187 protein-coding genes, 1 tRNA gene and 12 pseudogenes are annotated in these 218,792 nt (G+C 69.3%); 106 read left to right on the forward strand and 94 right to left on the reverse strand.

Features of this window, described 5'->3' with window-relative positions:
- Nucleotides 1-242 precede the first annotated feature (242 nt).
- The 6 genes from ACTWP8_RS12615 to ACTWP8_RS12640 form a co-directional block, all read right to left on the reverse strand.
- Nucleotides 243-1,895 carry a solute symporter family protein gene (locus ACTWP8_RS12615; protein ID WP_443322233.1) on the reverse strand — a complete coding sequence of 551 codons (1,653 nt, stop codon included), beginning with the start codon at nucleotides 1,893-1,895 and terminating at the stop codon, nucleotides 243-245.
- Nucleotides 1,895-2,275, reverse strand: coding sequence for a DUF485 domain-containing protein (locus tag ACTWP8_RS12620; protein WP_443322234.1), 381 nt, complete (start codon nucleotides 2,273-2,275; stop codon nucleotides 1,895-1,897). Before ACTWP8_RS12620 ends, ACTWP8_RS12615 begins: the two co-directional genes overlap by 1 nt.
- Nucleotides 2,276-2,576: 301 nt before the next feature.
- Nucleotides 2,577-4,376: a sodium/solute symporter gene (locus ACTWP8_RS12625; RefSeq protein WP_443322235.1), complete on the reverse strand. Its 1,800-nt coding sequence runs from the start codon at nucleotides 4,374-4,376 to the stop codon at nucleotides 2,577-2,579.
- On the reverse strand, nucleotides 4,373-4,735 hold the full coding sequence (locus ACTWP8_RS12630; protein ID WP_443316415.1) for a hypothetical protein: 363 nt from the start codon (nucleotides 4,733-4,735) through the stop codon (nucleotides 4,373-4,375). The genes ACTWP8_RS12625 and ACTWP8_RS12630 overlap by 4 nt, the downstream gene beginning before the upstream one ends.
- A 97-nt stretch (nucleotides 4,736-4,832) precedes the next feature.
- Nucleotides 4,833-5,669 carry a LytR/AlgR family response regulator transcription factor gene (locus ACTWP8_RS12635; RefSeq protein ID WP_443322236.1) on the reverse strand — a complete coding sequence of 279 codons (837 nt, stop codon included), beginning with the start codon at nucleotides 5,667-5,669 and terminating at the stop codon, nucleotides 4,833-4,835.
- 92 nt (nucleotides 5,670-5,761) lie between these two features.
- The gene (locus ACTWP8_RS12640) at nucleotides 5,762-7,006 is read right to left on the reverse strand and encodes a histidine kinase (protein ID WP_443322237.1); all 1,245 of its coding nucleotides are present in this window, start codon (nucleotides 7,004-7,006) and stop codon (nucleotides 5,762-5,764) included.
- A 135-nt stretch (nucleotides 7,007-7,141) separates the two neighbouring features.
- Here ACTWP8_RS12640 and ACTWP8_RS12645 point away from each other — a divergent pair, with 135 nt between their 5' ends.
- Nucleotides 7,142-7,504, forward strand: a complete 363-nt coding sequence (locus tag ACTWP8_RS12645; protein WP_443322238.1) for an SH3 domain-containing protein — start codon at nucleotides 7,142-7,144, stop codon at nucleotides 7,502-7,504.
- A 157-nt stretch (nucleotides 7,505-7,661) separates the two neighbouring features.
- On the opposite strand, the gene ACTWP8_RS12650 is transcribed toward ACTWP8_RS12645, so the two are convergent.
- Nucleotides 7,662-8,444 carry a hypothetical protein gene (locus ACTWP8_RS12650; RefSeq protein ID WP_443322239.1) on the reverse strand — a complete coding sequence of 261 codons (783 nt, stop codon included), beginning with the start codon at nucleotides 8,442-8,444 and terminating at the stop codon, nucleotides 7,662-7,664.
- Between the two features lie 446 nt (nucleotides 8,445-8,890).
- On the opposite strand from ACTWP8_RS12650, the gene ACTWP8_RS12655 reads away from it, so the two are divergent.
- The 5 genes from ACTWP8_RS12655 to ACTWP8_RS12675 all read left to right on the forward strand — a co-directional run bounded on the left by ACTWP8_RS12655 (nucleotide 8,891) and on the right by ACTWP8_RS12675 (nucleotide 15,394).
- Nucleotides 8,891-12,376, forward strand: coding sequence for a nitrate- and nitrite sensing domain-containing protein (locus ACTWP8_RS12655; protein ID WP_443322240.1), 3,486 nt, complete (start codon nucleotides 8,891-8,893; stop codon nucleotides 12,374-12,376).
- Nucleotides 12,377-12,411: 35 nt separating this feature from the next.
- On the forward strand, nucleotides 12,412-12,939 hold the full coding sequence (locus ACTWP8_RS12660; RefSeq protein WP_443322241.1) for a roadblock/LC7 domain-containing protein: 528 nt from the start codon (nucleotides 12,412-12,414) through the stop codon (nucleotides 12,937-12,939).
- A complete protein-coding gene (locus ACTWP8_RS12665; protein WP_443316429.1) occupies nucleotides 12,936-13,352 on the forward strand; it encodes a DUF742 domain-containing protein in 417 nt (138 codons plus the stop codon). The genes ACTWP8_RS12660 and ACTWP8_RS12665 overlap by 4 nt, the downstream gene beginning before the upstream one ends.
- A 46-nt stretch (nucleotides 13,353-13,398) precedes the next feature.
- Nucleotides 13,399-14,031: a GTP-binding protein gene (locus ACTWP8_RS12670; protein WP_443322393.1), complete on the forward strand. Its 633-nt coding sequence runs from the start codon at nucleotides 13,399-13,401 to the stop codon at nucleotides 14,029-14,031.
- 112 nt (nucleotides 14,032-14,143) lie between these two features.
- A complete protein-coding gene (locus tag ACTWP8_RS12675; RefSeq protein WP_443322242.1) occupies nucleotides 14,144-15,394 on the forward strand; it encodes a styrene monooxygenase/indole monooxygenase family protein in 1,251 nt (416 codons plus the stop codon).
- A gap of 79 nt (nucleotides 15,395-15,473) precedes the next feature.
- Here the strand turns inward: ACTWP8_RS12675 and ACTWP8_RS12680 are convergent, their stop codons facing one another.
- Complete coding sequence (locus ACTWP8_RS12680) at nucleotides 15,474-16,619, reverse strand: NlpC/P60 family protein (protein WP_443322243.1); 1,146 nt, start codon at nucleotides 16,617-16,619, stop codon at nucleotides 15,474-15,476.
- A 208-nt stretch (nucleotides 16,620-16,827) separates the two neighbouring features.
- Nucleotides 16,828-17,847: pseudogene (locus tag ACTWP8_RS12685) on the reverse strand (chitinase); the annotation flags it as partial.
- Nucleotides 17,848-18,323: 476 nt separating this feature from the next.
- Here ACTWP8_RS12685 and ACTWP8_RS12690 point away from each other — a divergent pair.
- Nucleotides 18,324-20,174 carry a hydroxysqualene dehydroxylase gene (locus tag ACTWP8_RS12690; RefSeq protein WP_443322244.1) on the forward strand — a complete coding sequence of 617 codons (1,851 nt, stop codon included), beginning with the start codon at nucleotides 18,324-18,326 and terminating at the stop codon, nucleotides 20,172-20,174.
- A gap of 97 nt (nucleotides 20,175-20,271) precedes the next feature.
- On the opposite strand, the gene ACTWP8_RS12695 is transcribed toward ACTWP8_RS12690, so the two are convergent.
- From ACTWP8_RS12695 to ACTWP8_RS12715, 5 genes and pseudogenes are all read right to left on the reverse strand, one after another.
- On the reverse strand, nucleotides 20,272-21,357 hold the full coding sequence (locus ACTWP8_RS12695) for a PP2C family protein-serine/threonine phosphatase (protein WP_443322245.1): 1,086 nt from the start codon (nucleotides 21,355-21,357) through the stop codon (nucleotides 20,272-20,274).
- 257 nt (nucleotides 21,358-21,614) lie between these two features.
- Nucleotides 21,615-21,881, reverse strand: coding sequence for a hypothetical protein (locus tag ACTWP8_RS12700; RefSeq protein WP_443316434.1), 267 nt, complete (start codon nucleotides 21,879-21,881; stop codon nucleotides 21,615-21,617).
- A gap of 10 nt (nucleotides 21,882-21,891) precedes the next feature.
- On the reverse strand, nucleotides 21,892-22,611 hold the full coding sequence (locus ACTWP8_RS12705; protein WP_443322246.1) for a TetR/AcrR family transcriptional regulator: 720 nt from the start codon (nucleotides 22,609-22,611) through the stop codon (nucleotides 21,892-21,894).
- Nucleotides 22,608-22,988, reverse strand: a pseudogene (locus ACTWP8_RS12710) (IPT/TIG domain-containing protein); the annotation flags it as partial. The pseudogene ACTWP8_RS12710 and the gene ACTWP8_RS12705, both read right to left, overlap by 4 nt.
- A gap of 179 nt (nucleotides 22,989-23,167) precedes the next feature.
- On the reverse strand, nucleotides 23,168-24,100 hold the full coding sequence (locus ACTWP8_RS12715; RefSeq protein WP_443322247.1) for an AurF N-oxygenase family protein: 933 nt from the start codon (nucleotides 24,098-24,100) through the stop codon (nucleotides 23,168-23,170).
- Nucleotides 24,101-24,300: 200 nt separating this feature from the next.
- On the opposite strand from ACTWP8_RS12715, the gene ACTWP8_RS12720 reads away from it, so the two are divergent.
- The 5 genes from ACTWP8_RS12720 to ACTWP8_RS12740 all read left to right on the forward strand — a co-directional run bounded on the left by ACTWP8_RS12720 (nucleotide 24,301) and on the right by ACTWP8_RS12740 (nucleotide 30,447).
- On the forward strand, nucleotides 24,301-25,473 hold the full coding sequence (locus ACTWP8_RS12720) for a ferritin-like domain-containing protein (protein WP_443322248.1): 1,173 nt from the start codon (nucleotides 24,301-24,303) through the stop codon (nucleotides 25,471-25,473).
- Between the two features lie 109 nt (nucleotides 25,474-25,582).
- Complete coding sequence (locus ACTWP8_RS12725; RefSeq protein ID WP_443322249.1) at nucleotides 25,583-26,515, forward strand: ADP-ribosylglycohydrolase family protein; 933 nt, start codon at nucleotides 25,583-25,585, stop codon at nucleotides 26,513-26,515.
- A gap of 208 nt (nucleotides 26,516-26,723) precedes the next feature.
- On the forward strand, nucleotides 26,724-27,761 hold the full coding sequence (locus ACTWP8_RS12730) for an alpha/beta fold hydrolase (RefSeq protein ID WP_443322250.1): 1,038 nt from the start codon (nucleotides 26,724-26,726) through the stop codon (nucleotides 27,759-27,761).
- A gap of 68 nt (nucleotides 27,762-27,829) precedes the next feature.
- Nucleotides 27,830-29,992 (forward strand): nitrate- and nitrite sensing domain-containing protein, encoded by a 2,163-nt coding sequence (locus tag ACTWP8_RS12735; RefSeq protein WP_443322251.1) that lies wholly within the window; start codon nucleotides 27,830-27,832, stop codon nucleotides 29,990-29,992.
- Nucleotides 29,989-30,447, forward strand: a complete 459-nt coding sequence (locus ACTWP8_RS12740; RefSeq protein ID WP_443316443.1) for a roadblock/LC7 domain-containing protein — start codon at nucleotides 29,989-29,991, stop codon at nucleotides 30,445-30,447. Before ACTWP8_RS12735 ends, ACTWP8_RS12740 begins: the two co-directional genes overlap by 4 nt.
- A 140-nt stretch (nucleotides 30,448-30,587) precedes the next feature.
- Here ACTWP8_RS12740 and ACTWP8_RS12745 read toward each other — a convergent pair whose 3' ends face one another.
- From ACTWP8_RS12745 to ACTWP8_RS12765, 5 genes are all read right to left on the reverse strand, one after another.
- Nucleotides 30,588-32,054: a penicillin-binding transpeptidase domain-containing protein gene (locus ACTWP8_RS12745; RefSeq protein ID WP_443322252.1), complete on the reverse strand. Its 1,467-nt coding sequence runs from the start codon at nucleotides 32,052-32,054 to the stop codon at nucleotides 30,588-30,590.
- Nucleotides 32,055-32,124: 70 nt separating this feature from the next.
- On the reverse strand, nucleotides 32,125-33,474 hold the full coding sequence (locus ACTWP8_RS12750) for an FtsW/RodA/SpoVE family cell cycle protein (protein ID WP_443322253.1): 1,350 nt from the start codon (nucleotides 33,472-33,474) through the stop codon (nucleotides 32,125-32,127).
- A 125-nt stretch (nucleotides 33,475-33,599) separates the two neighbouring features.
- On the reverse strand, nucleotides 33,600-34,169 hold the full coding sequence (locus tag ACTWP8_RS12755; protein ID WP_443322254.1) for an SH3 domain-containing protein: 570 nt from the start codon (nucleotides 34,167-34,169) through the stop codon (nucleotides 33,600-33,602).
- 302 nt (nucleotides 34,170-34,471) lie between these two features.
- Nucleotides 34,472-35,746 (reverse strand): ABC transporter substrate-binding protein, encoded by a 1,275-nt coding sequence (locus ACTWP8_RS12760; RefSeq protein WP_443322394.1) that lies wholly within the window; start codon nucleotides 35,744-35,746, stop codon nucleotides 34,472-34,474.
- A 378-nt stretch (nucleotides 35,747-36,124) separates the two neighbouring features.
- Nucleotides 36,125-36,988 (reverse strand): helix-turn-helix transcriptional regulator, encoded by an 864-nt coding sequence (locus tag ACTWP8_RS12765; protein WP_443322255.1) that lies wholly within the window; start codon nucleotides 36,986-36,988, stop codon nucleotides 36,125-36,127.
- Nucleotides 36,989-37,195: 207 nt separating this feature from the next.
- Between ACTWP8_RS12765 and ACTWP8_RS12770 the strand changes: the two genes are divergently transcribed.
- From ACTWP8_RS12770 to ACTWP8_RS12790, 5 genes are all read left to right on the forward strand, one after another.
- A complete protein-coding gene (locus ACTWP8_RS12770; RefSeq protein WP_443322256.1) occupies nucleotides 37,196-37,978 on the forward strand; it encodes an SDR family oxidoreductase in 783 nt (260 codons plus the stop codon).
- Nucleotides 37,979-38,079: 101 nt separating this feature from the next.
- Nucleotides 38,080-38,547, forward strand: coding sequence for a hypothetical protein (locus tag ACTWP8_RS12775; protein ID WP_443322257.1), 468 nt, complete (start codon nucleotides 38,080-38,082; stop codon nucleotides 38,545-38,547).
- Between the two features lie 29 nt (nucleotides 38,548-38,576).
- Nucleotides 38,577-38,792, forward strand: a complete 216-nt coding sequence (locus ACTWP8_RS12780) for a 4-oxalocrotonate tautomerase family protein (protein WP_443322258.1) — start codon at nucleotides 38,577-38,579, stop codon at nucleotides 38,790-38,792.
- A 348-nt stretch (nucleotides 38,793-39,140) separates the two neighbouring features.
- Nucleotides 39,141-39,971: a hypothetical protein gene (locus ACTWP8_RS12785; RefSeq protein ID WP_443322259.1), complete on the forward strand. Its 831-nt coding sequence runs from the start codon at nucleotides 39,141-39,143 to the stop codon at nucleotides 39,969-39,971.
- A gap of 294 nt (nucleotides 39,972-40,265) precedes the next feature.
- Nucleotides 40,266-40,694 (forward strand): nuclear transport factor 2 family protein, encoded by a 429-nt coding sequence (locus tag ACTWP8_RS12790; RefSeq protein ID WP_443322260.1) that lies wholly within the window; start codon nucleotides 40,266-40,268, stop codon nucleotides 40,692-40,694.
- 92 nt (nucleotides 40,695-40,786) lie between these two features.
- Here ACTWP8_RS12790 and ACTWP8_RS12795 read toward each other — a convergent pair whose 3' ends face one another.
- Entirely contained in the window at nucleotides 40,787-41,788 is a 1,002-nt protein-coding gene (locus tag ACTWP8_RS12795; RefSeq protein WP_443322261.1) for a trimeric intracellular cation channel family protein, read from the reverse strand.
- A gap of 496 nt (nucleotides 41,789-42,284) precedes the next feature.
- Here ACTWP8_RS12795 and ACTWP8_RS12800 point away from each other — a divergent pair, with 496 nt between their 5' ends.
- The gene (locus ACTWP8_RS12800) at nucleotides 42,285-42,932 is read left to right on the forward strand and encodes a class I SAM-dependent methyltransferase (protein WP_443322262.1); all 648 of its coding nucleotides are present in this window, start codon (nucleotides 42,285-42,287) and stop codon (nucleotides 42,930-42,932) included.
- A gap of 56 nt (nucleotides 42,933-42,988) precedes the next feature.
- On the opposite strand, the gene ACTWP8_RS12805 is transcribed toward ACTWP8_RS12800, so the two are convergent.
- The 5 genes and pseudogenes from ACTWP8_RS12805 to ACTWP8_RS12825 all read right to left on the reverse strand — a co-directional run bounded on the left by ACTWP8_RS12805 (nucleotide 42,989) and on the right by ACTWP8_RS12825 (nucleotide 46,214).
- Nucleotides 42,989-43,315: a hypothetical protein gene (locus ACTWP8_RS12805; protein WP_443322403.1), complete on the reverse strand. Its 327-nt coding sequence runs from the start codon at nucleotides 43,313-43,315 to the stop codon at nucleotides 42,989-42,991.
- Nucleotides 43,316-43,324: 9 nt separating this feature from the next.
- Nucleotides 43,325-43,429: pseudogene (locus ACTWP8_RS12810) on the reverse strand (hypothetical protein); the annotation flags it as partial.
- 723 nt (nucleotides 43,430-44,152) lie between these two features.
- A complete protein-coding gene (efeU, locus tag ACTWP8_RS12815; RefSeq protein WP_443322263.1) occupies nucleotides 44,153-44,974 on the reverse strand; it encodes an iron uptake transporter permease EfeU in 822 nt (273 codons plus the stop codon).
- Between the two features lie 31 nt (nucleotides 44,975-45,005).
- Nucleotides 45,006-45,614, reverse strand: a complete 609-nt coding sequence (locus ACTWP8_RS12820; RefSeq protein ID WP_443322264.1) for a hypothetical protein — start codon at nucleotides 45,612-45,614, stop codon at nucleotides 45,006-45,008.
- Nucleotides 45,615-45,617: 3 nt separating this feature from the next.
- Entirely contained in the window at nucleotides 45,618-46,214 is a 597-nt protein-coding gene (locus ACTWP8_RS12825) for an iron transporter (RefSeq protein ID WP_443322265.1), read from the reverse strand.
- A gap of 272 nt (nucleotides 46,215-46,486) precedes the next feature.
- Between ACTWP8_RS12825 and ACTWP8_RS12830 the strand changes: the two genes are divergently transcribed.
- Nucleotides 46,487-46,885, forward strand: coding sequence for a cupredoxin domain-containing protein (locus ACTWP8_RS12830; protein WP_443322266.1), 399 nt, complete (start codon nucleotides 46,487-46,489; stop codon nucleotides 46,883-46,885).
- A gap of 239 nt (nucleotides 46,886-47,124) precedes the next feature.
- Here ACTWP8_RS12830 and ACTWP8_RS12835 read toward each other — a convergent pair whose 3' ends face one another.
- The 6 genes from ACTWP8_RS12835 to ACTWP8_RS12860 all read right to left on the reverse strand — a co-directional run bounded on the left by ACTWP8_RS12835 (nucleotide 47,125) and on the right by ACTWP8_RS12860 (nucleotide 52,236).
- Nucleotides 47,125-47,478 (reverse strand): hypothetical protein, encoded by a 354-nt coding sequence (locus ACTWP8_RS12835; protein ID WP_443322267.1) that lies wholly within the window; start codon nucleotides 47,476-47,478, stop codon nucleotides 47,125-47,127.
- A 277-nt stretch (nucleotides 47,479-47,755) separates the two neighbouring features.
- Nucleotides 47,756-48,808, reverse strand: coding sequence for a GlxA family transcriptional regulator (locus ACTWP8_RS12840; protein ID WP_443322268.1), 1,053 nt, complete (start codon nucleotides 48,806-48,808; stop codon nucleotides 47,756-47,758).
- A gap of 574 nt (nucleotides 48,809-49,382) precedes the next feature.
- Entirely contained in the window at nucleotides 49,383-50,009 is a 627-nt protein-coding gene (locus ACTWP8_RS12845; RefSeq protein ID WP_443322269.1) for a DUF305 domain-containing protein, read from the reverse strand.
- Between the two features lie 110 nt (nucleotides 50,010-50,119).
- Complete coding sequence (locus tag ACTWP8_RS12850) at nucleotides 50,120-50,533, reverse strand: DUF6153 family protein (protein ID WP_443322270.1); 414 nt, start codon at nucleotides 50,531-50,533, stop codon at nucleotides 50,120-50,122.
- Between the two features lie 164 nt (nucleotides 50,534-50,697).
- Entirely contained in the window at nucleotides 50,698-51,240 is a 543-nt protein-coding gene (locus tag ACTWP8_RS12855; RefSeq protein ID WP_443322271.1) for a hypothetical protein, read from the reverse strand.
- 684 nt (nucleotides 51,241-51,924) lie between these two features.
- Nucleotides 51,925-52,236, reverse strand: a complete 312-nt coding sequence (locus tag ACTWP8_RS12860) for a hypothetical protein (protein ID WP_443322395.1) — start codon at nucleotides 52,234-52,236, stop codon at nucleotides 51,925-51,927.
- Nucleotides 52,237-52,826: 590 nt separating this feature from the next.
- Here ACTWP8_RS12860 and ACTWP8_RS12865 point away from each other — a divergent pair.
- Nucleotides 52,827-53,081, forward strand: a complete 255-nt coding sequence (locus tag ACTWP8_RS12865; protein WP_443322272.1) for a hypothetical protein — start codon at nucleotides 52,827-52,829, stop codon at nucleotides 53,079-53,081.
- Between the two features lie 64 nt (nucleotides 53,082-53,145).
- On the opposite strand, the gene ACTWP8_RS12870 is transcribed toward ACTWP8_RS12865, so the two are convergent.
- The 5 genes from ACTWP8_RS12870 to ACTWP8_RS12890 all read right to left on the reverse strand — a co-directional run bounded on the left by ACTWP8_RS12870 (nucleotide 53,146) and on the right by ACTWP8_RS12890 (nucleotide 57,359).
- The gene (locus ACTWP8_RS12870) at nucleotides 53,146-53,364 is read right to left on the reverse strand and encodes a hypothetical protein (RefSeq protein ID WP_443322273.1); all 219 of its coding nucleotides are present in this window, start codon (nucleotides 53,362-53,364) and stop codon (nucleotides 53,146-53,148) included.
- Nucleotides 53,361-53,633, reverse strand: a complete 273-nt coding sequence (locus tag ACTWP8_RS12875; protein ID WP_443322274.1) for a hypothetical protein — start codon at nucleotides 53,631-53,633, stop codon at nucleotides 53,361-53,363. Before ACTWP8_RS12875 ends, ACTWP8_RS12870 begins: the two co-directional genes overlap by 4 nt.
- 33 nt (nucleotides 53,634-53,666) lie before the next feature.
- Nucleotides 53,667-55,091: a protein kinase domain-containing protein gene (locus tag ACTWP8_RS12880; protein ID WP_443322275.1), complete on the reverse strand. Its 1,425-nt coding sequence runs from the start codon at nucleotides 55,089-55,091 to the stop codon at nucleotides 53,667-53,669.
- A gap of 788 nt (nucleotides 55,092-55,879) precedes the next feature.
- A complete protein-coding gene (locus ACTWP8_RS12885; protein WP_443322276.1) occupies nucleotides 55,880-56,776 on the reverse strand; it encodes a cytochrome c biogenesis CcdA family protein in 897 nt (298 codons plus the stop codon).
- A gap of 7 nt (nucleotides 56,777-56,783) precedes the next feature.
- Complete coding sequence (locus ACTWP8_RS12890; RefSeq protein WP_443322277.1) at nucleotides 56,784-57,359, reverse strand: redoxin domain-containing protein; 576 nt, start codon at nucleotides 57,357-57,359, stop codon at nucleotides 56,784-56,786.
- 103 nt (nucleotides 57,360-57,462) lie between these two features.
- Between ACTWP8_RS12890 and ACTWP8_RS12895 the strand changes: the two are divergent.
- A pseudogene (locus tag ACTWP8_RS12895) lies at nucleotides 57,463-57,576 on the forward strand (TetR family transcriptional regulator); the annotation flags it as partial.
- 150 nt (nucleotides 57,577-57,726) lie between these two features.
- On the opposite strand, the gene ACTWP8_RS12900 reads toward ACTWP8_RS12895, so the two are convergent.
- From ACTWP8_RS12900 to ACTWP8_RS12915, 4 genes and pseudogenes are all read right to left on the reverse strand, one after another.
- Nucleotides 57,727-58,455 carry a spermidine synthase gene (locus ACTWP8_RS12900; protein WP_443322278.1) on the reverse strand — a complete coding sequence of 243 codons (729 nt, stop codon included), beginning with the start codon at nucleotides 58,453-58,455 and terminating at the stop codon, nucleotides 57,727-57,729.
- A gap of 125 nt (nucleotides 58,456-58,580) precedes the next feature.
- Nucleotides 58,581-60,266 (reverse strand): ribonuclease J, encoded by a 1,686-nt coding sequence (locus ACTWP8_RS12905; protein ID WP_443322279.1) that lies wholly within the window; start codon nucleotides 60,264-60,266, stop codon nucleotides 58,581-58,583.
- A 261-nt stretch (nucleotides 60,267-60,527) separates the two neighbouring features.
- Nucleotides 60,528-60,663, reverse strand: a pseudogene (locus tag ACTWP8_RS12910) (6-phosphofructokinase); the annotation flags it as partial.
- 449 nt (nucleotides 60,664-61,112) lie between these two features.
- The gene (locus ACTWP8_RS12915; RefSeq protein ID WP_443322280.1) at nucleotides 61,113-61,514 is read right to left on the reverse strand and encodes a MerR family transcriptional regulator; all 402 of its coding nucleotides are present in this window, start codon (nucleotides 61,512-61,514) and stop codon (nucleotides 61,113-61,115) included.
- 575 nt (nucleotides 61,515-62,089) lie between these two features.
- On the opposite strand from ACTWP8_RS12915, the gene ACTWP8_RS12920 reads away from it, so the two are divergent.
- The gene (locus ACTWP8_RS12920) at nucleotides 62,090-62,383 is read left to right on the forward strand and encodes a glutaredoxin domain-containing protein (protein ID WP_443322281.1); all 294 of its coding nucleotides are present in this window, start codon (nucleotides 62,090-62,092) and stop codon (nucleotides 62,381-62,383) included.
- On the opposite strand, the gene ACTWP8_RS12925 is transcribed toward ACTWP8_RS12920, so the two are convergent.
- Nucleotides 62,370-62,501, reverse strand: a complete 132-nt coding sequence (locus tag ACTWP8_RS12925; RefSeq protein ID WP_443322282.1) for a hypothetical protein — start codon at nucleotides 62,499-62,501, stop codon at nucleotides 62,370-62,372. The genes ACTWP8_RS12920 and ACTWP8_RS12925 overlap by 14 nt on opposite strands.
- A gap of 22 nt (nucleotides 62,502-62,523) precedes the next feature.
- The gene (locus tag ACTWP8_RS12930) at nucleotides 62,524-63,888 is read right to left on the reverse strand and encodes a dihydrolipoyl dehydrogenase family protein (protein WP_443322283.1); all 1,365 of its coding nucleotides are present in this window, start codon (nucleotides 63,886-63,888) and stop codon (nucleotides 62,524-62,526) included.
- Between the two features lie 310 nt (nucleotides 63,889-64,198).
- On the opposite strand from ACTWP8_RS12930, the gene ACTWP8_RS12935 reads away from it, so the two are divergent.
- The 4 genes from ACTWP8_RS12935 to ACTWP8_RS12950 all read left to right on the forward strand — a co-directional run bounded on the left by ACTWP8_RS12935 (nucleotide 64,199) and on the right by ACTWP8_RS12950 (nucleotide 68,100).
- Complete coding sequence (locus ACTWP8_RS12935; RefSeq protein WP_443322284.1) at nucleotides 64,199-65,152, forward strand: hypothetical protein; 954 nt, start codon at nucleotides 64,199-64,201, stop codon at nucleotides 65,150-65,152.
- Nucleotides 65,153-65,207: 55 nt separating this feature from the next.
- Nucleotides 65,208-66,779, forward strand: a complete 1,572-nt coding sequence (locus ACTWP8_RS12940) for a radical SAM protein (RefSeq protein WP_443322285.1) — start codon at nucleotides 65,208-65,210, stop codon at nucleotides 66,777-66,779.
- Nucleotides 66,776-67,582, forward strand: coding sequence for a class I SAM-dependent methyltransferase (locus tag ACTWP8_RS12945; RefSeq protein ID WP_443322286.1), 807 nt, complete (start codon nucleotides 66,776-66,778; stop codon nucleotides 67,580-67,582). Before ACTWP8_RS12940 ends, ACTWP8_RS12945 begins: the two co-directional genes overlap by 4 nt.
- Before the next feature lie 116 nt (nucleotides 67,583-67,698).
- A complete protein-coding gene (locus tag ACTWP8_RS12950) occupies nucleotides 67,699-68,100 on the forward strand; it encodes a hypothetical protein (RefSeq protein ID WP_443322287.1) in 402 nt (133 codons plus the stop codon).
- Between the two features lie 518 nt (nucleotides 68,101-68,618).
- On the opposite strand, the gene ACTWP8_RS12955 is transcribed toward ACTWP8_RS12950, so the two are convergent.
- Nucleotides 68,619-70,298 carry a DUF6119 family protein gene (locus ACTWP8_RS12955; protein ID WP_443322288.1) on the reverse strand — a complete coding sequence of 560 codons (1,680 nt, stop codon included), beginning with the start codon at nucleotides 70,296-70,298 and terminating at the stop codon, nucleotides 68,619-68,621.
- A gap of 284 nt (nucleotides 70,299-70,582) precedes the next feature.
- Here ACTWP8_RS12955 and ACTWP8_RS12960 point away from each other — a divergent pair, with 284 nt between their 5' ends.
- From ACTWP8_RS12960 to ACTWP8_RS12975, 4 genes are all read left to right on the forward strand, one after another.
- A complete protein-coding gene (locus tag ACTWP8_RS12960) occupies nucleotides 70,583-71,452 on the forward strand; it encodes a hypothetical protein (RefSeq protein WP_443322289.1) in 870 nt (289 codons plus the stop codon).
- A 165-nt stretch (nucleotides 71,453-71,617) separates the two neighbouring features.
- Nucleotides 71,618-72,709, forward strand: a complete 1,092-nt coding sequence (locus tag ACTWP8_RS12965; RefSeq protein ID WP_443322290.1) for a hypothetical protein — start codon at nucleotides 71,618-71,620, stop codon at nucleotides 72,707-72,709.
- A complete protein-coding gene (locus ACTWP8_RS12970) occupies nucleotides 72,706-74,214 on the forward strand; it encodes a hypothetical protein (RefSeq protein ID WP_443322291.1) in 1,509 nt (502 codons plus the stop codon). Before ACTWP8_RS12965 ends, ACTWP8_RS12970 begins: the two co-directional genes overlap by 4 nt.
- Nucleotides 74,211-75,572, forward strand: a complete 1,362-nt coding sequence (locus ACTWP8_RS12975) for an AAA family ATPase (RefSeq protein WP_443322292.1) — start codon at nucleotides 74,211-74,213, stop codon at nucleotides 75,570-75,572. The genes ACTWP8_RS12970 and ACTWP8_RS12975 overlap by 4 nt, the downstream gene beginning before the upstream one ends.
- A 55-nt stretch (nucleotides 75,573-75,627) precedes the next feature.
- Here ACTWP8_RS12975 and ACTWP8_RS12980 read toward each other — a convergent pair whose 3' ends face one another.
- The 3 genes from ACTWP8_RS12980 to ACTWP8_RS12990 all read right to left on the reverse strand — a co-directional run bounded on the left by ACTWP8_RS12980 (nucleotide 75,628) and on the right by ACTWP8_RS12990 (nucleotide 80,910).
- Nucleotides 75,628-78,162: a DEAD/DEAH box helicase gene (locus ACTWP8_RS12980; RefSeq protein WP_443322293.1), complete on the reverse strand. Its 2,535-nt coding sequence runs from the start codon at nucleotides 78,160-78,162 to the stop codon at nucleotides 75,628-75,630.
- The gene (locus ACTWP8_RS12985; protein WP_443322294.1) at nucleotides 78,159-79,976 is read right to left on the reverse strand and encodes a site-specific DNA-methyltransferase; all 1,818 of its coding nucleotides are present in this window, start codon (nucleotides 79,974-79,976) and stop codon (nucleotides 78,159-78,161) included. Before ACTWP8_RS12985 ends, ACTWP8_RS12980 begins: the two co-directional genes overlap by 4 nt.
- Nucleotides 79,977-80,247: 271 nt before the next feature.
- Nucleotides 80,248-80,910 (reverse strand): transposase, encoded by a 663-nt coding sequence (locus ACTWP8_RS12990; RefSeq protein ID WP_443322396.1) that lies wholly within the window; start codon nucleotides 80,908-80,910, stop codon nucleotides 80,248-80,250.
- Here ACTWP8_RS12990 and ACTWP8_RS12995 point away from each other — a divergent pair.
- The 7 genes from ACTWP8_RS12995 (at nucleotide 80,851) to ACTWP8_RS13025 (ending at nucleotide 84,774) form a co-directional block, all read left to right on the forward strand.
- Complete coding sequence (locus ACTWP8_RS12995; RefSeq protein ID WP_443322404.1) at nucleotides 80,851-81,039, forward strand: hypothetical protein; 189 nt, start codon at nucleotides 80,851-80,853, stop codon at nucleotides 81,037-81,039. The genes ACTWP8_RS12990 and ACTWP8_RS12995 overlap by 60 nt on opposite strands.
- Before the next feature lie 218 nt (nucleotides 81,040-81,257).
- Entirely contained in the window at nucleotides 81,258-81,620 is a 363-nt protein-coding gene (locus tag ACTWP8_RS13000) for a DoxX family protein (protein ID WP_443322295.1), read from the forward strand.
- A 324-nt stretch (nucleotides 81,621-81,944) separates the two neighbouring features.
- Nucleotides 81,945-82,448, forward strand: a complete 504-nt coding sequence (locus ACTWP8_RS13005; RefSeq protein ID WP_443322296.1) for a transposase family protein — start codon at nucleotides 81,945-81,947, stop codon at nucleotides 82,446-82,448.
- Nucleotides 82,372-82,686 (forward strand): ISL3 family transposase, encoded by a 315-nt coding sequence (locus tag ACTWP8_RS13010; protein ID WP_443322297.1) that lies wholly within the window; start codon nucleotides 82,372-82,374, stop codon nucleotides 82,684-82,686. The genes ACTWP8_RS13005 and ACTWP8_RS13010 overlap by 77 nt, the downstream gene beginning before the upstream one ends.
- 627 nt (nucleotides 82,687-83,313) lie before the next feature.
- On the forward strand, nucleotides 83,314-83,493 hold the full coding sequence (locus tag ACTWP8_RS13015; protein ID WP_443322298.1) for a transposase: 180 nt from the start codon (nucleotides 83,314-83,316) through the stop codon (nucleotides 83,491-83,493).
- Nucleotides 83,490-84,032 carry a hypothetical protein gene (locus ACTWP8_RS13020; protein WP_443322299.1) on the forward strand — a complete coding sequence of 181 codons (543 nt, stop codon included), beginning with the start codon at nucleotides 83,490-83,492 and terminating at the stop codon, nucleotides 84,030-84,032. The genes ACTWP8_RS13015 and ACTWP8_RS13020 overlap by 4 nt, the downstream gene beginning before the upstream one ends.
- Nucleotides 84,033-84,435: 403 nt before the next feature.
- The gene (locus ACTWP8_RS13025; RefSeq protein WP_443322300.1) at nucleotides 84,436-84,774 is read left to right on the forward strand and encodes a hypothetical protein; all 339 of its coding nucleotides are present in this window, start codon (nucleotides 84,436-84,438) and stop codon (nucleotides 84,772-84,774) included.
- A 72-nt stretch (nucleotides 84,775-84,846) separates the two neighbouring features.
- Here ACTWP8_RS13025 and ACTWP8_RS13030 read toward each other — a convergent pair whose 3' ends face one another.
- The 5 genes from ACTWP8_RS13030 to ACTWP8_RS13050 form a co-directional block, all read right to left on the reverse strand.
- On the reverse strand, nucleotides 84,847-85,770 hold the full coding sequence (locus ACTWP8_RS13030) for a phosphorothioated DNA-binding restriction endonuclease (protein WP_443322301.1): 924 nt from the start codon (nucleotides 85,768-85,770) through the stop codon (nucleotides 84,847-84,849).
- A 64-nt stretch (nucleotides 85,771-85,834) separates the two neighbouring features.
- A complete protein-coding gene (locus tag ACTWP8_RS13035; protein ID WP_443322302.1) occupies nucleotides 85,835-87,100 on the reverse strand; it encodes a hypothetical protein in 1,266 nt (421 codons plus the stop codon).
- A complete protein-coding gene (locus ACTWP8_RS13040; protein ID WP_443322303.1) occupies nucleotides 87,097-87,387 on the reverse strand; it encodes a hypothetical protein in 291 nt (96 codons plus the stop codon). Before ACTWP8_RS13040 ends, ACTWP8_RS13035 begins: the two co-directional genes overlap by 4 nt.
- Nucleotides 87,380-90,061, reverse strand: a complete 2,682-nt coding sequence (locus ACTWP8_RS13045) for an SUMF1/EgtB/PvdO family nonheme iron enzyme (RefSeq protein WP_443322397.1) — start codon at nucleotides 90,059-90,061, stop codon at nucleotides 87,380-87,382. The genes ACTWP8_RS13040 and ACTWP8_RS13045 overlap by 8 nt, the downstream gene beginning before the upstream one ends.
- 5 nt (nucleotides 90,062-90,066) lie before the next feature.
- Nucleotides 90,067-90,897 carry a class I SAM-dependent methyltransferase gene (locus ACTWP8_RS13050; RefSeq protein ID WP_443322304.1) on the reverse strand — a complete coding sequence of 277 codons (831 nt, stop codon included), beginning with the start codon at nucleotides 90,895-90,897 and terminating at the stop codon, nucleotides 90,067-90,069.
- Nucleotides 90,898-91,322: 425 nt separating this feature from the next.
- Here ACTWP8_RS13050 and ACTWP8_RS13055 point away from each other — a divergent pair, with 425 nt between their 5' ends.
- The 5 genes from ACTWP8_RS13055 to ACTWP8_RS13075 all read left to right on the forward strand — a co-directional run bounded on the left by ACTWP8_RS13055 (nucleotide 91,323) and on the right by ACTWP8_RS13075 (nucleotide 99,102).
- Nucleotides 91,323-95,903: a DUF6531 domain-containing protein gene (locus tag ACTWP8_RS13055; protein WP_443322305.1), complete on the forward strand. Its 4,581-nt coding sequence runs from the start codon at nucleotides 91,323-91,325 to the stop codon at nucleotides 95,901-95,903.
- Entirely contained in the window at nucleotides 95,900-96,481 is a 582-nt protein-coding gene (locus ACTWP8_RS13060) for a hypothetical protein (RefSeq protein WP_443322306.1), read from the forward strand. The genes ACTWP8_RS13055 and ACTWP8_RS13060 overlap by 4 nt, the downstream gene beginning before the upstream one ends.
- 97 nt (nucleotides 96,482-96,578) lie before the next feature.
- Nucleotides 96,579-96,851 (forward strand): SUKH-3 domain-containing protein, encoded by a 273-nt coding sequence (locus tag ACTWP8_RS13065; protein WP_443322398.1) that lies wholly within the window; start codon nucleotides 96,579-96,581, stop codon nucleotides 96,849-96,851.
- A 575-nt stretch (nucleotides 96,852-97,426) separates the two neighbouring features.
- A complete protein-coding gene (locus tag ACTWP8_RS13070; RefSeq protein ID WP_443322307.1) occupies nucleotides 97,427-98,086 on the forward strand; it encodes a hypothetical protein in 660 nt (219 codons plus the stop codon).
- On the forward strand, nucleotides 98,074-99,102 hold the full coding sequence (locus ACTWP8_RS13075) for a hypothetical protein (protein WP_443322308.1): 1,029 nt from the start codon (nucleotides 98,074-98,076) through the stop codon (nucleotides 99,100-99,102). The genes ACTWP8_RS13070 and ACTWP8_RS13075 overlap by 13 nt, the downstream gene beginning before the upstream one ends.
- A gap of 52 nt (nucleotides 99,103-99,154) precedes the next feature.
- On the opposite strand, the gene ACTWP8_RS13080 is transcribed toward ACTWP8_RS13075, so the two are convergent.
- The 7 genes from ACTWP8_RS13080 to ACTWP8_RS13110 all read right to left on the reverse strand — a co-directional run bounded on the left by ACTWP8_RS13080 (nucleotide 99,155) and on the right by ACTWP8_RS13110 (nucleotide 106,927).
- Nucleotides 99,155-100,180 carry an NAD-dependent epimerase/dehydratase family protein gene (locus ACTWP8_RS13080; RefSeq protein WP_443322309.1) on the reverse strand — a complete coding sequence of 342 codons (1,026 nt, stop codon included), beginning with the start codon at nucleotides 100,178-100,180 and terminating at the stop codon, nucleotides 99,155-99,157.
- On the reverse strand, nucleotides 100,171-100,971 hold the full coding sequence (locus ACTWP8_RS13085; protein WP_443322310.1) for a phosphotransferase: 801 nt from the start codon (nucleotides 100,969-100,971) through the stop codon (nucleotides 100,171-100,173). The genes ACTWP8_RS13080 and ACTWP8_RS13085 overlap by 10 nt, the downstream gene beginning before the upstream one ends.
- A gap of 85 nt (nucleotides 100,972-101,056) precedes the next feature.
- Nucleotides 101,057-101,572: a topology modulation protein gene (locus ACTWP8_RS13090; RefSeq protein WP_443322311.1), complete on the reverse strand. Its 516-nt coding sequence runs from the start codon at nucleotides 101,570-101,572 to the stop codon at nucleotides 101,057-101,059.
- A 30-nt stretch (nucleotides 101,573-101,602) separates the two neighbouring features.
- Entirely contained in the window at nucleotides 101,603-102,637 is a 1,035-nt protein-coding gene (locus tag ACTWP8_RS13095; protein ID WP_443322312.1) for a glycosyltransferase family protein, read from the reverse strand.
- Entirely contained in the window at nucleotides 102,634-104,343 is a 1,710-nt protein-coding gene (locus tag ACTWP8_RS13100) for a carbamoyltransferase family protein (RefSeq protein WP_443322313.1), read from the reverse strand. Before ACTWP8_RS13100 ends, ACTWP8_RS13095 begins: the two co-directional genes overlap by 4 nt.
- Nucleotides 104,340-105,305: a thymidylate synthase gene (locus ACTWP8_RS13105; RefSeq protein WP_443322314.1), complete on the reverse strand. Its 966-nt coding sequence runs from the start codon at nucleotides 105,303-105,305 to the stop codon at nucleotides 104,340-104,342. The genes ACTWP8_RS13100 and ACTWP8_RS13105 overlap by 4 nt, the downstream gene beginning before the upstream one ends.
- Complete coding sequence (locus tag ACTWP8_RS13110) at nucleotides 105,302-106,927, reverse strand: hypothetical protein (RefSeq protein WP_443322315.1); 1,626 nt, start codon at nucleotides 106,925-106,927, stop codon at nucleotides 105,302-105,304. The genes ACTWP8_RS13105 and ACTWP8_RS13110 overlap by 4 nt, the downstream gene beginning before the upstream one ends.
- A 313-nt stretch (nucleotides 106,928-107,240) precedes the next feature.
- Here ACTWP8_RS13110 and ACTWP8_RS13115 point away from each other — a divergent pair, with 313 nt between their 5' ends.
- Nucleotides 107,241-107,798, forward strand: coding sequence for an ATP-binding protein (locus tag ACTWP8_RS13115; protein WP_443322316.1), 558 nt, complete (start codon nucleotides 107,241-107,243; stop codon nucleotides 107,796-107,798).
- Here ACTWP8_RS13115 and ACTWP8_RS13120 read toward each other — a convergent pair.
- Both ACTWP8_RS13120 and ACTWP8_RS13125 read right to left on the reverse strand, forming a co-directional pair.
- Entirely contained in the window at nucleotides 107,776-108,504 is a 729-nt protein-coding gene (locus tag ACTWP8_RS13120) for a 2'-5' RNA ligase family protein (RefSeq protein WP_443322399.1), read from the reverse strand. The two genes, ACTWP8_RS13115 and ACTWP8_RS13120, sit on opposite strands and share 23 nt — an antisense overlap.
- Before the next feature lie 25 nt (nucleotides 108,505-108,529).
- Nucleotides 108,530-109,870: a hypothetical protein gene (locus tag ACTWP8_RS13125; protein ID WP_443322317.1), complete on the reverse strand. Its 1,341-nt coding sequence runs from the start codon at nucleotides 109,868-109,870 to the stop codon at nucleotides 108,530-108,532.
- 211 nt (nucleotides 109,871-110,081) lie between these two features.
- Here ACTWP8_RS13125 and ACTWP8_RS13130 point away from each other — a divergent pair, with 211 nt between their 5' ends.
- From ACTWP8_RS13130 to ACTWP8_RS13145, 4 genes are all read left to right on the forward strand, one after another.
- A complete protein-coding gene (locus tag ACTWP8_RS13130) occupies nucleotides 110,082-110,963 on the forward strand; it encodes a helix-turn-helix domain-containing protein (protein WP_443322318.1) in 882 nt (293 codons plus the stop codon).
- Nucleotides 110,960-111,211, forward strand: a complete 252-nt coding sequence (locus ACTWP8_RS13135; protein WP_443322319.1) for a DUF397 domain-containing protein — start codon at nucleotides 110,960-110,962, stop codon at nucleotides 111,209-111,211. Before ACTWP8_RS13130 ends, ACTWP8_RS13135 begins: the two co-directional genes overlap by 4 nt.
- An 844-nt stretch (nucleotides 111,212-112,055) precedes the next feature.
- Nucleotides 112,056-117,170, forward strand: coding sequence for a DUF6531 domain-containing protein (locus ACTWP8_RS13140; protein WP_443322320.1), 5,115 nt, complete (start codon nucleotides 112,056-112,058; stop codon nucleotides 117,168-117,170).
- A gap of 12 nt (nucleotides 117,171-117,182) precedes the next feature.
- Complete coding sequence (locus tag ACTWP8_RS13145) at nucleotides 117,183-117,503, forward strand: hypothetical protein (RefSeq protein ID WP_443322321.1); 321 nt, start codon at nucleotides 117,183-117,185, stop codon at nucleotides 117,501-117,503.
- 92 nt (nucleotides 117,504-117,595) lie between these two features.
- On the opposite strand, the pseudogene ACTWP8_RS13150 reads toward ACTWP8_RS13145, so the two are convergent.
- Nucleotides 117,596-118,337: pseudogene (locus tag ACTWP8_RS13150) on the reverse strand (transposase family protein); the annotation flags it as partial.
- A 370-nt stretch (nucleotides 118,338-118,707) separates the two neighbouring features.
- Between ACTWP8_RS13150 and ACTWP8_RS13155 the strand changes: the two are divergent.
- A complete protein-coding gene (locus ACTWP8_RS13155) occupies nucleotides 118,708-120,315 on the forward strand; it encodes a tetratricopeptide repeat protein (protein WP_443322322.1) in 1,608 nt (535 codons plus the stop codon).
- A 16-nt stretch (nucleotides 120,316-120,331) separates the two neighbouring features.
- Here ACTWP8_RS13155 and ACTWP8_RS13160 read toward each other — a convergent pair.
- Nucleotides 120,332-121,521: pseudogene (locus tag ACTWP8_RS13160) on the reverse strand (IS110 family transposase).
- Between the two features lie 335 nt (nucleotides 121,522-121,856).
- Between ACTWP8_RS13160 and ACTWP8_RS13165 the strand changes: the two are divergent.
- Nucleotides 121,857-122,622: pseudogene (locus ACTWP8_RS13165) on the forward strand (IS5 family transposase).
- A 28-nt stretch (nucleotides 122,623-122,650) separates the two neighbouring features.
- On the opposite strand, the pseudogene ACTWP8_RS13170 reads toward ACTWP8_RS13165, so the two are convergent.
- A pseudogene (locus tag ACTWP8_RS13170) lies at nucleotides 122,651-122,808 on the reverse strand (sterol desaturase family protein); the annotation flags it as partial.
- 152 nt (nucleotides 122,809-122,960) lie between these two features.
- On the opposite strand from ACTWP8_RS13170, the gene ACTWP8_RS13175 reads away from it, so the two are divergent.
- Nucleotides 122,961-126,056, forward strand: coding sequence for an NACHT N-terminal Helical domain 1-containing protein (locus ACTWP8_RS13175; protein WP_443322323.1), 3,096 nt, complete (start codon nucleotides 122,961-122,963; stop codon nucleotides 126,054-126,056).
- A gap of 964 nt (nucleotides 126,057-127,020) precedes the next feature.
- Nucleotides 127,021-127,506 (forward strand): ATP-binding protein, encoded by a 486-nt coding sequence (locus ACTWP8_RS13180; RefSeq protein ID WP_443322324.1) that lies wholly within the window; start codon nucleotides 127,021-127,023, stop codon nucleotides 127,504-127,506.
- Nucleotides 127,507-127,534: 28 nt separating this feature from the next.
- Here ACTWP8_RS13180 and ACTWP8_RS13185 read toward each other — a convergent pair whose 3' ends face one another.
- From ACTWP8_RS13185 to ACTWP8_RS13195, 3 genes and pseudogenes are all read right to left on the reverse strand, one after another.
- Nucleotides 127,535-127,909 (reverse strand): hypothetical protein, encoded by a 375-nt coding sequence (locus ACTWP8_RS13185; RefSeq protein WP_443322405.1) that lies wholly within the window; start codon nucleotides 127,907-127,909, stop codon nucleotides 127,535-127,537.
- Nucleotides 127,910-127,993: 84 nt separating this feature from the next.
- Nucleotides 127,994-128,074, reverse strand: a pseudogene (locus ACTWP8_RS13190) (zinc-ribbon domain-containing protein); the annotation flags it as partial.
- Between the two features lie 57 nt (nucleotides 128,075-128,131).
- On the reverse strand, nucleotides 128,132-128,665 hold the full coding sequence (locus ACTWP8_RS13195; protein ID WP_443322325.1) for a hypothetical protein: 534 nt from the start codon (nucleotides 128,663-128,665) through the stop codon (nucleotides 128,132-128,134).
- Between the two features lie 728 nt (nucleotides 128,666-129,393).
- Here ACTWP8_RS13195 and ACTWP8_RS13200 point away from each other — a divergent pair.
- The 12 genes from ACTWP8_RS13200 (at nucleotide 129,394) to ACTWP8_RS13255 (ending at nucleotide 139,959) form a co-directional block, all read left to right on the forward strand.
- Nucleotides 129,394-129,948 carry a hypothetical protein gene (locus ACTWP8_RS13200; protein ID WP_443322326.1) on the forward strand — a complete coding sequence of 185 codons (555 nt, stop codon included), beginning with the start codon at nucleotides 129,394-129,396 and terminating at the stop codon, nucleotides 129,946-129,948.
- A 275-nt stretch (nucleotides 129,949-130,223) separates the two neighbouring features.
- The gene (locus ACTWP8_RS13205) at nucleotides 130,224-130,784 is read left to right on the forward strand and encodes a hypothetical protein (protein WP_443322327.1); all 561 of its coding nucleotides are present in this window, start codon (nucleotides 130,224-130,226) and stop codon (nucleotides 130,782-130,784) included.
- Nucleotides 130,785-130,943: 159 nt separating this feature from the next.
- Nucleotides 130,944-131,558 carry an SAF domain-containing protein gene (locus ACTWP8_RS13210; RefSeq protein ID WP_443322328.1) on the forward strand — a complete coding sequence of 205 codons (615 nt, stop codon included), beginning with the start codon at nucleotides 130,944-130,946 and terminating at the stop codon, nucleotides 131,556-131,558.
- Between the two features lie 143 nt (nucleotides 131,559-131,701).
- Nucleotides 131,702-132,412 (forward strand): MinD/ParA family ATP-binding protein, encoded by a 711-nt coding sequence (locus tag ACTWP8_RS13215; RefSeq protein WP_443322329.1) that lies wholly within the window; start codon nucleotides 131,702-131,704, stop codon nucleotides 132,410-132,412.
- Nucleotides 132,409-133,761, forward strand: a complete 1,353-nt coding sequence (locus ACTWP8_RS13220; RefSeq protein ID WP_443322330.1) for a CpaF family protein — start codon at nucleotides 132,409-132,411, stop codon at nucleotides 133,759-133,761. Before ACTWP8_RS13215 ends, ACTWP8_RS13220 begins: the two co-directional genes overlap by 4 nt.
- Entirely contained in the window at nucleotides 133,758-134,672 is a 915-nt protein-coding gene (locus tag ACTWP8_RS13225; RefSeq protein ID WP_443322331.1) for a type II secretion system F family protein, read from the forward strand. The genes ACTWP8_RS13220 and ACTWP8_RS13225 overlap by 4 nt, the downstream gene beginning before the upstream one ends.
- Entirely contained in the window at nucleotides 134,669-135,568 is a 900-nt protein-coding gene (locus ACTWP8_RS13230) for a type II secretion system F family protein (protein WP_443322332.1), read from the forward strand. Before ACTWP8_RS13225 ends, ACTWP8_RS13230 begins: the two co-directional genes overlap by 4 nt.
- A 40-nt stretch (nucleotides 135,569-135,608) precedes the next feature.
- Complete coding sequence (locus ACTWP8_RS13235; protein WP_443322333.1) at nucleotides 135,609-135,803, forward strand: hypothetical protein; 195 nt, start codon at nucleotides 135,609-135,611, stop codon at nucleotides 135,801-135,803.
- A gap of 3 nt (nucleotides 135,804-135,806) precedes the next feature.
- Nucleotides 135,807-136,220 carry a TadE/TadG family type IV pilus assembly protein gene (locus ACTWP8_RS13240; RefSeq protein WP_443322334.1) on the forward strand — a complete coding sequence of 138 codons (414 nt, stop codon included), beginning with the start codon at nucleotides 135,807-135,809 and terminating at the stop codon, nucleotides 136,218-136,220.
- The gene (locus ACTWP8_RS13245) at nucleotides 136,217-136,651 is read left to right on the forward strand and encodes a TadE/TadG family type IV pilus assembly protein (RefSeq protein WP_443322335.1); all 435 of its coding nucleotides are present in this window, start codon (nucleotides 136,217-136,219) and stop codon (nucleotides 136,649-136,651) included. Before ACTWP8_RS13240 ends, ACTWP8_RS13245 begins: the two co-directional genes overlap by 4 nt.
- Nucleotides 136,648-137,097, forward strand: a complete 450-nt coding sequence (locus tag ACTWP8_RS13250; RefSeq protein WP_443322336.1) for a pilus assembly protein TadG-related protein — start codon at nucleotides 136,648-136,650, stop codon at nucleotides 137,095-137,097. Before ACTWP8_RS13245 ends, ACTWP8_RS13250 begins: the two co-directional genes overlap by 4 nt.
- Nucleotides 137,098-137,121: 24 nt before the next feature.
- Nucleotides 137,122-139,959: a BTAD domain-containing putative transcriptional regulator gene (locus ACTWP8_RS13255; protein ID WP_443322337.1), complete on the forward strand. Its 2,838-nt coding sequence runs from the start codon at nucleotides 137,122-137,124 to the stop codon at nucleotides 139,957-139,959.
- Between the two features lie 437 nt (nucleotides 139,960-140,396).
- On the opposite strand, the gene ACTWP8_RS13260 is transcribed toward ACTWP8_RS13255, so the two are convergent.
- Entirely contained in the window at nucleotides 140,397-140,912 is a 516-nt protein-coding gene (locus ACTWP8_RS13260; RefSeq protein ID WP_443322406.1) for a hypothetical protein, read from the reverse strand.
- Between ACTWP8_RS13260 and ACTWP8_RS13265 the strand changes: the two genes are divergently transcribed.
- The 4 genes from ACTWP8_RS13265 to ACTWP8_RS13280 all read left to right on the forward strand — a co-directional run bounded on the left by ACTWP8_RS13265 (nucleotide 140,866) and on the right by ACTWP8_RS13280 (nucleotide 144,827).
- Nucleotides 140,866-141,948 carry an AAA family ATPase gene (locus ACTWP8_RS13265; RefSeq protein ID WP_443322400.1) on the forward strand — a complete coding sequence of 361 codons (1,083 nt, stop codon included), beginning with the start codon at nucleotides 140,866-140,868 and terminating at the stop codon, nucleotides 141,946-141,948. The two genes, ACTWP8_RS13260 and ACTWP8_RS13265, sit on opposite strands and share 47 nt — an antisense overlap.
- 87 nt (nucleotides 141,949-142,035) lie before the next feature.
- Entirely contained in the window at nucleotides 142,036-143,859 is a 1,824-nt protein-coding gene (locus ACTWP8_RS13270; RefSeq protein ID WP_443322338.1) for a VWA domain-containing protein, read from the forward strand.
- Nucleotides 143,860-144,002: 143 nt separating this feature from the next.
- Nucleotides 144,003-144,455 (forward strand): hypothetical protein, encoded by a 453-nt coding sequence (locus tag ACTWP8_RS13275; RefSeq protein ID WP_443322339.1) that lies wholly within the window; start codon nucleotides 144,003-144,005, stop codon nucleotides 144,453-144,455.
- 45 nt (nucleotides 144,456-144,500) lie between these two features.
- Complete coding sequence (locus ACTWP8_RS13280) at nucleotides 144,501-144,827, forward strand: hypothetical protein (protein WP_443322340.1); 327 nt, start codon at nucleotides 144,501-144,503, stop codon at nucleotides 144,825-144,827.
- Between the two features lie 192 nt (nucleotides 144,828-145,019).
- Here the strand turns inward: ACTWP8_RS13280 and ACTWP8_RS13285 are convergent, their stop codons facing one another.
- The 11 genes from ACTWP8_RS13285 to ACTWP8_RS13335 all read right to left on the reverse strand — a co-directional run bounded on the left by ACTWP8_RS13285 (nucleotide 145,020) and on the right by ACTWP8_RS13335 (nucleotide 159,090).
- Nucleotides 145,020-146,036 (reverse strand): DUF5954 family protein, encoded by a 1,017-nt coding sequence (locus tag ACTWP8_RS13285; RefSeq protein WP_443322341.1) that lies wholly within the window; start codon nucleotides 146,034-146,036, stop codon nucleotides 145,020-145,022.
- 163 nt (nucleotides 146,037-146,199) lie between these two features.
- Nucleotides 146,200-147,069 carry a helix-turn-helix domain-containing protein gene (locus tag ACTWP8_RS13290; protein ID WP_443322342.1) on the reverse strand — a complete coding sequence of 290 codons (870 nt, stop codon included), beginning with the start codon at nucleotides 147,067-147,069 and terminating at the stop codon, nucleotides 146,200-146,202.
- Nucleotides 147,070-147,452: 383 nt separating this feature from the next.
- Nucleotides 147,453-148,325, reverse strand: coding sequence for an extensin (locus tag ACTWP8_RS13295; RefSeq protein WP_443322343.1), 873 nt, complete (start codon nucleotides 148,323-148,325; stop codon nucleotides 147,453-147,455).
- Nucleotides 148,322-149,260: an NlpC/P60 family protein gene (locus tag ACTWP8_RS13300; RefSeq protein ID WP_443322344.1), complete on the reverse strand. Its 939-nt coding sequence runs from the start codon at nucleotides 149,258-149,260 to the stop codon at nucleotides 148,322-148,324. The genes ACTWP8_RS13295 and ACTWP8_RS13300 overlap by 4 nt, the downstream gene beginning before the upstream one ends.
- Nucleotides 149,257-150,246 carry a replication-relaxation family protein gene (locus tag ACTWP8_RS13305; protein WP_443322345.1) on the reverse strand — a complete coding sequence of 330 codons (990 nt, stop codon included), beginning with the start codon at nucleotides 150,244-150,246 and terminating at the stop codon, nucleotides 149,257-149,259. Before ACTWP8_RS13305 ends, ACTWP8_RS13300 begins: the two co-directional genes overlap by 4 nt.
- Before the next feature lie 51 nt (nucleotides 150,247-150,297).
- Nucleotides 150,298-152,712, reverse strand: coding sequence for a type IV secretory system conjugative DNA transfer family protein (locus ACTWP8_RS13310; RefSeq protein WP_443322346.1), 2,415 nt, complete (start codon nucleotides 152,710-152,712; stop codon nucleotides 150,298-150,300).
- The gene (locus ACTWP8_RS13315; RefSeq protein WP_443322347.1) at nucleotides 152,700-154,562 is read right to left on the reverse strand and encodes a VirB4 family type IV secretion system protein; all 1,863 of its coding nucleotides are present in this window, start codon (nucleotides 154,560-154,562) and stop codon (nucleotides 152,700-152,702) included. Before ACTWP8_RS13315 ends, ACTWP8_RS13310 begins: the two co-directional genes overlap by 13 nt.
- Entirely contained in the window at nucleotides 154,559-155,512 is a 954-nt protein-coding gene (locus ACTWP8_RS13320; RefSeq protein ID WP_443322348.1) for a PrgI family protein, read from the reverse strand. Before ACTWP8_RS13320 ends, ACTWP8_RS13315 begins: the two co-directional genes overlap by 4 nt.
- Before the next feature lie 6 nt (nucleotides 155,513-155,518).
- A complete protein-coding gene (locus tag ACTWP8_RS13325) occupies nucleotides 155,519-157,234 on the reverse strand; it encodes a hypothetical protein (protein ID WP_443322349.1) in 1,716 nt (571 codons plus the stop codon).
- 293 nt (nucleotides 157,235-157,527) lie between these two features.
- Nucleotides 157,528-157,908, reverse strand: a complete 381-nt coding sequence (locus ACTWP8_RS13330) for a pilin (RefSeq protein WP_443322350.1) — start codon at nucleotides 157,906-157,908, stop codon at nucleotides 157,528-157,530.
- 366 nt (nucleotides 157,909-158,274) lie between these two features.
- A complete protein-coding gene (locus ACTWP8_RS13335) occupies nucleotides 158,275-159,090 on the reverse strand; it encodes a hypothetical protein (RefSeq protein WP_443322351.1) in 816 nt (271 codons plus the stop codon).
- 474 nt (nucleotides 159,091-159,564) lie between these two features.
- On the opposite strand from ACTWP8_RS13335, the gene ACTWP8_RS13340 reads away from it, so the two are divergent.
- The 6 genes and pseudogenes from ACTWP8_RS13340 to ACTWP8_RS13365 form a co-directional block, all read left to right on the forward strand.
- On the forward strand, nucleotides 159,565-160,224 hold the full coding sequence (locus ACTWP8_RS13340) for a hypothetical protein (protein WP_443322352.1): 660 nt from the start codon (nucleotides 159,565-159,567) through the stop codon (nucleotides 160,222-160,224).
- Between the two features lie 17 nt (nucleotides 160,225-160,241).
- Nucleotides 160,242-161,219, forward strand: a complete 978-nt coding sequence (locus ACTWP8_RS13345; RefSeq protein ID WP_443322353.1) for a TRM11 family SAM-dependent methyltransferase — start codon at nucleotides 160,242-160,244, stop codon at nucleotides 161,217-161,219.
- A gap of 28 nt (nucleotides 161,220-161,247) precedes the next feature.
- Nucleotides 161,248-161,718 (forward strand): annotated as a pseudogene (locus tag ACTWP8_RS13350) (DNA cytosine methyltransferase); the annotation flags it as partial.
- A gap of 88 nt (nucleotides 161,719-161,806) precedes the next feature.
- Entirely contained in the window at nucleotides 161,807-162,211 is a 405-nt protein-coding gene (locus ACTWP8_RS13355) for a hypothetical protein (protein WP_443322354.1), read from the forward strand.
- Nucleotides 162,212-162,461: 250 nt separating this feature from the next.
- A complete protein-coding gene (locus ACTWP8_RS13360; RefSeq protein WP_443322355.1) occupies nucleotides 162,462-162,728 on the forward strand; it encodes a hypothetical protein in 267 nt (88 codons plus the stop codon).
- Between the two features lie 599 nt (nucleotides 162,729-163,327).
- Nucleotides 163,328-163,759: pseudogene (locus ACTWP8_RS13365) on the forward strand (recombinase family protein); the annotation flags it as partial.
- A gap of 944 nt (nucleotides 163,760-164,703) precedes the next feature.
- Here the strand turns inward: ACTWP8_RS13365 and ACTWP8_RS13370 are convergent.
- Nucleotides 164,704-164,775, reverse strand: a tRNA-Arg gene (locus ACTWP8_RS13370).
- Between the two features lie 102 nt (nucleotides 164,776-164,877).
- Between ACTWP8_RS13370 and ACTWP8_RS13375 the strand changes: the two genes are divergently transcribed.
- The 25 genes from ACTWP8_RS13375 to ACTWP8_RS13495 all read left to right on the forward strand — a co-directional run bounded on the left by ACTWP8_RS13375 (nucleotide 164,878) and on the right by ACTWP8_RS13495 (nucleotide 191,865).
- Nucleotides 164,878-165,387: a response regulator gene (locus ACTWP8_RS13375; RefSeq protein ID WP_443322356.1), complete on the forward strand. Its 510-nt coding sequence runs from the start codon at nucleotides 164,878-164,880 to the stop codon at nucleotides 165,385-165,387.
- A 132-nt stretch (nucleotides 165,388-165,519) separates the two neighbouring features.
- The gene (nrtL, locus tag ACTWP8_RS13380; protein ID WP_443322357.1) at nucleotides 165,520-166,698 is read left to right on the forward strand and encodes an ArgS-related anticodon-binding protein NrtL; all 1,179 of its coding nucleotides are present in this window, start codon (nucleotides 165,520-165,522) and stop codon (nucleotides 166,696-166,698) included.
- Between the two features lie 129 nt (nucleotides 166,699-166,827).
- The gene (gene lysA, locus ACTWP8_RS13385) at nucleotides 166,828-168,219 is read left to right on the forward strand and encodes a diaminopimelate decarboxylase (protein ID WP_443322358.1); all 1,392 of its coding nucleotides are present in this window, start codon (nucleotides 166,828-166,830) and stop codon (nucleotides 168,217-168,219) included.
- Nucleotides 168,220-168,315: 96 nt separating this feature from the next.
- Nucleotides 168,316-169,608 (forward strand): homoserine dehydrogenase, encoded by a 1,293-nt coding sequence (locus ACTWP8_RS13390; RefSeq protein WP_443316520.1) that lies wholly within the window; start codon nucleotides 168,316-168,318, stop codon nucleotides 169,606-169,608.
- A 16-nt stretch (nucleotides 169,609-169,624) separates the two neighbouring features.
- Nucleotides 169,625-170,710 carry a threonine synthase gene (gene thrC, locus ACTWP8_RS13395; RefSeq protein WP_443322359.1) on the forward strand — a complete coding sequence of 362 codons (1,086 nt, stop codon included), beginning with the start codon at nucleotides 169,625-169,627 and terminating at the stop codon, nucleotides 170,708-170,710.
- A 229-nt stretch (nucleotides 170,711-170,939) separates the two neighbouring features.
- Nucleotides 170,940-171,854: a homoserine kinase gene (gene thrB, locus ACTWP8_RS13400; RefSeq protein ID WP_443322360.1), complete on the forward strand. Its 915-nt coding sequence runs from the start codon at nucleotides 170,940-170,942 to the stop codon at nucleotides 171,852-171,854.
- A gap of 338 nt (nucleotides 171,855-172,192) precedes the next feature.
- Nucleotides 172,193-174,229 (forward strand): transcription termination factor Rho, encoded by a 2,037-nt coding sequence (rho, locus tag ACTWP8_RS13405; RefSeq protein ID WP_443322361.1) that lies wholly within the window; start codon nucleotides 172,193-172,195, stop codon nucleotides 174,227-174,229.
- 412 nt (nucleotides 174,230-174,641) lie between these two features.
- Nucleotides 174,642-175,763 (forward strand): LCP family protein, encoded by a 1,122-nt coding sequence (locus ACTWP8_RS13410; RefSeq protein WP_443322362.1) that lies wholly within the window; start codon nucleotides 174,642-174,644, stop codon nucleotides 175,761-175,763.
- Nucleotides 175,764-176,019: 256 nt separating this feature from the next.
- Nucleotides 176,020-176,244, forward strand: a complete 225-nt coding sequence (rpmE, locus tag ACTWP8_RS13415) for a 50S ribosomal protein L31 (RefSeq protein ID WP_210986361.1) — start codon at nucleotides 176,020-176,022, stop codon at nucleotides 176,242-176,244.
- Between the two features lie 104 nt (nucleotides 176,245-176,348).
- A complete protein-coding gene (gene prfA / locus ACTWP8_RS13420; RefSeq protein ID WP_443322363.1) occupies nucleotides 176,349-177,425 on the forward strand; it encodes a peptide chain release factor 1 in 1,077 nt (358 codons plus the stop codon).
- Between the two features lie 34 nt (nucleotides 177,426-177,459).
- Nucleotides 177,460-178,305, forward strand: coding sequence for a peptide chain release factor N(5)-glutamine methyltransferase (gene prmC / locus ACTWP8_RS13425; protein WP_443322364.1), 846 nt, complete (start codon nucleotides 177,460-177,462; stop codon nucleotides 178,303-178,305).
- Nucleotides 178,306-178,499: 194 nt separating this feature from the next.
- Nucleotides 178,500-179,147, forward strand: a complete 648-nt coding sequence (locus tag ACTWP8_RS13430) for an L-threonylcarbamoyladenylate synthase (protein WP_443316528.1) — start codon at nucleotides 178,500-178,502, stop codon at nucleotides 179,145-179,147.
- Nucleotides 179,144-179,788: an arsenate reductase/protein-tyrosine-phosphatase family protein gene (locus ACTWP8_RS13435; protein WP_443322365.1), complete on the forward strand. Its 645-nt coding sequence runs from the start codon at nucleotides 179,144-179,146 to the stop codon at nucleotides 179,786-179,788. The genes ACTWP8_RS13430 and ACTWP8_RS13435 overlap by 4 nt, the downstream gene beginning before the upstream one ends.
- Nucleotides 179,789-180,214: 426 nt before the next feature.
- A complete protein-coding gene (gene glyA, locus ACTWP8_RS13440) occupies nucleotides 180,215-181,570 on the forward strand; it encodes a serine hydroxymethyltransferase (RefSeq protein WP_443322366.1) in 1,356 nt (451 codons plus the stop codon).
- A 195-nt stretch (nucleotides 181,571-181,765) separates the two neighbouring features.
- On the forward strand, nucleotides 181,766-183,091 hold the full coding sequence (locus ACTWP8_RS13445) for an MraY family glycosyltransferase (RefSeq protein WP_443322401.1): 1,326 nt from the start codon (nucleotides 181,766-181,768) through the stop codon (nucleotides 183,089-183,091).
- Between the two features lie 333 nt (nucleotides 183,092-183,424).
- Nucleotides 183,425-183,862 carry a hypothetical protein gene (locus tag ACTWP8_RS13450; protein ID WP_443322367.1) on the forward strand — a complete coding sequence of 146 codons (438 nt, stop codon included), beginning with the start codon at nucleotides 183,425-183,427 and terminating at the stop codon, nucleotides 183,860-183,862.
- Between the two features lie 252 nt (nucleotides 183,863-184,114).
- Nucleotides 184,115-184,933 (forward strand): F0F1 ATP synthase subunit A, encoded by an 819-nt coding sequence (gene atpB, locus ACTWP8_RS13455; RefSeq protein ID WP_443322368.1) that lies wholly within the window; start codon nucleotides 184,115-184,117, stop codon nucleotides 184,931-184,933.
- 73 nt (nucleotides 184,934-185,006) lie between these two features.
- On the forward strand, nucleotides 185,007-185,255 hold the full coding sequence (atpE, locus tag ACTWP8_RS13460; protein WP_443322369.1) for an ATP synthase F0 subunit C: 249 nt from the start codon (nucleotides 185,007-185,009) through the stop codon (nucleotides 185,253-185,255).
- A 38-nt stretch (nucleotides 185,256-185,293) separates the two neighbouring features.
- Complete coding sequence (locus ACTWP8_RS13465; RefSeq protein ID WP_443322370.1) at nucleotides 185,294-185,851, forward strand: F0F1 ATP synthase subunit B; 558 nt, start codon at nucleotides 185,294-185,296, stop codon at nucleotides 185,849-185,851.
- Entirely contained in the window at nucleotides 185,848-186,663 is an 816-nt protein-coding gene (locus ACTWP8_RS13470) for a F0F1 ATP synthase subunit delta (RefSeq protein WP_443322371.1), read from the forward strand. The genes ACTWP8_RS13465 and ACTWP8_RS13470 overlap by 4 nt, the downstream gene beginning before the upstream one ends.
- A 121-nt stretch (nucleotides 186,664-186,784) precedes the next feature.
- Complete coding sequence (gene atpA / locus ACTWP8_RS13475) at nucleotides 186,785-188,356, forward strand: F0F1 ATP synthase subunit alpha (protein WP_443322372.1); 1,572 nt, start codon at nucleotides 186,785-186,787, stop codon at nucleotides 188,354-188,356.
- A gap of 3 nt (nucleotides 188,357-188,359) precedes the next feature.
- Entirely contained in the window at nucleotides 188,360-189,280 is a 921-nt protein-coding gene (locus ACTWP8_RS13480) for a F0F1 ATP synthase subunit gamma (protein ID WP_443322373.1), read from the forward strand.
- A 5-nt stretch (nucleotides 189,281-189,285) separates the two neighbouring features.
- The gene (atpD, locus tag ACTWP8_RS13485) at nucleotides 189,286-190,740 is read left to right on the forward strand and encodes a F0F1 ATP synthase subunit beta (RefSeq protein WP_443322374.1); all 1,455 of its coding nucleotides are present in this window, start codon (nucleotides 189,286-189,288) and stop codon (nucleotides 190,738-190,740) included.
- 123 nt (nucleotides 190,741-190,863) lie between these two features.
- Complete coding sequence (locus ACTWP8_RS13490; RefSeq protein ID WP_443322375.1) at nucleotides 190,864-191,244, forward strand: F0F1 ATP synthase subunit epsilon; 381 nt, start codon at nucleotides 190,864-190,866, stop codon at nucleotides 191,242-191,244.
- Nucleotides 191,245-191,391: 147 nt separating this feature from the next.
- The gene (locus tag ACTWP8_RS13495) at nucleotides 191,392-191,865 is read left to right on the forward strand and encodes a DUF2550 domain-containing protein (RefSeq protein ID WP_443316580.1); all 474 of its coding nucleotides are present in this window, start codon (nucleotides 191,392-191,394) and stop codon (nucleotides 191,863-191,865) included.
- 80 nt (nucleotides 191,866-191,945) lie between these two features.
- Here ACTWP8_RS13495 and ACTWP8_RS13500 read toward each other — a convergent pair whose 3' ends face one another.
- The 4 genes from ACTWP8_RS13500 to ACTWP8_RS13515 all read right to left on the reverse strand — a co-directional run bounded on the left by ACTWP8_RS13500 (nucleotide 191,946) and on the right by ACTWP8_RS13515 (nucleotide 195,786).
- On the reverse strand, nucleotides 191,946-193,586 hold the full coding sequence (locus ACTWP8_RS13500) for a glycosyl hydrolase family 18 protein (protein ID WP_443322376.1): 1,641 nt from the start codon (nucleotides 193,584-193,586) through the stop codon (nucleotides 191,946-191,948).
- A gap of 162 nt (nucleotides 193,587-193,748) precedes the next feature.
- Entirely contained in the window at nucleotides 193,749-194,396 is a 648-nt protein-coding gene (locus ACTWP8_RS13505; RefSeq protein ID WP_443322377.1) for a response regulator, read from the reverse strand.
- The gene (locus ACTWP8_RS13510; protein WP_443322378.1) at nucleotides 194,393-194,515 is read right to left on the reverse strand and encodes a hypothetical protein; all 123 of its coding nucleotides are present in this window, start codon (nucleotides 194,513-194,515) and stop codon (nucleotides 194,393-194,395) included. Before ACTWP8_RS13510 ends, ACTWP8_RS13505 begins: the two co-directional genes overlap by 4 nt.
- Complete coding sequence (locus ACTWP8_RS13515) at nucleotides 194,512-195,786, reverse strand: sensor histidine kinase (RefSeq protein WP_443322379.1); 1,275 nt, start codon at nucleotides 195,784-195,786, stop codon at nucleotides 194,512-194,514. Before ACTWP8_RS13515 ends, ACTWP8_RS13510 begins: the two co-directional genes overlap by 4 nt.
- 198 nt (nucleotides 195,787-195,984) lie before the next feature.
- Here ACTWP8_RS13515 and ACTWP8_RS13520 point away from each other — a divergent pair, with 198 nt between their 5' ends.
- Nucleotides 195,985-196,575 (forward strand): hypothetical protein, encoded by a 591-nt coding sequence (locus tag ACTWP8_RS13520; protein ID WP_443322380.1) that lies wholly within the window; start codon nucleotides 195,985-195,987, stop codon nucleotides 196,573-196,575.
- 64 nt (nucleotides 196,576-196,639) lie between these two features.
- Here ACTWP8_RS13520 and ACTWP8_RS13525 read toward each other — a convergent pair whose 3' ends face one another.
- The gene (locus ACTWP8_RS13525; protein WP_443322381.1) at nucleotides 196,640-197,212 is read right to left on the reverse strand and encodes a cob(I)yrinic acid a,c-diamide adenosyltransferase; all 573 of its coding nucleotides are present in this window, start codon (nucleotides 197,210-197,212) and stop codon (nucleotides 196,640-196,642) included.
- A gap of 463 nt (nucleotides 197,213-197,675) precedes the next feature.
- Between ACTWP8_RS13525 and ACTWP8_RS13530 the strand changes: the two genes are divergently transcribed.
- The 3 genes from ACTWP8_RS13530 (at nucleotide 197,676) to ACTWP8_RS13540 (ending at nucleotide 201,745) form a co-directional block, all read left to right on the forward strand.
- Nucleotides 197,676-198,524, forward strand: a complete 849-nt coding sequence (locus tag ACTWP8_RS13530; RefSeq protein ID WP_443316545.1) for a 3-hydroxyacyl-CoA dehydrogenase family protein — start codon at nucleotides 197,676-197,678, stop codon at nucleotides 198,522-198,524.
- A gap of 139 nt (nucleotides 198,525-198,663) precedes the next feature.
- Nucleotides 198,664-198,987, forward strand: a complete 324-nt coding sequence (locus tag ACTWP8_RS13535; protein WP_443316546.1) for an STAS domain-containing protein — start codon at nucleotides 198,664-198,666, stop codon at nucleotides 198,985-198,987.
- Between the two features lie 274 nt (nucleotides 198,988-199,261).
- On the forward strand, nucleotides 199,262-201,745 hold the full coding sequence (locus ACTWP8_RS13540) for an ATP-binding protein (protein ID WP_443322382.1): 2,484 nt from the start codon (nucleotides 199,262-199,264) through the stop codon (nucleotides 201,743-201,745).
- Between the two features lie 244 nt (nucleotides 201,746-201,989).
- On the opposite strand, the gene nucS is transcribed toward ACTWP8_RS13540, so the two are convergent.
- On the reverse strand, nucleotides 201,990-202,652 hold the full coding sequence (nucS, locus tag ACTWP8_RS13545) for an endonuclease NucS (protein WP_443322383.1): 663 nt from the start codon (nucleotides 202,650-202,652) through the stop codon (nucleotides 201,990-201,992).
- Between the two features lie 327 nt (nucleotides 202,653-202,979).
- Here nucS and ACTWP8_RS13550 point away from each other — a divergent pair, with 327 nt between their 5' ends.
- The gene (locus ACTWP8_RS13550) at nucleotides 202,980-203,372 is read left to right on the forward strand and encodes an SCO5389 family protein (RefSeq protein ID WP_443316549.1); all 393 of its coding nucleotides are present in this window, start codon (nucleotides 202,980-202,982) and stop codon (nucleotides 203,370-203,372) included.
- Here the strand turns inward: ACTWP8_RS13550 and ACTWP8_RS13555 are convergent.
- Nucleotides 203,359-204,441 (reverse strand): LLM class flavin-dependent oxidoreductase, encoded by a 1,083-nt coding sequence (locus ACTWP8_RS13555; RefSeq protein ID WP_443322384.1) that lies wholly within the window; start codon nucleotides 204,439-204,441, stop codon nucleotides 203,359-203,361. The two genes, ACTWP8_RS13550 and ACTWP8_RS13555, sit on opposite strands and share 14 nt — an antisense overlap.
- Nucleotides 204,442-204,663: 222 nt before the next feature.
- On the opposite strand from ACTWP8_RS13555, the gene ACTWP8_RS13560 reads away from it, so the two are divergent.
- Nucleotides 204,664-205,005 carry an ATP/GTP-binding protein gene (locus tag ACTWP8_RS13560; RefSeq protein WP_443322385.1) on the forward strand — a complete coding sequence of 114 codons (342 nt, stop codon included), beginning with the start codon at nucleotides 204,664-204,666 and terminating at the stop codon, nucleotides 205,003-205,005.
- Between the two features lie 183 nt (nucleotides 205,006-205,188).
- Here the strand turns inward: ACTWP8_RS13560 and ACTWP8_RS13565 are convergent, their stop codons facing one another.
- From ACTWP8_RS13565 to mce, 8 genes are all read right to left on the reverse strand, one after another.
- Nucleotides 205,189-206,115 carry an ABC transporter permease gene (locus ACTWP8_RS13565; RefSeq protein ID WP_443322386.1) on the reverse strand — a complete coding sequence of 309 codons (927 nt, stop codon included), beginning with the start codon at nucleotides 206,113-206,115 and terminating at the stop codon, nucleotides 205,189-205,191.
- A complete protein-coding gene (locus ACTWP8_RS13570; protein ID WP_443322387.1) occupies nucleotides 206,112-207,341 on the reverse strand; it encodes an ABC transporter ATP-binding protein in 1,230 nt (409 codons plus the stop codon). The genes ACTWP8_RS13565 and ACTWP8_RS13570 overlap by 4 nt, the downstream gene beginning before the upstream one ends.
- A gap of 215 nt (nucleotides 207,342-207,556) precedes the next feature.
- The gene (locus ACTWP8_RS13575) at nucleotides 207,557-208,450 is read right to left on the reverse strand and encodes a hypothetical protein (RefSeq protein WP_443322388.1); all 894 of its coding nucleotides are present in this window, start codon (nucleotides 208,448-208,450) and stop codon (nucleotides 207,557-207,559) included.
- 173 nt (nucleotides 208,451-208,623) lie between these two features.
- Nucleotides 208,624-209,394 carry an ABC transporter permease gene (locus tag ACTWP8_RS13580; RefSeq protein WP_443322389.1) on the reverse strand — a complete coding sequence of 257 codons (771 nt, stop codon included), beginning with the start codon at nucleotides 209,392-209,394 and terminating at the stop codon, nucleotides 208,624-208,626.
- Nucleotides 209,395-209,413: 19 nt separating this feature from the next.
- Entirely contained in the window at nucleotides 209,414-210,424 is a 1,011-nt protein-coding gene (locus ACTWP8_RS13585; RefSeq protein WP_443322390.1) for an ABC transporter ATP-binding protein, read from the reverse strand.
- A gap of 185 nt (nucleotides 210,425-210,609) precedes the next feature.
- Entirely contained in the window at nucleotides 210,610-211,545 is a 936-nt protein-coding gene (locus tag ACTWP8_RS13590; RefSeq protein WP_443316557.1) for a cellulose-binding protein, read from the reverse strand.
- 115 nt (nucleotides 211,546-211,660) lie between these two features.
- On the reverse strand, nucleotides 211,661-215,299 hold the full coding sequence (gene scy / locus ACTWP8_RS13595) for a polarized growth protein Scy (protein ID WP_443322402.1): 3,639 nt from the start codon (nucleotides 215,297-215,299) through the stop codon (nucleotides 211,661-211,663).
- A 450-nt stretch (nucleotides 215,300-215,749) separates the two neighbouring features.
- Nucleotides 215,750-216,190, reverse strand: a complete 441-nt coding sequence (mce, locus tag ACTWP8_RS13600) for a methylmalonyl-CoA epimerase (RefSeq protein WP_443316558.1) — start codon at nucleotides 216,188-216,190, stop codon at nucleotides 215,750-215,752.
- A 136-nt stretch (nucleotides 216,191-216,326) separates the two neighbouring features.
- Here mce and ACTWP8_RS13605 point away from each other — a divergent pair, with 136 nt between their 5' ends.
- Nucleotides 216,327-217,538: an acetyl-CoA C-acetyltransferase gene (locus ACTWP8_RS13605; protein WP_443322392.1), complete on the forward strand. Its 1,212-nt coding sequence runs from the start codon at nucleotides 216,327-216,329 to the stop codon at nucleotides 217,536-217,538.
- An 81-nt stretch (nucleotides 217,539-217,619) separates the two neighbouring features.
- Nucleotides 217,620-218,579, forward strand: a complete 960-nt coding sequence (gene meaB / locus ACTWP8_RS13610) for a methylmalonyl Co-A mutase-associated GTPase MeaB (RefSeq protein WP_443316560.1) — start codon at nucleotides 217,620-217,622, stop codon at nucleotides 218,577-218,579.
- The last annotated feature ends 213 nt before the right edge of the window (nucleotides 218,580-218,792 follow it).

Raw genomic sequence — 218,792 nt, forward strand, 5'->3', positions numbered from 1 at the left:
AAGCCCAGCCGGTCGGCTCCGGCCCGTTGGTATGCCTCCGCGGTGACGTTGGCGGCGGCGGCCAGATCGGCGGGCGGTGCGAACCGACGCTCCTCCTTGAGCAGGTTGGCCAGGCTCTCGTTGCTCATGCGCGTACTCCTTGTGCCGGGTGAGCGGCCGGACAATGGTCGGCAGTCCGCTGTCCGGCCGCCTGCTGATACGAGGGCGTGGTGGCGCCGGTGCGTGCCGGTGCGTGCCGGTGCTCAGTGAGCGCCGACGCCCGTGAGGGACCGCACTTCGAGTTCGGCGTACTTGGCGCCGCCCGCGGCCTCGTCCTTGCTGAGCAGCGAGCCGATCCAGCCGCAGAGGAAGCCGACCGGGATGGAGATCAGGCCCGGGTTCTCCAGCGGGAACCACTGGAAGTCCGCCCCCGGGAACATGGACGTCTCCTTGCCGGAGACGACCGGGGAGAACAGCACCAGCAGCACCGCGGTGGACAGTCCGCCGTAGATCGACCACAGCGCGCCCTGCGTGGTGAAGCGCTTCCAGAACAGGCTGTACAGGATCGTGGGGAGATTGGCGGAGGCGGCCACGGCGAAGGCCAGTGCCACCAGTCCGGCCACGTTGAGCTTGCCCGCGAAGACGCCGAGCACGATGGCGGCGGCGCCGATGCCGACCGCGGCGATCCGGGCGGCGCGCACCTCTTCCTTCTCACTGGCCTGACCCCTCCGGATGACGTTGGCGTACAGGTCGTGCGCGAAGGAGGAGGACGAGGCCAGAGTCAGTCCCGCGACCACGGCGAGGATGGTGGCGAAGGCGACCGCGGAGATCATCGCGAGCAGGATGGCACCGCTGCTGGAGCCCGCTCCGCCGCCGATCTCCTGTGCGAGCAGCGGTGCGGCGGTGTTGCCGGCCGGGTTGGAGGCGATGATGGTCTCCTGTTTGATCAGCGCGGCGGCGCCGAAGCCCAGCGCGATGGTCATCAAGTAGAAGCCGCCGATGATGCCGATGGCCCACAGCACCGATTTCCGCGCCACCTTGGCGGTGGGCACGGTGTAGAAGCGGATCAGGATGTGCGGCAGCCCGGCGGTGCCCAGCACCAGCGCGATACCCAGCGAAATGAAGTCGATCCTGCTGGTGGTGGACACCCCGTACTTCAGCCCCGGCTCCAGGAACGCCGCGCCCTTGCCGCTGTTCTCGGCCGCCGCCCCGAGCAGGGTGGAGATGTTCCAGTGGAACTTGCTCATCACCAGGATCGTGATCAGCAGGGTGCCGCAGATCAGGAGCACGGCCTTGATGATCTGCACCCACGTGGTGCCCTTCATCCCGCCGATGGTCACGTACAGGATCATCACCACGCCGACCAGCACCACGATGAGGTTCTTGCCCGCATCCCCGGTGATGCCCAGGAGCAGCGCCACCAGGGCGCCGGCCCCGACCATCTGCGCCAGCAGGTAGAAGATCGACACCACGATGGTGGAGACGCCCGCGGCGGTACGCACCGGCCGCTGCCGCATCCGGTACGCCAGCACGTCGCCCATGGTGAACCGGCCCGAGTTCCGCAGCGGTTCGGCCACCAGCAGCAGGGCCACCAGCCACGCGACCAGGAACCCGATCGAGTACAGGAATCCGTCGTATCCGGCCAGCGCGATCGCTCCGGCGATACCCAGGAAGGACGCGGCCGACATGTAGTCCCCGGAGATCGCCAGACCGTTCTGGAAACCGGTGAACGACCGCCCGCCTGCGTAGTAGTCGGTGGCGTCCTTGGTTTGCCGCCCTGCCCATACGGTCACAGCCAGCGTCGCCGCCACGAACACCGAGAACAGCGAAATGATCAATGTGCGGTGCTCGCCGGTGCTGCTCTCGGCCGCGAGCTGGAGAACAGCCGTGCCGGTGCTGCTGCCGATGCCAGTCATCACCGTGCCTCCCCCGTGCGCTCATCGGCGAGGGCCGCGGCGAGGCGCCTTTCGGCCTCGGCCCTGATCCGCTCGGCCTGCGGGTCGAGCTTGGCGCCGGCGTGCCGCGCGTACCACCAGGCGATGGCGAAGGTGGTGGCGAACTGGAGCACGCCGAGGACGAACGCCATGTTGATGTGGCCGACGACCTGGGTGCTCATGAAGTCGCCCGCGTAGTTGGACAGCAGGACGTACAGCAGGTACCAGGCGCAGAAGCCGAGCGTCATGGGGAAGGCGAAGGAGCGGTGCGCATGGCGCAGCCGGGCGAAGTCCTCCCCTGCCTGAATGTCCGTGTACGTGGCGGAGGGTGGGGGACTCGCGGTCGGTGCGGGGCGGCTCATCGTGGCCTCCTGGCGGCTCGAGGTTTCCGAGGTTGCCCGGTGGTGCGGGGGAGGAAGAGGGGCCGGATTCGCTCGCCGCCGCACCGCCGGGCGCCGTCACCGTACGAGCGCAGGTGGGGCGGGGGCACGGTGCCGTCACGCGGATTGCCGTGAACGGGCCGCTGGATGCGACGGGTGGTCGGGCCGTGCGGCGAACGGTAGGGCAGCCGCGACGAACGGTCAGTGCCCGGCCGTACAGCCGGTGCCTGGTCATCCATCCGCTGCCTGTTCGTACAGCCGGTCACTGCCAGGTTGTTCAGCGTCAGTGCCCGGTGGTCCGGTTGGGCCGGCGCGGCATGTCGAGTGACTCGGGCAGGTGCAGGCGCAGCAGGGCGTGCGCGGTGCCGGCCGGAACGCTGCGCCGCGTCAGCAGGGACACTCCGGTCATCACCGCGAACGCGAGGGGCACGCTCCAGGCCGCCGGCCGGGTGAGCAGCGCCTCGGCCCAACCGGTGTACGGGATGCCGATCATGGTGGCGGCCACGGTAGCCATGGCGGCGCCACCCCCGGCCAGCAGCCCCGCTGCAGCGCCCTGCGGAGTGAGTCCCCGCCACCAGATGCCCAGGAGCAGCAGCGGGCAGAAGGACGATGCGGCCACGGCGAAGGCCAGTCCGACGACGTCCGCGACCGGCCGCTGGACGACGGCGAGGGAGAGCAGGCAGGGGACGGAGGCCGCGGCCACACCGGCGAGCCGGAGCCGCAGCACAACACCGCGGGCCTCGGACTTGGGCTCGGGCGTGATCTCCGAACGGCGCGGTCCGCGCACCGCCGTGCCCCGCCGCATCCGCTCCAGCTCCTGGCCGAGGACGCCCGCCACGGACATGGTCAGCCCGGAGGCCGTCGAGAGGAACGCCGCGAACGCGCCCGCCGTCAGCAGCGTGCCGAGCAGGGCGCCACCGGGACCGCCCAGCAGCCGGTCGGGAAGCAGCAGCACCGTGGCGTCCGGGCGGCCGGTCATGAGCAGTTCCGGGGTGTAGAGGCGGCCCAGCGCTCCGTACACGGGCGGGAGCAGGTAGAAGGCGACGAGCAGCCACAGCACGGCCCAGGTGGTGCGGCGAGCCGCCTGCCCATCGGGGTTGGTGTAGAAGCGCACGATGACGTGCGGGAGCCCCATGGTGCCGAGCAGCGTCGCGAGAAGCAGCGAGTACGTCCCGTACACCGGGTGTTCGGTGCCCGCCAGCGGCCGGGTCCAGTCCCGCCCGGTGCGCGGTGCCTCGTCCACCGGGTACGGCACGTCGGCCCCGGCGGGGAAGGCGACGCGGGTCTCCTCGCCGATCCGGTGCTCGCCCCGGGCGAGCCGGAAGGGCTCCCCGTCCAGCCGCCGCCCGTCGAGGCGGCCGCGCACCGTCACCTCCACCGGTGCATCGACCCGGACCGTCACCTCCTGGTGCACGGTGACGGTGGTCGCCTCGCGGAACCGCGGCGGGGCGTCGGCGTCCGCCCAGGGGGCACCGTCGGCGCGCCAGGCCAGCAGCAGGAAGATCACGGGGACGGCGAGCGCGGTGAGCTTCAGCCAGTACTGGAAGGCCTGCACGAAGGTGACGCTGCGCATGCCGCCGGAGGCGACCGTCAGCATGACGACGGCGGTGACGACCACGGGTCCGACCCACAGCGGCGCGCCGGTGACGGTGCGCAGGGTCAGACCCGCGCCCTGCAGCTGGGGCAGCAGATACAGCCAGCCGATGCAGACGACCAGCACGGCGGCCAGCCGCCGCACCCGTGTCGACTGCAGCCGGGCCTCGGCGAAGTCCGGCACGGTGTACGCGCCCGAGCGGCGCAGCGGCGCGGCGACGAAGGCGAGCAGCACCAGATACCCGGCGGTGTAGCCCACGCCGTACCAGAGCATGTCCGCGCCGTAGGCCAACACCAGCCCCGCGATGCCCAGATAGGAGGCGGCCGACAGATACTCGCCGCCGATCGCGGAGGCATTGCGCAGCGGCGAAACGGCACGCGAGGCGACGTAGAAGTCGGACGTGGCGCTCCCGGGGCGCAGCCCGTAGACGCTGAACAGGGCCGTGGCGACACAGACGAGGGCGACCGCCACGACGGGCTGGACGGTCACGAGCGCTCCACCAGATCGGCGAAGTCGCACTCGATCTTCCTCGCCTGGCGCTGGTGGACGAACGCGAGCCCGAGGATCACCGGGTGCACGGCCACGCCTATGAGCAGCCAGGACGCCGGGATTCCCAGCAGGGACGCGTCGCGCAGCGCGGAGATGGAGGCGAGCAGAAACGGCAGTACGCCGAGCAGCACCGCCAGTGCGCCGACGACGGCCGCGGCGAGCCGGAACTGGGCGCGCATGAGCGAGCGGAGGTAGATGTCGCCGAGCGGGGTTTGCCGGCCGAGATCGTCGGTGACCGGCGCGCGCACCCCGGGCACCCGCTGGGAGCTGCGGGCGGCAAGGGTGCGCGGATGGGCCACGGTGACCCTCCCGGGGCGGGCCTCCGCGGTACTCGGGCCCTCGGCGGAGGCAGGCGGTACCGGTGGTACGGGTGGTCCGGGTGGTACGCCGGTCATGTCACACCGCCGGAGCCGGCGGTGTGCCCGGCTTCCCGGCCCGCCCGACCAGCACATCCCGGACCTCGCGAGTGTGGCGCCTGCTCACCGGCAGTAGCTGGTCGCCGAGGCGTACGTACGTCCGTCCCGCCTCCAGCCGCAGCTCCTGTACGTGGTGGGCGGCGACGAGGTGACTGCGGTGGATGCGGACGAATCCGGCGTCGCGCCAGCGTTCCTCGAGCGTGGCCAGCGGTATCCGCAGCAGGTGGCTGCCCGACGGCGTGTGCAGCCGCGCGTAGTCGCCATGCGCCTCGACGTACCGCACCTCGCTGCGCTGGACGAACCGGGTCACTCCCGCCAGCTCGACGCTGATGACCTCGTCGCCCTGCCGCTCCGCACCGTAAGACCGCGCCGCACCGTCAGACTGCTCCCCACCGTCAGGCCGCGCCGCATCATCAGAACGTCCCGCCCTGCCCGGCTCGTTCGCGGGCTCGGCGATACGCCGCACCGCCTCCGCGAGGCGCTCCGGGGCCACGGGTTTGAGGACATAGTCCGCGGCCCGCAGGGCGAAGGCCTCCACCGCATGGTCGTCGTGCGCGGTCACGAAGACCACCTGCGGCGGGTGGACGAACCGGGACATCACCCGCGCCAGGGCGAGCCCGTCGAGACCGGGCATCCCGATGTCGAGGAACACGGCGTCCACCGGCTCCCCGGCGGCCAGCGCACGGTCCAGACCGAGCAGCGCCTGCTGCCCGTCGTTCGCCGTCCGCACATCCGCCACCCGCGGATCGCGGCGGAGCAGGTACGCCAGCTCCTCCAGGGCCGGCACCTCGTCGTCCACCGCGAGAACGTGCAGCATGGCGCGCAGATTATCCACGCTCGTCCGGGATGGGAACCCGCTTGCGGCGCTGATTCACGGGCGACGGCGGGAGGCGGCGACGGGCAGCGCCGTTACAGTCCCCCCGGGCCGGTCTGGACCGCCTGGGGGTGGAACTTCGGCACCCGGACGTGCACTTTCGTGCCGGCGCCGGGGGCGGTCTCGATGACGAGTCCGTAGGCGTCCCCGTACACCTGGCGCAGCCGTACGTCCACGTTGCGCAACCCGATTCCCGGTGAGCGCGGTCCGTCGGCCGCGTCTCCCGCATGGTTGTCGAGGGTGCGGGCGAGCTGCTCGGGATCGATTCCGGCGCCGTCGTCCTCGACGGTGATGAGCGCCTCGCTGCCACCGTCCTTGGCCGTGATGACCAGGTGCCCCGGCCCCGTCTTGCGCTCCAGGCCGTGCCGTACGGCGTTCTCCACCAGCGGCTGCAGGCACAGGAACGGAACCACCACGGAGAGCACCTCGGGGGCCACGCGCAGCGAGACCTCCAGCCGGTCGCCGAAGCGTGCGCGCTCCAGCAGCAGATAGCGGTCGGTGCACCGCAGCTCCTCGGCGAGCGAGGTGAAGTCGCCGTGCCGGCGGAAGGAGTAGCGGGTGAACTCGGCGAACTCCACGATGAGCTCCCGGGCGCGCTCGGGATCGGTACGCACGAAGGAGGCGACCGTGGAGAGGGAGTTGTAGATGAAGTGCGGCGAGATCTGTGCCCGCAGCGCCCGCAGCTCCGCCTCGGCGGCGACCTCGCGCGACCGGTCCAGCTCGGCGAGCTCGAGCTGCGCCGACACCCAGCGCGCGACCTCGGCGGCGGCCCGGACCAGGCCGGGGGAGACCTGGGCCCCGTACACCGCGAGCGTGCCCTCCACCCGCCCGGCCACGACCAGCGGCACCACCACGCCCTGCCGCAGCGGGCAGTCGGGAGCGGCACGGGCCGTCTCGCGGGCGCCGATGACCTGGGTACGTCCGCTGCGCAGCGTCTGCCGGGCATGGCCGGGCACGGCGGCGGTGTGCTCACACCCGGGCTCCGGTGCGAGCCCGTCCCAGGCCAGCACCTCACCCGACGCGTCCGTCAGCGCGAGCGCGGGCACCCCGAGCAGCGTGCGCAGATGCCGCCCCGACCGCCGGGCACTCTCCTCGTTGAGCCCTGATCGCAGCGGCGGCGCGGCCAGCGAGGCGGTGTGCAGGGTCGCGTAGGCCGCCCGCTCCTGGGGAGTCCCGTACTGCCGGTTGCGCCCCACGCGCACGGCGGCGTACGCGGCTGCGCACACCGCCAGCACCGCGGCGAGGAGCAGGGCTGCTGCCCCGGCGGAAATCCCCGACATGCCCGGACAGTACCTCGAGCGGGACAGCCCTGAGATGTCTCAGGTACCGGAGATGTGAGGGCGCTGGTTGCCTGATGAACACCGCGAGGTGCCCGCAGCAAGGGCGGGCACCCGAGATGACCATGGGGGAACACCATGCGTACTCGTAACCGCATCGCCGGTGGGCTGCTCGCCGTCGCCGCTGCCGGAATGACCGCCGCCGCAGCGCCGACCGCCGTCGCCGCCGCACCCGCCCGCGCCCAGGCCACGGACGTCGTCGCGTACGACACCGCGGGCGTGCTGAAGCAGCCGGACTTCAGCGACCCGACGATGCTCAGCGAGGTCCGTCCCGGCTACAGCTACCCGGGCCTGTGCTACACCGAGGGCGAGACGGTGACCGACAACGGCGTCACCAACAACGTCTGGATCCGTATCGCCCTCAACGCGGGCGGCTCCGGCTACGTGCCCGCGCTCTACTTCAAGGGCGACGCGCACGCGGGCGTGCCCAACCACTGCTGAGCGCTGACGCTGAGCCGATAGCGCCTGGCGAGTGGACACCCGTCCGTACCGTCGTCGTGCGCGCCGACGACCCCTGCGCGGTGCTGCACAATCCCGGTACCTATCCGCCCTGCCGGTGCCCCCGCCACCGGCAGGCGCACAAGTGAGGGGCCACGAGTCAGAGTTCGGCGAAAAGGGCCGCCTTGTCGTCGCGGGGCTTGCCGCGGCGGAAGGCCGTGCGGCCGGGGTCCGCCGCCTCGGCCGCCCTGACCCGCTCGACCAGGGACTGCGTGCCCTCCTTGCGGAGGAGGGCGAGGCAGTCCGCCCAGTCGCCCTCATGGAAGACCTCAACCCACCGCGCGGCGCCGTCCGTCAGCGCAGCCAGGGCGCGTACGGCCGTACGTGGGGTGGTGCCGGTGACCGCGCGCTGCGCGGCGTCCGGGTCGGCGGCCGCGGTGAAGAAACCGCCTTCGACGTTGCGCAGCGGCGCGACGAGGTGGCCTGCGGCGCGGAGTTGATCGATGCGGTCGTCGAGGATCGCGGTGACCCGGCCGTCCGTGCCTTCCATGAGCAGCACGGAGTCGGAGAGGACCAGATGCTCCACGACCGCGTCGTCGCCCGCGTCGTCCCAGCGCGCCGCGACGACGGTTGCCTGGGGCGTGAGGACGTGAGAAAGGTCACAGGTCATCTGATGGGCGTCCGCGGTGCGGCGGATGGACTCGGCGAGGCAGTTTGCCAGGGGCATATCCCGCCGCGAACCGGACAGTTCAAGCATCGTGCCGCCGAGCCGCGCGGTGAACCACGGCACTCCGTGGACGCATCCCGTGTCGCCCTCGGGCGGCGTCACGCCGTCGAGGAGGACGAGCGCGCCGCCACGCCCCGACGCTGGTAGAGCCACCGAAACGTAGTCCTCGTTGGGGCGTTGGGGGTCGCCGGGCTCGGTGGTGAGATCGATGCGCATGCGGTCAGTCTGCCGGACGGCCCGGTGACCTCCCCGTGACCTCCCGGTGTTCTCCGGGTGGTCGCGGGTGGTCTCGCTCGTACGGGCCGTGACCTGCGAACGAGCCTGCCGGCCGGTGTCCCGGCTGTCGGGAATTTCCCCGGATTCGCCGAGTCCGGTCAGCTGTGGGCGCGCATCCTTCCAGGCCCCCGGGAGGTTTTCCAACCGGCCTGCGGGGGAACACGTTGGCGCCCCAGAATCAAGAGTTGTTTGCCAACTCCGGAGTGATGTTCACTCGTTCAGGTGGCCAGGCGAGCGAGGGGCGCCCTGCCCAGACCGGTACTGGAATGGTCTGTTTCGTACCGAAGGGTGGGGGTGGGTGCTCGTCGGCGCTCCGCGACGCGGCTGGCACGAGTGAAGCGTTGTCACCTCGGCCATGGCAGACGAGAAACGGATTGTGAGCACCGGTGCGGAACTTGCGGCCTCGGGGCATCAAGCGTAGGTCGGCGAAGCCTGCGGGCGGCGCCTCGGACGGCTCGGCACCACCGACGCCTCCGCCTCCGCAGCGGACCGCGCTGGTACGCAACCGGCTCGTGGTGGCGGTGGCCGTCGTGGCCGTCGCCGTACTCTCCGCCGCGGCGCCGGGTGTCGCCGCGGCATCGGCCGACCTGGCGGAGTCCCAGCGGCTCGTCTCGCTGTCCGAGGTGAACGGGCAGGCGGTCGTCCTGGCCCACTCGCTGGCCGACGAGCGCGACACGATGACCGAGTTCGTCGCCGCAGGACGTGACCCGGCCTCCGGCGCCAAGAGCGTGTCCGAGAGCCGCCGCACCCGCGTCGACCGGAAGATCTCCGAAATCCGCGGCGACGCACCGGCCGAGCTGCGCCGGGTACTCGCCGGGCTGCCGAAGGTCCGTCAGGAGGCGCTGTCCGGGCGGGGCAACGCCATGGACACCTTCGAGGCGTACACGGAAGCGGTCCAGGCGCTGCACGCCGTCTCCGCCGACCTGGCGCGGCTCATTCCACCGCGCGCCTCCGACGGCCCCGCCGAGTCGCTGCCCGCGCTCGGCCGCGCCGTCGAGCAGGGCTCTGCCACGCGCGGGCTGCTCCTTGGCGCGTTCTCCGGCCGCAGCAGCCGGTCGCAGCTCTCCGCGGTGGCGCAGCGCACGCACGTACAGGAGCAGGCGGCCCTCGCCGACTTCGAGCAGACCGCCCCCGAGGCGGCCACCGACCGCTACGCGAACACCGTCAACGGCACCGAGGCGGGTACCGCGGAGCGCTACCTCACCCGGCTCACCGACCAGCCGCAGCTCTCGGCCCAGGAAGTCGCGCTCAACAAGGACCGTGTCGAGACGGCGCTGTCCGGCCGCCTCGACCGTATGCGGGCCGTCGAGTCGGCCCTCACCACGGCCGAGACCGACCGTCTCGCCGCGCTTCGTGACGACGATGTCACCGCGCTTGAGCTGCGGATCGCGCTGTCGGTGGTCTGCCTGCTGCTCGCCGTCGGCATCTGCATCTCGGCCGCCCGTTCCATGACCCGGCCGCTGGCCGTGCTGCGGCTCGGGGCGCGGCGGGTCGCCGACGATCCGGCCGCGGAGGAGCCGGTCCGCTTCACCGGGCGGAACGACGAGTTCGCGGACGTCGTACGGGCCGTCAACGAGCTCCACCAGACGGCCGTACGGCTCCACGCGCGCGCGGAGCAGCTCGGCGACGACCGGACCCGGCTCATCGGGGAGCGGACCCGGCTCGCCGAGGAGCGCGACGAACTGCAGCGCAAGCAGGAGGAGATCGCCGATCGCCTCGCGGGCGTCCAGGACCGGGTGCACGGCAGCTACATCAGCCTCGCGCTGCGCACCCTCGGGCTCGTCGAGCGGCAGCTCAGTGTCATCGAGGGGCTCGAGGACCGCGAGCAGGAACCGGAGCGCCTCGACACGCTCTTCAAGCTCGACCACCTCGCGACGCGGATGCGGCGTTACAGCGAGAACCTGCTCGTCCTCGCGGGCGCAGAACACGGCGGCTGGCACGGCGGCGGGCACGGGGGCGGTGGCGCGCACGGCGGGGCGCCGGTGCCGCTGCTGGACGTGATGCGCGCCGCGGTCAGCGAGATCGAGCGCTACGAGCGCGTGGAGATCCACTCGCTTCCGGCACACGCGCAGGTCGCGGGCTTCGCGGCGGACGCGATGAGCCACCTGGTCGCGGAACTGCTGGAGAACGCCACGGCGTTCTCGCCGCCGGACGCGAACGTCGAGCTGTCCGGGTGGCTGCTGCAGAGTGGCGAGATCATGCTCTCCGTCCAGGACGAGGGCATCGGCATGACGTCGGAGCGGCTGGAGGAGCTGAACTCCCGCCTGGCGGAGACGGACCCGGACCTCGCGTCGGGGGACGAGGACGACGGCGCGCTGGGGCTCGGGCTGTACGTGGTGGCGCGGTTGGCTGCGCGGCACGGCGTGCGGGTGCAGCTGCGCGCGCAGAAGTCGGGCGGCGTCGCGGCCGTCGCGGTCCTCCCGAAGTCGATCCTGCCGACCCGACCGGCCCCGGCGGGAGCGGGCGGACCCGGCGCAACGACGGCTGCGCCCGGCAAGCCGGCGGTGAACTTCCCGGGCTCGGTGGCGGAGGCCAACTCCAACGCGCTCCCGACTCGCACCCCGGCCCTGCGGGGCCCGCAGCCGCTGACGGACGGCACCCCGGCCGATGGCGCCTCACCTGAGGCCGCCCCCATGGACGCCGCCCCGGAGGCGGACCCGCTGGTGGCCGCGGCGGAACGGGCCATTGCGGCGGAGGAGGCGACGGAGGAGGCGACGGAGGGCGAGCCGCCCGCCGCGGCCGAGCCGACGAACGCTGCGCTTGCGGACGAGACGATCGCAGCGGCCGCGCCGGACGGGCCGGACGCAACGGCGACCTTCCCGCTGCCGTCGCCGCCGGACGAGGCGGTTGCCGAGCCGGTTGCCGAGCCGCAAGCGGTGCTGCCGGAGCGGTCGGTGGCCCGTGCGGAGGCCGATGGCGAGTACGCAGACGCCGTTGAGTCCGCTGCCTCGGACGAGATCGCGGCCGCGCCGCCCGGGACGCCCGGGGACGAACCCGGCTCAGTGCCGGACGTCGAGCAACTCGCCCCGGGCGACGCCCCGTTGGCGCCGAGTGCGGACGTTCTCGGTGCCCCGGCTGGGGAGCCGTTCCCCGCCGCACCGGAGGAGCAGGCCGCTCCGGCTGCCGAGCCGCAAGCGGTGCTGCCGGAGCAGCCGGTTGCCCCCGCCGACGCGGACGGCGCGTCCGCAGGCGCGGATGCGCTCGGGGCCTCGGACGAGACCGCGGCCTCGCCGCTCGGGGCGGCCGGGGAGTCGTTCCCCGCCGTGCCGGAGCAGGGTGGGCCCGCCGCGTTGCGGCCCGAGGCGCCCGTCGCGCCCGCTGCTGGTGGGCCGTATGCCATGGGGCCCGACGAGCACGCTCACGCGGAGGACGAGGCCAACGCCATAGGCGCCACCGCCACAGGCGCCATAGGCGTCGATCAGGCGACGCAGGATCTGCGGCAGCCGCCCGCTGCCGATTACCCCGACGGTCCCACCGTCCACGGGACCGGAGCCACCGCGCTGCCTGAAGCCACGCCAGCCGCCGCCGACGCCGCGCAGCCCGCGCAGGACGACGCCGCTCCCCGGTGGGATCGGGTCACCGACAAGGGGCTGCCCAAGCGGACGCCGAAGAACCTCGCACCCACCGCGCCCGCGAGCGAGCGGACCGCGCCCGTCAACGCCGAGGAGCTGCGCCGCAGGCTCGGCCGATTCCAGCAGGGAGCCCGCGACGGCCGCCGTGACGCCGAAATGGAATTCGCCGGGCGGGAAGACACCGCGCAGCAGCCGCAGGAGAACGCCGCAGAAGAATCCGCACAATCCGCAGAACGTAGCGGAGAACACCAGACGGGGGCGCTGGACGAGACTGGCACAGTCGAGGAGGCACGCGGTTGAACGCGTTTACCAAGCCCGGCCCTGACCCCCACAGCATGACCGCCCCGGCGTACGGACTGAGCACCGAGGCCCGCAACCTGGCCTGGCTGCTGAGCAACCTGGTCGACGAGGTGCCGGGCGTCCGCTCCGTCGCCGTCGTGTCCTCCGACGGGCTCCTGCTGCTCTCCTCGGACGCCGAGGCGGTCCGTACGAGAGCCGGTTCGGGCCACGGTAACCCCCCGGAACAGCCCCAAGTCGCCCCGGTCGGCGGCCCCGGGGACGACGGCCCCAAGGGCTCGTCCGCCGACCTGGCCACCATCGTCTCCGGGCTCGCCGCCCTCACCACCGGTGCCGCCAAGCTCATGTCCGCGGGCGTGGTCAAGCAGACCATGGTGGCCATGGACGGAGGCAGCCTCTTCGTCATGTCCATCAGCGACGGCTCGCTCCTGGGTGTGCACGCCACCCCGGACTGCGACATGAACGTCGTCGCCTACCACATGGCCCTGTTCGTCGGCCGGGCCGGCCACGTCCTCACCCCCGAACTCCGCAGTGAACTCCGCAAGTCCATGGAGAGGCACCAGTGAGCTCCTCGCCCCAGCTGCCGCAGCGCGTCACGGACCGCGACGCGCTGAACAAGAAACCGGCGCGCGTACGCCCGTACTCGCTCACCGGTGGCCGTACCCGCTTCGGGCACGTCCTCCTCGTCGAGACGTTCGTCGCGGCGCTCGACGGCCCGGACGAGCGGCGCGAGCTGACCTCCGGGGCGTGGGCGGAACGTGTGATGCCGGAGATGCGGGCGATCGTCGAACTGTGCCGCCGCATACGCACGGTCGCGGAGATATCCGCGCTGCTGAACATGCCGCTGGGCGTCGTCCGCGTGCTGCTCAGCGACTTGGCCGACCAGGGAAAGATCCGCGTCTACGGTACCGGCCACGGCGCCGGCCGCCCCGAACGCGCGCTGCTCGAAAGGGTGCTGGGTGGACTTCGCAGGCTCTGACACGGTCACCAAGGACGCCGGGACGGGGCCCGGGGCCGGGGGCCGTATTGGTAACAAGGACATCGCCGAGGACGAGGTTGCCGACGAAGCGGAACACGGCGGCCTGCAGACCTGGCAGACGGACCGTACGCGCGCACCGATAGCCACGAAGATCGTCGTCGCGGGCGGCTTCGGCGTCGGCAAGACGACCTTCGTCGGCTCGGTCTCGGAGATCACGCCCCTCACCACCGAGGCGCTGATGACCCAGGCCGCCGAGGACGTCGACGACAACGCGGCGACCCCGGAGAAGACCACGACGACGGTCGCCATGGACTTCGGCCGGATCACGCTCGATTCGGACCTCGTCCTCTATCTCTTCGGCACGCCCGGCCAGCAGCGCTTCTGGTTCATGTGGGACGACCTGGTGCGCGGCGCGATCGGGGCGGTCGTCATGGCCGACACGCGGCGGCTGCCGGACTGCTTCCCCGCCCTCGACTACTTCGAGAGCTGCGGGCTGCCGTACGTCGTGGCGGTCAACCACTTCGAGGGGACACCGGAGTACGCGGCCGAGGACGTGCGCGACGCCCTGTCCGTACCGCCGCGGGTGCCCGTCGTCATCATGGACGCGCGGAAGCGGATCACGGTGGTCGAGTCGCTGCTGGCCCTCGTCGGCCACGCCCTTGACCTGACACCTGAGTGACGTAGCCTCAGGCCCGGCCCCGCCCAGCCGCGCCGTGCCGCCTCCCGTCACCCTTCCCCGGCGCCCCCCGGGGGGCCCGCCCCACGCACCGACCGAGAGAGAAGACCCAGTCATGCGGAAGATACTCGTCGTGGGAGCCGGCCAGTCCGGTCTCCAGATCGCCCTCGGCCTGCAGTCGCACGGCTACGAGGTCACCCTGATGTCGAACCGCACGGCCGACGAGATACGAGCCGGGCGGGTCATGTCCACCCAGTGCATGTTCCACACCGCCCTCCAGCACGAGCGCGATCTGGAGATCAACTTCTGGGAGAGCCAGGCGCCGAACATCGAGGGCCTCGGCGTCTCCGTCGCGGGCCCCGAGTCCCAGAGGGTCATCGACTGGGTCGGGAAGCTGGACGGCTACGCCCAGTCCGTCGACCAGCGGGTGAAGATGGCGGGCTGGATGGAGACCTTCGCGCAGCGCGGCGGGCAGCTCGTCATCCACGGCGCGGCAGTCTCCGACCTGGACTTCTTCGCCCGGAAGTACGACCTGGTGCTGGTCTCGGCGGGCAAGGGCGAGCTGGTGTCGATGTTCGGCCGGGACGCGTCCCGTTCGCCGTACGACGCCCCGCAGCGCGCACTCGCCGTCTCCTATGTGCACGGGCTCGGGCCGCGCCCCGAGCACCCCGACTACGACGCGGTCCGCTGCAACCTCGTGCCCGGGGTCGGCGAGCTCTTCGTCATGCCGACGCTGACCACGTCCGGCCGGGCCGACATCCTCTTCTTCGAGGGCATCCCCGGCGGCCCGCTGGACGCCTTCCAGGGCGTCAAGGACCCGAACGAGCACCTCGCGCTGACCCTGGAACTGATGGAGAAGTTCACGCCCTGGGAGTACGCGCGCGCCACGAAGGTGGAGCTGACGGACGAGAACGGGACGCTGGCCGGGCGTTACGCGCCGACGGTCCGCAACCCGATCGGGCGGCTGCCGGGCGGCGGGCTCGTGCTGGGCGTGGCGGACGTGGTCGTCGCCAACGACCCGATCACGGGCCAGGGCTCGAACTCCGCGTCCAAGTGCGCGGCGTCCTACCTCGCCTCGATCCTCGAGCGCGGGGACGAGCCGTTCGACGAGGCGTGGATGCAGGCCGCGTTCGACCGGTACTGGAAGACGGCCCAGTACGTCACGAAGTGGACGAACGCGATGCTGGGGCCGCCGCCGGAGCATGTGCTGAACCTCATCGGCGCGGCGGGCCAGCTCCAGCCGGTCGCAGACCGCTTCGCCAACGGCTTCAACGACCCTGAGGACTTCGAGCACTTCTTCTACGAGCCCGAGAAGGCGCAAGGCTACCTCGGGGAGGTGGCGGGGGCCGCCCAGTCCGGCGCCTGACACCGACCCTGCCCGGCGCTTCGCACCGGGTCCTACCCGCCCGCCCTTTCCAGGGCGGGCGGGTGGCGGCTTGCGCGGCTCAGGCCGGGGCCGTGAGGGCGAAGCCCGTGTCGCTGCCCGCCGTGGCGCCCCGCGGCAGTTCCGGCCGCGCGTACCGCTCCAGCGGCTTCGCGTCGTCGTCCGGGCGAACCACCCCCAGCAGCGGGTTCGCCGCGACCGGCGAAACCTTCACCACCGCGCCGGGCCGAGGCGCCTGCACCACGTACCCGTTGCCGATGTAGAGCGCGACATGGGTAGCGCCCCGGTAGTACACCACCAGGTCCCCCGGCCGCAGCTCCCGCACCGGCACCCGCCGCAGCCTCTTCCACTGCAGCTGGCTCGTCCGTGGAATCCGCCGCCCGGCATGCGCCCACGCCTGCGAGGTCAGTCCCGAGCAGTCGAAGGCCTTCGGCCCCTCCGCCCCCCACTCGTACGGCTTGCCGAGCTGCGCGAAGGCGTACTCGATCGCCCGCGCGCCGGCCCGCGACGGCCGGCGCGTGTCGCGTACGCCTCGCAGCCCGGCGGAGTTCATGAACGCCCGCTGTGCCGTGGCGACCAGGGACCGCTCCAGCCGCCCGACCTTCTCCAGCTCCTCCGGGGAGAGCGACGAGAGCGCGCGCTCCACCGCGTCGAGCTGCCGCTCCACCTTCTCGCGCTGCCGCAGCCGCTTCTTCGCGAGCGTCTGCTGCTTGTCGAGCGCCGTACGGGCCCGGGTCGCCAGGCCGTCGAGCCGCCGCTCGTTCCCGGCCAGCCGGATGACGGTGGCGTTCCGCTCCTCCGCCGCCCGCTGGATCATGTGGCCCTGGTCGAGCGCCCCGCGCAGACTGCGGCTCATCAGCAGCCACAGATACGCCGACACGGTGCCGGCGGAGTTCTGGTACTGCTCCCGGGCCAGCCGCCCCGCGTCGTCGCGTCCGTCGGCCAGCCGCACCCGCGCCTGCGCCAGCTGCCCGCCGAGCCGCCGGACCCGCTTCTGCTGGCGCCCCAGCTGCTCTTCGGTGGCGTTGTAGGCCTCACTGGCCTCCTCCGCACGCCGGTACAGCGTCTGAAGCTCTGTCAGCAGCTGGCGCACCGACCGGTCGGCGGGGACCGCGACGACGGCGGGGGAGGGTGGCACGGCCACCGCGAGCGCGGTGCCCGCGGCCACCGCCGCCGTCCGGACCGACCGTACGAACCGTCCTGACACCGAGTCACCTCCGTTGATCGGGGTACGCGCGAATGTGCTCGCCCTCGCGCGCGTGACGATCTTCGGAGCTCGTCGTATTGTCGGCAAACCGTGCTGGGCGGAACCGACCAAAGAACTCACTCGTCGGGTGCCGGGCCGCCGGGACCCCGGCGATTCTGCCGGGCTCCGGCGCCCGTACGTGCTACGGCCGACGTACTTTTTTCAGGCCCTACGGCCGCCGCCCGTAGTACGCGTCGAAGTTCTTCGAGAACTCCCGGTTGTTGAAGTTGTCCCAGTTGATCGACCACGTCATCAGGCCGCGCAGCGCGGGCCAGGTGCCGTGTGTTGCGTAGCTGCCGCAGTTCGTCTTCTTGGTCAGGCAGTCCAGCGCCTTGTTGACCTCGGCGGGCGGGGTGTGTCCGTTGCCCGCGTTGCCGGAGGCCGGGAGGCCGATGGCGACCTGGGAGGGTGCGAGGGGCGGGAAGGTGTTGTTCTGGTTGCCCGCGACGGGGAAGCCGCTGAGCAGCATGTCGGTCATGGCGATGTGGAAGTCCGCATGGCCCATGGTGTGGTACTGGTCGTCGAGACCCATGATCGGGCCGGAGTTGTAGTCCTGCACGTGCAGGAGGGTGAGGTCGTCGCGCAGAGCGTGGATGACCGGGAGGTACGCCCCGGCGCGCGCGTCCTGCCCGCCGGACCCCGGCCCGTAGAACTGGTACCCGAGCTGGACGAAGAACGTCTCCGGGGCCATGGTCAGGGTGAACCCGGACCCGTACTTCGCCTTGAGCGACTTCAGCGCGGAGATCAGGTTGACCACGACCGGGGTCTTGGGGTTCTTGAAGTCCGTGTCGCCGGCGTCGAGCGAGAGGGAGTGGCCCTCGAAGTCGATGTCGAGGCCGTCGAGCCCGTACCGGTCGATGATCGCGCTGACGGACTCGACGAACTTGTCGCGGGCGGCGGCCGTGGTCAGCTGCACCTGGCCGTTCTGGCCGCCGATGGAGATCAGCACCTTCTTGCCGGCGGCCTGCTTGGCGGCGATGGCGGCCTTGAACTCGTCCTCGGACTCGACGTTCGGGCACTCGCTCTGCGGGCAGAGGCTGAAGCGTATGTCGCCGGAGGTGGAGGAGGTGGGCTCGCCGAAGGCGAGGTCGATGATGTCCCAGCTGTCGGGGACGTCGGCCATGCGGGTGTAGCCGGAGCCGTTGGCGAAGCCGGCGTGCAGATAGCCGACGAGGGCGTGCTCGGGGAGTTCGGCGGCTTGGGTGCGGGCGCCCGTACGGGCTTCCGTACGGGCTCCGTTGCCGGATCCGGTGCCGGCATCGGTGCCGGATCCGGGTCCGGCCATGGCCATGGGGGTGAGGACGCCGATCGCGGCTGTCGCGGTGAGGGCGGCGGTGAGGAATCTCTTACGGAGACGCATGGTGGGGGCTGCTCCTTGTCGAGGCGGTGCGCCGTTGGGTCGACGGCAGGTCGCATGGAAGCAGGACTAGACCAATGCGTCAATGGCCTGGACCAATCGCCTCGCCGGCGGAGGCCGCTCCGCGCCGGGGTTTCCCACCCACTCGCCCTTTTAGGGCGAGTGGGTGGGATGAGTCCGCGCCGTAGGCGCAAGTTGTCAGGGTGCTGTGCGGCGGGGGGTTGGCGGTCGCAGGTGTTTCCTGTCTCCTTGGCCTGGCGAGTATTTGACGGACAGTCAGGGGCGCCCTGACTGGGGAGGGCGGACCCATGAAACGCAGCAGGACAAGACGCCGGTTCCTGTCCGACGTCGGTGTCACCGGCGGTGCCGTCGCACTCGGCGCGGCCGCAACCCCGGCCGCGGCCGCAACCCCATCCGCGGCCGCCGCCGCGCCCCGGCGCCCCGCCGGCGCCACCCGCGCCAGGCGCGTCGCCGTGCTCGGCGGCGGCGTGTCCGGGCTCAGCGCCGCCCAGGAACTCGCCGAGCGCGGCTACGCCGTCACCGTCTACGAGTACCTCACCGCGCTCGGCGGCAAAGCCCGCAGCATGGACGTCCCCGGCACCGGCGCCGCCGGCGGCGCCGGCAGCGGCGGCCGCAAACCGCTCCCGGGCGAGCACGGCTTCCGCTTCTTCCCCGGCTTCTACCGGAATCTGCCGGACACCCTGCGCCGCATCCCGTTCCCCGGTAACCCGGGCGGCGTCCGCGACAACCTGCGCAACGGCACGGAAACGCTCTTCGCCCGCGAAGCCGGCCGCCCCGACCTGCACTTCCCGCTGCGCCGCGTCACCACCCCGCCCCGCCCCGGCGACCTCACCCCCGAATGGATCCGCGACCAGCTGCTCTCCGTCCTCGACCTGGTCACCGGGCTGCCCGCGCACGAGGCCGCGTACTTCACCAACCGCGTTCTCGTCCACCTCACCAGCTGCGACGCGCGCCGTGACGACCAGTGGGAGAAGGTGCCCTGGTGGGACTTCATCCGGGCCGGTGACTTCAGCGAGGAGTACCAGCGATTCTTCGGCATCGGACAGACCCGCAACCTCGTCGCCACCCGGGCCGAGGAGGCCTCCACCCGCACCGTGGGCCGCGTCATCATCGAGGCTCTGCTGCTGTGGGGGATGCTCGGCCGCGGCCAGGACGGCGACGCGGACATCGACCGGGTCCTCAACGCGCCGACCAGCGAGGCGTGGATCGACCCGTGGGTGGCCCATCTGCGGTCGCTCGGCGTCGAGTTCGTCCTCGGCACCGAGGTGCGCGAGGTGCTGTACGGGGACGGGCGGATCACCGGCGTACGGGTCGGCGCACCGGACGGCACCGACGCCCGAACCGTCACCGCTGACCACTACGTCTCCGCCATGCCCGTCGAGCACGCGCGCCTGACCTGGGGCGCCCCGTTACGGGCCGCCGACCCGCAGTTGGCGCGGTGCGACGCGCTGCGCACCGACTGGATGGTGGGCGTGCAGTTCTATCTGCGCAAGCGGACCCCGCTCGTCCACGGGCACGTCAACTGCCTGGACTCGCCCTGGTCGGTCACCGCGATCGGCCAGGCCCAGTTCTGGGACGTCCGCGACTTCCCGGCCGACTACGGCGACGGACGGGCCGTGGACTGCCTGTCCACGATCATCTCCGAGTGGGACAAGCCCGGGATCCTGTACGGCAAGATGGCCAGGGAGTGCACCCGCGAGGAGGTCGTGGCCGAGCTCTGGGCCCAGCTCAAGGATGCCGTGGGCACCGGCGGGGAGGCCGTACTGAAGGACGAGGACCGGCTCGGCTGGTTCATGGACCCGGCCGTCACCGGCCTCGGCGGCCCGGACCCCCGCAACCGGGAACAACTCCTCATCCACCCCACCGGCACCTTCTACAACCGGCCGACGGCGAAGACCGCCGTGCCGAACTTCTTCCTGGCCGGGGACTACGTGAAGACGGACGTGGACCTGGCCACCATGGAAGGGGCCAACGAGTCGGCACGACTGGCGGTCAACGCGCTCCTCGACGCGGACGCCTCGGACGCCGAGCGCTGCCGGATCTGGCCGCTGTACCAGCCGCCGGAGATGGAGCCCCTGAAGCGGGTCGATGAGATCCGGTACCGGTTGGGGTTGCCGAACACGTTCGACCTGGGCTGACCCGCCGTGGACGCGGCGCCCCTGTAGCGGGTCGATGAGGTTCGGTACCGGTTGGGGTTGCCGAACACGTTCGACCTGGGCTGACCCGCCGTGGACGTCAGCTGCGCCGACGTGTTTCGTTGGCCTCTTCGCCGAGCCGTTCGACCAGGATCATCGCCGCGTCGTCCGCCAGGCGGCCCTGGGTGTGGCGGACCAATCCCTGGTGCAGTTGTTCCAGAAACTTCGGTGGGCTGAAGGTGTGCAGCGCCTTCATCGCCTCCGGCAGTGCGAAGAACTCGTGGTCGGGATTGCGGGCCTCGATCACGCCGTCGGTGTGCAGCAGCAGACGGTCACCGGGTGCGAACGGATAGCTCTCAGTCTTGGGGAGAACACCGGAGGAGAGACCTTCCAGACCGAGAGGTGGCAGTGGGGAGGCGGGCAGCAGTTCCTGTACCTCGCCGTGGCGAAGGACCAGCGGCGGCGGATGGCCGCGGTTGACCACTTGGACGACGTGCCGGTCCGGCACTTGCGCCACCAGCGCGGTGACGAAGTCCTCCACTTGATCTCCCTCCTCAGCCTGATCGACACCTTCCACCACCGCGGACTCCCGTCGCAGCGCGGCCGTGCAGTGGTTCATGACCTCCGCCAGGTCGTCCTCGTAGTGCGCGGCTTCCCGGAACGCGCCCAGCACGGCTGCGGCCGAGCGCACCGCAGGCAACCCCTTGCCCCGGACATCCCCCACGATCATCCGGACGCCGTACCGGGTCTGCACGGCCTCGTACAGATCACCGCCGATTTGCGCACCCGCCTCAGCCGCGAGGTACATGCTGGCCGTTCGGACCGGGCCCAGCCGGGCGGGTACGGGCCGCAGCAGGACGTCCTGGGCCGCCATGGCGATGCGGCGGATCTGGTCGAGCTCGCTCTGCCTGCGCGTCTGCACGGCCCTGCTCAACGTGAAACTGGCCACGGACACCACGAGGACAGCCAGGAAGTTGGTGTAGACCTGCTGGGTACCCCACGCCTGGTTGTAGGTCGCCGTGGTCACGCTGATGGCCAGCGCGAAAGCCGCTGCCGCGAGTGTGCCCGTGGGGCCCATCGTCACCGCGGCCAGCGCCGGCGTCGCTGTGAGGAGGGGGCCCGTGTAGATGAAGTGCATGGGCGAGAGCTCGATGCCCACCACGAGCAGTGCGATCGCGAAGGGCACGAACTGACCGACCCTGAAGAGGGCCCGGCTGTGACCGCCCGCTCGTGGTCGAGAAGATGAGCGGAAGGGCGACCACATACGTACAGCCTGACCTATGGCGGCCCAATGTTCCACCCAGGTTGTTAGATCCTCTAATTGTTTCGTGAAGAGTTCGCCGTGGGTGGGGGATCTCGGGAACCGCATGCTGGACACCCGGTCATGGTGTTGCGATGTCACGGGACGGTGGCCCGGCATCGCCGCAGCGGAGTCGGTCTCGGTCAGCCTCGCCCGGACCAGGGCCACTTGAGGCTGTGGCCCGGCTTGCCCTCCGGAGCGTACTCGTACCTCCAGCCCCTCTGGAGCCCCAGCCGCTTCGAGTACCCGGCCGGAACCCGCCGGTAGACGAAGACCGTCGGCTCGCCGCCGAGCGGGTCCGGCACCGGGACCTCGTACACCTTCGGCGGGTGCCCCGTCGCGCCCACCAGCACCGGCAGCACCCGGCCGTCCAGGGGCCCGCCCACGAAGGGTGTCTGTTCGCTTCTCACGGCACCAGTGTCATAGCAGATGCGCCGCACCGCTCACCACGGGCACGACCCGGCGGGCCAGCACGCCCACCGGCCCCTCCGCCGTCTCCAGCGCCAGCGCGGCGCGCGCCACCTCCGCGGTCTGGGGGTCGCTCGCGGCGGTCGCGGTCAGCAGGGCGACGAAGTTGTCGACCAGCCAGTCGCGCAGCTCGCGGACCGGCGGCTGCCGGTCCTCGTCCAGCCAGATGAGCGAGGCCGCCTCGACCGCGGTGATCCACATCCGCACCATCATGCGCAGCCGCGGCCCCGGCGCCCGCACCTCCATGTGGAGCAGGATGTGTTCCGCGGCCGCCCGCCGCACCTCGTCGACGATCGCGTTCGTCCGGGACGTCTCGGCGACGCTGCCGCCCTGGAGCAGGGCGGTGAAGCCCGCGGCGTGCTCGTCGACGAAGGCGAGATAGCGGTCGAGGGCGCGCGAGAGGCGCCGGGTGAGGGGGCCGGTCTGCGGCTCGGCGAAGCACTGCTCGAGGTCGTCGGCGGCGGTGCGCAGCGCGGCCTCGTACAGCTGCTGCTTGCCGCCGGGGAAGTAGCGGTAGACGAGCGGCCGCGAGACCTCGGCGGAGTGGGCGACGTCGTCCAGCGAGATGTCCTCGGGGGCGGCGTGCGCGAAGAGCTCGAGCGCGGCGGCGATCAGCTGCGCCCGCCGCTGCTCGACGGACATCCTGCGGTACGAGACGTCGCTGTGCGTCATATCCGGCAGCGTAACGGTCCACCTCCGGTGAGGCAGGCCGGGATCCACGCCGACCCGCCCCGGCCGGTCGCGGCGGCTGCGCCGCCCGTGGGGCGCCGTAACCTGCGTTGTCCGCCGGGGGGCGTGCCGGGCGCGGGCGTGCCGGTGGTCGGCACGATGCTGCTGACGATGGGCGCGGCGGGTGCGGTGTAGGTGAAGCCGCCGGCCACCGACGTGGTGCCGCCCGGGGTGGTGACCACGACGGCTTGGTTCCCGGCCGCACCAGGCTGGGTGACGCCGGTCAGCACCGTGCCCGAGGCGTCGACGTCGATGCTCGTGGCCGCCACGCCGCCGATGGTGACCGTTGCGCCGGTGAGGTCGGACCCCGTGATGGTGAACGGGGTCCGCCCTGGGTGGGCCCGGAGGCCGGGGCGATGGTGGCCGCGACCGGCGGTGGCGGCAGAGTGACCGCTGGATTGCTGATGGTTGACGCCATTTCATCGCGGCAATGGGCCACGTTCAGCGGGAAAGGGCAGCCCTGATCGGCGACGCGACCGCGATGCCGGTTGCCGGCGGCCTAGGCCAAGAGCCCTGAGCTGCGCCACAGGCGGCGGCCGACGCCCCTCAATACGCCGATTTCCTCCAGGAAATCGGTGAGCCGCTTGGCGCCGGTCTGCATCACCTCGCGGCGGTGCCCGCTCTCCTTCACCTGCGCCACCGCCTCGCGCTTGTCCAGGCCGACGTTCGTGTAGACCTGCGGGTTGACGAAGGCGACCGAGAAGATCCGGGCCGCCTCGCCCGAGCTGATCCGGGTCAGCTGCCGTTCCCAGCGCGGGCTGGAGACCATCTGGCGGCGCAGCTCCTCGCGCGCGTACCGGACGTGCCGCGCCTCCTCCACCACGTGGATCCGGGTGACCCCGCGCACCAGCGTCTGGACCCGTTCGTCGGGAAAGGTGAGCCGCTGCATCCAGTCCAGGATTTCCTCGCCGAGCAGCGTGCAGGCGAAGGAACCCGGCGTCGTGGAGACCGTCTTGAGGACGCGGGCGAGGTTGTGGTGGATCCGGGCCACCGGGTACGCGGGCGCGCCGCCCTTGTGGATCATGCGCGCGAACATCTTCGAGTGGCGGCACTCGTCGGCTATCTCGGTGAGCGCATAGCGGACGTGCGCGCTGGTCAACGGCTTGTCGTAGATGTGCCGGACGAGCAGCTGCATGAGGATGATCTCGAACCAGATGCCGAGCGACGCGAGCGAGGCGGCCTCGTGCCGGGCCAGGTCCATGCGCTGCTCCTCCGGCATCCTCCGCCACAGCGGGGTGTCGTAGAGCGAGACGAGCTCCGGAGGCCAGAACCACTTGCCCTCCTCGATGGGGGTGTCCCAGTCGAGGGCCGTGTCCGGGTCGAAGGAGTGCTTCGCGGAGGACTCCAGCAGGCGGTCGGCGACCTGCTCGCGGTCCTTGAGCAGTCCGAGCGCGTCGCGGAGCACATGGGTTTCGGACACGGACGACGTCATGGCGCAGCGCTCCTCGATGACGAGTTACCGGCGGTACAGTGGGGCACACTTTATGAGACTGCTTGTCAGCAAGCCCGTCAATCCCTCCCGCAACGAGTTCTCGTTCAACTTGTTGACCGGGCGGTAACAGACGTGTGAGCCTGCCAACCATCCGCTCCTGCACGGGAGTCCGGGGAGTCCGCGAGGCGAAGGAGGCGTCAGTGTCGACGCACGAGCTCTACGCGCAAGATCCTGGAGAAGAGCTGTGGCAGGTGCCGGCCTCCGGTGCCGCGCGCTTCAGCTGGGAGTACGACGATGGCCGAGACCGCCTCCTCGCCCTCTACCAGAAGGGCAAGGACAAGCAGTGGGATGGCCAGAAACGGATCGACTGGGACCTGGAGGTCGACCCGTACGACCCGCTCGGCACGCCCGACGAGTCGCTGGCCCTCTACGGGACCCGCCACTGGGCGAAGATGACCGAGCGCGACAAGGGTGAGCTGCGGCAGCACTTCACCTCCTGGCAGTTCAGCCAGTTCCTGCACGGCGAGCAGGGCGCGATGGTGTGCGCGGCGCGGATCGTGGAGTCCGTCCCCGACCTGGACGCGAAGTTCTACTCCGCGACCCAGACGATGGACGAGGCCCGGCACGCCGAGATATACGGCCGCTTCCTCCACGAAAAGGTCGGGATGCTGTACCCGATCAACGACAACCTGCAGTCGCTGCTCGGCGACACCCTCCGCGACTCCCGCTGGGACATGCCGTACCTGGGCATGCAGGTGCTCATCGAGGGCCTGGCGCTGGCCGCCTTCGGCATGATCCGCGACACCACCGACAAGCCGCTGCCGAAGCAGATCCTCGCCTACGTGATGCAGGACGAGGCCCGGCACGTCGCCTTCGGGCGGATGGCGCTGCGCGACTACTACAAGCAGCTGAGCGACGCCGAGCTGCGCGAGCGCGAAGAGTTCGTGATCGAGGGCTGCTACCTGATGCGCGACCGGCTGCGCGGCACGGAGGTGCTGGAGAACTTCGGCATCCCCGCCGGAGAGGCCGCCGAGTACACCGAGCAGTCCGAGTTCCTGCACCTTTTCCGGAAGCTGCTGTTCAGCCGGATCGTGCCGTGCGTCAAGGACATCGGTCTGTGGGGCGAGCGGCTGCAGCGGGCGTACGTCGACCTGGGCGTCTTCGAACTCGGCGACTCCAACCTGGACCTGCTGATGGCCCAGGACGAGGAGCTGGCCGAGCAACTCGACGCGGAGCGCTTCGCGGAGGAGGAGGCGGCCCGTACGGCGGAGGTGGCCGAGGCGATCGCGGCGGGCGCGGGTGCGGGGGGCCCGGCGGGCGCGGGCGTGACGGGCGCAGGCGTGACGTCGGCCTCCGGCGGAGGCGGTCGGTAAGAGCGCGGCTCGGGCTTCAGCCACAACCACGGCTCCGGCTTCAGCCACAACCACGGCTCCGGCTTCAGCTTCCCCCGGAGCCGGCCGCGGGCCTGGCAGCATCGCGGGCATGACTGCGACCGCGAATCGCGCAGCCGCGCAGGACAGCATCCGGGGGCTGGCCCTCGGGGACGCCTTCGGCGAATGCTGGTTTCCGCTGTCCCTGCTGGACGGGAGCGCGCACGAGGAGATCCGGGAGCGGCGCGTGCCCGCCGCCCCCGTATGGCATTGGACCGATGACACCGCGATGGCCCTCTCCGTCCTCCGGGTGCTCAACGGGCTCGGAGAGATCGACCAGCAGGTCCTGGCCCGCACGTTCGGCAGGGCGTTCATGGCCGACCCCGGCCGTGGCTACGGAAGCGGGATGCACGCCCTGCTCCCGGTGCTCGCCGGGCACCCGGAGGCGTGGGAGGCCGCGCCGCCCGCCCTGTTCGAAGGCGAGGGCAGCCTCGGCAACGGCGCGGCCATGCGGGTCGCGCCGCTGGGCGCCTGGTTCAGCGACGACCTGCGCCGCGCCGCGGAGCAGGCGGCGCGCTCGGCACGCGTCACGCACACGCACCCGGAGGGCATCGCGGGCGCCGTCGCGGTCGCGGTCGCTGCGGGCTTCGCGGCCCGTATGCGCCGGGTGCGGGTCCCGAGCGCGCCGGAGCTGCTGCGGATGATCGCGGCCCGTACGCCGCGCAGCGCGGTGCGCCGAGGCCTGATCCGGGCAAGCGAGTTGGCGTACGACACCCAGCCGCGCGAGGCGGCCGACGTCCTCGGCAGCGGCAGCCGCATCCGCGCCGACGACACCGTCCCCTTCGCGCTGTGGTGCGCGACCCACCATCTCAGCGACCTGACGGAGGCGCTGTGGGCGACGGCCGAGGGCCAGGGAGACGTCGACACGACCTGCGCCATCGCGGGCGGCGTGGTCGCGGCCCGTACGGGGATCGCGGATGTGCCGGCGGAATGGCTTCAGCGCTGCGAGCCGCTGCCGGGCTGGGTGGAGGGCGTTGCGGGCTGAGCGTCGCCCTCGCCGCAGCGAGGGGCCGCCACCCGCCGTCCGGCGCCGCGCATCCATCGGCCGTATATCCATTATGGGCCGGGAAGCCACCTGATTCCGTCCTCCCAGAAGACGATCTTGTCGCTGCAGGAATGTCCTACGGTAAATCGCACCACATTCCCTCCAACCCGAACTCCGAACTGCGAACTGCGAAACGGAGCGATTCGCCATGCCCGCGCGCATTCCCGGGGACACCCGTATCGACCACGACGGCATCGAGCTCGCGGTACGCGACCACGGCGGGGAAGGCCCGCCAATTCTGCTGCTTCACGGGGCCGGCCGCACGTTGTGTGACTGGGCCGCGGTGGCTCCCCGGCTGACCCCGCGTTACCGCGTCATCGCCATGGACCTCCGCGCCCACGGCTGTTCCGGTTCCGGCGCCGGCCCGTGGACCCTTTCCGCCGCTCTCGGCGATGTCGAAGCCGTACTGAAGGCGTTCGGGATCCCGGACGCGGTCGTGGTCGGGCATTCGCTGGGCGGGATGATCGCCGCCCTGTGCGCCGAGGCCGGCTCGTCCACGCCCGCGGCGGTCAATCTCGACGGCCACGGAATGGGCAGGCCCGAGCAGTACGCCGGGCTCGACGCCGCATATGTGGAGCAACGGCTCGCCGAGGCGCGGAAATTCGCCGCCGATGCCGCGGGGCGGCTGTTTCCCGCCGAGGCCCTGGACGGTGTGCTCGGTTACCAGTCCGCCATGGCCCAGCAGCTCGGGATCCCGTTCGAGCTGCTGGAAGCCGGGGTTCGGCGCGGGCTCGCCGAGGGGGAAGGCGGTCGGCTGTATCTGCGCCCCGAGCGCGAGCGGGCGCTGGAGATGCAGGCGGCCATGGACCGGCTCGACCTGTTCGCGCTCTACCCGCGCGTCCGCCGACCGCTGCTGATCTGCCGCGCCCAGCGCCCCAACCCTCCGACTCCCGGCCTGCCCTGGTTCGACGAGCTGATGGCCGCGTATACGGTGGGACTCGACAGGGACTTGGCAGCGATGGCGCGGGCGCAGTCCCAGGTCACCGTCGAGGGAGTCGACGCAACGCACGCCATGCTTCTGGAGAAGCCCGGGGAAGTCGCTGAACGGATTCATACGTTCCTCGGGGGATTGGGCTTCTCCCCGGCCCTCCATCCAGCGCTAGCCGGGGAGGGCTGGGTAGGGAAGACGGGGAAGCGTGTTACGGCCGGATGGCGGCTGCCGCACCCGGACCCCGCCCACCCGTGAGCGGGGCGCAACCCGTCTCTTACGGAAGGGAAATCACCACCTGACGGCACCTCCCTAGCGTTGACCGCGTGACGGGGAACACGGACCAGGGAAACACGGACCGGGACACCGGCCAAGGCCGGAACACCGGCCAAGACCGGGACACCGGCCAAGACCGGGATACCGGCCGCCACTTCGTACGTGCCGGGCGGCGCGGCCGGTTACTGGCCGTGCCCGGCTGGAACACCATCCGGGGCCGGGTCGCCGTCGTCCTGGCCGTGCCGACGTGTCTGCTGCTGGTGCTCACCGGGCTCGCGGTCGCCGACCGCGGCGCCGACTGGGCCGCCGCCCGGGAGACCCAGGCCCGGGTGGACCTCGTACTCCGGGTGCAGGCGCTGGTGCACGAGCTGCAGCGGGAACGCGGGCTCACCAACGGCCTGCTGGGCGGCGCTCGCCAGTACCGGGACGACCTCGGCGCGCAGCGCGAGCGCTCCGACCTGGCCCGCGCCGAACTCGCGGCCACGCTCGCCGACGGCGACGCGGACACGGTGTCCGCGGTCGAGGGAGCCCGTAGACGCCTCCTCGGACTGGCGGCGGTGCGGTCCGGCGTCGACGGCGGGAGCGCGGACCGCGCCAAGACCTTCGCCTTCTACACCGCCTCCATCTCCGCGCTGATCCGGGCCCAGTCGGCCGACGGCGACGACGCGGCCCGCGGGGACCGGGCCCTGGCGGACGGCGTGGACGCGCTGCAGGCCCTCGCCGACGCCACCGAGTCCGTGGCACTGGAGCGCGGGTCGCTCAACGGGGTCTTCGCCGCCAAGCGCTTCCGCGAGGCCGAATACCTGGAGTTCACGGAGGTACGGGCGGCCCGCGTCGCCGCCCTCGACCAGTACGAAGGCTCGGCGACCCCGGCCCAGCGCAAGGCCCTCGACCAGGCCTTCGCGACCGGCGACGCCCGGCGCGCCACCGCCCTGGAGCGGCGCGCCGCCTCGGCCGCCGACGGCTCGCGGCTCGACGTCGAACCGGCGCAGTGGTGGCGTTCCATGACGGTCCTCGTCGACGACCTCTACGCCGTCCAGCAGCGCGTCGGCGCGGACGTACGCGCACGGGCCGGGCAGCTCAGCGACTCCGCGACCGCCCAGCTCGCGGGCTTCCTCGGCCTCGGGGTGCTGATCGTCGCCGTCGCCACCGCCCTCGCCGTCCTCTCCGCCCGGTCGATCACCCGCCCGCTCGGCGCACTCGCCGCGGAAGCCGACGAAGTGGCGGGGGCCCGGCTGTCCGAGGCGGTCGAGCGGGTGCTCAACTGGGACGGCCCGGAGGCCGGGCCGGACACCGCGGGGCAGCCCGTACCCGTACCGGAGGAGCCCGGACGGCCGGGCGAAGCCGCCGCCCGCAGCAGCGCACGCGAGATCGCCCAGCTCGCCGCGGCACTCCGCAACGTCGAGCGCACGGCGGTCGGCCTCGCCGCGGAACAGGCCGTGCTCCGCCGCAACACCTCCGAATCACTCGCCAACCTGGGCCGCAGGAACCAGAGTCTGCTGCGCCGCCAGCTCGGCCTGATCACCACCCTGGAGAGCCAGGAGGTCGACCCCGACGCGCTCGGCGAGCTCTTCGAACTCGACCACCTCGCGACCAGGATGCGGCGCAACGCCGAGTCCCTCCTCGTCCTGGTCGGCGAGCACGCGCCGCCCCGCTCCTGGTCCGGCACGGTCACCGCGCTCGAGGTCGTGCAGTCGGCGGTGTCGGAGGTGGAGCAGTACCGGCGGGTGTCCGCGGCCGACGTCGGGCCCTGCCGGTTCCGCGGCCACGCCGTCGCCGAACTCTCCCACCTGCTGGCCGAACTGATCGAGAACGCCCTGGTGTTCTCGCCCCCGCACCTCCCCGTCGAGGTGTACGGCTGGCGCGACGTCGACGAGTACTGCCTGGCCGTCGTCGACCGCGGCATCGGCATGAGCGCGGCCGAGCTCGACCGCGCCAACGCCCGCCTGGCGGGGAAGGAGAGCTTCCTCGTCGCACCCACCCGCTTCCTCGGCCACTACGTCGTGGGCAGGCTCGCCGCCCGCCTCGGCGCCCAGGTCGAGCTGCGCGAGACCGAGGGCTCCGGCACCACGGCGTACGTGGCGCTGCCGTCCTCGCTGCTCGCGGCGCCCATCCACTCCGACCGACCCCCGGGCCCCGACCAGGTCAGGGCCCTGCTCAACGGCTTCCGTGAGGGCGTCGCCCGCGGAGCCGCAGGAAAGGACAGCGCATGACCCAGCACATGACCATCGCGACAGGCGCTCCCCTGACGGGCGAGGCGCAGAACTTCAACTGGCTCGTCGGCGAGTTCGTCCGTACGGTCGACGGCGTCGTGGACGCCGTGGCCGTCTCCTCCGACGGGCTGCTGCTCGCCGCGTCCGGCGGCCTCGAACGGGACCGCGCCGACCACCTGGCCGCCGTCGTCTCCGGCATCACCAGCCTCGCCCAGGGCGCCGCGCGCGCCCACGGGCGGCACGGTGGCGGAGGCGTGAAGCTGGTGATGATCGAGATGTACGGAGGCTTTCTGCTGGTCACCACGGTGCGCGACGGCAGCTGCCTGGGCGTCCTCGCCGCGGAGGCCAGCGATGTCGGGCTCATCGGCTACGAGATGGGCGTGCTCGCGGACCGCGCGGGCGGGCTGCTCACCCCACAGCTGGTGACCGAGCTCCAACTCGCGGCGGCGCGCTGACACCCGGGGCCGGGACCGACCGAGAACCGGGGACCGGAAACCGGGACGACGAGACCGGGGATCGAGACGCGGGGACCGGGACCGGAGACCGAGCCCGGGCCGAGACCGGGGATCGAGACCCGGGACCGAGGCCCGTGGGCTCACCCCAGCGCGGCCTTCATCACGTCCCGCGCGATCGGGGCCGCGCTGCCGCCGCCGCTGATGTCCGCGCGATTCGCCTCCGCGTCCTCGATGACCACGGCCACCGCGACCGCCGGATCCGCCGCGTCCTTGGCCCGCGCCCAGGAGATGAACCAGGCGTACGGCGTGCCGGAGTTGCCGACGCCGTGCTGCGCCGTGCCGCTTTTGCCGCCGACCTCGGCACCGTCGATCGCGGCCCTGCCGCCCGTGCCGTGCTCGACGGCGGCGACCATCATCTCCTTCAGCTGCATCGCCGTGCTGGGGCTCATCGCCTGCCGGTACGGCTGCGGCTGCGTGACCGCCACCGTCGCGTCACCGGAACGGGAGGAGGCCCGCGTCACCTTCCCGACCAGGTAGGGACGTTGCAGCAGGCCGCCGTTCGGGACCGCCGCGGCGACCATCGCCATCTGCAGCGGGGTCGCGCGCGTGTCGAACTGCCCGATGGAGGACAGCGCGACCTGCGCCGGGTCCATCGAGGTGTCGAAGTTGCTCCTCGCGACGGGCGACGGGATCCGCAGGCCGTCGTCGTTGAAGCCGAAACTCTCCGCGGCCTCGGCCATCCTCCTGAGCCCCACATCCACCCCGAGGTGCGCGAAGACCGTGTTGCAGGACACCTCGAAGGCGTACAGCAGCTCGGCGTCCTCGCAGCCGTCCGCCGCATTCGTCAGCCGCGTGCTGGTGTTCGGCAGCGTGTACGGGTCGGGGGTGTCGGTCGCTGTGTCGATGCTCAGCACGGTGCCCGAGTCGAGGGCGGCAGCCGCCGTCACCACCTTGAACGTGGAGCCGGGCGGATACGTCTCCTGCAGCGCCCGGTTGAGCATCGGCCGGCTCGCGCTCCGGTTCAGCGCGGCCCAGGCCCGGGAGGCCGCCGCGCCCGTGCCGGACAGCATCCCCGGGTCGTACGACGGGCTGCTGGCCAGGGCCAGGATCCTGCCGGTCGCGGGCTCGATGGCGGCGACCGCGCCCCGGCGGCCGTCGAGACCCTTGTACGCGGCGCGCTGCACGGCCGCCTTGATGGTGGTGTGCACGTGGCCGCCGGGCTGCTGCCCGCGTGTGAGGTCGTTCCACAGCGGCAGGGGCGCGAGCCGCGCGTCGGTGCCGGACAGGACGTCGTCCTCGGCGCTCTCGGTGAGCGAGGTGCCGTAGGTCTGGGAGGCGTAGCCGGTGACCGGGGCGTAGAGGGGGCCGTCGGTGTACGTGCGCTCGTAGCGCAGTGGCTCGCCCGAGTCCCGGGAGCCGGTGACGGGCCTGCCCTCGACGAGGATGTCGCCGCGCGGCTGGCCGTAACGGGTCGTCGCCAGGCGGCGGTTGGCCGGGTTCTGCTCGTAGTCGTCCGCGCTGAAGACCTGGATGCGGGAGGCGTTGAGGAGCAGGGCCACGAGCAGCAGCAGACAGAAGACGGCGGTGTGCCGGACGCAGCGGATCACAGCCGCACCCCACAGGGCGGACGGATGACGGCGGTGCGGGGGAGGGCGGCCGGGCGCCGGACGCAGCGGATCACGGCCGCTCCTCGCCTGCGGGCGGCGGCCTGCGGGCCGAGTCGCTGAGCGCGATCAGCAGCGCGACGATGATCCAGTTGGTGACGACCGAGGAGCCGCCCTGCGCGAGGAACGGCATCGGCATGCCGGTCAGCGGGATCAGGCCCGTCACTCCACCCGCGATGACGAAGACTTGCATGGCGACGATCGAGGCGAGGCCGACGGCGAGCAGCCGGCCGAAGTCGTCGCGGATCGCGACGCCCGCCCGGTAGCCGCGGGCCACCAGCAGCGCGTACAGCAGGACGATCGCGCTCAGCCCGCACAGGCCGAGCTCCTCGCCCGCGGTGGCCAGGATGAAGTCGGACTTGGCGGCGAAGCCGATGAGGACGGAGTCGCCGCGGCCGAGACCCGCTCCGAGCATGCCGCCCGAGGCGAAGGCGAACAGCGACTGGGCCAGCTGGCCGGGGCCCTGCCCGGCCTCGATGCCGGCGAAGGGGTGCAGCCAGGTCTCGACCCGCTCGTGGACGTGCGGTTCGAGGCGGCCGACGACGAGCGCGCCGACCGCGGCGAGCAGCAGGCCGACGGCGATCCAGCCGGCCCTGCCGGTGGCGACGTACAGCAGGATCACGAAGAGGCCGAAGAAGAGCAGCGAGGTGCCCAGGTCGCGCTCGAGGACGAGGACGCCGAGGCTGGCGAGCCAGATCGCGGCGATCGGGCCGAGTACGCGGCCGGTGGGGAACTGGAGTTTCCACAGGCGGCGGCCGGTGTACGCGAGGGCGTGCCGGTTCGTGGCGAGATAGGCGGCGAAGAAGACCGCGAGCAGGATCTTGGCGAACTCGCCCGGCTGGAAGGACAGTCCGGCGACGAGGATCCAGACCTTGGCGCCGTTGATGGCGGGGAAGAAGATCGGCATGACCAGCAGACCGAGCGCGGCGGCCACGCACACGTACGCGTAGCGCTGCAGCACGCGGTGGTCGCGCAGCAGGGTCACCACCCAGGTGAAGAGCCCGACACCGACGGCGGACCACACGAGTTGGGTGGGCGCGGCCCGGTCGTCCGGGGTCTCCAGGTCGAGGCGGTAGATGAGGACCAGACCGAGGCCGTTGAGCAGGACGGCGATGGGGAGCAGGAGGGGGTCGGCGCAGGGGGCGCGGAAGCGGACCGCGAGGTGGGCGAGGAGGGCGAGGACGCCGAGTCCGGCGCCGTACCGGGCCGCGCCGCCGGGCACCGCGCCGTGCTGGGCGAGCCCGACCTGGAGGTAGCCGAGGACGGAGATGAGCACGGCGACGGTCAGCAGGGCCAGTTCGACGCCTCGCCGTCGGGGGGACCGTAGCGCCGGTGGGGGCGCGTCCGCCGTCGTTGCGGTCATGCGTGGCAACGTAGCAAGCGGCGCCGCATATTTCGTTTATGTCGTGTCTTGCCCTGGCGTGCGTGCTCCCCGCGCGCGTGTAAGGCGCCCGGGGGAGCACACTCACCGGTGAAGGCGTTTGCTCATCAGCACCAGTGCGGAGCCGGGCCGATGTTCTCGATGTAGCGGGCGGAGGCCCAGGCCCAGTGGCCGCTCGCAAGGAGGTACCAGCGCGGGTTGCCGTCGACGTTCTCGCTGTTGACCTTGCAGTTGATACGAACAGTCGTGCCGAACCCGACACTGCCGACGACCCTCGCGTTACGGTTGGGGGCATCGCGGAGGAGCAGACCGGTCCGGGCGATCACGCGACCCCTGTAGGGAGCGCGACGTCCGTCGTCACGACCGTTGTCTTCGCGTCCGTCTTCGCGACCGTTGTCCTCGCGGTCGTCGTCACGACCATTGTCCTCCCGGCCGTTGTCTTCGCGACCGTTGTCCTCGCGGTCGTCGTCCCGGCCGTTGTCTTCGCGGTCGTCGTCCCGCGCGTTCTCGCGTCCATTGTCTTCGCGGTCGTCCGGGTCGTCGCCGCGGTTGAAGCTGTTGCCGAAACTCGGGTCATCGTCGGAGGGCGCAGCCAGGGCCGGGCCGACCGCGGTCATCGTGGCGAGGACGCCGGTGGCCGCGCAGAGGGCGAGCTTGCTGAACGTGGATTGCAGCATCTGTGTCCTCCTGTGGAGGGGAGTCCCATGGAGAACCCATGGGCGATCTCGTGGCGTCGGGCGTCGGTTCGACGTCGGCCAGGGCCTGCGCCCGGAAGGGGCGGCATCGTGGCCTTCCCGGCGGCGAGTTGCAGGTGGTCTGAACCATTCCCAACCCGCACAAATCACGCTAAATCTATCGCTCAATGTGCGCAACTTGTCACTGTGCGTAATGACGTGCAGGGCCTCGGCCGTGGCTACCTGCAGGCCCCGGCCGGGTCCGGGGCCTGCAGCCCGCCGCCCTCGCCCCCGCCCCCACCGGACTACGACGCCGCGTTCTCGATCGACTCCGCCTCGCGCTGCAGATCGCCCAGTACACTCGCCGGATCGCCGTTCTTCGTCACCGTGCCGCCGATTTCCGACTTGAGCTTGCTGACGACCGCGCCCCACGACTTCTTGCCGACCGGATAGCTCTCGGCCGTCGGCAGCTGGTCGAGGAATTCCCAGACGTCCTTGTTGTTCACGTCGGCGCGCATCGCCTCCGACGCGGCGTTGGTCACCGGCAGCAGGTCGTACTGGTCGGCGAATTCGAGAACGTTCTTCTTGCTGTACGCGAAGTCGAGGAATTTGCCGATCGCCTCGCGGTGGCCGTTCTGCTTGAAGGCCATCATCCAGTCGGCCGTCCCCGTGGTCGCCCTGGACTGCCCGTCCTTGCCGGGCAGCGGCGCCATGCCGAAACGGATGCCGTTCTCCTGGGCCAGCTGCATCAGCGTCGGGTGCCCGTTGAGCATGGCGACGTCGCCGCGCGTGAAGGCGGCGAAGGCGTCCTGCCGGTTCATGGCGCCCGGGTCGGGGTTGGTCAGGCCCTTGCCGACGAACTCGTCGCGGAGCCACTCGAAGGTCCGGATGTTCTCCGGCGAGTCGATGGCGTAGCTGCCGATCTCGTCGTTGAAGCCGCCCTCGCCGCTGAGCATCCAGTTCAGCGTCTCGGCCTGCGGCTCCTCCGGGCCGAGCGGCAGTGCGTACGGCACCCTGACCCCCGCCTGCTTGAGCGCCTCGGCGTCCTTCTGCAGCTCCCTCCAGGTCTTCGGCGGGCCGGGGATGCCCGCCTCCTCCAGGAGCTCCTTGTTGTAGAAGAGGACCCGCGTGCTGGCGACGAACGGCAGGCCGTACTGAATCCGTTGCACCTTTCCGGCGTCGGCGAGGGCGGGAATGAACGCCGCCTGGGTGGGGATCGAGAGCAGCTCGTCGGCGCGGTAGAGCTTGCCCGCCGCGGCGTAGTCCGCGTACGAGCCGATCTGCGCGATATCCGGCGCCTTACCCGCCTTCACCATGTCTGCGACCTTTTCGTCGACCTCTTTCCAGGTGTAGACGTCCACGTCCACCGATATGCCGGGATTCCCGAACTCGAACTTCCCGGCCAGCTGGTCCCAGTACCGCTTCGAGCTGTTGCCCGACCGGTCGCCGTATTCCGCGGCGACCAGCTTGATGGTGACGTTGCCTTCACCGATGGACCCGCTGTTCCCGCAGGCCGAGAGGGTGGAGGCCAGCATCGCCGCGACTCCCGCCCCGATGACCCCCAACTGCCGCCGCTGCACTGCCAAGTACCGCCTTCTTGCTCAGAATTCCACTCGCCACGCCGAATGCGTCCCGGCATCGGCATGAGGGTTGAGTCTCTCCCGTGCCCCGGTGTGAGGTCCACATCACGGCGCGTATCGCTTCGGTATCAACGCGGAGGGGGGCGGCGGTACCGTGAGACAGCGCTGTACGAGGGGGATGGCTGGTATGGGGACTCCCCGACGAACTCGTTCCCTCGGAGGCGTGGGCGGAGGAGGACCCGGGCCGCGCCGCGATCCTGCGCGACAGGGGATTCCATTCACTGATGGTGTGCGGCAGCAGGCTGCGCAGGGCCAGGGCCGCGGCGTGCTCGCGGCCGGCGCGTCTTGCCGCTGGCGTTGAGCCGGCGTTCAGGCCCGTTACCCGGCGGAACGCGTTCCCTCTCGTTGCATGTCCTGCGTGCCGATGACGGAGAGCAGTTCCAGTTGGGCGGCGCCCTCGGTGCCGGGTGGGGCGGTGAACCACAGCAGGCGCTGGCGTCCGTCCTCGCTGAACAGGCTGTGGCAGTCCAGCTCGATGACGCCCAGCGTGGGGTGGACGATGCGCTTGTGGTCGGTGCGGCGCAATGCGACGTCGTGGGTGTCCCACAGGGTGGCGAACTCCTCGCTGCGCTGCCGTAGCACGGCCACCATCTGGGCCACTTCGGGGTCGCGGCCGCGCCGGGCGGCGACCGCATGGAGGTCGGCCACGAAGACCCGGGAGTGGTGCGGGTGGTCCTCCAGCGGGTAGAGCGCGCGGGCGGCGGAGTCGGTGAACCAGCGGTAGACGAAGCTCGCCGCCGGGCCGCGTACCGCCGGGGGCCGACCGACGAGTGCTGCGGCCAGCTCGTTCTGTACGAGGGTCTCGTGCAGGTCGCTGATGACCTGGGCGGGGGTGGTGGTGAGCCGGTCCAGCAGGCCGAGCAGGGCCGGCTGGACGTGTGCGCTCGTGCCGTGCGCCGCTCGGGGGACGGGCCGGTGGGCGAGGTGGAACAGGTGGTCGCGTTCGTCGCCGTTCAGGCGCAGCGCCCGTGCGAGGGCGGCCACGACCTCGGCCGAGGGCTGGGTGCTGCGCCCGCGTTCCAGCTCGGTGTAGTAGTCCGCCGACAGACCGGCGAGCTGTGCGACCTCCTCGCGCCGCAGGCCGGGCACCCGGCGCCGGGGTCCGGTGGGCAGGCCCACGTCGTCCGGCCGGACCCGGTCGCGCCGGGACTTCAGAAACGCGGCGAGTTCGGGAGGGTTCATGCCCCCATCGTCACTCGCTCGGGTGAGCTGAGCCAGGGGACGACAACCCCTGGGTAAACGCAGCCCTGGCTGGGGACGGAAGGCCGGAGGACGGTGGACGGGAAAGCGGGGCACTGCGGCGGCGACGCCCTCGTCCCGCACCACGACCCACACACCGTTCAATCCGATCCGGGGAATCCCCGGTCGGCACCCCTCGCAGGAGTCTCCATGTCCCTCCCGAACCCCGCGGAGAGCCGCGCCAGGTCCGACCACAGCACTGACCACCCTCGCGTCGCCATCGTCACCGGCGGCTCCCGCGGTATCGGCCGCCAGACGGTGGGCCGGCTGGCCGCCGACGGGTTCGCCGTCGTGGTCGGGTTCGCCGGAAACCGGGACCTGGCCGATGCCGCCGTCAAGGACGTCACGGCGGCCGGTGGCCGGGCGGTCGCCGTCCAGGCCGACGTCGCCGACGAGCAGGCCGTGGCCGCGCTGTTCGCCACCGCCGAGTCCGAGTACGGCGGTGTCGACGTCGTCGTCCACGCCGCCGGACGGGCATACATGTCCTCCATCGCCGAGCTGGACCTGGCCGAACTGGACGCGCTGCACCGCACCAACATCCGCGGGACCTTCGTCGTCGCCCAGCAGGCGGCCCGGAAGGTACGCAGTGGCGGGGCGATCGTCACCTTCTCCACGTCCGTGGTGGGCCTGGCCTTCCCCGGTTACGGCGCCTACAGCGCGAGCAAGGGCGCGGTGGAGGCGGTCACGCTGATCCTCGCCCGCGAGATGCGCGGCCGGGACGTCACCGTCAACGCCGTCGCCCCCGGCCCCACCGCCACCGACCTGTTCCTCGAGGGCAAGGACGAGGAGACCGTCGCCCGCCTGGCCGCCCAGCCCCCGCTGGAACGGCTCGGCACCCCCGCCGACATCGCCGAGGTCGTCGCCTTCCTCGCCTCCCCGGCCGGCCACTGGGTCAACGGCCAGGTCATCCGTGCCAACGGCGGCATCATCTGAACGGCCGCGGTGCCCGCTCACGTTCGCAAGCATCCTCACCCTGCACGGCGGCGCTATACGCGCGGCGGAGCCGCGCATCGGACACAGCCGAGGACCACCCCATGCCCTCCCACACACCCAGCACCAGCACGTTCCTGGTGACCGGTGCCTCCAGCGGCTTCGGGGCGCTGACCGTACGCGCCCTGGCCCGCGCCGGTCACACCGTGTACGCGGGGACCATCGTCGTCCCCGGCGCTTTCACCACCGGCACCAACCACTTCGCCCACGCCGGCGCACCCGCCGACACCGACAAAAGCGCCGCCGCCTACGACGAGCGCTACGGTCCCCTGCTGGCCGGCCTCAACGACCGGCTGGCCGCGCTCATCCCGCAGGTCGCCGACGCCGCGCAGGTCGCCGACGCCGTCGTACGCCTGGTGGCCATGCCCGCCGGCACCCGGCCGCTGCGCACCCACATAGACCCCAGCCACGACGGCAGCGAAGTCGTCTCCGCGGTCGCCGACCGCGTCCGCGCCGACCTCTTCCGCCGCGTCGGGCTGGACGACCTGCTCACCGCAGGCAGCTCCCTCTAGCCGTCGATACCCCAGGAGAGAGAACGACCATGCCCTTCGCCAACTTCAAGGTCCCCGCCGGGACCCTCGACGAGAAGCAGAAGGAACAAATCGTCACCCGTGCCACCGAGCTGTACGTCGAGATCTACGGTGAACGCGCCCGCGCCACCACCATGGTGCTGGTCGAGGAAGTCCCCGACGGCGGCTGGGGAATCGGCGGCAACGTCCTGACCCTCGCCATGCTCCAGCAGAGCGCGGACGGCTAGCGACCGCGCCACTTAAGGCCGCTTATGACTGCTTGCGGCGCTTACGGCGCTTACGGCGCTTGCGGCCGCCGGGCGCGGCCCGGCACACGGCGCTCCCCGGTCGGCACCCGCCGACCGGGGAGCGCCGAGCGCTCGGCCTGCGGAGTGTCTTCCGGGTGCCGGGGTTGCGTCAACGCACCTTCATCACGGAGTTGTTGCCGTGTCCTGGAACGGTGACGGGGGAGTCGTGGGTCGAGGACTTCCCTTTCCGGGGGCTCTGACCTGGCGCATGGTGATCACACACCGCCGATCACCACGGGGCACGGGGCATCCGCCGCCGGCCCCCTTCCATGAAACGGGGACACCACCATGGCTTCCACTCTGCGCGCCAAGTCCTTTCTCGTCGCTGCCGCGTTCCTCGCGGGGACCACGCTGCTGACCGCCTGCCAGGGGGACACCACGGGCGCGGACTCCTCGTCGAAGTCGAAGACCGGTGCCTCCGCAGCGCCGGCGGAGGCGGCGGCGAAGGCGAAGGCGAAGGGGGTGAGCGGGACCTTCGCGGGCGGCACGGTGGAGTATCTGGCACCGGGCAAGCACATCGTCAACGCCAACGGCAAGGAGCAGCAGTTCTGGGTGGCCGAGGACACCAAGGTCTACGGCGCGGGCACCATCTGCGGTGAGCACAACTCCGCCGCCGACACCCCCTGCACGGTCGGCGATCTGGAGAAGGCCCTCAAGGACGGGTCGATAGCCGCGGACGTGGTCATGAGGGACGGCATCGCCAGAAAGGTCACCGAGCGCCCGGCTCCGGACGAGGGCGCCCCGGTCGACGAGGGCACTGCGGGCGAGGGCAGCAGTGAGGGCGGCGGCTCCGGCGCTCCGGCTGAGGGAGAGGGCGCGGATTCGACCATCGACGACATCAACAAGGGCAAGGGCGTCAACGGCACCTGGTTCGGCACGGTGTCCTACCTGGCGCCTGGCAAGTACACCGTCTCGGACATGAAGGGGACCGAGCAGGGGTTCTTCGTCGCGGAGGACACCGAGATCTGGGGCGCCGGTGACATCTGCGGCGACGAGGCCGGACAGGCCGGCACCGAGTGCACCGAAGAGGAACTGGAGGCGGCCACCAAGGGCACCGGCGTGTCCGCCGAGGTCGTCATCAAAAACGGCATCGCCACCACCATCCGCGACGACCACTGATACGGCAGACGGGTACGCGTAGTCATGCCGACTGGGTTCAGGAGTGCGGAGGTTACCTCCCACCCACCCAGCGGATCCTCGATCAGGCCCGCCCGGGCCGGCCCCGCACCGATTTTCGCTGATAGGCCGGTCGCCCGATGCCGCCGCGGCACACCCCGGTGTTCATCGGTGCCGCCCGGAGGAGGGCCGCGCCGCGGACTCGGGCATAGGCACCGATTCTCGGCCGCACCGGGGCCTGTCGTCGCTCACGTCTTGGGCGGCCGGCCGCACAAGGAACCAGGAATGGGAGTACAGATGACCGCCAGTGTGACGATGAGCCTGCAGGACGCCCGGGCGTCGAGGAACCGGGAAGTGGTGGACCAGATGTACGCCGATCTGAGCCGTGGGGACGGTGAGGCGGTCCTCAGCACGCTGAGTGACAAGATCGAGTGGGTCGTCGCCGCCGGGTTGCCGTACGGCGGAACCTACCGCGGCCGTGACGCGGTGCTGGCCAACGTGTTCGCCCGGTTCGACACCGAGTGGGAGGACTTCGCCGTCGTCCCGGCAGAGCTCATTGCCGTCGAGGACGTGGTGATCGCACTCGGGCACTACCAAGGGCGACGCCGTGGGACGGGCAAGGCGATGAAGGCACGCTTCGCGCATGCGTGGCGCTTCGAGCACGGCGTACCGGTCGCTTTCGAGACCATCGCGGACACCCGCACCATGGTCGCCGCCATGTCATAACCACCCACCTACCCACCCACCCACCCACCAACAGCCACACACGCCGTTCCTCCATGACGGGCGAGGGCTGCGGCTTCGCCGTCTCGGCGGACTCAGGCCGGCTCACGTCCGGGAGTTTCGTGACCGCCGGCCTGTTGCGTCCGCGGGGACTTGGAGTGGCGCAGTCCCATGGAGAGCCGGGGATCGACGGGGCCGGGGGGCAATGTTCTGGTGAGGTGGGGCTGAACCTGACGCGTCGGATCGGGAAGCGGTGCCGGTTCGCGCGGCTGGACGGTGGGGCTCGACGGGAGGTTGAGGTCCCTCAGACGCGTCGTCCCGGCAAGCGGCGCCGGTCCGCGCTGCTGGGCGATACGGCTCGACGGGACGCCGCTGATTCTCAGGCGCATGGTGTCCGCGAAGGCGGGGCGGGAAGACGAGGTGAGGAGGGCGGCGTCGGCGTCTGGAAGGGGAGGCAGCTGGGAGGATTTGGCCTGCCAGGTGGCCGAGCGGCGCGGGCGCCAGTGGAAGTGGAGTGCCAGCAGGCGGAACGTGAACGCCGTGAGGGCCGCGCCGATCGCCGTGGCGACGTTCAGGGCCCCCGCCGCGTGCAGCGCGGACGCCGCTCCCGCGCCGGTCATCGCGGGTACGGCGTACAGGTCGCTGTCCCAGCGCAGCAGGGCAGGCAGTTCCTTCGCCACCGCGCTGGCGAGGATGCCTCCTCCCATGGCGGTGATGACTCCCAGCGCGGCCGACGGGACGGCTGCCATTCCGTGCTGAAGCCCTTTGATCGTCCCGGTGACGCTGAACAGGCCGAGACCGACCGCGTCCAGCACGTCGAAGAAATAGGGCTGGCGGTGAAAGGGCCTGCTGAGGTAGGCGATCAGTGCTGCGGCAAGTGGCGCGAGTGGATAGCCGGGATCGGTGAAGGCGATCGACGGGACGTCGAGGACGAGGTCCCTCAACAGGCCACCGCCCAGCCCGGCGGCCTCGGCGAGGACGAGGGTCCCGAAGAGGTTGAAGTCCTTGCGCACGCCGAGATAGGCACCCGACAGCGCGAAGCCGAAGATGCCGAGCAGATCGAGGAAGTACTGCGCCGGGGCGGTCAGTTCGTGCATGAGGGTTGGCTCACTTCGGTTGTGGGGACGAGCCCGTTCGGGACGGCCCGGGTTCTCTGCGGGCCTGCCGGTCACAGGCACGGCCTGACGCCGTCGTCCAGGAGTCCTTTCCTGACAACGCCGCCTGTGGGGCGACAGCGGTATGCCGAGCGCCTGCCCTTCACGTTCGGCCACGTCTCCCGCACCCCGCCCCTGAGCGTCGTACGTCGCATCCTCGGATGTCCGGTGACGCGGCAGGGCCGCGTCCACATGACGTGGCCGGTGGGCCGGATGGTTCACGGGGTCCAACGGCTGCCCGCAGCGGGCACCTGCACATCGACCCGGTCTGTGTCCCACGTCCTGGGGGGAGCAGCAACGTAAGGTCAGCGACCGTGGCTACCACCGATCAGCGCGGATGCATGGCTTCTCTGAACTAGCGATAGCCCGGGCGAACGGGCGGGAGGGAAGATCGTGATTCTCTCGGCTCGCCTCGGGGCCAGGAACTACTGTCGCGAGCATGGTCGAACACGATGCCCTCAGTGCCACCCGCGAGGCTTACGACGCTGCTGCCCCCACCTATGCGCAGCTGTTCCGCGACACGCTGCGTGACAGTCCCCTGGACCGCGGGATCTTGGGTGCCTTCGCCGAGGTCGTAAGTGCGAGTGGGGACGGTCAGGTCGCGGACCTGGGGTGCGGGCCTGGCCATATCACCGCTTATCTGGACGAGCTGGGGCTGGCGGCGTTTGGTGTTGATGCCTCTCCTGCGATGATCAAGTTGGCTCGACAGGCCTATCCGGGCCTGCGGTTCGACGTGGGCTCGATGGCCGCATTGAACATCGCTGACGGCGTGCTGGGCGGCGTACTCTCACGTTGGTCCATGATCCACACTCCGCCGCAGGAACTCCCCGTCATCCTGGCGGAGTTCCATCGCGTGCTGGCACCTGGCGGCCACCTTCTGGTCGGTTTTTCGGCAAGCGATGATCCGTCTCACCCGACGCAGGTCTTCGATCACACAGTCGCGCCGGCCTATCGGTGGTGGCCTGATCACCTGGCCACGATGCTGCGCAAGTCCGGGTTGACCGAGGTAGCCCGGATGGTTCGCGAGCCTCAGCCCACCGACCGGCGGCAGTTCCAGGAGATTCAACTGCTCGCCCGTAAAGCCTAGGCAGGGGCTGTCTGACCGAACACATGAGGGCGTCCAACCTGCCGGACGGGGATCCGTCAGGCTCCAGGCGTCGATTCATGATCAGGGCTCACCGCCGTTCGAGCTCCGATTTGGTCGCACGAGGGAACTCCGAGGAACACCTTCGATGACCTGCGCTCCTGGCGGGCATCGAGCTGGGCGATCTTCTCTTCTGCCCCAGAGAGGCTGACCCGTAGCCCTTCGACCTCGCCGAGCCAGCCTTCGCATTCGGCCTCGGCGATACGGGCGATCAGGTTGTCGGATGTCGGCAAGTCGTGTCCGTTGGGCCGGAGTGCTCGGCGACGGGCGATGAACGCTCGGTGGGCTTCGATGGCCTCGGCCGGATAGATGACGTTGTCACCCATTGTTGTGTTGATGTTGGTATGCCCCGCGATGACTTGAGCGATGTGCGGGGGCAATCCGCTTCGGATGGCATCAGTGATGAAGACTCGACGGAAGTCGTGGGGTGCGAAGTTCAATGGCTTGCCCGATGAACTTCGATTCGAACACCGGTGTGCTGCATAAATTCGATCATTGCCCAGGCCCAGAAGGCCCGAATCTCTGCGAGAGCGAGGTCGCCCCGGCGTCCCGATGCCTGATTCACTGCCCAGGTAGATCCGTCAGCTGTTGCCCGGCTGTAGGTTTCCCCGAGGACCGTGAACTGTCCCCCTGATGGAGTACCCCGGAGCGCTTCCAACCGCGCCTTGGCCGAGGCGAGATGTGAGGCTGCGGCGCGAGCGACGGCCGGAAGGGCAGGAAGCCGTTCCCGTGTCCGCTGGTCCATGCGGGCCTTGCGCCGCTTGTTGTGTTTCACCACAGCGACGTCGGTTTTATTGATCGGGCTTGGTACTGCCCCATCGGCCCCAGCGGGTCGGCTCGTCGACGGCCCACTGGGCGATGTCGGGGTAGAACGCTCGGACGGCAAGCTTGAGGCTGGCGATGTTCGCCCGGGCTGTCACAGTTGCCTTCACAGTGCCATCCGGTTGACGACGCCGTTCGATGTGAGTTTGGCAGCGCTGTTTCCAGGCGGCGCTCAAAGGGATCCCCAGATGAACGTGCGCTGCTTGTTCCCGCGATCATCGCGGCGCTCGTCGCGGCAGGACTGGTCGCCCGTGCCAGCGACCCTGACTCGACGGAGGCTACGGTGAACGGCGATCAGGCACATCATGCCCCGCCCGAGCGGCCATAAGAGACGGCGTCCCTTAAGCGGAGACGGGGACCTTGGCTGGCCGGAGCGGTCGCAGGAACAGGAAAAGTACGGGGGCCAGGTAGAGCGCCCAGACGGTGGCCTGGATCACGCTGGGGTTGGGCTGGAAGTTGAAGGTGCCTTTGAGCAGGGTGCCGTACCAGCTGTCGGGTGGGATGGTGGCGCTGATGTCGAAGAGGCGGTTGTCCAGGCCCGGCAGGATGTCGGCTTCCTGCAGGTCGTGGATGCCGTAGGCGAGTACGCCCGCGGCCACGACGACCAGCATGGCGCCGGTCCAGGTGAAGAATTTCGCGAGGTTGATCCGCAGGGCTCCGCGGTAGAACAGCCAGCCCAGCACGACTGCGGTGAGCAGTCCGAGTGCGGCTCCGACGACCGGCCGCGTCCCGTCGTTTGTCGCCTGCACTGCGGACCAGAGGAACAGTGCGGTCTCAATGCCTTCGCGGCCCACGGCGAGGAACGAGGTGGCCACCAGGGCGCCCGTGCCGATCGCCAGTGCCTCGTCCAGTCGGCCGTGGAGTTCGGCCTTCAGGTGCCGGGCGGTGCGTCGCATCCAGAACACCATCCACGTCACGAGGCCCACGGCGATGATGGACAGGCCGCCGCCGAGCGCCTCCTGGGCCTCGAACGTCAGTTGGGCGGAGCTGAATTGCAGGACGGCTCCCACGCCCAGGCTGAGGGCGACCGCGATGCCCACGCCGAGCCAGATGGGCGGCAGCTTGGTCCGGTTCTCAGTCTTGACGAGGTAGGCGACGAGGATGCAGACGACCAGGCTGGCTTCCAGCCCCTCGCGCAGGCCGATCAGGTAGTTGGCGAACACGCCGTTCTCCAATTGAAGTCGATGTGCCGGTTCAGGGTTGGCTGTTGAGGAAGCCGATCACGGTGGCGCCCCACCATCCGCCTTGGGAGATCGTGGCGGCGATTCCCGACTGGATCAGCAGGCGACGCGGCACGCGCTGGGTCTGCCATTGCCGTACGCGTTGTCCGAGCCAGTGGGCGTAGAGGCCGTTGAGCATCACAGCGAGTACGAGTCCGAGCTTGATCGCGGTCAGCGGCGAGGACAGGTTCGGCCGGAGGAACAGGCCGCTGAGCACCAGTCCGGCCAGCCCGAGCCATATCGGCATCTGCAGGGCGCAGGCGGTCTGCAGGACATCGGCCAGACGGCGGCGTCCGAGCAACCAGAGGATGGCGAACCAGTCGACGGCGAGCACGGAACCCAGCCCGACGATCAGCGCCGCGAGGTGCAGGAAGCGGGCTGCGGCCAGCAAGGGTGGGTCGGCGTGGACGTGCCCGGCCACCCAGCAGGCGGCGGCCAGGGCAGCAGCGCTCAGGGCGCCGAGGGTCACGAGCGCCCACGGCGGGGTTGGCGGACGGTCGTGGATCTCGGCGCCGTCTGCGAGCGCGGGCCGCCCGGGTTCCGGGCCCGGGGCGGCCGTTGCTATTCCGGAGCTCGAAGCCACCGCTCAGCTCTCCGGCTTCAGTTCCACGTCGCGGAGGGTGGCGGTGACTGCCTTGCTCAGGGCGGGCTTCTCACCGCTGGCACCGTGACGCAGGAAGGTCGGGGGCTTAAGCGTGGCGCGCAGCGTGTACGTGCCGGCCTTGGGGATGGAGAAGTTGTTGGCGTAGTGGAAGAACTCGGCGTAGTAGAAGTTCAGGTCCTGGGCCTGGACGACCTTGCCGTCCTTGTCGACTACTTCGAGGCGGATCGGCACATCCGGCACAATACGGCCGGTCTTGGCCTCCATCGGGATGATCTCGATGTGGTGCGTCTCGTCCTTGGCGGGCGTCCGGTTGACCTGCTTGCCGTGCTCGGGGTGGAACCAGGGCTCGGCCGCCTCGACGATGTAGCCGATGCGGTATTCCCCGACGCGGGTCTCGCCGCCCCTGGCCGCGATCTCCGCCTCGAGCACGGTGTGCTGGTGTGCTACTCCGGCCGGTGCCGTCTCCTTCGCCTGGTTCTTGGCGGGTGCCTTGTCGGGCTTGCCGGAACCGCCGCAGGCGCTGAGGGCGAGGGCGAGCGGGACGACGATGCAGAGCGCGCTGAGTGACGTTCTGGGCATGGCTGAAAATCCTTCAATCACGGTAAGGTTAGGCGAACCTAAGGCCGTGTCGTGTGCGAGTCAAGTCCTCCCACAATGTGGACATTGGTTCGCATATTGATCGCCGCCAGGTGAACTTTTCGCCATCCAGGGAGAGTTGAGGCGCCATGCACCGTCCGCCAAGGTTCAGGGGGCGACCGAGGGATGATCGATATCTGGACAGCGAAGCTGTCCTCTCGCCGACACTCCGCGGGCGCCTCTGCCCCTCGCCATCCCGCCAAGGAGACTCCGCTGTGACCTCTCGCTTGATCCGGCCTGTCGCCATCGCCCTGCTGACTGCTGGACAGCTCACCCTTGTGACCGCCTGTGCCGAAAAGGGCAGCAGCGACGCGAAGTCGGGTGCTATCGCGGTCAAGGCCACTGACGACGCCTGCAAGCTCTCCCGGACGTCCGCGCCTGCCGGATCCATCGCCTTCGAGGTGGCCAACGAGGGAAGCAAGATCACCGAGTTCTACCTCTACGGACCAGATGACAAGGTGATCAGCGAGGTCGAGGGCATCGGGCCCGGCACCTCCCGCACGATGACCGTAAAGGTCACCGAGGCCGGCAAGTACACCACCGCCTGCAAGCCGGGCATGGTCGGCAGCGGCATCCGCGGTGAATTCACCGTCACGACGAAGCACCATGGGTGACCGACTTCGCCGCACGACGAGCAACAAGACGTCCTGCTGCTGGCGCTTAGAGCTCCTGACGCACTGCGACCGGCCGTGTCCTCGGCCGGATGGCTCGGCCGCTTGATTGTGCGGAAAGGCGGCCGGCCACGGCGCCATTGCATCGTCTACGCTTCGCCGGGTCACGCACCCCTGGGGCTTCGCCATCTACCTCGCCAAGCGACGGCTACCAGGACGGTTCTACCTGACTGGCAGAGCGATCAGTCGTAAGGAGGCCGGAGCGAGGGGGCCTCATCGTGGTCAGTCGTGGGCTGCGTGTGGGAACTCGCAGGCTCTGTTCGCCGAGGCAAGCGGCCCTTCGCCGCCCGTTTGTGCAGTCGGTGATCCTCTTTGTCCGCCCAGTGGCGCACGCGGTCGGGGTCGAGAGCAGTGCCGTGGCCCACGTGCAGTCTGGTCGGCTTGAGCGCGAGCATCTCGCGCAGGCTGGCCAGATTGCGCAGCGGGTCGTCGTGGAAGGGCGGGTTGGCCGGCCTGCCGGTGATGAGGCCCATGAGCAGGGCGATCGCGTCCCGGACCAGCCCGGCCAGGTCGGGCCGGGCTCCGCGGGAGTGCAACTCCTGCTCGGCCAGCCGGGCTCCGTGCAGCTCGAAGGGGGTCTGGGGATCGTCATACGCCTCGGTAGAGCCAGGTCGTGCAGGGCGGAGGCGATGAACAGCGCCTCGGCGTCGAAGGCGCGTCGCTGTCCCTCAAGGAAGGCCGAACCGAAGCGGTAGGTGCGGTGGCAGTGGGCCACCAGCGTCGGGGGGCTCGCGGCGAGCAGCATCTGGTCGGCGGCGCGGGCGAGCGGCGAGTCAGGGAACGGGGACAGCGGCAGGGGACTCTCTCTGCGGGTCATGGTGCCGGGATCGGGTCGGGCAGGGGGAGAGGGCCGGGAGGGAACGCGCCACTGGTGTCGGCAGCGTGCGGGGACCGGAATCGGCGCCGGTATTCGGCCGGGGTGGTAACCAGTCGACGCCGGAAGGCCCGGTGCAGGGTCTCCACGGAGCCGAGGCCGCCGGCGGCTGCGACCTCGGGCAGGGGGCGACCGGTCTCTTCCAGGAGGCGGCGCGCGGCCTCCACCCGGACGGCTTCGATGCAGGAGGCGGGCGTGCTGCCGGTGCGCTGCCGGAACAGCCGGGCGAAGTGACGCACGCTCAGGTGCATCCGCTCGGCGAGTACCTCGACGGACAGGTCGTCGGCGAGATGGTCGGCGATCCACAGGCGTAGCTCATCGATCCGGTCACCCGAGGGTGCGTGGATCGAGAGCGACACGCTGAACTGGCTCTGCCCGCCGGGACGCTTCACATACATGACCATCATGCGGGCGGTGGCGAGCGCCAGGGCCTGGCCATGGTCCTCGGCGACCATGGCCAGGGCCATGTCCATCCCCGAGGTGACACCCGCACAGGTCCACACCTGCCCGGCCCGGATGAAGATCGGGTCCGGGTCGACGGCTATCTGCGGGTAGTCAGCGGCCAGCCGCTCGGCGGTGAGCCAGTGGGTGGTGGCAGACAGCCCGTCCAGGAGCCCCGCCGCGGCCAGCAGGTGCGCACCCGCGCAGACTGAGGCGGTCCGGCGGGCCCGGGGGGCCGCCGTACGCAGCCACTCGACGACGGTGGCGTCGATCACCGGTTCGACGCCCCCATCGACCAGGTTGATCCCACCCGACACGAGCAGGGTGTCCACCTGCCCGCCCACCTCCTCCAGGGCCACGTCAGCCACCAGCCGGACCCCACTGGAGGTCGGCAGCTCGCCAACCCGAGCCGCCGCGATGTCCACCCGGTAGCCGGGACGGTCTGCCCCGGCGATGCGCGAGGCGACGGCGAAGACCTCGGCCGGACCGGTGACATCCAGGAGTTCCACGCCGGGAAAGGCGACGATGAGGACTCTGCGTGATTCGGGCATGTCGCCCATGGTTCCGGCATATGACGGCGGCCACAATGACCATTTTCTGTGAGATCCGGCCACGGGAACTGCCGCATGCCACGGGCGTTGCCCTACATGGACCCCGATCGGTCAACGATGCGCCCACAGCGGGTGGTAACCCCCATCACCGGACACACGCCCTCAACCAATCAACGCGGTGCAGCACTAGTGGCTGTCGCCTCGCCCGTGGGCGGCGCGGTGCAGTGTGGTCCAGCTGCGGCCGCCGTCCTTCGATTCGTAGTCGTGTCTGGGGTGTCGGCGGCCAGCAGACGCGTCGTGCCGACCGCGGTGAGGACCGTGGGCTGAGCTCCGTCGGGCAGGTCGGCGCGCTCGCTCCAGGCGGTGCCCTCTCGGCTGGTCAGCACGCGCCCGTCGGGGGCGAGAGCCACGAGCAGGTCCGTCCTGGGCCGCTCGATCGCGACCAGCGTTGGAAGTCGGCCTCGTCGGAGGCGAAGACGAAGAAGGGGCCCGGAGAGCGTGGCGGCACGGAGCCGCACCTGAGTTCCGGTGCGGGGCGGCACTCTGTGGCGCCGCCCCGCAGGTCGGAGGACTGTCAGCCCTTGCCGAGCAGCTTGTTCATCTGCGTGATCTCGGCGGTCTGCGAGGTGACGATGTCCTTGGCCATGTCCTTGGCGGCCTTGTGGGCACCCTGGGACTGTTCCGTCTTGGCCATCTCCACCGCGCCTTCGTGGTGCTTGACCATCATCTCCAGGAACGCTGTGTCGAACGCCTTCCCGGAGGACTTCTCCAGCTTGGCCATGTCGTCGGCACTCATCATGCCGGGCATGCCGTGACCGCCGTGATCCATGCCCTCGTCCTCGGCGGGCACCTGCTCGCCCCAGGACTCAAGCCACCCGGACATCGTCTTGATCTCCGGGCCCTGCGCCTTCTTGATCTTGTCGGCCAGCTCCTTGACCTGCTGCGAGGAGGCCCGGTCGGCGGCCAGATCGGCCATCTCCACTGCCTGCCGGTGGTGAGGGATCATGCCCGTGGCGAAGGCGACGTCCGAGCTGTTGTGGTCGCCCTGCTGGGTGAGCGCCGACGCCGACGGCGAGCTGGTCCTGTGGCCGTCGTGCCCGCCGGAGCTGTCGCCTCCGCCACAGGCCGCCAGCACCACCGCGGCGGTGGCAACGACAGCAGGGGCGGTGGCCCGGCGGACCAGAGAACGATGTGCGGTCATGGGTGTGCAACTCCCTGTGCATTGATCATGAAAGATGGGCGTACCGACACGGCGGCCACTCTCATTTCCAGCGGATCGACCGGCGGAAGAGGGAGGCGCCGCGGGCGCCTCTAAATGCGCAGGAGTTGCAGTTCGGACAACGACGGCGGAGCACGGCCGGAGGCGGTCACGCTGCTCGGCCACCGGGACGGGGCCACCGCGGAGGATGCCTCGAAGCCCACGGGGGTCAGGTCAGGTACCGGGGGAGCGGTGCTGACACCACTCGCGGCGCAGGTGCCGTCGGCGTGCTCGACGTGACGGCCGTGATCGTCACCGGCGGCGTGCTGGCAGCCTTCCATCAACTGGTGGTGCGGGTGCGGGTCGGCCGCCACTGGGCTCGCCGCAGCGGGCACCGCCCGTTCGGGTACGGCTGCACCAGCCGGGCCCAGCCCGTGCATGGCCACCAGGCCGGCCAGCACCGCCAGCAGGAGCAGCACAAACGCCCGGCCCCCAAGGGGCCGGATCATCTGCGGCGTGCTCGTCATGGGCCACATGGTACGGGGCCGCACCTCGACAGCAGCACCCAACCAACCTGCCGGGGCGCCGGTGCACGGATCGCGCAGTGCACTCACGTGTCCGCACCTCACTGCTGGAGGCGGAGGGCGGCTTTCAAGATGACGTCGCCGAGGATGGTCACCGACGGGTCTGCTCAATGGTGGTGGCCGCCTTCGTGACCGGGCTCCTCGCTGGGCTGGGTGTCCTTCGTGGGCGCGGTGGGCTCGGAGGTCGGATCGGCGGTGCCGCTGCCGTGGCCGCCGTCATGTCCTTCGGCGCTGCCCTTCTCGGTCACGACATCGCCATGGCTGTGTCCCCCTGGCTGCTCCGCCATGGTGGGGGCGACGTGGCGCAGGCCCGCGAAGGTGAGCGCCGCGACGATGAGGACGGCCAGACCCATGAGACCGAAGATGCGCCGCCACGGCGTCTTGTCCTCTTTGAGGAAGTAGGCGACGAAGGACAGGAGGATGCCCAGCGGTATCAGCACGGCGCAGCGGTAGGGGAGGTCTGCGAAATGCTGCATGCCGCCGCTGAGCATGCCGAGGCCGAACGAGAGCATCGTCGAGGTGCCGAGCACCCGCAGCATGCGTGACAGGGCGGGCTTCTCCGGCGGGAGGATGATGTCGTTGAGGACGGTTGCGAGCAGGAAGACCAGCACGCCGGCCCCAGCGATCATCGAGTAGCGGGTCGGGTCCATGGGGTGATGGACGACCGCGCCGCTAATAAGTCCCGCGCCCACGTAGTAGCCGACGTAGCCGAGGTAGCGCCATGGCAGGGAGGCGCCTTGCCGTTCCCTGGAACGGCGGTGGCTGGGGGCCGGCTGCGCCGAGGTCTGGGGCGGGGTTGTGGCGAGAGTGGATGAGGAAGACAAGAGCCGGCCTTTCGCGGGTGGGGTTCCGTGGGGGCCTGGGGACACAGGTCAGGGGCCGAGGGGCGGATTCCCTGGGAGAGAGCGGCGCGGAGCCCTCGGGGCGGCCCGCGAGCGGAGTCGCGGCGAGCTATCAGCCCCGGGATGTCGAAGCTCGTCACCGCCACGCCGGGCAGGGCTTCTTTGCCGAAGCCGGGGCATGACGTGTCCAGCGTCCCAAGGCTTCGCGGCGGTAGAGCAGGCCGCTGCCGTAGCCGCTGCGTGAGGAGGGGGGAGTTCGCGCCTTTTGCGAGCGAGGACACCTACACGGCGAGCTGCGCCAGGAACCTCCGGGAACCGCCAGGGACACCGTTGCAACTGCTCCATTCAGGTGCCGTGCACGTTCGACCCTGGTGGTTCGTGACCGCATCCGTGGCGAAGCCCGCCGGACGGGCACCCGGTCCTCGTGTCCCACCGCCTCGCACTGCTTGGGCGTCGAGCCGCTGGCCGGCCTGGATTCGAGGTGAATCGCAGTCAGGCGCGGCGTACTCGTGCGGCTATGCCGTGGCCCACGAACAGGTAAATCACGGCCGGGAGGCCGTAATTGAGAAGAACGCGCAGCCATTCCGTATCCATGGTGAAGATGTCCTGGGACCACCATGCGAGCCAGTCCGCCATTCCTTCGACGAAACCGACAAAGACGTTGGCCTGGTTGGCTTCGAGCGCGTAAAGCAGGATCCACAGACCCAAGAACGCAGCTGCGATGTCCGCGATCGTATGAATGGCCAGCGCAGACCGTTGCGCGGCGCTGTCCCGGCCGCCGCGGTGTCGCTGGCTTGCGGACATGGGTTCGCCGGTGTTGCTCACGAAAAGCCCCAATCGAATAGGTGAGTAATCCCTGGCCTTCGGGCAAGGAAGCACGGCCGAGGTCGGCCTCCCCTGCAGGAGACACCCCGGCCGCGGTCTCGCGCGGGCCTCTCCGTGCCCGTCTCCATCTCTGCGCCGGACAGATCGCGTGTGTTACGCCGCCACCGCATGTGCGTCCGATATGGGCGTGCATGCGATTCTTTCTGCGCTCACGCGTGCGGGGGGTGTGACACCTGATCTGTCACTGGCGCAGAAGCAGGTGCGCGGACTGGTCATCGGCGCATGCGGATCCGGGGGTTCCCCCCGTGCCTGCGGATCCGGTTTGCGGCGCGGGGGCGTCCGAGTCTCCGGTCCCGCCCGCGCCGCCTCACGAGGACACCACTCCGTCGATTCAGACCCAGGGAACGCCGGGCGTTGTGGCGTGCCTTCCCGACCGACGCTGCAACGTCGGCCTTGCTCGATGACCGGTCGTGGGTAAACGGTGGCATCGCACCGAACTGTGCTTCGAGAATCCCCGCAGGTAGGGTCTTGGGTCGGTGAAGCCGACTCCTCGACGGAATGGTGCTGTCGTGTCCGACATTCAGCCGGGGCGCGCGGAGGCGGGGCGCCATACTGCCGCAGGCGGAGGGCCGCACCGGGACCGCCGTCGCACTCTATGGATATCGGTCGGGCTCGTGGTCGTCGTCATCGGCGCGGTGGCCGGCTTCGAGCCGGCGGATCTGCCGCCTTCCGACGGTGTGACGGTGCACATCGTCCCGGACCCTCCTCAGGATCTCGACGAGTACTGGACTCCGGAGCGCATACGCGACGCGAAGCCGTTGTAGCGGTCCGGGGCGCCGACCGGGGTATCGGTCGGCGCCCAGGAGCTCAGCTCGGTCAGCGCTTGGGTCAGAGGCTGTTCACGGCGTTGATGACCGCGAAGGCGTGGTTGGCGTGCTCGGACGAGAACAGGTCGTCGTTCTCGCGCGGATCGCCCTGGGTATGACGGTTGGCGCCGACGATCTGGTTGTTCTGCGGTAGCCGATCCTGCCGAGCGATAGCGCGACTGTCGGTATTCACGTTGGTGTCGCGCTGCCAGGGGCCGGCTGAAGCCTTGAGCAGTGTCACTCTGGGTGGTGTTCCGGCTGGTGTAGGCGGCGCCAGTCCGGTGGATCGATCCTCTGGCGCTGCATCAGCTCGACCGCCTGACGTACTTCTGCCAGTACGTCTCCGCGTTCACGTACCAGGCTCTCGTAGATCGGTAGATGGTCGGCGCCTGTGGCTGTCACGTGCTGGTCCTTCGCTGGCATGTCATAAACCTGGGGATTGCTTGGCTGTGCGCAGAGTTGGGCGGTGATCCTGCCTCGCTGATCGGCGAGTTCGCCGGGCATGGTCATCGTGTGGCCGCTTGCTTGCGGGCTTCGGTGGTGTCAATGGCGGGTGGGGAGACGGTCGGAGATTTGACTCAGGAGCCTTTCGATACGCGTGTCACCCGCCCATCGGCCCTGCATTCGGGCTTCGGTGAGCCGCTCGCTCAGCTCGCGCACCTTGTCGGCCGCATCTTTCACCTTGCCGTCGCTGAGCTTGCTCATGAGCTGGTCAGTGCGGCGCTGGACGTCGCGCGCCAGCCGGGGATCCATGGTGGACGCCTGAGAGTTGATCCTCCGGGTCAGGGCGGCCGCCAGCGCGGCGATGCTGGTACGAGGGGGTGTGGCAGGTGTCGGGGAGGCCGTTGGAGGGGTGCTGGCTGTTACCACGGAGGGCGTCGCGAACGGGGACGGAGAGCGAGGCGAGGGAGTCGTTGTTGGCTTCCGGGAGGTGGCAGTACCCGGTGCCGGGGACGCGTCTGGGCGCGCTTGGCCGGCGGGCTCGATGGAGGAATCGTCCCAAGCGAGAGCGAAGCTTCCGGCGAAGGCGGCGGTGGCCAGGACGCCGATGGCGGTCTGTAGCTTCCAGCGCCGTCGTGCTGGATGCGGATGGGGACTCATCCGGGTTGCCCGCGGTTGCGGCCGGGCGCTGGTGATGTCGTCACGGGGTGGCGCAGACAGCAGTGCGGCGGTGCGGGTGGCGTCAGAGGGCCGTTCTGCCGGCTCCTTGGCCAACAGGGCGTGTATGACCTTCTCCAAGGAGGGTGGGACGTCCGGGCGTATTCGGCGTAGAGGTTCTGGCTGCCGGTGGACGTGCTGGAACAGGAGCTCCACGGCGTTGTCGGCCCGGAACGGCGGCCGTCCGGTGAGGGCTTCGTACAATACGCAGCCGAGTGCATACAGGTCGCAGGCCGCTGTGCCCCGGCCTCCCATGGCCCGCTCCGGCGCGGTGTAGGAGGCGGTGCCGACGAAGTCTCCGGTGGTGGTCAGCGCGGTGGAGTTCTCGTCGGCCAGGACGGCGATGCCGAAGTCGGCGACCTTGACGGTCCCGTCATGGGCGATGAGCAGGTTGGCGGGTTTGATATCGCGATGGATCACATCGCTGTCATGGGCGGCGGCCAGCGCGTGAGCTGCTTGGGCACCGACCACGGCGACCCGCTCAGGCGACAGCCGCCCGTCCTCGCGCAGTATCTGTGCGAGGCTGCGGCCTTCCACCAGCTCCATGACCAAGAACAGGCGACCATCGGTGGCCGCGCCGACGTCGAAGACCGCGACGATGCCCGGATGGGAGAGCCGCGCTGCCGCACGAGCCTCGCAGGCGAGACGCTCGCCTGTCGTGGTGCCCGTGGGCCGGGACGGCTGGGACACCACTTTGACGGCCACATCACGCCCAAGGGCCTCGTCACACGCCCGCCACACCTGCCCCATGCCTCCGCCGCCCAGCGGCGTCATGAGCCGGTAACGGTCAGCCAGCAGTTCGCCGCGCACCTTTATCCACTCCTTTCGCAGTCCTCGGACAGGTGAACACCAGTGCCGTAGCAGGTCGCGAAACGTGCCAGGACGTCCAGAGAGCAGGGCACCTGGCCAACCCAGAAAAAATCAGTCTTGACGAGCCAAAGGGGAGTGGTCGCAGCAGGCTAGCACTCGAGATTCTCACCGGCACAAGGGCGCCTTGGGTGCGGCTGCTTCATCTTGATGAACGGCAATCAAATGAGGATAAGGGCAGCTCTGGGTAATCTTTCGGAGATCCCTCGATGCCACCCGTTGCAGCACCGGTGCCGGTCATCGTGGCCAGATCGATTCTGGTCAATAACAGGGATTCATCGTTCCTTGACGAAGTTGATTCACATAGAAGGTCGGCGGCTGAGTGAGCATGTGAAAGAGCGAGACCCGATGAAAAGTCAGGAGAGGTCGGAATTCGTACGTCGTGCTGACTGCCGAGCATGGCCCCGCCCGACGTAGACGTTGGGGGGCGGGGGACGGGTTCGCACCACCCGCTTGACCTTGACAAGGGGAACATCCTGCTGAGCCCGCAGGCCGAGAAGCGGCAACGTCGCGGAATGCCCCTGTCCCGGAGTGGCCCGCACCCGCCCGCGGGGCAGGACCTCTGTGCCTGATCCGGCGGAATCCCGGTAGCGGCAACCGGAAGGGCCGTCCGTTCCCCCGGTCTTGGGCGCTGCTGTTCCCACGGTCCTTTAGGGGGTGGCCCGCTGGTGGGGCATGTGTGGGGGTTGGGTGTGCAATAGCGTCCGGGCCGAAACGGTAACGACCACGAATCAGGTGAGGGGCTGTTGGACGGCCAGGGCGTCCTCGGCCGTACGGGAATCACTCCGGCGGCGCCTGGCCCGCCGGTGGAGTGCCAGAGCAGTGAGGAGCAGCAGGGCGAGTGCAGCGGTGATCGCACCGATGCCGATGCGGTCCAGGGTCTCCGCGATCCACCGCTGGATGCTGCCTGCGGCGTCGATCACGGGGTCGGTGATCTCGCCGCCGCGGAGCACCCGGATCTCGTACCAGCCGTAGTAGGCCACATACGCGCCGACCAGGAGCAGCAGGCCGCCGCCGAGGCGGGAGGCGACCGCGCCGAGGCGGCGGAGGCGGCCGACCTTGGCGGTGCGGGTGAGTGCCACGGACAGGGCGGCGGCGCCGACGATCACGCCCATGCCGGCCGCGTAGGCCGCGAACAGCACCACGCCTTCGAGCGTCGATCCGCTGCGGAACGCGGAGACCACGATCGCGAGGAACGGGGCGATGGTGCAGCCCAGCGAGGCGATCGCGTACGCGGCGCCGAACAGCGCCATCGAGGGCGCGGACCGGGTGACGGCGGGGGCGCGGCGGAGCTTGGGCAGCAGCGCGGGCAGCGTGCGGCCGGCCAGCAGCCAGCCGCCGACGAGGGCCAGCAGCAGCCCGAAGACCACCGTGAACCAGGGCAGATGCTGCTGTACCTGTCCCGCGACGGGTGCGACGGCCAGGCCAAAGAGGGCGAAGACGGCCGCGAATCCGCCTGTCATGGCGGCGGTCGCGGCCAGGGCGCGGCCGACGGCCGCGGCCCGGGTGGGGGAGTCGTCGCCCAGGACGAGGAGCGAGAGGTAGGCGGGCAGCAAGGCGAAGCCGCACGGGTTCACTGCGGCGAGCATGCCGGCGGACAGGGCGAGGGCGAGGGGAAGGTCGGACATGGGCCGGTCAGCCGACGAGCTTGCTGACCTTGTCGGCCAGCCCCTTACCGGCGGGCAGGTTTCCGGTGAAGACGGTCTTGCCGTCCTTGTCGAGCACGACGTACGTGCTCTGCTCGGTGATCTCGAACTTCTTCCAGATGTCGCCGGGTTCGTCGGACAGGTTCGGGAAGGCGCCGACCTTCGCGGAGGCGACGAAGTCCTTCATGGCCGCCGGCTTGTCCAGCCCGGCCACCCCAACGACGTTGGCCTTCCCCTCGAATTCCTTGGCGACCTTCGCCGTCTCGGGCCCCTGGTCCTTGCACTTGGGGCACCACGGGGCCCAGAACCACAGCACGGTGGGCTTGCCCGCAAGTGTCGCGCCGTCGAACCGCTTTCCGTCGATGGTCGTGCCGGTGAACCGCAGCGCCTCGGGGACCGCCGCCGCAGTGGCGGAACCGGCTTCCGCCGTGGCGGGGGCGCTGGTTGTCGTGGAGCCGTCCGTTCCTGCGGCATCGCCGGCGGGGGCGCCGCTATCTGAGCCGCAGCCGGTCAGGGTGAGCGTCGCGGCGGCCAGGAGGGCCGGGAGGACCGAGCGGGCATGCATGTGTGCTCCTGGTGTTCGGGATCGGCTCTGAATGTAGATCGCCGGGCCCGGCGGACGGGACGGCCGGATGCTTACGGTTCTGTGACGTCAGCCGGCCTGGGTCCTGGAGCTGTTCTGGATCCAGGCCGGTGATGCGGTGCGGGTGGCCGCGCGCGAGGGGCTGCACGCGGTGACGATGCGGTCGGTCGCGGCCGAGGCGGGTTTCTCACTGCGACTGGCCCTGCGACCGAGGCCGCGCGTCTGCTGGTACTCGGTCACGGCCTGGGCACCAGCGTCCTGGTGGGACAGCGCACCGCAGCCGAGGCCAGGACGGTGCTGCGCTCCCACCCCGACCAGCTCTTCGAGCAGGGAGCGTGAAGCCGTCTTCCTACGGCGCGCCCGCTGCTTTCCTGGCCACATAGATGGTGTTGGCCGCAGTTCCCCCCTGCAGTGGATTGTCGAAGTCGACGACGTGGGCTTGTGACTCCGCGAAGACCTCCGCGAGGACGGAGCTGAACTGTTCGTCCGGCGGGTCGTTCGACCACAGAGCGAAGACACCGTCAGGGTGGAGACGATCGGCAAGAGCGCGCATCCCGGCAGGCCGGTAGAGGGCCGCGTGACGTGGGTGCAGCACATGGCGCGGCGAATGGTCCACGTCCAGCAGGATGGCGTGGAAACGACGGTCCGGCTCTCGGGGATCCAGACCACAGGAATCGCCGACCACCGCGAAGAAGTCGCCCAGGACCAGGCGGCAGCGGGAGTCCGACGCCAGGCGGGCACCCAGCGGCACCAGCCCACGCTCGTGCCAGTCGATGACTTCGCCGAGCGCCTCGATCACGATCAGCGAGCGCACACGCGGGTCCTCCAGGGTCGCCTGAGCGGTGTACCCGAGACCGAGCCCGCCCACGGCGACGTCGAGTTCGTCATCTGGCAGCTGGGCCAGGCCGAGCCGGGTGAGCGCGATCTCGCCTGCCGTGAAGAGGCTGGACATCAAGAACTCGTCACCGAGCTTGACCTCGTACACATCGATGCCCGACGCAGGGTCCCGTCGACGCCGCAGGCTGATGTCGCCCATCGGTGTCGGGCGCCAGTCGATCTCCTCGAAACGCGCGCTCATCCGTTCACCCTTCTGATGCCTTGATGCCACCGGTGCCGGCGAGTTGTGCGCCCGGGCCGCCGCTCTTCCCAAGCTCAGGCGCGAGACGGTCCCTGCCGACGGCGAGGCAGGGACCCCGGGGCCGGTCAGGCGTCGATGATGACCGGGATGATGAGCGGCTTGCGGCGGTAGGTCCTGAACGCCCAGGCCGCTACGGCACGGGTGATGAGCTGTTCGAGCTGGTGCGCGTCTCCGACGCCTTCCTCCGCCGCGGTCGCCAGAGTCTTTTCGATCACGGGGATGACCGGCTCGAACGTGGTGTCGTCATGGACGAATCCGCGAGCCAGGAAGTCGGGAGCCTCGGCCAGGGCGCCCGTGTCGGCATCGACGATCGCCACCACCGTGACCACCCCTTCCGCTGCGAGGGTGAGGCGGTCCTTGAGGGACGCTTCGGTGGCGCCACCGACCTCCATACCGTCCACGTAGACGTAGCCCGCGGGCACCTTGCCGGTGACCGACGCGCGCCCGTCGACGAGGTCGACGACGACGCCGTCCTCGGCGATGACCACCCGGTCGGGGTCGACTCCGGTACGGATGGCAAGGTCGGCATTGGCCCGCAGGTGCTTCCACTCGCCGTGCACGGGCATGACATTCCGCGGCTTGACGATGTTGTAGCAGTACGCGAGTTCGCCGGCGCTGGCGTGCCCCGAGACATGCACCTTGGCGTTGCCCTTGTGGACGACGTTCGCGCCCCACCTGGTCAGCCCGTTGATCACTCGGTAGATGGCGCTCTCGTTGCCCGGAATCAGGGAACTGGCGAGCAGGACGGTGTCCCCCTTGCCGATACGGATCATGTGGTCGCGGTTGGCCATGCGGGAGAGCGCGGCCATCGGCTCGCCCTGGGAACCGGTGCACACCAAGGTGATCTTGTGGTCCGGCAGCTTTTCCAGCTCTTTCATACCGACCACCAGCCCGGACGGAACCTTCAGGTAACCGAGTTCGCGAGCGATGCCCATATTGCGGACCATCGACCTGCCCACGAAGGCGACTTTGCGGCCGTGCTGGTGTGCGGCGTCCAGCACCTGCTGGATGCGGTGCACATGGCTGGCGAAGCTGGAGACGATGACCCGCCGGGGCGCGGTGCGCAGGACCTGCTCGATCGCGGGGTTCAGCTCGCGCTCGGAGGTGATGAAGCCGGGGACTTCGGCATTGGTGGAGTCGACGAGGAACAGATCCACGCCCTCCTCGCCGAGGCGTGCGAAAGCACGCAGGTCGGTGATCCGGTCGTCCAGGGGGAACTGGTCCATCTTGAAGTCACCGGTGTGCAGCACCAGCCCGGCACCGGTACGGATCGCGACCGCGAGACCGTCCGGGATGGAGTGATTGACTGCCACGAACTCGCAGTCGAAGGGACCGAAGCCCCGCCGGTCGCCTTCGCGTACCCGCACCGTACGTGGCTTGATGCCGTGCTCTTTGAGCTTGGCCTCCAAGAACGCCAGCGTCAGCTTCGAACCGACGACGGGAATGTCGGCCCGCTCGCGCAGCAGATACGGCATGCCGCCGATGTGGTCTTCGTGGCCGTGGGTCAGCACAACGGCCACAACATCGTCGAGGCGGTCCCGGATGGAGGTGAAGTCCGGCAGGATCACATCCACCCCGGGCTGCGTCTCTTCGGGGAACAGCACCCCGCAGTCGACGATCAGCAGTTTGCCGGCGTGTTCGAAGACGGTCATGTTGCGGCCGATCTCACCCAGGCCGCCGAGGGCGACGATCCTCAGCCCTCCTTCGGACAGGGGCGGAGCGGCTTTCAGCTCTGGATGCGGATGACTCATACCGTGACGTTACCGGAGAGTCCCGAGGTGATCCTGTGCCTGTCGCCGGTTCACGCCTCTGTGCTCCAAGCGACGTGGTGTACGGCCGGTGGTTCTGCGCCGCCGGGAACGACACGTGAAGGCCCTGCCTCGGACCCCCTGAGCGCCGGTCCATCCGTCGAGCCGGTCAGCGGTCGGGGCGAGCTTCCGCTACGGCAGCGGGCGGGACATGGTGCGGTGGAGCCGGTAGTGGTTCCCGTGAGTGAGTCGGCGCCGGGCCCTTCCGCGTAGCACAGTCACCATCCCGAAGTCCCCGCGCCGCGGGGCCACCACCGCGTGCCAGCCGAAGCGGGTCGCGAGCACCCTGTCGTACGCATTGGGTGCCACCCCGCTGTACATGCCCTGAGATACCGCTTCGCTCAGTCCCCGGCGCTGATTCCCGGGGTCGCCCGCTCCGGCGGCACCATCAGCGCCGGTCCAGGTCCGCGAGAGGCGACGCGGCTCCGCGTGGACCGTACGGGCGTGGGCCGGCAGCTTCGGGAGGGACATGCCGTCCTCGCCCCTCTGTGCGGCGGCTTGGCGCCGGTCCTGGACGGGGCGTGGGCGGCAGCGCCGCGTCGGAAGGGACGGCGCTGCCGGGACGGGCCGTCCGGTCGAGGGCTTCTTCCCGGACCCACCCGCCGCTAACCTACCCTAACGAGAGGGTAGGTTTGTAGTCGGTGCCGGGCGTGGTCCCGGGCTGCTATGAGGCGCGGAGATCCCCTCAATCAGCCTGGACAGATCGACCACAACTACGGCGGCCGCGGCACTGCACTACCCCTTCCTGGCCCGGCAGGTCACCGTCTCCGTCATGGATGACGTCCGGGTTCAGCTCCCGGCGCTCAGCCTGCGGCGCAGGGTGGCGGCGAAGTCCTCGGCGGCCATCAGCTGGGCGCGCAGCGTCTCGCAGCGGGCGTCGGCCACCTTCCGGTAGGAGTCCAGCCGCTCCCGCAGCCGCGCCAGTTCATCGCCCGAGGGCGGGTCGTCCGTCGCGGAGATCCGGTCGGTGATCTCCAGCAGATCCCGCATCTCCTCCAGCGAGAAGTCCAGCGGCTTCATCCGGCGGACGACCATGAGCCGCTCGACGTCGGCCTCGGTGTAGAGGCGGAAGCCGCCCTTGCTGCGGGCGGAAGGGACGACGAGGCCCACGTCCTCGTAATGCCGGATCGTTCGCAGCGACAAGCCCGTCCGCTCGGCCACTTCGCCGATCTGCATCTGCCGGTCGCTCATCGCCGCCTGTTCCTCTTTTCGTTTCCGCCACTTTCGGGTGCGTGAAGCTCAGCGCGCCCACGTGAGATGAACCGCAGGATCTTGGGTGCTTGTTTGCCTGGGATCCACAGGCTACGAATCGGCCTCTTCCCTCACGTCAGGGTAGAGTTATTCGACGTGGCGCCTCCGCTGTACAGGTGACAGCAGGGGCGGCCCGCCATGCAGCGGGCCCCCGACCGGGCCCCGATGGCATCCCGCAGACTTCCGGGCAATGATGCCCGACCGGCCGCCGAATCATCGCGGCGCAGTCTGAAGCATCAGCGCAGGACGGCGAACACCCAGCGGACACCGGTCTGGCGACGACCGCCGGTACGAAGCCCCGGTATCTGGACTAGGGCGCCTGTCGGCGACGCTGGAAAGAGCCACGTCAGCCGCCTGCTGGTTAGACATAGGCGAGCCGCCGGGAGGGAATGCGGGGCCCGACTGCCGGGTTTCCGGGTGGATCGCTGTCCGAGCGGAGGAGTCGAGATGACTGACGTCCCTCGGCGAAACGCTGCCGGAGGGGGCCGGCCGGCCCCGAACGGCAGGGGGTGGTCGTGTACTGGCGGCCCGGCTGCCCGTACTGCGCATTGCTGCGCCGTGGCTTGCGCCGCGCTGGACTGCCGTACTACGCCATAGATATCTATCTGGCGCGACCGGCAGGCCGCAGCATTCGTACGCTCGGTGGCCGACGGAAACGAGACGGTACCTACCGTGACCGTCGGGGGCGCGGCGTTGGTCAACCCCTCGGCGCGGCAGGTCCTGGCCGCGGTCGCCCAGGAGACACCGGATCTGCTGCCCGATCCGCTGAGCAATCGCGGAGTCTGTGGCACTGGTTCAGGCGCGGCTGACTTCTGCCGCGAAGGCGGAGAGGCCCGGTGTGGGCCTCGAGATCCTCGTCCGCAGCGGGGCGAGATCGCTCAGAGTCTCATTGACATCGAAGAGCACCAACTGGACGGGCGCCTCCATGGGCAACCTCCTGGTGTGCCGGTCAGGCTCGGCTCAGGGCGGCGAGGGCGTCCTCCACGGCACGGTGGAAGGTGGGGTAGGCGTAGATCATGTGGCGCAGTCGGTCGACCGGGACTTCAGCCTGGACCGCCACCGCGAGGCCGTAGAGGACCTCGCCTCCTGCGGGTCCGGTGGAGGTGGCGCCGACGATCACGCCTCGGTCGGTGTCCTCGACAAGTTTGATCAGGCCGTCGTTGCCGGCCTTGTGGATCCAGCCGCGCGCCGAGGATGGCACCTGGGCGGTGCCGGTGCGCACTCGCAGTCCTTTTTCCCGGGCGGCGTGCTCGGTCAGGCCGACGGAGCCGACTTCGGGGTCGGTGAAGGTGACCCTGGGCAGGGCGCGGTAGTCCGCATCGGGGCCCGGGTCTCCGAGGATGGCGCGGACGGCGATCTCTGCCTGGTACATCGCAACATGCGTGAAGAGCCCGCGTCCGGTCAGGTCGCCGACGCCCCACAGACCGACGGCGGCCCGCAGTTGCTCGTCGACGTCCAGGGCGCGGGCGTCGGGGTCCAGGCCGACGGTTTCCAGGCCGAGGCCGGTCAGATTGGCGCGCCGCCCGGTGGCCACCAGCAGCTGCTCGGCGGTGACCTCCTCGCCGCCGTCCAGGGTGAGGCTGAAGGAGTCCCCGGCATGGCGTACGCCGACCGCCCGCGCCCCGGTGCGTACGGTGATGCCCTCCGCGCCCAGCACGTCGGCGAGCAGCGCGCCGGTCTCGGGCTCCTCCGAGGGCAGCAGCCGCTCCGTCGCCTCGATGACGGTCACGGCCGTGCCGAAGCGTGCGAATGCCTGGGCGAGCTCCAGGCCGACGGCGCCGCCGCCGAGCACGATCAGCGAGCCGGGCCGCTCCTTGGCCGCGATGGCATCGCGGTTCGTCCAGTACGGCACCTGGTCCAGCCCCGGCACGGGCGGGATCTGCGGGCGGCTGCCGGTGGCCAGCACCACGCCGCGCCGGGCGGTGAATACCTCGCCGTCAACCTCGACCCGGCCGGGCCCGGCCAGCCGTCCGCGCCCTCGGACGAAGTGCCCGCCCTTGCCGGTGAACCGGTCCACGGCCACCTGGTCGTTCCAGTCGTCGGTCGCCTCGTCCCGGATGCGGGCGGCGACCGGCGTGAAGTCGGGGGCGACCTGTGTCCGCCCGGCTATGCCGGGGATGCGCCGGGCTTCGGCGAGCAGATTTCCGGCGCGGATCATCATCTTGCTCGGGATGCACGCCCAGTACGGGCACTCCCCGCCGACCAGTTCCGCCTCCACCCCGACGACGTTCAGCCCGGCCTCGGCCAGCCGCTCGGCGACGTGCTCGCCCCCCACTCCCATCCCGATCACCACGACGTCGGTGTCCTGCGCCATGTGCGGCCTCCTTGGATCGATACGCCCGGGTTGCCAGGTGTGTACCCGGGAACCCGGCGCGGAGTCCCGTACCTTCCCTCCCCGCTCGACCGGCGGCAGCGTCGGGTCACCGCTCTCACCCCGCGTCAGCGCAGTGAACAGGCCCCCGGAGCCCATGGGCCCGGGGAGAGGGACGGAAGGAAGGCGGAGCTCGCTCACCGGGTTCCCTCTGCGGGTCGCCGGGGGCGCTCGGGAGACATGGGAAGAGAGCTGTGGGGAGGCCGGCCATGCTGCACGCGGTCTGGGTGGACGGGCCGGAGGGGGACGCTTCGTGACTGAATATGCCCTTGTGTCGATCGGTGGCGGCCGCGCCGGGCTGACCGCTGCCCGCATCGCCGGGCGGATTGACCAGGTGGACCGGGCGGTCGCCGACGCTCGCAGTGACGGCTTCACCTCGCTGGTGCTCGGCCCGCGCGGCCGGATCGTCGGCGCGACCGTCGTCGCCCCGCGCGCCGGGGAGACCATCGCCCACCCGGCGGCGGCCGTACGGCACGGCTGGACACCGTCGCAATACGCGGCGGCCGTGCACCCGTACCCCACGTACGCCGACGGGTCGTGGAACGCCGCCCTCGCCGAGGTCTACGCGGATCTGGAACGGCCCCGTACCCGGCGAATCATCGGCGCACCGCTCGGCAGCCGTTCGGCGCCTGCTTCGGTGACGATCTTGCGCTCTGCCCGGACTGCCGTACAGGCGAGGTACCTGTTTGGTCAGCGCGCTTACAGTTCTCGGCTCCCGCCGGTGCATAGCGTTCATCTCATGGTGCTGCGGATCGTGCTGGGTGCGGTGTACACGGCGATGGCGGTCGGCCAGCTCGCCTCCTTCGGGCACATGCCCGGGATTCTGGCCGGGTACGGGCTGGTGAACGGCGTCGCCGCGACCGCGCTGGCCGTGGCACTGATCGCGGGCGAGCTGGTGTGCGGGGTCTGGTTCCTGGCTCGCCCGCGCTCGAAGGCTCTTCCCCCGGTGTGGGTGTTCACCCGCCGTCTCGGTCGTGTGGTTGCTCCTGGCCGTACGGGCGTACGCACGCGGGCTCACGGTGGCCAACTGCGGCTGCTTCGGGATCTACCTGACCAGCGGCTGAGCTGGTTCGTGCTCGTCCAGGACGCCTTGACGCTGTTCTATGCGGGTCTGCTGCTGCACGGGGGCAGGGTTCCTGTCACGCCTGCCCGAGCATGGCATCGCGGGCAGGGGCAACGAGCAGGACGAGGCGCACGCCATCCATGACGTCCGGTGAACGGCTGAAGCATTTCCACTGGTCACCACATTGGAGGAGCCCCAGATGACCCAAGCACCCGCGCCGCGGCGCAAGGTGGACCGCGACGAGGTGTTCGTGGAGTTCACCAAGTCCATCTGCCCGGTCTGCAAGACACCCGTCGACGCCCAGGTCAACATCCGCGAGAGCAAGGTCTTCTTGCGCAAACGCTGCAAGGACCACGGCGAATTCGAGGCGCTGGTCTACGGGGATGCCGAGGAGTACCTGTCCTCGGCCCGGTTCAACAAGCCCGGCACGATTCCCCTCACCTTCCAGACCGAGGTGAAGGACGGGTGCCCCACCGACTGCGGGCTGTGCCCGGAGCACAAGCAGCACGCCTGTCTCGGCATCATCGAGGTCAACACCGGCTGCAACCTGGACTGCCCGATCTGCTTCGCCGACTCCGGCCACCAGAGCGACGGCTACTCCATCACCCACGAGCAGTGCGCACGGATGCTGGATGTGTTCGTGGAGTCCGAGGGTGAGGCGGAGGTGGTGATGTTCTCCGGCGGAGAGCCCACCATCCACAAACACATCCTGGACTTCATCGACCTCGCCCAGGCCCGGCCCATCCGCAACGTCAACCTCAACACCAACGGCATCCGCCTCGCCTCCGACAAGCGGTTCGTCGCCGAACTCGGCAAGCGCAACGAGGTTCCGGAGAAGTCGGTCAACATCTACCTGCAGTTCGACGGCTTCGAGGAGCGCACCCACCGGGAGATCCGCGGCCGCGACCTGCGCAGGTTCAAGCAGCAGGCGCTCGACAACTGCGCCGAGGCCGGTTTGACGGTCACCCTGGTCGCCGCCGTCGAGCGCGGACTGAACGAGCACGAGCTCGGCGCGATCATTGAGGTCGGCATCGACCACCCGGCCGTCCGCTCGGTCGCCTTCCAGCCGGTTACGCACTCCGGTCGGCATGTCCCCTTCGACCCGCTGAACCGGCTCACCAACCCCGATGTCATCAAACTGATCAATGAGCAGCTGCCCGGCTGGTTCGCCAAGGGCGACTTCTTCCCGGTCCCGTGCTGCTTCCCGACCTGCCGCTCCGTCACCTATCTGCTGGTCGACGGAGAACCAGGAAACCGCACCGTCGTCCCCATCCCGCGACTGCTGCAGGTCGAGGACTACCTGGACTACGTCTCCAACCGGGTCATGCCCGACGAGGGAATCCGCGAGGCGCTGGAGAAGCTGTGGTCCGCCTCGGCGTTCATGGGCACCGTCACCACCGAGGAGAAACTGCGGGCCACCGCAGAGGCGCTGGACTGCGCGGATTCCTGCGGCATCGATCTGCCCGCCGCTGTCAAGGACTTGAACGACAAGGCGTTCATGATCGTGGTCCAGGACTTCCAGGACCCCTACACCCTCAACGTCAAGCAGCTGATGAAGTGCTGCGTGGAGGAGATCACCCCCGACGGACGCCTCATCCCGTTCTGCGCCTACAACTCCGTCGGCTACCGCGAACAGGTCCGCAGCGCCATGTCCGGCGTCCCGGTCGCCGGCGTCGTCCCCAACGCCCTCCCCCTGGGCCCCGTCCTGACCGACTCCCCCTACGGCTCGAAGATCGCCCGCGACAGCGGCGAGGACGGAGAGGGCCGATGAACCAGCACAGCCCCGCCACCGGTGAGGAGCTGAAGGCGTGCTGCGCCGCCGCGTACTCCTCCGACGTCGTCGCCCTGCTGCTCGGCGACTCCTACCACCCCGGTGGCATGGCGTTGACCCGCCGTCTGGCCGATGCGCTCGGTATCGCGGCCGGCGACCGTGTCCTTGATGTGGCTTCCGGGCGGGGGACCACCGCGCTGCTTCTGGCCGACGCGTACGGCGCCCGGGTGGACGGCGTGGACTACTCCGCCGCCAACACCGCCCTCGCCCAAGGGGCGGCCGAGGCAGCTGGTCTCGCCGACCGGCTCGCCTTCACCACCGGCGACGCCGAGCGCCTGCCCTATCCTGACGCCCTCTTGGACGCCGCGGTGTGCGAATGCGCGCTGTGCACCTTCCCCGACAAGGAGCGGGCCGCGGCCGAGTTCGCCCGCGTTCTGCGCCCCGGCGGCAGGGTCGGGATCACCGACGTCACCGCCGACCTCGACCGGCTCCCACCCGAACTCACTGGTCTTGGCGCCCGGATCGCCTGCATCGCCGACGCCCGCCCCCTGGCCGAGTACTCGGCCATCCTGCACGCGGCCGGGCTTCGCACCGTCACCACCGAACGCCACGACGCCGCCATGACGCGCATGATCGACCAGATCGAGGCCAGACTCGGCCTGCTGCGGATGACCGCTCCCGACCGGCTCACCGCCGCCGGTGTCGACCTCGATGCCGCCGGTCCACTGCTGGCTGCTGCTCGCGGTGCCGTCGCCGACGGCGCCCTCGGCTACGCCCTGCTTGTCGCCGAGAAACCACGGTGAACCCGCGCGGTCCAGCCTGCGGTGTCTACTTCCCCGTACGTAAGCGCCATCACATACCGGCCCCATGCAGCGGTCCTGGCGTCGGCGGCACAGTCCCCGCGCAGAAGGGCAGGTCCATGACCACCGCACACGCTTCCTCCCGCGCCACCACCGCCATCCCCGCGCAAGCCACGTTCGGCGCGGCCGGCGGGCTGGTCGGCGGCGTCGCCTTCGGCATCATGATGCAGGTCTGGGACATGATGCCGATGGTCGCCATGGTGGTGGACTCCACCTCCACCGGCGTCGCCTGGCTGGTCCATCTTGCTATCTCCGCGTTCATCGGCATCACCTTCGCGCTCCTCGCCGGTCACCGGCCCGCGAAGATGCTTCCCGCGACCGCGCTCGGCCTGGTCTACGGCGCCGTCTGGGAATGCCGATTTCGCCGAACTGCCACGGACCAGCGAGGTTCAACTCGATCGTTGTGGCGGCAAAGGGCCATTTGTGCAGTACCTGCATCGTTAGGGCGAAAGGGTGGCTAGCCATCGCTCGGTGGCCTGTCCGGAGACCAATGCGGCCTGGCTCCAACAAGGCCGCCACCCCGAGTGAGCTGTCTTGCTGAGGCGCGGTCCCGCCGGTGGTGTCCGGTCGGCGGTGGCCAGTGCTCATCAACGACGAAGAGCTGGACTCAGTGGGACTGAGTCCAGCTCGTCGTCTGTATGCTCTTGCAGGTCAGCGGCTTGTTCACGCTGGTTGCGGCGAAGTGCCCCCGGCGGGGGACCCAGAACATGGGAACGAGGAAAACCGCAGGTCAGAGGGCGTGAGCTGGTGATCCGGGCTGTCGTTCGGTTGAAGCGGTAGTTCGCGTTGGCCGCAGAGTCCCCGACAGGAGACCCAAACATGGCTGGTCGTGCCCAGGGCGCCGACCTACCCATTTGCGCCACGGTGATGGTGGAGGGGCGGTCCCGACTCATTCGCAACCTCCTTCTCAGCGATCTGGCACCGTGCCACCACGCTCTTGGGTGCCGGCGTCGCGGCGAGACGCCGGCACCCTTCGACTTCATGCGGCCTGGTGGCCGGCTTCCAAAGAGTCCGCCAGGGGGATGCCGACAACCTCCACCCGAACACCGTGCGACTGGAGCGTCCGGGCCGCGTGAGCGAGCGCGACCTGGGCGAAGGGATAGAGGGTGTCGACGGTGAGTTCCGTGTGGCCCTTGAGGAGAATGGCGTAGACCACGCGCTCGGGGAGGAAACTTTCCGGCAGGCGCCGCTCCCCGCCCAGAGCCGCAACCCTGGCGGCGAATCCCGCACGCGCCTCTGGCTGGTTGAGCAGAGCGTCGACCGCCACCACGCCCTGGTTGAACAGATGGCTGAGCGCCGCCGAGCCGCTGGCCTGCTTGACCATCACCAGGGTGTTGTCCGGCGCGAGGAGATCGCAGATCTCGACCCCATTGCGCTGGTGAAGGGGGGTCCGGACCGTCTTGCGGTCCAGGCAGATGAATCCGGATCGGGTCCGCTGGACGCTCTTGTTGTACGCCTCCTCGTCGTCTCCTTCGAACCAGGGCGGCAGGTCCACCGACGAGGAGGGGACGATCAAGCGCCGCGTCGTGGCGGCCAGGCCCGTGAGATACGCCTGGTCGAACTCGTGCCATTCCCCTTCCATGAGGATGAAGCGGCGCCCGTCCGCCTGGAGAAGATCCGCATCGATCCAGCGCGGCAGCCAGTCGGTACGGATGACGTCGCCCGGCCGAGCGCGCCGGTCGCGGTATAGCGTCACTTGGCCCTGGCGCAGGGCGGAGATGCGGCGTCCCGGCCGGTGGAACCGCAGCCTGCCGCGTACATAGTCGAGATCGAAGGTATCGGTGACGCGCTCGTCACCGGAGCCCAAGCGAATGCCAATGGCGCGGGACCGGGCGAAGTCCACGAAGCAGTCGGAGGGTACGGCCGCGACTGCTCGGATTCCGTCGATGGTCCCGAGCGCCTCGTCGACTGCCTCTTCCAGGAGCACGATCGTGCTTCGGTCCTCGATGGGTACGACCGAGTCGACGAACTCCAGTTGAGGATGCGGGAGTTCGTCCCGGCACACCTTCGCGATCGTGCGGACGTCGCTGATCAGCGCCTGCGCGTTCGCCCCGTAGGGGAGACGCAGGCCGCTGCCTCCTTCGACACTACGCACCCGTCGGCCGCCAATGCGTTCGCAGGTCAGCTCGGGCCTCGCCAGCCGACCGCTCATGCGCTGCACAAGCTTGGTGTAGGTGTCCAAGCCCAACGTTCCGACCGGCGCGCCACCTGGCAGCACTGCGATGTCGGTCCGTCCCTGGCCAGGGGTCCGGGCCACGGCGGCACGGACGTCCTCCGGGTCGATACTGCGGATCACGAACCGCAGCCCGAAGCGGCGGTCCTTGAGCAGCCCCGGCACCAGCCGGAAGCCGTCTCCGTAGGCCAAGGCGTAGGCATGCCCGTCGACCGCGAACAGGACAAGCCCCAGGCTGCGCAGTGAGGGCTGCCTCACCGGCCACCCGGTGAGCCGCGAGAAGTCCGCGCACCAACTCGCCTCCTCCTTGCTGAAGCGGCCGTGCAAGGCGATGGCGGGGACACCGAGGTGATTGAGCGGTCGGAACTCGGCGCCGATCTCGTCGAGCTTGGCGGCCGGGATGCTGTCGAACATGGCCTCCATGGTGGGCTCGACGCCGATCAGCCGATAGAGGGTGCGGGTCGCGGTGAGGGTGGACTGGGACATGGGGTGTGCTGCTCCTGCGTGACGTGATGTGGCGCGATGCCGAATGCGGTGCTGCGTGCCGGTGGGGGAAGGCACGACGTGGGGCGGCGGCAGCCTGACGGCACCGCACGCGCTGGGACCGGGCGCGGCAGTACCGCGCCGTGTGGCTGCGAGGAGGGCGTCGCTGACACGGGGTCAGCTGGAGCAGCCGGGTCTCACGGTAACCACACACCCCTGTTTCACGCAAATTATTGGAAGAGATTGGAGCTTGAAGCATTGGGTGGGGGCTGGGTAGGGTATGCCTCATGACCGAGTCACTGGAAGCGCTCGAAGGCCGGATGGCGGAGTACCGAACCGCCATCAGCGTCGCGACCCGCCGTGGCGATAAGGTCACCGCACGACAGCTTCGGGCGGAGCTCCGCGACATCGTGCAGGCATACAGTCGGCGCCTGGATGAGCTGGGCGCGTTGGAAGAACCCGAGGGGCCGGAGACGGACGGCCCGCAGACGGCACCGGTGCCGCCACCGCCCGCCCCCCGCGTCAAGGGGGCGGCGGTTCCGATCCGTGAACAGGCGCACCAGGCCCTGACGATTCTTGACGCCCCTGCAGGACCAAAACTGATCGCCGCGACGCACGAGGCGTTCCTTTCCGAGGCTGTAGTCACCACTAGGTTGGGTTCGCTGCGCCGTGACGAGGAACGCTCGTTCGCCGCCCAACCCTTCGCGCGCCCCTTCTACATCTGCCCGGCCCTCAGTCACGACCGGTTCACTCCCGTCCGCGGGTTGCTTGCCGTCTCCACTTGGCCGCTGGAGCAGCGCATCGTCGGTCCGCTGGGCCCTCGGGCCGACTTCCTGACGCATGCCAGGCGCATAGGAGAACAGATCGCTCGCATGCAGGCCGCCGGCCACGAGCCGACGCTCCCGGCGTGGGCGCTGCTGCGGCGATTCGCTCTGAACATCCCCGGTGCCTACGAGGGTTATGGCACGCCTGACGCTGCCCGTGTGATACAGGCGGCGGACGCCGAGGCCAAGGTCCACGCGGACGCCGACACCGCTGCCCGGCACGCCGCCGCTGCCCGCGCTCGCGAAGTGCTGACCGAGCCGGTGCGCCTGCTGTTCGGGGCGACTCGGATGGGCGGTGTTGATGAGGCTACGGCGCCCGCCGAAAATCAGTAACTGCGGGTAGTGCAGCCAGTAAGGTCGTGCTCGCCACACCCCATCAACCGTTGCGTCGCCCGGGTGCGGTCGTGCCCATTTCATGTCACGTTCTGGAAGAGGTCCATGCCGCCAACCACTCGTCCGCAAACCGGAAGCAGTCTCCTCGACCGGCTGCGAGGCGGTATGGCAAGGCAGGCCTACACCGCGCAGAAGATCACTGCGCTGACCGTCAATCCTGGCTGCGAGCGGCGTGCCGTGATCGATGCCGCGGGGGTCGACAAGGGCAGACTCGCCCAACGACTTGGCCGACCCATGCCGTCCGGCCGGTCCCCATTCGCGATCATTCGCGAGCGGGCGTTCGAGGAACAGCTCAAGGCCAATGGCTATGCCGAGCTGATCACCCTGCTGCGTGCCGAACTCGGTGTCTCCATAGCGGAGGCCGCAGTTGCCGACCTCAACATCGTCGGTGGGCACATGGGATGGCAACCGCGTGCGGCTGAAACCAGGAGCCTGCTCCGGAGCATCGCTCAGAACTGCGACGCCCGGCTCATACTCGACCACCCGGTTCTTCCGCTGGAGGTGGCCGGCACCACCGCCTTCCTGGAACCGGACGCCGTCAGCCACCGCATCGGCGACCAGCTCTACGTCATCGTCATCAAGTCCTTCGCCGCAGTGGACGGACAAGCCGATGCGGCCAAGGTCGCGGAGGCCGCCAAACAAGCAGCCGTGTACGTACTGGCCCTGCGCGAGGTGCTGGCCAGGATCGGGGCGGACCCAGGACTGGTTGCGGAACGATTTCTGCTGGCGATGCCCAAGGACTTCACGAACCGCCCCTACGGACGCCTGGTCGACCTTCGCCAGCAACTCGATGCCGTCGCCCACCAACTGGCCCGCCTCGACCAGGCGGAGGCCCGGGCCGTCGCACTCCCTGCCGGTGCCACGCTCGACCTGTCCCAGGACGCCACGGGCCGACCCGCCGCCACGAACGAACAGCTCACCGACACTGTGGACGCCCTGCCCCACCTCTACGGGCCACGCTGCCTCGACATGTGCGAGCTCTCGCGCTACTGCCGGGACGCAGCGCTCCGCGATGGTGAGCCGGCGCACCTGGGCGGCGTCGTTCGCGACAGCCTCCCAGGACTCGAGAACACCCGCATCGCGTACGCCCTCGCCCTGGGCGAGCGGGAGCCCTCCTCGGCACAGGACGAAGTGGTGTCTCTGCTCAGGAGCGCGACTGCGCTCCGCGCCCGCCGACTCACCGGAGGGACGGCGTGAGCACTCTGCGCGTCCTCGCCACGCTGGAAGCCACAGCCACAGGCCGTGCGGTTCCCGTCACCACCGTGCGGCACACGCACATCGCTGACCGTCCCCTCGTCTTCATACCGCTGAATCTCGCGGGTGAGGCATGCGCCCCGCTGGCCGCACTGGTCGGCACGGACCGGAACGCCCCCGAACTCCTCGCCGTGCCGCAACCGAAGGACCGCACCGAACGCTTCCTCTTCGCCGCGCGGCTGGCCGGACATCTGCTTCCCTATGCGGAGGGCTTCACGGCCGCCACCGAGATGTACGAAAGCGGTCGAGGCGCCAAGAAGGAGCAGCGGGAACGTTGTACCGACGCCCCGCAGCTGGTCGTGCCCAACTCGGCTGGCGTGAGCTTCCTGCGCCTGCTCGGCCGTTCCACCCGATTCCGCCGCACCGAGGGCCCGTATGCCGTGGACCCCTCGGTACCCCGATTGGGCCAGTGGCTGAGCTGGTTCACAGATCAGAGCGAGTTTCCGACCTCCAGCCTGCTGCTTCCGCTCACCCAGCAGCTGAGCGCCCACTGGGCCACCGGACAGAGCCCCACCGAGGACGCGCACCTCGGCGCACTGATGGGGTGGATCGATCCTCCGGACGGCACCGACGGGCCTGCGGCGGCACGCTGGGCCGAGGACCCCGCCAACTCCCCACCCGCCGGACCCGCCACTGACCCGCAGTTCGACACCATCCTGTCCGAGCTCTACACGGCGATCGACCAGGCCCAGGGCGAGCGGCACCGCGCGGCCGCGATCCGGCAGCTGGAGACCCAACTGCTGCCCCAACTGCTGCCGACCTGGCAGCTGATGTGGCGGGGCATCGACCGACTCCGCGACATTCCCGCGGGCCGCAGCGTCGCCTCCCGCTGGCAGACCGACCGTGACCGGTTCACCGCATTCTCCGCCTACCTTGCGGACGGCGGACTGCCCCAGGCCCGGCGCGAACACGCCTCCGGCGCGGCACGGCGGCTCGCCCGCTTAGAGGACGCCGCTGACCGATACCGATCCGAGCGGGCCTTCGATGACCCGCTGGTCATGGCCGAGTATGAACTCTCCGGCGAAGCCGTTGTCGGCACCGTGACAGGCGGCGAACCGGACCGTACGGTGACAGGCCGGAGCGGCAGAGCGCTGCTGCGTCCACTGGTCACGCTCACCGTGCAAAGTCCTGGTCGCTTGAAGATCAGCGACAAGGTACGCAGTCCAGCTCGCCCCGGTCAGACGGCCGAGGTGCTGGCCATCCGAGGCAAGGGCGAGGGCTCCTACGACATCGACTTCGAGCTGAGCGGCGGCATGGGGCGTTCCCAAAAGCCTCCCCCACCCGAAGGCAGTATCCCGAAACTTGGTGAGGAGGTCTGCTACACAACCCTCCCCACGTTCACACTGCCTGCTGCCCTCCCGGAAGACGAGTCCACTCCCTGGACGCATGGCGGTCCCCCACAAGCCTACGAACCCACCGATGACGACGCGAACGAGGCATGGGAATGACCACCACGCCCCCTTCTGCCCCCACCCCCGGCGCCCTGGCTGACTCCGCCGTAGACACGGTCCTGTCAGATCTCGACCGGCTCGGCGGCGACTCAGCGCGGGGTGTCGTCGTGGACTCTCCACCGGGTGCCGGGAAGTCCACCCTTGTGGTGCGCGCGGCACATCACCTTGCACAACGGGGCGAGCCAGTGATGATCGTCGCTCAGACTAATGAGCAAGTGGACGATCTGGCCGAGCGGCTCACCGATCGCTATCCGGACTTGACGGTCGGCAGGCTCTTGCGCACCGGTCGGTCGCTGTCCCAGCGGCTCGTGGGACGTGGCAACGTGCGCGGTGCCGAACGCGTCAACGGCCTGGGCGGGTTGCCCCCGATCATCATCGCCACCGCCGCCAAGTGGGCCCGGGTCCCTGACAAGGACGGCCACTGGACCCACGCGATCATCGACGAGGCCTACCAAATGCGCTCCGACGCGCTCCTCACCTGTGCGGGCCTCTTCGACAAAGCGCTGTTCGTCGGTGACCCGGGGCAGCTTGATCCCTTCAGCAGTGTTGCGACCGACCGCTGGACCGGACTGACCTGGGACCCCCTGCGCAATGCTGTGGACGTCACCCTCGCTCACAATCCCGAGATGCCCTTGCGTAATCTCCCGGTCTCCTGGCGACTGCCTGCCTCGGCCGCCGACCTGGTCGAGCGAGCTTTCTACCCTTTCACACCGTTTATTCCCGGTGCGTGCCCGGACGACCGGAGCATGACATTTTTGCCCACTATCACCCCCGACTCCGTCGACCGGGTGCTGGACCGGGCTGCGGAGTCCGGCTGGGGCTACCTGGAACTTCCCTTCCAGCACACGCTGCGCGCCGACCGCGAACTGGCCGACACCCTCGCGGCCACCGCCCAGCGCCTCCTCACACGAGGCTGCACCACCTACTGCGACCAGGCACCCCCACCCGATGGGCGTGCTCTCACCCCCTCCCGCATCGCCATCGGCGTCGCCCACAACGACCAAGCCGAGGCCGTCCGCAGTCGGCTCCCCCGGGAACTGGGCGCCATCACTGTCGACACCGCCAACCGCCTCCAGGGCCGTGAGTTCGATGTCACGCTCGTCTGGCACCCGCTCTCTGGCCGGGTCGACGCCAGCGCCTTCCACCTGGAGACCGGCCGCCTCTGCGTCCTACTGTCCCGGCACCGCCACGCATGCATAGTCGTCGCCCGCGCGGGCATCCCCGGTCTCCTCGACCGGCATCCCTCCACCCAGCCCGTCCACCTGGACGTCCCGCCCAAGTTCCCGGACGGCTGGCGCGCCCACCAGATCGTCATGGAGTACCTCGAACGACCTGAGCACCGCGCCCGCGCGTGAAGTGGCGAGACCCACGAAGGGCCACACCCGCAACTTCCAGGGGCGCGAAAGCTATCTAGCGATAAGCCTGAGCGCCGCTCTTGAGTGCCGCCCATGTAGAGGCGCTAGCGGTCACCGACTCACTAGCGAGAATATAGCCCCACCTCTCTTGGACTTCTGGACTGGCGTTCACTGTCGAAACCCAGGCTTGGGCTGCATCACGCTTAGCTAGCACTGTGGCGCTATTCATCTCTGAATCAGCTTTACCTTCGACCAGCCAATACACGTCAGCATCGTCGATAACGATGAAGTCGGGCTCGTACTGTCGCTGGATAGCGCCGACTAAGTAAGTAATGCGGATGGGAACAGTCTCATTGATTCGTATCCATGCCCTGACACCGGGACTGGTTTCGAACAGAGTGGCCAATCTGAACTCGGTCGAGTACGCGTCAAAGGCGTTAACCTCGTACACGGAACGAGTCCAGCCGTCGTAGGGATAACCGCGCAGGAAGTCCTTACTGCTACCGACAACATGCCGGTCTGCTGGCGGACGAGCTTCCATACGGTCCGGTGGGTCAGGCCAACGTACGTGAGTTACCTCCCTGACCTCACGTGCCGGGCTAGAGGTCTGCAGAGTGGCAATCCATTCGGCGAGACGTGCAGTCGCGAGCCTCCCGTGTTCGGCCCTCCAGGGGATCTCCGGTGTTACCCCGGCCCCAACAATGAATGACCGGGCAATATTTACGGCTGCATTGGCCTCTGACACGGTAGCAGCTATTCCATTGGTGGATAGGAGCCGCTTGACTAGGTCTGTTTCTATCGTGTCGAACGGGATGGCCGTCTGAGTAGCGATTACGGCTTCTGTCTGGTCTTTAATGACGGACCTTACTCGACCCTGCTCATCACGCTCCGCATCCAGAGCCTTACGCGTCAGCGTTGGGGCGTCATCCTCGGAGAATTGGCGGCCTAGGGCTTCCACGTCAGCATGGTTGATCTGAGTGAGCGAGAAGGGGTCTCGCTCCCAGCGGGTTGTGAGGTGAGGCAGGTAGAGTGGGATTTTGACGCCGCCAGGGGACCGAGGCTTCAGCCTTCGAGTCAGTGTGGCAGAAGACGCTTCCGCTGCAACTACTCGACTAGCTACCGTGGCGAGACTAAATCCTACGTGAGTCTCCTGTGCGAGGTCCTCATTTACATCGAAAAGACCTGGCTGATTTGGATCTGCTGCCGCAGGGCCGGCGAGTCGAATCTCGATTTCGGACACTTCACTACTCAGTACATGAGTTGTGATGTCCCCGAGACCTTCCAAAGGAAGTCCAGGAGCGTTCTTCCCCAGTGTCGGGTTAACGACCACGCTTCCCTGCGCGGCGCGCTCACCCAGCGTCTGCTCAAGCAGCGCCTTGGCCTGCCTCAGCAGACTGGTGAAAGAGCGGTGAGATAGTACCTCGACTGTGTCAAGCATCGGGCTTCCGGTGCGGCTCCCAAACGGTAGGCGCATACCGCGACCTAAAACCTGCTCGGTTAGTAGCTGCGACTCCATTGCACGAACAGCGGCGATGACATAGATATTCTTGACGTCCCACCCTTCCTTGAGCATCGACACCGAAACCACGGCACGGATGGGAGATCCAGGATTCTCAAGGGTTTCCAGCAGTGCCAGAGTCCTATCAGGCTCTTCGCTGGTGACCAACAGGACCTTATCTTGGCCATTTAGGAAGTCGGGAGCCACAAGCATGTCTCGTAAGCTTGTAGCCTCCTCGATTGTTTGCGCAACGACGAAGAGGATGGGCTCGACGTAAGGCTTTCTAGTGCTATTGCAATAGTCTCGCATAGCGCTTGCCTTAGCGTTAAGCAGCGCGACACCGTCCGCCATCTGGGTCCGTAGGTCGCTGATGTTGTCTTGCCGAGAGACGAGCACTGGCACCTTAACGTAACCATCAGCGATAGCTTCCGAAAGGGGGTAGCGGTAAACGACCTTATCGTGCGTCGCATCGTGCGGAGTTGCCGTCAGCCCTATCAATGCGAGCGGACGCATGTCGGATATAGCTTTCTGGAACTTCTTAGCATTTCCAGAGAAGTAAACGTGATGCTCGTCTGCTATGACGACTAGATCGTCAGCCGCTCGCAAATAACTATAAAGGGTCTGACCGAGGGTCTCGTGAGGACGATGAGCTCGGTAGGCGCTGCGGGTGTTAGGGCGCAGTAGTGACTGAACGGTGAATATGAAGACCTTGAACCGTTCCGTCTCCTCCAAGGCGTTTCCGACATCACCGCGCTCTAGGGTGTCCAGTGTGATGACCATCGGGTTTGACTGCAGGCCACGCAGATATTTTGGGTGACCCGGTGTTAGGTTGGCGACGGTCTTATTCTGGATGGTCGTGCCGGGAGTCACAATCACAACATTACGCACTCCCGACTCGTGCAGATAATCCAGCAAAGCGCCAGCGATGTAAGTCTTTCCGACACCTGTAGCCAGGTCGGCTATCATTTCGGCGCCGTCCTCGGCATCTTCTAGCTCGCGAGCAAGTGCGTTTAAAGCAGCCTGGTTCGGAGCTCGCAGATCGAGCGTGTGAGCCACATGCTCAATTAGATCAGCGTCGTAGGGGATACTCATAGCTCAACACCCCCTCGTCGGCTCATCCGTCGCGCCGTGCTCGTCAACAGATCCCTAGGCGCCTTACGTATCCGAGAGCCGCGAGAGATTGTTGCCAGTGCTTCCTCAGCCCCCGGCAGGATCACCTTCGCCACTACCGTTGCGCGCTCTACTTCGTCTAGCTCAGCGACCAGGTGCCGAATTTCCTCCGGCCCAACTGCACCGTCAAAGACTGCGAGTCGCATCCGGCCACGAGCTCCACAGAACGGAGCACCCTCATCGCGCCACTCGAACCCCAATTGGCCGGCGACTGCTTGAGAGAATTTGCCGTTCGTTGCCCATTCTGCAAGCATTACGCCGTATTCGGTCACCTCATACATGGACGGTCCGACATTGACCGATCTGAATCCCCCGCCTCCCGACCAGAGGACCTCGGTCCTCTTCTTCTTGCGGCCGAGTTGTTGCAACTGCTTCAATATTTTCCCGGTGTGGCCTGCTTCGTCGCCTACCACCCCCGCTGACATAGCAGCCTTGAGCGCTTTGGATGCAATGGCGAAGTCGTCGGCGATCGTACCTTCGGGAAGCTTCTCTGCGGCTGCTTCCTCGAACACTCGTCGACTTATTCCTGCTTCGTCCATGCCGTCCACAACTCGACGTAGGCGGGGAATGATGTATTGATCGATGCTTTCAGGGTTGATGTCTGCAATGACCCAGCGCCGCCCCATCTTGTGAGCGACCGCTGCAGTGGTTCCAGAGCCTCCGAACACGTCGAGAACAATGTCCCCGGGCTCTGACGACATCTTCAGGACTCTTTCAACCAATCCTTCCGGCTTTTGTGTGTCGTATCCGATGCGTTCTTTAGAGGAGTTCGCTACTCGCTGAATGTTATCCCAGAGGTCGCCGACTGCGACTCCACTGTCTTCATGCAAGTATCGCTTGAATTTGGGAACAGTATCGTCGCCCTCAGGCCAATGTATGTAACCGGCTGCATCCAAAAGATCTAGTCGTTCACGCGTTGGAAGCGCTTCGGCCTCGCCATCGGTGACTCGTGGCACAGTGGGTGCTGCCCAATGCCGCCCACGCCCGGGTGGTTGGCGGCCGCGCCATTCCTCTCCCGAGTCGCCACTTCGTACCCCAGGTGCACTGAGGTCGCCCAGCATGTAGCGACCTCTATCGTCTGAGAATCGATACTCCGTGGCTAGATGCTTCTCGGTCATCGGCAGCAGAACCGGTTTTAGGAAAACAGCATCCGTCTTGCTGTACACAAGCAGGGTGTCGCACATCGTACCCATGCCGCGGCGGGCAGAGGATTTCCCTTGGGTTCTCTTCCAAATGACTTGGTTCAGGAAAGAGGTTGCGCCAAAGATTTCGTCCATAAGGCAGCGCATCCGGTGTACTTCCACGTTATCAAGATGTACCCAGACGGTGCCCTCGGGCGCAAGCAGATCCTTAATCAGCAATAGCCGATCGCGCATGAACGAGAGCCAGGTGGAATGCTCCATCCAGTCGTCATAGTGAGTGAAGACCTGGCCTGTATTGAACGGGGGATCGATGTAGCATACTTTGATCTTCCCGCGGTACTCGCGGCGGAACTGAGGAACCTCGGCGAGTATACGCAGAACATCGAGGCTATCGCCGTTGATCACGAGATTGTCAGCGTGAGGAGCCGAGTCGTTGACCTGACCGTAAGAGCCGGTGAACTCCGTTATGCGGATCTCTGACGCGGCTGGATGATCGCGTGGGACCCACAGTGGCTTGCCGGCGTCGTCTTTGGGAGCGAGTAAGAGTTGCCCCTTGTTCGGCCACAAAAGTTCGAGTTTCGAAAACCTGTTCATGTCCCCACTCCCCGAGGTCGCGCTGGCGCCGTGGCAACACTGGCGCGGCATCCTCCCCCGACGTCCGCGGCCTCACGCGGCGTCAAGTGCCTTGCATCCGTACCGTATCGGTCTCTTGTCGATCTATGCGAGCAACAGAGGATCTTCCACAGTCTCGATCTTCGAAGACCCCGGTCGGCGCCTCGGGTTAGCAATGAGTCGAAGCAGGATGAGCTTCGAACATCCTGGCCAAGGATGAACGGGTGTGCCTGACTCCGCCATCCGCTATGCCTCACGACCCCCGCCCGATGGGTACCCATGGCGTGCGTGACGGCGTACGGACATGGTGACTCGACGGAGCCGATGGTCGCGCACCGACCGACAGCGCTGTGACTGAGCTTGACTCTGTCGGGGATCTTGAATCTGTCTGTGTCAGCCGCTGACGGCCCGCCAGGACTTCAGCCGAGGGATCTCGTGTTGGTCCAGGAAGTCCTGGAAGGCGGTCGGCGGTCGGGGTGGGGTTTGCTTCGCCGGTTGGCGGCAGACCGCTGAGGCGCTCGATGTTCACGGCGATGGCCGTGAAGACGTGCTGCAGATGGGCCTTCGGCTGCCTCCGGTAGCGGCAGCGGCGCATACCGTGTCCATGGGCGAACTCGTTGACGGTGCCCTTGACTCCGGAGCGGACTGCATACCGGGCCTGCCAATCGGGCGTCTGCTGCTCGGCGCGGACGCGGATTTGCAGGTCGAGGAGTTCTCGTGGGGGAAAGCCCACGTTCCGGACACTTTCGCGGGAGGTGGTGCACCGGGTGCGGACCGGGCAGGGCTGGCACTGGCTCTTGGTGAACCGCGCCACGATCAGCGGGGCCGCGGTGGGCGAGGAGGTCGGGTAGGGGCTGTGCCATCCCTTGCTGACCTGGCCCTGGGGGCAGGTCAGCTGTCGGCGGTCGAAGTCGATATGGAAGTCGTCCCGGCCGAAGCCCTCGTTCCTGTGGTGCTGGCGGGTGGGGTTGCCCGGCAGCGGTCCGGTGACCGTGACCTGGTGTTCCCGGGCGGCCTGTTCCAGGTGGACCAGGGAGGCCCTTGAGGTAGTGCAGGAGGCGCCGGGACCGGTGCGGGCCAAGCAGATCGTCCCGAGGATTCGGGCTGCCCGCGGAGGTCGGGAAGATCGAGGGCACGCGCTCGAAGTTGAAGCGGCTCGTCGAGCGGGGCCGGCTGGACGAGGACGATCCCGGATTGACCCGTTTGCCCGCTCGGTCAGTGCCTTCGAATTACTGACACGATGTCGGGCGAAGTTGCGGCCGGGTGGACCCATGCCGAACTCGAAGAACACCTTCACCAGGCGGGGCGAGAGCTTCTGCGGCAGCTGCTGCAGGACAACTTCATCGGCCGCGAGTACCCCAAGAGCCAGGCGGACAAATGCGCGTGCCCCGGTCCTGGATGCGCCCGCTGGGCGCACTGTTGGCGGCGGGCAGGCTGGGGCTGCTGGCCGGTTTTGCCGTGCCGGTGCTGGGCACGCTCGCTGCCGCAGGCCTCGTGCTGTACTTCCTCGGTGCGTTCTGTGCCCACCTGCGGGTCCATGACCGCCAGTTGGGACCGTGGGCCGTGTTCTCCTGCCTGGCGGTGGCCGCCCTGGCCGTGAACCTGGCCTACCACGGCCCCTCATGACCCGGTGGCCTGATCAGCCCCGTCCCCCAGGAGGAGCTACACCCGACTCGATTGATGGCGGGGTCATAGACGGCGGACTGCGCCAGGCACGCGACGTATTCGACAAACGACCTGAATAAGACCGTGTCCCACGTGGTGAGGCGGACGTGTCGCTTGTAGCGGCAGACGGCGGCTGCGAGGCCGGATGATGAGGATTCTTGAAAATGGCTCTGTCCGCAGTTCCGTGAATCCCCAGGGCAGCGGTGGGAACGGGGGATCGTTTCGGCAGGGTGATTCCTGCCGTGGCGAGCAAGACGGTCGAGGATGTGCTGTTCCCCGGGATCGATGTGCGAGTGGACCGCGTCAGCGACCCTCCGACACCTTGGTCGTGGAGGCGGTGTCCACCGCTCGTCCGGGCGCTGCCCGGACTGCCGGAAGCGCGCCAGACGCGTACACAGCATGTACCAACGCACCCTGGACGAGCGGCCGTTGAGCTCGCGCAGGGTCATCGTCCGGCTCCTGGTACGCCGGTACTTCTGCGACCGCAGGAGCTGTTCCCGTCGGACGTTCGTCGAGCAGGTCAGCAGCCTGACCGAGCGGCACCGCCGCTCCAGCGTCGGGCTGACGGGCTGGCTGCGGTCGATCGGTGGAGCTGGGCGGCCGTCCGGCCGCACGGCTGTGCCACCGCCTGCGGCTGGCCGCGGGCCGGACCCGGCTGCTCAGGTTGCTGAAGGCCCCGCGGGCGCCGGATCGCGCTCCGCGGGTGCTGAGGGTGGACGAGTTCGCCTTCCGCAAGGGCTGCACCTACGGCACCGTGCTGGTCGACGCCGAGGCCGGACGCGTCGTTGACGTGCTGCCCGACCGAACCTCGGAGACCTTCGCGGCCTGGCTCAAGGAGCATCCCGGAGCGGAGATCATCTGCCGGGACCGCGCCTCCGCCTATACCAAAGCGGTCAAGGAGGCCGCCCCGGACGCCCTGGAAGTCGCGGATCGGTGGCGTTTGCTTCAGAACCTGTCGGCGGCAGTGGAGAAGAACCTGCCACCAGCACCGCAACTGCCTGCTCAAACACGCCGAACAGGAGGCTGAGCCGAGGGGGTTGGAACCGGTCCTGACGGACCTGCTGATGCCGGAGTTGCCGCGCACTCAGATCATCGAACGCACCCGGCACCGCTACGAGGACATCCACCGCCTGCTGGAGAAGGGCTGGACGATCAGCGCGATCGCCCGGCGGCTGAACTTGGACCGCAAGACCGTGCGCCGCTTCCGCGACACCGACCTCGACCAACTGCTGGCCTCCGCCCGCGACCGCCGCCCCAACGGCGTCCTGGAGCCGTTCAAGGCATACCTCAACGCCCGCTTCACCGAGACCCAAGGGCAGGTCAGCGGCACCCGCCTGTTCCACGAGATCCACGAGCGCGGCTACCGGGGCAGCCGCCAGGTCGTCCGCAAACACCTCGCCGCTCTCCGCGCGGGCACCGCCGAACCGGTCCGGGCCGACATCCCCAGCCCACGCAAGATCACCTCCTGGATCATGCGACCGCGCGAGAATCTCACCGAGAGCCAGGACCGGCGGCTGCTTCAGGTCCGGCTCGCCTGCCCGGACATCACCCGGGCCTGCGCTCGCCCGCGCCTTCGCCGACCTGGTACGTCACCAGCGCGGCTACCTGCTGCTGGGAGTGGATCCGGCAGGCCGAACAGGATGCACCGAAGCCGATGCAGAGCTTCGCCGGCTTCCTCCGCCAGGACCTCGACGCCGTCACCGCCGGCCTCACCCTCCCGTGGAGTTCCGGTGTCGTCGAAGGACACGTAAACCGGGTTAAAACTCTCAAGCGAGCCATGTACGGCCGATCCTCGTTCGAACTCCTCCGGACCCGCATCCTCACCCAGCCATGACCCTGGAGCTCGAGCAGAAGCTGGTTTTCAAGAACCCCGCCGTGGCACAGCAGCCATCTACCAGGCTGTATGTCATGGGTGGAGTTACAGGAGGCACAGTTCTCGCCCTGATCGGTGTTCTCCTCGGGACTGCGGGGACCCTCGTAGGGCAGTACCTGGCGACGCGTGTCGAGGTGCAACGTGATCGGCGGCAACGCACGGACGCAGAACGCGCTGAACGCAAGGAAGCCATCTTGGGATTCCTCGCTGCCGCGCAACGCGTCGAGTTAATACTAGATCGCCGAGAACTTGGCCTCCCGACTTCTGAAGACCCTGCAGACGAGAAGCTCCACGACCTGTGGCTGGCGAAGAAGGCCGTCGAGTTGACCTGTGCGCATGAGACAGCCCAGGCCGCCCATGACTACACCACGGTGCTACACACCCACATGCGCAACACCGTTCCGTCTGAACAGAATCCCGCCAAGCGCGAATATCGCTACGCCTTCATGGAGGCGGCACGGAACGCATTGGAGAGCGGCCGCCCCAGGATCAGGCGCTGACCCTGGGGCGTCCGGGACTCCCACCATGATCGCGGTTATCACGAAACTGCGGACAGAGCCATTTTCAAGCGCCGACAGACCGCTGCGTGGGCTCAGGGGGAGGGCCGGTCTATTGCGGCAGTTCCTTGAGTATCGGCCAGGAACGGCGGTGGAGCCCGACGCGGGCCGACCGACGGATGAGGGAATGGCGTCAGATGAGGCCGCTGGCCGGGGGTGGTTCTGCACATTCCTCCTGGCGAAAACACTTGCTACCGGTCCATCCGAGGAGATCGCTTTACCTTTGCCCCCGCGGCTGGAGCGTCGCGAGGCAAATCGTCCCCTGCTGCCATATAGGTGATGCACCGTTCCGAAATCATCTTGGTCGTGGTTGTCCTGGTGACGAGTTGCTCATCAGGAGGGTTCGATGCGCCGCACCCCATTCCGTCCGGTGGCGGCCACGCTGTTGGCCACAGCCGCTCTTATCGCCACCGGTTCCGTCGCCGACCCCGCCGCTGCGGCGACCTACCGCTGCAAGAGCGTGCGCGTGACCGGCCAGACGGTCGCCGTCCGGTATGATCCCGATCCACGCGCTCGGATTGTCCGTTACGTTCGCCGTGGTGACGTCCTGCGCTCTTGCTTCACTCATCTGGGCCGTGCTGAGTCCAGCGGCGACTATTACCGGGCATGCGACAAACGGGGCCTCGACTGGTATTGGGTGAAAGGCGGCACTATCCCTACGACGTGCGCCCGAAAGATCAGTTGAGTGTTGCTGCTGGCTAATCAGCTCCACCTTCCCACCGCTGTAGGCGCTGCAAATTACCGGAAGACGAGCTGGTTAGGCCGTCTGGGATCCGGGACGCTTGAAGACCTGCTGCCCGTGCCAGATGACGTACTGGGCGTCAACCGTGTCCCGTCCGGGACGGGGTGAAGCAATGGGCTGTCCATGAAGGGCGTCAATGGCTCGTCCCGCTGGGCTGCGGGCGACGAACATCTCGGATACCTGGATACGGAGTTCGGGGAGAAGACCGAGGACACCGAGATCGAAGAGCCTGTGATGCAGGGAGCACAGGGCCAGTCCGTTGCTGACCTCGTCGGGCCCGTCTTGGCTGTGCCACCGAACATGCGCGGCCTCGATACCCACGGGATTCCGGCCGAGCGCTCCGTCGAATCCGCAGAAAGCGCAGGCGTACGCGTAGGCGCGCAGCACCTCTTCGGCGAACCCTGCACGTCTCTTGCGTCCCTTCCTTGTCGCCGGCTCGTAGATCACGTCATCCAGGCCGACGAGGTCCAGTCCGATGGCATCGCGGATGGGCAATTCCAGCGCAGGGGTGAAGTGCTGCTCCAGCAGGAGCCGTACGGCTCCTGCGAGCGTGCTGGGATCGGCCAGCAGCTTCTCGACCTGGATGTGCAGCCGTCCATGGGCGCCGCGCGATCGCAGCCAGCTGCCGCGCTCCGGAGCGTCCTGATCAATGACGTTGCCGTGTCGGTCCCGCAGGTCCCACACCTCGCGCTCAAGATGCACGAACGGCATCGCGGCCCGCTCCCGCGCCCTCGAACGGCTCGTCATGGCTGGTCCGAAGTCGTTGATGAGGCGGCTGACGGGCTCTTCTGCTTCGTCGTACGTGACCGCGGTATTGCCCGAGACGAGAAACCGCCCCAGCAGCCAGAGCACGAGCAGCGGCTTGTGCGGCGCGCGGCGGCTGCCTATCTGAGCGCGCCGCAGTCCGGACAACGCGCTCATCAGTTCGTCCTGTGTCACGGGCCCACTCTGCCATCCCGGGTCTTGATCGCATTGGGACATCCGCGGCCGGGGAGGGGGCTGCTTACCGCTGTTTGGGGTGTCCGCGGAGGGCGCTGAGGACGAGGCGGCCGTAGCGGGTGGTGAGGAGAGCAGCGGAGGTAGCGAGGGCAGCGCTGGTGTAGGCGAGGAGATGCCAGGGGTTGTCGTCGGCGAGGACCTGTTGTGCGGCCAGCGCGGTGCTGATGGGGAGGCCGAGGATGGTCAGGATGCCGAGGGCGCCGCTGATCTGTTGGCTTTCCTGGCTTTGGACGAGGCGGGCGTAGTCGGTTGCTTCGGTGAGGATCTCGGCGAAGCGGGCGGGGAGGCGGTGCTGGTTTTGGTATGCGAGCAGGAGGTCATTGGCCGGGCCGTGGTGGGTGAGGTGCTGGCGCCAGTAGGTGCTGCGGAATTGGGCGATGTGCTCTTCCAGCGCAACGACACGGCGGGCGAGGTGGGTACCGTCGAAGACGCGGGAGAGGTTCTCGGTGAGCTGGTCGATGTGGCTGTGCTGGATCGTGCCCAGGAGGAAGGCGTCGAGGTAGACGGTGCGGGCGAGTTGTTCGGCGTATCCGAAGAACGGGTCGTCGTGGCCGAGGTCACGGCGGCGGCCGATGAAGGCGGCACCGTCCCGGAGGACTAGGGCGCTCCAGTCTGCTGATAGGCGGAGTGTGCCGCCGGTGAGGGCGGGGATGTCGGTGGTGTCGGGCGGGTAGTCGACCGCGTTCGTGCGGGAGGCCAGAGCCCACAGCCACTGGTCAGCAGGGCACCAGCGGCGACGGTAGATCCGGGGGTAGAGGTGCGGCAGGCGTGTCCGGGCCGGGGTGAGGAAGGCGATAGTGAAGGGCGCGGCGCCGGTGGTGAGGCGGGCCTGGCCCTGCAGGAGCTGTTCGGGGTGGAGTTCGCCGGTGAGGGGTGAGGGCGGTGCTGCCTGGCGGCCGGCGAGGGCCCGCAGGGTGTCATGGAAGTCGTGGAGTGTGGTGCCGTCGGCGGATACGTGGAGGATGGCGAGAGCGCGGTGTGGGTCATTGCCGAGTGGGGTGTGGAGGAGTTCTACTCCCTCGGCGGTGAGGGTGCCTTGGGTTGCGGTGGTGGTGCGGTGCCAGCGGCAGGGGCGTTCGGGCTCGCCGTAAAGGACCCGTGCTGCGGCGGTGGTGAAGTAGGTGCTCCGGGTTGGCCGGTCCGCGCGGCGTGCGCCGTGATGGAAGGGCAAGGGGCCTTCGTCCCACGCAGGGGGAGAGGGCAGTTGGGCGGGCAGGACGACGGCGATGGTCTGGCGGACGCCGGACGCGGGAGTACGCGTGGGCCTCACTCGTAGAAGGCTTCCGGGTCGGGCTGGTCGAGGCGGATGACGAAGGTGGCGCGCCAGGCGTCGGAGTGGGGCAGGTGGAAGCGGACGCGTTCGCCGGTGCGGATGGTGCGAAAGCCTTCGGTGACGATGTCGGTGTAGTCGAAGGAGTAGCTGCTTCCATCGGCTTCGTCCTGGACGACGAAGGTCCCGACGCGGCCTTGGGCGCCGCCGCCGAAGGCCTGGCGGTCGATGATGCGGCCGAAGTGGGGTGGGCTGTCGGGCACGGTGCCGGCTGTCTCCTCACTCATCGCTGCTGCTCCAGTCGGCCCGGGGCAGGTCTTGGACGAGGCGGAAGCCGACGACGTTGCTGCTCCCGCGGCGCCGGTAGAGGGCTTTGGCACTGGTCTGGACGGCCCGCAAGGGGTTGTCGTAGGAGCCGCCGCAGATGACGGCTTCCCCGGGGTCGTTGAGGCTGGTGCAGGTCCATTCCCAGACGTTGCCGACCATGCCGCGGATCCCGTACGGGGACCTGTTGGAAGTGTGGGCCTCGACCGGGGTCACCCAGGCATCGGCCAGCTGGCTGCGGTCGTATTCGGCCTTCCATGCCTGGTAGGTGACGATCGGTCGGCCCACCCAGGCGTCGACGCAGTTGACCGCGTCCAGGTCGGGAGTGTCGCCCCAAGGGAAGAGCCGGCCGTCGGTGCCCCGGGCGGCGGCTTCCCATTCCAGCGAGGTCGGCAGGCGCTTGTTCTCGAAGGCGGCGAAGGCGTAGGCGCTCCACCAGTTGACGCAGACCGCGGGGTAGTTGTCGTAGCGGGGATCGCGGTAGTAGTCGGGGACCCTCAGGCGTTGTGTCCAGGGCGTGTGGGTGATTCCGGCGGGCTGGTTGGGGTGGTCCCAGTCGGAGGTGCCGTCCTCGTTCAGGACCTCGAGGAAGCGGCGGTAACGGGCGACGGTGACCGGGTGGCGGTCGAAGCGCACCGGGCGGCTGATCCGGCGCAGGAGCAGGCGCTCGGGCGGGCCGACGAGATAGACGCCGACCGGAAGGACGCAGTCGTCGCTGGCCGGGGTCCCGGTGGAGTGGTGGGAGAGGAAGGCGCGGACTTGTTCGGTGAGGTGCACGCCGCCCGGCAGGGCTGCGGCCTGCTCCCGGTTGGAGGCCGGAGCGAGGTAGTGGGCTGTGAGGAGTTCTTGGTACGCGGAGTGCAAGAACGCTACCGCGTCGGTGCCGACCGGGCGGAACAGCGCGGCCAAACGGAGCGCGGCAGTGTCTATGCGCCCGTCGCGGAAGATCTCCGGGCCCAGGACATTGTGGAGTTCCAGCAGCGGGAACACGGTGCGGCCTGCGGTGAAGGCCCGCCCGGCGAGGTGGGCGAGCGACTCGGCCACGTGCGCCAGGCCCGTCGTGTGCAGGGTGGTGTCGATGTGCCGGGCGAGCAGCTGGCCGAGGGGCATGGGTTCGTCGACATCGAGAGCGGCGGAGAGTTTCCGCTCCAGCGGTGTCGCCCCGACGACGATGGTGGGCGACTGCGTGCCGGGGCGCGGGTCGTCGATCAAGCGGAGGACGCTGATGTGGGGCATGCGGTCGGGGTCGACGCCGCCTGCGTACATCTGCTCCACCAACTGCTCCGAGAGTGCGCTGTGGTGGTCGAGGAGTCCGCGGACCTGCGGGGAGTCGGCGAGGAAAGCGACGCGCGAGCTCATCACCACCGACGACTCAGCCGAGAGCACGGGGGCGAGGTCGGCGAACAGGCGGAGGAAGCCGGCGGGGCTGGGTTCGTCGACCGCTTCGTCGATGGCGTCCAGAACGCACAGCGCAGAACCAGAGCGCACCAGGTACAGGAAGAGGGCGAAGGCCCGGTCACGGTCCTCGGCGTTGCGCGGAGTGACAGTACGGGCAACGTACTCGGCGAAGGTCTCGTCCTTCGCTTTCAGGCTCAGGTCGAAATAGAAGCGATGCCGGTCGACGGCTGGCGGCGAGTCGGTGACCAGGGTCCGCAGCAGGGTGCTCTTCCCACTCCCCGGCCGCCCGATGACCAGGACGTTTGCCGAACCGTGGGCCATCTGGGCCAGCAGCGCTTCCGCGTCCGCCGCATCCGTGATCCGGCTTTCGCCGGTCCGGGGGTCGGTGGTGAGCAGCGCCGCGGGCAGTGGGGCGCGCTCCGGCGAGGGGACTGGAGCGGCGGTGGCGACGGCTGCGAGATGGGTATCGAGGTCGATCAGGGTGCCGACGAAGTGCTCGTAGCGGACGCAGCGGTAGTCCTGTCCGAGGAGTCCGTGGGTATCGGCCAGGTCGTCGTCGAGGATGACGAAACGAGTGACTTTAGGCAGCCGGGTGCGCAGCAGTTCGCCGCCGGTGGAGTCCAGGACGGAGCCCAGTTCGTCGGCGTTGGTGGACAGCAGCAGCTCCACGTACTCCAAGCGCACGCCGGATTCGCGGCAGAACAGCTGGTAGACGGTGTCCTGGGAGAGGACGAAGCGCTTGGCGACGCGGTAGCCCAGCGTGATGTAGAGGCCGGAGAGGAACTCCGTTCGGCGGGCGGCCTCGGGCGCCAGGTGGGGATCGCCGCCGGTCAGGGCCTGGTGGGCGGTGCTGGTAAACCAGGCCAGGACCGTGACCAGCCGACGTACGGCGAGCAATCCGTCTTCGTCTGTGATCTCGTAGCCGTCGTGGGAGGAGCGGTTACGCAGGCGCTGGATGTCGGTGAACGCATCGATGACGGTGCTGCTGCGAATGTGCGGTCGGCATCCCTTGATCAGATCGTTCAGGGCGCGGCCCGCCGGGTCGCCGGGGACCTGGTGGTGCCGCCATAACTGCTTCAGCAGCTTCTCGGTGAGCTTGCCGATCAGTGTGATGGCATTCTCCGGGTAGCCGTCGCTCAGCGATCGCAGCGGCCGCTCAAGGTCAAGACCCAATCGCTCGGCGATACGTGTGTGGTCATCCAGCTCCAGGCGCAAGCGGCTCAACCGCTCATCGACCATGCCGGTCACGGCCCACTCCCGGGAACTTCAGACGGTACGGAAGGCGATACGGACTCCTCGCGTCGCCCCAGGACGAAGGCGAAGCGATCGGGGAAGCTCAGCTCCGGCTCCGGGTGACGGCGACGGATCTCCTCGATACCCGCTTCGATCTCCGCATCGCTGAACAAGGACAGCAACGACATGTAGCGGGCCCGCACCATGGCCAAGTACCGCTCGGTGTTGAGGGTGAGCTGATGCTCGACATACGTGAGGCTGGTGCGCAGGCCAGCAGAGGTCAGGTGCTGGGCGATGTCGGCCGGGTTGGGCTGCAACGCTTCGTACCGCTTCAGGGCCTCGCTGAACAACGGGTACTCGATCGTGGCCGGCAGCATCACGATCAGCAACCGACCGCCCGGGGCGAGCTGCTCGGCGAGGCCGGCCAGCGTCGCCCCCTTGTCGGCGACATGATGCACGGCCTCCTTCATCCACGCCGCATCCAGCGGCGCATGCGGCAATTGCACGCGCCGCTGCGCCAGGTCCTCAGCAGACGCCTGGATGGGCCAGAGTCCCTCGGAGGGATCGAGTTGCTTGAGCATGGCGGCCGACGGGTCCACGCACTGCAGCGGGAGCTGGGGGTTGACGAGGTTGGCGACTTCACGGGCGAACAGCCCTGTGCCGCACCCAATGTCCGCAATCCGGTCCGAGGGCTCGATCTCCAGAGCTTCAGCGATACGGGCGGCCATCCACCATAGGTAGTCCGGGTTGTAGGCCCAGTTGTCGTCGTACGTGTCGGCAAGCCGCTCGTAGTGCCGATGCACCTCCCCTGGCACCGATGTATCCCCCATCTCGAAACCCACTTGGGACCCGCGTTCCGTTCAGCGTACTCGCCCGGCCACTCAGGGCAACCGGCCCACGAGGCAGGCGGACGATGTTGCCGTGCTCAACACTGAGGCTGTTCAAACGAGAAGATTCGGCCGTTCCTGTCTGACCGATCTCACATTCACGACATGCGAGCCCAAGCCGCAGTCACGACGTGATCAAGGCATCGTGCGCTGAAGCTCTCGCATCGCGGGGCGGTGCGTCCCTTCAGACGTGGCTCCCCCTGACCATGACGCGCGGATTCAGGTGCTCCCCGGCCTGACGAAGTGCCTCCTGTCGTCTCGTCAGGCGTATCAACTAGATTCATACGCCTATAGGTTGCGGTCATGTCGTGCGACGGGGGTTGTTCGGGGTGGGGAATCGGCCGACGGATTGGCATGTCCTTGACCTGGAGTCGGATCCGGTGCCGGGGGATCCGGAGCGGGTCAAGGGGCTGGCGCGGAGGCTGCACGACTTCGCCGACGATGTCGGGGACGCGCTGCGGCAGATCAAGGGCATGGCCGAGGACGATGCGCTGCTGAGGTGGGCGGGAAAGTCTGCGGACGCCTTCACCGCGGAGTTCGAGGACGTTCCCAAGAATCTGCGGAAGCTGAAGAAGTCCTATGACTTGGCCGGGGACGCGTTGGCGGCGTACTGGCCGGAGCTGGAGAAGGCGCAGGACGACTCCCGGCGCGCGCTGGAGAAGGGCCGGGAGGCCCGTCGCGACCTCTCGACCGCCAACACCCGCCTGGAGTCGGCGAACGACTGGGTGGACCGGGCGGGGAAGAAGGCCAAGGAGTACGAGGACGCGGGCAAGAAGAAGGACATCCCGCCGCCGGATGAGAAGGAGGTCCGCGCAGCCACCCGCAACGCCACGCACGCCAAGGACGCCCAGCAGTCCGCGCAAACGGCCGTCGACAACGCGCAGTCGGCGCTGGATGCGGCCAAGAAGATGGCCGCGGATGCGAAGAAGCTGCGGGAGACGGCGGCGGAGAAGGCGAAGAAGAAGCTGGAAGAGGCCTCCGACGCCGGGATTCAGAACCGCAGTTGGTGGGAGGAGGCCGTCGACTGGGTCTCCGATAACTGGGACACCATTGTCGCGGTCTGCAAGGTCGTCGTCGCGATCGTCGGCATCATCGCCATGATCATCGGCGGGCCGATCCTCGGCGCGATCGTCCTGATCGCCGCCCTCGTCGTTCTTGCCGACACCCTCCATAAGTACGCCAACGGTCAAGCCACGCTCTGGGATGTGGCATTCGCGGCGCTGGACTGCATCCCGGGTATGAAGGGCCTGACCACCCTTGGCGGGCTGGCCAAGGGACTCAAGAGCCTTGGCACGGTTGGCCTGAAGGGCATGGCCAAGGGGCTGGGCAAGAGCCTGAACTCCCTGCGCAAGGGCGCAGACGATGCGATCGGCAAGAGTAAGCCGACCAAGGTTCGGTGCAAGGGCGGAGACCCGATCGACATGGTCTCCGGCGAAATGCTTATGGAAGAGACCGACGTCGAGCTCCCCGGCTTGCTCCCGCTCGTCCTGCGCCGTACCCACCTGTCCACCTACCGGTGGGGCCGCTGGTTTGGCGAATCCTGGGCCTCCACGCTCGACGAGCGACTCGAACTCGACAACGACGGGGCACTGTTCGCCACCGAAGACGGCATGATCCTTGTGTACCCCGTCCCAGGACCGGGCGCATCGGTCTTGCCGCTTGAGGGACCGCGGTGGCCCCTCGACTGGGACGGCTCGCCCGGCGCACCCATACGCATCACTGACCCACAGACCGGCCATACCCGTCACTTCGCCCCGCTGGCCAAGACCGCGTCCGCTGACAGTGCGTTCACGATGCCCCTCGCCGCAATATCCGACCGCAACGGCCACCGTATCGACTTTGACCGGGACGAATCCGGCACCCCCACCGCGGTCCGCCACTCCGGCGGCTACCACATCCACATCGATACCGAAGACGACCGCATCACCCGCCTGCGCTTGGCCAACCCCGAGGGCGGGCCCGAAGGCACCACCCTCCTGCGTTACGGCTACAACACCGAGGGCCACCTCACCGAGGTCTACAACTCCTCCGGTCTCCCCTTCAAGCTGACCTACGACGACCGGGCCCGCATCACGTCCTGGACCGACCGCAACGATTCCTGGTACCGCTTCACCTACGACGACCAGGACCGATGCATCCGCGGCGAAGGCGCCGAAGGCTTCCTTTCCTGCACCATCACGTACGACACCGAAAACCGGGAAACGCGCTACACGAACTCCCTAGGCCATACCACCACATGTCGCTACAACGAGCTTCGCCAGCTCGCAGCTATTACTGACCCTCTGGGGAACACCAGGCGTAATGAGTGGAATCGTCGCAATCAACTCCTGTCCCAGAACGACGCGCTTGGCCACACGGTGCGTTATGAATACAACGGGGCAGGTTGCCTTACCGGCATCATTCGCCAGGACGGCTCCTCGGCAAAGGCCGTGTACAACGACGCGCAGTTGCCCGTGGAAATACATGAGCCAGGAGGGAAAATCTGGCGTCATGTCTACGATGAGCGGGGCAATCGCACTCTCACTGTCAGCCCATCGGGAGCCGAGACCCGGTTCACTTATGACAAGCACGGGAACTTGACCTCCGTTTCCGATTCAATTGGCGGAAGTCAGCAGATCAGCTGCAATGCGGCGGGACTCCCTGTAAAAATAATCGACCCCTTGGGCAATGTCACGAGCGTCGCGCGCGATGCCTTCGGCCGCATATCAAATATCAGTGATCCGCTAGGCCATACCGTCAACTTGAACTGGACCACGGAAGGTAGGCTAGTACAGCGCCAGATCGGTGATGACCCCGCTGAGATATGGGAATGGGATGGGGAGGGAAACCTTCTCGCCCACACCGACAGAGTCGGCCAAACCATTCGTTACACATTCACTCACTTCGACAAGCCAACATCGCGAATCACGCATGATGGTTCGCGGTATAGCTTCACATACGACACCGAACTTCGGTTGATCGGCATAACGAATCCGCAGGGATTGACGTGGTCGTACGACCACGATGCATCGGGCCTACGGATTTCGGAGACAGACTTCAATGGCCGTCTAACGCAGTATGGCCGCGATGGTGCAGGGCGACTGACCTCCCGGACCAATGGCGCAGGTCAGCGAATCAATTACGTTCTCGACTGTCTTGGCCGGACCAGGAAGACGGTCGTCGATGGCAAGACCACCGCAGGATTTGTGTACGACGCGGCGGGACAATTGGTCCAGGCAGCCAATCCCGACAGCACGGTCACCATCGAGCGGGATGGGCTGGGGCGCATCCTGGCCGAGACGGTCAACGGCCGCACTATGCGATACACCTACGACGAACTCGGCCGTCGCAGCAGTCGTCTCACCCCTGCCAATGTCATGTCCGAATGGTCCTATGATCCAGACGGACGCCCGACGTCTCTCCAGACCAATACCGGCAGGCTGGAATTCTCATACGATGCGGCGGGGCGCGAAATCCGACGCCGATGGGGAGACCGGGTGGCGCTGTCCCAGGAGTGGGACATGGCGAACCGGCTTGTCGCCCAGACTGTTTCAGCGCTCGACTCCGATCTCGAGAGTGTGCGCCAAGAGACGCTGATCGAGCACCGCAGCTATTCATATCGACCGGACGGGTTCCTCACGCAGATCCGTGAACTCTCCACGGGCGTGCAAGAGCATGTGCTTGACCACCACGGTCGAGTTACAGCTGCTCATGCCCACGGGCAGGTCGAACGGTACGCCTACGACGATACCGGCAATTTGATTCATGCAGATGCACCGGAACGGCGGAGCGTTGGCGATATTGAATATGCTGGCACCTTGATACGTCGTGATTCCCGCACGAGGTTCGACCACGACGCGCAGGGACGGCTCGTTCGCAAGACCCGCCGACTGCTCAATGGCCAGTCACGCACATGGACGTTCACCTGGAGCGCGGAGGATCGCCTCACAGGAGTGGAGACGCCCGACGGTCAGCGATGGCGGTACGCCTATGACCCGCTTGGTCGTCGAATCGCGAAGGAGCTCCTTGATGAAGAAGGGAACATCAAGGACCAGATTACTTTCGTCTGGGACGGCACGCGGCTGGCCGAGCAGACCACCGGCCACAAGCACACCACGTGGGACTATGTTCCTGGCACTCACCGACCCCTGGCTCAGATGGAGCAAGGGACGAAAGCAGGCGGCAACGAGCCATACCCCGAGTCCGACCTGAATGAACTCAGTCAGTCTGAAATCGACGCCCGCTACTACGCCATCGTCTCAGACCTCGTGGGAACACCCACCGAACTGGTTTCGTCCAGCGGTGAAGTTGTGTGGAAGCAGTGTCGTACGGTATGGGGGCTGCCGATTGGGGGATCCCATGCAACCCGGCCCGTGGATTGCCCCCTGCGTTTTCCGGGACAGTACCACGATCCCGAAACCGGTCTGCACTACAACTACTTCCGTTATTACGATCCCGAGTTCGCCCGCTACGTAACCCCGGATCCACTGGGGCTTGAGCCCGCCCCCAATCATTACGGCTATGTCAACAACCCGAGCACTTGGGCCGACCCCGGCGGACTGGCTCCAACCGAATGCACGACCACCATTTACCGTCGTCAAACAGATCATCCGGACAGCCGAAGGCTGGAACTTGATGAAAACGGCAACGTTACTATCAACGGTGACGGGCGGCTGTACCTCAACATGAGCGGGGACGTCACCCCTTCTCTCAACTTCAGAGGCGGCGACGGGTACATAGTAGCCTTCGACGTTCCCACATCCTACGTAGACAGGGTCCGAGACCTCGCCCTACCCCAACGGATGCCTCGCGGCATGGGCCTCAGCCCAAGAGAGTATCGTCATCTGCGTGCCGAGAGGCCGGAGATTTCTGATCCACACGTAAGTCCGGACCTTTACGGCATACCCCCTAATATGCTGGATGAGTTGCAGAACGGCGTCATCATCGAGGGTTCGGGGCGGATCATCGGAGGAAGAAGTTGACAGACACGCGCTTCGAGAACGAGTTGCTCAGGCTCACTGCTGCTCCGCCTGCCATGGGCAGTGCAGTCCATTCATTGGGCGTATTCGAAGTCGAAGTTGAGGGGTCCCTCGATCAGTACGCCTCCAGAGTTCGGGAGGCGCTCGCAGGCGCCGTGGGGATTGCCAAAAATTACAGCTTCGATGTCGATGAGCTCCCGTCGGAGCCTCTTCCCCATTGGCTTGTACAGATCAGCTCGCAGCGTGATAAGCATGCGCCTGAATCCGGTAGCAACAGCTTCAGCGAGCGTGGCGCCCAGCAGTACGAGTCGATGCGCGGGGAGGACAGATGGGATCTGCAGGAGTGGATCTCTTGCTTCGATCCTCAGCTACGGTACTGGTCTTGGTGGGATATCACGCGTAGTACAGATACGAGTGTGAAGATTTGGATCGACACCCGCGGTGAGGCTGTGGTGGGCTGCGAGGAACTGCGTTGGATCATCTTCGTCGCTGGTGCATGTTCGCTCAGCGAAATGGAACTTACAAAGGGAAGCGCGTGGTCGCCAGAGGCCTCATTGGGGTGGGGAACCGCCGACGCTTGAATCAATCCGGAATTGCGACGATACCTGACCTGACGTGTAGGCGACGTCCGGCAGCGCTGGTCCGCGCTCACTGACCGCGGTTGGGGCTGGCCGGCTGATACCCCGGGCCTCCGATGCCCACCGCGGAGTGGAACGCGTCCTGCACGAGAGCGACGAAGGCTTCGAGATCCACCAAGCCACACGACGGTTCATCACCGAGTTCGGCGGCCTGGAGATCAACCAGCAGGGCCCGGGTAAAACGATGGCCTGGTCAGCGAGCTGGGAGAGGAAGGCAGCCGCGTCATCCCATGGGCTACCACGGAGAACGGAGAGTTCGTCTTCTGGCTCGCTCGTCCGGGACAGGACCCCGGCACCTGGACAGTTATGGTGAACGACAGCCGCGGCCCCGAGTGGGAACACCACCACATGAGCTGCACAAGCTTCTTGGTCGCAGTCCTCGAGGTGGACGCGCGCTCGGAATCTTCTGGGAACTCGGCCGCAGAGCACGAATTCCGTCCAAGTGCGACTTCCGGTGACATCATTTCCAGGCTTCGCTTCAAAGCGCTCAGCAGGCTTCGACGTTTCACGGCAGTCGGTTCGCGCGCGGTCGTCCGTCGCGCCCCGACCCAGGGGGTGATGTACTTGTCACGGTCGTGATGCGCCGACGGCTCAGCCGGGTGAGCGAGGGCCATGAACCTCTGTTCGCTCCCCCCTCGGCCGCCGGGCCCCGTCCTGGCCTTCACGTGCCCTTCCGGTGCTCCGGGGCGGATCGCCCAGCGTCCTGATTTGATCGCGATAGAACAGGCGCAAAATGGGGTGAATTGCTGCCAGTTCATCCAGGCCGAGGTGGGTACCACCCGAGCGCATCGACGTGATTTGGCCAGAGCGATACGGACTGCGCAAGGCTCGCTACGGAACTGACACGTGTGTGCAGTAGCGTAACCACGCCATTCAGCCTTAGGGAGCATGGAGTTGAAGTTGCAACAGCGCACGCTGACAGCCACGGCCGCCTTGTTCGCAGCCGCTACCCTCACCCTGACAGGGTGCAGCAGCGGCGAGGAGAAGGGCGACGGGAAGATCGCCGGCGCGGAGGAGAAGAGCAGCGAGCCGTCCCCGTCGCCCTCGTCTCAGTCAGGTTCGGTGAGCCGCCCGAAATTCAAGCTTCCGTCTGACCTGTCCTACAACTTTGACTGGGCCAAGACTGGCAACCAGGACAAAGACGCTGTCCTTGCTGACACCGAGCAGATGATCAAAGCCGTGGACATGGCCATCGCCGAGCAGAACCCCACGCACGAGGCATACCTCTTCTACACCGAGGGGACGGCAGCTGCCGGAAGCCAGGAGTTCATCCAGTCGTTCGTCGACAACAAGAACCGCATCACCGGGACCAAGAGGTTCTACAACGCCCGAGCCGAGGTCAAGAAGGACAAGACCGCCTCTCTAGTTTACTGCGAGGACCAGCGCAAGGCGTACAACAAGAGCCTCAAGACGGGGAAGACCAGCGTGACGAAGCCGTCGAAGGACGACTTCGTCATCTATGCCAGCCGACTTCGCGCAAACGATCAAGGCGTCTGGGTCACGGAAGAGTTGACGTCTCAGAGGGGGAGTTCCGAATGCCAGGCCTGAGCCTGAAGCGCCCCACCGCCTTAGGCTTTGCCGCCTCCGTGGCAACAGTCCTGCTCACAGCAGGTCCGGCGTGGGCCGGTTACGGAAACGGAGGAGCCACGAACGGGGGCAAGGCCAAAACTTCCGGCGACGCCGAGGAAGACGGCACGCTCTCTGCCGCAGTCGTCTACGACCGCTCGAAAAACGGATCCGGGGGTCGCGCCGGCGCGCCTGCCCCGGTCGGGACCTGGTCGCCGCCGGCCTGCTGGTATGCGCCCAGGTACACGCCGGAGCAGTTCAAGAAGTACAAGGAGAAGATTTGGGAGGTGGAGTCCAGCAGTCCTCAGTGGGACTTTGAGGAGCGCAAGCGGTACGTCAACGGCGGACCGTACAAGAACTTCAACCTGGATAAGTCCGGCAAGGGCTACTGGTGGGACTCCTACTCTGCCCCCAACTACCCGCCTGGGTGGGACAAGTGCACCAAGCCGCCCTTCTGGGTCGACAAGGGCGACCCGCCACCGGCCGACACCCCAGAGGCCGTCACGCCCGAGATCCTCGCCCAGCTCGCCTACGCCGAGATACGCGTGCCCGACACGGAGGTTCAGCTCAACCCCGAGGGCGCGACGAAGGTCAACCTGCCTACCTGGGCCTGGCTGGACAACGCGGAGTTCAAGCCCGTCTCGGTCACCGCATCCGTCCCCGTTCTCAACATCCAGGCGACCACAACGGCGGAACCGGTCTCCCTTCGCATTGAACCGGGCACCAAGGATGCGGAAACCTACCCCGCCTCCGGCGAGTGCCCGATCAAGGACGGGCGCATCGGCCAGCCCTACACCAAAGGCCATTCCGACGACGATCCGCCCTGCGGCGTGAAGTACCTCCGTTCCAGCGGCGACAGCACCTACCCGCTCAAAGCAACCATCACCTGGAAGATCCACTGGACCGGCACCGGCACGGACGGCGGCCAGCTTCCCGATGGACAATTCGGCACCACGCAAGACGTCACCGTCGAAGAGGTCCAAGCGATCAACCGATAACCAACCGCCGCACGCGCAACGGGGAGGCTACGGCGTGGGCGACAAGCTACGGCTACGGGCTAACACCGGGCACAGGCATGGCCGGGTCGTGAGTATCTCTGTGCGTGCGGAGGTGGTGGAGCTGCTGTTCCGTGCCTGTGGTCAGGTCGACTTCGGGTTTCCAACTGAGGAGGCCGCCAGCTCGTGAATTGTCGGCAAGCGTGCCCGGAACGTCGCCTGCGCGGGCTTTCGAGCGTATGACGGGTACGGGGCGGCCGGTGAGCTGCTGGGCGATGGCGAGGATGTCGCTGATCGAGCGGTTTGAGCCGACACCGATGTTGATCACGGTGTTGGTCACAGGCGCGGTAGCGGCCCTGATCGTGGCGCGGACTGCATCTGCGACGTAGGTGAAGTCCCGTCGCTGGTCGTCGTCGCCGAAGAGGTGGAGGGGCGTCTGGTACAGGGCGGCGGTCAGGGCGCGGTGGATGAGCATGTCGGTGCGCTGGCGGGGGCCGTACACCGTGAAGTATCGGAGGGCGACGACGCTGGTCGCTGAACTCGGCCGGGCGGTGTGGGCCAGACAGAGCTGCTCGGCGGCGAGCTTGGTGATGGCGTACGGCGACGCCGGCCGGGGACGATCCGTCTCGGCGCTGGGAGAACCGTCAGTCGGGCCGTAGACGCTGGATGACGAGGCGAGGACCACCCGGGGGATCTTGAGGCGGGTCGCGGCGTTCATGACGCGCTGTACAGCCTGGATGTTGGCGGCCACGTAAGCGTCGAAGTTCGGGCCCCAGGAAGGGCGTACTCCGGGAAGTGCGGCGAGGTGGAAGACCACATCGGCGTCCAGCAGCAAGCGTTCCATGGGGCAGTCCAGCAAGTCAGCCGTAATCGGAACGAAGTTGGGGAAGCCCGTGAATTCGGCGAAATTGGCGGCGGCAGCCGGGTCGCTGTCCATAGTGCGGCGGTCGATGCCGATCACCGTGACGCCGGTATGGAGGAGAGCCTTGGTGAGGTGGGAGCCGATGAAGCCGGCGGATCCGGTGACGACGACGCGGCGTAGTCCGGTGAGCGCAGGGGCGGCGGCTTCTATCAGCGGCACGGTTGCCTCCAAAGGCGAGAGCGATTCGGGGAGGTGTGTGAAGACGCGGTGGGACGTAGGCACGTCCAAGGCCAGCGGTAGCCGCCTCTGCCGACGTAGGGAGCAGTGAGGACGCCGTGGAGGTCGGCGTACCGGAGGAGCCGCGGCAGGGTCGTGCCGTCAAGCTCGCGGTCGTGCGATGCTGCGGCTGCGTTGTAGGCGGCAAGAGCCTGAGCGATGTGGTCGGCCGGGGGTGCCCCGTGCGTCATGGCCAGGGTGACGACGAGTTTCGCGAGGTCGTAGCCGAAGGGGGCGAGCGAAAGGTCGTCGGTGTCGAGCGTCACTGGCCGGCGGTCGGGAGTGATCAGGATGTTGCGTGGATTGGTGTCCTTGTAGAATGCGGCGGGACCCGTGGTGCCGTGATGGAGGAGGCCGAGGGCCTCGTCGAGGTCCTGGGCCATGGCGATGTGGCCGTCACGGAAGCGCTGGCGCAGGGCGGTTACTCGGAGCCCGACAAAATCAGGGATGACGTGGCCGTCGCATACGTACACCGCCGTGAGCCGGGCCCCGTGGAGGCCTGCGCACCACGCTGAACCATGCGCGTCCCCAAGGTGGGCAGCGAGCATCACGAGGTCGCGGGGCTTCGCATGTCGGCCGTTGATCCACTCGAATTCCAGCTCGGTGGAGCGGGAGCTGAGGATTCGCGGCAGGGCGAAGGGCTGGGCGTGGGAGGTGAGCCACAAGTGGTTGCGCTGAGCTCTCACGCGGGCCGCAACGCTCGCGTACGGCTTGACGAAGGTCTGCCGCATCATGAGCGGCGGCCAACGTGTGTGTCCACGGCATGCGTTGCTGCGGAAACCATGGCCGATGCACAGTCCGGCAAGCGCCTCCCGGACGTCAGCTCAGCCTGGCTGCCGTTTCCTTCAACCACTTTCGTGCGTGCTGACGGCTGGTGAGCAGGACGACCTCGGCGTGGTCCCTGGCGAAGTCGTCGATCTTCTTCAGAACGCGTGGGCGCATCGTGCGGCGGTAGGACAGGACGTAGCGGATCACGCCCATGTGGATCCGGTTGTAGATCCCGTTGTCCTTGTTCTGGCCGCGGCCATGTCGGAGCTGGCGGGAAATGATGCCCCAGAGGCAGCTGCGCGTCGGCAGATCCATGAAGACCACAGTGTCGCAGGCTTCGAGCCGCACCTGGAGCGTGGAGTTGTAGTTGCCGTCGATCACCCAGCTCGGTGCGCTCACCAGCTCGCGCTGCAGGGCCTCGAACTTCTCCTTCGGCAGTTGATTCCATTCGTCGTCGTAATAGGCGGCATCCAAGTGCGTCACCGGCGCCCCGAGCAAGCGGCCCAGCTCCCGCGCGACGTATGACTTGCCGCTGCCTCCGCAGCCGACGATGGCGACCTTCTTCATGGCGCTCCAGCGTAGTGAGGACGGGCAGCCTCATCGGGCGGCCCCGCGGGTGACGAGGGTGTCCAGGACGGAGTCGAGCGTTCGGATCTGTTCGCTCAGCCGGAAGAGCTTGAGCCGGTCGACACATTCGGCAAGCAGTTGAGCGTGTGCCGGGGTGCCGGCCTGCGCGCGGAGCTCCCGGAGCTTGCCGATGACATCGGAGCCGTCGCGGACGAGCAGCGGCTCCGGGACGAAGTGGTGGGCGTGGCGTATCTCCGTCGGGCACAGCGGCAGACACCCGGCGAGTATGGCTTCGAAGATCCTCTGCGTCATCTGTCCTGCGCGGGCGTAGCTCGGCGGCAGGAGAAGCACGGTGGCCAGGGCCTTGGCATAGATGTCCATCGCCTCGTAAAAGCCGAGGCGACCGAGGAAGTTCACATGTGACCAGCGGTCGGCCTCCGGCCACTTGCCTGCCACGGCATGCGGGACGAGGGCTGCGGCTGGAGCGAAGTAGCGGTCGAACGCCTCGTCCCGGTCGTAGCGGTTGCCGACGTACGCCAGGCTGAGCGGGCGGTCGGCCGAGGCGAGCGTCGAGGGCGCCGCGCGGTCGAGCCGTGTGTCATCTACGGGGAAGAGCAGTGAGATCGCGCCCCGCGTCGGCGCGAGGGCTGCTTCGCACACGGCGACCCACGGGACCTGACGCCAGGAGTCGGTGGCGGGTAATCGCCGGTCCTTGTCCCAGATGATCGTCGGGATGCGGCTCCTGCGCGTGTAGTGCTGCAGCAGCTCATCCTGCCGGTGCAGGTCGCAGGTATGGCGCGGGCTGCCACACGGCGTTGCGTTGCGGCCAGGGATGGGCCAGCGCCACTCCAGGAACAGCACATCGATCTCGGGCAACCCAGCGTCGAAGTTGTAGTGGAGCATGTCGCCGGCTTCGAGCCGGTCGCGGTCGGCCTGGAGGAAGACGAGCTCGTGCCCGCGTCCCGCGAGGGCGTCGACCAGGGGGCGGCGGTGGCTGCGCCCTCCGTCGGGGGTGTCCACGACACCCGGGCCGAGAAAGCCCCAGAAGCTGTAGCCGATCTTCATTTGGTGACCCACCAATCCTCGAGAAGGAGCGCATCGAGCCCGGATTCGGTCAGGCAGGCCAGTGCCATGTCCGGCGTCCCGCAGATCGGCTTGCCCTTGATGTTGAGGGATGTGTTGATCAGTACCGGAACGCCTGTACGCAGCGCGAAGGCCTCGAGCGTCGCGTGAACGAGCGGATTCTGCTCAGGGGTGACGGTCTGGACGCGGGCGGTGCCGTTGGCGTGGACGATGGCGGGGATCTGCTCGCGGGCCTTGGCCGTGACCTGGGACGCCATCGACATGAACGGCGCCGCTTGCCCCAGCGAGAAGTACTCGCCTGCGCGCAGCGCCGGTACGACCGGTGCGAAGGGCCGGAACGGCTCCCGGAATTTCACCGTCGCGTTCAGCCTGTCCACGACGCCCTCGCTCAGCGGCGAAGCCAGGATGGAGCGGTTGCCCAGCGCGCGGGGACCGGCCTCCACCCGTCCCTGGAAGACGCCCACGATGCGGCCGCGCGCGAGCTGGCCGGCGAGGAAGTCGGCTCGGTCTTCGCCCAGCCGCCGCTTCTGGAGGCCCGGCCATCTGTCCCAGTCCACCTCGGCGGACGACCAGGACGGGCCGAGGTAGCACTGCCCCGCGATGCCGGTCAACGGCTCCTGACCAGCGAGCAGGTGAACGGCGACTGCCGCACCGATCGCGGTCCCGGAGTCCCCCGGAGCCGGGGGGACGAAGACCTCGTTAAAGAGGCCCTCCTCGATGATCCGGCCGATTCCGACGCAGTTGGCGGCCACACCGCCGCCCACACAGAGGCGGGCGGAGCCGGTCAGCCGACGGGCCGTACGTGCAAGGTGGACCAGCACGGTCTCCGTGCGTTCCTGCAGCGCGGCGGCGAGGTCCCGGTGGATCTGTTCGACGGGCTCATCCGGTCTGCGCAGTGGGCATGTGGCCGCGACGAACTGCGGAGTGACTCGTGCGGCTCCGGATTGCAGTGTCCTCGGCGGGAAGAGCGTGGGGTCGATGGCGAACCCGTCGGACGTGGTGCGCACCGCCTGGGCGAGGATCGCTCGGAATCGGGTCGGGTCTCCCCGCGCAGCCAGCGCCATGACGGTTCCCTCCTCGTCGCTGCGTCGCCAGCCGAGGTGCTGGGTGACCGCGCCGTACACGTAGCCGAGCGATGCCGGGTCGTGGATCGCGTGGAGGGCGCGGAGCCGTGAGCGTCCGGAGTCGTCATGGCGACCATGGGCGATCGTGGTGGTCTGGGTCTCGCCCAGGCTGTCCACGATCAGCACCGCAGCCTCGTCGAAGCCGGAGGCGGCGAAGGCGTAGGTCTGGTGAGCCCGGTGGTGCACGACGTGCTGGACCCGTGCGCGCGGGAACTTCCGTCCGAGGGCGCGTCCGCGCGTCACCGTCCGCATGGCCACGGTGGCGAAGCCCCGGGCTCGCGGAAGGGCCCGGGCCCTCGTCTGCCCAGAGCGGAGGAGAGCAGCGGCACTCGGGAGAGCCATGAGATACCGCGGTCCGGAGAAGTTGTAGGCCACCCTGTCGACGTCCCCGGGGCCGAGGTCGGTCTTCTGTAGGAGCCAGTGGACTGCGTGCTGTGGGTACTCCTTGGTGTGTTTCACCTGGGACAGGCGTTCCTCCTCGACGAATCCGACGAGCCGGCCGTCGACGAGCAGCGCTGCCGCGGAGTCGTGGGTATACGAGCACAGCCCAAGCACTGCGCTCATCGGCCGGCCCCCGTCGTGATCGCCCTCTTCCGACGATTCCGGAGGTGGGCGTACCAGCTGAGAAGAGCCGGGCCGAGTGGCGCAGGAATCTCTTCAGCGGCTCGCTCTGCACGTTCCAGCTCACCGTCCTTCCATAGCCGGTAGCTGTGCATCACATCGCCCATCGACGCCCACCCGGGGTGCTCCCCGAGGCTGCCACCGTGTCGCACGTGATCGAGGAGCCGGTCGAAGCTGTCCCAAGGAGTAACGAGCGGGAGCATCTCGGCGACCGGCCCGGGATCGCCGAGGGGCAGGCCAGCGGCCGCGGCCATATCCCGCTCGTAGACGTGCAGCGAGTCGACGTGGTGGTGGTACTCACCGAGCCGGGCGCCAACCCAGCCCGCCATCAGCTCGTGGAGCACGGTGGTGAAGAACATGTCGTACGGGAACCCGACCCACACGTCCTGGCTTCGCATGGAGGTGGACATGTGCAGCCGTCCGTCCCGCAGGTGGAAGCGGAACCCGAGCGTGCATGGGACGTCGCGGTGGCCGAGGGCGTCGCGGGCCGGGTCGTAGAGCTGGATTACGGCGCGGCGGGAGTGGGCGTCCTGGCGCAGAATGGCGATGACGCGGGCGAGCTGGTCGAGGCTGCCGCCCCAGCGGCGCATGCGCGGCCCGTACGCGCCACGCAGTACGCCATCGTCGGCGTACTGGCGCAACTGGGCGTTGTAGTCGAAGATCCACGGGTCGTCCGTGCCCATCAGGTGCCAGACCGTCTCGGCCACCGCGAATGCCGGGTTGACGATCCGGCCTGTCGGTAAGTGCAGCAGCCGGGCGCGGGGGCGGGTCAGGACGAGGTGGACGTTCAGGAGCTCGCGCGTCGGCATGCCACGCGGATGCGCCGCGTGTCCCGATCCGGCCGCGGCGCGTACGGCTGCTGAAAAAAGCTGGGCGACGCTGTCGCCCTCGAACGAGACGGTCATCGCTGATCCATTCCGTGTGACTGCGCGATGGCGGTGTTCTCGGCCAGCGCCTTGATGACGATGTCGGCGACGTCGATGGTGCTGCGGCCATCCCACAGGCAGATCGAGGCCTTGGCCGCGGCCGGAACCCGTACCGTCTGTGGTGTCTTGTCGATACGCGCGAGGGCCATGGTGATCTCCTCGCCGGAGGTGCAGCGCTGAGCGGCTCCGTACTCGGCGAGTTCGAGGGTGCGGGCTGCCGGGAGGGCGAGCTCCAGCACCGGAACGTCCAGGAGCATGGCCTCGATCCCGCACGTGGATGAGGCACTGATGAGCGCGTCCGCACCGGCCAGGCATCCGCGGGCTCCCACCTCGGGCGCGGCCACGGCTACGTCGGCGCTCCCGGTCGCGTCAAGCAGGGCGGTGAACGCGGTTGGGCTCTGCGCCGGATGCGGTGCGATCACCAGCCCCCAACGGCCGCCTGTGCGCCGGATCCCTGCCAGCAGGACATCGAGCTGGCCGAGTATGCGCTGCTCCCTGGACGGCTGGCATGCCCAGACCGCGATCCTCTGCGGCACGACACCGACCTCGTCCTTCAACACGCCTTCCAGGTAGGAGCGTTGTGGGCCACGGTTGGCCTTGGTGAGGGTGTCGAAGCGTGGCTGCCCGACGACGTAGCTGCGGGCATCGGGGCGCTGGGTCCACGTCCGCGCGGTGAAGACATCCCGCGCTCCCATGACAGCGATATGCCGGCAGTGCTGCGCACGCCACGGAACCTGTCCCTCCACCCACGCCCCATGCTGGACGTAGACCGTCTCGGCACCAGCGCGTTCGGCCGCACGGACGGCCAGGACGCCAAGCGGGCTGGTGTCGTTGCTGCACAGCAGTACGCCGGGGCGTACTTGCTCGAGTACGTGATCGAGCCAGCGCTCGACATGTGCCGCTGCTGTCCACGACGGCTGGGTACAGCCTGCACTGCGTGCGAGCACCTGCGTGGCGAGCTGCGCCACCCGGTCGAGCAAGACCTCGTGCCGCCCGATCACTACGGTGCGCTCGCTCCGTGACGCCTGCAGTTCCGTGACCGGAGGCCCACCGCTGTGGGCCAGCACTTCTCCTGGAAGGCGCGCCAGGCTGATGTCGGGGATAGGGACGTCGGGAAAGCGCTGGTCCGCCTCCGTGGCCAGGGCCATGACGGCACTAGGGACGCCCCGCGCGGCGAGCTCGACGAGCACCGGGAGCAACGTCTCGACGTGACGGGACGTCCAGGAGACGGCGCACACGGGAGATGCAGGGAGTTCTGGAGGGAGCACAGGGTTCTCGCGAGGTGGATTGCTCTGCTCGTCCGGGGGCCCTGGATTGCTAGACCCCAGCACGTAGGAGATGCCGGCCTCGGTCGCGTCGTAGGTGACGTAGCCGAAGGACGGGCTGCTGGTTGCGGCGACGAGGTCCGGCTGATCGCTCGCCGGTGGCACCTCACGCAGCGAATGCAGCCGCCTGACCATACGCATCATCAGCCGACGGATAGGGACCTGCTGCACCTGCAGCCAGCCGACCCCGCCGCGCGTGACGACCGCGCGGCCGTGTTCGTCCTCCAAGGCGAGCATCAGCGCATCGACATCACGCTCTACGGCGTTCGTGCTCATACCGAGCCCTTCGTGACGGTGCCTGGTGCGCTTGCGATGACGTCCGCTGCCAGGCGCTGTTTGCTGATCAAGAGGAGGCCTCCCGTGATCTGGCGTGAGGGCGGAACCCCGTACCAGCCGACGGGGATCACTGCGGGAATGACCGGCTGGTACGGGGCGCTGGTGGGCCATCTCCGCTGCGGTTTCTACGTGATCGCGTGGCGGAGGGGCCTAGGAACGACGGTGGCTGAAGCCGAATGGCGGCGGTACGCCGTCCCTCCGCCGTTTCTCCGCCATCCCGAGGCGAGGAGAAAGGCGGAGGAGCGGCGTCCGTATGGCGTACCGGCGCACCTCGCACACCCGGGAGGCTGGTGAAGCCCAGCGGGCCAACCACAGGGAGCGAGGCAAGGCAGTGCACCCATCAGCAACGGACAACGTCACGACGCACGAACTCGGAAACGGGCTCGTCCAGCACCGGTGGGTGGACCTGAGCAGGTACAACGAGCCTCAGGTGCTCGCTCGCGAGCAAGTGCGTCAGGCCCTCAGCGGCCGAGCCTCCGGCTCGCGCATCGACGATGCGGTGCTCGTCGTGAACGAACTGGTGACCAACGCGCGGCAGCACGCCGGCGGTGGGCCTTCGTGCATGAACCTGGACGTCTACGAGGACATCGCAGTGATGTGGATCCACGACTGTGGGAAGGATGCTGAGGCAGTCCGACTGCGAACGTCGGCAGCCGACGTGTGCACCGAGCTCGGCGAGAGCGGCCGCGGTCTCTACCTTGTCGAGGTCCTGGCCGCGAAATGGTTCGTCTGGCCGACGGTGGAGGGCAAGGCGGTTGTCGCGGTGATCGAGCTGGATGCCGCGAACGCTACCCCGCCGACCCTCCAATGAGATCCGGAGCCATGAGCGGGACGCTTTCCACTACGTCCCACCGGTATTCGGCACCGCAGCGTCGCAGCTCCACCAGCTGAACCTCGGCGACGTCGAGATCGACCGCGTGCAGAGACCGCAGTGGGGCGATCGCCTCCGTCAGTGGAGCTGCCGGGCGTCGCCGGTTGTTGTAGGCCAGGCTGAGATGGGGCCGGAAGACCGACGTCGGCTTCTTGGAGGCGAAGCCCACCCGTTGTCCCGCCTCTAGCAGCGCGGCATGGAGGCGTACGAGCGGCTCCCACGGGCCGACGGAGAGGCGTACGGCTCCGCGAGACCCGGCGAGCGGCATGGCCCGCAGGGAGAAGGCGCCCGGCAATGCGTCTGCCGCGTTGTTCGCCAGCGTCTCCAACTGCCTGTGCGTGAGAGCATCCGGTCCTCCGACGCGCGTGAGCGTGATGTGCAGACCGTGTGCTGGCACAGGATCGAGGCAGAAGCACTCCAGCGCCTTCTGGCAGCGCTGTGCAAGATCGATGAGTGCTGGCGCATCCGGGAAGGTCAGCAGCCAGTAATACGCCCTGGTGCCGTCGGACCACCCCGGCCGGGACCAGTGGTCGATCATCTCGTCCAGGGCGCTGAAGGCCGCCCAGTCATGCGCCGCGATGGTCACCGGGTCGTTCAGGCTGGCAGGAGGTTCGGCGGGAAACGCGGCGGGGTCCGCGCTGAGCACGGGAACCAAGTGCTCTCCTTCGGCATCACTGTGCCCTGGAGTGCGACATGGCCAGGGCTGCTGGCTGTGAGCTCCACGCCCGGAGCTCGTCGTCATACTCGCGCACGGCCGGGTGATTCCGCCATCGCCGGGCCTGCTCACGGAGATCGTGGGATCGCTGCCACACCGACCTGATCGGCGATTCACCGGAGAAGACGAGCGCCTCCTTGCTCAGAGCCATCGCGTGCTCGATGTCCGGCGATCGCTGCTGGAGCAGGGCCGTGGAGATGTCGAGGCGGACGAGCGATCGGCTCCACGAGGAGTCCGAGTGCTCGACCAGATCGTCGATCTGCTGGGCATCGTTGAGCACCTGATCGACGTTGTGGAGCGAGACCTGAGCTGTGATCGCGTTCGCGAGGGTCCTGGCGTATCCGTACGGTCCAAAGGAGATGCACGAGGTGATACCGGCTGGCACGTCGTGGAGGTCGGACAGCTCGAGAGCCTGTCCGATGGCGCGGTCGGTCCCTTGGCGGTCGCCGATCTTGGCGAGCGCCCGCGCCCTGCCGTTTGCCAGCAGCCGGACGGACTGGGCGCTGCGCGGTGCCCGGTCGACTGCCGCGGCAGCGCACGCAGCCGCCTCGGCGTACCGCCCCGCGTAGTACAGGCCGAAGGAGAGCGTGCCGCTCGCCCAGAGTTCGGTCTCGGTGTCGCCGATCGCCTGGCTGAGGTCGCGCGACTCGGTGCAGTACGCCTCGGCGAGTGTGAAGTTGCCGGTGTTGACAGCCATGTAGCCAAGCAGTCCGGCGGCCCGGGCAGCGAAGCGAAATAGCTCCTGCCGCGCGGCCGGCGGCTGCTGACCATCGAGAAGCGTGTGCGTTAACTGCCGCAGCAAGCGAGCCTGGGCCCTCATCTCCCTCGGCCCATCCTGCTCGTAGCGTGCGACGATGCTCTCCAGCGACGAACCGATGAAGGCGAGCGTCGCCCCGTCGACATTTCCTGCGGTGAGTAGCCGAGCACGGGCGATAATGTCCTGGGGGCGCTCCGAGTCCTGCTGCACCGGCCAGGGTGTGGGGGCCGCCCGACCGGTGCTGGCCGAATGTGTCGGTAGCGGTGTCGCTCGGTGTTCCGGCACAGCGAACAGCTGTGAGACGGGGCTGCCCAGCATGTGTTCCAGCACCCGGCAAGTGTCTGGCCGCGGGGTCGTCTCGAGCTCGCCTCCGAGCCAGCGGTCGAACTGGCGGCGCGACACCGTGAGCGAAGCGAGCCGCGGATCTCGATCGCGCTCGGCGAGCTCGGAGGCCGCACGCTCGTACTGGACCGCGAAGGCCTCGTACTTCGTCAGATGACGCTGCTGAAGTAGCTGCCGGAACAAGGTCGTCCGGGGCATGGGGACATCCTCCAGTACGGCAATATCGGCCGACGCAGAGGCGAGCACGCCGATGGCGGTACGCACATCGGTCGGCTGCGGCGCGCATCAGGAACGACACGCGTCGTGACTCCAGGAAGCATGCCGGTTGCCGCACGTGCTAGGCAACATGTCTGGAGAACATGCCTCATTCGGGTTGTGAGCCGTGGAGCCTGACGGACAGACTTCCAGCATGGCCTTGAAGCGGAGCCTGGTCCCCCAATCTGTCTACCGGCGCCAACTCGCCGCGCGGCTCAAAGTGTTGCGCGAGACCTCTGGACTCACGCTCACCGAGGTCGCAGAGCAACTCGAGGTCAACCAAGGATCGCTGAGCCGCATCGAGAACGGCGAGCGTGGCACAACACCCGTCCTCGTCAGGGCCCTGCTGGACTGCTACGGCATCGACGATGCCGCGGACCGCGACGACGTCCTCGATCTCGTACGGGCCGACAAGGAACAGCAGAAGCCCTGGTGGCGGAAGTACTCGACCGTCCTCACGGCTACCCGGTACGACGGCTATCTAGCCCTGGAGGCCGGCTCGGTCGCCTTGTCCAGCTACCAGCCGATGCTCGTGCCAGGTCTTCTGCAGACCGAGGACTACGCCCGCGCTGTCATCTCGCAGATGCGGATGGACCTGACGCCCGGGCAAGTCGAAGCCTTGGTCAAGGTCCGCGTCGAACGACAGAACAGCCGCCTTGCTGGCGACCAGCCGGTCAAACTCTGGGCCATCCTCGACGAAGCGGTCATCCACCGCACGATCGGGTCAGCGTCGGTCATGCGCGACCAGATGCAGAAGCTCCTGACTGCGAACGAGCAGCCGAACATCACGGTCCAGCTCCTGCCCTTCTCCCTCGGAGCGCACCCAGGGCTGTACGGCCCATTCGTCATCCTCGCCTTCCCCGACCCCACCCCGGACCTGGTGTGGTTGGAGAACCCCAAGAACTCCGTGTACCTCGAAGCTGCTGACGACGTCGAGAACTACCAGGAAGTCTTCGATTACCTGAGAGGCTGCGCGCTCTCCCCGGCGGAGACGCGTACCCGCCTCGCACAGATCATCAAGGAGCTTCACCCGTGAGCACGCCCAACGCCCTCTCACACGATATCGATCTCTCCCATGCGTGCTGGCGAAAAAGTTCCTACAGCGGCGGAGCCAATGACTGCGTCGAGATCGCCGACCTCGGACCGTACGTAGTGGTCCGCGACTCCAAGAACAAGCACATGCCGCCGCTGGTGTTTGATCGGAGCGTGATGGCTGAGTTCCTCGCCGCGGTCGCGGCGTCTTCGGATTGCTGTACAGCGCTGCGATGCCGGCGCCCCCGGTAGCGGCAGCATCCCACTGCGTCTTGCGGTGACGCGTTCTGCCGGTCGGGCGCGGACCTGATGTGACCACGCCCGGGGCACTCCCGGACGTCTGCCCGGGCGGTGTCGATGCTGCAGGTAGCCTGCGCGTGGATACGAGGAGCCCGTCCATTTGAGCCCTCCTCGTTCCATGTGTCCTGTCTATGCAGCCTTCGACCGCACAAGACGGCTTTGCAGCTGATCAAGGGTTATATGTAATCACCATGCGAATTACGGTCATTGGCCATGCAACGTTTCGATAAAGGCTTCCGGCCAGCTCGGGGCATATCTGGGAAATGTGGACACTTCAGGCCTTGATCTTTCGTCGCGAAGGGCACCAAGATCCTTCACAAGTTGTGCACTGAGTGACCGTAAGGTGCATGGTTTGTGAGGGGGGATCGCTGTGCTGACGGCTGCGTCTGCGCGCTTACGTGTTCTGATCATGGTGTTGGTGCTGTCCGTGGTCGCGGGCGGTGGCTGGCTGATCAGGGTCGCGGTTGACGATGGAGGTGGGGGCGCGGGCAGTGCGTACCGCGGGCCGAAGCCTGCCGCGCACCAGCAGCCGGTGTCGCTGAAGGAACGGCGGGAGCGGACCAAGGATCGTGCCAAGGCGACGAAGTCGCATGGCCTTCCGGTGACGAAGAGCAAGCCGGCCTCGGCCCAGCAGATCGAACTGCTGAGGCAGAACCAGCGACAGATGAGGGCAGGCGGCCCGAAGCTCCATGGTCCGTCTGTCAGCTTAGGCAGCGGCGTCAACCGTGCTTCCTATGTGACTCGTGCCGATGCGGCTGCGTCTGCGGCTTCCTATTCGAGCGGTGCATTGTGGCAGGTGACGGCCGACCCGTTCGGTAACACGGCGGCGCAGCAGGGCGGGTTCCTGATGGCGCTGGGCAACCACATCGGTGCCGCTGTTCCAGGTGAACCGCTGCAGCTGTCCGCCGCGATCTACCAGGCGGGGGGTGCCAGCGGTGAAGTGCACCCGGTCAAGGTGCGCTGGAAGTTGGATGCGTACAGCTGCCGCCTGAGTCAGGACGACGTGAAGTGGTTCGACTTCGGTCAGACCGTGTCGGCGCCGACGTTGAACACCGGAGTGGAACTCCCGGTGGTGAACGCGTCGATCACGCTCCCAACCGCGGAGTGCACGAACTCCCTGCCGCAGTACTTCATTTACGTCTGCACGACCGTGACGGACGACTCCACGGACACGGAGTCCTGCGGCTCGTACAACTCCTACTACATCGTTCCGGCCCTGCCCGATGGCGCGGCCTGCAGTGCGGTGTGCGGGGACGCAAGCGGCTCGGTGGGCACGACGGTGATGCGTGCAGACCCGGTGAACACCGCGACGGGCGCGTTCACGGAGGCGTTCACCGATGCCCAGGTCTCCGCGCCGGGAGTGCCGCTCACGGTGGGCCGCGTCTACTCGTCGGACAACACGTTCACCGGCGCGCTGGGCAAGGGCTGGCAACTGCCCTGGGAGACGCGGCTGCAGATCGAGTCCGACGGCGATGCGGTCCTGATCGGCGAGGGCGGCACCCGGCACACCTACACCGAAAAGTCCGGCGGGACGTTCACCGCCCCCGGCCAGGCCCGCTCCACACTGGCTGCTGACGGCAGCGGCTACAAACTGACCACAGCCGATCACACCACCTACAGCTTCAACGCCTCGGGGCTGCTGACCGCGCTCAAGGACCGAACCGGACGCGGCCTCACGCTGACCTACACCGGAACACAGCCCACCAAGATCACGGACGCTGTGGGCCGATCCGCGGTTCTCTCCTACGCCGGTGACCGCCTTGACACGGTGACGTTGGCCGATGGCCGGGTGCTCGACTACGGCTACACCGACAACCGGCTGACCAGCGTGACGGCCCTGGACGGCAAGACGGAGATCTACGGCTACAACCCCTCCGGCCTCCTCGACGCGATCACGAACGCTCGCGGTAAGACCGTCACGTCGAATGTCTACGACTCTCAGGGGCGCGTGACGTCACAGACAGACGCGCTCCAGCACACGACCACGTTCACGTACTCCAAGAACGGCGTGTTCGACCAGGTCGACGTCAAGGCCCCGGACGAGGGCGTGTGGACGGACATCTACTACAAGAACGTCCTGTTCACCCAGCTCGACCCGTTCTCGAACAAGGGTTACTACCGCTACGACGCGCACTTCAACCGCACCAGTGCGGTGGATGCGGAGATCCGCGAAACCGAGTGGACCTTCGACGCGTCGGGCCGGATGACCGGCCGGTCCAACAGGGCCTCGGACGAAAGCTGGACCTACGACAGCAACGGCAACGTGGCCACGTACACAGACGGCGAGTACAACAAGACCGTCCTCGGCTACAACGCCAACAACCAGCTGATCACTGTCAAGGACCCGCTGCTCAAGACGTCAACGTACGACTACAACGCGACCACAGGGCTGCTGGAGAAGGCCACCACGGCGCGAGGCAAGGCCACGGTGTTCGGCTATGACGACTTCGGGAACCTGAAGTCGGTCACCACACCGAAGGGCAACGCGACCACTTACACCTACGACGCTTCGGGCCGGGTCAAGACGGTCACCGACCCGCGGGGCAACGTCGCCGGTGCAGATCCGGCGAAGTACACCACGACCTACACGTACGACGCGGCCGACCGCACCGAAACGGTCACCGACGCCCGAGGCAATACGACGACCTACGACTACGACGAGGTCGGCAACCTCACCACGGTCACGGATGCCGCGAAGCGGACCGCCACATACGCCTACGACGACGCCAACCACCTGTCCCTGATCACGGACCCGGCGCAGAAGCAGACCCTCTTCGGCTATGACGTCGTGGGCCGCGTCAACAAGGAGACCAACCGCCGGGGTGCCACGACCACCTACCGGTACGACAAGGCCGGCAACCAGATCCAGATGGTGACTGCGCGCGGCAACGCCACCGGCGCAGACGCGTCGAAGTACACCTGGAAAATTGGCTACGACAAGGTCGGCAACCGCAAGACGGTCACCGACCCGCTGGGCAAGACCACCGCGTTCACCTGGGACGCGGACAACCGGCCCCTGTCGGTCACCGACCCTCTGAACCACACCCGCGCCGTCACCTACGACGACAACGGCAGCGTCACCAAGACCACCGACGGCCTCGGTCACGGCATGACGCTGGCCTACGACGACAACCATCGCCTCGCCTCGTCCAAGACCTGGGCCGGCTACCTCACCACCTACGAGTACGACGACGACGGCAACCTGACCGCCGAGGTCTCTCCGGAAGCCGAGCGCGCCACCTACGGCTACGACGACGACGGCCGACTGGCCAGCATGGTCGACCCACGCGGCAACGTCACCGGAGCCGACCCCGCAAAGTACACCTGGACCTACGCCTACGACCCGGCGGGCAACGTAACCTCGGTCACCGACCCGCTCGGGCACCAGCGCACGACCGGCTACGACGGCGTCGGCAACATCGCGTCCATCACCGACGCCCGCAACAAGCAGACCCGGTACGAGTACGACGAACTCAATCGCCTCAGGAAGGCCACGAGCCCTGACACCGGCACCACCGGGCTGACCTATGACGTGGCCGGGTTCCTTCAGACCCGCACCGACGCCAACACGCACACCACCACCTACGGCCACAACGCCGAAGGCCAACTGACGTCGATCAAGAACCCGCTGGCCAAGACGGTCTCCTACGACTACGACCTCGACGGCAACCGCACCAAGGTCACCAACGCGCGCGGACAGACCGTCACCACCACGATCGACGCCCGCAACCTGCCGACCAAGGTCGCCTACTCCGACGGCACCGCCACGGAGACCTACCTCTACGACGACGCCAGCCGCCTGAAGCAGGTCACGGACGCCACAGGCACCCGCACCCTGACCTATGACGACGACGACAAGATCCAGTCCATCACGTCACCCGGCGCGTCCAAGCCCTTCAGTTACGCCTGGAACACCGACGACACCCTCAAGTCCCGCACCTACCCCGACGGCCGGGCCACCAGCTACACGTACGACAAGGTCGGCCGGATCAAGAGCCAGACCACCGACAGCAAGGCCACCGGCTACGGCTACGACAAGGCGGGCAACCTCACCTCGGTCACCCTGCCCACCACCACGGCGCGCACCGAGACCCGCACCTACGACGAGGCCGGCCGACTGGGCTCCACGACCACGCCCACCGGCAGCAACACCTTCACCTACGACGAGAACAACCGCCTGACCGCGGACAAGCCCGGAACCGGCTACCCGACCCGCTACAAGTACGACGACGCGGGCCGCATGACCCGGGCCTGCACCGACACCTCTGCCACGTCCTGCCTGACCGGAACCAGCGGCAGCACTTACACCTACGACAAGGTCGGCAACCTCAAGACCTCGGCTGCCGCGGGCGTCACCACCACCTACGCCTACAACAACGCCGATCAGCTCTCCTCCACCACCGCAGGGTCGACCACCACCAGCTACAGCTACGACGCGGACGGCAACCAGAGCAAGGACGGAGCCGACAGCTTCACCTACGACCCCGTCGGCCGGGTCAAGTCCGCCACCATCGGCACCGACAGCTTCTCCTTCCTGTACGACGCGGACGGCAACCGCACAGTCGCCAACAAGAACGGAGCACTGACCCGCACGTCCCGTTGGGACATCAACAACCCGCTTCCGCAGATCGCCACGGACACCAACGGCTCCGGCGCCCTGTTCGCGGACTACCAGTACGACCCCAACGGCACCGCCCGTGCCATGAACCGGACCGCGGGCACCTTCTACTTCGGCCACGACCGGCACGACTCCATCACCAAGGTCTTCGACGCCGCCGGAACCGACAACTACCGCTACAGCTACAGCGAATGGGGCCGCTCCACCGGCAAGGCCACGACCAGCGGCGGCCGGACCAGCATCTTCGGCTACACCGGCCAGTACAAAGACCAGTACCTGCCCGACCGCCTCCTGCTCCGCGCCCGCAGCTACGACCCCGCCCAGCAACGCTTCACCACCCAGGACCCCGTCCTCGCCGCCGTCGACAGCCCCAACCAGTCCGCGTACAACTACGCCGACAACGACCCCGTCAACCTCTCCGACCCCTCCGGCAACTGCCCGATGTGCATCGGAGCAGCTCTCGGCGGCATCGTCGGCGGCAGCGTCTACGCCCTGACCCACCGGGACGACTTCGACTGGGGAGACTTCGCCGCCGCCACCGGCAAGGGCGCCCTCATCGGCGCCGGCGCAGGCCTCCTCGCTCCCGCCGGCGTGGGCCTGGCCGGCTCCCTCGGCCTCAGCGGCGGCCGCGCCCTGGCCGTCGCAGCTGCCACCGACGCCGGTATCGGCATGGGCTACACCTGGGCCATCAACACGGCCCAGTGCCAGCCCACCACCCCCACCGACCTCCTCCTCGGCGGCCTCGGCGGCGCAGCGGCCCCCCTCATCGGACCCGCCTGGCGCGCCCTCAAGGGATTCTTCGGCAAGGCTCCCACGGCAGTTCCGCCTCGGTTCGGCCCAGGAGCAGCTCACGCTGACGATCCGGCGTTGGGTGGAGTGAATCCCTACACTCCCCGAGGTTTCAACGGTACGGCAGATTATGAAGAGTTCTCGCGCATGCTGTACAGCGGCCTAAATGATGTGGGGTACGGCGACTCAACGGCCATCTTTCAAGGTAGCTCTGTAACGGGCCAAAGTTTCCGGACGGGGCAGCCCTTCAGGGCTGAGAGTGATTACGACATTGCGCTGGCCGGTGAGGGGCTGCTTGAGCAGGCAAGAAAAGCTGGCGTTAGCCTTCGTTCGGGTGGAACGCGCACCGGTCCGCTACGAGATGTGGATCTTCGGAAGATGCGTCTGAATGGCCTGGCCGCAGAACTCTCCGAAAAGGCTGGACGGGAAGTGCACTTCATGATCTACGGATCGACCGAGAGCGCGATCGGACGCGCACCCAGTATGATCGCACCCAGGAAGTGACGAAGGGGCGCTATGGGGCATCGCTACTATCTTTACGGCTCTCGTGGCATGAGTTTGACAGAATTGCGCGATGCTCTTGAGCTTTCATTGGAGGCTTCATTTGAGCTGCGCGACAGCAGTTTCAAGGGTGGGCACTACTTTCTGTCGCGTGCGCAGGACTTCGAAAAGATGACAATCGAAACGAATTGGACGGACGAAGAGGGATATCTCGCCGAAGAACAGTTTCCGGATTACTCGACTCTGCTGTACGTGACGGACCCGACCGACCGCGTGTTGACCGTCCTGAGTGATACGAGTTCTCTTCATCGTTTGAGGATGGAAGAAGTCGACTAGTGTCTCGTGATCCACTTCGAGTCACTCATGCTCGTCCTGAAGATGCTTGTCAGCGCCTTGTGCGGCGTCAACTGGAGTGACAGTAAAGCGTTGAGGTGGAGCGTAAGGACTGCTTGAACGAGCCGGTGATGGGTGGTGCTGCACCATAGCTTGCGCAGCAGCCGCCAGGTCTTGAGGGTAGCCATGGCCTGTTCACCGAGTGCGCGGATCTTGGCGTGGGAGACGTTGACGGCCTGCTGACCTGCGGACAGCTTGTTTCACCGGCCGCGGTGGGGAACCCGTACGGTGCCGCCTGCGCCCTGGTAGCCCTTTGTCGGCCCAGCAGCGGATCCCAGCCTCGGCCAGGGCGTCGATAATGCCGTGGCTACGGGCGGCGCGGACGTAGTGCACCGCGCCGGGCAGCGCGGGCGAGGCCCACAACAGACGTCCGAGCGGATCGGCCAGGACCTGGATGTTCATCCCGTGCCTTCGGTGTTTGCCAGAGTAGTACGGCCGGTCGGCGGCGATGCGGTCGATCGGCAGCAGCGTCCCGTCCAGGATCAGATACGCCTTTCGCGCCGCTGCGCGGACAGCGGTGGCGACGTCCGGGGCCAGAGCCGTCAGGGGCTCGACGGCCACGTACCGATAGACCGTGGTGGTGCCGACGCCGAACCCGGCCGCGAGCTGGGCGTAGGTGTGACCGCACCGTAGGTGGGCCAGCACCAGCAGGACCTGTCGTTCCGCTGGAAGGCGACGCCACCAGGTACGGCACTCCAGACGCCGGGCCTTGAGCAGACCGGACAGGAACCGCAGGGCTGCACTGGACAGATTGATCCCCGATGGATAGACAAGCACACGAAGCTCCGGGCGAATAGGTTGCTCTTGGTCGACAACCCATCTACCAGGAGCTTCACCTCTGCCCGCACCCGCCCAGCGCCAACTCACGCCTCGACCAATGCCTCAATGGCTTCGTGCGCCTGCTCCGCGCAATAGAGGCGGCTGCGGCCGGAGTGCGACAAGATGCCAATCGGATGATAGTGGCCTAGAGACCGGGACTCACGACTCGATGAGCGCCCTATCAGCGCCATGGACCGCCGCAGACGTGCCGCTGAGCGCGGGCCGCTGGGGAAGTGCGGAGACACCTCCCCTTCGAGACAGTTCAGTCTTGATCCGCACAAGACTGAATGTCCTTTCTTATAACACATCACCTGCTCGAGGTTAGTTCATGGTAAGACGTCCAAGGAAAGCAAAGCTGGTCCAGATCTCGCTGACCTTCACGGTCTTCCTCGTCTCGTGGGCCTTGCTAGTCATCGTTGGATCCCTCTTTCTCGACATCGATGAAATAAGGAGATGGCTGGCCGACAGGACCTGGATCGCTCTTGCCAATCCCCGTATCCGTGATGCTCTGTTGCAATACGCGTGGCAGTCGCTCTTCGCCCTCATGCTGGCCATACTTTCCTACCGGAGGCTGGAAGCAATTGCCAGCCGTATCACGCGGCGCTTTCTGGGCGAGGACCCGCCGCTTGTGTTGAAACTGGTTCCCACAGCCGTGGGTATCTCCAAGCCGGAATCTCTGCTCTTCCTGCCAGGAGATGCTCTTTCCTGTGCGCTCGTAATTGAGAATGTGAGCCTTGCCGGCATTGAGGTCAACCGTGTGGTCCTCAAGGTATCGGTCTATCGCACGCTAACGACGAAAACCGGGAAGCACGTTCTGATGCCAGTGCCGGCTCTGCGCTTGGACAGCGAGCCAGAGGCAGGGCTGCAGTGGACCCGCACCGATGATGGCAGTTGGCTGATCGGTGATCCGTTCACTCTCCGGCAGGATGAGGAGATGGAGCTGCCCATGATTCACCCGACCTACGACGAGGAGGATAGCGAAGCCGTTACAGCCATAAGGGAGCTAGTCGGGGTATCCACGCTGAGTATGGGGTTCGATGTCACAGTTCACACGAGCCATGGACTCGTCACATCGGAGTTGTCTGCCCCGCTTCGGATCTTCCGCCCTCTTGAGGACGGCGATGACGGAGGAATCGACGCCCTCATCAATGCGCTCACGGATGGAAAAGAGTCTGACATAGACTCCGTGCGCAAAGGATACGAACAGGCGCGACGCTGGGATTTCGAGGTCCGAGGGCAGATCGCTGGCACGATGAACGAAGTGAACGAAGTGCTGGAGATTGAGCACATCGAGACACTCAGGGCAGAGTTGGATTCATACGATCACGCCGTTGCCATGCATCCGGCCGATCCGGTGACCCACCGCGCCCGTGCTGACTTCTTGTACAAGAACGGTATCTACGGGCAGGCGTTGGAATCGCTGGATCGGGCAATTGATCTGGGACTTGATGACGGAAAAATTAGGTTGACCCGAGCCAAGATCTTGGCGGCCTTCCATAGGTCAGAAGATGCACTCACGGAAGTCGACATCGCTCTGCATGCTCAGCCTGAGGACGCGACGGCGCACATGCTGCGGGGAAAACTCCTTCAGCACCTAGGCAGAGTGCAGGATGCCCTGACATCATTTGACCGAGCCTTGGAACTCGACCCCAACCTCGCAGAGGCGCACTGCGATCGAGGATTTGCCTTGATCAATACCAGAGCCGATGAGGCGCTGGCTGCCTTCAACCGAGCGATCCAGCTAGCTCCAGACTCCCCGATGGGCTATTTTGGCCGGGCTGTCTGCCTGGCCGGTGAGGCGAGCGATGACGAGGTCCTCGCTTCCATCGAGCAGGCGCTTCAGCGAGGCTGGACGGATATGTGGCCCATTCGGAAGCTGGCACCGCTCCTTGGTGCAGAAGGAAAAGCGAAACTCCGCATGCTGGACTCACAGTGATTCCTAATGTCGTCTGTCAAGCCGCGAGGGCGCTTGGCGGCGTGAGTTCGTAGCACCGCCCGTCGCGTAGGAGTGCCCAGAGGACGTTGACGCGGCGGCGGGCGAGGGCGAGGACGGCCTGGGTGTGGCGCTTGCCCTCGGCGCGTTTGCGGTCGTAGAACTGACGCGACTCATCGCAGTGCCGGATGCTGAACAACGCCGAGATGTAGAAGACGCGTTGGAGGCGGCGGTTGTATCGCTGCGGGCGCCGCAAGTTGCCGCTGACTTTCCCGGAATCGCGGGGCACCGGGGCGACGCCGCCGAAGCCGGCGAGACGGTCGGCGGTGCCGAAGAGTGTCATGTCGCCGCCGGTGGCAGCCAGGAACTCGGCGCCGAGGATGATGCCAAGGCCGGGCATGCTGGTGATCACGTCGAAGGTGGGGTGGTCGCGAAACCTGGTCTCGATGTCCTTTCAAGATCGGCGACCTGCTGGTTGAGGCCCATCACCGCCCTCGCCAGCGTGCGGACCAGCTGAGCGGCCAACTTCTCGCCAGACAGGCTGGTGTGCTGCCGTTCGGCGGCCTGGACGGCGATTTCGGCGAGCCGGTCGGCGCGCACAACGTGACGGTTGCGCAGCCAGGTCTCCAGCCGCTTGGCGCCGATTCGGCGGATGGCCGCTGGGGTCTGGTAGCCGGTCAGCAAAGTGAGCGGGCCGGCGTTGGTCAGATCCAACGCCCGTTCCAGACCGGGGAATACGCCGGTGAGCTGGGCTCGCAGGCGGTTGACCGTGCGGGTGCGGTCGGCGACGAGGTCCATGCGCCGGCCCGTGAGGATCTTGAGATCGGTGACGGTGTCGTCGTCAGCACCTAAGGGGTGCAGGTCGCGGCGGACGCGGACCTGGTCGGCGATGACGGCGGCGTCCTTGGCGTCTGTTTTTCCCTCGCCTCGGTAGCTCTCGGAGGCGCGGTGGATGGCCCGGCCGGAGATGTAGTGCAGCGGCTGGTCGTGGTTGAGGAGGATCGTGATGGCCAGGGCGGCTCCGCCGTCGGCCAGGTCGATGCCCCAGGTCACCTCATCACCCAGGGCCAGGACGTCGGCGAGGAGTTCGAGCAGTTCGGGTTCGTCGTTGGCGACGCGTCGCGACAGCAGCCGTCGGCCGCTCTCGTCGATCGCGACACAGTGGTGATGGCTTTTGCCTGCGTCGATGCCGGCCCAGATCGCGGCCATGTGGTGCCTCCGTGCGGTCTGCTGCTGGTTCCTCCCACGGACGACCTCGCTGTCGAGTCCCTACGGAGCGATCATTCGCAATTCCTAATCAGCAGCCGAGTCGTCGTTGGGCGCCGGGCGGCCAATCACTGAGAGCCACAAGCGGCGGAGCCTTTTGAACCACACCCGGCGCCCCTGGGTGGGTGAACCATACGAAGGGCCCACCGCCTCCCGCAGAACAACGTAGGGAGCCTTTTCCAACCTGCCCGGCGGTCAGGGAGGTTGACCTGACGGACGAATGAAGCCTCTGGTAGATGGGTTTCGACCAAGAAGAACCGTCTCCACTAAGGCTTCGCGTGCTTGTCTACCCGTCAGGCGTCGACGTGTCCAGCTCCGCCCCTTGCATTCTGTCCGCCCGCCTGCGAGAACGCCGCCGTGCACTCGGCACGCGGTGGCGACGCCTGAGTACCGGCGTGCAGGCTCTGCTCACACTGGCCCACCTTCGCTGCGGACACACCTACGCCCAGCTCGCGGCCGGGTTCGGCGTGGGCATCACGACCGTCTACCGGTACGTCACCGAGGCCGTCGACGTCCTCGCCGCCCTCGCACCCACCCTTGCAAAGGCGGCCTGGAGCGCGTCGCTGAAGGCGTATCTGATCCTGGACGGGACGCTGCTGCCGATCGACCGGATCGCTGCCAACCGGCCGTTCTACTCGGGCAAGCACCGCAAGCACGGCATGCACGTGCAGGTCCTCGCCGATTCCGTGGGCCGTCTGCTTTGGGCATCCCCTGCCCTGCCCGGAGCCGTCCACGACATCAGGGCCGCCCGCGAGTACGGCATCATCGAGGCTCTTGCCGAGGGCCGGCATCACCTGCTGGGCCGACAAGGGCTACCAGGGCGCAGGCGGTACGGTCCGCACCCCGCACCGAGGCCGATGGGACCGTCTCTCCGCAGGCCAGCAGGCCGTCAACCGCTCTCACGCGAGGATCCGGGCACTCGGCGAACAGGCTGTCGCCACTCTGAAAGCCTGGCGACTCCTGCGCAAACTGCGCTGTTCCACGACCCGGATCACCAGCCTCGTCCAGGCGGCGCTCACCCTCCACCTGACCAGCTCAAACTAAGGTTGGAAAAGGCTCAGTAGGAGAACAAGATCTGCCACAGGAAGTCGAAGACCAGGCTCCCGAGCCCATGCCGATGCTGATTGCGGAGTCCTTCGCCTCGTACCCGGCCGCGTCCTCGTCGGGACGGCGCCGCACGCTCGCCATCTCGATCACGGTGAGCGGCACGACATTGGGCAGGTTCGGCATGTGGGCACCGTAGGAGCGCCGTACGGCTGCGAGCAGACGTTGTTACCCACAAGTGTCACCGACGGTAGGCGCTTGCTTTTTGGCAATCTCCGCAAATTCGCGGGCCGGCCCGGCCTACCATGCCATCTGCTGAAACGGGGAGGGCGTCGGCAATGCAAGGTCTCGAATTGGTGCTGGTCCGGCTGGCGTCGACTGTGGCCTCGACGCTCGCGAAGTTGGTACTGACACCGAAGCCCGGGGCGGGGTTGGTGAGCGATCCGGTTCGGCCGCTGCCAAAGCCGGCGACACCGGAGAAGCTGGCGCGGGTGCTATCCGGCCGGATCTCGTCTGCGTACGGGTCGCTGCCGGAGTATGAGCGGCTGGCGGCTGTGGCGGCGGTTCAGGACACTTTCGCGGCGGCGGGCCCGATCGACGCGGAGCGCTTGTTCGCGGCGGACCTGGACCCCGGGCGGCTGGCCGCGGAACTGCGCAGGCCTGTGACGGATCTGACCGTGCGGGCGGGCGAGCTGTACGGGGAGTTGCTGGAGCTGTGCTGTGCGCATGCCGTCGAGCAACTCACCGCGCACCCGTCTTTCCCGGCACGGGCGGCGGTTGAGCAGACGAGGAGGGCCAGCCGTGCCGAGGGACTGCTGCGCGGCCTGCGAGGTCCTCGTCCCGAGGCAGTCGCGCTGGATTTTGAGGAGCGGTACGCGGAGTTCGTCGCCGGGACCCACTCGCGTGTGGAGCTCTTCGGGATCACGCTGGGGGGCAGAACCCGCGCCGAATGGCCGCTGGACACTGCGTACATCAGTCTCGCGGTCACCGATGAGCGGCTCGACGAGGCACCCGGAGAGGAACTCGGTCTGCCGCGTACCGCGCCGACCACCGTCAAGGTGGAACGGGCGCTGGCAGACTGCGATCGCCTGATGCTGCGCGGCCCGGCGGGGTCGGGCAAGTCGACGCTTGTGCAGTGGCTCGCGCTGAACGCGGCACGGCGGAGCTTCGGCGCGGAGTTAGCGGACTGGAACCTCTGTGTGCCCTTCGTGCTGCGGCTGCGGTCCTTCAACTCACTGGGCAGGCTGCCGATGCCGGAGGACTTCCTGGCCGCCTCGGGGGTGCCACTGCGTCCACCCGCCGACTGGGTGACGGAACTCCTAGCCCGAGGGCGGGCGTTGGTGCTGGTCGACGGGGTCGACGAGGTCCCGATGCGGTTGCGGAGCCGTACGGAGAGCTGGTTGAGGTCGGTGATCGCGGCGTTCCCGAAAGCACGCTACGTGGTGACGACACGGCCGTCGGCGGTGCCCGAGGGCTGGCTGGCGGGTCAGGGCTTCACGGCGCACTCGCTCCTGCCGATGGAGCGGGACGACATCCGCTCGTTCATCGGGCACTGGCACGACTCGGCACGTCGGGAATGCGCGGCCGACTCGGAGCGGGAGCTGTTGGACACGTACGAGGTGGGCCTGAAGGAGGCGGTGACGACGCGCCGCGACCTGGGCCGGCTGGCGACGAACCCGCTGATGTGCGCACTGCTCTGCGCTCTGAACCGCGACCGCCGTATGCAACTTCCCTCCGCGTGCAAGGAGATGTATGACGCGGCGCTGGACATGCTGCTGGTCCGCCGCGACACCGAGCGGGAGGTGGTGTCCGCGGAGGGAGTCACCCTCTCCCGCGAGGAACAGACGGCGCTGCTGCAACGCCTGGCGTACTGGCTGATCCGCAACGGCCAGGTGGAAGCGTCCCGCGACGACGCGGTCGAGATGCTGGACGAGTGGCTGGCGGTGATGCCGCGGGTACGCGAGCAGGGTGATGCCGCCCAGGTGTTCTCGCACCTGCTGATCCGCAGCGGCCTCCTGCGCGAGCCGGTCCCGGGGTACGTCGACTTCGTCCACCGCACCTTCCAGGACTACCTGGGGGCGAAGGCGGCGGTCGAAGCACGTGACTTCGGTGTCCTGGTGAAGAACGCGCACGACGACCAGTGGGACGACGTGGTCCGCATGGCGGTAGGACACGCACGGGTCGACGAGCGGGGCCGGCTGCTCCGGCAGCTGCTGCGACGGGCGGACAAGGCGCGGAGGCACCGGCACCGACTGGTGCTGCTGTCCGCGGCCAGTCTGGAGCACGCGCCGGAGCTCGATCCGGCGGTACGGGCGGAAGTCGAGGCCCGAATGCAGGAGTTGGTGCCGCCCAGGTCATTGGACGAGGCGGACGAACTCGCCAAGGTGGGCGAGCTCGTGCTGGAACTCCTGCCGGGTCCGGATGGACTGGACACGACGACCGCGAGCGCCGTCGTGCGGACCGCCGCGCAGGTGGGCGGTGACGCCGGGATGGCGGTGATCGCGCGGTTCCGGGAGGACAGGCGTGTGTCCGTGCAAGCGGAGTTCTGCCACTGTTGGTCCTCGTTCGACGCCAGGCGTTTCGCGGAGACCGTGCTGTCCGCCACGACGCCGGACGTCTACGTACGCGTGTCCACGGCCGAGCAGCTGGCGGAGCTGCCACGGTTGCGACATCTCAGGCGGATCGTCCTCGTCGGCCCCCATGGACTCCCCACGGAGATCCTGGAACACCGGAACCTGGAGTGGCTCTTCCGCAGCAACGACCCGTCACTGCGCGACTTGTCACCGCTCGATGCGCTGCCTCACCTCACCACGTTGGTCCTCGACGGCTGTCCCTCGGTGACCGGTCTCGTTCCCCTGCGCGGCCTCGGGATCACGCATCTTTACGTGCACGACCTGGCCGAGGGCATGTCTCTTGCCGGACTCGACGGGCTGGCGGAACTTCGCCATCTGACGCTCGGCTTCGCCGCCGGGGTGACCGATGTCGCCGACATCCCGGTTGAGAGTGCGCTCACTGGCCTCGTCTTCATGCGCGGCGCCGCGCGTATCAACCTGCACGGGCTCGAACGCTGGCCCGAGTTGGAGACCCTGATGATCGAAGGGGACGCGCAGGGGGCCCAGTTGGCGAGCCGACGCGACGAGACCCGGCTGGTCGATCTGCAGATCAACGGCCAGACCGCACTCAATCCCGCGACGCTGGTACGGCATCGGCGGCTGAAAAGCCTCACGCTCAGTCGCTGCCTGCTGACCACGGGACTCGCACCGCTCAAGGACCTCCCAGAGCTGACCCGCCTGACCATCGGCAACGCCCCCGAGCCCGTGGACCTTACCCCGCTCGCGGATCTGGAGAACCTCATCGTGTACACGCATCTCGGCGTGCCTCCGGCGGGCACCGAACACTTCCCAGCCGAGCGGCTCAACCCCAGAACAGACTGACCACGGACGTCACCAGTCCCCTACCGACCCTCCCCTCCCCCTCGCGAAGACGGGGCTCGTCGCGTCCGCGGGGGTTCGGACAATGAGTCTTTCCAACCTTGGCTGGTGACCTGCTGAGTTGGTGTGGCGCTGGGCGCGGAAGTGGTGAAGCTTCTGGTAGATGGGAGTCGACCAAGAGTAACCTGTCCACCCGGAGCTTCGTGTGGTCTGGACATAGCCGCAGGCGAAATACGCAGGCTAGTGTCTCGTGATTCTTTCGCCGTTACGTGATCTCGTGTTGCTCGAAGGACATCGCGGAGCTGGCCGGGGTGTCGCTGCCGACCGTGGATCGGTGGAAAGTTCCGAGTCCGGAGTTGCCAATCTGAACGGGAAGAAGCGGCCGTGGACGCAATCAGGCTCCCGTGTGCACGCGGGGTCGGGTGATTTCGCTGACGAAAGCCAGCCCGCCAGCCGACACCGGCCTGACGCACAGGACGACACTGCCGAGCGGTGTTTGAATGTCATTCGGGGGCTCGTGGATCCTGTATGAGGAGATCTCTTCCGGGCGTTCCACCGGTGCGTCGGCGTATGCATTTGAGGTGCTGGATCTCATCGAAGAAGAGGCCGACAGGCTCAGGCACTTCCAGCAGGCTGCTCGCGATAATCTTCCGCCGGATCTCCGTTAGAGCGCATTGCTTCGCCGGAATTGAATCGATCCCTGTGACGGAATTCTTGTTAGAGGGCGGTTCCGCTCTTGCCGAGCACCACGGTGTCGTGGTCGCGTCCCGATCGCGACCACGACGGAGGCCGCCATGGTGCCGACAACCGCATTGTTCATCGCAGCTCTCTTCTTGCCCACGGCTCTGACTGGCGGCCCGTTGCTGGTCGCTGACCTTCGCGCCTGCGTGGGACCCGGGCGTGGCTGTCACCGTCGAGTCGTTCGCGGACGCCATGCCGCTCGAGGCGGTGTGTTCCGGTGACGGTCGTGCCCACACGTCTGCTCGGAAGCCTGTACCAGTGGACCAGTTGCACCCCTGCCCCGGCGTCTGAGGGCCGTGCCATCCTTCGTCGTGTCCTGACGGAGTGGGGGCTGCCGGGTGAGGTGATCAGCAACGGTGTCCTGGCAGCGTCCGAGCTCGTTGCCAATGCCAGCGAGCATGCGCCGGGACCGTACGAAATGCGGTTGCGCCGTACCGCGAGGGAGCTCGTCTGTGAAATCCAGGACCGGAGTCCTCGCTTCCCCGAGGTTCCGGAGTTCCCTGCGGAGGCCCCGTTCAGAGCTGATCCAGATGGCCGGGGCGGCGGGCCCCGCGCCCTCGTGGAGTTGTTGTCCGAGCGGGGTCGGGGCCTTCACATCGTCCACAGCCTCACAGGCGGTGCGTGGGGCTTTCGAAGGCTTGGCGAGGGTGCCAAGGTTGCCTGGATTGCACTGCCGCTGCCGCACGACGGTGCCAGCCGCTCGGTCAGATGATGGCCACCGGCCTGTCCAGCCCGCAAGCTCAATACGTATCGTGGACCGACTGCGTAGAATGACGGTGCCTGATTTCGGTCTGCTGGGCCTGGCTGAACACCTGGCGCTGCAGACTACAGTTGTGCTCTTCAACCCATCTGCGCATAAATGCCAAGTCGACAAGTAGCCAAAGGAACAGAATCCCGAAGAACACGAATCCGACCAGAACCAGACTCCCGACGGCACCTAGGATAGCCAGTAGCAGGTATCCCCACCACAGTGGCTTTTTGGCGTAGATTCGGTGCAAACCGATAGAAAAGCCGACGACGCCTGCCACATAGCCGGTCAGCACAGTGAGCTTGCGTGAGTCGTACTCTGCATAGGCGCTGCTCGGCCAGCTCGCGTCCGGGTGAGGTCGCTCCATTTCCTGAGTCGGATGACCGGGTGCAGCGAGTCCTGATTCGGTGTCAACTGAGCTCGGGTTCTCGGCGGGATCGCGTCCGACTCTCCTTCCGCAGTTCGCACAGAAGGCGTCGGCTTGTTCAATGGGCGTGCCGCAATGGCGGCACGTGCTTCCTCCCTGTGTCATTCCTCGCCTGCCTCCGTTCCGTACAAGGAGCTTTGTTCGCCTGTCGCGCCTGGGCGGTCATTGCTCCTCGATGTCGGCCGCGACAATGACGCCGTCGCGGACGCTGTACTGGCCCCCGAAGTAGCGGTGCGATCCGTCGGTCTGCTGAGCATCAAGTTCGATCTCCACCGTGCCGCCGTGCACATCGCGAATCGTGACGGAGTCATGAGTCGTTGTCTGGAACCCTTCGACGAACGACTCGTACGACCCCCCGTGGATGTTCTTCCCTCCGAGCTCCCACGCCCGCGCGTAGTCCCCGTCGTTGATGGCGTCGAAGTAGTTCTCCACCACGGCTACGGCAGCTGCCTGCTCCTCGTCCGGCGGCGTCGGAGGCGGCGGTGGGGGCGTGGGCGGACTTTCGGTGACGGTCTCGGTGGCGGACGTCGTCACCTCGGTGGGCTCGGTCGGCTGCCCCTGGTCCGAGTCGTTCGCCCGCGTGAATCCCAAGAACGCGCCGGCACCGAGGAGCGCCGCGAGGACCACGGCGCCCGCGATCAGGAGCCACGCCTTCCGCCGCTGTCGCCGGGGCGGCGGGCCGGCCGGGGACGGCATCGGCGCACCACACACGCTGCAGAAGGGTGCAGGTCTGACCTCGTGGCCGTTCGGACACGTCACGACCAGGGGAGCGCCGCAGGTCGGGCAGAATTCGGAACCGGACGCCCCGGGAGGGATCGGATGCCCGTTGACGCAGTGGAGTCCTGGCTGATCCGCCATAGGTGGTCCACGAGTTGATCGGAGACTTCCTGTCTCCATGCTGCATCCCGGACCCGATCGTCGCATCTCAGGACAGCCGCTCCACGGGGTGTGGCGACCGGCTGGGGTGTCGGCAATGGCCTGCGGGCGAGCAAACATGACCTTGCAATTGCAAGAGCACATGGGCGTCGTTGATGTTCGTGCTCGCTGCGCACACGGCCTTCCCGGCGCACCCGCGGATGCTGTCCGGCAGCTGGCTGCCGCCTGATTTCGAGGCCCGCTGCGCAGCGGCTGGACGAACCTGTCCACCATTCCGATAAGGGAGCCCTGCTGCGGGCGTGGCTGCCTCCCGGCGCCCGACCGTCTCGGTGGGAGAGTCCTGCCACCTCTTGGTACTACGCCACCTGATCAGGTGATTTGCGAAGAGTCCTCGCAGGTGAGGCCAGTCTGCCTGCGCACCGTGGGGGTGAGTTTCTCGGGCCGGGTTTGCGGTAGGAAGCGTCGGGCAAGAGGGGAGCACCTATAGTGACGATCAGTCACGTTGAGTAGTTCAAGTGGCTGGCGCGAGCCGGGGGAGTGTGAACGCGATGTGGCAACGGATCAGAACTCCGGCGCCAACGGCCGTGCTTGTGGCGGTGGTTTTCGCAGCGAGCGCATGTACCGAAGATCCGGCCACGTCGGAGCACAGGGAATCCCCGCGGGCGGCCGTCTCGTCGACGGCCGCGGACCCGAAGCAGGGAGCAAGGGATGAGGCGATCGCGACGTACCGAGCGATGTGGGACGACCTCGCGGTCGCTTCGCATACGGCCAATCCTGAACACCCGCGCCTCGATGACCATGCGGTGGATGGCGCTCTGCGGTTGTTGAGGCACGGCCTGGACAAGACCCGGCAGCAGAAGCTCGTCGCCAAGGGCGCGCCGAAGGTGAATCCCGAAGTTGAAGAAGCTTCTCCGACGGAGCGTCCGACGTCGGTGAAGCTGATCGACTGTGTCGACTCGACCAAGTGGCTCCAGTACAAGCCGAACGGCGAATTGAGCAACGACGTTCCGGGTGGCCACGGTAAGGCTGAGGCGACGGTGACGTACCGCGAAGGCCGATGGGTCGTCACCGATCTCTACATGCACGAAAGTGGCACATGCTGAGGCGGCACCCAGCGGCGGGTGCCCTCGCCGTCTCGCTCGGCTGCCTTGTCACGATGGGGCCTGTACCAGTTGCCGTCGCGGACGACCAGTGGCAGCCCTTCACCGGCACCTCCTGTACGAAGAAGCGGTGCAAGGTCGGGGCCGCGACAGCAGGAAGAGAGCAGTCCGCGTCCGGCCGGCCGGCCTCAGCCGGCCGAGCCGCGTGGGCGGGTCGCTCGGGCAGCAGCAAGGCCAGCGGGACGTCGACGATCACGGCCGATGACTTGCAGTACGTCATGAGGAGCGGCGCAGGGATCCTGCCAGCTCTGGCCGGTCGGGAGCCGGAGAAGCCGAAGCCTGGTCAGGGGCAGCAGATACCCGTTGAGGCTGTCGCTCAGCAGGCCATCCGGCAGATCGAGTTGCCCGAGCCGGTTATCCATACGAGCCCGGACGAGGACTTCGTCCAGGTGGTGCGAGTGCCGACCTGGATGTGGGTGGACGCGTCCGGCTGGGGCCCGGTGACGGAGACCGCACGGGTGCCAGGCGTGAAGGTGACCGCGACGGCGCGTCCGCGCAAGGCGGTCTGGTCGATGGGTGAGGGCGGCACCGTGACCTGCACCGGGCCGGGGACGCCGTACTCGGCGGAGTACCGGCCAGAGCAGCCCTCGCCGGACTGTGGCTATACCTACACCACCTCGTCGTTGGGTGAGCCCGGTCGTTCCTACAGGGTGTCGGTCGCGGTGACGTGGGACGTCGAGTGGGAAGGCGGCGGCCAGACCGGGCAGGTTCCGGGGCTGGTGGCGACGGCGGAGCGGCAGCTGGTGGTCGACGAGGTGCAAGCGATCGTCGCGCGCTGACGGCGCGGCAGAGCGCAGGAGCCCGTACGAAGCGGGCTGTGATTTCTCTTCGTCCAAGTGGGGTGAAACGTGGGTACCTCCGTGTCTTCTTCAGCCACGAAGAGTGGCGGGTTCAACGTGCCAGGGGCACGGCGGTTGGGCCCTGAGCAGCAGCCGGCGGTGACGGGTGGCCGACGGCGCAGGCTGGGGTGGGTATGGGCCGGGGTGGGTGCGGTGGTGGTCTCGGCGGTCGGTTTCACTCTGGTCGCCCAGGCGGTGGGGGAGCGGGATCAGGTTCTGGTGCTGGCTCGCGATGTGCCGGTCGGCGGCGTGCTGAAGCCGGGCGATGTGCGTGCGGTGGAGGTCGCGGCGGACACGGGCGTCGTGCCCCTTGCGGACCGGGGGACGGTGCTGGGGCGACGGGCGAGGGTCCCGCTGGTCGCCGGGTCGTTGCTGGCACCGGGGCAGGTGGGCTCGAGGGCCGGCTTTCCCCCGAAGGGTTCCTCGCAGGTGGCGCTCGCGGTGGAGCCAGGTGGGGCGCCACCGGATCTGGCTCGAGGGGAACGCGTCGCGCTTCTTCCCGGCCCGGCCGGTGCCGGGGCGGTGACGCACGGGTCGGAGGAGAAAGCGGTCTCGGCGGTGGTGGGGACGGTGACGGGGGTGCGGGCGCCGGAGTCGGCGGGCGGGCCGCGGGTGGTGACGGCGCTGGTCGAGACCGCGGCGGCGCGGCGGGCCGCGCAGCTGGAGCATCCGCGCGTGGTGGTGCTTCCTGCGGAGGGGCGTGAGGCTCCGTGAGGCGGTTGGTCGTTGTCGGGTCGGTCACGGGCGCGCCGGGAGTGACGACAACGGCGCTGGCGCTGGCTGCCGTGTGGCCGCCGGAGGCGGATGGCGGGGTCCGCCCGGTAGTGGTGGAGGCGGACCCTTCGGGTGGTGACCTCATGATCCGTTTCAGTCTGCCGACGGCGCCCTCGCTGCTGGATGTCGCTGCGGCGGTCGGGCAGCCACACCTGAGCTCTTTGCTGGGAGCGGTATGTGAACTGCCTTTCGGGGTGCGGGTGGTGGTGGCGGTGCCGGGCCGTGGGCCGTGCCGGGAGGCCATGCGGCTGCTGGCCGGTGAGGCCGGGCGGCGTGTGCTGCTGGGGGACGACCACGATCGGGGCACGGTGCTGCTGGATGTGGGGCGCCTTGTCGAGGAGGTCGAGCCGCTGCTGGCGGCGTCCGACCAGCTCGTGCTGGTGGCGCGGGGCGGAGCCGAACCGCTGACCCACGTGTCCGCGTACGGCCTGGACGTTGAGGCGTACGGCGGGCGGCTGACGCTCGCTGTGGTCGGGCCGTGCCCGTACCCGGCAGAGGAGATCACGGACACGCTCGGTATCGAGCGTGTGCACTTCCTTCCCTGGGATGCCAAGGGTGTTGCCGCCATCAACAGCCGTAAGCCTCGTGTGCTGCGCACCGCCGGGTTTCGGTCGCCGCCGCTGATGACGGCTGCGGGGACGCTGGCCCATCGGCTGTCCGGGCCGCCAGCCAGCGAGGCCAGCACTGGGGGCACGGACGGCGATCGGGTGTCCGAGACCAAGGGGACCCGGTTGAAGGGCCGGACCTGGACCGGGCTGGCCAAGGTACTGCGAGTCGGGGAGAGCGGATCGTGAGCGAGCAGCTCGTGCAGCCGGGTGCGGTTGCAGGCGGCGGTGAGCGGGAGCTAGCGCAGCTGGTGCGACAGCGGGTGGCAGCGCGACTGGCGGCGTACGCGGGTGAGCGCGAGCATGCCGGGTTGCCGGCCGAGGACGAGACGGCGCGGCGGATCACCGTGGGACGGCTGCTGACCGAGGAGCTGGGTACGCAACGGCGCCTGGCCCTCGCCGGGGGCAGAGCGGTGGTTGATGCCGCCGCCGAGGAGCGGATCGCCCAGGCGGTCAGGGATGCGCTGTTCGGCACAGGCAGCCTGGAGCGGTTGCTGGCCGACCCGGCGCTGGAGAACATCTGCGTCAACGGCTGCGACGTGGTGTGGGTGAAGGACGCGGCGGGCGCATGGCGTCGCGAAGCGCCAGTGGCCGCCTCGGATGCCGAGCTGGTGGAGCTGGTCCGTACGCTCGCGGCCCGGGTGGAGGGGGAGGAGCGGCGCTTCGATCGGGGCATGCCGCGCCTGAACCTGCAACTGGCTGATGGGTCTCGGTTGTTCGCGGTGATGGCTGTGACGGGCCGGGTGTCGTTGACGATCCGCCGCCACCGCTTCCCGGCTGCGTCCATGGGCGAGCTGGTGCGGTTGGGGATGTGCGATGAGCAGCTGGCCGCGTTTTTGAGGGCGCTGGTGCGGGCGCGTAAGAACATCGTCATCGGCGGTGGCACCAATGTGGGCAAGACCACCGTGCTGCGGGCTTTTGCCCACGAGATCCCGCCCAGCGAGCGGCTGGTGACGATCGAGGACACCTTCGAGCTGGGTCTGGATGCCGATCCTGTGGCGCACCCGAATGTGGTGGCCATGCAGGCCCGCGAGCCGAACATCGAGGGCCAGGGTGGTATCGACCAGGCGGAACTGGTGCGCTGGGGGCTGCGCATGTCCCCGGACCGGGTCATTGTCGGGGAGATCCGCGGGGCCGAGGTCATCCCGATGTGCAACGCCATGTCCCAGGGCAACGACGGCTCGCTGTCCACCATCCATGCCTCCACCTCGCGGGGGGTGTTCACCAAACTCGCCTCGTACGCGGCCCAGTCCCCGGAACGGCTCACGCTGGAGGCGACGAACCTGATGGTGGCCTCGGCGGTCCACTTCGTGGTCCACCTGAGCTGGGACGCAGGCGGGCGCAGGGTCATCGATTCGGTGCGTGAGGTCATCGACGCGGACGGGGCCCAGATCGTCTCCAACGAGGTCTACCGGCCCGACCCCGACGGGCGTGCCGTGCCCGCCACCCCGCTGCGCAGCGAAACCCTCGATGATCTGGTGGCGTCGGGGCTGGATGCCCAGGGCGCCACCGCCCAGTGGTGGGGGGCGGCGTCGTGAGCACGCCGTTTGGCCCCGGCGTGTGGACGGGGATTGCGGTGGCGTGCGGGACGGTGTTCGGCCTCGGCCTGGTGGCCATCGGATACGGCGCGGTACGGCGCACCGTGCGTGAGGAGCGGCCTGGCCTATGGCGTGGGCTGATGGCGCGGCTTCCTGCGGAGTGGACCACGCGGCGTGTAGTGGTCGCGCTGACCGCCGGCGTGGTGGCGGGGGCACTGACGAGGTGGCCGGTGGCGGCCGTGTTGACCACGGTCGGCGTGCTTACCCTTCCCGGCCTGCTGGGCCCGGACCGGCTGGCTGCACGGCGTACGGAGCGGATGGAAGCGCTGGCCACGTGGACGGAGATGCTGCGCGACACCCTTTCCGCTGCGGCCGGTCTGGAGCAGGCAGTGCTGGTGACCGCGGGCATTGCCCCCGCCGCGCTGGAGACGGAGTTGCGGGAACTGGCTGCCGCCATCCGTGCGGGGCGCCCGCTGCCGGTGGCGCTGCGGGCGTTCGCCGATCAGGCGGACGACCCGTTGGCCGATGTGGTGGTGGCCGCGCTGGTTACGGCGGCTGAGCAGCAGGCCAGCCAGCTCGGCCCGCTGCTGGGGGAGCTGGCGGAGTCGGTGCGTGAACAGGTGGCCATGCGGCAGCGCATCGACGCCGGACGGGCGAGCGTACGCACCGGGGTGCGGGTCACGGTGATCGTCACCTTGGGCATGGCGGTGGGCCTGGTGGTCTTCAACCGGCCCTATCTCGACCCCTTCAACACGCTGACTGGGCAGGTCGTGCTCGCGACAGTGGGGGTGCTGTTCGCTGCGAGTTTCATCCATCTAACTGTGATCAGCCGCATCGAGGAACCGGTCCGCCTCATTGGCCCGCACCGTGGCCGCGCGGCGGTGGGCACAGAAGCAGGAGGTGCCCGGTGATCGTCCTGCTGCTCGGTGCGCTGTTCGGTGCCGGAGCAACCGCACTCGTCTACGGGCTGCGTCCGCCCCGTCCCGCTCTCGCCGACGTCCTCAACGCCCTCAACGCGCCCGCAGCGCCAGCGGATTCAGGTACGCATGAGGCGGAGAAGGCGGAGTGGGCCACTCGGCTGGGCACGCGGCTGGTGCCGCTGGTCCGGGCGCTCGGCTTCCGCACCGCCGCGCTGCGTGTGGACCTGGCCGTGTGCGGCAAAGACGAGGACCAGCACCTGGCGGGCAAGGCCGTCTGCGCCACGGCCGGACTCCTCGCCCCCTGGGCCGCCGCGCTGCTGCTGCGCCTGGGGGCTGATGTCGCGGCGGGGTGGTGGATGCCGCTAGCCGGCTCCCTCGCCCTGGCCGTGCTGCTGTTCTTCGCCCCCGACCTGGCCGTGCGTCAGCAGGCCGTGCGACGACGCCGCGAGATGGGCCACACCCTCAGCCTCGTGCTGGACCTGACGGTGATCGCACTCGCCGGCGGGGCCGGCATCCAGCAGGCCCTCACCCAGGCCGTGGCCGCGCCCCACGGGTGGGCGGCGGCCAGGCTGCGTCACGCCCTGCACGTCGCCCAGCTCACCCGCACCAGCCCCTGGCCCCACCTCGGAGAACTAGGACGGCACCTGGCCGTGGGCGAATTGACCGAGCTCGCCTCGACCCTGAGCCTCGCGGGCAGCGAGGGCGCCAAGGTCCGCGGCTCGCTTGCGGCGAAGGCACGGGCGATGCGGCGGCGCCGGATCTCCGAAGCCGACGGGGCCGCGCAGGCCGCGACCGAGCGGATGTCACTGCCCGTGGTGGGGCTGTTCGCCGCCTTCCTGCTGCTGATCGGCTACCCGGCCCTCGCCCACGTCATGTCCATGAGCTAAGCGCTTCACCGACCCTACGATCACGGGAAGAGCACTCGTCATGTTCCAACTCGACACGCTAGCCCGCCTGGTGCGTGCGCACCTGGCCGAAGTCCAACGGAACGTCCGCTCGGATGCGGGCTACACCACCGAGACCATCGTGGTGACTGCCCTGCTGGTGATCCTGGGCCTGACCGTGGTGGGCATCATCGTCGCCAAGGTCACGGCCAAGGCCAATGGCATCGACCTCGGCTAGCTTGTGACCGCCTCCCCTCGCAGGCTGCGCAGCGACCGGGGCGTGGTGGTGACCCAGCTGGTGCTGGTTGTCCCAGCGTTGCTGATGATGGGCCTGTTGGTGGTGCAGTTCGCGCTGGTCTGGCACGCACGGCACGTCGCCCAGTACACCGCCCAGCGGGCCCTGGCTGCCGCCCGAGTCGAAGATGGCACCGCGGCGGACGGGCGGATGCAGGCGCGGCGCAGTCTGGCCGCGCTGGGCAGCCGGGTCCTGACCACGTCGTCCGTGACCGCCGAGCGCACCGCGACCCGGACCACTGTACGCGTGAACGGGGTGGTGATACGGGTCCTCCCCGTTCCGGGGCTGGTGCTGCACGCCTCCGGCACGGCCTCCGGGCCCACCGAGAGGATCACCATCCCCGCCGGAGGTCAGCCATGAACCGCCCAGCCGGCCGCGTGCGAGACGATGGCCAAGGCGGTTCGGCGGCGGTCGAGCTGGTGCTGGTCACGCCACTACTTGTGCTCGTCCTGCTGGTCGTGGTGGCACTGGGCCGACTCGCCGATGCCCGCCTGGTCGTGTCCGACGCAGCCCACCAGGCCGCCCGCGCCGCCTCCCTGGCCCGCACCGAGAACGACGCCCGCGCCCAAGCGCAGCGCGCGGCGAGAGCGGCACTGCGCGAGGCAGGAGCATCCTGCACACAGCCCCGCGTCCAACTCACCACCGGCGGCCTCGCGCCGGGCGGCACCGTGGCGGCGAGGACCTCCTGCACCGCCGACCTGGGTGACCTCACCGGCACCGGGATGCCCGGCCACGTGTCCCTGGCCCACAGCGCCTTCTCCGCCGTCGACACTTACAGGAGCGCGCCGTGAAGCAACGACCCCGGCCATATCCTGCTCGCCTGCGCGTCCGGTTGGTGGCTGGTGACGACCGGGGACAGATCACGGCGTTCGTGGTCGGCGTTTTCGCCGCGCTGTGGCTGTTCGCCGGGATCGTCGTGGACGGTGGGCTCGCCCTGGCCGGCAAGGCCCGGGCGCTGGACGTGGCGCAGGAAGCCGCCCGCACCGGGGCCCAGCAGCTGGACGTCGGCCAGTTGCGGCGCGGGGACGATATTCGGCTCGTGCGCGACCAGGCCGCGGCGGCGGCCCGTGTCTATGTCGCCTCCACCGGCGATGACGGGACCGCATCGGTCAAGGGCGATGCCGTCACCGTTCAGGTCACCCACCGCCAGCGCACCCAGATCCTGCAGCTGATCGGCGTGCGCACCCTCCCCATGCACGCGACCGGCGCCGCCCGCGCCGAACGCACCACCCCGTAAGCACCGTTCCCACACTTTCGGCCGATGAGAGCGAAGGCGGCGATGATCCACCACCCTCCTCAGCTGCGCCAGCGTCTGACCGCGGCCGCAACCGCGGCCGCCACTCTGGCCCTCACGCTCGCCCTGCTGGCCGGGATGCCGTATGTGCTGTGGCGGGCCACCGGCATCCCCTGGCCCGAACGCGTCTTCTCCTGGAGCGAGTTCGGCCACCGGCTGACGCAGCCGGTCACCGACCCCTTGATGATCGATCTGCTGGTCGTGGTGGGCTGGCTGTGCTGGGCCGCCTTCGCCTACACCGTGGTTCGCGAGACCATTTGGTACGCCACCCACCTCCCGCAGCTGCTACGCGACCGACGCACGCACCATGAGCATGTGGCCGCGCTGTCCGTGAAGGGCTCGCTGGCCGCGCTGTGCATCGGCACCCTCGTCATCGCCCTGATCGGCCTGTGGCGCCCGCAGACGGTTCACGCCCAGCAGCTCTCCTCTCCTGGCGATGTACGACTGGACGTCGCCGCGACAGCCCCACGCGTCCCGGCCTCGGTCCAGCAGCCCGGCCCTCCTGAAGTAACCGCGGCTGCCCCGGCTCATTCCACGAGGGTCGAGGACGATCCAGAGCGCCCTGACCCGGCGTCCGGCACCAGCGAGGCGGTCCGGCACATCGAGTACACGGTCATCGAGGGCGACACCCTGTGGGACATCGCGCACACGCACCTTGGAGACGCGCTCAATTGGCCGCGGATCTACGCGCTGAACAAGGACCGCATCCAAAGCGACGGAGCCCGGCTCACCGACCCGGACCTGATCAGACCCGGCTGGCAACTGACCATCCCCGTCGCCCGGACAGCCGGACCGCCGCCGAGAACTGCCCCTGGCCCCGAAGCGACGCCTTCAACGCCCTCTGCGCCGCCCACCAAGACCCCTCCCGCACCGTCAACCCCCGAAAACACTCCCGAGCAGCACACGGGCACCGGCCGACAAGCAAGCGGTGATCACACTCCCGCGAGTCCTGACCGGCAGAACGAGACCGCAGCCCGGAAGACAGACCAGGGCCCGGCTGCGATCGGCCTTGGAAAAGCCAGCCTGATCGGCATCACAGCCGCGGCGGGCCTGCTGGCCGCGCGCCGCTACTGGTACTGGCACCAAAACCGTCTCCGTGAGCCCGACCGAGAGCCCGAAGTGCCGGCCCTGAGCCCGCTGGTGGACAAGGCCGCACAGGCCGCCCACGCCGCCACCCGACCCCGTCGCCCGCAAGCCCCGGACACCCTGGTCACCCACCGCACCCCACCCCAGCACCCCCGCAATACAGGCACGGTCACCATCGGGGTCCGGGACAGCGCCGAGGTCGCCCTCGACGAGCTGGCGCGGCCTGGAGGCTGCGCCTGGACCGGCCCCGGGGCCGAGGGTGCCGCTCGTGCCCTGCTCGTCGGCGTCCTCACCGCTGTCGAACGCCAGCGCCCCGGACCTCCGCGCGTGACGGCGATCGTCCCCGAAGGCGTGGCCGAGAGACTGCTGCCTGGGCTGCCCGCCCAGTTCACGGCCCTGACCCAGAGCGCCGATCTCTCAGAGGCCATCCGGGCCGCCGAGCAGCACTTGGTCGCCCACGCCCGCACGCAGGACGATCACGACGCCCACGGTGCGGAAACCGCACTGGCAAACCCCAATCCGGTACCGGAGGCCGAACCGGGCACCCTTGTCCTGCTCACGGTGCCGGATGCCGCCCACACCGGACAGCTTCAGGCACTGGCCGCCCGCAGCCGCCCCGGCACACTGATCGTCCTGCCCCTGGGTGCCCCGCTGCCTGGCGCCGCGTCATGGCACATCGCCGCCGACGGCACCGTCACCCACCCCAACGCCGACAGTCAACACCCCAGCCCGCTCAGACTGTTCCACCTCACGCCCGAGGCCGGACGAGACGTGACCGAGGTCCTGCTCACCGCCCACGGGGAGCGCCCTCGCCTGCGTATCCTCCCCACCCTCGGCGCACAGGCCAACCGCGATCACCCCGACTCCGATACCCCGCGCGGGTCATCAGCGGACGATGTATCCACCCGCCCGTACGCGGTCGAGGCATCGCGCCCGGCACAGACCAAACCCGTACGTCTCCACGTCCTCGGCCCGATCACCCTCTACGCCCGCGGCCACCAGGACCCCATTGGCAGCAATCTCCGCGGTGAAGTCCACGAGTTCCTCGCCCTGCTTGCCGCCCATCCCACCGGGCTCCTGGCATCCGATATCGCCGACAAGCTCCATCTCGAGCCGGGCAGCGACCAGAACGCTCTGAAAAACCTGCGCCGAGCCGTGCGCCGCGCCCTGCGCGCCGCGACAGGCATCACCGCTCAGGAATTCATCCTGCTCCAAGGAGAACTCCACAAGCTCCATCCGGGCCTCGTAGAAACCGACCACGCCGACTTCAGTCGCAGCCTGAAAGAAGCATTTCCTTCCTCCGGAAAGCAAGAAACGCAAAAAGATGCCCTGCCCGCCGTACGCGAGGCCCTGGCTCACTACCGCGGCCCGTTCGCCCAGGGCGGCGACTACCTCTGGGCGGACGCGATCCGCGAACACCTCGCCACCCAGGCCACCGACGCCGCCCTCCGCCTCGCCCACCAGGCCGAGCACGTAGGCGCCTCGCCACGCCAACGGGACACCGTCCTGACCCTGCTGGAACACCTCAGCACCATCCACCCCGACCACGAACGGCTGGCCCAGCACACCATCCGCCTCTACCAAGCCGCAGGGCGCCACGATGCCGCCCAGCACACCTACACCCGCCTCAAGCGACACCTCACCGACCTCGGCCTCGAACCCGAACCGGCCACCCAGGCCCTCATCGCACCCCGAGCCAACTCCCGCCAGACGCGGTAAAGCCGCAGCTCACCCGGTCCGCGAGCCTCATCGCTCAGCGCAGATGACCGATGGCGTTCACCCCGTCGCATCCGGTGTCGTATCCACTATCGCTTCCGTGTGCGCACTTGGATACGACACCCCCGCCCGGCCCGAAGCCGCAGGCGAGGCGCCCTGCGAGCCACCGGCGGGCGAGGGCGACTGTATATCGGTGCAGCAACGCATCCCGATCTACCAACAGCCGGCCCCCCGCCCACTTCATACCCCGTGGGTGCCCGCCCCCGGCTACAGCCCGCCTCTTCTTGCTCCTTGGCTCTGACTTTCGTCAACTCGGCTTCCAGGCAGCCCCGTACAGCCCTGCCCCCTGGACAGCTCAGCTCCCACACCTCTGTGTGGTGCGGCGGCACCCAGGCGGAGCCGAGGGTGCCGGGCGCCGTCTCTTCGCGCGTGTACTCGATTCATCGGGCTGCCGACGTGTGTGGGTCGCCTGGAAATTGGTCGTGCAGGCCGCCGCCCACGACGCCTTGCGTCGCACCTCCGCAAATTCCCCTGAATTCCGGTCGTGAATTCCCGAGAATTCCAGCATCATCAAGCCGGGCTGCGACTTCAGCCGGTGCGCGTATCGAGCTATATTTGAATTGTTCCCAGAAAGAGTCGGGAATGGAAAACCTGCCAATGGGGCCGCCCGAAAACGGATGATGGGTGAGGTGCGCCCAAAAGGCGGCCGCCTCCAAATTCACAATACGGCCGCTACAGTTCAACAACGAAAGGGCTTGAGTAATGACCGGTACCGCCACACCCCCTACGTCCAAGCCTTCCAGCTCCATCCCGCCGCCGTCCGCCCCCACCGCGCCGAATACCCCGGCGGCGCCTGCGGGTTCACCCAGCGGGGGCGGGAAAGCGCGCCCGGGACAGCTGCGCGCGAGGATCGCGCAGGTCTTGGCGGCGAATGCGGCAGCAATGTTCAGCGTCACGGAGCTGGCGAGGATGCTGGGGCATTCGGGCGGCGCGGTCGGCAATGCCTGCGAGACGCTGGTGGGCCGGGGTGAGGCTGAACGGGTCGGCTCCAAACCACGCATGTACCGGGCGACATCTGCCACGGCCGCCGCAGCCCGCCGTACCGCACCGCCTCCGCCCGCGCCGGGCGCCACGCCCCGCGTGCCACGCCAGGCCGCCGCCCCGCAGGCGCCTGCCGCCCCGCCGACAAATGGGCGGCCCGAACCGATCACTCGCCCCAACGGGCAGCAGTACCGCCCCCGGGCGCTGGCGAACCTGCCGGATGTGGAGGCGCTGCGCAAGCTGCGCCAGGCGCAGGTGGCGGTGTTGCTGTACGGGCCGCCGGGAACGGGGAAGACCTCCCTGATCGAGGCGGCCTTCCCAGACCTGATCACGGTCGCCGGGGATGGGGACACCACGGTCGGCGACCTGATCGGCGAGTACACCCAGGACGCAGGCGGCGGTTACGAGTTCATCTACGGCCCCCTGGTAACCGCCATGCAGGAAGGCCGCGCCCTGCTCCTGGACGACGCCACCTTGATCTCCCCGAAGGTGCTCGCGGCCCTGTACCCGGCCATGGACGGACGCAGGCAGATCCAGGTCAAGGCGCACAAGGGCGAAACGATCACTGCCGCCGAGGGCTTCTACGTGATCGCCGGACACAACCCCGGCGTCCACGGGGCCGTCCTCACCGAAGCCCTGGCGTCCCGGTTTAGCGTGCAGATCCAGGTCGGCTCCGACTACGACCTGGCCGCCTCCTTGAAGATCAACCGCTCGGCAGTGCGGATCGCCCGCCACCTGGCCACCCACCAGCAGGCCGGAGAGGTCGGTTGGGCCCCGCAGCTACGGGAACTGATCGCCTTTCAAAAGATCGCCGATGTGCTCGGCACCGAGGCGGCCTTCGCCAACCTGATCGGCATCGCCCCACTGGAAGACCGGGACACCGTCGCCGAGATCGTCACCAAAGCACTCGGCCGCCCGGTCACCGCCCTGGCCCTGGGCCGCCAGATCTAACAGCCCCCGCCCGGGCCTTAGCCCCGCCGCACCCGGCCACCAGCCCACACCCCCGCCACCGCCCCTTCCGAAGGGATCGCATCTGCCATGCCCGCGCACACCCAAGCCCACATCCAGCACACCCCGCCCGCCCTGACCGAGACCGAACAGGCCCTGGCCCGCTGGGAGGACGACGGCGGCCCCGCCGCAGAAGCCCCGCCCCGGCCGCAGACCGGACACTGGCTACGCATTGCCGCCGCCCTGACCGAGCGCCTTCCCGAACTGACGGGGCGCGAGGACGTGATCGTCACCTGCGAGGAACAGACCCGCTCCGGAGCCCCGGCCGCCTTCTACCCGACCCTGGCGGCCCTGGAAATCGACCGGGCGCTCTTCGCCCTGCTGAAACCGGCCACCATCGATCCCGTCCGGCCCGGCGACGAGGAGCGCTACCCGGTCGCCTGGGGCGCCTTCACCCACGAAGCCGCACATGCCGCCCACAGCCGCTGGACCACCCCACCCCCGCTGCGCGGCACCGCCCTGGACGCGGCGGGAGCACTGCTGGAGGAATCCCGCGCCGAGCACGCCCACCTTCACCGCCGCCCCGGGGACCGCCGCTTCCTGCGGGCCGCCGTACACACCCTGGTCTTGGGGGACTTCACCAGCGACACTCCCGCCGACCAGTGGCAGGCCGCCATGGCGGCTGGGTTGATCCTCGCCCGCCGGGACACCGGAATCCTCGACGAGGACGAGACCGACGCCCTGGAGAACACCGTCACCGGCATCCTCGGCAAGGACCTGCTCGAAACCCTCGCGGCAATCTGGACCGCCGCCCACACCACCGCCGATGCCGACGGGCAGGCGATGCTTCAGCACGCCACGGCATGGTGCCAGGCGCTGGGTGCCGACCCCGCAGGGCCGGAACCGGCCCCCGATCCCACGGCCGGGCGCCTGGGTGAGCTGACCGAGGCGATCGGCAAGGTCGTCGCGGCGGTGACGGCCAATGAGGCCGCCCAAGCCGCAGTCCAGGCACGCGTCGAGGCCGCCCGCACCGCCCGGCAACAGGCCAAGGCCGCCCACGCCGCGCACGCGCGGCAGGCCGCGAAGACGGCCGAGAAGGTCTTCGCACCCGGCAGGCGCCCCTACACACCCGGCGAACCCGGCAAAGGTGGGCGTGGCCGCTCCCCGGTGACCGGCACCCGGCCCCCGACGGGCGCGGAGAAGGCGGCGGCCGGGCAGTTGGCGCGAGCGCTGCGGGCCGCCGCCTACCGGGAACGCACCACCACCGTTACCGCCTCGCAGGCTCCGCCCGGACGCCTGAACATGCGCCAGGCCCTTACCCGGGACGCCCAGAAAGCCGCAGGCGCGATCCCGACCGCGACCCCCTGGACGCGCACCGTGCACCGGGTGGGCCCAACTCCGCCGCTGCGGGTGGGCATCGCGGTGGACGTCTCCGGCTCCATGAGTATCGCCGCCGCCCCGATCGCCTCCGCCGCCTGGATCGTCGCCAAAGCGACGTCGCTCACCGATCCCGACTCCCGCAGCGCAACCGTCGCCTACGACCACTCGGTGACCGCGATCACCGCACCCGGCCGCGCCCCTGCCCGAGTCGCCGAGTTCGACGCCAGGGGGGTGGGCCACAGCCTTGCCGAGGCCATCGATGCCCTGGAAGCGGGAGTCGACCTGACCCGGCCGGGGACGGGCCGTCTCCTGGTGGTCGCCTCCGACGGCTACTACGGCCGAACCCAAGCAGCCCAAGCGGCCGCACGCATCACCGCCCTGCGCGCAACAGGCTGCGCGGTGCTTTGGCTCGCCTTCGCCCCCGACCCCCGCCCACTGCCCGGCGCCACGCCGCTCGAACTCACCGAGCCCGCCCAGGCCGCCGCCGCGATCGCCAAGGCCGCCACCGGCGCCCTGGCCACCACACTGCCGTGACTCGGGATCCGCCCCCCGGGCGTTACCCGGGGGGCGGCGCCCTGGCCCCAGCCCAACCCCCACCTGCCTGCGGCAGCCCACGCCGGGGGGTGCCCCGATCAGGTGCCGACATACAACCCGCCTCTGCCGAAGGAGAACCAACGGTGAAGCCGTACTACCGCCCCGCCGTCCACCGCCTGCTCACTGAGGCATATCTCCGCCTCACCGCACACGCCGACGGGGCTACCCCGCCACTGCACGACCTGTTCGCCCAGCTTGTCGTCGAGCTCTGCGACCGCGACCTGCTCGGTGACCACCCGCCCTCGCTGGGCGGCACCGTTGACCAGGCCGCCGCTTGCCTGCTGAACCTGGCGACCCCCGAGCGCCCGGCCCGCTTCTTCGACGAAGACCTGCCCGCCCGGCTGGGCGAACTCGATCGCCTCCCGCTGCCCGAGCGTCTCCGTCTGCTTGAGGCCGCCACCCGCCACACCGGCCCCGCCCCGGAGGCACAGCAACTCCCGGCGCAGCGCCGCACGGCCGGGCCGTGCCCGTGCGCATGCACCAGCGGGGGCTTCTGCGGCGGCTGCGGCCATGCAGGCTGCGGGGGCCGCCGGTGACTCGCACCCACCCGGGCCGGGGGCGAGATGCCGGGACACGGCGGTATGCATGGCTACGGTGTTGAGCCGGAAGACAACGGGCCGTACTCCGACGTCGCCGACCAGAACACCGGCACCGTACGGCTATGCACCCACCGCTGCGAGACCTGCATCTTCCACCCGGGCAACCCGATGCACCTGGAGCCCAGCAGGGTCACGGACATGGTCACCCGATCCAGGCAAGCCGAGGGGCACGTGGTGTGCCGCAAGACCCTGGGCACTCCGAGTCCGGTGATCTGTCGCGGCTTCGCGGACGGCCCCGACCAGGGCCGTAGCCTCGCCCTGCGCCTGTCCCGTGCCCTGGGCACTCTGCAGAAGGTCACCCCGCCGTAACCGTTGCTCCGAATGGGCCGGGACCGGCCTACTGGCCGGGATGCTCAGCCTCTGCTTCCTCCGGTCTCCTGGCTGCATGGCCGCGTCCCGCGACCGGCACCGCCTCGCCGACGCTTATGCCGGCATGCTGCTGAATCGGACGTCTCCCTGTGGCACCGCTTGGGCTCGCATGGGCCGGGTTGGTCGCGGGGCTCAGTCGTAGTGGAGGGTGCCGTCCTCGTCCATAGTGGGGTGGAGCTTCATCGGGCCGTAGTCGTCCTGGTCCGAGGGGCGCGGTGGTTCCGGTCCGTCGGGGCCGCAGCGGACCATCCGCCCGATGCGGCAGATCCGGAACAGGCGGCCGTCCACGCGCACTTCATCGGCGCGACCGGCGGCCTTGAACTCCTCGGCCGCCTTCGCGTACGCGGCCTTCTTGCGTTCGCTGTACTCGTAGAGCAGCGGCCAGGTCTCGGACATCCCGTTGTAGAGCAGGCGACGGGCGTCGTGCGGGGTGGGCATCAGGGCCCCGTGCGGCCGCCATCCGCGCTCGCCGCGCTCGGCCACGCCGAAAACGGCGGGCAGCAGGACGACCTCCGGGTAGGCTTCGGCGGCCCGCTTGGAGTCCGTGCGCACATCGGCAGGGAACTGGGAGCCGGTGTGGGTGAAGCCCTGCAGCCCCAGCTTCATGGCGCCTGCCATCGGGCCGTCTACGCGCCCAGGGGCGAGGATGAAACCCACGTCCCGGGACGGGGTCTCCTGCCGTCCGTCCCATGAACGGTCGGTCGGCTCCGGGTCCGTGGGCCGCGGCGGCTCCAGCTCGTCCTCGCCGCTGCGCGTGAACTCGGTACCGCGCACCACCCGGTAGCGCACGCCGAGGACTTCCAGCTCGTTGACCGGCTCGCGTTCGAGCACTGCCACCGCGGCCAGCAGCTCGCGTCGTACGCCGGGGTCGTCGGTGTCGTCCTTGGCCTTGAACCACAGGTACGAGTTCAGTCCGTCCCGGGTGTGTTGGGGCATGCTGTCCGTCACCGGCTTCAGCAGCCGCCAGTCCGGTCCGGCTGCGGGATCCTGCACGGCGACGCCGAAGAGCGGCGTTCCGCGCGCCGCGATGTGCGGATAGCGCTGGGAGGCGTCCACCGCGTCGGCCTCGGCCACCCATGCGCCGGGGTCGTCGCGACGGACCAAGTCCGCGTGAAGCTTGTCCAGCCGTTGCTTCCAGTCATCGGTCATATGCGGATTGTGGTGCAGCGGGACCGCTGAGTTGACCCGAAGACCTCAAGTGATCACAGCTTCCCAGCTGCCGGGTCGAGCGCGTACAAGTCGTCCAGGACGGCAAACCGAGCTGCTTCCCAACTCCGGTGGGAAGCAGCCCGGTTTGGTATGGCCTTCCCGGCTATCCGTGGCGTTCCGGCGCTGCCAGACGGTAGGTGCGCGGGTGTTCGCTGACTTGTTCAGCGACGCCTTGGCGGGCGAGCGTGACCAGGGCATTGGCGATCGCCCCCGAGGACTTCTCGATCACGCGGCTGATCTTGGTGGCGGTGAGTGCCTCACTGGGATGCGCCTGCAGGTGCGCGATGACCATCTGCCGCAGCGCTCCGGGGGCGAGCCGCTTCTTCTCACCTGGCAGGATGATCTCTACTGGCGGGGCGGTCTGCGGCCCGGCACCCGCTTGCGGGGCGGGCGCGTTCTGGTCCCCCGAGCCGCCGTTGCCGCCCTCGTCGTCTTCGCCGCCGCTGGCGTCACCATCGCCGTCTTCAGCGTCCTGCGACAGTGGGTCCTGCGGTGCCTCGGTCGTCGGGACGGCGGTGGCCTCCGCGCTGCCGTCGTCCGGTGCGGTGGGGGTATCCCGTGCGGTCTCGTCGGAGGGGCCACCCTTGCTATCCGCGCTGTGGCCGACCGGCTCCGGGGCGTCGGCGACGGAGGGTTCCGGCTTGCTGGCAGGCTGCTCAGTAGTGCCGGGGCCTTCACTGGTGCTGGTGGCGTGAGTGGGTGCGGCGTGCCAGTGGTCGGGGGTGCGGCGAGGGCCGTTGTGGCCGCCGGGGGTGCGTACGGCCAGGCCGTGCTGCTCCAGGGTGGTCAGGGCCTTTCCGGCGGTGGAGCGGCCTACGCCTGCGGCGAGGGCGAGTTCGGCGACCGTGGCAGGTTCGGTAACGCCGACCAGTTCGCTGTAGATCGCGGCGGGGGCACCGGTCAGACCGGTCGGCGGCTCGGGTGCGGGGGTGGGGTGCGGCGCACACGTGCGGTCAGGGGCTGCGTCGGACATGAGGGAACCTCGTTTCGGTGAGTGTGTCGGGTGGTTGAGGTCCCCGGCCGGGGTGTGGACCGCGTGTGCGGCCGCTGACGTTCACCGGGCGCGTGCGCATCGCGATGTGTTCCCGGGCGAACAAGGCCGTGGCGCGAGCGGGTTCACGGATCCCGTTGGCCCGCTCGGTTCGTCGGCCACGACCATGGACGCTCTGCTACGCCGGGAAGTCAAGCGACCCAATCGTTCTCGGATCGACCGAGCTCAGAGGGGCGGCACGGTCCCCGGACGCGGGCGGGGTGAGGGGCGGCGTGCCGATCGGTGAGCATGCGTCGAGCGCACCGTGTGGACCGGATCCGATCGGTACCCGCGGTGGGGGCCGATCGGCTGGCGGACCAGGGAGTTCATCTGCCCAGGGGTGGCGGGGGTGCGCGCCGGGTCAGGAGCTGCTCGCGGATCTGGCGGGCGCGCTGCGGCCCGATGCGCAGATCGGTGCGCAGCTTCCAGACGCTCACGGGTTTCCCGGTGGCGGCGCGGGCCGCGTCGTCCAGCGCGACGGCGCGCGGCCACAGGTCGGCGTCTGCGGCCCCGTCGCTGGCCGGTGGCGGTGTGGGTGCCAGGGGCCGGTTGTGGTGCGGGTCGACGCCCGTGTGGGGCCGTTCGTGGTCGTCGCTTGTGGTGGCGGAGGCGGGGCCGTGATCGGCTCGGCCCTCTGCGGGCAGGGGGCCCGGGGGATCGGGAGCGCCGGTGTCCGGGTCGATCTGCGTCTGGGGCGATCGGGTTGCGGCTGTAGTGGGCGGGATGGCGTGTTCGGGAGAGTTGGTGGAGCCGATCCGGTCGATCAGGTCGGTGACGCATCGTCTGTAGGCGGCGATCGTTTCCGCCAGGGCGATCAGGAGCAGCGCCGGAGTCAGGTGCAGCAGCACGGCGGCGGGATCGGCGTGGCGGGGCCAGCCGATCTGCCCGTCGGGCCACAGGCTCTCCCACGAGTTCATGAGGGCAGCGGTGCATCCCGCACCCCAGCGCAGCGCGGTCGACCAGGCAGGCGGGCGGATGCCCCAGGCGGCCAGGCGGGCGTCGACGTACAACACTCCGGCGAGCGCGGTGCCGATCATGGGGTCGAGGAGGACCGCTATGGGCCAGGGGATATCGCGGCTGGTTGCGAAGCGGGTGACGTTGACCGTGGTAAAGGCCAGGGCCATGATCCCCACCGCGCACAGCACCCGGGTCATGTACTGCAGCAGGCTGATGGCCTCGCGGGCCGGGATCTGCCTCACCGGGCACCGCCACCAGGTGCGGATGGCCGTGTCGCGCCTTGGAAGGACGGAGCGTTGGTGTGGGCGGGGCCCTCGCGGACGACAGCCCCAGGGCGTGGTGCGTCGATGGCCCGGCCATCGCCGGCGTAGAGCGAGACGTGGGTGATGCTCCTGGGACTGGTACCGAAGAACAGCAAGTCACCCGGCGCCAGTCGCGTGTGCTTCGGGAGGTGGGGGCCGTGGTCGTACTGGGCCTGGGCGATGCGGGGGATGGTGATGCCAGCGGTGCGGTAGGCGGTTTGGGTCAGGCCGGAGCAGTCGAAGCCCCCCTCAGCCGGGCCGTCGCCGCCCCAGACATACGCGGTGCCGAGCTGGGTGCGGGCGAAGCTGACCGCCTTGGCCGCGGCTTTGGTCGGGGCGAGGTCCGTGGCCGCGTACTGGGTGGCGATCTTCACCACCTGGTCCACGTACCAGGTTGCGTGGTTGTAGGCGTGGATCGCCGACCGCAGGTCATGGCCGTTCCTGGCGCCGTTGGCGCACAGCAGGCGGGCTGCGGCGTAGACGGCGTCGACCGGGTCCCAGGGGGTGGGTGGTTTCTTCCCGCCGGGCGGTACGGGGTCCGCGTACGCCCTGAAGGTCGCGGGGACGAACTGCATGGGGCCTACGGCACCTGCTGAGGACACCATGGTGGGGTGGCGTCCGTGGTCGGTCTCGACCTTGCCGATTGCGGCCAGGATGGTCCAGGGAAGGCCGGGGCATTCGGGGGCGGCGCGCTGGTAGAGGGCGAGCATGTACGCCGGGATGTCCCCCAGCGCATGCCTGCTCGGAGAGGCCGCCACGCCGCCACCGAAGGAGAACCCGCCCAGAAGCGCGGCGATGATGAGGGCGGCCACCAGCGGCAGGGCGATCACGGTGCACCCGATGCCGCTGGCCGCCTTGGCGAACAGTGAGCTCACGGTCCCGCCTCGGCCGCGGGTGGCAGCGGGGGCACGGGGAGGGTGAGGGCGGTGTCGGCGTCGGTCGGCTCCAGCCCGGCGGCCGGAGTTAGGCCGGGCCAGAGGGTGGCGAGGCGGCTGAGGGTGGTGCGGTGGGCGCCGGGCTGGAGTGGGGCCCACCACGGCCCCCACGGGTGAGTGGTGGTGAAGTCTGCGGATGAGGTCGCCACCTGAAGGTGCAACTCGCGTGCGGTGTCGGCGAGGCGGCGGCGCAGGGCTTGGTCGCGGGAGGCGGTGCGTGTGTGGATTAGCAGGGCTGGGCGGGTGCCGGTTGTGGTGGTGGTGAAGGCGGCGTAGGCGGTGAGCTTGGCTTCGACGCGGGCGAGGGGCTGGCTGCCGGTGTCGTATTCGAGGAAGAACGGCAGCAGCGTCTGGCCGTCGCGGTAGTGGGCGTAGGCGTCGGGGCGGATGATGTCGCCCCAGCGGCGGGCGCAGGAGCGTTCGGAGAGCCACAGGGTGAGCCCAACGCCGGGGTCGGTGCGGGCGTGGGCGGCGAGGCGGGTGAGGAGTTCGTTGACGCCGAGGTCGTGGCTGAGGGAGGGGGAGTAGGCGATGCGGCCGGTATGGCTGGGGCGCCAGCCAAGGTCTGCAAGGTCGCATCCGGCGTGGGCGGCCAGGACGGCGGCGCCGGCGGGGCCGAGAGTGTAGTGCTCGGGGGCGGATCCCGTCTGCGTCAAAGGGCGGAAGGAGTCGAGGACGGCGTGCTGGTGGAGGCTGCGCAGGCGACGCTGTGCGGAGCGGAGGGAGAGGTAGGCGAGGTCGGCGATCTGGCGGGTGGTCAGCACGCGGTGCTCGTAGAGCATGCGTGCCAGCCACAGGTCGCGGCCGGTGAGGATGCGGGTGAGCGCGGCCACGTCGGTGTGCCGGGCCGGGCGGGAGCGGGTGGTGGCGGCGCGGGCGGTGTATCGGGAACCAGGGCCGAAGGCAGGGCGAGGCAGTGCGGGCATGGCAGTTCACCACTGGTGTGTGAGGGGGAACGGTGAAGTCGGGTGCCGGGCTCAGGGCCGCGTGGCGGGGCACGGTCCGGTGCGGCCTGCGGCGGCTTGTCGGAGGTCCCGGGCTCGGCCGGGTACGGCCGGTGGCAGGGGGTGGGTGGTGAGGGTGAAGGCGGCGGATTCCGCGCCGCCGACAAGGAGGTGAGCGGCGGCCTGGTAGGGGCCGAGGTGGGCCAGGTCGTGCGCGGTCAGCGTCGGCAGGGTGTGGCGTTCCAGTGAGCTGGCGTCTTCGGGCGAGGCGTTGAAGAAGATCTTGTTGCGGGCGTTGGCGGAGATGCCTTCGCGCAGGTCGCGCGGGAGCTGGGCCAGGTGCTGGTGGGCCAGCAGCATGGACAGGCGGTAGCCGCGGGCCTCGGCGAGCATGTCCTCCAGCGGATACGGCAGGGTGAGGAAGTTGTGCGCCTCGTCGATGCTCAGCGTGGCGTCGATGCGGTGGTGTTCGGGGGTACGGGCGCGGGCTGCGGCGGCCTGCCAGGCTCCCGCGACGATGAACGAGCCGAGCAGCCGGGCGGTCTCCTCGCCGAGAGCGCCCTTGGGAAGACGGGCGAGCAGGATGCCGCCGTCGAGGACCTGTCCGAGGTCGAAGGTGGAGGGGCCGGCGGCGATGGCGCGGCGGGCGAAGTCGCGCAGCAGGAAGGCGCGCAGCTTGTTCATCACCGGGCCGACCACGGCGGCACGGGAGGGCTCGGACATCGATTCGTACCAGGCCCAGAAGCCGCGCAGCACGGGGTCCTTGAGCGCGGGGATGATCCGCAGCCGGTAGGCGGGCTCGCCCAGCAGGCGGGGCACATCAGCGAGGGTGACCTGTTGGTGGGTGCGGTCGCGGTGTTTGAGGAGGGTCAGGCACGCGGCGCGCATCAGGTCGTCGGTCCTGGGTCCCCAGAAGGCGGTGAAGATCCGGCGGAAGATGCCGGTGATGTTGTCCACGACGACGTCGATGTCGGCCCCGTCCAGCACGTTCAGACACGGTGGCGGGTGGGGGTCGTCGGGGTCGATGAGGACGAGGCGGTCGGCGCAGGTGTCCGGGAGCCGCTCGAGGAGGTCGGTGACCAGGTCGCCTTTGGGATCGATGACGATGACGCCGCGATGGTGGCGTACGTCGTCCAGCGCGAGGTTGGCGATCAGGGTGGACTTGCCGGAGCCGGTCGCGCCCATGACATGGAGGTGGTGGCGGGTGTCGGCCACGGCGAGGCCGACGCCGCGGCGGGCGCCGGCGTCGGAGCGGCCGAGGCGCTTGACGCTGTTGCCGGGCGCGGGCTCGGGGATCGGCGGGGGTGGCAGGACGGAACGGGCTCCAGCCCGCTGGACGCCCGGCGCGTCCGCGTCGAGGGGCAGGTGGGCGAGGGCGCCAAGCTCTGGCACCGACAACAGTGCAGGCCGCCCGGGCGGGAACTGCCGGGGGCTCATGCGCAGTTCAGGATTTCTCAAGCGGGTGCGGACGACGTGGTTGCGGTCGGCGTACAGCCCGAAGGCGGAGGCGATCGCGTGGGCCCGGCCGCGCGCCACATCCCCAGCACGCTCTGCCTGCCCGGAGCAGGTGGCGGCGTAGGTGAGGGCACATTCCCACTGGGGTCCGGAGAGCTTGACCGCCGACTGTCTTACGGCGGCGCCGTGTTCGGGGTCCTGCTTACCGGTCGCGGTGGGCTGGGCGCGGTGGAGGAGGAAAGCGGTCAGGGCGGGCAGCCGGGTGGGGGTGTGCCCGGCCTTCAGCCGCCGGGCCTGGCGGCGGGCCCGGCGCAGCGCGCTGCCGGTGGCGGGCCGGGCCAGGACTTGCACACATGCGGACTCGTCCTCGCCCATGCCGGTGGCGGCCTGGAGGAGCGCTCGGAGTGGGTCGGTGGCGTGGTCGGTGCGCAGGGGAAGGACGCCGGGGCGGGCCGGGCGTAGCCGTCCGGCGGTGTGGGTGTGGTCGTGGGGGAGGAGCGGCGTGGGCTGGGTGACGCGGGTGTGGGCGCCGGGCCAGGCGGCCTCCACCGCGCGGCGTACCAGGCCCAGCGGCACGGTGGCGGGGACCCACAGGCGGATGTGCAGTCCGGTGTGGGACCAGGTGTATTCGAAGGCGAGATGCGGCTGGCCGGTGGTGATCCGGCGCCACCACGGGCGCAGGAGACCGGCGAGCTGCGCCCACAGCACTTCGCCGCCCTTGGGAGCGACTGTGGGCGGGGCGAGGATCTCCACGCAGCGCGCGCCGTCGGCGAGGCGTTGTTGACGCGCTTGGTGCAGGCGGTGGCGCAGCACGTAGCCGCTGGCAACGGCGACGGCGGCGCAGGGGGCGAGGACGGGCGCGTGCGCGCCGAGCCAGCTGATGGCACCGTGGCTGACCGTGGCCCAGAAGCCACTGGGGTCGGTGAGGAAGTCCACCAGCGGACCGCCCGGCTGAGTGGCGGCGAGCACCGGGCGCACCGTCATGACTCCCATTCCCCGTCGCCGTTGAGCGCCTCATCGGTGAAGAGGCCATGGGTGTCGGGGGCCTGGTCTGCCTGGTGTTGGGCGGCGAGCTCGCCCGGGTCGGTGGTGATCACCTCGTGTTCGCCGGGCGCCGCGACGCTGATCAGGGCGACCTTGTGGCGGCGGTCACCGGTCAGCAGCAGGGCCTCGCCGCGAGTCGCGGAGAGCAGGAACTCCCGTTCGCCGTGGCTGAGGTGGAAGGTCTCGGTGATCGTGTCGATGGCCTGTGGAGCCTGGCGGAGCAGGATCTGGGTGGCCGCGTTGGAGACGATGACCCGCCCCAGCGGGGAGGCCAGCACATCGTCGGCGTCCTGAGTGACCATCGCGAGCCCGGTCCAGTACTTGCGGGCGGCCTTGGCCATACGGAACAGGAAGCGGGCGCCGGCTCCGTCGCGCATCAGCAGCCATGCCTCGTCCACCACGACCAAGTGCCGGCCACGCTTGGGACGGTGGGTGACCTGCCGCCAGATCGCATCCAGGGCAAGCAGCATCGCCGGGGCCTTGACCTCTTCGGGAAGCTGGCGGAGCGCGAAGACCACCAGATGCCCGGAGGTGGCGGCGGTGCTGTGGCTATTGAACAGCTGGGCATGCGAGCCGGTGGTGTAGGGGGCGAGCCGGTCGGCGAGCTCTGCTGCCGCCTCGCTGCCGTCCTCAGCCAGCACCGTGGCCAGGTCGGCGAGCGTAGGCGGCGTGCGCTGCCAGGTACGGGAGTCCGCGGTGATCCCGGCGCGCGCATACGTGGTGAGGATCGCCCGGTCGAGCACGGCCTTCTCGCCTGCGGTCAGGTCGGTGCCCAGCAGGACTGCGAGGAAGGTGTGCAGGAACAGGACGCGCCGGGTGAGGACATCCTCCCCGTCGTCCGTCGGTGCTGGGAGGTCGAAGGGGTTGAGGCGTACGCCGTCGGCGCCGAGCGCGATGACGGTGCCGCCGACGGTTTCGGCGAGGCGGACGTACTCGTCCTCCGGGTCGATCACCGATGCCGTGACGCCGGTGAATAGCAGCCGGAGCAGCTCGAGTTTGGTGAGGTAGGACTTGCCGGCGCCGGAGCGGGCCAGGGTGATGGAGTTGTAGTTGTCCTGCACGAAGCGGTCCCACAGCACCGGCGCGCCGGAGGCCGCATTCAGCCCATACAGCAGCCCGGAAGCCGTGCGGTCCTGGTCGGTGGTGACCGGTAGGTCGGGGCTGGTGAAGGGGAAGCAGGCGGCGAGTGCGGCGGTGTCGAAGGTGCGGCGGATCTTGAGGGTGTCGATGCCCAGGGGGAGGGTGGCCAGCCAGCCCGGCAGCGACCGGTAGGTGGTCGGCGCCACCGTGATGAGCAGGGACTCGGCGATCGCACGTACGGCGGCGGCCTGCTCGGCCAGGCTCTCCTCGTCCGGGGCGTGCACCGTCAGGTACAGGGCGAGGTGGAAGAGTTTTCCCTCACCGCGGGCGATGCGGTAGGCGAGGTCGGCGGCGTCCGCGGCGGCGGCCTCCACCTCCGGATCGTCCAGATGCCCCTTGTCGAAGCCGGTGCGTCGGCCGGACTCCAGGCGAGCGCGCTGCCTCTTCAGCCCCGCTGCCGCTACCGGGTTGGGGACCGGCTCGATGTGCAGGGCGATGTCGAGGTGCCCGGGGAAGTTCAACAGCGGGGCGAGCCAGCCGGGGGTGACCTCGGCCGGGTAGCCGGTGACCACCAGCGTGGTCGCCAGGTGCGCGCCGACGGCCAGCGTACGGGCGTGTACCTCGATGGCCTCGGGCCCGACCACATCCAACAATTGAGCGCTGTCGATGACCGGCAGTTCGGAAGCGGTGCGGTGGCGGCCGAAGAGGAACCGCGTCATGTGAGATCACCTTCCGATCCATTCTGGGGCGGGTGTGGGGTGTCGGGGTTGCAGGCCGAAGCGATCAGGCCGGCGCTGTGCTCGGCGTCCAGCGGCGTGACGGTAATCTCGGCGGCAGCCAGGGCCCGGGCAGCCTCGTGGACGCGCTGAAGAACGCGCCCCTCACCCGCGCGGTGCCGTGGGCCGTGCGCCGAAGCGTCTTCGCGGGCGACGAGCACGATCTGCCGACCGAGCAGGTTGCCGCCTGCCGCGAGGTCGGCGAGGAAGTCGGCGTGCGCGCGGGCGGCTCGTTCCAGCGCCGGGTGCGGCAGCGCGGCGGCATCCTGCTGCAGGGTGTCGGCGAGCGGGGCGAGGTCGATGCGGTGGCAGCTCACCAGCACCTGAACCGGCCCGGTCAGGGAGTTGAGCAAGCGCGCGAACGCCGCGGTCAGACCCTGCTGTTCGGCCGCTGAGCGCAGCTCGAAGTTGACCGTGGAGCACGTGGCCAGCGAGGCCCTGCCCGCGTCGCGTAGGTCGAGCACCCCACCGGCGGTGATGCCGTCGCACGGCATGCGCATCGCGGCCGGCGGCGGCCGGTCGGCTCTGGTCCAGCGCTCGGGGATCACGGCGGGCAGCCGCGGGACGCCTTCGGGCGCGTGCACGCGCCGACCCCGGGTGCGGGCATAGGCGAAGGCGGCGAGCAGGAAGCGGTCCAGGCCGATGCCCTCCCGTCGGCCGAGCACGAGCGCGGCCACTGCCCCAGCGATCGGGATCACCAAGGCCGCGTACGCAAGCGGAGCCATGAACGGCCGCGTCGCCCAGTACCCGCCGTACAGCACCAGCGCTGCGACAGCGAAGATCGCGCTCTGCCGTGCTGTGAAAGGCCCCAGGAGACGGTCGGGGCGCGAGATGTCTGCGGGAATGCGCGTGGCATACGGGGTGCCTGCCGCCTCGTCGTCGGGATGGCTCATGCGGGGTTACCTCCGGGGCGGTTCGAGGGGCAGCCGCAGCTGCATGGGGCGCGGCGGGCGCACGCGCACCCGGCGGGCGGGAACGGGCAGGGCCGGCTGGCGTGCACGGGGCAGGGCGGCGGGGCGGGCCGGGGGCGGTGTGCTGCGTAGGGCGTGGATCGGCGCGGGTGGGTCTAGGGCTCGCTCGGTGCGGATCGGCAGCCCGAGCTGCGTGGGTCGGGCAGGTCGGCCCGCCGCGCGCTCGGCTGTGATCGGGAGCGCAAGTTGGCGTACCCGCCGGACCGGGGCTCGGTGAACGACGGCGCGAGGACCTCTCGCTCTATCGGCGAGGGGAGCCGCGGCGGGAGCACGGCGCTTGAGAGCTCGGGTTGCTGCGGGCGGCCTGCGCGCGGCGCGGGGACCAACGGCCCAGGCGGGCGTGCGGTTTGTCCTGCTGGCGGACGCGCGGCGTCCTGAGGCAAGGGCAGCACCGGATCCCGGCCCGCCGTCTGCTCCAGGGCGGTCACTAGGATGGACCTGGTCAGCACGGCCTTCGGCCAGCAGAGCCCGGCGCGGGCCAACTGGACCCCGACTGGCTCCGGGCCCAGTTGGCACCGGTCGGCCACCGCCGCGGCCGCCTCCGCCCTGTCCCGGACGGCCGCCCCCGCCACCTGCTGGTCCGCCGCGGCCGAACCCGAACCCGGCACCGCCTCCTCCACCACCGCGGGGGCGGCGGCGCAGCAGGTGCATGCCGGGCAGGTAGTGGTCCATGAGCCGGTACATCGCCAAGTGTCTGAGGATGCGCACCCCGGTGGGGGCGTGCGGGTTGTGCACGGGAGTACCGCGGAGCACGACCTGGAGGGTCCAGCCGGGAATCTTGAACAGCACCCAGAACAGGGCCATCCCCGCGAGCGTGGTGCCCAGCTGGTCGGACTTGGGGATGCCCAGGGCCGTGGCCCCGGGGGCGAAGAAGAGCTTCAGGGCGAGGACGAAGGTCATCGACTGAGCGATCTGGATGACCAGGCATCCGGCCAGAGCGCGCCACCACAGCCGGGCAACGGGGTCGGTCACCGGATGGGCGTGACACGCCAGCATCAGGGGCGCGGTCACGGCCAGCAGCGCCATCACCGCGACGCGCACCAGAAAGCCGACCAGGACCGCGAGCACCAGCGCGATCATCACGATCGCCAACAGCAGTAGGTACAGCTTCAGACCCGGTGCACCGAACAGGGCGAAGGGCAGGACGCGTTCGACCATGCCGTGACCGGCGTCCACCATGCCGTGACCGGCGTCCACCATGCCAGTGGCCATGATCGCGTGGGCGAGGGCGTTGGACAGGCCGATCGCCTTGCCCGTCACGGTCAGGGAGGTGGCCGCCGCGACCATCCCGAGCAGCAGGCGCGGGGCGATCTGCTGGAGGGCGTAGCGGGTCTGGACGGTCTCGTAGCCCATGACCGTGATGCCGCCCGCTGTCACGAAGAGCACGTAGATCCCGGCTGTGATCCCCAGCATCGCGGTCCACAGTTGCTTGATGTCGGTGTGCCGGGTGATGTCGGGGGTGGCCAGCAGGGTGTCGGCGAGGAACTCCCGGACCGGCTTCATGATCTGCTCGATCAGCATGCCGAGGAACGAGGTGATCGCGTTCACGATCATGCCGGGGATGTCGAAAAGGTCCGAGAAGCCGAACCCGCCACCGGTGCCGCAGTCGCTCGGGTCGCCGTCCACTTCGCACGCCGGGGGCATCAAGCCTGGCGTCGGCTCGGGAGGTGAGGGCCGGTCCGGTTCGGGCGTGGGGTGGCCCGGAGTAGCGGTTGGTCCAGGCGCGGGATCCGGAGTCGGCTCTGGCTCTGCATCCGGGGAGGGAGCTGCCGGACCGGGCGTCGGTTGCGGTTCGGGCTGGGGCGGCTCTGGAGCCGCCGGTGCCGAAGGAGCCGCAGCCACCGCGTTCGCGGAGGCGGACTGCGCGGAGAGCGGGACCAGCACCAGGGCAGTCAGGAACAGTAGGGGCAGAGCGCGGCCCAGGGGCTTGGCGCGGCTCACTGCCCGGCCCCGTTGCCCGCGCCGACGATGCCCTGCAGCACCGTCACGATCACCGGGGCCAGGATGGCCAGGCCGTACCCGATGCTCGCGGCCTTCAACGCCCGCTTGGCGGCCTCGACTTCCCCCGGATCGCCACCGGCCATCAGGTAGCGCAGCCCACCGAAGGTCAAAAACAGGGTGGCGAGACCGGCCAGGAGGCCGACGATCCAGTTCCGCAGATTCGTGATCACGGTCGGGATGTCCGCGACCGCCCATGCGCGCGGCGGGCCCACCAGAGTGACGAAGAGGGTGAAGACGGTGGTGCAGCCGATCCGGGCTGTCCAGCGGCCCGCCAGGTCGACTGGCGGCCGAGGCGGCCGACGGAGTCTTGTGGGCATGGCGGACGACCTCCAGCAGGGCACGGCACGGCAGCAGAACAGGAGCGGAACGAAAGGGGATGGCAACGCCGTACGCGGCGCATGGCGTGGTGCATGGGGTGGGGTGAGCACGGATTCCCTTGGTCCCGGGGCCGACCTCCTTACAGGGGGGCGGCGATGGGCAACGGCGCTCGGGTGTCAGCACGAGACGGGCGTGCTCACCCCACCCGACAGCAAGGCCCAGGCAAGACAGCAGTGACAGGACCTTGCAGGCGGCGGCCTGGCCGGGTGCGTGGCGCGCATCCGGCGGCGGGCCCTTACCGGTAATAGAGATTCACGGGACGGAAAGTGACATCCGTCGCTCGAACGTCTCCGGTTCCCGTGGTCTCACTCTCCGCGCAGCTGGCCCTTCAGGTGGGCGGCCAGGTGCTGCTCGGCGGCGGCGCGGTGTCGGTAGAGCTGACGCACACTCACTCCCCGCTCATCGGCCAAGCGTTGCATCGGCTCCCCGTTCAGACGCGTACGGGCGATCAGACGCGCCTCGGCGATGTCCACGACACGTGCTTGGACCGCGCGGGCCAGCACTGTGTACTCGTCCTTGATCTTGCCGTCGTCGCCGGCTTCGGCCGCCTCCTGGCATCCGGCCCGAGACGTGTAGAGCGCAAGCCGACCCAGGTGCACGGCTGGCCCGGTCTCCCGGGCGGCTCGGCGGCGCGCGGCGTACACCAGACGGTGCAGCGCCCGGTCGGCCGCCGCGAACAGCGACCGGCCCACGTCCTCGGCGTTCACGTCCACCGAGTGCAGGGCGGTGGCGACGGCCGCCAGAGCCTCCTGCTCGACTTCGGCACGCTCCAGGTGGGCGGGGCGGGACAGCCGGGCCAGCATCCGGCGCAGCACCGGCACTGTCATCGCAACGGCCACCGTGTCCCACGGCTGGCCGACCTGCTGGGCGCGGCGGACCACCTCACGCCAGGTCCGCTCACGCAGCGTCGGCGCGGTGGCGGGGTGGGCGAGGCGGGTGCGGACCTGGTCGACGGGCAGCACAGGCTGCTCCGGCTCCTCGCAGACCAGACGCGCGGGCAGCGTCAACGGGCTGGCGGTCCGGGCGAGCGCGAGGAAGGACTCCTCCAGCACCTGCAGCGGAGAACGGACTTCGGCGTACGTGCAGCCCGGGCGGCTGGCCGGACGGTGAGAGTCGTGCATGGCACTGCTCCTTGTGGGGCGTGGCGGACAACGTCTGCCGCCACCTCTGTCACCCCGCCGTGCCACCAGCGGACCGCCCGCGCGCCAGCCCCGCGTCATGGCCGAACCGCTGGCTCGGTGTGTGCGATGGCCCGCCACCGGCCCACGCCCGATGACCAGCACCGGCGCCCCAGCCGGGACACCCGGTATCGAACATCAAGAAATTTCTGGCCGAGTCTTCCCCCTCATGGCGCCGCATGCTTGGGTGGCTCGGCAGTGGCTCGCAGGTGGCTCACCACCGGCCCGCTGGCCGGATGACCTGGGCAAAGGAGCGTTAGCCGCTCGGAGTTCCGAGCTATCGGCCCATCAGAACTCCTGCGCCGCAGGCGAATCGAACGCTTACGGCAGCGATGGCATTCTCGCCTACTCGCTTCCCTATTACTTCACGTCAGCACACGACGGATCTGATCCCTGCTCCCCGGGCGCCACCTGCCCATGCCCATCACCCCATCTCGCCGACGACGCACCCCTCGTACCCGCCCCGCCAGCCCGCTGCCGACCACCATCTGGCTCCCCGACCCCGACCAGCCCGACGCAGCCCCCGCCGCAGGCAGCGTGCTGCCCTACTGGGCGATCGACAAGATCCGCACCGAGTTCATCCACCGCCCCGGCCACCTGCCCGCACCCCTGCTCAAGATCTCCATCCGCGACACCGCACCGGGCATGGACGCCCGCACCCCCTGCACCACCCACGCCGATGCCGCCGACGGCACGGCCAGCGGGGCACCGGTACTGCTCGCCGAACTCCATCCCGACACCCTCCCCGCCGAGCCCCTGCCCTCGGCCGTCACCGAGATGCCCGGCGCGATGGAGAACGGCTGGCCCGGCTTCTTCCACCGCGCCCACCGCCTCCTCCCTGCCGACGGGCTGCTCCTGCTGGCCACCCGCCAACACCGGGAGGGCGGAGTGCTCACCGACCCGCTCGGCCATCTCATCGCCGCCGCCCGCACGGCCGGCTTTCGCTACCTGCAGCACATCGTCATCGCCCACGCCCACGCGGTCGAAGACCGGCTCGTGCCCGCCCCACCCATCGACGCCAGCCCCGGCGTGATCCACAGCGACCTGATCGTCCTCTCGGCGATCCACCACGCCTGACGGCCCAAGGAGCTCCCGTGCCCTGTTCCCTCTCGGTGTGGAACACAGCCCCCACCTCCGCCCCCGCACAGCGCAAGGGCCGCTACGTACCCGGCTCGGCCGCCCACCCGGCCAAGATGCTCCCGGCCATCGCCGCCCACGCGATCAGGACCTACACGCGCCCCGGCGACCTGGTCCTGGACCCGATGTGCGGCATCGGCACCACCCTCGTCGAAGCCATCCACCTCGGCCGCAGCGCCATCGGCGTCGAGTACGAACTGCAATGGGCCCGCCTGGCCCGTCTCAACGCTGCTTCCGCCACACGCGAAGGCGGCACCGGTACCGGCGCGGTCGACTGCGGCGACGCCCGCCGCCTCACCCGCCTCATCCCCACAGCCCTCCACGGTGAAGTGGACCTCGTCCTCACCTCGCCACCGTACGGGTCGAGCGTCCACGGACAGGTCCGCTCCACTCGGGAGACCGGTGAACGCGGCGTGGTCAAGAAGGACTTCCACTACAGCCACGACCCCGCCAACCTCGCCCACGTCTCCACCGACCGGCTCCTTCACGCCTTCACCGAGATCCTCGCCCAGTGCCGCATCATGCTGCGCCCCGGCGGCACCGTCGTGGTCACCACCCGCCCCTGGCGCGAACGCGGCGAACTCATTGACCTGCCCTCCGCCGTCCTCGCCGCCGGAAGAGCCGCCGGACTCACGCCGTCCGAGCGCTGCGTCGCCCTCCTTGCCGGCATCCGCGACAGCCGACTCATCACCCGCCCCTCGTTCTTCCAGATGAAGAACGTCCGCGACGCCCGCCGCCAGGGCATTCCCCTCTCAGTGGTGCAGCACGAGGACGTGCTCACCTTCACTAAAACCGTCCTCCCGAGCAGTCCCGCGGACGGCACGGAACCGCCGAGCACACCACGGTGCAGGGCTGGGGCGGGCGGCGAACCGACCACCACGGCAGCCTGCGACTCCCGAACCTGCACCCGAAGGACCGGCCGTGGCCGCCGCTGACTGCTCGATCGGCAGCCTTTGCTCCGGAGTGGGCGGCCTGGACCTCGGTGTCGCGGCCGCGCTCGGTGGCCACATCGCCTGGCACGCCGAGACCGACCCCCGCGCCGCTCAGGTACTCGCCCGCCACTGGCCCGGTGTCCCGAACCTGGGCGACGTGCGAGCCATCGACTGGCACCTGGCCGAGCCCGTGTGCGTGCTCACGGCCGGATTCCCCTGCCAGGACCTCTCCGTCGCCGGCCCACGCACCGGACTTGCCAGCGGCACCCGCTCCGGCCTGTGGCAGAACATCGTCGGTGCCATCGATGCCCTTAACCCCTGCCTGGTGGTGATCGAGAATGTCCGCGGCTTGCTGTCCACCCGAGCCGGAACCCACGCCCTTCGCCACGTGGAACCCTGCACGCGGTGTATGGGAAACCCGCCCGATCAACCCCGTATGCGGGCACTGGGCGTGCTTCTCGCGGACCTGGCCGACCTCGGGTACGACGCGAGCTGGACATGCGTACGCGCCGCTGACGTCGGCGCCCCGCACCGCCGAGAGAGGGTATTCCTCAGCGCCTGGCCCGCAACATCAGGAGGACAGTCCACTGTTGAAGACGCCTACGGCGAACCTGGGCAGCAACGGCGGCTCCCAGCACCCCACCAAACGCAAGGCCGGAGGCCACGGCCCAACCCTCGCCGACGAGATCGAACACCTGCTGCCCACCCTCACAGCCAGCGACGGTGCCAAAGGCTCCCCGAACCAGAAGCACGGCAACGGCGGCTTCACCCTCGCCTCGACCGCGGCAACGCTCGCTGCCCGCACCAAACCGACCGGGGTTACAGCAACGGAGGCGACCGAGTACCTGCTGCCTACGCCGACTGCATCCGACGGGAACGGTGGCGCCGGCACGACGCCGAAACGCAAAGGCGGCATGAACCTGCGAACGGCCGTCACTCACCTGCCCCGTGGTGGGGCGACTACCTGCCCGCCATCCGGAGATGGGAGCGCGTGACCGGACACGCCGCGCCCAGACCCATCCAGCCCGGCACGCGTCGGCTGTCCGCCGAATTCGTCGAGTGGATGATGGGCCTCACCGGTCACGTCACTGGCGCCGCGGGCCTCTCCCGGGCTGCGCAGCTCCACCTCCTTGGCAACAGCGTCGTTCCCCACCAAGCCGCCCGAGCTGTGGACGTCCTGCTCCCCGACGGCATCCCGTTCCAGGGCCCACGGCCATGGTGCGGTACCGAAGCGAGAAGTGAGCCGTGACCGCCCCGCTGCCGCCCCGCGTCAACGTGCAAGATCGCGGCCTTGACGACGCGGCCGAGACGGAGCGTCCATGGACGACGATCGCCCGCCAACCCGCGGAACTGGCCAGCTCACCCAAGGAGCTGCGGGTGGTCGTCGAGTACGTCGTCGTCGAAGGCGAGGACGCTCAGGCTCTGGCCCAGCGCCAAGCGGTCGCGATCCGCGAAGTGCTGGAGTGGCTGTACGCGCACTGCTGCGACGCGGGCCACATTCGCCGAGCGTGAGCTCCCGCCCGACCCGTGGGAGAGGACAGCACATGCCGGAGATCTCGCCCGGCGCCCGGCCCTGGGCACCCTCCTTGCCAGACCGGCCTTGGTCCAGGGGCAGCATTCCCGACGCGGCCGCCGTTCCGGTCAGCGTCCCTGTGGCCTGGCTCGGCCGTACCTCCACGGAGGACGCGCAGGATCCCACGCTGTCCCTCCCACGGCAGCTTCGCAACGCCAGAGCTGCGTTGCCGCCGGGCTGGGTTATCGTCGCCCACTTCTACGACGTCGAGTCCGGTCGCAAGGAGCTGGACGAACGCGGCCGCTCCCTGGCGTACCAGCAGTTCAATATCCCCATCCCGCGCGACGGCAGCATCTCCGATCTCCTTGAAGAGGCCCAGCGCCCAGACCGCCGCTTCGCCGCCGTCATCTGCGAGTCCATCGAGCGTGTGGCCCGCCGTACGTACTTCGGCACCAAGATCGAGTACGAGCTTGAGCAGGCCGGAGTGGCCCTGTGCGCCGCCGATGAACCGATCGTCACCGGGCGCGGTGCCAAGCGTGCCACCCCGACCCTCACCCGCCGTGTCAAGCAGGCAGTCTCCGAGTGGTACGTGCTGCAGATGCTGGAGCTGTCCTGGGACGGCTTCGTTGAGCACACGAGACAGGGCTGGAACACCGGCAAGCCGCCGTACGGCTACCTGGCCGAGAAGGTTCCGCACCCGGTCCCCGCCCGCCGGGCCGAGGGCCGCACCAAGCACCGGCTCGTCCCCGACCCCCCTCGTTCTCCGGCCGTCACTGCCATCTTCCAGCTCCGCGGACTGGACAAGCTCGGCTATGACGCCATCGCCGATCGTCTCAACCTCGACCGGGCCGCCTACCCGCCCCCGGAGCCGACCCGCGCCGACGCCGCCCTCGACCGCTGGAGCGGCTCCGCCGTACGTGAGGTCCTCAAGAATCCCAAATACACCGGCTACCAGGTATGGAACCGCCGCGCGACGAAGAAAGGCGGCCGCAACAACGACCCGAAGGACTGGGTGTGGTCGGCCCAGCCCACCCACGAACCTCTGGTCACCCGCGAACTCTTCGACACGGTCTCCGCCATGTCCAGAAAGCGCCAGGGCTCGCGCACCACTCCCGGCAAGAACAGCCACCCCGCAACACAGCGCTCCTACATCCTGCGGTCGTACGTCAACTGCGCCCTGTGCAACCGTCGGATGTACGGCAAAAGCCGCCACCAGATTCCGTACTACGCCTGCGAGCCAGACCCGAACGAGCACCGTGACAGGCCCTGGTTCACCAGCCACCCCAAGAGTCTCTGGATCCGTGAGGAGACCCTGCTCACGACCATCTCCCGATTCTTCGCCACCCACGTCTTCGGCCCCGACCGCCGTACCCACCTCGGCGAAGCCCTCGAAACCGCACACCACGCCGACGGCTCGGCGGAACGCATCCCCCGGGAACGCGACGCCCTGGAGCAGGCCATCTCGGCGATCGAGCAACGCCAGGGTCGCCTGATCCAGGCTCTCGCCGAGGGCACGGGAGGATATAGACCCGACGAGGAACCCGACCCGGAACACGAGCGAGCATTCCGCGACGGCATCCGCAAAGAACACGCAACCCTGGGCGGGCGGCGAAAGGCCCTGTCCGAGCAATTGGCCGGGCTCGAGATCCCCGAGCCCGCACCCAAGCGCGACAACGCAGCCCTGCTCGACGCGCTCCCGTACCTGGACCTAGACCTCACACGTGTCCCCGAGGAGAAGCAGCGCCAGCTCTACGACGCCTTCAGCCTGGAAGTCCGCTACAACCGCCCCCGCGAAGAACTCGCGCTGCAGGTCACGATCCCAGGCCACATGATTGACGCACTGACGCGCATCACCCGCGGGCTGGACACGGGGAACAAAAAATCGGGTGCCCGTACCGAAGTACTGGCACCCGAGCACGGCACTCGGGGTCGGAAACCGGGGCAAAATACCCGTTCCCGTTCCCATGTTCTGGGTGCCCCCGGCAGGATTCGAACCTGCGCACACGGCTCCGGAGGCCGTTGCTCTATCCCCTGAGCTACGGGGGCGACTCGTCGCGTGTTCGGCGACGGGTAGAACCCTACCAGCTCCGGCGGGGTGCCCATGAACAGGGTTTTCCGGGTGATGGGGCTCCCCCGCAGGTGGCGGAAGTGGGCAAAACCCGGACGCAGCCGGAGTCGTCGACCTACCCTCGGGTTGTGCCTGGCTCGTATGGCCGGGTCCTTGTCGTCGACGACAACAAGGTCATCCGGCAGCTGATCAGGGTCAATCTCGAACTCGAGGGGTTCGAGGTCGTGACCGCGGCCGATGGTGCCGAGTGCCTGGACATCGTGCATCGCGTGCGCCCCGACGTCATCACGCTCGATGTCGTCATGCCCCGGCTCGACGGGATGCGTACCGCGGCCCGGCTGCACGCCGATCCCGGGACCCGGCACATCCCCGTCGCGATCGTCAGTGCCTGCACGCAGCTCGAGCTCGACAGCGCGCACTCGATCGGGGTCGCCGCCTTTCTGGCGAAGCCGTTCGAGCCGGTCGATCTCGTACGGATGGTGCGCCGGCTGGCCGGGCGGACGGCGCCCGGGGCACCCGGCAGCTGCCTGCGCGGGCCGGCCGGAGGCGGAGGCGGCGCCGCCGAGACCGCCGTACGTCCCGCGCGCTGAACCGGGCAGTCACCGGTCGAAGCCGACCGAGCCCGACCGAGCCCGGCCGAGCCCGACCCACCCGGCCGAGCCCGGCCACCCCGCGACAAACCCGTTCGCGGACCCACCCCCCACCTCCCATACGCTTGTCCCGTGACCCCCGCCGAGCTCTCCCGCACCGTGCTCTGCACCGTGCGCCGTGCCGTCGAGGCCGGTGAGCTGCGCGCGCCCGTGCCGGCCCGCGCGGTGGTCCGGCGTCCGCCCAGGCCCGGCTGCGGGGACTACGCCACCAACATCGCCCTCCAGCTGGCCAAGGGCGCGGGCCGCTCGCCGCGGCAGGTCGCCGAGATCCTCCGGCCCCGGATCGAGCAGGCCGCCGGGGTCGCGCGGGTCGATATCGCCGAGCCAGGGTTCCTCAACATCACCCTCGAGGACGGGTCGGACACCGCCCTCGTCCAGGCCGTGCTCGCGAGCGGCGCGTCGTACGGACACCAGCCGCCCAGCCCCGAGTCCGAGTCGTACGGGCACAGCGATCCCCGCGCTCACCACCCCGCCGTCGAGCTGAGCTTCCCCTACGACACCCGGGCCGCCGTCACCGCCGACGCGCTCGCCCGTATCCTCCGCGCCCGGGGCGCCACCGGCGTCACCCTTCGCTGCGAGCGCGAGCCCGACCCCGTATGGGAGGAGCTGGGTGTCACCACCGATACCGATACACACGGGTCGGTGTCCGCGGCCGACGAGCCTGCCGTCAGGCACGTCATCAGGCCCGTGCCCGTCAAGGTCCCCGCCCGCGACCTCCTCACGGCCCTCGGACCCGACGCCACCCGCTGGGCTCTCCTCCGCCCTGCCGCCCACGACCACCCCCGCACCGACCCCGCGCAGCTCCTCGCCCAGCGCGAGTCCAACCCCCTCTTCCGCGTCCAGTACGCCCACGCCCGCGCCCGCGCGCTCCTCCGCAACGCCGCGGACCTGGGCATCACCCCGGACCCGGCCGCCGGCGACACCGGCGATCCCGGCGACCTTGGCAACCCCGGCAACCCCGGCGACAAGCCCAGCCCCACCACCTTCGCCCCCCTCCTTGCCGCCCTCGGCGAGTACCCCGCCGTCCTCGCCTCCGCCGCCCGGCTCCGCGCCCCCGACCGGGTCGCGCGCCACCTCGAGGCGCTGGCCGACGCGTTCTTCCGCTTCCACGACACCTGCCCCGTCCTCCCGCGCGGTGACGAGAAACCTGAAGGCCCCCACCGAGCCCGTGCCGCCCTCGCCCAGGCCGCCGGGACGGTGCTCGCAGGCGGCCTGCACCTGCTCGGCATCACCGCACCCACCCACCTCTGAGCCCCCCTGAACCCCGCATCCCTGAACCCCGCATCCCTGAGCCCCGTAACCCCTGAGCCCCGTAACCCCTGAGCCCCCCGCCCCCTCTGACGCCCCCTCTGACGAGGATCCGAGGAGACTGAAAGACCCATGAGCCGTTCCGCCCACCCCGCCGGGCCCCGCCACGCCGACGTGCTGCCCGAAGGGCACTACACCGCTCCGCCCGCCGACCTCAACGCGCTCGACCCGCGCGTCTGGTCCCGTACGGTCACCCGTGACGCCGACGGCGTCGTCACCGTCGGTGGCATCGACGTCAAGCAGCTCGCCGAGGAGTTCGGCACCCCGGCCTACATCCTCGACGAGGACGACTTCCGCGCCCGCTGCCGCGCCTGGCGCAGCGCGTTCGGAGAGGGCGCCGATGTCTTCTACGCGGGCAAGGCGTTCCTCTCCCGCGCCGTCGTCCGCTGGCTGCACGAGGAGGGGCTGAACCTCGACGTCTGCTCCGGCGGCGAACTCTCCACCGCCCTCGCCGCCGGCATGCCCGCCGAGCGCATCGCGCTGCACGGCAACAACAAGTCGACCGAGGAGATCCACCGGGCGATCGAGGCGGGCGTCGGCCACATCGTCCTCGATTCCTTCCAGGAGATCGTCCGCGTCGCGCACATCGCCGAGCGGCTCGGCAAGCGCCAGCGCGTCCAGATCCGGGTCACGGTCGGAGTCGAGGCGCACACCCACGAGTTCATCGCGACCGCGCACGAGGACCAGAAGTTCGGCATCCCGCTCGCGGGCGGCCAGGCCGCCGAGGCCGTACGCCGGGTGCTCAGCCTGGAGAGCCTCGAACTCGCCGGAATCCACTCCCACATCGGCTCGCAGATCTTCGACACCTCAGGCTTCGAGGTGGCGGCCCACCGCGTCGTCGGACTGCTGAAGCAGGTGCGCGACGAGCACGGCGTCGAGTTGCCCGAGATCGACCTCGGCGGCGGCCTCGGCATCGCGTACACCTCGGACGACGACCCCCGCGAGCCGCACGAGATCTCCAAGTCGCTCGGCGAGATCGTCACCCGCGAGTGCGAGTCCGCCGGGCTCGCCGTGCCGCGGATCTCGGTCGAGCCGGGCCGCGCGATCGTCGGCCCCACCGCCTTCACCCTCTACGAGGTCGGCACGGTCAAGCCGCTGCCCGGCCTGCGGACGTACGTGAGCGTGGACGGCGGCATGTCGGACAACATCCGCACCGCCCTCTACGACGCCGAGTACAGCGTCGCCCTCGTCTCCCGCCGCTCGGACGCCGAGCCGATGCTGTCCCGCGTCGTCGGCAAACACTGCGAGTCGGGCGACATCGTCGTACGGGACGCCTTCCTGCCCGCGGACCTGGCGGCCGGGGACCTGCTCGCCGTGCCGGCCACCGGCGCGTACTGCCGCTCCATGGCGAGCAACTACAACCATGCGCTGCGCCCGCCGGTGGTCGCGGTCCGGGACGGCGAGGCGCGGGTGATCGTGCGGCGCGAGACGGAGGAAGATCTCCTGCGTCTCGACGTCGGATAATTGAGAACGGTGTCTTGAATTCTGGACCGGGGATAGAAAGTCCGGTCCGGTGCGTGAGACTGGTGCAGCACCTGTATGTGGGAGAAATGAGGTCGGATGATGCGTACGCGTCCGCTGAAGGTGGCGCTGCTGGGCTGTGGAGTGGTCGGCTCAGAGGTGGCGCGCCTCATGACGACGCACGCGAACGACCTCGCGGCACGCGTCGGCGCCCCGGTCGAGCTGGCCGGGATCGCCGTACGCCGCCCCGGCCGGGCCCGCGAGGGCGTGCCCGCCGAGCTGATCACCACCGACGCCACCGCGCTGGTCAAACGCGGTGACATCGACGTCGTGGTCGAGGTCATCGGCGGCATCGAGCCCGCCCGCTCCCTCATCCGTACCGCCTTCGAGTACGGCGCGAGCGTCGTGTCCGCCAACAAGGCGCTGCTCGCCGAGGACGGCGCGGCGCTGCACGCGGCGGCCGAGCAGCACGGCGCCGACCTCTACTACGAGGCCGCGGTCGCGGGCGCGATCCCGCTCGTCCGGCCGCTGCGCGAGTCACTCGCGGGCGACAAGGTCGACCGGGTCCTCGGCATCGTCAACGGCACCACGAACTACATCCTCGACAAGATGGACACCACCGGCGCCGGGTACTCCGAGGCGCTGGACGAGGCCACGGCGCTGGGGTACGCGGAGGCCGACCCGACCGCCGACGTCGAGGGCTTCGACGCCGCCGCCAAGGCGGCGATCCTGGCCGGGATCGCCTTCCACACCCGCGTCACCATCGAGGACGTGCACCGCGAGGGCATCACCGAGGTCACCGCGGCCGACATCGCCTCGGCGAAACGGATGGGCTGTACGGTCAAGCTGCTGGCGATCTGCGAGCGGGCCGCCGACGGGCGGTTCGTCACCGCGCGCGTGCACCCGGCCATGATCCCGCTCAGCCACCCGCTCGCCTCCGTCCGCGAGGCGTACAACGCGGTCTTCGTCGAGGCCGACGCCGCCGGCCGGCTGATGTTCTACGGGCCCGGCGCGGGCGGCGCGCCCACCGCGTCCGCCGTCCTCGGCGACCTGGTCGCCGTCTGCCGCAACAAGGTGGGCGAGACGACGGGCCCCGGCGAGTCCGCGTACACGCAGCTGCCGGTCGGCCACATGGGAGAGGTCGTCACGCGCTACCACATCAGCCTCGACGTCGCCGACAAACCGGGCGTCCTGGCCCAGGTCGCCACCGTCTTCGCCGAGCACCACGTGTCCATCGACACCGTCCGCCAGCAGGGCAAGGACGGCGAGGCATCGCTCGTGGTCGTCACCCACCGGGCGCCCGACGCCGCCCTCTCGGCCACGGTCGAGGCGCTGCGCCGGCTGGATACCGTACGCGACGTCGCGAGCATCATGCGGGTCGAAGGGGAGTAAAGGGAGTCAAGGAACCATGTCTGCAATCGTCGACCGGCCAACCCGCACCCACCAGTGGCGGGGCATCATCGAGGAGTACCGCGACCGCCTGCCGGTGAACGCGAAGACCCCGGTCGTCACCCTCCGCGAGGGCGGCACCCCGCTGGTGCCCGCCCAGATCCTCTCCGAGCGCACCGGCTGCGAGGTTCAGCTCAAGGTCGAGGGCGCCAACCCCACCGGGTCCTTCAAGGACCGCGGCATGACCATGGCCATCTCGCACGCGAAGGAGGAGGGCGCGCAGGCCGTCATCTGCGCGTCCACCGGCAACACCTCCGCCTCCGCCGCCGCGTACGCCGTACGGGCCGGGATGGTCTGCGCCGTCCTCGTCCCGCAGGGCAAGATCGCGCTGGGCAAGATGGGCCAGGCGCTGGTGTACGGGGCGCGCATCCTGCAGGTCGACGGGAACTTCGACGACTGCCTCACGCTCGCCCGCGGGCTGTCCGAGAAGTACCCGGTGGCGCTCGTCAACTCGGTTAATCCGTACCGCATCGAGGGCCAGAAGACCGCGTCCTTCGAGGTCGTCGACGCGCTCGGCGACGCCCCGGACATCCATGTGCTGCCGGTCGGCAACGCGGGCAACATCACCGCGTACTGGCGCGGTTACCGTGAGTATGCCGAGAGCGGCGACGCCTCCCGCACGCCGCGGATGTGGGGCTTCCAGGCCTCTGGCTCGGCCCCGATCGTGCGCGGCGAGCCGGTCAAGGACCCGCACACCATCGCCACCGCGATCCGGATCGGCAACCCGGCGTCGTGGAAGTTCGCCGAGCAGGCGCGGGACGAGTCGGGCGGTCTCATCGATGAGGTGACCGATCGTCAAATCCTCGCCGCCTACCGGCTGCTGGCCTCGCAGGAGGGCGTCTTCGTCGAGCCCGCCTCGGCGGCGAGCGTCGCCGGGCTGCTGAAGGCGGCCGAGCAGGGCAAGGTCGACCCGGGCCAGCGGATCGTCTGCACGGTCACGGGCAACGGTCTCAAGGACCCGGACTGGGCGGTGGCGGGTGCGCCGCAGCCCGTCACCGTACCGGTGGACGCGGACGCGGCCGCCGAACGCCTGGGAATGGCATAGGCAGCCGCAGGCGAGCGGCTGGAAGCACGGGAATACGGCGACACGCATCGTGCGCCTCCCGTGCGCCCTATGTCGCGACAGAACCTTCCTTCGATAGGCTGGCAGTCGAACCCCGCCCCGCCGCAGCCTTCCGCCTGCATGCGCGGTCCTGTCGCCGGGCCAGGGGGTGCCCCTTGGGGACGCCCAGGGGCAATTCCTTCAGATCCACACCAAGGAGAGTCACCGAGCGATGGCCGGTCCCGCATTCCGAGCCGCCGCCGTACGGGTGCGCGTCCCCGCCACCAGCGCCAACCTCGGCCCTGGCTACGACGCCTTCGGCCTGGGCCTGGGGCTCTACGACGACGTGGTCGTCCGGGTGGCGGACGCCGGGCTGCACATCGACATCGCGGGCGAGGGAGCCGAAACCCTGCCGCGCGATGAGGACCACCTGCTTGTACGGTCCCTCCGGACGGCGTTCGACCTGCTCGGCGGGCAGCCGCGCGGCCTGGAAGTGGTCTGCGCCAACCGCATTCCGCACGGCCGCGGCCTGGGCTCCTCCTCCGCCGCCATCTGCGCGGGCATCACCGCCGCCCGCGCGGTGACCATAGGCGGGGCCGAGAAGCTCGACGACACCGCGCTCCTCGAGCTGGCCACCGAGATCGAGGGCCACCCGGACAACGTCGCCGCCTGCCTGCTGGGCGGCTTCACCGTGGCCTGGACCGAGGCGGGCGCGGCGCGGGCGATCAGGATGGAGCCCGCAGAATCCATCGTTCCGGTGGTTTTCGTGCCCGCGAAGCCGGTCCTCACCGAGACCGCCCGCGGCCTTCTGCCGCGCACGGTCCCTCATGTGGACGCGGCGGCGAACGCGGGCCGGGCGGCGCTGCTGGTCGAGGCGCTGACCAGGCGCCCCGAGCTGCTGCTCGCCGCCACCGAAGACCGTCTCCACCAGGAGTACCGCGCTCCCGCGATGCCGGAGAGCGCGGCCCTGGTGAGCCGACTGCGCGCGGACGGCGTCCCCGCGGTCATTTCCGGCGCGGGCCCCACGGTGCTCGCGCTGGCCGAGGACAGTGCGGCCGACAAGGTCGCACAGCTGGCGGGCGAGGGGTGGGCGGCGGGCCGCCTGACGCTCGACATGGCGGGCGCGAGTGTCCTGCCGCTCGCGTGACACACGATTGCCGGTCTTGGAGAGGGGGAATGTTTGTTGGATCCGGTAGTGTTAACCTCATGTCTGCACCCGACACCTCATCGGTGCGGTGCTCCGTGTCCCACTGTCGGGACGACCTTCTTCCGGGAGCCTCCCAAACTGCCTGAGCAGCCTGCCTGAGCAGATATCGAGCACGCTCCGGAAATCGGCGCATGAGCGCCGGAACCAATTAATTGTTCTCTCCGCCGTACCGGCGGACCACCGCCCCGGCCCGGTCCGCATTCCAGGACCGCAAGCCGGACAGCACAACCGGTCGCCGAGCCAGACAGGCCGACGCCCGCTCCAGGGAAGGACCCTTCGTGAGCGACACCACCGATCTGATGGGCGTGACTGCCGACAACACGGTCGGCGCTGCCTCCGCGCCCGCCACGGACGCTCCCGCCGCGCCTGCCGCCGGTGCTGCCACTGGTACTGCCTCGCGGCGACGCCGCTCGGGCACCGGTCTCGAGGGCATGGTCCTCGCCGAGCTCCAGCAGGTCGCCTCCGGCCTCGGCATCAAGGGCACCGCGCGGATGCGCAAGAGCCAGCTGATCGAGGTCATCAAGGAGAAGCAGGCGGGAGGCGGGGCCCCCGCCAAGGGAGCCGAGGCTCCGGCCGGGGAGGCCGAGGCCAAGCCGAAGCGCCGTACCACCTCCAGGGCCCGTACGGGTGAGGCCGCGGCGGGCGCGGAAGCCCCCGCCGCGTCGGCCGAGAAGGCCGAGAGCCAGCAACAGATCGAAATCCCCGGCCAGCCGGCGAGCGACGAGCAGCCGGCCGGTGAGCGCCGCCGGCGCCGCGCCACCGCGCAGGCGGGCAGCCCCGAGACCGCCGAGGGCGCGTCCGACACCAAGGTCGAGACGCGGACCGAGACGAAGACCGAGAACCGGTCCGAGGCCAAGGTCGAGGCCGCGGCCGACACTGCCGAAGGCCGTGGCAAGGGCGGCGACCGCCAGGAGCGCGGCCAGGGCGGTCAGGGCCAGGACCGCGGCCAGGGCGGCCAGGGCCAGAAGGGCGACCGCCGCGAGCGCGGCCGCCGCGGCAAGGGCGGCGACGACGGCCAGGGTGGTGGCAACCGCCAGCAGCGTGAGGGCCGCCAGGGCGGTCAGCAGGACGACGAGGAGTTCGAGGGCGGGCGGCGTGGCCGCCGTGGCCGCTACCGCGACCGCAGGGGGCGCCGCGGCCGCGACGAGTTCGCGGGCGAGCCGCAGATCGCCGAGGACGACGTTCTGATCCCCGTCGCGGGCATCCTCGACATCCTCGACAACTACGCCTTCATCCGGACCTCCGGCTACCTGCCGGGCCCGAACGACGTGTACGTGTCGCTGGCCCAGGTCCGTAAGAACGGTCTGCGCAAGGGCGATCACGTCACCGGCGCGGTCCGCCAGCCCCGCGAGGGGGAGCGCCGCGAGAAGTTCAACGCGCTGGTCCGCCTGGACTCGGTGAACGGCATGGCGCCCGAAACCGGGCGCGGGCGGCCGGAGTTCGGCAAGCTGACCCCGCTGTACCCGCAGGACCGGCTGCGCCTGGAGAACGAGCCCAGCGGCCTCACCGCGCGGATCATCGACATGGTCGCGCCGATCGGCAAGGGCCAGCGTGGTCTGATCGTCTCGCCGCCGAAGGCGGGCAAGACCATGGTGCTGCAGTCGATCGCCAACGCGATCACGCACAACAATCCCGAGTGCCACCTGATGGTCGTCCTCGTCGACGAGCGGCCCGAAGAGGTCACCGACATGCAGCGGTCGGTCAAGGGCGAGGTCATCTCCTCGACCTTCGACCGCCCGGCCGAGGACCACACCACGGTCGCCGAGCTCGCCATCGAGCGGGCCAAGCGCCTCGTGGAGCTGGGCCACGACGTGGTCGTGCTGCTGGACTCCATCACCCGCCTGGGCCGCGCGTACAACCTCGCCGCGCCCGCCTCCGGCCGCATCCTGTCCGGTGGTGTCGACTCGACCGCGCTGTACCCGCCGAAGCGCTTCTTCGGCGCCGCGCGGAACATCGAGGACGGCGGCTCGCTCACCATCCTGGCCACCGCGCTGGTCGAGACCGGCTCGCGGATGGACGAGGTGATCTTCGAGGAGTTCAAGGGCACCGGCAACATGGAGCTCAAGCTCGACCGGAAGCTCGCCGACAAGCGGATCTTCCCGGCCGTGGACGTGGACGCCTCCGGCACCCGCAAGGAGGAGATCCTCCTCGGCAGCGACGAGCTGAACATCGTCTGGAAGCTCCGCCGGGTTCTGCACGCGCTCGATCAGCAGCAGGCCATCGAGCTGCTGCTGGACAAGATGAAGCAGACCAAGTCCAACGCCGAGTTCCTGCTGCAGATCCAGAAGACGACGCCGACGCCGAACGGCGACTGACCTACGTTCTGACAGCACGGCCAGCAGCGCCAGCAGGGCCTGCTCCTCACTGCCGCACCGCAGTGACGAGCAGGCCCTGGCGCGTATGCGAGCGCGCTCGAGCCCGGCGACGGCGGACCGACTACACCGCGCGCACGCCCGGCGGCACCCGGTATCCGCCCCCGGGCACCGGCAAGGCCGCGCCGGAGATCTTTGACACACCAGACAAGATCGGCGGCGGCTGGAACCTGTGCCGCATCTTCCGATGAAACCGCAGGTAAAAGGGGCCGTGCGCAGCTGAGGGCGGGCGCGGCGCCCCCGCGACCGCTCCGAGCAGTCACTCAGAGGCGCCGTGCGAACCTGAACCTCGCCGTGTCGGCAGGGCCGGGAAGGGGAACCCGGGAGCGACGCACCAGCGAGGACTGAGGAGCAGATGGCGGACGAGAGCAGCGCAAGGGGTTCACACCCCGGTGGCATACCCGCCGCCACCGGGCGGCGAGGCAGGCCGCCTGGGCGGGGCCGCAGGGCGCTCACGATCGCCGCCTGGTCCACCGCGGGCCTGGTGCTGCTCGGCGGGGCCGGTCTCGGCTACATCTACGTCCAGCTCGACGGCAACCTCAAGGGCATCGACATCAACGCGGCCCTGGGCACCGACCGCCCCGACGACGTCGACGACGGCTCGATGGACATCCTGCTCATGGGATCGGACTCGCGCGAGGGCGCCAACGCCGAGTACGGCGACGACGACGGGACCTCCCGCTCCGACACCGCGATGATCCTGCACGTCCACAAGGGCCACACGGAGGCCAGCGTCGTGAGCATCCCCCGCGACACCATGGTCAGCCGCCCCGCGTGCAAGAAGACCGACGGCAAGGGCATATCCCCGGCCGTGAAACGCACCATGTTCAACGAGTCGTACCAGGTGGGCGGCCCGGCCTGTGCCGTGAAGACCGTCGAGAAGATGTCCGGCATCCGCATGGACCACTACCTCGAGGTCGACTTCTCCGGCTTCAAGAAGCTCGTCAACGAGCTCGGCGGGGTGCCCGTCACCACCAGCCAGGCGATCAAGGACAAGGAGAGCCGGCTCAGCCTCACGCCTGGCACACACACCCTCAATGGCGAGCAGGCCCTCGGCCTCGTACGGACCCGGCACGCGGTCGGGGACGGCAGCGACCTCGGCCGGATCAAGCTCCAGCAGGCCTTCATGAAGGCGCTGATCGACCAGGTCAAGGACATCGACCTGTTCGGAAGCCCGGGCAAGCTGTACGGCCTCGCGGACACCGCGACCCGGACGGTCACCACCGACTCCGAGCTCGCGTCGGTCAACAAGCTCCTGGACTTCAGCAAGGGTCTGAAGGACATCGGCTCGGACGACCTGCGCATGGTGACGCTGCCCGTGGCCTACGACAAGGCCGACCCCAACCGCGTCGTCCCGCTGGACAACCAGGCTCGCGAGGTCTGGGACGCGCTGCGCCACGACCGGGCCGTCCCGGCGTCCGCGACCAAGGGCACGGCGAGTGACAGAGCCGATACGTCGGAAGTCCTCACGGGCTGACTTCCTGCCACGGCGAGTGACAGGGCCGATACGTCGGAGTCCTCACGGGCTGACTTCCTGCCACGGCGAGTGACAGAGCCGATACGTCGGAAGTCCTGAAGGCTGAGCCTCCTCGACAGGCGGCTGGAATAGATTCCGGCCGCCCCCGGTTTTGGGAGACACGGCCGGTCCTGGCAGACTGGTACGTCGGCCCCGGTTCACGTACGGGCAAGCCCGCCCGATACGACCCGGTGCCCTCCCGAACCTAGGAGAACCCTTGAAGCGCGACATCCACCCCGAGTACGTCGAGACCCAGGTGAGCTGCACCTGCGGAGCCTCGTTCACCACCCGTAGCACCGTCACCGAGGGCACCATCCGTGCCGATGTGTGCTCCGAGTGCCACCCGTTCTACACGGGCAAGCAGAAGATCCTCGACACTGGTGGCCGTGTGGCCCGCTTCGAGGCCCGCTTCGGCAAGAACGCCGGGTCCGCCAAGAAGTAGCGACCCTGTAGCGCCGGTTCTCGGCCGCCCCTGTCCGGGCGGCCGGACCGGCGCTTTTGCTCTTGTCCGGCCCACTCCTCCCAGCGTCACGTAAAGGAAAAACGATGTTCGAGGCGGTCGAGGAACTGATCGGCGAGCACGCCGACCTCGAGAAGCGGCTCGCCGACCCCGCGGTCCACGCCGACCAGGCCAACGCGCGGAAGCTCAACAAGCGTTACGCCGAGCTGACCCCGATCATCGGCACGTACCGCGCATGGAAGCAGGCGGGCGACGACATCGAGGCGGCCCGCGAACTCGGCGCGGACGACCCGGAGTTCGCGGCCGAGGTCAAGGAGCTGGAGAAGGAGCGCGAGGAGCTGACCGACAAGCTGCGGCTGCTGCTCGTCCCGCGCGACCCCAGCGACGACAAGGACGTCATCCTCGAGATCAAGGCGGGCGAGGGCGGCGACGAGTCGGCGCTCTTCGCGGGCGACCTGCTGCGCATGTATCTGCGCTACGCCGAGCGCAGCAACTGGAAGACCGAGATCATCGAGGCCAACGAGTCCGACCTCGGCGGCTACAAGGACGTCCAGGTCGCGGTCAAGACGAAGGGCGGCTCAGGCGCGGAGCCCGGCCAGGGTGTCTGGGCGCGGCTGAAGTACGAGGGCGGGGTGCACCGCGTGCAGCGGGTGCCCGCCACCGAGTCGCAGGGCCGTATCCACACCTCCGCCGCGGGCGTGCTCGTGCTCCCCGAGGCGGAGGACGTCGACGTCGAGATCAGCCCCAACGACCTGCGGATCGACGTCTACCGCTCCTCGGGCCCCGGCGGCCAGTCGGTCAACACCACCGACTCCGCGGTCCGTATCACCCACCTCCCCACCGGCATCGTCGTCTCCTGCCAGAACGAGAAGAGCCAGCTGCAGAACAAGGAGCAGGCGCTGCGCATCCTGCGCGCCCGGCTGCTCGCGGCGGCCCAGGAGGAGGCCGAGAAGGAGGCGTCGGACGCCCGGCGCAGCCAGGTCCGTACGGTCGACCGCTCCGAGCGGATCAGGACGTACAACTACCCGGAGAACCGGATCTCCGACCACCGCGTCGGCTTCAAGGCGTACAACTTGGACCAGGTGCTCGACGGCGAGCTGGACCCGGTGATCCAGGCGTGCGTGGACGCCGACTCGGCCGCGAAGCTGGCGGCCGCGCAGTAACAGGCGCGGCGCAGAACCCGCTGGAGGAATTGACGTGAACGTGCTGCTCGCCGAGGTGGCCCAGGCCACCCAGCGGTTGGCCGACGCCGGCGTTCCCTCACCGCGCTTCGACGCGGAGGAGCTCGCCGCGTTCGTCCACGGCGTCAGGCGGGGCGAGCTGCACGCGGTGCCGGACGCGGACTTCGACGCCCGCTACTGGGAGGCCGTCGCCCGCCGCGAGGCCCGCGAGCCCCTCCAGCACATCACCGGGCGCACCTTCTTCCGCTACCTGGAACTCCAGGTCGGGCCCGGTGTCTTCGTGCCGCGCCCGGAGACCGAGTCGGTCGTCGGCTGGGCCATAGACGCCGTACGGGCCATGGACGTCGTCGAGCCGCTGATCGTCGACCTGTGCACGGGCTCGGGCGCCATCGCGCTCGCTCTGGCGCAGGAGGTGCCGCGCTCGCGCGTGCACGCCGTCGAGCTCGACGAAGGCGCCCTGCTGTGGGCGCGGAAGAACGTCGAGGGCTCCAGGGTCCAGCTGCACCAGGGCGACGCCCTGACCGCCCTGCCGGAACTGGACGGCCAGGTCGACCTGGTGATCTCCAACCCGCCGTACATCCCGCTCACCGAGTGGGAGTACGTCGCGCCCGAGGCCCGGGACCACGACCCGCAGCTCGCCCTGTTCTCCGGCGAGGACGGCCTGGACACCATCCGGGGCATCGAGCGCACCGCCCACCGGCTGCTGCGGCCGGGCGGTGTCGTCGTCGTCGAGCACGCCGACACCCAGGGCGGCCAAGTGCCGTGGATCTTCACCGAGGAGCGGGGCTGGGCCGACGCCGCCGACCACCCCGACCTGAACAAGCGGCCGCGGTTCGCGACGGCTCGGCGGGCCACACCGTGACAGCGGCCAGCCCTACGGACAGCAGGACAAGCAGCAGTCCCACGGACAGCAGAACGAAAGGCAGTCCCATGGACAGCAGAACAAAGCAGCAGTCCCACGGACGGCAGAGCAAAACAGCAGTCCCACGGACAGCAGGATGAGCTTCAAGGCCCGGAACTGAGCCTCAAGCCCCGGAACAGGGAGGCCCGTTAGACATGGCACGGCGCTACGACTGCACTGACGCGACCGACCGCACGTCAGGTCTGCGCGAAGCCGCATCCGCCGTCCGCCGCGGCGAGCTCGTCGTGCTGCCCACCGACACCGTCTACGGGATCGGTGCGGACGCGTTCAGCTCCGAGGCCGTCGGCGACCTCCTGGAGGCCAAGGGCCGCGGCCGCAATATGCCCTCGCCCGTCCTCGTCGGCTCCCCGAACACCCTGCACGGCCTGGTCACCGACTTCTCCGAGCAGGCCTGGGAACTCGTCGACGCCTTCTGGCCGGGTGCCCTGACCCTCGTCGCCCGGCACCAGCCGTCGCTGCAGTGGGACCTGGGGGAGACCCGCGGGACCGTCGCCGTACGGATGCCGCTGCACCCGGTGGCCATCGAGCTGCTGACCGACGTGGGTCCGATGGCCGTCTCCAGCGCCAACCTCACGGGACACCCCTCTCCGCAGGACTGTGACGCCGCCCAGGAGATGCTCGGTGACGCCGTCTCCGTCTATCTCGACGGCGGACCTACCCCTGCCGCCGTGCCGTCCTCGATCGTGGACGTCACGGGCAAGGTGCCGGTGCTGCTGCGCGCGGGCGCATTGAGCGCCGAGCAGCTGCGGGAGGTCGTACCCGACCTCGAGGTGGCCAATTGACAGCCCCTGAGGGGCGTGGCATAGCGGGGGGCAGCAGCAACGACACCTTCCGCATCCTCCACGTCAGCACCGGCAACGTCTGCCGCTCGCCGATCACCGAGCGGCTGACCCGGCATGCCCTGGCGCACCGCCTCGGCGACCCGCAGACCGGCGGCCTGATCGTGGAGAGCGCGGGCACCTGGGGCCACGAGGGCGCCCCGATGGAGGCGCACGCCGCGACCGTCCTCACCGATTTCGGCGCCGACCCGGCCGGCTTCACCGGCCGCGAGCTGCTCGACGAGCACGTCATCCGCGCCGACCTGGTCCTCACCGCGACCCGCGACCACCGCGCCCAGGTGATCTCCATGGGGCACTCGGCGGGCCTGCGCACCTTCACGCTGAAGGAGTTCACCCGGCTGGTCCGGGCCATCGATCTGGCGACGCTGCCGGAGCCGGAGCCCGCGGGCTCGGTCGTCGGCCGGGCGCGGGCCCTGGTCAGGGCGGCCGCGGCGCTGCGCGGCTGGCTGCTGGCGCCGAGCCCGGAGGCCGACGAGGTGTACGACCCGTACGGCGCGCCCATCACCTTCTTCCGCAGCATCGGCGACGAGATCCACCAGGCGCTCGACCCGGTCGTCACGGCGTTGACGGGGGTCAAGACGTAGTCCTTGGGTGGGCGGTGTGCTGGGTGGGGGGTATCGGCGACGAGATTCACCAGGCGTTCGACCTGGTTGTCACGGCGTTGACGGGGGTCAAGACGTAGTCCTTGGGTGGGCGGTGTGCTGGGTGGGGGGTATCGGCGACGAGATTCACCAGGCGTTCGACCTGGTTGTCACGGCGTTGACGGGGGTCAAGACGTAGTCCTTGGGTGGGCGGTGTGCTGGGTGGGGGGTATCGGCGACGAGATTCACCAGGCGTTCGACCTGGTTGTCACGGCGCCGACGGGGTCACGGCGAAGACGTGAGGGAGTCGTTCGCGGGCGGCTGCACACACCGCGCGGGGCCGCCGTACCGGCCCTACATTGGGGGTTGACGCCCGGTGCACTCCCCGCCGGTGGTGCGCCACTTCCTCAGGCCAGCCCGGAGCCAGCGATGCCGGTCAGCACGTCAGCCAGCCAGGGGGCGCAGCCCAGCGCCCGCGCCGAACACCTCCGGGAAGGCACCGCGCCCGCCGGAACCCGTACGCACTGGGGTCCGGACTTCGACGCGCTGCGCCGCCAGGACCCCGACCTCGCCGGGCTGCTGCTCGCCGAGCTGGAACGCCAGTCCGCGGGGCTGCAGCTCATCGCCGCGGAGAACTTCACCTCCCCCGCGGTCCTCGCGGCGCTGGGCTCACCACTCGCCAACAAGTACGCCGAGGGCTATCCGGGCGCCCGCCACCACGGTGGGTGCGAGCTGGTCGACCTCGCGGAGCGGCTCGCCGCCGAGCGGGCCACCACCCTCTTCGGCGCCCAGCACGCCAACGTCCAGCCGCACTCCGGCTCCTCGGCCGTCCTCGCCGCCTACGCCGCCCTGCTGCGGCCCGGCGACACCGTGCTGGCCATGGCCCTGCCCCAGGGCGGCCATCTCACCCACGGCTCCCCCGCGAACTTCTCCGGCCGCTGGTTCGACTTCGTCGGTTACGGAGTCCACCCGGAGACCGGCCTGATCGACTACGACCGGGTCCGCCGCCTCGCCCGCAAGCACCACCCCAAGGCGATCGTCTGCGGCTCGATCTCCTACCCCCGGCACCCCGACTACGCGGCCTTCCGGGATATCGCCGACGACGTGGGCGCGTATCTGATCGCCGACGCCGCGCACCCGATCGGCCTGGTCGCAGGGGGAGCGGCGCCCAACCCCGTGCCGTACGCCGATGTGGTGTGCGCGACCACGCACAAGGTGCTGCGGGGTCCGCGCGGCGGGATGATCCTCTGCGGCGCCGACCTGGCCGACCGGATCGACCGGGCGGTCTTCCCCTTCACCCAGGGCGGCGCCCAGATGCACACCATCGCCGCCAAGGCCGTCGCCCTCGGCGAGGCCGCGACGCCCGCCTTCGCCGCGTACGCCCACCAGGTCGTGGCCAACGCGCAGGCGCTCGCCGAGGGGCTGGCCGCCGAAGGGCTCATGGTCACCACAGGCGGTACCGACACCCACCTGATCACCGCCGACGTGGCCCCGCTTGACCTCGACGGGCGTACGGCCCGGGGCCGCTGCGCCGCCGCCCGTATCGTCCTCGACACCTGCTGCCTGCCGCACGGCGCCGCCCCGCCCGCCCCGGCCACCGGGATCCGGCTGGGCAGCGCGGCGGTCACCACGCAGGGGATGGGCGAGCCCGAGATGTCGCGGATCGCGAAGGTGCTGGGGGCAGCACTGCGGGACGACGCGGGGGCCCGGACCCAGGCCATGGAACTCGCCGCGGAGTTCCCGCCGTATCCCGCGGCGCATCCGGGGCAGGCGGTGAGCGCGTAGGGGGCGGCGGCAACTGTCCAGCAGTACTCGCCGCGGAGTTCCCGCCGTATCCCGCCGCGCATTCCGCTGCGCATTCCGCCGAGCATCCGGGCCAGGCCGCGAGCGCATAGGGGACGCGGCTGAAACCATCCCGGCAGCGCGCGTGTCTTTCACCAATGAAGCTAGGGTGTGGGGCTGAGATGGTCGGCGATACTCCTGGGGCAGCCCGTGCGTGAATACCTGCTGACGCTGTGCGTCACGGCCGTGGTCACTTATCTGCTGACCGGACCCGTGCGGAAGTTCGCCATCACGATCGGGGCGATGCCGGAGATCCGGGCCCGTGACGTGCACCGCGAGCCGACCCCCCGGCTCGGCGGGATCGCGATGTTCGGCGGCCTGTGCGCGGGCCTGCTGGTGGCGGCCCACCTCCCCAACGTCGGCAAGGTCTTCGAGCTGTCCAACGAGCCGCGCGCGCTGCTCTCCGGTGCCGCGCTGATCTGGCTGCTCGGGGTGCTCGACGACAAGTGGGGCGTGGATGCCCTGGTCAAGCTCGGCGGCCAGATGATCGCCGCGGGCGTCATGGTCATGCAGGGCCTGACGATCCTGTGGATCCCGGTGCCGGGTGTGGGATCCGTCGCACTGACGTCGATGCAGGGCACGCTGCTCACGGTCGCCCTCGTCGTGATCACCATCAACGCCGTCAACTTCGTGGACGGACTGGACGGACTGGCCTCCGGCATGGTCTGCATCGCCGCCGCGGCGTTCTTCATGTACGCCTACCGGATGTGGTTCGGCTACGGCCTCGAGGCAGCCGCGCCCGCGACCCTCTTCGCCGCGATCCTCATGGGCATGTGCCTGGGCTTCCTGCCGCACAACATGCACCCGGCGCGGATCTTCATGGGCGACTCCGGCTCCATGCTGATCGGCCTCGTCCTCGCGGCAGGTGCGATCTCCATCACGGGCCAGGTGGACCCGGACGCGCTGAAGCTCTTCGCCGGTTCCGAGCGGGCGGCGGTGCACGAGACGGTGCCGGTCTACATCCCGCTGCTGCTGCCGCTGTCCGTGCTGATGGTCCCGGTCGTGGACCTGGTGCTGGCGATCGTCCGCCGTACGTGGAAGGGCCAGTCGCCGTTCGTCGCGGACCGCGGCCATCTCCACCACCGCCTGCTGGAGATCGGCCACTCCCACAGCCGCGCGGTCCTGATCATGTACTTCTGGTCGGCGCTGATCGCCTTCGGTGCAGTCGGCTACTCGGTCAACGGGGCCAGCGTCTGGATCGTTCTGGCGATCGTCGCGCTGAGCGCGGTGGGACTGGTGTTGCTGCTGATGCCGCGCTTCACCCCGCGCGCCCCGCGCTGGGCGGAGTCCTTCATCCCGCCGCGCTACCGGCGCGGCGGGCGCCCCGCGGTGGCGGCCCCTGACCTGCCGGTGGTGGGCGTGACCGCGGCCGCCGCTCCGAGTGAGAACGGCGATGGCCATGACGGCCGTACGCGGGTCCCGGCGGGCGCCACCGCGATCGGCGGCCGGTCGCGCACCTGGTAACAGCACGTCGTAGCACCCCGTAGCACCCCGTAGCACTCCCGGCTGCACCCGTCGGCATCCGACCCCGCCCGGCACTCAAAGCGGACATAAGCCCCATACTGGGCAGGCGAATTGGTGTCAGCTCATCGGTGCAGGGCCTAGCTCGTCTGTGTGATGGGCAGCACACCAACTAGGTAAAGACCTCATCAAATAGTTTGTGATACCGTTCACGAAACCCGGTGCTAACGCCGAAGGACCGTAGTGCGACGGCTCTTTGGTACGAGGTGTGACCTCGACCGGGCCCTACGCTCGTCCATGACGACACTCGCCCCAACCCCCAGCGGAGTTGCCGCCATGCAGTCAAACGACGCCCGGATGTTCCTCCATACCGCCGTGCCCACGGCCGCCGTCGGCGTGATCGCCGTCGTTGCCGGTGCCGTGCTCGCCGGCGGAAAGGGGGCGCTCGGTGCGGCATTCGGCACACTGCTGGTGATCCTTTTCATGGGGCTCGGCCTCATCGTGCTGCAGCGCACCGCACGTTCGCTGCCGCATCTGTTCCAGGCGATGGGCCTGATGCTCTATACGACGCAGCTGCTGGCACTCGCCATCGTGCTGGCGGTGTTCAAGGACACAACTCTGTTCAGCGTCAAAGCCTTCGGGTTCGCGCTGCTCGCGACGACCCTCGTCTGGGTCGCGGCGCAGGCCCGCGCGCACATGAAGGCCAAGATCCTTTACGTCGAGCCGGAATCCACCGAGGAGCGCAAGCCCGAGCCCACGGGGTCGGCGGCGTGACAGGTGGGGCCGGTATAAGCATGCGATCGAGGTCCTGCTATCGTCCGGTGCCAACTGCGGCATCGCGGGCGCAGGCGGCTGAGTTTCCCGGTTCCACGGGACGGAACCGGCAGCCCATGCAGCTGATGCCAGCGCTCGGCTCAACCAGCCGCCCCCATATTCGCAAAACCAGTCCAGTGCCGACACGCGGCTGTGCGCCGCGCCGACACATCGAGGTTGCCGTACCCATGCGCCACGCTGAAGGAGCTCTCGGTGAGTGCTGACCAGACGACGCTCGCCTTCGAGACCGATTGCCACATCTTCGATGGGTGCGGCTTCGATGAAGTGGCCCCTGGGCTGCACTCCTTTGTCTTCCAGCCGCTCTTCACCGTCGGCGGCTACGACTTCAACAAGCCGATGCTGCTCGCCTTCCTGGGCTCGCTCATCATCGTCGGCTTCTTCTGGGCGGCGTTCAGCAAGCCGAAGATCGTGCCGGGAAAGCTCCAGATGGTGGCCGAGGCGGGCTATGACTTCGTCCGCCGCGGCATCGTCTACGAGACGCTCGGCAAGCGTGAGGGCGACAAGTACGTCCCGCTCATGGTCTCGCTGTTCTTCTTTGTGTGGATGATGAACCTCTGGTCCATCATCCCGGTCGCCGCGTTCCCGGTGACGTCGATCATCGCTTTCCCGGTGGGGTTGGCCGCGGTTGTGTACGTGCTCTGGGTCTTCCTGACCTTCAAGAAGCACGGATTCGTCGGCGCCTTCAAGAACTTCACCGGCTACGACAAGTCACTCGGCGCTGTACTGCCGCTCTCCGCGACCATCGAGCTCTTCTCCAACCTGCTGGTGCGGCCGTTCACCCACGCGGTCCGGCTCTTCGCGAACATGTTTGCCGGTCACACCCTGCTGCTGCTGTTCACCATCGCCAGCTGGTACATGCTCAACGGCATCGGCATCGCCTACGCGGGTGTGTCGTTCGCGATGGTCATCGTGATGACCATCTTCGAGCTGTTCATCCAGGCCGTGCAGGCTTACGTCTTCGTCCTGCTGGCCACCTCGTACGTCCAGGGTGCTCTCGCCGAGCACCACTGAGCCTCACCTCCCAGACCAACAGACGTCCGGTGGCCAACCCCCACCGGTCAGTGAAAGAGAAGGAAGAACCGGCATGTCTGCTGCGCTCCAGACCCTCGCCCAGGGCGTCGAAATCAAGGGCAACCTCGGTGCGATCGGCTACGGTCTCGCCGCGATCGGCCCCGGCGTCGGCATCGGCATCATCTTCGGCAACGGCACCCAGGCCCTGGCCCGCCAGCCCGAGGCTGCCGGCCTGATCCGCGCCAACCAGATCCTCGGTTTCGCGTTCTGTGAGGCGCTGGCCCTGATCGGCCTCGTCATGCCGTTCGTCTACCCGAGCTGATCTCGGCACGACTACCCTTTTCGACGAAAGGCACTGATGTGAACGCCCTGGTACAGCTGGCGCAGGAGGCCGAGGGGGAGAACCCCCTCATCCCGCCGATCCCAGAGCTCGTCATCGGCCTGATCGCGTTCGCCATCGTCTTCGGCTTCCTCGCCAAGAAGCTGCTCCCGAACATCAACAAGGTTCTGGAGCAGCGCCGCGAGGCCATCGAGGGCGGGATCGAGAAGGCCGAGGCGGCGCAGACCGAGGCCCAGGACGTGCTCGAGCAGTACAAGGCTCAGCTCGCCGAGGCCCGGCACGAGGCCGCCCGCCTGCGCCAGGAGGCGCAGGAGCAGGGCGCCGCGCTCATCGCCGAGATGCGCGCGGAGGGCCAGCGGCAGCGTGAGGAGATCATCGCCGCCGGTCACGCCCAGATCGAGGCCGACCGCAAGCAGGCCGCTGCGGCGCTGCGCCAGGACGTGGGCAAGCTCGCCACCGACCTGGCCGGCAAGCTCGTCGGCGAGTCCCTCGAGGACCACGCCCGGCAGAGCCGCACCATCGACCGCTTCCTCGACGAGCTCGAGGAGAAGGCACAGTCGACTGGGGCCGCCCGATGAATGGAGCGAGCCGCGAGGCACTGGCCTCCGCGCGCGAGCGATGCGACGCGCTGACGGACAACACGTCCGTCGACGCGGCGAAGCTCGCCGAGGAGCTGGCCGCCGTCACGGGGCTGCTCGACCGCGAGGTGTCGCTGCGACGGGTCCTCACCGACCCGGCGCAGGCCGGCGAGGCCAAGGCCGAGCTGGCCGCGCGCCTGCTGGGCAGCCAGGTCGGCGGCGAGACCGTCGACCTGGTCTCCGGCATGGTCCGCTCCCGCTGGTCGCAGTCCCGCGACCTGGTGGACGCGCTCGAGGAGCTGGCGAGCACCGCAGAGCTCGTCGCGGCCCAGCGCGCCGACGCGCTCGACGACGTGGAGGACGAGCTGTTCCGGTTCAGCCGGATCGTCTCTTCGTCCCCCGAGCTGCGCTCCGCGCTCACCGACCGGATCGCCACCGCCTCGGCCAAGGCCGAGCTGCTGCGCAGTCTGCTGGGCGGCCGGGCACACCCGGTCACCGTGCGGCTCGTCGTGCGTCTTGTGACACAGCCGCGTGGTCGTAGCCTGGAGGGAGGGCTCGAAGCCCTGTCCAAGCTGGCCGCGGAGCGCCGGGACCGGATGGTCGCGGTCGTCACCTCGGCGGTGCCGCTCAGTGACCAGCAGAAGCAGCGCCTCGGTGCTGCGCTGTCGGCGCTGTACGGCCGGGAGATGCATCTGAACCTCGACGTGGACCCCGAGGTCCTCGGCGGGATCCAGGTCCGCATCGGCGACGAGGTCATCAACGGCACCATCGCCGACCGCCTCGAAGAGGTGTCCCGGCGGATGGCCGGCTGACCAGCCACCAACTCAACAAGCAGGTAGACGGCCCGAGTTGGGCCGTACGCGCAAGTCTTCTGGGGTCGCCCCCCAGACCCCTAGAAAACTTCGGGCCCAACAAGGAGAGCAGGGAACCCAGATGGCGGAGCTCACGATCCGGCCGGAGGAGATCCGGGACGCGCTGGAGAACTTTGTCCAGTCGTACAAGCCGGACGCGGCCTCGCGCGAGGAGGTCGGTACGGTCAGCGTTGCCGGCGACGGCATCGCGAAGGTCGAGGGTCTTCCCTCGGCCATGGCGAACGAGCTGCTGAAGTTCGAGGACGGCACCCTCGGCCTCGCCCTCAACCTCGAGGAGCGCGAGATCGGTGCGATCGTCCTCGGCGAGTTCAGCGGCATCGAGGAGGGCCAGCCGGTGTCCCGCACCGGTGAGGTCCTGTCCGTCGCCGTCGGCGAGGGATACCTGGGCCGGGTCGTCGACCCGCTGGGCAACCCGATCGACGGTCTCGGCGAGATCGCGACCGAGGGCCGCCGCGCCCTCGAGCTGCAGGCCCCGGGCGTCATGGCCCGTAAGTCCGTGCACGAGCCGATGGAGACCGGCCTCAAGGCCGTCGACGCGATGACGCCGATCGGCCGCGGCCAGCGCCAGCTGATCATCGGTGACCGCCAGACCGGCAAGACCGCCCTGGCCGTCGACACGATCATCAACCAGCGCGACAACTGGCGTTCCGGCGACCCGGCGAAGCAGGTCCGCTGCATCTACGTCGCCATCGGCCAGAAGGGCTCCACCATCGCGTCCGTGCGCGGCGCCCTGGAGGAGGCCGGCGCCCTGGAGTACACGACGATCGTCGCGGCTCCGGCGTCCGACCCGGCCGGCTTCAAGTACCTCGCCCCGTACACCGGCTCGGCCATCGGTCAGCACTGGATGTACCAGGGCAAGCACGTACTGATCATCTTCGACGACCTGTCGAAGCAGGCCGACGCCTACCGCGCCGTGTCCCTGCTGCTGCGCCGCCCGCCGGGCCGTGAGGCCTACCCGGGTGACGTCTTCTACCTGCACTCCCGCCTGCTGGAGCGCTGCGCCAAGCTCTCCGACGACATGGGCAAGGGCTCGATGACCGGTCTGCCGATCGTCGAGACCAAGGCGAACGACGTCTCGGCGTTCATCCCGACCAACGTCATCTCCATCACCGACGGCCAGTGCTTCCTGGAGTCCGACCTGTTCAACGCGGGCCAGCGCCCGGCGCTGAACGTCGGTATCTCGGTCTCCCGCGTCGGTGGCTCCGCCCAGCACAAGGCCATGCGGCAGGTCTCCGGCCGGCTCCGCGTGGACCTCGCCCAGTACCGCGAGCTCGAGGCGTTCGCCGCCTTCGGCTCCGACCTGGACGCGGCCTCCAAGGCGGCCCTGGAGCGCGGCAAGCGCATGGTCGAGCTGCTGAAGCAGGGCCAGTACGCGCCGTACGCGACCGAGGACCAGGTCGTCTCCATCTGGGCCGGCACCACCGGCAAGATGGACGACGTGCCGGTCGAGGACATCCGCCGCTTCGAGCGCGAGCTGCTGGACTACCTGCACCGGGAGCACAAGGGCCTGATGACGTCCATCCGCGAGGGCGGAAAGATGTCGGACGACACGCTCCAGGCGATCGCGGACGCCATCGCCTCCTTCAAGCAGCAGTTCGAGACCTCGGACGGCAAGCTGCTGGGTGAGGACTGAGATATGGGCGCTCAGCTTCGGGTCTACAAGCGCCGTATCAAGTCCGTCACCGCCACCAAGAAGATCACCAAGGCGATGGAGATGATCGCCGCTTCGCGGATCGTCAAGGCGCAGCGCAAGGTCGCGGCCTCGACGCCGTATGCGAGCGAGCTCACCCGCGCGGTGACCGCGGTGGCGACCGGCTCCGACACCAAGCACCCGCTGACCACTGAGGCGGACAGTCCGACGCGGGCCGCGGTGCTGCTCGTCACGAGCGACCGCGGTCTGGCCGGCGGCTACTCCTCCAACGCCATCAAGGCGGGCGAGCGGCTCATCGAGAAGCTCACCGCCGAGGGCAAGGAGGTCCTCACCTACATCGTGGGACGCAAGGGTGTCGCGTACTACAGCTTCCGCGGCCGCAAGGTCGAGGAGTCGTGGACGGGCTTCACCGACAACCCGTCGTACGGGGACGCCAAGCGCGTCGCCGCCCCGCTCATCGAGGCCGTCACCCAGGAGACGGCCGAGGGCGGAGTCGACGAGCTGCACATCGTCTTCACCGAGTTCGTTTCGATGATGACGCAAGAACCGGTCGACCGGCGGCTGCTCCCGCTCAGCCTCGAGACGGGCGAGGCGGCCGAGGAGACGGAGAAGAAGGACGAGATCCTTCCGCTCTACGACTTCGAGCCCTCCTCCGAGGACGTCCTCGACGCCCTGCTGCCCCGGTACGTCGAAAGCCGGATCTACAACGCTCTGCTGCAGTCGGCCGCCTCCGAGCACGCCGCCCGCCGCCGTGCGATGAAGTCGGCGACCGACAACGCCGAGGAGCTCATCAAGTCGCTCACGCGGCTTGCCAACGCGGCCCGCCAGGCCGACATCACCCAGGAAATCAGCGAGATCGTCGGTGGCGCCAGCGCCCTGGCCGACGCGACCGCGGGGAGTGACTGAGAACTATGACCACCACTGTTGAGCCGACCGCTCCTGCCGGCGTGGCCGCTGGCCGCGTCGCGCGGGTCATCGGCCCGGTCGTCGACGTGGAGTTCCCCGTCGACGCGATGCCGGAGATCTACAACGCACTGACCGTCGAGGTCGCGGACCCCGCCGAGGAGGGCAGGAGGAAGATCCTCACCCTCGAGGTCGCCCAGCACCTGGGCGAGGGCCTGGTCCGCGCGATCTCGATGCAGCCCACCGACGGCCTGGTCCGCCAGGCCCCGGTGACCGACACCGGCAAGGGCATCACCGTGCCGGTCGGTGACTTCACCAAGGGCAAGGTGTTCAACACCCTCGGTGAGGTGCTGAACGTCCCCGAGGAGAACGGCAAGGAGACCGAGCGCTGGACGATCCACCGCAAGGCGCCCGACTTCGACCAGCTCGAGTCCAAGACCGAGATGTTCGAGACCGGCCTGAAGGTCGTCGACCTGCTGACCCCGTACGTCAAGGGCGGCAAGATCGGTCTGTTCGGTGGTGCGGGCGTCGGCAAGACCGTCCTCATCCAGGAAATGATCATGCGTGTCGCCAACCTCCACGAGGGCGTTTCCGTCTTCGCGGGCGTCGGCGAGCGTACGCGTGAGGGCAACGACCTCATCCACGAGATGGAGGAGTCGGGCGTTCTGGACAAGACCGCGCTGGTCTTCGGCCAGATGGACGAGCCCCCGGGCACCCGTCTTCGCGTCGCCCTGGCCGGTCTGACCATGGCGGAGTACTTCCGCGATGTGCAGAAGCAGGACGTGCTGTTCTTCATCGACAACATCTTCCGCTTCACCCAGGCCGGTTCCGAGGTGTCCACCCTGCTCGGCCGTATGCCCTCCGCGGTGGGTTACCAGCCGAACCTCGCGGACGAGATGGGCCTCCTCCAGGAGCGCATCACCTCGACCCGCGGCCACTCGATCACCTCGATGCAGGCGATCTACGTGCCGGCGGACGACCTGACCGACCCGGCCCCGGCGACCACCTTCGCGCACCTCGACGCGACGACGGTGCTCTCCCGGCCGATCTCGGAGAAGGGCATCTACCCGGCGGTGGACCCGCTGGACTCGACGTCCCGCATCCTGGACCCGCGCTACATCTCGCAGGAGCATTACGAGACCGCCTCGCGCGTCAAGGGGATCCTGCAGAAGTACAAGGACCTCCAGGACATCATCGCGATTCTCGGTATCGACGAGCTCGGCGAGGAGGACAAGCTGGTCGTCCACCGCGCCCGCCGCGTCGAGCGCTTCCTGTCGCAGAACACCCACGCGGCGAAGCAGTTCACCGGTGTGGACGGCTCGGACGTCCCGCTGGACGAGTCCGTCGCGGCGTTCAACGCGATCTGCGACGGCGAGTACGACCACTTCCCCGAGCAGGCCTTCTTCATGTGCGGTGGTCTCGACGACCTCAAGAAGAACGCCAAGGAGCTGGGCGTCTCCTGAGCTCCTGCGCTCATCGGTCAGGGGCGGGCCCCGACCCGTCCCTGACCGCCACGCCCGTTATTCTTGACACCCCAGTCTTTTTCTGGACACCTGCCACGGCAGGTGGAGACCCGAGGAGCCACGTTGGCTGCTGAGCTGCACGTCGAGCTGGTCGCCGCGGACCGCAGTGTCTGGTCCGGCGAGGCCACCCTGGTCGTCGCGCGCACCACATCGGGTGACATCGGCGTCATGCCCGGCCACCAGCCGCTGCTCGGTGTGCTGGAGCCCGGCCCGGTCACCATCCGTACGAGTGACGGCGGTACCGTCGTCGCCGCGGTGCACGGAGGCTTCATCTCGTTCTCCGAGAACAAGCTCTCGCTGCTCGCCGAGATCGCGGAGCTGGCGGAGGAGATCGATGTGGCCCGCGTCGAGCGAGCCCTGGAGCAGGCGAAGGCCGAGGCCGACGCCGCCGCGGAGCGGCGCGCGGAGGTCCGGCTGGCCGCGGCGGCGGCGGGCGCCCGCTGAGCCGTTAGGCGTCGTTCCCCCAGCTGCCGCTGGGAGGTGCCCCGCACTCAGCCGCGGACTGCTCTGGGACTCACCAGAGCAGTCCGCGGCTGAGGCAGATCAAGAGGTCATACTGGTCCGGTACATGAGGCGAGGAGGTCGGTGAAGATGTTCCTCGCACTGCTGGTGAGCTGCGTGGTCATCGCGCTGGTGCTGCTGGGTCTTTTCGTGTTCGGCCTGCGGCGCAGGCTGATCCAGCGGTCCGGCGGCACGTTCGACTGCAGCCTGCGCTGGAACGTACACGTCCCGGCGGACACCGACCCCGGACCATCGGCCCCGGAGCCCAGCGGCAAAGGCTGGGTGTACGGGGTCGCGCGCTATAACGGTGACCGGATCGAATGGTTCCGGGTGTTCTCATATGCCCCGCGCCCGCGCCGCGTACTGGAGCGCTCCTCGATCGAGGTGCTGTCCCGCAGGGCTCCGCAGGGCGAGGAGGAGCTGGCGCTGCTCTCCGACGCGATCATCCTCGGGTGTCTGCACCGCGGCACGCGTCTCGAGCTCGCGATGAGCGAGGACGCGCTGACGGGATTCCTGGCCTGGCTGGAGGCGGCTCCGCCAGGCCAGCGCGTTAATGTCGCTTGAGACTTCTTGCCTCTTCTTGAGACTTCGTGGAGAGACCGGGGAGGCGGGGGCGACACCGCCTCCCCGGCCGGTTCATACGGCTACCTCAGACCGCTGTCGATCGCGGCCGCGAGTTCGCCGTTCGTGGTGTCACCGCTGAATTCCCAGAAGAACGCGCCCTTGAGCCCCTGGTTCTTCACGTAGGTCATCTTCCCGGTGATCGTGGACGGGGTGTCGTAGCTCCACCACTGGCTGCCGCAGTGGGCGTACGCCGTGCCCGCGACGGTTCCGTTCGCCGGGCACCTGGTCTTGAGGACCTTGTAGTCCTCGATGCCCTGCTCGTACTTGCCGGGGGCGGGGCCTGTGGCCGAGCCGCCGGGCGCGCTCTGGGTCACGCCGGTCCAGCCGCGCCCGTAGAAGCCGATGCCGAGGTTCAGCTTGCTCGCGGCGATCCCCTTGGACTTGAGCTTCTGGATGGCCGCGTCCGAGTTGAAGCCCTGCTGCGGGATGCCGCTGTAGGAGGTGAGCGGCGAGTGCGGGGCGGTCGGGCCGTCCGCGTCCCAGGCGCCGAAGAAGTCGTACGTCATCACGTTGTACCAGTCGACGTACTGTGCGGCGCCCGCGTAGTCGGCCGCGTCGATCTTGCCGCCGGAGGAGGCGTCCGCGGTGATGGCCGCGGTGACCAGGTTGTTGCTGCCGAACTTGGCCCGCATGGCCTGCATCATGTTCTTGAAGGCGGCCGCGCCGCTGGTGTCGCAGCTGAGCCCGCAGGCGTTGGGGTACTCCCAGTCGAGGTCGATGCCGTCGAAGACGTCGGCCCAGCGCGGGTCCTCGACGAGGTCGTAGCAGGACTGGGCGAAGGCGGTCGGGTTCTGCACGGCCTGGGGGAAGCCGCCGGACCAGGTCCAGCCGCCGAAGGACCACAGCACCTTGATGTTCGGGTACATCTTCTTCAGCTTGCGCAGCTGGTTGAAATTGCCGCGGAGCGGCTGGTCCCAGGTGTCGGCGACGCCGTCGACGCTCTGGTCCGCGGTGTAGGCCTTCTCGTAGTCGGGGTAGGCCTCGCCGATCGTGCACTTGCCGCCCTGGACGTTGCCGAAGGCGTAGTTGATGTGCGTGATCTTGGACGCGGTGCCGCTGGTGACCAGGTTCTTGACGTGGTAGTTGCGGTCGTAGACACCCCACTCGGTGAAGTAGCCGAGCTTGACCTTGGCGCCCGGGTCACCGGGGTCACCAGGATCGCCGGGGTCTCCTGGATCACCTGGGTCTCCCGGGTCACCGGGGTCGCCGGGGTCGGAGCCGCCATCGCACGACCCGCCGTTGATCCGGCAGTTGCCCGGGCTGCCGCCGCCCGTGCCGTTGAAGCCGAAGCTGACGCTGGCGCCGGGGGCGAGGCTGCCGTTCCAGCTCTTGTTCCTGGCCGTCCAGTGGGTGCCCGAGTGGGTCACGTCCGCGTCCCAGGCGGAGGTGACGGAGGTGCCCGAGGGGAAGTCCCACTCGACGGTCCAGCTGTTGATGGCCGTGGTCCCGGTGTTCTTCACCGTCCACTTGCCTTCGAAGCCGGTGCCCCAGTCCTGGACCTTGGTGTAGGTGGCGGTCGGCCCGGCCGCGTGTGCGGGGGTTGCCAGGCCGACGAGGGTGGCGAGCGGAAGGAGCAGCGCGGTGAGGACCGCGGCCGCTCTGGATGCGGTGCGTCTGGGACGTCTGAGACGTTTGCTGGGTAGGGAGGTTCCTGTGCTCAAGGGGTGCTCCTCGAGTGATCCGGACCAACAGGGATCGGTTGTGTCCTTTGAGAAACCTGCGTCGCCCGGTGAGCACCCAAGGACATGGAGGACGGAACGCTCACCGCAGTGAGGGGAGCGTAAAGTGGTCTGGACCAACGGTCAATAGGTCTGGACCAAAGCTCAGATGTCCAACTCTTGTGCCAGAACTGCCGCTTGGACCCGGCTGCGCAGCTTCAGCTTGCCCAGGAGTCGGCTGACGTGCGTCTTCACGGTCGCCTCCGCCATGGTGAGGCGGACCGCGATCTCGGCGTTCGAAAGGCCCTCGCCGAGGCAGCCGAGGACCTCGCGCTCGCGGCGGGTGAGAACGTCCAGCACCGACGGATCGCAGTTCGGGGACTTTACGGGCCGGGGCGCGGCGAATTGGGCGATCAGTCGGCGCGTCACGGCGGGGGCGATCAGCCCGTCCCCGCGCGCCACCGTCCGTACCGCCTCCACCAGGCCCGCGGCGTCGCTGTCCTTCAGCAGGAAGCCCGCCGCACCGGCGCGCAGCGCGCCGAACACGTACTCGTCCAGGTCGAAGGTGGTCAGGACCAGGACGTCCGCCAGGCCCTCCGCGACGATCTGACGGGTGGCCGAAACCCCGTCGAGCCGGGGCATCTGAACGTCCATCAGGACCAGATCGGGGCACAGTTGGCGGGCGAGACCCACCGCCTCCTCGCCGTCCCCGGCCTCCCCGGCGACCTCAATGCCGTCGGCGGAACGCAGGATCAGCACGAGCCCGGCCCGTACCGCGCTCTGATCTTCGGCGACGACGACCCGGATGGTCATGTGCTGTGTCCTTCCGGGCTGGGCTCCACCGGGCTGTCCTCCACTGGGCTGTCCCCCACCGAGCTGTCCCCTCCCGCGTTGATGACCTGCTCTTCGGCGACGACGACCCGGATGCTCATGCGCTGTGTCCCTCCGCACTCTTGTCCTCGACGGGCAGCACCGCCCGTACCTGCCATACCTTCACCCGCCCGTCCCCTGGCACGGCGACCGGGCCCGCCTCGAACTCGCCGCCGAGCAGCGCGACGCGCTCGCGCATGCCGACGAGCCCGGCGCCGGAGCCCGGGGCGCGCGGGCCAGGGCGGTCGCCGTACGGGCTGGTGACGCGGACGGTGAGCGGTCCGTGGATGCTTGTGCCGTCGTGGGTCCTTGTGCCGTCGGGGGCGGCGGAGTCGTGGCCGATCCGCACCAGGACTTCGCCGGCGGTGGCGTGCTTGAGCGCGTTCGTCACGGCTTCCTGCGCGATCCGGTAGGCGGCGAGCTCGACGGGCGCCGGGAGCGCGGGCGCACCGGTGGCGCGGCCGTCGCGCAGGGCGAACGACAGCCCGCTCGCAGCGCCGTTCGTACGAGCCTGGGCGATCAGCGCGTCGAGGCCGTCGAGCCTCGGGGCGGCCGCGGGCTCGCCGTCCGCGCCCGCGTCCCGCAGCAGTCCGATCAGGCGGCGCATTTCGGCCAGACCCTGCACGCTGTTCTCTCGGATCACGGCGAGCGCCTCGCTCGTCGCCTTCGGGTCGGCGATCGACTGGGCGGCGGTGGAGTGGATGGCGATGGCGGAGAGGTGGTTGGCCACCATGTCGTGCAGCTCGCGCGCCATCCGGGCACGCTCCGCCGTCACCGCCTGGCTGCGGTCCATCTCGGCGAGCAGCGCGGTCTGTTCGGCCCGCAGCCGCTCCGCCTCCGCGGCCTCGCGGTGCTCGCGGATGGCCAGGCCGCTCCAGGCAGGGGCGACCGAGATCAGCGCGCTGACGACGCCGATCATCAGCGCGTCGGGCGTCCGGTACGTGGCGAGCGCCCAGATCGTGAGCCCGATGGTGATCACCGTGGCGACCGGGATGATCCGGCGGGACATCCGCTGGTACCCGTAGAGCACCGCCGCGTAGATCACGTCCGTGAACATCAGCACGGTCGCGATCAGCGAGCCGATCAGCTGGTCGGCGAGGAGCACACCGCTGGCCAGGAAGAGCCCCCACGGCTGGCCGTTCCTGCGCATGAGCACGGCGCAGCACATCAGCGCGAGCGGGATGAGCGGATACGCGCCGGGGTCCTGGCCCCGCGGGATGTTCGTCTGGATGCCCAGCGTCCAGAGGACGAGGCCGCCGGCCAGCCCGGCGAGGGCGATCAGCACGTCGTCCCGGTGCGGGCGGCCGGGCGGGGCGAACGGTCTCGCGGTCACGGATCCATCAAACACGGCCGGGAGGGCCGTACGCCTCCGCGTCCAGACCGATAGCCGGTGCGGCGCCGGTACGTCGAAGGATGCAGTCCGAGATCGTCGCGCATGACGAGGTCACGGGCCGGACGGGCCAGGACGCTGGAAGGGTCCGCCCCCGCCGCGAAGACCGCGAGACCTCGAGACCACCAAGAGGAGATTCCTGTGATCGTCACGCTGATCATCGCCTGCGAGGTCGGCTTCTGGGTGCTGCTGGCCGCGGGCCTGAGCCTGCGCTATCTGGCCGGGAAGCCGCGCGCCGGCGTCGCCGTGCTCCTGGTGGAGCCACTGCTGGAGCTCGTCCTGCTGGTGGCGACGGCGATCGATCTGAAGCACGGCGCGGAGCCGGACTGGAAGCACGGGATCGCCGCGGTCTACATCGGCTTCTCGTGCGCCATGGGCCACTACATGATCACGTGGGCGGACGCACGGTTCGCGCACCGCTTCGCCAGCGGACCGCCGCCGGTCAAGCCGCCCAAGTACGGGACGGCGCGCACCCTCCACGAGTGGAAGACGGCGGCGCGCTGGATCCTCGCCGCCGCCATCGCCATAGCCCTGCTCCAAGGGGCCGTCTGGTACGTCGACGACCCGGCGCAGTCCGGGTCCCTGCGCACCTGGCAGGTCCGGATGCTGTTCGTGACCGGCATCAACCTGGTGATCGCGCTGAGCTACACGGTCTGGCCGAAACAGGCCCCTGCCGGGGCCGCCGCCGAGCAGGAGCGGACTGGCTCCCTGACCAAGACCTCGTCGTATTGATCACGAGCGTTGCTCACAGACGCGAGCCTTGATCATGGCGAAGATCGCCGGTGTGGTGGCGGGCTCAGCGATTCTCGCCCGGCACCCAGAGAATGTCCCCGCGCTCCTTGTTCGCCGTCCTCGCCAGAATGAACAGCAGGTCGGACAGCCGGTTCAGGTAGGTCGCGGTCAGCGGGTTCATGATGTCGGCGTGCTTTTCGAGCGCCGCCCACGTGGACCGCTCCGCCCGCCTGACCACCGTGCACGCCTGGTGCAGCAGCGCCGCCCCGGGCGTGCCGCCCGGGAGGATGAAGCTGCGCAGCTTCTCCAGGCCCTCGAGGAAGCGGTCGCAGTCCGTCTCCAGCTTGTCGATGTACGACTGCTCGACGCGCAGCGGCGGGTACTCCGGCTCCTCGACCACCGGGGTCGCGAGATCCGCACCCACGTCGAACAGGTCGTTCTGCACCCGGACCAGTACCTTGACGATGTCCTCGGGCAGCTGTCCCAGCGCGATGGCCACACCGATCGCGGCATTCGCCTCGTTCGCGTCGGCGTAGGCCGCGATCCGCGAGTCGGTCTTGAGCGTGCGGCTCATGTCGCCGAGGGCGGTCGTGCCGTCGTCCCCGGTCCGCGTGTAGATGCGCGTCAGATTGACCATGCCTCCGAGCCTAGCTATGCCCCGGCCTTCCGGAAGAACCGTGTGCCCGCGGTCACGGAGACGGCGCCGAGCGCCCTGGCACGCTGACCGGTTGCCGACCGGCGATCAGCACTCGATCAGTCCCGATTTCACTCGATCGAGCGGCATGCCGGAGGTTTGCCTTTGAAGGGGAGGCGGGCGCAGAGGGATGCGGTCAGCGCGCCGTCGCACCCGAGGACTCCCGCGCCGTCCTGGACGGGCTCGACGAGGTCGAGGAGCTGCTGGAGGAGCTGTCGAGGAGCTGCCGAGGAGCTACTGAGCGAAAAGGGGCTCAACTGCGCACTCCGGTCAGCTATATGGCCCGACGAGTGTGATGTCCGTCTGATGAGACGTGACGCGCATCTCTTCCCCGGCATCCCGGGCCTCACGGGCGATAAGGTCCCGCGGAGAGCCTGATAGCGAACAGCGCATAAAGGGGACAGCAGTGGCCAGGAAGCTCGCCGTCATCGGTGCCGGACTCATGGGGGCCGGTATCGCTCAGGTCTCGGCCCAGGCGGGCTGGGACGTCGTCCTGCGCGATGTCACCGACGAGGCCCTGGCCCGCGGCACCGACGGCATCAAGGCCTCCTACGACAAATTCGTGTCGAAGGGGAAGCTCGAGGCCGCCGAGGCCGAAGCCGCCCTGGCCCGTATCACCGCGACCACCGACCTCGACGCCGTCGCCGACGCCGACATCGTCGTCGAGGCCGTATTCGAGAAGATCGACGTCAAGCAGGAGATCTTCCGCAGCCTCGACAAGCTGGTGAAGGAGGAGGCGGTCCTCGCCTCCAATACCTCCGCCATCCCGATCACCAAGATCGCGGCGGTGACGAGCCGCCCGGAGAAGGTGGTCGGCACCCACTTCTTCTCGCCGGTCCCGATGATGCAGCTGTGTGAGCTCGTACGGGGTCTCAAGACCAGCGACGAAACCCTCGCCGCAGCGCGCGAGTTCGCCGAGAGCGTCGGCAAGACGTGCATCGTCGTCAACCGCGACGTGGCGGGCTTCGTCACCACCCGCCTCATCTCGGCGCTCGTCGTCGAGGCCGTGAAGCTGTACGAGTCGGGCGTGGCCTCCGCCGAGGACATCGACATCGCCTGCAAGCTGGGCTTCGGCCACGCCATGGGCCCGCTCGCGACGGCCGACCTGACCGGTCTGGACATCCTGATGCACGCCACCGGCAACATCTACGCGGAGACGCAGGACGAGAAGTTCGCGCCGCCGGAGCTGATGCGCCGGATGGTGGACGCGGGTGACATCGGCCGGAAGAGCGGGCAGGGGTTCTACAAGCACTGACCGGGCCGTCAACCCAAGGGGTAACCCTGAAGGGTGAATTCGGTATCGGTTCGCTTACGGGCGGCAACTTTGCCGCGTGAGAGGCAGTCAGTTCTATAGATGTTGACCACGTAACGCACCACTTTCCCGGGGAGCGCATATGCACATCAGGGGCGACCACGCCGAACTGGTCGTCGGGGGCCGCCTCGACGTCCGCAGCGCGGCGGACGCCCGTACGGTCCTGCACACCGCCGTCGACTCCGGCTGCGGCGACCTCGTGCTCGACCTGACCGAACTCGACTCCTGGGACGCCACAGGACTCGGCGTGATCATGGGCGTGCACCGCCGGGCCGGCCGGGCCAACCGCCGGCTCGTCCTGCGCGGCGTACCGCCCCAGATGCAGCGCCTGCTCGTGGCCACCCGGCTGCACCGCATCCTCGCCATCGAGGGCGGTATCGAGGCGGAGTCGCTGCCCCGGGTCTGACCGGGCCTGCCTTGGTGAACGTTTCCACTTTGGTGGTAGTGGTGCCGCTGCCCCGGGTCTGACCGGACCTGGGGTCCGACGGACCCCGGCTCCGACGCGACCTGCTCAGGCGGCGGCCGTGAGCCTCACCGAGGTGATCCTCACCAAGCTGTGACCTTCCCCTCCGCCGGGCACCCCTTCTGTTCCTGAATACTGTGCGAGGGTTTAGGGTTCGGCGTGCCGACAGGCCCGGGAGAGGAAGACGGCATGCGACCCGGATCTGGGGGGCTGTGACATGAACCCGAACAACCGGGGACCGGAAGAGTACGACCACGACGACGCCGAGCGCCGCGACGGAAGTCCCCGCAGCGCGCGGGGTGATGCCGGTGACGGCGGGCCGCAGCGGCCCGCGGTCGCCCGTACCGTCCAACTCGTGGCAGGCGAGTACCTACTGACCGTCAACCCCGTCGACGGCAGCGAGATCGAGCCCTGCCCGCCCGGGGAGCACCCCGGCAGGCCAGGGCGCCGCGGCCCCGAGGAGCGCGACGCGCAGCGCCGCGCGGCCCTGCCGCCCGAACCCGTCGGCCCGGCCGCGCCCGGGCCGCAGCCGCTCATGGAGCGCGGCGGGCAGCGCGAGCGGCTCGTACGGCTGCTCTCCCGAGGCCGCTCCGTACGCGTCACGGGCCCCTCGGGATCCGGCCGTTCGGCGCTCCTGGACGCCGTCGCCGCCAACTGCGCGGAATTCGCCCCGGACGGCATCGTCCGGCTCTCCGGCTACCGCCGCACGCCCACCGACGTGCTGTACGAGCTGTTCGCCGCGGTCTACGACGCCCCGCTGCACCGGCCCGACCGGGCGGAGCTGCTGACGGCGGTCCACGAGATCGGGGCCGTCGTCGTCCTCGACGACATCGAGTTCGGGGGCAGCGCCCTCGACGAGATCCTCGCGGCCACCCCCGAGTGCGCCTTCCTCATCTCCGCCACGCCCGACGTCGCCGCGCCTTCCCCGGACTCGCACCTCGAAGAGGTCTTCCTGCCCGGACTCAGCCGCGCCACCTGCGTGGAGCTGCTGGAGGAGGCCGTGCAGCGGCCGCTCACGGAGGACGAGACCTCGTGGGCGGGCGACCTGTGGTTCGAGTCCGAGGGGCTGCCGCTGCGCTTCGTCCAGGCCGGGGCGCTGCTCCGGCAGCGCGACGCCCTGCGCGCCGGCGCCGAGGCCTTCGAGGAGCACGGCGTCTTCGCCGAGCAGCCGTACGAGCCGTCCGACGTACCCCACGAGGCGCCCCGCGAGGCGAACTTCGGCGAGGACGGGCGGGACGCGCCGCTGCCCTCGCTCGGCCAGGCCGCCGCGCCCGCCCCCCTGCTCGCCTCCCGCCTCAGCGAGGCGGCCCGCGAAACCCTGCGCTTCGCCCTCGCCCTCGGCGGCGCGTGCCCGCACCAGGCACACCTGCCCGCGCTCGCCGGGGACACCCACGCCGACGCGGCGGTTGGCGAGCTGCTCGGCTGCGGCCTCCTCTCCCCGGTCGGGGCGCACTACCGGCTGGCCGCCGGGGTCTCGGCCCAGCTCGAAGCCGCCGACGCATACGGCGAAGACACCGAGGCACGCGCCCAGAGCGCCGCCCAGCACTACGCCTGGTGGGCCGGGCACCCGTCCGTCGCCCCCGAGCGGGTCGCAGCCGAGGCGGACGCGATTCTCGCGGCCATGTGCGTCGTGGTGGCCCAGGGCGAGGCGGGCCGGCAGAGCGCGGCCGTGCTGCTGGCCCGCACGGTGGCGCCCGCGTTCGCCGCCGCCGGAAGGTGGGGCGCCTGGGAGCGGGCGCTGCGGCACGGCCAGGAGGCCGCGCGGGTGGCCGGGGAGGTCGCGGAAGAGGCGTACTTCCACCACGAGTTGGGCGTCCTGGCTCTCTGCACCGGCAACCTGGACCGGGCGCGCGCCGAGCTGGAGGCCTCGATAGGGCTGCGCGGCGCGCTCTCCGACCGGCGCGGCACGGTCGCGGGCCGCAGGGCTCTGGCGCTCGTCGCGGACAGGGGCGGATTCGCGCCCGGCGCCGGGAGTACGGCGGCGGGCGAGGAGACCCCGGGCGGCGGCACCGACCTGTCGGCCTCCCCGCCGGGCGGCGTGCGCGCGGTGCTCGCCCGCCTGCAAGCGGACGAGGCCGACACGGTCGTCACCCCCCGGCGGCCCGGCAGCCCCGGCCTCCGCCGTACGGTCCTCGGCGGGGCCAGGCGCAACAAGGTCGCGGCGGGCGCAGGCGCACTGCTGGCGGTCGTGCTCGGCACGGTCGTCACGCTCGGCGCCATGTCCGGCGACGACGGCGGCCCGAGCGACCGCGTGAGGTCCGGGCAGACCGCTGACGAGGACGACGGCAACAACGGGCTCATCGCCGACGAGACGCCCACGCAGGGCGCGACGAGCCGCCCGCAGAAGCCGGGCGGCACCACCGCGCCCGGGCCGTCGGTCTCGCCCGGCACGGGCGGCGGCGACGCGCCGTCGGGGGAACCGTCGGACAGCGGCGAGCCGAGCGAGTCGAAGCCGGGGGAGACGGACGACCCGGAGCCGACCAGGCCGCCGTCACCGACGAAGACGACGTCGAAGCCGACGAAGCCGCCGTCCAGCACGCCGGGTTCACCGACGCCGTCCACGTCCGGGAGCCCGAGCTCGACGTCGGATCCGACCCCGCCGGGCGGCGATACGTCGGACAGCGCGAGCGGCACCGCCCCGGTCACCACCGGAGCCCCCGTCTCCGGCGCCGCCGCCCCGGAGACGCTCCCACTCACCTGATCCGGGCGTCGGCCCGCTCCCCGCACCACCACCCGGCGCTCCGCGCCGGGCCTTCCCACCCACCTGCCCACACATGGGCAGGTGGGTGGGAAGTGAAGAACTGCCCGCGGCGCAGGCGCGGTTGAGGGTGTGCGGCTGGGCTTGTCAAGCAACCCGGGGCCCAGGGCGAGCCGTACGGGAGGCCAGGCGTACCGGGGGCCAGGCGTACGGGGGCGTCGTTACAGGTGAAGAGCCCGCCCCGCCGTCAGAACAGGCGCAGTTTGTCGTCCTCGACGCCTCGCAGCGCGTCGTAGTCGAGGACGACGCAGCCGATGCCGCGGTCCGTCGCCAGGACGCGCGCCTGGGGCTTGATCTCCTGCGCCGCGAAGACCCCCTTCACCGGCGCAAGATGCGGGTCCCGGTTGAGGAGTTCGAGGTAGCGGGTGAGCTGCTCCACGCCGTCGATCTCGCCGCGCCGCTTGATCTCGACGGCGACCGTCCCGCCGTCCGCGTCCCGGCACAGGATGTCCACGGGACCAATTGCGGTGGGGAATTCACGCCGAATCAGCGAATAGCCCTCCCCAAGGGTTTCAATGCGGTCCGCGAGCAGTTCCTGCAGGTGTGCTTCCACGCCGTCCTTGATCAGGCCGGGGTCCACCCCGAGCTCGTGCGAGGAGTCGTGCAGGACCTCCTCCATGGTGATGATGAGCTTCTCGCCCGCCCTGTTCACCACGGTCCACACATCGCCGTCCCCCTCCTTGAGCGTGCAGGGCGGGGACATCCAGTTGAGGGGTTTGTAGGCCCGGTCGTCGGCGTGCACGGAGACGCTGCCGTCCGCCTTCACGAGGATCAGACGGGGTGCCGAGGGGAGGTGGGCCGTGAGCCGCCCCGCGTAGTCCACGGAGCAGCGGGCAATGACGAGACGCATGGTCGGTCACGCTACTCGACCCGGGCCGCTCCACGCGATTCGCCCACCCGTCTCCCTCCGCCACCCTCAACCGAGGCCCTGCGGGCCGCCCCCCTTGATCCGTCCGTCTCCCTCCACCACCCTCAACCGAGGCCCTGCGGGCCGCCCCCTTTAATCCGTATGGCCGTGTTCGGGAGTGGCCGGTTGTGAGCCCGTTCGCCTGGTGCGGCCGCCATGCCCGGCCTACCGTTGAAGCGGGAAGTTGTCGTGCGAGCACGCTGCGTCGCGACCGACGGCTTCCTATCCCTGCCCGTAAGACCCCTTCCCGGGGTCGCGAGAGGAGAACCCATGTCGCTCGACGTCTCACCGGCCCTTCTGGAGAAGGCCGAGCGAGGCGAGGTCGACGAAGCCGAATTCGTCGACTGCGTCCGGACCTCCCTGCCTTACGCATGGGAGATGATCAGCTCTCTGGTGGCCCAGCTCAAGGTGGACGGCGGCGAGTTCGCCGACAACCAGGTTCCCCCGCCGGACGAGCAGGCGCGCGGCCAGCTGCTTCGTGCGCTGGCGAGTGACGCGATACGAGGGGCGCTGCAACGGCACTTCGGAGTGCGGCTGGCGTTCCAGAACTGCCACCGGGTGGCGGTCTTCCCGCTGGACCCGGTGGCCAACGAGCGACTGGCCCGGTTCACGTCCGTACGGGGACAGCTGCTCAATCAGTCGCCCGAACTCAGGGACTGCTGAGGCTCTCCGCTGCCGCTCCGCAGAGTAGTGGGGGAGGTGCATCGGGCAGGAGCGGCAGCACCTCTCCCCCCAGCCGCCGCACGTTCTCCTCGGTGGCCGCGAGATCGCCCGTTCCCTCGACCAGCAGCGCGAAGCGGCTGATGCCCGTGCGCTCCGCCGTGGCCGCGAGGCGGTCGGCGCACAGGGCGGGCGGGCCCACCGGATGCAGTGCGCAGAGCAACTCGGTGTACGCGTGCGGATCGCGCATAGGCCGCGGTCTGCCGTCGACCGTGACATGGGCGCCGAGCCCCCGACGCAGCCAGCCGGGCATCGCCTTCATGAGGGACTCGACCGCGTCCTGCCGCGCGTCGGCGATCTGCACCACACCCGCGGAGACATGCCCCGCGGAGGCGACTTCGTCGGGTGAACGGCCCGCCGCCAGCGCCGACTTCTGCCAGAGCGCGACCATCTCCGCCTTCTCGTCGTCGCCGCAGTGCATGCCGAGCAGCATCGGAAGGCCGCGCTCGGCGGCCAGCCGGACGCTTGCGGGCGAGGTGCACGCCACCACCACGGGCGGCCCCTCGGGCCCGTCCAGCAGCTCGTCCGCGCGCGGCACGACCGGGACTTCGCGGAAGGAGAAGCGCTCGCCGTCCGCGCCGACGCGGGGCTCCCGCAGCCAGCGCAACAGCAGGTCGAGGGATTCGGGGAAGCCCGACTCGTAGGCCGCCAGGCCCGAGCCGAACACCTCGAGGTCGACCCACGGGCCGCCGCGGCCCACGCCCAGCGTGAACCGCCCGCCCGAGGTGAGGTGCAGCAGTGCGGCCTGCTCGCCGAGCGCCACGGGGTGGGCGGTCGGCAGCACGCTGACCGCGGTGCCGACGCCGATCCGGCGGGTGCGGCCGAGCAGCAGCGCCGCGAGCGTCACGGCGGACGGGCAGACCCCGTACGGCACGAAATGGTGTTCCGCGAGCCACACCGAGTCGAGCCCGGCCGTCTCTGCCGCCTCGGCGGACCGCACTGCGCGGTGCAGCGCCTCCCCCTGTCCCTGGCCCGGGAATTGGGCGGCCAGTACAAAAACTCCTACGCGCATCGCCTCTTGCCTCCTTGCGGCCGACGCGGCACTCCCCCCTGTCGGCATTAACGCCTGACACGTGCCAAGGGCACGGCCCCGCAAGAAGTTTTGCGGATTATCGGGGTGATCGGGGTGATCGGGATGAACGCGGCGTTCGCCGTCGGTGTGCGCATGCCCAGGAGCCCGGCGCGTACGCTGGATGCGGCCCAGCAGACCCCGGAAATTTCACGAGGTGCCCCCGTGTCTCCGCGTCGAAAGCGCCCGAGCGGCGCAGGAAAGCCGCTGTCCCAGCGCGGTGTCGTCGACCACGGTCTGGGGGCTCCTCCCAGCGCTAGCTGGGGGAGCGTGGACAGCTGGCAGGGGGAGGAGTGGATGGTGCGCCAGATCAGCGGCAGCGCCGCGGCCAAGCACTACCGCTGCCCCGGGTGCGACCAGGAGATCCCGCCCGGCGTCCCGCACGTCGTCGCCTGGCCCCAGGAGGGCCCGGTGGACGACCGGCGGCACTGGCACCGGGCGTGCTGGAACGCGCGGGACCGCCGCACCGCGCGGGTGCAGCGGTCCCGTAACGCACCGCGGTACTGACAGCCGTATGGCTGGGCGGCTGCCCGGCTGTGCGGCTATACGTTGCGTATGGCTGTGCGGCTGCGCGGTCCTACGGCTATACGTCGCGAGTCCGCCGCACCGCGCGGGTGCAGCGGTCCCGTAACGCACCGCGGTGCTGACAACCGCGCGGCTGGGCGGCCGTAGGGTCCGCTGGCCGTACGGCTACACGTCGCGTTTCTCCAGCAGAGCGAACGCCCCGACCAGGGCCGCGGCCGTCACGCCCGCCAGGACCCAGAGCAGATCCCAGCCGGTGCCGTCGCCACCGTCCATCGGAATGCGGTAGAGCGAGGCCAGACCGTTCAGCGGCGAGTACTCGATCAGCTTGTCGCGCACCGACTCCAGGCTCTCCGTCACCATGAACAGGGCCAGCAGCAGCGGCAGCAGGACGACGCCGAGCATCGTCGTGATCGCGCCCGCCGAGTGGCGCAGCATCGCGCCCACGGCGAGCGACAGCAGGCCGAGCAGCGCCACGTACAGCCCGGCGCCGACGGTCGCGCCGAGCCACTCGCTGCCCGAGGCGACCACCTCGCCGCCCGAGATCGACTCCTTGGGGATCTCGGCGTACTCCATCGCCGGTTTGCCGCTCAGCATCGAGGAGTTGATCAGTGCGGTCAGCCCGGTGGCCGCGGTCGTCATCACGAACGACAGCAGGAAGAAGACGATCGCCTTCGCGGCCAGCACCCGGCTGCGGGGCGGGGAGGCGGTGAGGGTCGTACGGATCATGCCCGTGCTGTACTCGGAGGTGATCACGAGCACGCCGAGCGTGATGATGCAGATCTGGCCGAGCATCAGCCCGAAGAGGCCGCCTGCCAGAAGCGGCATCTGAGCCGTGTCGGAGCTGTTGAGGCCGAGGGCGGTGAGAAAGCCGACGCCGACGACGAGGGTGAACATGATGCCGAGCGTCCACATCGTGGAGCGCACGGTCCGGATCTTGGTCCACTCCGACGCGAGCGCGCCCCCGAGGTGGGTGCGGTGTACGGGGAGAGGCGAGGCGTAGCCGCCCACGGCGGGGCCGGGGCCCGGGGGCTGCGGAGGTGCCTGCGGCGGCACGGCGGGCGCCGCGCCCTGCTGCTGGTACGGAGTCGTCATCGGGCGTCCTCGTTGTCGCGCGGGGTCGTGTAGGGGGCGGCAGGTGCCTGCGGGGCGGCCGGAGCGGCCGGGCCGCCGGGCGGCTGTGGAGCCTGCCAGGCCGCCTGCGGCGAGCGGTACGGGTTCGGCGGACTTGCCGGTGCCGGTGCCTGTGCCGGCGCACCCGCCGGGGTTCCCGCGGGCGGGTAGCCGCCGGGCTGGGGCGGCGGGTAACCGCCCGGCGGGACCGGACCGCCGGGGCCGTAGCCCGGCGCGCCCTGCGGCCCGTAGCCGCCGGGCGGCTGCGCCTGAAGCCCGGCCCTGGGGTCCTCGGTCGAGCGGTAGTCCACGGCGCCCTGCGTCATCCGCATGTACGCCTCCTCCAGCGACGCCTGGTGCGGCGAGAGCTCCCACAGCCGTACGTCCGCGCCGTGCGCCAGGTCGCTGATGCGCGGCAGCGGCAGGCCCGACACGCGCAGTGCGCCGTCCGGCTCCGGCTGCACCTGCCCGCCCGCCTCCGCCAGCGCAGACGTCAGCTTCTCGCGCTGCCCCGGGTCGCCCTCGGGCGTACGGACCCGGGCGAAGTCGGCCGAGTTGGCCGATATGAAGGCCTTTACGCTCATGTCGGCGAGCAACTGCCCGCGCCCGATCACGATCAAGTGGTCGGCGGTCAGCGCCATTTCGCTCATCAGGTGGCTGGAGACGAAGACCGTACGGCCCTCGGACGCCAGGCGCTTCATCAGGTTGCGGACCCAGAGGATGCCCTCGGGGTCCAGGCCGTTGACGGGCTCGTCGAAGAGCAGCACCTGCGGGTCGCCGAGCAGCGCGGCCGCGATGCCGAGCCGCTGGCCCATGCCGAGCGAGAAGCCCTTGGACCGCTTCTCGGCCACCTCGTGCAGACCGACGACGCCGAGCACCTCGTCCACCCGGCGGGCCGGAATGCCGGACAACTGCGCCAGGCACAGCAGGTGGTGGCGCGCGCTGCGGCCGCCGTGCACCGCCTTCGCGTCGAGCAGCGCGCCGACCTGGCGCGGTGCGTTGGGCAGCCGTCGGTACGGATGGCCGCCGATCGTCACCTGCCCGCTGGTGGGCTGGTCGAGCCCCAGGATCATGCGCATCGTCGTGGACTTGCCGGAGCCGTTGGGCCCCAGGAAGCCGGTGACCGCGCCAGGCCGTACCTGGAACGACAGGTTGTACACGGCTGTCTTGGCGCCGTAGCGCTTTGTCAGACCGACTGCCTCGATCATTCTCCGCCCCTCGACAGGTTCGTCGGGGCTCAGCACAGGCCCCCCGTAAGGATTAGGACGATATCGCGGCGTTGACGGTTCAGTTCACGTCACAGAGGCTTTGAGCGAGAGCAGCCAGGCAAGAGGCAGCCAGGCGAGAAGCGGCCAGGCGAGAAGCGGCCAGGCGAGAGGAGCCAGGCGAGCGCTGCCAGGTGAGAGCAACCCGGCGAGCGCCGTCAGGCGAGAGGCGACAGCGAATCGCCGAGCGGCGGCAGCTCGTCGTAGAGCCGCGGCTCGGCGCTGTCGTCCACGTACGGAAGGAAGTCGGTCTGCGGCAGCAACCGGCCCTCCTCGCCGAAGATCCGGGTGCCCTGCTCGCGGAGTTCCCTGTCGGCGGCGGCCCGCAGGACCCAGGTCTGCGGGTCGGGGCCGAGTAGCTCGCGCAGCCGGGCCGAGTCCTGGAGCAGGGCGGCGATCAGCTCCCTCTGGTCCCCGCCGCCGGGCCGCGGGCGGCCGTCCGGCCCCACGAGCACCCCGTGGACGCTGACGTAGATGTACGCGCCGCCGAGCCGCTCCCCGGACGGCATCGTCAGGGGGAAGCGGTCGCCCGGCAGGATCGCCCGGTGGTAGTGGATCTCGGTGTCGTCCACGGCCTTGAGCTGAGCGGCGTCCAGCCAGGAGACGACGAGCGTCGTCTCGGCGTCCGGCACCAGGTACGGCGCCGCGGCCACATAGCCCGCGCGGCCGATGTGCGCGGAGCAGCCGACGGCGATCCCGCGCACCCGCACCGGCACCATCGGCACGGCGACGGGCAGGCCGAGCCGCATGAGCTTGTTGCGGACTTGGGCGGGCGAGGCGTTGGAGCCCACCGCGAGGACCGGGTGGCGCTGCCCCGTACCGACCTGGCCGAGGGCGCTCAGCGCCTGGTCGAGCTGCTGGTCGGGGCCAGGGTGCCGGTCCGTGCGCCTGCCGACGTACCAGGCGCCCAGGCGGCGCGGCCGTACGCGCAGCGGCAGCAGCTCGCCGCCGGCCAGCAGACCCGGCTCGGCGACCGGGCGGCCGGGGTAGATGAGGGGCTGCTCGGCCGGGACGTCCGCGAGGCCCAGCGCCTCCAGGGTTCTGTCCTTCACGGGGTGAGCCTTTCCGGCCGACGGGTGGGATTGGATCCGGCCGAGACCTGGCCTCTCCAGATGTCCGTCCTTCACGGGGTGAGCCTTTCCGCCACAAGCAGGTCTACCCGGAGCTCCGCAAGAAACAGCTCTCCCCGGACTCCGCCGCAAACAGCTCTACCCGGACCGGCGGACTACGCGTCCCGCTGCCTGATGACGGCGTAGCCGCCGACGAGGGCCGCGGCCACCCAGGCGGCCATGATGGCGAGACCGCCCCACGGCCCGTACGGCGTCGTGTCGTCCGGCGGCGTGACCACCTGCATGATGTGGCCGCCCGCCTGGTCCGGCAGGTACTGGCCGACCTTCCGGGTGGCGTCCACGCTGCCCAGGATGTTGGAGATGATGAAGAAGAAGGGCATCAGGATGCCGAGCGACAGCATGGGGCTGCGCAGCATGGCGGCGACGCCCATCGAGAACATCCCGATGAGGCCCATGTAGAGCCCGCCGCCGAAGACGGCGCGCAGCACTCCGGGATCGCCGATGGAGGCCCGGTGCTCGCCGAGCAGGGCCTGGCCGAGGAAGAAGGCGCCGAAGCTGGTCACGAACCCGATGAGGAACGCGAGGGCCGAGGCCACCGCGATCTTGCCGAAGAGGAACGTGCCGCGCTGTGGGACGGCGGCGAGCGAAGTGCGGATCATGCCGGTGCTGTACTCGCTGGAGACGACCAGCACCCCGAAGACGATCATCGCCAGCTGACCGAGGCCCATGCCCGCGAAGCTGGTGTACGTCGCGTCGAAGGACAGCTGGTCCCGCGCCGGCATGGTGTCGAATGTGCTGCGGGTGACGATGCTGATCAGCGCGCCGAGCGCGAGCGAGACGACGAAGGCCAGACTCAGCGTCCAGATCGTCGACGTCACGGACCTGATCTTCGTCCACTCCGACTGGAGGACCTGCGTCGCCGCCATCGCTCAGGCGCCCTTTCTGTCACTGATGTTCGTTCCGCTCCCGATGCCCGTGCTGTCCTTGCTGTCCGTGGTGCCCCCGCGGCTGCTCTGCGCGCCAGTCGGTGCCCCAGCCCTGCGCGCTGCCGTTGTGCGCGTGGTACTCCACCGACTCCGCGGTCAGCCGCATGAACGCCTCCTCGAGCGACGCCTGCTGCGGGCTCAGCTCGTGCAGCACCAGCCGGTGCTCCGCTGCCAGTTCGCCGATCCGCGCCGCGTCCGCGCCCTCCACCTCCAGTGAGCCGTCCTTCGCCGCGGTGACGGGTGCGATCCCGGCGCCGTCCAGCACATCGCGCAGCTTCTCCTGCTCGGGCGCGCGCAGCCGTACGTACGACCGCGAGTTCTGCGCGATGAACTCCGGCATCGAGGTGTCGGCGAGGAGCCTGCCCTGACCAATGACGACCAGGTGGTCGGCGGTCAGCGCCATTTCGCTCATCAGGTGGCTGGAGACGAAGACGGTGCGACCCTCGGCGGCGAGACGCTTCATCAGGTTGCGGATCCAGTGGATGCCCTCGGGGTCGAGGCCGTTGACGGGCTCGTCGAACATCAGGATCTGCGGGTCGCCGAGCAGCGCGGCCGCGATGCCGAGCCGCTGGCCCATGCCCATGGAGAAGCCCTTGGCGCGCTTCCGCGCGACGGAGGCGAGGCCAACGGTGTCCAGTACCTCGCGGACCCGGCCGCGCGCGATGCCGTTGCTCTGGGCGAGGCAGAGGAGGTGGTTGTACGCGCTGCGGCCGCCGTGCACCGCCTTGGCCTCGAGCAGCGCGCCGATGCACGTGAGGGGGTCGCGCAGGTCGGCGTAGTGCCGGCCGTCGATCCGTACGTCCCCTGCGGTGGGGTGGTCGAGGCCGAGCACCATGCGCATGGTGGTGGATTTGCCCGCGCCGTTGGGGCCCAGGAAACCGGTGACCATGCCGGGGCGGACGGTGAAGGACAGCCGGTCGACGGCCAGCGTGTCCCCGTAACGCTTCGTCAGGCCCTGGAGCTCGATCATTCCCTCACGCTAGGCACCGCGGCGGCCGCCCCGCCATGCGTGAGCACCCGCCCGGGTCAGAGCCGCGCGCTGCGGCACCTTCCATTGACGCGATGGGCGCCCCCTCGGTGTGAGAGGGCACCCATCGCGTGTGAGTGGAGGCGTGGCGCGGGGCGCGGGCTGCGGGGCGTAGGGCGCGGACCCGGTTACCGCGTCTGCTGGGCCGGGACGCCCCGGGTGACGGGCTCCTCCTCCGGCGTGCCGGCCGCGGCCACCGCCGCGCCCGTCAGCGTGGCGAGCATCTCGCGGACGTTCGTCAGCTGGGCGTTGATGCTGTCGCGGCGGTTGGTGAGCGCCGCCAGCTCGCGCTCGGACTCGCTGCGGATCCGGTCGGCCTTGGCGTTGGCGTCGGCGACGATGTCCTCGGCCTGGCGCTGCGCGGTCTCCACCGTCTGGCGGGCCCGGCGCTCCGCGTCCGTACGCAGCTTCTCCGCCTCCAGGCGGAGCTGCTCGGCGCGGTGCTCGATCTCCGCGAGGCGCTTCTCCGCCTTGGCCTGACGGGAGGCCAGGTCGCGCTCGGACTGCTCGCGGCGCTTGGCGAGGTTCGTCTCGAAGTCGGCGGCGGCCTGGGCGGCCTTGGCGCGGGTCTCCTCGAAGAGGGTGTCCGCCTCCTCGCGCTTGGACTGCGCGTCCTTCTGCGCGTCGGCACGCAGCGCCGCGGCGTCGCCCTTCGCCTTCTCGACGATCCGGGCGCCCTCGTCCTCGGCCTTCGCCTTGCGCTCGGCCGCGAACGATTCTGCATCGTTACGAACTTGCTGCGCCGCGCCCTCGGCCAGTTCGCGGTGCTGCTCGGCGGCCCTGCGGGCCTCCTCGCGCAGGTCCTTGGCCTCCTCCTCGGCGAGCCGGAGGATCTTCTCCACGCGCGCGCCGAGCCCGGCGTAGGACGGCTCGGCGTCGTTGACCTGAGCCTGGGCGTTCTGCGTTTCGAGATGGAGCTCCTCGATGCGCTTTTCCAGAGAGGTGATACGAGCCAGTGCACTGTCACGGTCGGCGACGAGCTTGGTGATGCGGTCGTCCACCTGCCCGCGGTCGTATCCACGCCGCACGAGCTCGAAGCCGAAGGGGGAGGAAGTGTCGCTCATGGGGTTCCTGTCGAAAGAGACCGGTGAGGTGATAGGGGGAATCCTAGGGGCCGCGACGGCGTGTCATCGAGTCAATGCGGCTTTGATCTGGAGAATGAACCCACTTTTGGGTGGCTTAGCCCTCTGACGGCTTGCCACTCGATCGGGTGGCGCCCGCACCGGCCGCCGCCTTGACGCCGCCCGGGGTGGAGCCGCCGTTGGGCCCGGACTTGCCCGAGCCCGGTGCCTCGAATGACTCCAGAGCCTCCAGAACGTCCTGGACACGGGAGATTTCGGCCTGGATGTCCTCGCGGCGCCGCACCAGGATCTCCAGCTCGTGCTTGCCCTCATCGACCGTACGCTTGGCGTCCTCCGCGGCCTCGGCACGGATGCGCTCGGCCTCCCGCAGCGTCTCGGCCTTCTTCTGCTCCGCATCCTTGAGCAGGCCCTCGGCCTTCCGCACCGCGGCGATCCGCACCTTGCTCGCCTCGCTGCCAGCATCCGAGACGAGGGTCTTGGCCTTCTCCTGGGCGTCCGCGAGCTGTTCGCGCGCCGCCTTCACCAGCTTGTCCACCCGCTCGCCCGCGGACTTCATCGCCTCGGAGGTCTCGCGGCGGGCGCGGTCATGGAGCTCCTCCACCTCGCCCTCGACGCGGGCGCGCAGCTCCTCGCCCCGCTCCCGGATCGCGGTGGCGTCCCTGCGCGCCTCGCCGAGCAGCGTGTCCGCGTCCGTACGGGCCCGCTCCACAAGTCCGTTGCCCTCGTTCGTCGCCTCGGTGACGATCCGCTCGGCCTCCTTGCGGGCGGCCCCGACCATGGTGTCGGCCTGCTCCTCGGCGGCGGTCGCCGCGCGTACGGCCTCCTCCTGGGCCTTGGCGACGAGCTGGTCGGCCTGCTCCGCTGCTCCGGCCAGGCGCTTGGCCGCTGCCTCGCGGGCCTCGTCCAGCGTGCGGTCCGACTCCTCCTGCGCCTCCCTGCGCAGCCGTTCGGCCTCGGCCTCGGCGTCGCGCCTGATCTGCTCGGCCTCGGCGCGGGTGCGGGCCGCGTGCTCCTGAGCGGAGGCCGTCGTGGCCGCCGCCTCGGAGCGCAGCCGCTCGGACTCGGACGTCGCCTCGGTGATGAGCCGGTCGGCCTGCCCTGCGGCGTCCGCCCGTTTGCGGCCCGCATCCGCGCGGGCCGACGCCAGCAGCCGGTCGGCCTCCTCGATGGCCTCGGAAACCGTGCGCTCGGCAAGCGACTTGGCGGCCTCGGACTCCTCCTGCGCCTCGCGCCGGACCCGGGTCGCGTCGGCCGAGGCGCGCTCCCGCTCCGCGTACGCGTCGGCGCGGACCCGGTCGGCCTCCTCCTGGGCCTCGGCGCGGGTCCGTTCCGCCGCGTGCTCGGCGGCGGAACGCAGCCCCGCGATCTCCTCCTCGGCCTGCTCGTGCAGCCCGGCGACCGAGTCCCGTACCGTCTGTGCCGTCTGCTCGGCTGCGGCGACCATTTCGGCCGACCTGCGCTCCGCCTCCTCGACCAGGCGCTGCGCCTCGGTCTGCGCCTCCTCGACCCGCTGGCGGGCGGAGGCGAGCAGCTCCTCGCTCTGCTCGCGCGCCTGGGCCCGCTCCTGGTGGGCCTCCTCGCGGGCGGCGCCCAGCAGTTGCTCGGCCTCCCGGCGGCGGCGGGACGCCTCCTCCTGGGCGGCGGCCAGCGCCTCGGCGGCCTCGGCGCCGGTGCGTTCCGCGGCGGCCGCGGCCTCGGCCCGTACCCGGTCCGCCGTCTCCTGCGCCTGCGCCCGCAGCTCCTCGGCCTCGGCGGCCGCCTCGCCACGCAGCCGCACGGCGACGGCCTCGCCCTCGGCGCGGGCGTTCGAGGCGTCCGCGGCGGCCTCGTTGCGCAGCCGGTCGGCCTCCGCCTCGGCCTGCTGCTGAAGCGTGCGCAGCCGCTCGGCGGCCTCGGTGCGCAGCCGCTCGGTCTCCTCGGCGGCCTCCCGGCGCAGCCGCTCGGCCTCCGTACGGGCCTCGCGCAGCGCCTCCTCGGCCGCGGTGACCCGGGTCTCCGCCTCCGAGTGCAGCCGGGCCAGCTCGTCCGCGGCCTCGGCACGCCGGTCGCGGGCCGCCTGCTCGGCCTCTTCGCGCAGCTGCCGGGCCTCCTCGGCCGCCGCCTCCGAGAGCTGCCGGGTCTGCTCCGTGGCCTCGGCCCGCAGCTCCTCGGCCTCCGTACGGGCCCGCTCCAGCGCCTCGTCGGCCTGCCTGCGCAGCGTCGAGGCACGCTCGATGGCCTCGGTGCGCACCCGCTCGCTCTCGGCGGTGGCGGAGTTCCGCAGCTCCTCCGCATCAGCCTTGGACCTGGCCAGCAACTCCTCCGCGGAGTTGGCCGCCTCCTCGATCTGCTGGACCGCCTCGCGCCGGGCCTCGCCGCGGATCCGCTCGCCCTCGGCGACCGCCTCGGCCCGCAGCTGCTCGGCCTCGCCGCGCAGCCGGCGCGCCTCCTCCTGCAGCTCGACGGTCTTGGCGCGGTACTCCTTGGTGTCGTCCTTGGCCGCACCCTTGAGCTGCTCGGCCGAGTCGTGCGCCTCGGCGCGCAGCCGGTCCGCCTCGGCCTCGGCCTCGCGGCGGATCCGCTCGGCCTCCTCGCTCGCCGCCTTGGTGGTCGCCTTGGCGTCCTCCGACGCCTTCTTCAGCACCTCCTCGGCGCTGCGGGCGGCCTTGGCGAGCTGAGCGGCGGAGTCCTCCGCGGCCCTGGAGCGGGCGGTCTCCTCGGCCTCGGCGATCAGCCGCTCGGCCTCGGCGCGGGCGTCGGCCCGCAGCTGCTCGGCCTCGGCCTTGAGGGCCTCGGTTTCCTTGGTGGCCTCGGTGACCAACCGGGCGACCTGGGCCTTGGCCGTACGGGTGCGCTGCTCGTTCTCGGACTCGGCGCTGCTCAGCCGCTTCGCGGCGGCGGCCTCCGCTTCGTCGCGCAACCGGTCGGCCTCGGCGCGCGCGACGCGCAGCGCCTCGTCGGCCTCCTTGATCCGCTGCTCGGCGGCCCGGGTCAGCTCGACGGCCTGGCGGCGGGCGCTGTCGGACTCGGTGGCCGTGGAGCTGCGCAGCTGCTCGGCGTGGTCGGTGGCCTCCTGGGCCTGCGCGCCGGCCGCGGTCAGCAGCCGCTCGGCGTCCGTCCTGGCCCGGCGCAGGATCGCCTCGGCCTCGGCGCGGGCCGCCTCGGTCTCGGAGACGAGCCGCTCGCGGGCCTGCTCGGCGAGGCGGTGGGCCTCGGCGCGGGCGTTGGCCAGCGACTGCTCGGTCTCGGCCCTGGACTCCTCCATGAGCCGGCGGGCCTGGGCCTCGGTGCGGGCACGCAGCTGCTCGGCCCAGGCGACGTTCTCGTTGACGTGCGACTCGACGGTGGCGCGGCGCTCGGCCAGCTCCTCGTCCAGGCGCCGGCGCCGGTCGACCGCCTCGGCGTGCAGCTCGGCCTCGAGCCGGGCCTGCCGCTCGGCCTGCTCCTGGAGCAGCCGCTGGGTCTGGGCGCGAGCCTCGCGCAGCTCGCGCTCGGCGTCGGCGCGCAGCTGGTCGGCCTGGATCTGGGCGTTACGGAGCAGCTGCTCGGCCTGGTAGCCGAGTCCTGCGGCGTCGTAGGCAGGGCGGGACGCGAGGTTGCGACGCGCCTCGTGGAGCTTGGCGCGCAGCACCTCGACCTGGTAGCCGAGGTCGTCGGCGTGCTGGACCGCCTTCTCGCGCTCAGTCCGCAGCCGCTCCATCTCGGCTTCGAACTTCGAGAGGTGATCGTCAGCCTCGTAGCGGTCGTAGCCCCGCACTCCGCGGTCCCATCCGTCCCCTGGTCGCGTCGACACCGGCGCCTCTCCTGCCCGTACAGCTGCCGGTCCGGTCTCCGATCTGCGCTGTCCTTCTCCGATACGTGTCTGTCTGGATACGTGCCTATCGGAGAATGGTGTCAGATCATCGGCGAGGCATGGGTCACAGCCCCCAACCCGCACCCGGCCGAGGGGTAACTCTACCGGCCGGGCGACGTGGAGGTCAGTGCTCGTTCGTGGCCATCGGAGCCGCCTTGGCGCAGCGACCCGCCACCCCTCGGAGCCGCGGTGGCGCACCGAAGCGTCGGACCGGCGGTGGCGTCCCAGCCCCTTGGACCGGCCGTGGCGCACCGACCTGTCACCCAGCCACTTGTCGGAGCCGCGGTGGCGCACCGACCCGTCACCCAGCGGAGCAGCTCCGCTCTACCGGATTCACCGGCCAGGGACGTGTGGTCAGTGCTCGTCCGAGGCCGGGGGAGCTGCCGTCACGAGCTCGGTCAGCACGCCGTGGCAGTCCTTGGGGTGCAGGAACGTGATGCGCGAGCCCATGGAGCCCCTGCGCGGCTCGTCGTAGAGCACGCGCACGCCCTTGTCCCGGATGGCGGCGGCGTCGCCGTCCACGTCCGCGGTGCCGAAGGCGATGTGGTGCACGCCTTCGCCGTTCTTGGCCAGCCACTTCCCGACGGCGGAGTCCTCGCGCGTGGGCTCCAGGAGCTGGAGGTAGGAGGCGCCGCCGTCGGAGGTCTCGTTGATCTTGAGCATGGCCTCACGGACCCCTTGCTCCTCGTTGACTTCGGTGTGGAACACCTCGAAGCCGTACGTGGCACGGTAGAACTCGACGGTCTTGTCGAGGTCGAAACAGGCGATCCCGATGTGGTCGATACGCGTCAGCATGGGTCCAGTGCACCGCTCACACGGCCCGTTACGCAACGTGCGCGCGATCACACCTTCTGGCCGATGACCCGGCACGTACCGCTCAGTACATTGAGGTAAACCCTCGTTCACATCCTTCACATGAAGGGGCCGCTCCATGACTGGTTCGACCGGCAACACCTCCGTGATCGTCGCAGGAGCCCGTACGCCCATGGGGCGCCTGCTCGGGTCCCTGCGGACCTTTTCCGGGGCCGACCTCGGAGGCGCCGCCATCAAGGCCGCGCTGGACCGGGCCGGCATCGGCGGCGACCAGGTGCAGTACGTGATCATGGGCCAGGTGCTCCAGGCGGGCGCCGGGCAGATTCCGGCCCGCCAGGCCGCCGTGAAGGCCGGCATCCCGATGAGCGTGCCCGCCCTCACGGTCAACAAGGTGTGTCTGTCCGGGCTCGACGCCATCGCGCTGGCCGACCAGCTGATCCGGGCGGGCGAGTTCGACGTGATCGTCGCGGGCGGCCAGGAGTCGATGACCAACGCCCCGCACCTGCTGCCGAAGTCCCGCGAGGGCTTCAAGTACGGCGCGGTGGAGATGATCGACGCCATGGCGTACGACGGTCTCACCGACTCCTTCGAGAACGTCGCCATGGGCGAGTCGACCGAGAAGCACAACACCCGGCTGGGGATCGGGCGGGAGGCGCAGGACGAGATCGCCGCGCTCTCGCACCAGCGGGCCGCGGCCGCCCAGAAGAACGGGCTGTTCGAGGCCGAGATCACGCCGGTCGAGATCCCGCAGCGCAAGGGCGACCCGGTGATCTTCTCGAAGGACGAGGGAATCCGCGCGGAGACGACGGTCGAGTCGCTCGCCAAGCTGCGCCCGGCCTTCGCCAAGGACGGCACCATCACGGCCGGTACCTCGTCGCAGATCTCGGACGGCGCGGCCGCCGTCGTGGTCATGAGCAAGGCGAAGGCCCAGGAGCTGGGCCTGGAGTGGATCGCCGAGATCGGGGCGCACGGCAATGTCGCGGGCCCGGACAACTCGCTCCAGTCGCAGCCGAGCAACGCGATTGCGCATGCGCTGGGCAAGGACGGGCTGCGCGTTGAGGATCTCGACCTGATCGAGATCAACGAGGCGTTCGCCGCCGTGGCGGTGCAGTCAATGAAGGACCTCGGGGTCTCCCCCGAGAAGGTGAACGTCAACGGTGGCGCGATCGCCCTCGGCCACCCCATCGGGATGTCGGGCGCGCGGATCGTGCTGCACCTGGCGCTGGAGCTGAAGCGGCGTGGTGGTGGTCTCGGCGCGGCCGCGCTGTGCGGTGGCGGCGGGCAGGGCGACGCGCTGATCATCCGGGTGCCGCAGAACGGCGGGAAGTAACGGGAAGTAAGGCGAGGCGGGGGTAAGGCGGGAGCGGGCACCCGCCAGGCAACCCGTACGAGCGCGAGGAGCAGAGCACTCATGGCTGACGTCCCCACCCTGGTGGAGCAGGCGAGGCAGGGGCGGCCGCGTGCCGTGGCCCGGCTGATCTCACTGGTGGAGGGGGCGTCGCCGCAGCTCCGCGAGGTGATGGCCGCACTGGCTCCGCTGACCGGCGGGGCCTACGTGGTGGGGCTCACCGGGTCGCCGGGCGTCGGCAAGTCGACATCGACGTCGGCGCTGGTGACCGCGTACCGGAAGACCGGCAAGCGGGTCGGCGTCCTCGCCGTCGATCCGTCCTCGCCCTTCTCCGGTGGGGCGCTGCTCGGCGACCGGGTGCGGATGAGTGAGCACGCCTCCGATCCGGGGGTCTACATCCGGTCCATGGCCACACGCGGCCACCTGGGCGGCCTTGCGTGGGCCGCGCCGCAGGCGATCCGGGTGCTGGACGCGGCGGGGTGCGACGTGATCCTCGTCGAGACGGTGGGGGTCGGCCAGTCGGAGGTCGAGATAGCCTCCCAGGCCGATACGAGCGTGGTGCTGCTGGCGCCCGGCATGGGGGACGGGATCCAGGCGGCGAAGGCCGGGATCCTCGAGATCGGTGACGTGTACGTCGTCAACAAGGCCGACCGGGACGGCGCGGATGCCACCGCGCGCGAGCTGAACCACATGCTGGGGCTCGGGGAGTCGCGGGCCCCGGGCGACTGGCGGCCGCGGATCGTGAAGACCGTCGCGGCCCGGGGCGAGGGCATCGACGAGGTCGTCGAGGCGCTGGAGAAGCACCGGGCGTGGATGGAGGAGCGGGGAGTCCTCGCGGACAGGCGGAGACGGCGGGCGGCCGGTGAGGTCGAGTCGATCGCCGTCACCCGGCTGCGGGAGCGGATCGCAGACCTGCACGGCGACCGGCGCCTGGGCGCTCTCGCTGAGAGGATCGTGGCGGGTGAACTGGACCCGTACGCTGCCGCAGACGAACTGGTCGAGGGCCTGACCAACGGCGGCTGAGCGGGCGTTCGCAGGGGTGGGTGGCCGGGTCGCGTGCGGCTGGCCGGCCGGGTCGCGTCGTCGCGTGTGGTGGTCCGCGACGGCGCTGGCCGTACCGCCCGCCGTTCGCAGGGCTGGGTGGCCGGGTCGCGTGCGGCTGGGTCGCGTCGTCGCGTGTGGTGGTCCGCGACGGCGCTGGCCGTACCGCCCGCCGTTCGCAGGGCTGGGTGGCCG

The sequence above is a fragment of the Streptomyces sp. 7N604 genome, from assembly GCF_052245475.1.
Taxonomy (GTDB): Bacteria; Actinomycetota; Actinomycetes; order Streptomycetales; family Streptomycetaceae; genus Streptomyces.

Excerpts from the sequence above, each read along its gene's own strand:
- ACTWP8_RS12615 (WP_443322233.1), bottom strand. The coding sequence starts at position 1,895 with ATGACTGGCATCGGCAGCAGCACCGGCACGGCTGTTCTCCAGCTCGCG.
- ACTWP8_RS12620 (WP_443322234.1), bottom strand. The coding sequence starts at position 2,275 with ATGAGCCGCCCCGCACCGACCGCGAGTCCCCCACCCTCCGCCACGTAC.
- ACTWP8_RS12635 (WP_443322236.1), bottom strand. The coding sequence starts at position 5,669 with ATGCTGCACGTTCTCGCGGTGGACGACGAGGTGCCGGCCCTGGAGGAG.
- ACTWP8_RS12640 (WP_443322237.1), bottom strand. The coding sequence starts at position 7,006 with ATGTCGGGGATTTCCGCCGGGGCAGCAGCCCTGCTCCTCGCCGCGGTG.
- ACTWP8_RS12645 (WP_443322238.1), top strand. The coding sequence starts at position 7,142 with ATGCGTACTCGTAACCGCATCGCCGGTGGGCTGCTCGCCGTCGCCGCT.
- ACTWP8_RS12650 (WP_443322239.1), bottom strand. The coding sequence starts at position 8,444 with ATGCGCATCGATCTCACCACCGAGCCCGGCGACCCCCAACGCCCCAAC.
- ACTWP8_RS12660 (WP_443322241.1), top strand. The coding sequence starts at position 12,412 with ATGACCGCCCCGGCGTACGGACTGAGCACCGAGGCCCGCAACCTGGCC.
- ACTWP8_RS12675 (WP_443322242.1), top strand. The coding sequence starts at position 14,144 with ATGCGGAAGATACTCGTCGTGGGAGCCGGCCAGTCCGGTCTCCAGATC.
- ACTWP8_RS12690 (WP_443322244.1), top strand. The coding sequence starts at position 18,324 with ATGAAACGCAGCAGGACAAGACGCCGGTTCCTGTCCGACGTCGGTGTC.
- ACTWP8_RS12705 (WP_443322246.1), bottom strand. The coding sequence starts at position 22,611 with ATGACGCACAGCGACGTCTCGTACCGCAGGATGTCCGTCGAGCAGCGG.
- ACTWP8_RS12715 (WP_443322247.1), bottom strand. The coding sequence starts at position 24,100 with ATGACGTCGTCCGTGTCCGAAACCCATGTGCTCCGCGACGCGCTCGGA.
- ACTWP8_RS12725 (WP_443322249.1), top strand. The coding sequence starts at position 25,583 with ATGACTGCGACCGCGAATCGCGCAGCCGCGCAGGACAGCATCCGGGGG.
- ACTWP8_RS12730 (WP_443322250.1), top strand. The coding sequence starts at position 26,724 with ATGCCCGCGCGCATTCCCGGGGACACCCGTATCGACCACGACGGCATC.
- ACTWP8_RS12740 (WP_443316443.1), top strand. The coding sequence starts at position 29,989 with ATGACCCAGCACATGACCATCGCGACAGGCGCTCCCCTGACGGGCGAG.
- ACTWP8_RS12750 (WP_443322253.1), bottom strand. The coding sequence starts at position 33,474 with ATGACCGCAACGACGGCGGACGCGCCCCCACCGGCGCTACGGTCCCCC.
- ACTWP8_RS12755 (WP_443322254.1), bottom strand. The coding sequence starts at position 34,169 with ATGCTGCAATCCACGTTCAGCAAGCTCGCCCTCTGCGCGGCCACCGGC.
- ACTWP8_RS12765 (WP_443322255.1), bottom strand. The coding sequence starts at position 36,988 with ATGAACCCTCCCGAACTCGCCGCGTTTCTGAAGTCCCGGCGCGACCGG.
- ACTWP8_RS12770 (WP_443322256.1), top strand. The coding sequence starts at position 37,196 with ATGTCCCTCCCGAACCCCGCGGAGAGCCGCGCCAGGTCCGACCACAGC.
- ACTWP8_RS12775 (WP_443322257.1), top strand. The coding sequence starts at position 38,080 with ATGCCCTCCCACACACCCAGCACCAGCACGTTCCTGGTGACCGGTGCC.
- ACTWP8_RS12780 (WP_443322258.1), top strand. The coding sequence starts at position 38,577 with ATGCCCTTCGCCAACTTCAAGGTCCCCGCCGGGACCCTCGACGAGAAG.
- ACTWP8_RS12785 (WP_443322259.1), top strand. The coding sequence starts at position 39,141 with ATGGCTTCCACTCTGCGCGCCAAGTCCTTTCTCGTCGCTGCCGCGTTC.
- ACTWP8_RS12790 (WP_443322260.1), top strand. The coding sequence starts at position 40,266 with ATGACCGCCAGTGTGACGATGAGCCTGCAGGACGCCCGGGCGTCGAGG.
- ACTWP8_RS12795 (WP_443322261.1), bottom strand. The coding sequence starts at position 41,788 with ATGCACGAACTGACCGCCCCGGCGCAGTACTTCCTCGATCTGCTCGGC.
- ACTWP8_RS12800 (WP_443322262.1), top strand. The coding sequence starts at position 42,285 with ATGGTCGAACACGATGCCCTCAGTGCCACCCGCGAGGCTTACGACGCT.
- ACTWP8_RS12805 (WP_443322403.1), bottom strand. The coding sequence starts at position 43,315 with ATGGGTGACAACGTCATCTATCCGGCCGAGGCCATCGAAGCCCACCGA.
- ACTWP8_RS12825 (WP_443322265.1), bottom strand. The coding sequence starts at position 46,214 with ATGCCCAGAACGTCACTCAGCGCGCTCTGCATCGTCGTCCCGCTCGCC.
- ACTWP8_RS12840 (WP_443322268.1), bottom strand. The coding sequence starts at position 48,808 with ATGCCCGAATCACGCAGAGTCCTCATCGTCGCCTTTCCCGGCGTGGAA.
- ACTWP8_RS12845 (WP_443322269.1), bottom strand. The coding sequence starts at position 50,009 with ATGACCGCACATCGTTCTCTGGTCCGCCGGGCCACCGCCCCTGCTGTC.
- ACTWP8_RS12850 (WP_443322270.1), bottom strand. The coding sequence starts at position 50,533 with ATGACGAGCACGCCGCAGATGATCCGGCCCCTTGGGGGCCGGGCGTTT.
- ACTWP8_RS12855 (WP_443322271.1), bottom strand. The coding sequence starts at position 51,240 with ATGGACCCGACCCGCTACTCGATGATCGCTGGGGCCGGCGTGCTGGTC.
- ACTWP8_RS12860 (WP_443322395.1), bottom strand. The coding sequence starts at position 52,236 with ATGTCCGCAAGCCAGCGACACCGCGGCGGCCGGGACAGCGCCGCGCAA.
- ACTWP8_RS12875 (WP_443322274.1), bottom strand. The coding sequence starts at position 53,633 with ATGACCATGCCCGGCGAACTCGCCGATCAGCGAGGCAGGATCACCGCC.
- ACTWP8_RS12885 (WP_443322276.1), bottom strand. The coding sequence starts at position 56,776 with ATGTCCGACCTTCCCCTCGCCCTCGCCCTGTCCGCCGGCATGCTCGCC.
- ACTWP8_RS12890 (WP_443322277.1), bottom strand. The coding sequence starts at position 57,359 with ATGCATGCCCGCTCGGTCCTCCCGGCCCTCCTGGCCGCCGCGACGCTC.
- ACTWP8_RS12900 (WP_443322278.1), bottom strand. The coding sequence starts at position 58,455 with ATGAGCGCGCGTTTCGAGGAGATCGACTGGCGCCCGACACCGATGGGC.
- ACTWP8_RS12905 (WP_443322279.1), bottom strand. The coding sequence starts at position 60,266 with ATGAGTCATCCGCATCCAGAGCTGAAAGCCGCTCCGCCCCTGTCCGAA.
- ACTWP8_RS12915 (WP_443322280.1), bottom strand. The coding sequence starts at position 61,514 with ATGAGCGACCGGCAGATGCAGATCGGCGAAGTGGCCGAGCGGACGGGC.
- ACTWP8_RS12925 (WP_443322282.1), bottom strand. The coding sequence starts at position 62,501 with ATGGAGGCGCCCGTCCAGTTGGTGCTCTTCGATGTCAATGAGACTCTG.
- ACTWP8_RS12930 (WP_443322283.1), bottom strand. The coding sequence starts at position 63,888 with ATGGCGCAGGACACCGACGTCGTGGTGATCGGGATGGGAGTGGGGGGC.
- ACTWP8_RS12940 (WP_443322285.1), top strand. The coding sequence starts at position 65,208 with ATGACCCAAGCACCCGCGCCGCGGCGCAAGGTGGACCGCGACGAGGTG.
- ACTWP8_RS12945 (WP_443322286.1), top strand. The coding sequence starts at position 66,776 with ATGAACCAGCACAGCCCCGCCACCGGTGAGGAGCTGAAGGCGTGCTGC.
- ACTWP8_RS12950 (WP_443322287.1), top strand. The coding sequence starts at position 67,699 with ATGACCACCGCACACGCTTCCTCCCGCGCCACCACCGCCATCCCCGCG.
- ACTWP8_RS12955 (WP_443322288.1), bottom strand. The coding sequence starts at position 70,298 with ATGTCCCAGTCCACCCTCACCGCGACCCGCACCCTCTATCGGCTGATC.
- ACTWP8_RS12960 (WP_443322289.1), top strand. The coding sequence starts at position 70,583 with ATGACCGAGTCACTGGAAGCGCTCGAAGGCCGGATGGCGGAGTACCGA.
- ACTWP8_RS12965 (WP_443322290.1), top strand. The coding sequence starts at position 71,618 with ATGGCAAGGCAGGCCTACACCGCGCAGAAGATCACTGCGCTGACCGTC.
- ACTWP8_RS12975 (WP_443322292.1), top strand. The coding sequence starts at position 74,211 with ATGACCACCACGCCCCCTTCTGCCCCCACCCCCGGCGCCCTGGCTGAC.
- ACTWP8_RS12980 (WP_443322293.1), bottom strand. The coding sequence starts at position 78,162 with ATGAGTATCCCCTACGACGCTGATCTAATTGAGCATGTGGCTCACACG.
- ACTWP8_RS12985 (WP_443322294.1), bottom strand. The coding sequence starts at position 79,976 with ATGAACAGGTTTTCGAAACTCGAACTTTTGTGGCCGAACAAGGGGCAA.
- ACTWP8_RS13005 (WP_443322296.1), top strand. The coding sequence starts at position 81,945 with ATGTGCGAGTGGACCGCGTCAGCGACCCTCCGACACCTTGGTCGTGGA.
- ACTWP8_RS13015 (WP_443322298.1), top strand. The coding sequence starts at position 83,314 with ATGCAGAGCTTCGCCGGCTTCCTCCGCCAGGACCTCGACGCCGTCACC.
- ACTWP8_RS13020 (WP_443322299.1), top strand. The coding sequence starts at position 83,490 with ATGACCCTGGAGCTCGAGCAGAAGCTGGTTTTCAAGAACCCCGCCGTG.
- ACTWP8_RS13025 (WP_443322300.1), top strand. The coding sequence starts at position 84,436 with ATGCGCCGCACCCCATTCCGTCCGGTGGCGGCCACGCTGTTGGCCACA.
- ACTWP8_RS13040 (WP_443322303.1), bottom strand. The coding sequence starts at position 87,387 with ATGAGTGAGGAGACAGCCGGCACCGTGCCCGACAGCCCACCCCACTTC.
- ACTWP8_RS13045 (WP_443322397.1), bottom strand. The coding sequence starts at position 90,061 with ATGGTCGATGAGCGGTTGAGCCGCTTGCGCCTGGAGCTGGATGACCAC.
- ACTWP8_RS13070 (WP_443322307.1), top strand. The coding sequence starts at position 97,427 with ATGGAGTTGAAGTTGCAACAGCGCACGCTGACAGCCACGGCCGCCTTG.
- ACTWP8_RS13075 (WP_443322308.1), top strand. The coding sequence starts at position 98,074 with ATGCCAGGCCTGAGCCTGAAGCGCCCCACCGCCTTAGGCTTTGCCGCC.
- ACTWP8_RS13085 (WP_443322310.1), bottom strand. The coding sequence starts at position 100,971 with ATGATGCGGCAGACCTTCGTCAAGCCGTACGCGAGCGTTGCGGCCCGC.
- ACTWP8_RS13090 (WP_443322311.1), bottom strand. The coding sequence starts at position 101,572 with ATGAAGAAGGTCGCCATCGTCGGCTGCGGAGGCAGCGGCAAGTCATAC.
- ACTWP8_RS13095 (WP_443322312.1), bottom strand. The coding sequence starts at position 102,637 with ATGAAGATCGGCTACAGCTTCTGGGGCTTTCTCGGCCCGGGTGTCGTG.
- ACTWP8_RS13100 (WP_443322313.1), bottom strand. The coding sequence starts at position 104,343 with ATGAGCGCAGTGCTTGGGCTGTGCTCGTATACCCACGACTCCGCGGCA.
- ACTWP8_RS13105 (WP_443322314.1), bottom strand. The coding sequence starts at position 105,305 with ATGACCGTCTCGTTCGAGGGCGACAGCGTCGCCCAGCTTTTTTCAGCA.
- ACTWP8_RS13110 (WP_443322315.1), bottom strand. The coding sequence starts at position 106,927 with ATGAGCACGAACGCCGTAGAGCGTGATGTCGATGCGCTGATGCTCGCC.
- ACTWP8_RS13115 (WP_443322316.1), top strand. The coding sequence starts at position 107,241 with ATGGCGTACCGGCGCACCTCGCACACCCGGGAGGCTGGTGAAGCCCAG.
- ACTWP8_RS13125 (WP_443322317.1), bottom strand. The coding sequence starts at position 109,870 with ATGCCCCGGACGACCTTGTTCCGGCAGCTACTTCAGCAGCGTCATCTG.
- ACTWP8_RS13130 (WP_443322318.1), top strand. The coding sequence starts at position 110,082 with ATGGCCTTGAAGCGGAGCCTGGTCCCCCAATCTGTCTACCGGCGCCAA.
- ACTWP8_RS13145 (WP_443322321.1), top strand. The coding sequence starts at position 117,183 with ATGGGGCATCGCTACTATCTTTACGGCTCTCGTGGCATGAGTTTGACA.
- ACTWP8_RS13155 (WP_443322322.1), top strand. The coding sequence starts at position 118,708 with ATGGTAAGACGTCCAAGGAAAGCAAAGCTGGTCCAGATCTCGCTGACC.
- ACTWP8_RS13175 (WP_443322323.1), top strand. The coding sequence starts at position 122,961 with ATGCAAGGTCTCGAATTGGTGCTGGTCCGGCTGGCGTCGACTGTGGCC.
- ACTWP8_RS13185 (WP_443322405.1), bottom strand. The coding sequence starts at position 127,909 with ATGGAGCGACCTCACCCGGACGCGAGCTGGCCGAGCAGCGCCTATGCA.
- ACTWP8_RS13195 (WP_443322325.1), bottom strand. The coding sequence starts at position 128,665 with ATGCCGTCCCCGGCCGGCCCGCCGCCCCGGCGACAGCGGCGGAAGGCG.
- ACTWP8_RS13200 (WP_443322326.1), top strand. The coding sequence starts at position 129,394 with ATGTGGCAACGGATCAGAACTCCGGCGCCAACGGCCGTGCTTGTGGCG.
- ACTWP8_RS13205 (WP_443322327.1), top strand. The coding sequence starts at position 130,224 with ATGAGGAGCGGCGCAGGGATCCTGCCAGCTCTGGCCGGTCGGGAGCCG.
- ACTWP8_RS13215 (WP_443322329.1), top strand. The coding sequence starts at position 131,702 with ATGATCCGTTTCAGTCTGCCGACGGCGCCCTCGCTGCTGGATGTCGCT.
- ACTWP8_RS13235 (WP_443322333.1), top strand. The coding sequence starts at position 135,609 with ATGTTCCAACTCGACACGCTAGCCCGCCTGGTGCGTGCGCACCTGGCC.
- ACTWP8_RS13245 (WP_443322335.1), top strand. The coding sequence starts at position 136,217 with ATGAACCGCCCAGCCGGCCGCGTGCGAGACGATGGCCAAGGCGGTTCG.
- ACTWP8_RS13255 (WP_443322337.1), top strand. The coding sequence starts at position 137,122 with ATGAGAGCGAAGGCGGCGATGATCCACCACCCTCCTCAGCTGCGCCAG.
- ACTWP8_RS13270 (WP_443322338.1), top strand. The coding sequence starts at position 142,036 with ATGCCCGCGCACACCCAAGCCCACATCCAGCACACCCCGCCCGCCCTG.
- ACTWP8_RS13280 (WP_443322340.1), top strand. The coding sequence starts at position 144,501 with ATGCATGGCTACGGTGTTGAGCCGGAAGACAACGGGCCGTACTCCGAC.
- ACTWP8_RS13285 (WP_443322341.1), bottom strand. The coding sequence starts at position 146,036 with ATGACCGATGACTGGAAGCAACGGCTGGACAAGCTTCACGCGGACTTG.
- ACTWP8_RS13290 (WP_443322342.1), bottom strand. The coding sequence starts at position 147,069 with ATGTCCGACGCAGCCCCTGACCGCACGTGTGCGCCGCACCCCACCCCC.
- ACTWP8_RS13305 (WP_443322345.1), bottom strand. The coding sequence starts at position 150,246 with ATGCCCGCACTGCCTCGCCCTGCCTTCGGCCCTGGTTCCCGATACACC.
- ACTWP8_RS13310 (WP_443322346.1), bottom strand. The coding sequence starts at position 152,712 with ATGGGAGTCATGACGGTGCGCCCGGTGCTCGCCGCCACTCAGCCGGGC.
- ACTWP8_RS13315 (WP_443322347.1), bottom strand. The coding sequence starts at position 154,562 with ATGACGCGGTTCCTCTTCGGCCGCCACCGCACCGCTTCCGAACTGCCG.
- ACTWP8_RS13320 (WP_443322348.1), bottom strand. The coding sequence starts at position 155,512 with ATGAGCCATCCCGACGACGAGGCGGCAGGCACCCCGTATGCCACGCGC.
- ACTWP8_RS13325 (WP_443322349.1), bottom strand. The coding sequence starts at position 157,234 with ATGCCCCCGGCGTGCGAAGTGGACGGCGACCCGAGCGACTGCGGCACC.
- ACTWP8_RS13330 (WP_443322350.1), bottom strand. The coding sequence starts at position 157,908 with ATGCCCACAAGACTCCGTCGGCCGCCTCGGCCGCCAGTCGACCTGGCG.
- ACTWP8_RS13335 (WP_443322351.1), bottom strand. The coding sequence starts at position 159,090 with ATGCACGACTCTCACCGTCCGGCCAGCCGCCCGGGCTGCACGTACGCC.
- ACTWP8_RS13340 (WP_443322352.1), top strand. The coding sequence starts at position 159,565 with ATGCCCATCACCCCATCTCGCCGACGACGCACCCCTCGTACCCGCCCC.
- lysA (WP_443322358.1), top strand. The coding sequence starts at position 166,828 with ATGAGCCGTTCCGCCCACCCCGCCGGGCCCCGCCACGCCGACGTGCTG.
- ACTWP8_RS13390 (WP_443316520.1), top strand. The coding sequence starts at position 168,316 with ATGATGCGTACGCGTCCGCTGAAGGTGGCGCTGCTGGGCTGTGGAGTG.
- thrC (WP_443322359.1), top strand. The coding sequence starts at position 169,625 with ATGTCTGCAATCGTCGACCGGCCAACCCGCACCCACCAGTGGCGGGGC.
- thrB (WP_443322360.1), top strand. The coding sequence starts at position 170,940 with ATGGCCGGTCCCGCATTCCGAGCCGCCGCCGTACGGGTGCGCGTCCCC.
- ACTWP8_RS13410 (WP_443322362.1), top strand. The coding sequence starts at position 174,642 with ATGGCGGACGAGAGCAGCGCAAGGGGTTCACACCCCGGTGGCATACCC.
- prfA (WP_443322363.1), top strand. The coding sequence starts at position 176,349 with ATGTTCGAGGCGGTCGAGGAACTGATCGGCGAGCACGCCGACCTCGAG.
- ACTWP8_RS13430 (WP_443316528.1), top strand. The coding sequence starts at position 178,500 with ATGGCACGGCGCTACGACTGCACTGACGCGACCGACCGCACGTCAGGT.
- glyA (WP_443322366.1), top strand. The coding sequence starts at position 180,215 with ATGCCGGTCAGCACGTCAGCCAGCCAGGGGGCGCAGCCCAGCGCCCGC.
- ACTWP8_RS13450 (WP_443322367.1), top strand. The coding sequence starts at position 183,425 with ATGCAGTCAAACGACGCCCGGATGTTCCTCCATACCGCCGTGCCCACG.
- atpE (WP_443322369.1), top strand. The coding sequence starts at position 185,007 with ATGTCTGCTGCGCTCCAGACCCTCGCCCAGGGCGTCGAAATCAAGGGC.
- ACTWP8_RS13470 (WP_443322371.1), top strand. The coding sequence starts at position 185,848 with ATGAATGGAGCGAGCCGCGAGGCACTGGCCTCCGCGCGCGAGCGATGC.
- atpA (WP_443322372.1), top strand. The coding sequence starts at position 186,785 with ATGGCGGAGCTCACGATCCGGCCGGAGGAGATCCGGGACGCGCTGGAG.
- ACTWP8_RS13480 (WP_443322373.1), top strand. The coding sequence starts at position 188,360 with ATGGGCGCTCAGCTTCGGGTCTACAAGCGCCGTATCAAGTCCGTCACC.
- atpD (WP_443322374.1), top strand. The coding sequence starts at position 189,286 with ATGACCACCACTGTTGAGCCGACCGCTCCTGCCGGCGTGGCCGCTGGC.
- ACTWP8_RS13495 (WP_443316580.1), top strand. The coding sequence starts at position 191,392 with ATGTTCCTCGCACTGCTGGTGAGCTGCGTGGTCATCGCGCTGGTGCTG.
- ACTWP8_RS13505 (WP_443322377.1), bottom strand. The coding sequence starts at position 194,396 with ATGACCATCCGGGTCGTCGTCGCCGAAGATCAGAGCGCGGTACGGGCC.
- ACTWP8_RS13510 (WP_443322378.1), bottom strand. The coding sequence starts at position 194,515 with ATGAGCATCCGGGTCGTCGTCGCCGAAGAGCAGGTCATCAACGCGGGA.
- ACTWP8_RS13525 (WP_443322381.1), bottom strand. The coding sequence starts at position 197,212 with ATGGTCAATCTGACGCGCATCTACACGCGGACCGGGGACGACGGCACG.
- ACTWP8_RS13535 (WP_443316546.1), top strand. The coding sequence starts at position 198,664 with ATGCACATCAGGGGCGACCACGCCGAACTGGTCGTCGGGGGCCGCCTC.
- ACTWP8_RS13540 (WP_443322382.1), top strand. The coding sequence starts at position 199,262 with ATGAACCCGAACAACCGGGGACCGGAAGAGTACGACCACGACGACGCC.
- nucS (WP_443322383.1), bottom strand. The coding sequence starts at position 202,652 with ATGCGTCTCGTCATTGCCCGCTGCTCCGTGGACTACGCGGGGCGGCTC.
- ACTWP8_RS13550 (WP_443316549.1), top strand. The coding sequence starts at position 202,980 with ATGTCGCTCGACGTCTCACCGGCCCTTCTGGAGAAGGCCGAGCGAGGC.
- ACTWP8_RS13555 (WP_443322384.1), bottom strand. The coding sequence starts at position 204,441 with ATGCGCGTAGGAGTTTTTGTACTGGCCGCCCAATTCCCGGGCCAGGGA.
- ACTWP8_RS13565 (WP_443322386.1), bottom strand. The coding sequence starts at position 206,115 with ATGACGACTCCGTACCAGCAGCAGGGCGCGGCGCCCGCCGTGCCGCCG.
- ACTWP8_RS13570 (WP_443322387.1), bottom strand. The coding sequence starts at position 207,341 with ATGATCGAGGCAGTCGGTCTGACAAAGCGCTACGGCGCCAAGACAGCC.
- ACTWP8_RS13580 (WP_443322389.1), bottom strand. The coding sequence starts at position 209,394 with ATGGCGGCGACGCAGGTCCTCCAGTCGGAGTGGACGAAGATCAGGTCC.
- ACTWP8_RS13585 (WP_443322390.1), bottom strand. The coding sequence starts at position 210,424 with ATGATCGAGCTCCAGGGCCTGACGAAGCGTTACGGGGACACGCTGGCC.
- ACTWP8_RS13590 (WP_443316557.1), bottom strand. The coding sequence starts at position 211,545 with ATGAGCGACACTTCCTCCCCCTTCGGCTTCGAGCTCGTGCGGCGTGGA.
- mce (WP_443316558.1), bottom strand. The coding sequence starts at position 216,190 with ATGCTGACGCGTATCGACCACATCGGGATCGCCTGTTTCGACCTCGAC.
- ACTWP8_RS13605 (WP_443322392.1), top strand. The coding sequence starts at position 216,327 with ATGACTGGTTCGACCGGCAACACCTCCGTGATCGTCGCAGGAGCCCGT.
- meaB (WP_443316560.1), top strand. The coding sequence starts at position 217,620 with ATGGCTGACGTCCCCACCCTGGTGGAGCAGGCGAGGCAGGGGCGGCCG.